Source organism: Pseudomonas sp. A0308, from assembly GCF_044218815.1.
GTDB classification, from domain to species: Bacteria; Pseudomonadota; Gammaproteobacteria; order Pseudomonadales; family Pseudomonadaceae; genus Aquipseudomonas; species Aquipseudomonas iridis.
Window position 1 is genome coordinate 2,463,685 of sequence record NZ_CP162581.1, and the last position, 230,686, is coordinate 2,694,370.

185 protein-coding genes, 2 tRNA genes, 3 rRNA genes and 3 pseudogenes (2 of these 193 running past the window's edge) are annotated in these 230,686 nt (G+C 60.0%); 91 read left to right on the plus strand and 102 right to left on the minus strand.

Going from position 1 to position 230,686, the window contains the following annotated elements; genetic code table 11:
* A pseudogene (locus tag AB4P92_RS11490) lies at positions 1–540 on the plus strand (methyl-accepting chemotaxis protein) (its annotated part extends 387 nt beyond the left edge of the window); the annotation flags it as partial.
* A 144-nt stretch (positions 541–684) separates the two neighbouring features.
* Positions 685–1,398 carry a methyl-accepting chemotaxis protein gene (locus AB4P92_RS11495; protein ID WP_390896399.1) on the plus strand — a complete coding sequence of 238 codons (714 nt, stop codon included), beginning with the start codon at positions 685–687 and terminating at the stop codon, positions 1,396–1,398.
* 260 nt (positions 1,399–1,658) lie between these two features.
* On the opposite strand, the gene AB4P92_RS11500 is transcribed toward AB4P92_RS11495, so the two are convergent.
* The 6 genes from AB4P92_RS11500 to AB4P92_RS11525 form a co-directional block, all read right to left on the minus strand.
* Positions 1,659–3,032: a DUF1329 domain-containing protein gene (locus tag AB4P92_RS11500; protein ID WP_395599388.1), complete on the minus strand. Its 1,374-nt coding sequence runs from the start codon at positions 3,030–3,032 to the stop codon at positions 1,659–1,661.
* Between the two features lie 148 nt (positions 3,033–3,180).
* Positions 3,181–5,139, minus strand: coding sequence for a DUF1302 domain-containing protein (locus tag AB4P92_RS11505; RefSeq protein WP_210701325.1), 1,959 nt, complete (start codon positions 5,137–5,139; stop codon positions 3,181–3,183).
* A gap of 48 nt (positions 5,140–5,187) precedes the next feature.
* Complete coding sequence (locus AB4P92_RS11510) at positions 5,188–6,477, minus strand: phospholipase (protein ID WP_395599389.1); 1,290 nt, start codon at positions 6,475–6,477, stop codon at positions 5,188–5,190.
* 239 nt (positions 6,478–6,716) lie between these two features.
* A complete protein-coding gene (locus AB4P92_RS11515; RefSeq protein WP_047299671.1) occupies positions 6,717–8,285 on the minus strand; it encodes an FGGY-family carbohydrate kinase in 1,569 nt (522 codons plus the stop codon).
* Positions 8,286–8,305: 20 nt separating this feature from the next.
* Complete coding sequence (locus tag AB4P92_RS11520) at positions 8,306–9,898, minus strand: glycerol-3-phosphate dehydrogenase/oxidase (protein ID WP_395599390.1); 1,593 nt, start codon at positions 9,896–9,898, stop codon at positions 8,306–8,308.
* 5 nt (positions 9,899–9,903) lie between these two features.
* Positions 9,904–11,499 carry an FAD-binding oxidoreductase gene (locus tag AB4P92_RS11525; protein WP_395599391.1) on the minus strand — a complete coding sequence of 532 codons (1,596 nt, stop codon included), beginning with the start codon at positions 11,497–11,499 and terminating at the stop codon, positions 9,904–9,906.
* Between the two features lie 209 nt (positions 11,500–11,708).
* Here AB4P92_RS11525 and AB4P92_RS11530 point away from each other — a divergent pair, with 209 nt between their 5' ends.
* Complete coding sequence (locus tag AB4P92_RS11530; protein ID WP_395599392.1) at positions 11,709–12,725, plus strand: AraC family transcriptional regulator; 1,017 nt, start codon at positions 11,709–11,711, stop codon at positions 12,723–12,725.
* Between the two features lie 513 nt (positions 12,726–13,238).
* Positions 13,239–13,604 carry a DUF6124 family protein gene (locus AB4P92_RS11535; protein WP_395599393.1) on the plus strand — a complete coding sequence of 122 codons (366 nt, stop codon included), beginning with the start codon at positions 13,239–13,241 and terminating at the stop codon, positions 13,602–13,604.
* Positions 13,605–13,871: 267 nt separating this feature from the next.
* Here the strand turns inward: AB4P92_RS11535 and AB4P92_RS11540 are convergent, their stop codons facing one another.
* From AB4P92_RS11540 to AB4P92_RS11555, 4 genes are all read right to left on the minus strand, one after another.
* A complete protein-coding gene (locus AB4P92_RS11540; RefSeq protein WP_042557554.1) occupies positions 13,872–14,240 on the minus strand; it encodes a glyoxalase superfamily protein in 369 nt (122 codons plus the stop codon).
* A 118-nt stretch (positions 14,241–14,358) separates the two neighbouring features.
* The gene (locus AB4P92_RS11545) at positions 14,359–15,816 is read right to left on the minus strand and encodes an amidohydrolase family protein (protein WP_395599394.1); all 1,458 of its coding nucleotides are present in this window, start codon (positions 15,814–15,816) and stop codon (positions 14,359–14,361) included.
* A 1-nt stretch (position 15,817) separates the two neighbouring features.
* Positions 15,818–16,678, minus strand: coding sequence for a MurR/RpiR family transcriptional regulator (locus AB4P92_RS11550; protein WP_261736793.1), 861 nt, complete (start codon positions 16,676–16,678; stop codon positions 15,818–15,820).
* Between the two features lie 15 nt (positions 16,679–16,693).
* Positions 16,694–18,043, minus strand: a complete 1,350-nt coding sequence (locus AB4P92_RS11555) for a GntP family permease (protein WP_115148412.1) — start codon at positions 18,041–18,043, stop codon at positions 16,694–16,696.
* A gap of 351 nt (positions 18,044–18,394) precedes the next feature.
* Between AB4P92_RS11555 and AB4P92_RS11560 the strand changes: the two genes are divergently transcribed.
* Positions 18,395–18,556 (plus strand): hypothetical protein, encoded by a 162-nt coding sequence (locus tag AB4P92_RS11560; RefSeq protein ID WP_273878320.1) that lies wholly within the window; start codon positions 18,395–18,397, stop codon positions 18,554–18,556.
* A 9-nt stretch (positions 18,557–18,565) separates the two neighbouring features.
* On the opposite strand, the gene AB4P92_RS11565 is transcribed toward AB4P92_RS11560, so the two are convergent.
* The 4 genes from AB4P92_RS11565 to AB4P92_RS11580 all read right to left on the minus strand — a co-directional run bounded on the left by AB4P92_RS11565 (position 18,566) and on the right by AB4P92_RS11580 (position 21,949).
* The gene (locus tag AB4P92_RS11565; RefSeq protein ID WP_047299665.1) at positions 18,566–19,183 is read right to left on the minus strand and encodes a Fic family protein; all 618 of its coding nucleotides are present in this window, start codon (positions 19,181–19,183) and stop codon (positions 18,566–18,568) included.
* A gap of 139 nt (positions 19,184–19,322) precedes the next feature.
* Positions 19,323–20,216 carry an NAD-dependent epimerase/dehydratase family protein gene (locus AB4P92_RS11570; RefSeq protein WP_395599395.1) on the minus strand — a complete coding sequence of 298 codons (894 nt, stop codon included), beginning with the start codon at positions 20,214–20,216 and terminating at the stop codon, positions 19,323–19,325.
* Positions 20,217–20,319: 103 nt separating this feature from the next.
* Positions 20,320–21,231, minus strand: a complete 912-nt coding sequence (locus tag AB4P92_RS11575; protein WP_200611443.1) for a LysR family transcriptional regulator — start codon at positions 21,229–21,231, stop codon at positions 20,320–20,322.
* A gap of 127 nt (positions 21,232–21,358) precedes the next feature.
* Positions 21,359–21,949 carry an NAD(P)H-dependent oxidoreductase gene (locus AB4P92_RS11580; RefSeq protein WP_042557548.1) on the minus strand — a complete coding sequence of 197 codons (591 nt, stop codon included), beginning with the start codon at positions 21,947–21,949 and terminating at the stop codon, positions 21,359–21,361.
* 184 nt (positions 21,950–22,133) lie between these two features.
* Between AB4P92_RS11580 and AB4P92_RS11585 the strand changes: the two genes are divergently transcribed.
* Positions 22,134–22,448, plus strand: coding sequence for a putative quinol monooxygenase (locus AB4P92_RS11585; RefSeq protein ID WP_273878323.1), 315 nt, complete (start codon positions 22,134–22,136; stop codon positions 22,446–22,448).
* Here the strand turns inward: AB4P92_RS11585 and AB4P92_RS11590 are convergent.
* Entirely contained in the window at positions 22,438–23,202 is a 765-nt protein-coding gene (locus tag AB4P92_RS11590) for a sulfite exporter TauE/SafE family protein (RefSeq protein WP_395599396.1), read from the minus strand. The two genes, AB4P92_RS11585 and AB4P92_RS11590, sit on opposite strands and share 11 nt — an antisense overlap.
* Positions 23,203–23,432: 230 nt before the next feature.
* Here AB4P92_RS11590 and AB4P92_RS11595 point away from each other — a divergent pair, with 230 nt between their 5' ends.
* From AB4P92_RS11595 to AB4P92_RS11610, 4 genes are all read left to right on the plus strand, one after another.
* Positions 23,433–24,314 carry a LysR substrate-binding domain-containing protein gene (locus AB4P92_RS11595; RefSeq protein ID WP_395599397.1) on the plus strand — a complete coding sequence of 294 codons (882 nt, stop codon included), beginning with the start codon at positions 23,433–23,435 and terminating at the stop codon, positions 24,312–24,314.
* 45 nt (positions 24,315–24,359) lie between these two features.
* The gene (locus tag AB4P92_RS11600) at positions 24,360–24,935 is read left to right on the plus strand and encodes an NAD(P)H-dependent oxidoreductase (protein WP_047299660.1); all 576 of its coding nucleotides are present in this window, start codon (positions 24,360–24,362) and stop codon (positions 24,933–24,935) included.
* Positions 24,936–24,983: 48 nt separating this feature from the next.
* Positions 24,984–25,355, plus strand: coding sequence for a MerR family transcriptional regulator (locus AB4P92_RS11605; RefSeq protein ID WP_042557543.1), 372 nt, complete (start codon positions 24,984–24,986; stop codon positions 25,353–25,355).
* 106 nt (positions 25,356–25,461) lie between these two features.
* A complete protein-coding gene (locus AB4P92_RS11610) occupies positions 25,462–25,812 on the plus strand; it encodes a cupin domain-containing protein (protein WP_023969491.1) in 351 nt (116 codons plus the stop codon).
* Between the two features lie 163 nt (positions 25,813–25,975).
* On the opposite strand, the gene mmsB is transcribed toward AB4P92_RS11610, so the two are convergent.
* Together mmsB and AB4P92_RS11620 are read right to left on the minus strand one after the other, a co-directional pair.
* A complete protein-coding gene (gene mmsB, locus AB4P92_RS11615) occupies positions 25,976–26,878 on the minus strand; it encodes a 3-hydroxyisobutyrate dehydrogenase (RefSeq protein ID WP_395599398.1) in 903 nt (300 codons plus the stop codon).
* Between the two features lie 10 nt (positions 26,879–26,888).
* Complete coding sequence (locus tag AB4P92_RS11620) at positions 26,889–28,415, minus strand: CoA-acylating methylmalonate-semialdehyde dehydrogenase (RefSeq protein WP_395599399.1); 1,527 nt, start codon at positions 28,413–28,415, stop codon at positions 26,889–26,891.
* A gap of 149 nt (positions 28,416–28,564) precedes the next feature.
* Between AB4P92_RS11620 and AB4P92_RS11625 the strand changes: the two genes are divergently transcribed.
* Complete coding sequence (locus tag AB4P92_RS11625; RefSeq protein WP_200611493.1) at positions 28,565–29,512, plus strand: LysR family transcriptional regulator; 948 nt, start codon at positions 28,565–28,567, stop codon at positions 29,510–29,512.
* Here the strand turns inward: AB4P92_RS11625 and AB4P92_RS11630 are convergent.
* The 13 genes from AB4P92_RS11630 to AB4P92_RS11690 all read right to left on the minus strand — a co-directional run bounded on the left by AB4P92_RS11630 (position 29,509) and on the right by AB4P92_RS11690 (position 50,132).
* The gene (locus AB4P92_RS11630; protein WP_210624826.1) at positions 29,509–29,967 is read right to left on the minus strand and encodes an OmpA family protein; all 459 of its coding nucleotides are present in this window, start codon (positions 29,965–29,967) and stop codon (positions 29,509–29,511) included. The two genes, AB4P92_RS11625 and AB4P92_RS11630, sit on opposite strands and share 4 nt — an antisense overlap.
* Before the next feature lie 41 nt (positions 29,968–30,008).
* Positions 30,009–31,277 (minus strand): diguanylate cyclase domain-containing protein, encoded by a 1,269-nt coding sequence (locus tag AB4P92_RS11635; protein ID WP_261736801.1) that lies wholly within the window; start codon positions 31,275–31,277, stop codon positions 30,009–30,011.
* Positions 31,274–31,849: a YfiR family protein gene (locus tag AB4P92_RS11640; RefSeq protein WP_042557537.1), complete on the minus strand. Its 576-nt coding sequence runs from the start codon at positions 31,847–31,849 to the stop codon at positions 31,274–31,276. Before AB4P92_RS11640 ends, AB4P92_RS11635 begins: the two co-directional genes overlap by 4 nt.
* 119 nt (positions 31,850–31,968) lie before the next feature.
* Positions 31,969–34,077 (minus strand): exodeoxyribonuclease V subunit alpha, encoded by a 2,109-nt coding sequence (recD, locus tag AB4P92_RS11645; protein WP_261736802.1) that lies wholly within the window; start codon positions 34,075–34,077, stop codon positions 31,969–31,971.
* Positions 34,074–37,763, minus strand: a complete 3,690-nt coding sequence (gene recB, locus AB4P92_RS11650; RefSeq protein ID WP_395599400.1) for an exodeoxyribonuclease V subunit beta — start codon at positions 37,761–37,763, stop codon at positions 34,074–34,076. Before recB ends, recD begins: the two co-directional genes overlap by 4 nt.
* Entirely contained in the window at positions 37,760–41,212 is a 3,453-nt protein-coding gene (gene recC / locus AB4P92_RS11655; RefSeq protein ID WP_395599401.1) for an exodeoxyribonuclease V subunit gamma, read from the minus strand. The genes recB and recC overlap by 4 nt, the downstream gene beginning before the upstream one ends.
* Positions 41,213–41,366: 154 nt before the next feature.
* Positions 41,367–41,482 (minus strand): 5S ribosomal RNA (rrf, locus tag AB4P92_RS11660).
* 156 nt (positions 41,483–41,638) lie between these two features.
* Positions 41,639–44,532, minus strand: a 23S ribosomal RNA gene (locus tag AB4P92_RS11665).
* Between the two features lie 248 nt (positions 44,533–44,780).
* Positions 44,781–44,856, minus strand: a tRNA-Ala gene (locus AB4P92_RS11670).
* Positions 44,857–44,886: 30 nt separating this feature from the next.
* A tRNA-Ile gene (locus AB4P92_RS11675) sits at positions 44,887–44,963 on the minus strand.
* An 82-nt stretch (positions 44,964–45,045) separates the two neighbouring features.
* Positions 45,046–46,582 (minus strand): 16S ribosomal RNA (locus AB4P92_RS11680).
* The 16S, 23S and 5S rRNA genes sit together here with 2 tRNA genes alongside, the layout of an rRNA operon.
* Before the next feature lie 630 nt (positions 46,583–47,212).
* Positions 47,213–48,706: a CoA-acylating methylmalonate-semialdehyde dehydrogenase gene (locus AB4P92_RS11685; protein WP_115145860.1), complete on the minus strand. Its 1,494-nt coding sequence runs from the start codon at positions 48,704–48,706 to the stop codon at positions 47,213–47,215.
* A 76-nt stretch (positions 48,707–48,782) separates the two neighbouring features.
* A complete protein-coding gene (locus tag AB4P92_RS11690) occupies positions 48,783–50,132 on the minus strand; it encodes an aspartate aminotransferase family protein (protein ID WP_115145861.1) in 1,350 nt (449 codons plus the stop codon).
* 138 nt (positions 50,133–50,270) lie between these two features.
* Between AB4P92_RS11690 and AB4P92_RS11695 the strand changes: the two genes are divergently transcribed.
* From AB4P92_RS11695 to AB4P92_RS11725, 7 genes are all read left to right on the plus strand, one after another.
* The gene (locus AB4P92_RS11695) at positions 50,271–51,191 is read left to right on the plus strand and encodes a LysR family transcriptional regulator (protein WP_047299651.1); all 921 of its coding nucleotides are present in this window, start codon (positions 50,271–50,273) and stop codon (positions 51,189–51,191) included.
* A 121-nt stretch (positions 51,192–51,312) separates the two neighbouring features.
* Positions 51,313–52,701: a uracil-xanthine permease family protein gene (locus AB4P92_RS11700; protein ID WP_200616983.1), complete on the plus strand. Its 1,389-nt coding sequence runs from the start codon at positions 51,313–51,315 to the stop codon at positions 52,699–52,701.
* 88 nt (positions 52,702–52,789) lie between these two features.
* Entirely contained in the window at positions 52,790–53,440 is a 651-nt protein-coding gene (locus AB4P92_RS11705) for a TetR/AcrR family transcriptional regulator (protein ID WP_047299649.1), read from the plus strand.
* A 7-nt stretch (positions 53,441–53,447) separates the two neighbouring features.
* A complete protein-coding gene (locus AB4P92_RS11710) occupies positions 53,448–54,029 on the plus strand; it encodes an IMPACT family protein (protein ID WP_395599402.1) in 582 nt (193 codons plus the stop codon).
* A gap of 559 nt (positions 54,030–54,588) precedes the next feature.
* Complete coding sequence (locus AB4P92_RS11715; RefSeq protein WP_395599403.1) at positions 54,589–56,136, plus strand: ABC transporter ATP-binding protein; 1,548 nt, start codon at positions 54,589–54,591, stop codon at positions 56,134–56,136.
* Positions 56,137–56,149: 13 nt separating this feature from the next.
* Positions 56,150–57,256: an ABC transporter permease gene (locus AB4P92_RS11720; RefSeq protein WP_261736036.1), complete on the plus strand. Its 1,107-nt coding sequence runs from the start codon at positions 56,150–56,152 to the stop codon at positions 57,254–57,256.
* Positions 57,256–58,182 (plus strand): ABC transporter permease, encoded by a 927-nt coding sequence (locus tag AB4P92_RS11725; protein WP_042557525.1) that lies wholly within the window; start codon positions 57,256–57,258, stop codon positions 58,180–58,182. The genes AB4P92_RS11720 and AB4P92_RS11725 overlap by 1 nt, the downstream gene beginning before the upstream one ends.
* 73 nt (positions 58,183–58,255) lie before the next feature.
* Here AB4P92_RS11725 and AB4P92_RS11730 read toward each other — a convergent pair whose 3' ends face one another.
* Positions 58,256–58,690, minus strand: coding sequence for a hypothetical protein (locus AB4P92_RS11730; protein WP_395599668.1), 435 nt, complete (start codon positions 58,688–58,690; stop codon positions 58,256–58,258).
* A gap of 84 nt (positions 58,691–58,774) precedes the next feature.
* Here AB4P92_RS11730 and AB4P92_RS11735 point away from each other — a divergent pair, with 84 nt between their 5' ends.
* From AB4P92_RS11735 to AB4P92_RS11745, 3 genes are all read left to right on the plus strand, one after another.
* Positions 58,775–59,131, plus strand: a complete 357-nt coding sequence (locus AB4P92_RS11735) for a MerR family transcriptional regulator (RefSeq protein WP_261737312.1) — start codon at positions 58,775–58,777, stop codon at positions 59,129–59,131.
* Between the two features lie 17 nt (positions 59,132–59,148).
* On the plus strand, positions 59,149–59,835 hold the full coding sequence (locus AB4P92_RS11740; RefSeq protein ID WP_042557523.1) for an SDR family oxidoreductase: 687 nt from the start codon (positions 59,149–59,151) through the stop codon (positions 59,833–59,835).
* 253 nt (positions 59,836–60,088) lie between these two features.
* On the plus strand, positions 60,089–61,447 hold the full coding sequence (locus tag AB4P92_RS11745; RefSeq protein ID WP_115145867.1) for an 8-oxoguanine deaminase: 1,359 nt from the start codon (positions 60,089–60,091) through the stop codon (positions 61,445–61,447).
* Between the two features lie 115 nt (positions 61,448–61,562).
* On the opposite strand, the gene AB4P92_RS11750 is transcribed toward AB4P92_RS11745, so the two are convergent.
* Positions 61,563–62,654, minus strand: a complete 1,092-nt coding sequence (locus tag AB4P92_RS11750; RefSeq protein ID WP_042557521.1) for a calcium:proton antiporter — start codon at positions 62,652–62,654, stop codon at positions 61,563–61,565.
* A 288-nt stretch (positions 62,655–62,942) separates the two neighbouring features.
* Here AB4P92_RS11750 and AB4P92_RS11755 point away from each other — a divergent pair, with 288 nt between their 5' ends.
* The 3 genes from AB4P92_RS11755 (at position 62,943) to AB4P92_RS11765 (ending at position 66,175) form a co-directional block, all read left to right on the plus strand.
* Positions 62,943–64,016 carry a BMP family ABC transporter substrate-binding protein gene (locus AB4P92_RS11755; protein ID WP_395599404.1) on the plus strand — a complete coding sequence of 358 codons (1,074 nt, stop codon included), beginning with the start codon at positions 62,943–62,945 and terminating at the stop codon, positions 64,014–64,016.
* Between the two features lie 159 nt (positions 64,017–64,175).
* Positions 64,176–65,141 carry a 2-oxoglutarate and iron-dependent oxygenase domain-containing protein gene (locus AB4P92_RS11760; RefSeq protein WP_395599405.1) on the plus strand — a complete coding sequence of 322 codons (966 nt, stop codon included), beginning with the start codon at positions 64,176–64,178 and terminating at the stop codon, positions 65,139–65,141.
* Positions 65,142–65,221: 80 nt separating this feature from the next.
* Positions 65,222–66,175 carry an adenosine deaminase gene (locus AB4P92_RS11765; RefSeq protein WP_042557518.1) on the plus strand — a complete coding sequence of 318 codons (954 nt, stop codon included), beginning with the start codon at positions 65,222–65,224 and terminating at the stop codon, positions 66,173–66,175.
* 158 nt (positions 66,176–66,333) lie between these two features.
* Here AB4P92_RS11765 and AB4P92_RS11770 read toward each other — a convergent pair whose 3' ends face one another.
* Both AB4P92_RS11770 and AB4P92_RS11775 read right to left on the minus strand, forming a co-directional pair.
* Entirely contained in the window at positions 66,334–67,065 is a 732-nt protein-coding gene (locus tag AB4P92_RS11770; RefSeq protein WP_047299637.1) for a helix-turn-helix transcriptional regulator, read from the minus strand.
* A 316-nt stretch (positions 67,066–67,381) separates the two neighbouring features.
* Positions 67,382–68,311 (minus strand): LysR family transcriptional regulator, encoded by a 930-nt coding sequence (locus AB4P92_RS11775; RefSeq protein WP_042557516.1) that lies wholly within the window; start codon positions 68,309–68,311, stop codon positions 67,382–67,384.
* Positions 68,312–68,426: 115 nt separating this feature from the next.
* Between AB4P92_RS11775 and AB4P92_RS11780 the strand changes: the two genes are divergently transcribed.
* Together AB4P92_RS11780 and AB4P92_RS11785 are read left to right on the plus strand one after the other, a co-directional pair.
* Positions 68,427–69,440, plus strand: a complete 1,014-nt coding sequence (locus AB4P92_RS11780; protein ID WP_047299635.1) for a zinc-binding alcohol dehydrogenase family protein — start codon at positions 68,427–68,429, stop codon at positions 69,438–69,440.
* A gap of 152 nt (positions 69,441–69,592) precedes the next feature.
* On the plus strand, positions 69,593–69,766 hold the full coding sequence (locus AB4P92_RS11785; protein ID WP_164488104.1) for a hypothetical protein: 174 nt from the start codon (positions 69,593–69,595) through the stop codon (positions 69,764–69,766).
* Between the two features lie 3 nt (positions 69,767–69,769).
* On the opposite strand, the gene AB4P92_RS11790 is transcribed toward AB4P92_RS11785, so the two are convergent.
* Together AB4P92_RS11790 and AB4P92_RS11795 are read right to left on the minus strand one after the other, a co-directional pair.
* Positions 69,770–70,978, minus strand: a complete 1,209-nt coding sequence (locus tag AB4P92_RS11790) for a multidrug effflux MFS transporter (protein ID WP_395599406.1) — start codon at positions 70,976–70,978, stop codon at positions 69,770–69,772.
* Between the two features lie 204 nt (positions 70,979–71,182).
* A complete protein-coding gene (locus AB4P92_RS11795; protein WP_042557513.1) occupies positions 71,183–71,380 on the minus strand; it encodes a cation transporter in 198 nt (65 codons plus the stop codon).
* Positions 71,381–71,527: 147 nt separating this feature from the next.
* Between AB4P92_RS11795 and AB4P92_RS11800 the strand changes: the two genes are divergently transcribed.
* The 3 genes from AB4P92_RS11800 to cueR all read left to right on the plus strand — a co-directional run bounded on the left by AB4P92_RS11800 (position 71,528) and on the right by cueR (position 74,905).
* The gene (locus AB4P92_RS11800; RefSeq protein ID WP_042557512.1) at positions 71,528–71,911 is read left to right on the plus strand and encodes a hypothetical protein; all 384 of its coding nucleotides are present in this window, start codon (positions 71,528–71,530) and stop codon (positions 71,909–71,911) included.
* Between the two features lie 190 nt (positions 71,912–72,101).
* Positions 72,102–74,495 carry a heavy metal translocating P-type ATPase gene (locus AB4P92_RS11805; RefSeq protein ID WP_395599407.1) on the plus strand — a complete coding sequence of 798 codons (2,394 nt, stop codon included), beginning with the start codon at positions 72,102–72,104 and terminating at the stop codon, positions 74,493–74,495.
* Positions 74,492–74,905, plus strand: coding sequence for a Cu(I)-responsive transcriptional regulator (cueR, locus tag AB4P92_RS11810; RefSeq protein WP_047299627.1), 414 nt, complete (start codon positions 74,492–74,494; stop codon positions 74,903–74,905). The genes AB4P92_RS11805 and cueR overlap by 4 nt, the downstream gene beginning before the upstream one ends.
* On the opposite strand, the gene AB4P92_RS11815 is transcribed toward cueR, so the two are convergent.
* The 3 genes from AB4P92_RS11815 to AB4P92_RS11825 form a co-directional block, all read right to left on the minus strand.
* The gene (locus tag AB4P92_RS11815; protein WP_395599408.1) at positions 74,859–76,061 is read right to left on the minus strand and encodes an MFS transporter; all 1,203 of its coding nucleotides are present in this window, start codon (positions 76,059–76,061) and stop codon (positions 74,859–74,861) included. The two genes, cueR and AB4P92_RS11815, sit on opposite strands and share 47 nt — an antisense overlap.
* A 103-nt stretch (positions 76,062–76,164) precedes the next feature.
* Complete coding sequence (locus tag AB4P92_RS11820; protein ID WP_042557508.1) at positions 76,165–77,061, minus strand: PA4780 family RIO1-like protein kinase; 897 nt, start codon at positions 77,059–77,061, stop codon at positions 76,165–76,167.
* 256 nt (positions 77,062–77,317) lie between these two features.
* Positions 77,318–78,595, minus strand: a complete 1,278-nt coding sequence (locus AB4P92_RS11825; protein ID WP_047299623.1) for an acetyl-CoA C-acetyltransferase — start codon at positions 78,593–78,595, stop codon at positions 77,318–77,320.
* A 177-nt stretch (positions 78,596–78,772) separates the two neighbouring features.
* Between AB4P92_RS11825 and AB4P92_RS11830 the strand changes: the two genes are divergently transcribed.
* The 4 genes from AB4P92_RS11830 to AB4P92_RS11845 all read left to right on the plus strand — a co-directional run bounded on the left by AB4P92_RS11830 (position 78,773) and on the right by AB4P92_RS11845 (position 84,690).
* Positions 78,773–80,125, plus strand: a complete 1,353-nt coding sequence (locus tag AB4P92_RS11830; protein ID WP_395599409.1) for a 3-oxoacyl-ACP reductase — start codon at positions 78,773–78,775, stop codon at positions 80,123–80,125.
* Positions 80,126–80,127: 2 nt separating this feature from the next.
* Positions 80,128–80,982, plus strand: coding sequence for a MaoC family dehydratase (locus tag AB4P92_RS11835; RefSeq protein WP_395599410.1), 855 nt, complete (start codon positions 80,128–80,130; stop codon positions 80,980–80,982).
* Between the two features lie 314 nt (positions 80,983–81,296).
* On the plus strand, positions 81,297–82,886 hold the full coding sequence (locus AB4P92_RS11840; protein WP_395599411.1) for a collagen-like triple helix repeat-containing protein: 1,590 nt from the start codon (positions 81,297–81,299) through the stop codon (positions 82,884–82,886).
* A gap of 133 nt (positions 82,887–83,019) precedes the next feature.
* Entirely contained in the window at positions 83,020–84,690 is a 1,671-nt protein-coding gene (locus tag AB4P92_RS11845) for a ShlB/FhaC/HecB family hemolysin secretion/activation protein (RefSeq protein WP_395599412.1), read from the plus strand.
* A 114-nt stretch (positions 84,691–84,804) separates the two neighbouring features.
* On the opposite strand, the gene AB4P92_RS11850 is transcribed toward AB4P92_RS11845, so the two are convergent.
* From AB4P92_RS11850 to cpaB, 10 genes are all read right to left on the minus strand, one after another.
* On the minus strand, positions 84,805–87,210 hold the full coding sequence (locus AB4P92_RS11850; RefSeq protein WP_395599413.1) for an autotransporter domain-containing protein: 2,406 nt from the start codon (positions 87,208–87,210) through the stop codon (positions 84,805–84,807).
* A gap of 302 nt (positions 87,211–87,512) precedes the next feature.
* Positions 87,513–87,875, minus strand: coding sequence for a DUF6124 family protein (locus AB4P92_RS11855; protein ID WP_261736351.1), 363 nt, complete (start codon positions 87,873–87,875; stop codon positions 87,513–87,515).
* Between the two features lie 469 nt (positions 87,876–88,344).
* Positions 88,345–88,617: a DUF3613 domain-containing protein gene (locus AB4P92_RS11860; RefSeq protein WP_261736350.1), complete on the minus strand. Its 273-nt coding sequence runs from the start codon at positions 88,615–88,617 to the stop codon at positions 88,345–88,347.
* A gap of 10 nt (positions 88,618–88,627) precedes the next feature.
* A complete protein-coding gene (locus AB4P92_RS11865) occupies positions 88,628–89,317 on the minus strand; it encodes a tetratricopeptide repeat protein (protein WP_261736349.1) in 690 nt (229 codons plus the stop codon).
* Positions 89,318–89,327: 10 nt separating this feature from the next.
* Positions 89,328–90,218, minus strand: a complete 891-nt coding sequence (locus AB4P92_RS11870) for a type II secretion system F family protein (protein ID WP_042557500.1) — start codon at positions 90,216–90,218, stop codon at positions 89,328–89,330.
* Positions 90,215–91,099: a type II secretion system F family protein gene (locus tag AB4P92_RS11875; protein ID WP_042557499.1), complete on the minus strand. Its 885-nt coding sequence runs from the start codon at positions 91,097–91,099 to the stop codon at positions 90,215–90,217. Before AB4P92_RS11875 ends, AB4P92_RS11870 begins: the two co-directional genes overlap by 4 nt.
* Before the next feature lie 11 nt (positions 91,100–91,110).
* Positions 91,111–92,382 (minus strand): CpaF family protein, encoded by a 1,272-nt coding sequence (locus tag AB4P92_RS11880; protein ID WP_115145880.1) that lies wholly within the window; start codon positions 92,380–92,382, stop codon positions 91,111–91,113.
* Positions 92,379–93,569 (minus strand): pilus assembly protein, encoded by a 1,191-nt coding sequence (locus tag AB4P92_RS11885; RefSeq protein WP_042557497.1) that lies wholly within the window; start codon positions 93,567–93,569, stop codon positions 92,379–92,381. The genes AB4P92_RS11880 and AB4P92_RS11885 overlap by 4 nt, the downstream gene beginning before the upstream one ends.
* Positions 93,566–94,816, minus strand: coding sequence for a type II and III secretion system protein family protein (locus AB4P92_RS11890; protein WP_261736348.1), 1,251 nt, complete (start codon positions 94,814–94,816; stop codon positions 93,566–93,568). The genes AB4P92_RS11885 and AB4P92_RS11890 overlap by 4 nt, the downstream gene beginning before the upstream one ends.
* A 21-nt stretch (positions 94,817–94,837) precedes the next feature.
* Positions 94,838–95,788: a Flp pilus assembly protein CpaB gene (gene cpaB / locus AB4P92_RS11895; protein ID WP_261736347.1), complete on the minus strand. Its 951-nt coding sequence runs from the start codon at positions 95,786–95,788 to the stop codon at positions 94,838–94,840.
* 336 nt (positions 95,789–96,124) lie between these two features.
* Between cpaB and AB4P92_RS11900 the strand changes: the two genes are divergently transcribed.
* Together AB4P92_RS11900 and AB4P92_RS11905 are read left to right on the plus strand one after the other, a co-directional pair.
* Positions 96,125–96,334: a Flp family type IVb pilin gene (locus AB4P92_RS11900; RefSeq protein ID WP_210624212.1), complete on the plus strand. Its 210-nt coding sequence runs from the start codon at positions 96,125–96,127 to the stop codon at positions 96,332–96,334.
* 71 nt (positions 96,335–96,405) lie between these two features.
* Positions 96,406–96,813: a response regulator gene (locus tag AB4P92_RS11905; RefSeq protein WP_395599414.1), complete on the plus strand. Its 408-nt coding sequence runs from the start codon at positions 96,406–96,408 to the stop codon at positions 96,811–96,813.
* A 51-nt stretch (positions 96,814–96,864) separates the two neighbouring features.
* Here the strand turns inward: AB4P92_RS11905 and AB4P92_RS11910 are convergent, their stop codons facing one another.
* Together AB4P92_RS11910 and AB4P92_RS11915 are read right to left on the minus strand one after the other, a co-directional pair.
* Positions 96,865–97,638 (minus strand): response regulator, encoded by a 774-nt coding sequence (locus AB4P92_RS11910; protein WP_395599415.1) that lies wholly within the window; start codon positions 97,636–97,638, stop codon positions 96,865–96,867.
* 124 nt (positions 97,639–97,762) lie between these two features.
* Positions 97,763–98,233, minus strand: coding sequence for a prepilin peptidase (locus tag AB4P92_RS11915; RefSeq protein ID WP_395599416.1), 471 nt, complete (start codon positions 98,231–98,233; stop codon positions 97,763–97,765).
* Positions 98,234–98,308: 75 nt separating this feature from the next.
* Between AB4P92_RS11915 and AB4P92_RS11920 the strand changes: the two genes are divergently transcribed.
* Together AB4P92_RS11920 and AB4P92_RS11925 are read left to right on the plus strand one after the other, a co-directional pair.
* A complete protein-coding gene (locus AB4P92_RS11920; RefSeq protein WP_042557491.1) occupies positions 98,309–98,749 on the plus strand; it encodes a TadE/TadG family type IV pilus assembly protein in 441 nt (146 codons plus the stop codon).
* Positions 98,746–101,493 (plus strand): PAS domain-containing protein, encoded by a 2,748-nt coding sequence (locus AB4P92_RS11925; protein WP_395599417.1) that lies wholly within the window; start codon positions 98,746–98,748, stop codon positions 101,491–101,493. Before AB4P92_RS11920 ends, AB4P92_RS11925 begins: the two co-directional genes overlap by 4 nt.
* Here AB4P92_RS11925 and AB4P92_RS11930 read toward each other — a convergent pair.
* The 5 genes from AB4P92_RS11930 to AB4P92_RS11950 form a co-directional block, all read right to left on the minus strand.
* Complete coding sequence (locus AB4P92_RS11930) at positions 101,478–103,475, minus strand: pilus assembly protein TadG-related protein (RefSeq protein ID WP_395599418.1); 1,998 nt, start codon at positions 103,473–103,475, stop codon at positions 101,478–101,480. The genes AB4P92_RS11925 and AB4P92_RS11930 overlap by 16 nt on opposite strands.
* Positions 103,476–103,734: 259 nt before the next feature.
* Positions 103,735–104,292 carry a DUF4136 domain-containing protein gene (locus AB4P92_RS11935; protein WP_042557488.1) on the minus strand — a complete coding sequence of 186 codons (558 nt, stop codon included), beginning with the start codon at positions 104,290–104,292 and terminating at the stop codon, positions 103,735–103,737.
* 27 nt (positions 104,293–104,319) lie between these two features.
* The gene (locus tag AB4P92_RS11940) at positions 104,320–104,940 is read right to left on the minus strand and encodes a DUF4136 domain-containing protein (RefSeq protein WP_200617007.1); all 621 of its coding nucleotides are present in this window, start codon (positions 104,938–104,940) and stop codon (positions 104,320–104,322) included.
* A 12-nt stretch (positions 104,941–104,952) separates the two neighbouring features.
* Positions 104,953–105,702 carry a methyltransferase gene (locus AB4P92_RS11945; RefSeq protein WP_261736343.1) on the minus strand — a complete coding sequence of 250 codons (750 nt, stop codon included), beginning with the start codon at positions 105,700–105,702 and terminating at the stop codon, positions 104,953–104,955.
* Entirely contained in the window at positions 105,702–106,004 is a 303-nt protein-coding gene (locus AB4P92_RS11950) for a MazG-like family protein (protein ID WP_007951009.1), read from the minus strand. Before AB4P92_RS11950 ends, AB4P92_RS11945 begins: the two co-directional genes overlap by 1 nt.
* 242 nt (positions 106,005–106,246) lie before the next feature.
* Between AB4P92_RS11950 and AB4P92_RS11955 the strand changes: the two genes are divergently transcribed.
* Together AB4P92_RS11955 and AB4P92_RS11960 are read left to right on the plus strand one after the other, a co-directional pair.
* The gene (locus AB4P92_RS11955; RefSeq protein ID WP_150594113.1) at positions 106,247–106,540 is read left to right on the plus strand and encodes a hypothetical protein; all 294 of its coding nucleotides are present in this window, start codon (positions 106,247–106,249) and stop codon (positions 106,538–106,540) included.
* Positions 106,541–106,741: 201 nt separating this feature from the next.
* Positions 106,742–108,091, plus strand: a complete 1,350-nt coding sequence (locus AB4P92_RS11960) for an MATE family efflux transporter (RefSeq protein ID WP_395599419.1) — start codon at positions 106,742–106,744, stop codon at positions 108,089–108,091.
* Here the strand turns inward: AB4P92_RS11960 and AB4P92_RS11965 are convergent.
* The 7 genes from AB4P92_RS11965 to AB4P92_RS11995 all read right to left on the minus strand — a co-directional run bounded on the left by AB4P92_RS11965 (position 108,085) and on the right by AB4P92_RS11995 (position 115,666).
* The gene (locus tag AB4P92_RS11965) at positions 108,085–108,960 is read right to left on the minus strand and encodes an alpha/beta hydrolase (RefSeq protein ID WP_115145887.1); all 876 of its coding nucleotides are present in this window, start codon (positions 108,958–108,960) and stop codon (positions 108,085–108,087) included. The genes AB4P92_RS11960 and AB4P92_RS11965 overlap by 7 nt on opposite strands.
* A gap of 17 nt (positions 108,961–108,977) precedes the next feature.
* Positions 108,978–109,772, minus strand: coding sequence for a DUF4123 domain-containing protein (locus AB4P92_RS11970; protein ID WP_395599420.1), 795 nt, complete (start codon positions 109,770–109,772; stop codon positions 108,978–108,980).
* Entirely contained in the window at positions 109,769–111,112 is a 1,344-nt protein-coding gene (locus AB4P92_RS11975) for a type VI secretion system Vgr family protein (protein ID WP_395599421.1), read from the minus strand. The genes AB4P92_RS11970 and AB4P92_RS11975 overlap by 4 nt, the downstream gene beginning before the upstream one ends.
* 233 nt (positions 111,113–111,345) lie before the next feature.
* Positions 111,346–113,259 carry an arginine decarboxylase gene (gene speA, locus AB4P92_RS11980; RefSeq protein ID WP_042557480.1) on the minus strand — a complete coding sequence of 638 codons (1,914 nt, stop codon included), beginning with the start codon at positions 113,257–113,259 and terminating at the stop codon, positions 111,346–111,348.
* 219 nt (positions 113,260–113,478) lie between these two features.
* Positions 113,479–113,850, minus strand: a complete 372-nt coding sequence (locus AB4P92_RS11985) for a translation initiation factor Sui1 (protein ID WP_016984929.1) — start codon at positions 113,848–113,850, stop codon at positions 113,479–113,481.
* Between the two features lie 187 nt (positions 113,851–114,037).
* Complete coding sequence (locus AB4P92_RS11990) at positions 114,038–114,595, minus strand: NUDIX hydrolase (protein ID WP_395599422.1); 558 nt, start codon at positions 114,593–114,595, stop codon at positions 114,038–114,040.
* Between the two features lie 3 nt (positions 114,596–114,598).
* Positions 114,599–115,666, minus strand: coding sequence for a DUF2333 family protein (locus tag AB4P92_RS11995; RefSeq protein ID WP_042557478.1), 1,068 nt, complete (start codon positions 115,664–115,666; stop codon positions 114,599–114,601).
* 423 nt (positions 115,667–116,089) lie between these two features.
* Here AB4P92_RS11995 and gcbA point away from each other — a divergent pair, with 423 nt between their 5' ends.
* The 12 genes and pseudogenes from gcbA (at position 116,090) to AB4P92_RS12055 (ending at position 132,276) form a co-directional block, all read left to right on the plus strand.
* Entirely contained in the window at positions 116,090–117,760 is a 1,671-nt protein-coding gene (gene gcbA / locus AB4P92_RS12000; RefSeq protein WP_042557477.1) for a diguanylate cyclase GcbA, read from the plus strand.
* Positions 117,761–119,251: 1,491 nt separating this feature from the next.
* Positions 119,252–119,758 (plus strand): annotated as a pseudogene (locus AB4P92_RS12005) (methyl-accepting chemotaxis protein); the annotation flags it as partial.
* Between the two features lie 188 nt (positions 119,759–119,946).
* A complete protein-coding gene (gene aroQ / locus AB4P92_RS12010) occupies positions 119,947–120,399 on the plus strand; it encodes a type II 3-dehydroquinate dehydratase (RefSeq protein ID WP_042557475.1) in 453 nt (150 codons plus the stop codon).
* A 48-nt stretch (positions 120,400–120,447) separates the two neighbouring features.
* Entirely contained in the window at positions 120,448–120,906 is a 459-nt protein-coding gene (gene accB, locus AB4P92_RS12015) for an acetyl-CoA carboxylase biotin carboxyl carrier protein (RefSeq protein ID WP_042557474.1), read from the plus strand.
* Between the two features lie 17 nt (positions 120,907–120,923).
* Positions 120,924–122,282: an acetyl-CoA carboxylase biotin carboxylase subunit gene (gene accC / locus AB4P92_RS12020; RefSeq protein WP_042557473.1), complete on the plus strand. Its 1,359-nt coding sequence runs from the start codon at positions 120,924–120,926 to the stop codon at positions 122,280–122,282.
* 283 nt (positions 122,283–122,565) lie between these two features.
* On the plus strand, positions 122,566–123,444 hold the full coding sequence (prmA, locus tag AB4P92_RS12025; protein WP_042557472.1) for a 50S ribosomal protein L11 methyltransferase: 879 nt from the start codon (positions 122,566–122,568) through the stop codon (positions 123,442–123,444).
* A gap of 30 nt (positions 123,445–123,474) precedes the next feature.
* The gene (locus AB4P92_RS12030) at positions 123,475–124,737 is read left to right on the plus strand and encodes a DUF3426 domain-containing protein (protein WP_395599423.1); all 1,263 of its coding nucleotides are present in this window, start codon (positions 123,475–123,477) and stop codon (positions 124,735–124,737) included.
* A 185-nt stretch (positions 124,738–124,922) separates the two neighbouring features.
* Positions 124,923–125,933: a tRNA dihydrouridine synthase DusB gene (dusB, locus tag AB4P92_RS12035; protein ID WP_042557469.1), complete on the plus strand. Its 1,011-nt coding sequence runs from the start codon at positions 124,923–124,925 to the stop codon at positions 125,931–125,933.
* Positions 125,930–126,250, plus strand: a complete 321-nt coding sequence (fis, locus tag AB4P92_RS12040) for a DNA-binding transcriptional regulator Fis (RefSeq protein WP_003221275.1) — start codon at positions 125,930–125,932, stop codon at positions 126,248–126,250. Before dusB ends, fis begins: the two co-directional genes overlap by 4 nt.
* An 82-nt stretch (positions 126,251–126,332) precedes the next feature.
* Complete coding sequence (gene purH / locus AB4P92_RS12045) at positions 126,333–127,940, plus strand: bifunctional phosphoribosylaminoimidazolecarboxamide formyltransferase/IMP cyclohydrolase (protein WP_047299539.1); 1,608 nt, start codon at positions 126,333–126,335, stop codon at positions 127,938–127,940.
* A gap of 166 nt (positions 127,941–128,106) precedes the next feature.
* Entirely contained in the window at positions 128,107–129,402 is a 1,296-nt protein-coding gene (gene purD / locus AB4P92_RS12050) for a phosphoribosylamine--glycine ligase (protein WP_395599424.1), read from the plus strand.
* 99 nt (positions 129,403–129,501) lie between these two features.
* On the plus strand, positions 129,502–132,276 hold the full coding sequence (locus AB4P92_RS12055) for a hybrid sensor histidine kinase/response regulator (protein ID WP_261736335.1): 2,775 nt from the start codon (positions 129,502–129,504) through the stop codon (positions 132,274–132,276).
* Positions 132,277–132,281: 5 nt separating this feature from the next.
* On the opposite strand, the gene AB4P92_RS12060 is transcribed toward AB4P92_RS12055, so the two are convergent.
* The 3 genes from AB4P92_RS12060 to AB4P92_RS12070 are packed head-to-tail and all read right to left on the minus strand — an operon-like array spanning position 132,282 to position 134,467.
* Entirely contained in the window at positions 132,282–132,923 is a 642-nt protein-coding gene (locus AB4P92_RS12060) for a hypothetical protein (RefSeq protein WP_395599425.1), read from the minus strand.
* Complete coding sequence (locus AB4P92_RS12065) at positions 132,908–133,621, minus strand: hypothetical protein (RefSeq protein WP_395599426.1); 714 nt, start codon at positions 133,619–133,621, stop codon at positions 132,908–132,910. Before AB4P92_RS12065 ends, AB4P92_RS12060 begins: the two co-directional genes overlap by 16 nt.
* Positions 133,622–133,678: 57 nt before the next feature.
* The gene (locus AB4P92_RS12070) at positions 133,679–134,467 is read right to left on the minus strand and encodes a hypothetical protein (protein WP_395599427.1); all 789 of its coding nucleotides are present in this window, start codon (positions 134,465–134,467) and stop codon (positions 133,679–133,681) included.
* Positions 134,468–134,698: 231 nt separating this feature from the next.
* Here AB4P92_RS12070 and AB4P92_RS12075 point away from each other — a divergent pair, with 231 nt between their 5' ends.
* Positions 134,699–135,292 (plus strand): MarC family protein, encoded by a 594-nt coding sequence (locus tag AB4P92_RS12075; protein ID WP_042557462.1) that lies wholly within the window; start codon positions 134,699–134,701, stop codon positions 135,290–135,292.
* Between the two features lie 56 nt (positions 135,293–135,348).
* Here the strand turns inward: AB4P92_RS12075 and AB4P92_RS12080 are convergent, their stop codons facing one another.
* The 5 genes and pseudogenes from AB4P92_RS12080 to cobG all read right to left on the minus strand — a co-directional run bounded on the left by AB4P92_RS12080 (position 135,349) and on the right by cobG (position 147,160).
* Positions 135,349–142,491 (minus strand): TcdA/TcdB pore-forming domain-containing protein, encoded by a 7,143-nt coding sequence (locus AB4P92_RS12080; RefSeq protein ID WP_395599428.1) that lies wholly within the window; start codon positions 142,489–142,491, stop codon positions 135,349–135,351.
* Positions 142,492–142,797: 306 nt separating this feature from the next.
* The gene (gene cobJ, locus AB4P92_RS12085) at positions 142,798–144,498 is read right to left on the minus strand and encodes a precorrin-3B C(17)-methyltransferase (protein WP_395599429.1); all 1,701 of its coding nucleotides are present in this window, start codon (positions 144,496–144,498) and stop codon (positions 142,798–142,800) included.
* On the minus strand, positions 144,498–145,232 hold the full coding sequence (locus AB4P92_RS12090; RefSeq protein ID WP_390896383.1) for a precorrin-2 C(20)-methyltransferase: 735 nt from the start codon (positions 145,230–145,232) through the stop codon (positions 144,498–144,500). Before AB4P92_RS12090 ends, cobJ begins: the two co-directional genes overlap by 1 nt.
* A complete protein-coding gene (locus AB4P92_RS12095; RefSeq protein WP_042557460.1) occupies positions 145,229–145,855 on the minus strand; it encodes a precorrin-8X methylmutase in 627 nt (208 codons plus the stop codon). Before AB4P92_RS12095 ends, AB4P92_RS12090 begins: the two co-directional genes overlap by 4 nt.
* Positions 145,848–147,160, minus strand: a pseudogene (gene cobG, locus AB4P92_RS12100) (precorrin-3B synthase). The gene AB4P92_RS12095 and the pseudogene cobG overlap by 8 nt, the downstream one beginning before the upstream one ends.
* Before the next feature lie 132 nt (positions 147,161–147,292).
* Here cobG and cbiE point away from each other — a divergent pair.
* From cbiE to ureC, 19 genes are all read left to right on the plus strand, one after another.
* Positions 147,293–148,504: a precorrin-6y C5,15-methyltransferase (decarboxylating) subunit CbiE gene (gene cbiE, locus AB4P92_RS12105; RefSeq protein ID WP_395599430.1), complete on the plus strand. Its 1,212-nt coding sequence runs from the start codon at positions 147,293–147,295 to the stop codon at positions 148,502–148,504.
* Complete coding sequence (locus tag AB4P92_RS12110; RefSeq protein ID WP_395599431.1) at positions 148,497–149,594, plus strand: cobalt-precorrin-5B (C(1))-methyltransferase; 1,098 nt, start codon at positions 148,497–148,499, stop codon at positions 149,592–149,594. The genes cbiE and AB4P92_RS12110 overlap by 8 nt, the downstream gene beginning before the upstream one ends.
* On the plus strand, positions 149,591–150,319 hold the full coding sequence (locus AB4P92_RS12115; protein ID WP_261736328.1) for a cobalt-precorrin-6A reductase: 729 nt from the start codon (positions 149,591–149,593) through the stop codon (positions 150,317–150,319). The genes AB4P92_RS12110 and AB4P92_RS12115 overlap by 4 nt, the downstream gene beginning before the upstream one ends.
* A 257-nt stretch (positions 150,320–150,576) precedes the next feature.
* Positions 150,577–150,975, plus strand: coding sequence for a DUF2946 domain-containing protein (locus tag AB4P92_RS12120; RefSeq protein WP_115145905.1), 399 nt, complete (start codon positions 150,577–150,579; stop codon positions 150,973–150,975).
* Between the two features lie 48 nt (positions 150,976–151,023).
* A complete protein-coding gene (locus tag AB4P92_RS12125) occupies positions 151,024–151,503 on the plus strand; it encodes a copper chaperone PCu(A)C (RefSeq protein WP_150594088.1) in 480 nt (159 codons plus the stop codon).
* Positions 151,504–151,524: 21 nt separating this feature from the next.
* The gene (locus AB4P92_RS12130) at positions 151,525–151,956 is read left to right on the plus strand and encodes a DUF2946 domain-containing protein (RefSeq protein ID WP_047299527.1); all 432 of its coding nucleotides are present in this window, start codon (positions 151,525–151,527) and stop codon (positions 151,954–151,956) included.
* 84 nt (positions 151,957–152,040) lie between these two features.
* Positions 152,041–154,161 carry a TonB-dependent copper receptor gene (locus tag AB4P92_RS12135; protein WP_395599432.1) on the plus strand — a complete coding sequence of 707 codons (2,121 nt, stop codon included), beginning with the start codon at positions 152,041–152,043 and terminating at the stop codon, positions 154,159–154,161.
* Between the two features lie 125 nt (positions 154,162–154,286).
* Positions 154,287–155,666, plus strand: a complete 1,380-nt coding sequence (locus AB4P92_RS12140) for a PepSY-associated TM helix domain-containing protein (RefSeq protein WP_395599433.1) — start codon at positions 154,287–154,289, stop codon at positions 155,664–155,666.
* A 298-nt stretch (positions 155,667–155,964) separates the two neighbouring features.
* Positions 155,965–157,230 (plus strand): urea ABC transporter substrate-binding protein, encoded by a 1,266-nt coding sequence (gene urtA, locus AB4P92_RS12145; protein ID WP_042557449.1) that lies wholly within the window; start codon positions 155,965–155,967, stop codon positions 157,228–157,230.
* 161 nt (positions 157,231–157,391) lie between these two features.
* Entirely contained in the window at positions 157,392–158,894 is a 1,503-nt protein-coding gene (urtB, locus tag AB4P92_RS12150; protein WP_395599434.1) for an urea ABC transporter permease subunit UrtB, read from the plus strand.
* Entirely contained in the window at positions 158,894–159,973 is a 1,080-nt protein-coding gene (gene urtC, locus AB4P92_RS12155) for an urea ABC transporter permease subunit UrtC (protein ID WP_395599435.1), read from the plus strand. The genes urtB and urtC overlap by 1 nt, the downstream gene beginning before the upstream one ends.
* Positions 159,970–160,839, plus strand: coding sequence for an urea ABC transporter ATP-binding protein UrtD (gene urtD / locus AB4P92_RS12160; protein WP_042557446.1), 870 nt, complete (start codon positions 159,970–159,972; stop codon positions 160,837–160,839). Before urtC ends, urtD begins: the two co-directional genes overlap by 4 nt.
* Positions 160,840–160,982: 143 nt before the next feature.
* A complete protein-coding gene (gene urtE, locus AB4P92_RS12165; RefSeq protein WP_042557445.1) occupies positions 160,983–161,681 on the plus strand; it encodes an urea ABC transporter ATP-binding subunit UrtE in 699 nt (232 codons plus the stop codon).
* Between the two features lie 43 nt (positions 161,682–161,724).
* Positions 161,725–162,564 carry an urease accessory protein UreD gene (locus AB4P92_RS12170; protein WP_395599436.1) on the plus strand — a complete coding sequence of 280 codons (840 nt, stop codon included), beginning with the start codon at positions 161,725–161,727 and terminating at the stop codon, positions 162,562–162,564.
* Positions 162,565–162,737: 173 nt separating this feature from the next.
* Positions 162,738–163,040 (plus strand): urease subunit gamma, encoded by a 303-nt coding sequence (gene ureA, locus AB4P92_RS12175; protein WP_042557443.1) that lies wholly within the window; start codon positions 162,738–162,740, stop codon positions 163,038–163,040.
* Positions 163,041–163,049: 9 nt separating this feature from the next.
* Positions 163,050–163,583, plus strand: coding sequence for a GNAT family N-acetyltransferase (locus AB4P92_RS12180; protein WP_261736324.1), 534 nt, complete (start codon positions 163,050–163,052; stop codon positions 163,581–163,583).
* 5 nt (positions 163,584–163,588) lie between these two features.
* Complete coding sequence (locus AB4P92_RS12185) at positions 163,589–164,122, plus strand: GNAT family N-acetyltransferase (protein ID WP_042557441.1); 534 nt, start codon at positions 163,589–163,591, stop codon at positions 164,120–164,122.
* Positions 164,122–164,427, plus strand: a complete 306-nt coding sequence (locus tag AB4P92_RS12190) for an urease subunit beta (RefSeq protein ID WP_042557440.1) — start codon at positions 164,122–164,124, stop codon at positions 164,425–164,427. The genes AB4P92_RS12185 and AB4P92_RS12190 overlap by 1 nt, the downstream gene beginning before the upstream one ends.
* A 130-nt stretch (positions 164,428–164,557) precedes the next feature.
* Positions 164,558–166,258 carry an urease subunit alpha gene (ureC, locus tag AB4P92_RS12195; RefSeq protein ID WP_042557439.1) on the plus strand — a complete coding sequence of 567 codons (1,701 nt, stop codon included), beginning with the start codon at positions 164,558–164,560 and terminating at the stop codon, positions 166,256–166,258.
* Positions 166,259–166,327: 69 nt separating this feature from the next.
* Here the strand turns inward: ureC and AB4P92_RS12200 are convergent, their stop codons facing one another.
* The 3 genes from AB4P92_RS12200 to AB4P92_RS12210 form a co-directional block, all read right to left on the minus strand.
* Positions 166,328–167,665 carry a hypothetical protein gene (locus AB4P92_RS12200; RefSeq protein ID WP_395599437.1) on the minus strand — a complete coding sequence of 446 codons (1,338 nt, stop codon included), beginning with the start codon at positions 167,663–167,665 and terminating at the stop codon, positions 166,328–166,330.
* Between the two features lie 217 nt (positions 167,666–167,882).
* A complete protein-coding gene (locus AB4P92_RS12205; RefSeq protein ID WP_042557437.1) occupies positions 167,883–168,188 on the minus strand; it encodes a chaperone modulator CbpM in 306 nt (101 codons plus the stop codon).
* Positions 168,189–168,211: 23 nt separating this feature from the next.
* On the minus strand, positions 168,212–169,162 hold the full coding sequence (locus AB4P92_RS12210) for a DnaJ C-terminal domain-containing protein (RefSeq protein ID WP_042557436.1): 951 nt from the start codon (positions 169,160–169,162) through the stop codon (positions 168,212–168,214).
* A 291-nt stretch (positions 169,163–169,453) separates the two neighbouring features.
* On the opposite strand from AB4P92_RS12210, the gene AB4P92_RS12215 reads away from it, so the two are divergent.
* A complete protein-coding gene (locus AB4P92_RS12215) occupies positions 169,454–170,722 on the plus strand; it encodes an Hsp70 family protein (RefSeq protein WP_395599438.1) in 1,269 nt (422 codons plus the stop codon).
* Positions 170,723–170,824: 102 nt separating this feature from the next.
* Here AB4P92_RS12215 and AB4P92_RS12220 read toward each other — a convergent pair whose 3' ends face one another.
* The 3 genes from AB4P92_RS12220 to AB4P92_RS12230 all read right to left on the minus strand — a co-directional run bounded on the left by AB4P92_RS12220 (position 170,825) and on the right by AB4P92_RS12230 (position 173,249).
* On the minus strand, positions 170,825–171,838 hold the full coding sequence (locus AB4P92_RS12220) for an AI-2E family transporter (protein WP_042557434.1): 1,014 nt from the start codon (positions 171,836–171,838) through the stop codon (positions 170,825–170,827).
* Positions 171,839–172,085: 247 nt separating this feature from the next.
* Positions 172,086–172,391 carry a PsiF family protein gene (locus AB4P92_RS12225; protein ID WP_042557433.1) on the minus strand — a complete coding sequence of 102 codons (306 nt, stop codon included), beginning with the start codon at positions 172,389–172,391 and terminating at the stop codon, positions 172,086–172,088.
* Positions 172,392–172,454: 63 nt separating this feature from the next.
* Positions 172,455–173,249, minus strand: a complete 795-nt coding sequence (locus tag AB4P92_RS12230) for a helix-turn-helix transcriptional regulator (RefSeq protein ID WP_042557432.1) — start codon at positions 173,247–173,249, stop codon at positions 172,455–172,457.
* A gap of 96 nt (positions 173,250–173,345) precedes the next feature.
* On the opposite strand from AB4P92_RS12230, the gene AB4P92_RS12235 reads away from it, so the two are divergent.
* On the plus strand, positions 173,346–174,233 hold the full coding sequence (locus AB4P92_RS12235; RefSeq protein WP_042557431.1) for a DMT family transporter: 888 nt from the start codon (positions 173,346–173,348) through the stop codon (positions 174,231–174,233).
* A 121-nt stretch (positions 174,234–174,354) separates the two neighbouring features.
* Here the strand turns inward: AB4P92_RS12235 and AB4P92_RS12240 are convergent, their stop codons facing one another.
* Complete coding sequence (locus AB4P92_RS12240) at positions 174,355–175,233, minus strand: alpha/beta fold hydrolase (RefSeq protein WP_395599439.1); 879 nt, start codon at positions 175,231–175,233, stop codon at positions 174,355–174,357.
* A gap of 120 nt (positions 175,234–175,353) precedes the next feature.
* Positions 175,354–176,001, minus strand: coding sequence for an FMN-dependent NADH-azoreductase (locus AB4P92_RS12245; RefSeq protein ID WP_395599440.1), 648 nt, complete (start codon positions 175,999–176,001; stop codon positions 175,354–175,356).
* A gap of 120 nt (positions 176,002–176,121) precedes the next feature.
* Here AB4P92_RS12245 and AB4P92_RS12250 point away from each other — a divergent pair, with 120 nt between their 5' ends.
* Positions 176,122–177,069 carry a LysR substrate-binding domain-containing protein gene (locus AB4P92_RS12250; protein WP_395599441.1) on the plus strand — a complete coding sequence of 316 codons (948 nt, stop codon included), beginning with the start codon at positions 176,122–176,124 and terminating at the stop codon, positions 177,067–177,069.
* Between the two features lie 91 nt (positions 177,070–177,160).
* Complete coding sequence (locus AB4P92_RS12255; RefSeq protein ID WP_042557427.1) at positions 177,161–177,694, plus strand: bacterioferritin; 534 nt, start codon at positions 177,161–177,163, stop codon at positions 177,692–177,694.
* A gap of 111 nt (positions 177,695–177,805) precedes the next feature.
* On the opposite strand, the gene AB4P92_RS12260 is transcribed toward AB4P92_RS12255, so the two are convergent.
* Positions 177,806–179,881, minus strand: coding sequence for an AsmA family protein (locus tag AB4P92_RS12260; RefSeq protein WP_395599442.1), 2,076 nt, complete (start codon positions 179,879–179,881; stop codon positions 177,806–177,808).
* A 385-nt stretch (positions 179,882–180,266) separates the two neighbouring features.
* On the opposite strand from AB4P92_RS12260, the gene AB4P92_RS12265 reads away from it, so the two are divergent.
* The 6 genes from AB4P92_RS12265 to AB4P92_RS12290 all read left to right on the plus strand — a co-directional run bounded on the left by AB4P92_RS12265 (position 180,267) and on the right by AB4P92_RS12290 (position 184,215).
* Complete coding sequence (locus AB4P92_RS12265) at positions 180,267–180,686, plus strand: hypothetical protein (RefSeq protein WP_042557425.1); 420 nt, start codon at positions 180,267–180,269, stop codon at positions 180,684–180,686.
* Positions 180,687–180,856: 170 nt separating this feature from the next.
* Positions 180,857–181,489 (plus strand): TetR family transcriptional regulator, encoded by a 633-nt coding sequence (locus tag AB4P92_RS12270; RefSeq protein ID WP_042557424.1) that lies wholly within the window; start codon positions 180,857–180,859, stop codon positions 181,487–181,489.
* Between the two features lie 301 nt (positions 181,490–181,790).
* Positions 181,791–182,291, plus strand: coding sequence for an urease accessory protein UreE (gene ureE / locus AB4P92_RS12275; RefSeq protein WP_042557423.1), 501 nt, complete (start codon positions 181,791–181,793; stop codon positions 182,289–182,291).
* Positions 182,288–182,962 (plus strand): urease accessory protein UreF, encoded by a 675-nt coding sequence (locus tag AB4P92_RS12280; RefSeq protein WP_115145918.1) that lies wholly within the window; start codon positions 182,288–182,290, stop codon positions 182,960–182,962. The genes ureE and AB4P92_RS12280 overlap by 4 nt, the downstream gene beginning before the upstream one ends.
* A gap of 38 nt (positions 182,963–183,000) precedes the next feature.
* The gene (gene ureG / locus AB4P92_RS12285; RefSeq protein WP_042557421.1) at positions 183,001–183,615 is read left to right on the plus strand and encodes an urease accessory protein UreG; all 615 of its coding nucleotides are present in this window, start codon (positions 183,001–183,003) and stop codon (positions 183,613–183,615) included.
* Positions 183,616–183,642: 27 nt separating this feature from the next.
* Positions 183,643–184,215, plus strand: a complete 573-nt coding sequence (locus AB4P92_RS12290; RefSeq protein WP_210624169.1) for a HupE/UreJ family protein — start codon at positions 183,643–183,645, stop codon at positions 184,213–184,215.
* A gap of 121 nt (positions 184,216–184,336) precedes the next feature.
* Here the strand turns inward: AB4P92_RS12290 and AB4P92_RS12295 are convergent, their stop codons facing one another.
* Positions 184,337–185,284 (minus strand): IS110 family transposase, encoded by a 948-nt coding sequence (locus AB4P92_RS12295; RefSeq protein WP_395599669.1) that lies wholly within the window; start codon positions 185,282–185,284, stop codon positions 184,337–184,339.
* Positions 185,285–185,592: 308 nt separating this feature from the next.
* Between AB4P92_RS12295 and AB4P92_RS12300 the strand changes: the two genes are divergently transcribed.
* Positions 185,593–186,726, plus strand: coding sequence for an AGE family epimerase/isomerase (locus AB4P92_RS12300; protein ID WP_395599443.1), 1,134 nt, complete (start codon positions 185,593–185,595; stop codon positions 186,724–186,726).
* Between the two features lie 93 nt (positions 186,727–186,819).
* On the opposite strand, the gene AB4P92_RS12305 is transcribed toward AB4P92_RS12300, so the two are convergent.
* From AB4P92_RS12305 to AB4P92_RS12345, 9 genes are all read right to left on the minus strand, one after another.
* Entirely contained in the window at positions 186,820–187,725 is a 906-nt protein-coding gene (locus AB4P92_RS12305) for a cation diffusion facilitator family transporter (RefSeq protein ID WP_115145920.1), read from the minus strand.
* 198 nt (positions 187,726–187,923) lie between these two features.
* Entirely contained in the window at positions 187,924–188,688 is a 765-nt protein-coding gene (locus tag AB4P92_RS12310) for an SDR family oxidoreductase (protein WP_008087168.1), read from the minus strand.
* Positions 188,689–189,525: 837 nt separating this feature from the next.
* Positions 189,526–190,242 carry an ABC transporter ATP-binding protein gene (locus AB4P92_RS12315; RefSeq protein WP_042557417.1) on the minus strand — a complete coding sequence of 239 codons (717 nt, stop codon included), beginning with the start codon at positions 190,240–190,242 and terminating at the stop codon, positions 189,526–189,528.
* A complete protein-coding gene (locus AB4P92_RS12320) occupies positions 190,239–191,111 on the minus strand; it encodes an ABC transporter ATP-binding protein (protein ID WP_016985385.1) in 873 nt (290 codons plus the stop codon). The genes AB4P92_RS12315 and AB4P92_RS12320 overlap by 4 nt, the downstream gene beginning before the upstream one ends.
* Complete coding sequence (livM, locus tag AB4P92_RS12325; RefSeq protein WP_047299506.1) at positions 191,108–192,409, minus strand: high-affinity branched-chain amino acid ABC transporter permease LivM; 1,302 nt, start codon at positions 192,407–192,409, stop codon at positions 191,108–191,110. The genes AB4P92_RS12320 and livM overlap by 4 nt, the downstream gene beginning before the upstream one ends.
* A gap of 3 nt (positions 192,410–192,412) precedes the next feature.
* Positions 192,413–193,327: a branched-chain amino acid ABC transporter permease gene (locus tag AB4P92_RS12330; protein WP_042557415.1), complete on the minus strand. Its 915-nt coding sequence runs from the start codon at positions 193,325–193,327 to the stop codon at positions 192,413–192,415.
* Between the two features lie 240 nt (positions 193,328–193,567).
* Positions 193,568–194,701 (minus strand): ABC transporter substrate-binding protein, encoded by a 1,134-nt coding sequence (locus AB4P92_RS12335; protein WP_042557414.1) that lies wholly within the window; start codon positions 194,699–194,701, stop codon positions 193,568–193,570.
* A gap of 368 nt (positions 194,702–195,069) precedes the next feature.
* Positions 195,070–196,353: an FAD-binding oxidoreductase gene (locus tag AB4P92_RS12340; protein WP_273876649.1), complete on the minus strand. Its 1,284-nt coding sequence runs from the start codon at positions 196,351–196,353 to the stop codon at positions 195,070–195,072.
* Between the two features lie 152 nt (positions 196,354–196,505).
* Positions 196,506–197,996 carry an aldehyde dehydrogenase family protein gene (locus tag AB4P92_RS12345; protein ID WP_042557412.1) on the minus strand — a complete coding sequence of 497 codons (1,491 nt, stop codon included), beginning with the start codon at positions 197,994–197,996 and terminating at the stop codon, positions 196,506–196,508.
* Between the two features lie 163 nt (positions 197,997–198,159).
* Here AB4P92_RS12345 and AB4P92_RS12350 point away from each other — a divergent pair, with 163 nt between their 5' ends.
* From AB4P92_RS12350 to nadE, 3 genes are all read left to right on the plus strand, one after another.
* The gene (locus tag AB4P92_RS12350; protein ID WP_042557411.1) at positions 198,160–199,062 is read left to right on the plus strand and encodes a LysR family transcriptional regulator; all 903 of its coding nucleotides are present in this window, start codon (positions 198,160–198,162) and stop codon (positions 199,060–199,062) included.
* Positions 199,063–199,272: 210 nt separating this feature from the next.
* Complete coding sequence (pncB, locus tag AB4P92_RS12355) at positions 199,273–200,496, plus strand: nicotinate phosphoribosyltransferase (protein WP_042557410.1); 1,224 nt, start codon at positions 199,273–199,275, stop codon at positions 200,494–200,496.
* A 4-nt stretch (positions 200,497–200,500) separates the two neighbouring features.
* Positions 200,501–201,328, plus strand: a complete 828-nt coding sequence (gene nadE, locus AB4P92_RS12360; protein ID WP_395599444.1) for an ammonia-dependent NAD(+) synthetase — start codon at positions 200,501–200,503, stop codon at positions 201,326–201,328.
* Between the two features lie 173 nt (positions 201,329–201,501).
* Here nadE and azu read toward each other — a convergent pair whose 3' ends face one another.
* Positions 201,502–201,948, minus strand: coding sequence for an azurin (gene azu, locus AB4P92_RS12365; RefSeq protein ID WP_042557408.1), 447 nt, complete (start codon positions 201,946–201,948; stop codon positions 201,502–201,504).
* Between the two features lie 344 nt (positions 201,949–202,292).
* Between azu and AB4P92_RS12370 the strand changes: the two genes are divergently transcribed.
* Together AB4P92_RS12370 and AB4P92_RS12375 are read left to right on the plus strand one after the other, a co-directional pair.
* A complete protein-coding gene (locus AB4P92_RS12370; protein WP_042557407.1) occupies positions 202,293–202,880 on the plus strand; it encodes a TIGR00730 family Rossman fold protein in 588 nt (195 codons plus the stop codon).
* A 68-nt stretch (positions 202,881–202,948) separates the two neighbouring features.
* Complete coding sequence (locus tag AB4P92_RS12375) at positions 202,949–203,137, plus strand: hypothetical protein (RefSeq protein WP_042557406.1); 189 nt, start codon at positions 202,949–202,951, stop codon at positions 203,135–203,137.
* 133 nt (positions 203,138–203,270) lie between these two features.
* Here AB4P92_RS12375 and AB4P92_RS12380 read toward each other — a convergent pair whose 3' ends face one another.
* The 4 genes from AB4P92_RS12380 to AB4P92_RS12395 all read right to left on the minus strand — a co-directional run bounded on the left by AB4P92_RS12380 (position 203,271) and on the right by AB4P92_RS12395 (position 212,601).
* On the minus strand, positions 203,271–204,161 hold the full coding sequence (locus tag AB4P92_RS12380; protein WP_395599445.1) for a transglutaminase N-terminal domain-containing protein: 891 nt from the start codon (positions 204,159–204,161) through the stop codon (positions 203,271–203,273).
* Positions 204,161–206,647 (minus strand): circularly permuted type 2 ATP-grasp protein, encoded by a 2,487-nt coding sequence (locus AB4P92_RS12385; RefSeq protein WP_395599446.1) that lies wholly within the window; start codon positions 206,645–206,647, stop codon positions 204,161–204,163. Before AB4P92_RS12385 ends, AB4P92_RS12380 begins: the two co-directional genes overlap by 1 nt.
* 88 nt (positions 206,648–206,735) lie before the next feature.
* Complete coding sequence (locus tag AB4P92_RS12390) at positions 206,736–210,011, minus strand: DUF2126 domain-containing protein (protein WP_395599447.1); 3,276 nt, start codon at positions 210,009–210,011, stop codon at positions 206,736–206,738.
* 277 nt (positions 210,012–210,288) lie between these two features.
* Positions 210,289–212,601, minus strand: a complete 2,313-nt coding sequence (locus tag AB4P92_RS12395) for a YgiQ family radical SAM protein (protein ID WP_042557402.1) — start codon at positions 212,599–212,601, stop codon at positions 210,289–210,291.
* 221 nt (positions 212,602–212,822) lie between these two features.
* Between AB4P92_RS12395 and AB4P92_RS12400 the strand changes: the two genes are divergently transcribed.
* The 4 genes from AB4P92_RS12400 to AB4P92_RS12415 all read left to right on the plus strand — a co-directional run bounded on the left by AB4P92_RS12400 (position 212,823) and on the right by AB4P92_RS12415 (position 224,682).
* Positions 212,823–214,610 (plus strand): hypothetical protein, encoded by a 1,788-nt coding sequence (locus tag AB4P92_RS12400; protein ID WP_395599448.1) that lies wholly within the window; start codon positions 212,823–212,825, stop codon positions 214,608–214,610.
* A 94-nt stretch (positions 214,611–214,704) separates the two neighbouring features.
* Positions 214,705–217,278: a hypothetical protein gene (locus tag AB4P92_RS12405; protein WP_395599449.1), complete on the plus strand. Its 2,574-nt coding sequence runs from the start codon at positions 214,705–214,707 to the stop codon at positions 217,276–217,278.
* 87 nt (positions 217,279–217,365) lie between these two features.
* Positions 217,366–219,969 (plus strand): hypothetical protein, encoded by a 2,604-nt coding sequence (locus AB4P92_RS12410; RefSeq protein ID WP_395599450.1) that lies wholly within the window; start codon positions 217,366–217,368, stop codon positions 219,967–219,969.
* A 66-nt stretch (positions 219,970–220,035) separates the two neighbouring features.
* Positions 220,036–224,682, plus strand: a complete 4,647-nt coding sequence (locus AB4P92_RS12415; RefSeq protein WP_395599451.1) for an NEL-type E3 ubiquitin ligase domain-containing protein — start codon at positions 220,036–220,038, stop codon at positions 224,680–224,682.
* A 45-nt stretch (positions 224,683–224,727) separates the two neighbouring features.
* Here AB4P92_RS12415 and dnaB read toward each other — a convergent pair whose 3' ends face one another.
* The 7 genes from dnaB to rnr all read right to left on the minus strand — a co-directional run.
* Positions 224,728–226,125 (minus strand): replicative DNA helicase, encoded by a 1,398-nt coding sequence (gene dnaB, locus AB4P92_RS12420; protein ID WP_042557399.1) that lies wholly within the window; start codon positions 226,123–226,125, stop codon positions 224,728–224,730.
* 121 nt (positions 226,126–226,246) lie between these two features.
* Positions 226,247–226,693, minus strand: a complete 447-nt coding sequence (gene rplI / locus AB4P92_RS12425; RefSeq protein WP_042557398.1) for a 50S ribosomal protein L9 — start codon at positions 226,691–226,693, stop codon at positions 226,247–226,249.
* 18 nt (positions 226,694–226,711) lie between these two features.
* Positions 226,712–227,605, minus strand: coding sequence for a hypothetical protein (locus AB4P92_RS12430; protein WP_042557397.1), 894 nt, complete (start codon positions 227,603–227,605; stop codon positions 226,712–226,714).
* A gap of 36 nt (positions 227,606–227,641) precedes the next feature.
* A complete protein-coding gene (rpsR, locus tag AB4P92_RS12435; RefSeq protein WP_003171373.1) occupies positions 227,642–227,872 on the minus strand; it encodes a 30S ribosomal protein S18 in 231 nt (76 codons plus the stop codon).
* A 28-nt stretch (positions 227,873–227,900) separates the two neighbouring features.
* Positions 227,901–228,323 (minus strand): 30S ribosomal protein S6, encoded by a 423-nt coding sequence (gene rpsF, locus AB4P92_RS12440; RefSeq protein WP_003236224.1) that lies wholly within the window; start codon positions 228,321–228,323, stop codon positions 227,901–227,903.
* A 307-nt stretch (positions 228,324–228,630) separates the two neighbouring features.
* Complete coding sequence (gene rlmB, locus AB4P92_RS12445; RefSeq protein ID WP_042557396.1) at positions 228,631–229,398, minus strand: 23S rRNA (guanosine(2251)-2'-O)-methyltransferase RlmB; 768 nt, start codon at positions 229,396–229,398, stop codon at positions 228,631–228,633.
* Positions 229,395–230,686 carry the 3' portion of a ribonuclease R gene (gene rnr / locus AB4P92_RS12450; protein WP_042557395.1) on the minus strand. 1,339 nt of this gene lie beyond the right edge of the window, so only the last 1,292 of its 2,631 coding nucleotides appear in the window; the start codon falls outside the window, past its right edge — the gene reads right to left on this strand; its stop codon occupies positions 229,395–229,397. The genes rlmB and rnr overlap by 4 nt, the downstream gene beginning before the upstream one ends.

A 230,686-nucleotide genomic window follows, 5' to 3' on the forward strand; every position in this document is an offset into this window, starting at 1 on the left:
AAGGAAGCGTTCATCCTCGCCCGTTACGAAGTGCGCGGCTACACCGCCACCACCAACGCCGAAACCGAGCAGAAAGCCATCGGCCAAATCGACGTGGCGATCGCCAGCCTCAAACAGCTGAATGTGCATTTCGCTGATACTCAGCAAGATGCCCTGCGTCAGCTGGAAACGGCGTTGACCAATTATCGCAGCGCGTTGATGGCCTATAAAAACGCCAACAGCGAAGCCGTGCAGGCGCGTAAGGAAATGACCGATCAGGGCGCCACGATTGTGACCCTGAGCGAGCAGCTGTATCAGATTCAGCTTGATCGTCGCGACATCGAAAGCGCTCAGGCGCGTACCTTCCAGTTGATCAGCACCCTGCTGGCCCTGCTGGTTGGCGTGATTGCCGCGGTCATCATCACCCGTCAGATCACCCGCCCCCTGCGAGAAACCCTGGCCGTGGTCGAGCGCATCGCCAGCGGCGACCTGACCCAGAACGTCACCGTCACCCGCCGCGACGAACTCGGTGTGCTGCAACAAGGCATCGCGCGCATGGGCGTCACCCTGCGCGACTTGATCAGCGGCATCCGCGACGGCGTGACCCAGATCGCCAGTGCTGCCGAAGAGTTGTCGGCCGTTACCGAACAGACCAGCGCCGGTGTAAACAGCCAGAAGATCGAAACCGATCAGGTCGCCACCGCCATGCACGAAATGACTGCCACCGTGCAGGAAGTCGCGCGTAACGCCGAAGAGGCTTCGCAAGCAGCCGCTGCGGCTGACGGCGAAGCACGTGAAGGCGACAAGGTCGTGAACGAGGCCATCACACAGATTGAGCGTCTGGCCAGCGAAGTGGCGCGCTCCACTGAAGCCATGAGTGTGCTGCAACAGGAAAGCGACAAGATTGGCAGCGTCATGGACGTGATCAAAGCCGTCGCCGAACAGACCAATCTGCTGGCGCTCAACGCCGCGATTGAAGCAGCACGTGCCGGTGAAGCCGGTCGTGGTTTCGCCGTGGTCGCCGACGAAGTCCGTGGCCTGGCCCAGCGCACGCAGAAATCCACCGAAGAAATCGAAGGTCTGGTCGCCGGCTTGCAGAACGGCACCCAGCAGGTCTCGACAGTGATGAACAACAGCCGCGCCCTGACCGACAGCAGCGTCGCCCTGACCCGCAAGGCCGGTGCATCGCTGGAAAACATCACCCGCACGGTGTCGAACATCCAGTCGATGAACCAGCAGATCGCCGCCGCTGCCGAACAGCAAAGCGCCGTGGCCGAAGAGATCAGCCGCAGCATCATCAACGTGCGCGACGTGTCTGAGCAGACCGCCGCGGCGAGTGATGAAACCGCCAAGTCCAGTGTTGAACTGGCACGGTTGGGTGGTCAGCTGCAGCAGATGGTCAGCCACTTCCGCGTTTGATCCTGATTTCGCGCTGAAGCAATAAACCAATCGCGGGCAAGCCCGCTCCCACAGGGTTCTGAGTCGTTTACAGATGTTGTGTTCGACTCAGAACGTGTGGGAGTGGGCTTGCCCGCGATTGCGTTAGAACAGCCACCTCAGAATCCCCCCGCCTTATGTAGGAGCTGCCGCAGGCTGCGATCTTTTGATCTTGTTTTTAAAATCAAGATCAAAAGATCGCAGCCTTCGGCAGCTCCTACAGGGGCCAAGTTAATGGATCCTCACCGGGTGCCGCGTTGGCGCAATGCCGACGGCATGAAGTACGCATCCTCAGGCGCAGGTTGGGTGAAGTCCACGGTTTCCGATTCTTCGTTGTCGAGGTTCTGCACGTAGTAACGGCGTGCCTGCAAGTCGTGGAAAACGTCGAGCGCGCTCCAGGTGGTGGGCAGGTCGTAGAAGTTTTTCAGATAGGCCATCGACACGCGCCACAACTCCCCTCGCCCGTCGTATTGATCGACCAGCGCAGCCCCCCAACTGTCCTCATCCAGAAACAGCACGCGCTTGGAATAGATGTGCCGCGAACCCGGCTTGAGGTTGCCTTCCACCACCCACACGCGGTGCAGCTCATAGCGGGTGAATTGCGGGTTGAGGTGACCCGGGGTAAGCAGTTGCGCGTACTTCACGTCGGGGCTGCCGACTTTGTAGTTGTTGTAGGGAATGTAGATTTCCTGCTTGCCCTTGAGCTTCCAGTCGTAGCGATCCGGCGAACCGTTGAACAGGTCGGTGTCATCGGCAGTGCGCAGGCCATCGGACGAGGCGATCGGCGTGTCGTACGCAAGATTCGGCGCGCGGCGCACGCGGCGTTGGCCGGCGTCGTAGATCCAGGCCTGGCGCGCATCCTTGAGCTGATCGAGGGTTTCGTGCACCAGCGCTGCACCGCCCGCCAGCCGTGCCGGACTTTTCACAAATGCCACGTAGTAGAAGAGGATGTTTTTCAGGTCGGCGAACTGTCCACCGGGACGGTAATAGTTGAACAGCGCTTCCTGCTGCGAGGTCACCAGCGCGAAGCTGCCGTTGCGCTGGACCGGCGCCTCGGAGGCACGGCGTACGACGTAGATGCCGCGATAACGGGTGATGTGGTTCCACAGCACTTCGACGCCATCCTTGGGCACCGGGAACGGCACGCCACCATAGGCATCGGAGAACCCACTGCCGCCTTCGAGCAGCTTGGCCGAGGTCGCATTTTTCAGGGTGTTGTCGTACAGCCATTGCGGCGCCGAACCTGATCGACGCGAAGGATAGACCGGCATCTGGAAGGTGTCAGGGTAGCTGTTGAAAAGCGCAATCTGGCCCGGGCTGAGATGGGATTTGTACTGATCGAGATTGGCTTTGGTTATGGTGAACAACGGTTTGTCCGCTGCAAACGGATCGGGGTGATGCTGGCCCGGTTTGTAGCCTGCCGGGGCCTGGGTGATGCCGCCGGTCCAGGCCGGGATGGTGCCCGCTGCGTTTCCGGCGCGCTCGGCACCGAGTGGGGTCAGGGTGGTTTTCAGTTGTTCGGCTTGCTGGGGGGTGATGGCGGCCAGTGCAGTGCCGGCGGCCAAACTTAGCCACAACGCGAGTGATGTTTTTGTCAGCCTTGAAGTGTGAAACATGATCTTCTCCAAATACATAAACCTGTGGGAGCTGGCTTGCCAGCGATAGCGGTGGGTCAGCCACCATTGATGTCGAATGTGCTGCCGTCATCGCGGGCAAGCCCGCTCCCACAGGGAAAATGAGTGCCCCAGAAACTGCGTCTGAAACTCAAAGGAAATACTTGAGGTTGAACCCGACGTTGTCGCGATCGCGAATGCCGTTGTTCTGCCCGCCGCCGTAGAACTCGGTGTACTGCAACTCGGCCTCGAGCTTGTTCTGGTAGTTGGCCTTGATCCCCAGCGTGTAGGCCTTGCGACCTTCGATGGTGTTGCCGGCCTGATAGCTGTTGCCCTTGAAGTCGTCCTTGTAGACGACGTACGGCGAGACGTTGACCCCGGCGTAGACGTCGTTCCACGTGCCGTTGAGCATCGCCGTGTAGCTGTAGGAATCGCGGTTGACCTGATCGTCACGCTCACCGCCGGACACATAGGAATAGTTACCGGTGCCGGCGTAATAACGATTGCTGCCGTCGAAAGCGGTGTATTGCAGGTTGCTGCCGCGCAGGTGCTCGGAGGCCAGTTCGAAGATGCCGAACAACGAGTCGAACGACCCGGTCGGACCGAAGTTGTAGATGGTGCCCAGCGAGGTATTGAACGCCTCAACGCGCTCGGCGTTGTTGATCTGGCTGTCGAGGGTGACCATTTGCCCGCCGACATTGATCGACTGGCCCGTTACCGCCGCAGCTGCACCGTTGGCCAGATCGCCGATCAGGTCGTTGGTGGCCGCGACGCCGATGGGCAGGTTCGGCCGATAGGCCACTTCACCGAACACCGAGGCCTCGCCCAACGTGGTGTTGAAGCTGAAGCCGTACATGCGGATGTCTTCGGCATAGCGACGATGCGCCTGGATGTTGCCCATCACATCCGCCGTGGCCAGACCATCGGCGAGTGCCCCGGCCTGACTGCCGGCGACACCGGCCAACAGGTTGGTCAGGGCGTTCATGTCGATGCCGTTGTAACCACCCAGATCCGCCGCAATGGTCGGCTCCTTGGCGTGGTAATTAACCAGGTACAGGCCAAACTCAGTGCTGTTGAGCTGCTCGGCGATGTAGCGAAAGGCAAAACCAAACTGGCCGTCGTTGCGCGCGTTGTAGTCCTTGCCGACAGACGCCACTTTGAGCGTATTGCCGTACGCCGGAGTCACGCCGTTGGCGTACAGCCCGGTGGATTGCAGGACCGGGCCGAGCAGCGGGTTGTTGCCCAATGCGCTGTACAGACCGATGACGTTGCCAAATCCTGGCACGGGTGTGTCGAGAGCGGTGCCGCTGAAATCGTTGTAGCCGGTGTTGCCACCGTCGGCGAACAGATCGGTTTGCGAGTAGAACGTGCCGACCGGATCGATGCGGGTTTCCTTCCAGTTGGTCTGGTAGAAGCTCTCCAGGGTCAGGCTGTCAGTCAGGCCGATGTTGAAGCTCAGCGCCTCCACCGGCACCAGCACTTCCTTGACCTCGGCGCCGGGCAAACGGTACTTGGCCGCGTCCACCGGATTGGTGGTGTTGATGCCGCCGCGATAGAAAATCCCCTCGCCCCAGTTGAACACCTGACGACCGACGCGCGCCGTCACCGGCATCTGCGCGACGTCCCAACTGCCGTGGACGTAAGCGTCGAGCATCTCGATCCGGGTGCCGGCGATGTCGCGGGTCTGGCTGGTGAAGCGGTCGTCCTGCGGGTAGCTCTGGCTCGGTTGTGACGGATTGTTGTTGCGGTAGTAATCGTTGCGTTTATCCATCAGCTGGGTGTCGTAGAACGCGGTGCCGCGTACGAACAGGCCGTAGTTCTGATAGTTGGCCTCAAGCTCCGAGGTGATTTTGTACACCTCGGAAACCAGCCCGGTGTCGAAGTTGCGATTGCCGTCGTTGGTATTGACGTCATCGTTGGTTTTGTCGCGCCCCTGCACCCGCCACAAACGACCATAAGACAAGGTCGTGTCAAACGAACCGGTGACCTGTTTATCCAGCACACTGAACTCGGCGGCCTGCACCCCGTCGACCGCGCAGAGTTGCAGCAGCCCTGCCAGGCCGACACCGGGTAGCACCGCACCAGACAGGCGCAATCGAGTGTTGATCATCTCTTCCTCCTTCCCTGTTTTTTATTGTTTTTGGTCCTGCCGCGATGGCTAGGGCGCTAGTCCCGCACTGACATAAATCCGGCTGTGCGCGCCGAAATGGCCGAGCAGTCTGAACAGCTGTTGATTGAGTGCCGGATGATCGAAATCTTCCCGGCGCAACTGATTGCCGCTGCTGAAATCATTGGTGACCGGCGCCGTCTCCAGCCACTGACCGATGGCTTCATCGAGCGCGGCGGAGTCATCAACAGACTCGGCGCTGACCACCTCGCGCAGGTAGTCCACGGAGTACGGTGGATACTGTTTGTCCTGGGAAAAATCGGTGTAAGCGTCGAGCATCGGATGCGCTTGCCCGGCGCGCAGCAAGCGTCGCAGCCAGGTCGTCTGGTATTTCTCGACCTCCATATGCCGCGTCGCAACACGCTCGATTGACGCCTGTTTGTCGCCCGCAAAACCGGCCAGTGCCTTACCTTCCAGCAGCAGAAGGCTGGCAAGATCGACGCCGGGCAACGGCTTGGCGTGATACGGCTGGGTCAGGTCCTGGACGTGATGCAGGCCCCAGCCGAGAAAGCGATAGCCCCAGTAGGGATGGCCGCTGGCAAACGCCAGTCGTGCCAGGCCCATGTATTGATACGCGCGCCAGTGCGGCCAACTGCGCTCAAGAAAACCGGCAGCGGCATACACCACCGGGCTCTCGTGGAAGAACCCCATGTGGAAAGGAGCCTGGGAACTGTACTGAAACCGCGCATCGCCAAAAGGCTGCGGGCCGAAGCCGTATACCGCGCCGACTTCGCCCGGGTTGTCGCTGAACAGATTGATGTCGTGACCGTAATCCGGTTCGTCGGCAGCGCTGGCCAGCACCGCAAGCGGCGCGACTTTTTCGCCTTCAGCGACAACGATGAAGCGCTGGCGATTCCATGGCGAGAGCGTCTGCTCGACCATGACTTGCTCGGCGCTGAGGTGTTCGCGCTCCGGCAGATCCTTGCCCGGCAAAGGCTGGATCACCATCGCCAGATGTATCTGTGGGTTGATGCGCAGCGCGGTGAGAAAATCGTGGCGCAGGTTGTCCCCCGGCACGGCAGGCATTTGCAGATTGTCGGGGCGCGCAGGGTATTGGGCGAAGTGCTCGCGGGCGAAGCGTTCCTGTTGCTCGAGCAACGCAACCACGGCCGGATATTGCTGCGCGAGAAACTGCTCCAGCGGCTCGACTTCGACCTGCGGCGCATCACGCAGCGCGGGCAAATCCTGCAACGCCAGGTAGCTGCCCACCGTATGGTTCGACCAGCCCCAAGCGCTCGGGGCCGTTGCAAAAAGCAGCAACAGGAGGAATGTCAGCTTCATTGCTTGTGATTCTTATTGGAGATGCCGTGGGGGATGAGCCTAACAACCGCCCCCGCCGCTGACACTGTCCAATCTCACCAGAAAAGGTCTCCGATAGCGCCATATGAGCGTCGTCGCAATTTGCCCCTCTCCCCTGTAGGAGCTGCCGAAGGCTGCGATCTTTTGATCTTGTTTTTTAAGATCAACATCAAAAGATCGCAGCCTTCGGCAGCTCCTACAGGGGGGGTTGCGGTGTTTTTTCAGGCGGGGTAACCGGTGATTTTCCGGATGCTTTGGTACAGCGGTTTGAGCTGGCGATACATGCGCAGGTAGACCTCTTTGTACAATTGCTCGTAGATTTTTTGCGCCTCGGGTTGCGGCATGAACACCGCGCCCACCCGGGTCATCGCCGCAATTGCCGTAGGGAAATCCGCATGCAGTCCCAACCCCACCGCGCAGCAAATCGCCGCGCCCAGGCCGGACGCTTCGTACACATGCGGACGCTCCGCGGGCAGGCCAAAAATGTTCGCCGTCAGCTGCATCGCCGCATCACTTTGCGAACCGCCGCCAGCAACACGCAGCCGTTTGACCGACACCTTCGAACGCCGCTCGATGTTCTCCAGGCCCTGGCGCAAGGCATACGCCAGCCCCTCCAGAATCGCCCGATAAATGTGCGCGCGGGTGTGTACATCGCCGAAGCCGATCATCGCGCCTTTCGCTTCCACGCCCGGCTCGCGAATGCCTGGCGACCAGTAGGGTTGCAGCATCAAACCCATCGATCCGGGTGGCACCGCATTCACCAATGCATCGAACAATTGCTCGGGCTCGATGCCCTGCTCTTTCGCCTGCTGCATCTCGCGCAAACCGAACTCGTTCTTGAACCAGCTGACCATCCAGTAGCCGCGATAAATCATCACCTCGCAGTTGAATTGATCCGGCACCGCCGACGGATAAGGCGGGATCAGCGGGACGATTTCCAGATAGCGCGAGCGGGTGCTGGTGATCGTCGCCGTGGTGCCGTAGGACAGGCACACCGTGCTCGCATCGACCACGCCGGCACCGACCACCTCGCAAGCCTTGTCGGCCCCCGCCGCAATCAGCGGCAGCCCTTCGGGAATTCCGGTGTGGCGGCTGGCTTGCGCGGTGATGTAGCCGAGGGTTTCACCGGGTTTGTGCAGGGTCGGCAGTTGCTCGGGGCGCACGGCCAGGGCCTGCCATTTCCAGTCACTCGGTGCGGCCCACTTCAAGCGTTTGAAGTCGAACGGCAAGTAGCCGACGCAACACCCCACCGAATCGACAAAACGCCCACACAAGCGATGGGTGAGAAACCCCGAGAGCAGCAAAAACTTGTCGGTCGCCGCCCACACTTCGGGCTGATGGCGAGCGATCCAGTTGGCCTCGGCCTGGGCGCGAAAATGGTCCACGGTGGCCTGCGCGCCGACCAGTTTGAACAGCCAGCCCCACGGCCCTTTTATCCCACCTTCGACCTCACTCTGGCGTTGATCAAGCCACAGAATCGCCGGGCGCAACGGTTTGCCTTCGGCATCGACATTGATCACGGTGCCGCGCTGTGTGGTCAGGGAAACGCCGGCAATCTCTGAGCGATCAATGCCGGTTTGTGCCCAGACTTGCTGGCAGGCCTCGCCGAGTTTCGCCCAGTAATATTCCGGGTCCTGCTCGGCCCAGCCCGGCTGTGTCGAGTAATAGGCCTGCAACTCGACTTTGCCCTTACCGAGCAAATTACCCTGCAGATCGAAGAGCAGCGCGCGCACGCTTTGGGTGCCGTTGTCGATAGCCAACAGGTAGCGCTTGTTCGGGTGGTTATCCATGGAGCTCTCTTCAAGGGGCATCAAGGCGTGGCATCCGGCAAACCGTGATGGCGTTGCCACAACGCCTGATAACGCTGTAACTCATGCTGCCAGTATTCGTCGCTCCAACCCAGTCGCGACTGACAGAGCTGGCGGATGACGGCGAAATAATCTTCGCCACCGCGTGGCAGCAACAGGCCCAATCGGGTGCGGCGCAGCAGCAGGTCATCGAGGTGCAGGACCATTTCTGCTTCGCAGGCGAAGGCCAGTTCAGCCCACAAGGTGTCGGTGTTGCCGACCGTGTCGTGGCCCAGTTCCGTGAGCAGTTGCGCCAGCCTTGGCAGGTCCCGACCGTGCCGCCCGGCCAGCCGCCGCCACTGCTGCGCGCCAAGTCCGGGGATCGCCAGCGGCGGCACGGCGGCGAACACCGGCGCGGCGTCATCATTAAACGGCCGATCAAGCATCGCCGCGCAAGCCTTGAGCACTTCGATGGCTTGCGGGCGAAACGTCGTCAGTTTGCCGCCGGCCAGGGTCACGCAACCCGGCTCCTGCCACAGCACGTGCTCACGGGTTTCGTTAGAGGGTTTGTCTTGATTCGCCCCCGCGCCACCGACCACCGGACGCACGCCCGACCAGGTCGACAGCACATCGGCTGCGATCACTTCTGCGCCGGGGAACTGTTGCGTGCAAGCCGCCAGCAAGTAGTCGAGTTCTTCAGCACTGATGCTCGCGCTTTGATCCAGATTTTCGTGATGATCCAAATCCGTGGTGCCGACCACTGTCGCGCCCTCCCACGGAAAAACGAACACCGGTCGCCGATCACGCTCGTGCAAAAAGGTGAACGCCTGCGCCACCGGCAGACGCCAGCCCGGCAACAACAAATGACTGCCGCGCAAGGGGCGCAACTGCCGTGGTGCCTCGGCTGGTCGTAGGCGTTCAGCCCAGGCGCCGGTGGCCACGGCCAGCACGCCACAGCGCAATTGCAGGGACGCGCCAGCCTCGCAGTCCTCAACCTGAACCCCGCGCACGCGCCCGTCCTCACGCAGCAAATGCTCAACGCGCACGCCGTTCAGCGCCACCGCACCGTCGGCCCGCGCCTCGCTCAACACACGCATCACCAGCCGCGCATCATCGGTCAGCGCATCGACAAAACAGGTGCCGCCGAGCAGTTCGGTTTCCTTCACCCCCGGCGCCAGATATCGCAGTTGCTGCGCGTCATGAAAACGGTGGCTGCGCCGCCCGGCCAGAGCGTCGTACACCGAAAGCAAACCACCCAAAACCCGTGGCCCGGGAAAGCCGCCGCGATAGTGCGGCATCATGAAACTCATCGGCTCGACCAGCCCCGGCGCTTCGTCGAGCAGGCGCTGACGTTCGCGCACCGAATCGCGGGTCAACCGCCATTGCCCCTTGGCGATGTAACGCAAACCGCCATGGACCATTTTCGACGATCGGCTGGACGTGCCCCAGGCAAAATCGCGCTGCTCCAGCAGCAGACAGCGCCAGCCACGACGCGCGGCTTCACGCAGGATTCCGGCGCCACTGATCCCGCCGCCGATGACAATCAGATCCCAGGTTTCATCGGCCAGCGTCGGCAAAACCTGCTGGCGCCACGCGGCGTTCCAGTGCGCAGTCATAGCCGTCACTCCGGTAACAGCGTGCCGGGGTTGAGGCGCCCGGCCGGATCGAAGTGCCGGCTCAACGCCTGCAAGGTGTCCATCGCCAGCGCGCCTTTCTCGCGCAGCAGGTACGGCGCGTGATCCTTGCCCACGCCGTGCTGGTGACTGATGGTGCCGTGGTTGTCGACGATGGTCTGGCTGGCCGCGTGCTTGAGCGCCTGCCAGCGCGCCAGCGTCGCGGGGTAATCCGCCGCAGGGCGAAACACGTAGGTGGTGTAGATGCTCGAACCCTCGCCGTAGACGTGGGACAGATGAGTGAACACATGCACCCGCTCGCCTTCAGCGGCCAAGGCATCGCGCAGGCTGTTTTCGATGAGGGTGAGCAGGTTGTCGACGTTGCTCCAGTCGGTGGCGGTTTCGAGGGTGTCGACCACATAACCGGCGTTCCACAGGTTCTCGCGCAGGTAAGGAAAACGGAAGCGATTCTGTGCCCATTTCTTGCCGAGCAAGGTGCCGGTGAATACGCCGCCAAAAGCTTTGAGATGCTGCCGCGCTTGCCTGAGCGACAGCGCATTTTGCCGACGATTGCCGGTCACGCCGAAGGTCAGCAGGCACTTGCCCTCGCCTGCTCCACGCAAGCTCAGGTACTTTTCCAGCCAGGCAATTTGCTGCGGATGGCCGGCCAACGCCAGTTGCGTTTCGGTCTCCACCGCGTTGGACAGGCGCAACATCGACAGCGGCACCCGCGCCTGAGCCAATTGGCGGATGGCTTGCAGCGCTTTGCTCCAGCTCGGCAGAAAAACGCCGTAGAAACGTTCATCAGCGGGCAGTGCGCAGACCCGCACCGTGACCTCGGAAATGATCCCGAAACGGCCCTCGCAGCCCAACACCACTTCACGCAGATCGGGGCCGGCGGCCGAGGCCGGGAACGTGGGGATTTGCAGAGGGCCGGCGAACGTTTCCAGCGTGCCCCCGGCGAACAATTGCTCGATCCGCCCATAACGCAGAGATTGCTGGCCGCTGGAACGACTGGCAACCCAACCGCCCAACGTCGACAGCTCCCACGACTGCGGAAAATGCCCCAACGTGTAACCGCGCGCCCGCAACTGACTTTCCACCTGCGGACCACTGGCACCGGGGCCGAAAGTCGCCAACAGGCTGTGTTCATCAAGGTCGATCAGACGATTCATCCGCGCCAGCGACACCGTCACTACCGGCCGCGCGGAATCCGGCGGGTTGATGTGCCCGGCCACCGACGTGCCGCCGCCGTAAGGAATCAGGCACAGGTCTTGTTCATGGGCGAGCCCCAGCAATTGGCGAATCTGCTCGGCTGTCTCGGGGAATGCCACCGCATCGGGATAATGGCCCAACGTGCCTTCGCGTAATGCCAGCCAATCCGGCAGGCTCTGGCCGCGAGCGTGCAGTAACCGGTCATGAGCATCGACGCTGTACAACGTGTGAGCCCGCAACCGCGATTCAGGCACGCGGGCCAGCGCCGTTTCCAGCGTCGCATCGGGCAGCGCTCGACCGTCGCCCAACCGTTCGGCGAGAAAACTCGCGCCCTGGGCCGGCAGTTCGACCACCGTGGTTGCATCTCCCCAGCCGTTCCAGCGTCGCATGCGTGTGTCCTTTTTCGGTTCTTATCAGCGATATTTCAGGCGTCCATACTAGTCGGCGGCCGAAAAGTGTCACGGTCGCATCCGGCCAGTTCGTGTAGCCAATTGAGTCAAACGTCGCGCAAGCGTCAGCCATTTACTTTAGCCGTGGTTTCAAATTACCTTTCAGGCATTCATCCGCTCATGCACGCTTTGATCAAGGGAATACGATCATGCAATCGCTCGGCTTCACCTCCGTTCCGCCGCTGCTCAAGTACCTGCGCCATGCCGAGCAATTGGGCATGGCCATCGAGCCTGCGTTGGCGGCGGCCGGGTTGCAGGCGCAGCAGTTGAGCGACAACACCCTGCGCTTGCCGGGTGAGGCGCATGAAAAGTTGCTCGATTATTTCTGCGAGCACTCGGGCGATCCGCTGTTCGGGCTCAATGCAGCGAATTTTGTGCTGCCCAATTCATGGAGTGTGCTCGGTTACATCACCATGAACTGCGCGACCCTGGGCGATGCGATGAGCCGCATCATGCCGTTCGAGAAGCTGGTAGGCGACATGGGCGTCAGCCGCGCCGAGGTGCAGGATGGCCAAGTACACCTGATCTGGACCTGCCGTTATCAGCGCCCGCGGATTCGTCGGCATCTGGTGGAAAACGTCCTTGGTTCGTGGCTGCAATATGCGCGCTGGATTGCTGATACGCAGATGTCGCCAGCGGCAGTCTGGCTGGAATATTCGTGTCCTGACGAGGTGACGCTCGCGCAGTACGAAGCGTTTTTCGATTGCCCGGTGCTGTTCGATCAACCGTATTCAGCGTTGATTGTGCCGCCGGCGTATTTGCAGTTGCCGCTGCGTCAGGCCGATGCGCAATTGCTGCGCACGCTGGAAGAGCATGCGATGGGGTTGATGGCGACCCTGGAGGATGCGTCGCTTGCGCAACAGGTGAAGAGCATTTTGCGTCAGTTGCTCAAGGAGGGCCTGCCGCGCAAGGAGCAGGTGGCCGAGCATCTTGCTGTGTCGGTGCGCACGTTGCAGCGGCAGTTGCATCAGGCGGGCACGTCTTATCAGCAAATTCTGGATGATCTGCGGCAGGAGTTGGCTGAGCACTACCTGTTGAACAGCACGTTGCCGATTCAGGACATTGCGCAGTATTTGGGGTTTACCGAACCGAGGTCGTTTCATCGCACATTCAAGAGCCGGCGGGGGATGCCGCCCGGGGAGTTTCGGCAGACGCATCGGGGGTGATTGCGCGGGCCCCTTCGCGAGCAGGCTCGCTCCCACAGTTGAACTGTAGTGGACTCAGGTTTTGTGGACAGCACAACTCACTGTGGGAGCGAGCCTGCTCGCGAAGGCGTCCGTCGCCGCACCTCAATCCGACAGGTAAATCCACGCCATATTTAGCGCAATAAACCCGCTACCTCCATGATGTTTAAAGACACTCTGTGTTACGCCCAAGAGCCTACAAATCCTTGCGCCGCGGCCTACGCCTAAGCCAGAATCCGCCGGCTTGTGCGCCCTGGCCTTGCTGCGTAACTTGGATCCGTCACTGATTTCCAGTGATCGGGTTTAGTAGCCCGGCATGTTTGGGGCGTATAGCTCATCAGATCGACAGGCCTTGCCTGAACGTTATGGTGGCTGTGCGCAGGGCGCCTCCGGGCGCGCCGGTTTCCCAGATCCCCGGTCTACTAACCTGCGCACAGCTGCCTCCACTTCTTTTAGTAGAGAAGCGTTGGCCAGCCTCCAATGAGGATCTGGTAAATGTTCAAAGTAACGCCAAACCCACCGGTCACCGACCCGGCCTCGCCCTACGAATCCCCCGATTCAAAGAAACTCCACGAAGCCGCCGAGCGCGCCCTCGACCACTACCTCGGCCCACCAACCGCCGAAATCATGGCCGCGCCTTACAAACCCAACGCGCTGTACATGGCCAGCCCCGAGTCCGATAACGAATCCCTGCTGGCAGATGCCAGTGAAACGCTCGGCTCGGCCACCGTCATGCTTAACAACCACGTAGCCATGGTGGAAGGCACACACCGCAAAACCCTGCAAGGCATCGCGCAGGTGGTGATGCTGGCAGAGCTGGCGGTTAACCGGGTGCTGGACAGATTAGTGCCGACTGAGTAGCGAAAAAGCCCGCTGGCAGACCGTAGTGGTTGGGCAGCGGGCTTTTTGGTTGGCTTGCGATTTTTTACCCTCACCCCAGCCCTCTCCCGGGGGAGAGGGGGCCGACCGAGAGACGCTGACGATTTACGCCGACCTGCAAACACCGCGGTGAATCCATAATCGCTGCAAGTCTTTCAGGTCGATGTACAGCGCATGACACCTCGGTCAGTCCCCTCTCCCTCCGGGAGAGGGTTAGGCGGGCGGCGTTCCGATGAGGGGCTTCCAGGCTCAAACACTAATCGCATTGGTAAACACCAACCGATTCCCAAACGGATCGGCAATGGTCATGTCCTGGCTACCCCACGGCGTCGCCTGAATCTGCGGATGCGAGAACTTGTATTCCTTGGCCACCAATTGCTGCTGAAATGCCTCAAGTTCATCGGTCTCGATGCGCAACGCCGAACCCGGCGAGGCATCGCCATGATGCTCGGATAAATGCAGCACGCATTCGCCACGCGACACCTGCAGATATAACGGGAAGTTCGCTTCGAAACGATGCTGCCAGTCGATCTTGAAACCGAGGAAGTCGACGTAGAACTCTACGGCTTTGGCTTCATCGAAAATCCGCAGGATCGGGGTGGTTTTGCCGAAGCTCATGGGTTGCTCCCTGACTGGTTGGCCCAAGAGTGTAGCCGGGCTGGATGTCAGCACTTCGGCTTGTTGATGGTTTTCTTTAGTCGCAATGTGCCACTACTGTGACGCACTGCGCGAAACATCAACTAAAGCCGTCGCGCAAATCGCCCTGGCGCGCAAGAAACCGCCCTTCCCTTCGACCATTTGCCTGACCATCGCTGTAACTCAAAACACCGTTGATCCACACCCCGTCAATCCCCTGCGCCGCCCGTTGCGGATCATGGAAATCCGCAACATCGCGCACGGTCGCCGGATCGAACATCACCAGATCCGCCCAGTTTCCTTCACGAATCTCGCCTCTTTCCTTCAAGCCAAACCGCGCCGCCGACAGACCGGTCATCTTGTGCACCGCCGTGTGCAGCGGAAACAGTCCGACGTCACGACTGAAATGCCCGAGCACCCGTGGGAAAGCGCCCCACAGGCGTGGGTGCGGGAACGGGTCTTCCGGCAGTCCGTCAGAGCCCACCATCGACAGCGGGTGCGCGAGGATTCTTCGTACATCCGCCTCGTCCATGCCGTAGTACACCGCACCCGCCGGTTGCAGGCGTTTTGCCGCGTCGAGCAACGGCACGTTCCAATCGGCAGCGATGTCGATCAGATCGCGACCACTGACCTCCGGATGCGGCGTCGACCAGGTGATGGTGATGCGGTGCGCGTCGGTGACTTGTTTCAGATCCAGCGTCGAGGAACTCGCCGCATACGGATAGCAATCGCAGCCGACCGGATGGGTTTTCGCTGCCTCTTCCAACGACGCGAGCAACTGCGGACTGCGCCCCCAGTTGCCGACACCGGCACACTTGAGGTGGGAAATGATCACTGGCGATTTAGCGTGGCGCCCGATCTGAAATGCCTCATCCATCGCCTCCAGCACCGGGGCAAATTCGCTGCGTAGATGAGTGGTGTACACCGCGCCGAATGCCGCCAGTTCTTCGGTCAGTTGCATGACTTCATCGGTGGAGGCGCTATAGGCGCTGGCGTAAGCCAGACCTGTGGATAATCCAAGTGCGCCAGCCTCAAGACTTTCGCGCAACTGCGCGCGCATCGCGGTGATTTCGGCAGGAGTCGCGGTGCGAAACAGGTCGTCGAGGTGATTGCTGCGCAGCGCCGTGTGACCGACCAACGCGGCAACGTTCAACGTGGTGTTGGCCGCTTCGACCGCCGCGCGGTAATCGCTGAACCGTGGATAAACAAACGCCGCTGCGCTGCCGAGCAGGTTCATCGGATCCGGCGGATTGCCTTTCAAGCTGACCGGCGAAGCGCTGATGCCACAGTTGCCGACAATCACCGTGGTCACGCCTTGGCTGAGTTTTGGCAGCATCTCTGGCTGACGGATGACCACGGTGTCGTCGTGGGTGTGCACGTCGATAAAACCCGGCGCCAGCACGCGGCCGGCAGCGTCGATTGCTTCGGTGGCCTGGGCATCGCGCAGGTCGCCGATGCGCTCGATTCGACCGTTGAGAATCGCCACGTCAGCGCGATAGCCGGGTGTGTTGCTGCCATCGATGATCAGGGCGTTGCGAATCAGGGTGTCGTACAGCATGTCAGTCTCCCAGCGGCAGGTGATCGTCGCCGCCACGGTATTCGTCGAGAGCGAGTTTGATGCGCCGCAGACGTTCTTGATTGTCTTCAGGACTGGCCAGCGCCAGCTCGGTCGCGAGGACGTCGATGGCAAGCAACATGCCGTAACGCGCTGCCGTCGGTTTGTAGATGAACGATGTCTCTGCGCCTTGCAGCGGCAGGACGATGTCGGCCAGTTCCGCCAGCGGCGAGTCGGCACGAGTGATGGCGAGGATGCGCGCGCCGTAGTTGCGCGCCAGTTCGACGGTCTCCAGCAATTCCGGGGTGATGCCGGTCAGCGAGCAGACGATGACTACCTGTTCGGCGTTGAGGCTGGCGGCGGTGACGCGCATCATCACCGCGTCGTGGCAGACCGCAATCGGATAACCGAGCCGTACCAGACGCACCTGCAACTCATCGCTGCACAGGGTCGAGCAGCCGCCCATGCCGAAGGCGTGGATCATCCGCGCCTGACCGAGCAGTTTTACCGCATCGGCGAAGCGTGATTCGTCGAACCCGGCCAGATGCTGACGCAGGGTGCTTTCGATATCGCCGACAATCTGGCCATAGAACGCCGACTGTTCAGGCGTGCCCGCCGGGTCGAGAAAACGACTGCCCACGCCGCTGGCCTGGGCCAGTTGCAGGCGCAGATCACGCAGGTCGCGGCAACCGACGGTACGGGCAAATCGCGACAGCGTGGCGGTGCTGACTTCTGCTCGTTGCGCCAAATCTTCGAGGCTGGCGGAGGCGGCAAAGCCGACGTCATCGAGCATCAAACGGGCGATGCGGCCTTCGCCGGCGCTGAAAGAATCCTGACGGGCGCGGATCTGGTAGAGGATGTCCATGGCGGCGGGCTCCGGTTACAGCAGGTAAGAAAGGCCGACGGTCAGACCGAAAGCGACCAGCGAGATCAACGTCTCAAGCACGGTCCAGGTCTTGAACGTCTGCGCGACCGTCATGTTGAAGTATTCCTTGATCAACCAGAAGCCGCCGTCGTTGACGTGGGAAAAGATAACCGACCCGGCCCCGGTCGCCAGCACCAACAGTTCGGGGTGTGGATATCCCAAACCAATGGCCACAGGCGCAACCACGCCGGACGCGGTGGTCATCGCCACAGTCGCCGAACCGGTAGCGATACGCATCAGAGCGGCAAATAGCCAACCCATGAGCAGCGGCGACAGATGAAATTCGTGAGCGAGGCCGACGATTTGATCGGTCACGCCGGCGTCGACCAGTATCCGGTTCAAACCACCGCCCGCCCCCACCAGCAAGGTGATGCTGGCGGTCGGTGCCAGGCATTCATTGGTGAATTTGAGGATCGATTCGCGGTTGAAACCTTGGGCGATGCCCAGCGTCCAGAAGCTCAGCAACGTCGCCAGCAACAGCGCAATCACCGAGTTGCCGATGAACAACAGGAACTGATTGAAACCGCTGCCCGGCGTCGAAATCAGGTTGGCCCAACCGCCGATCAGCATCAGCACCACCGGCAACAGAATGGTCGCCATGGTGATGCCGAAGCTCGGCAGCTTGTCGCGTGGCTCGCGGTCGAGGAATTGTTTTTCCAGCGGGTTATCCGCCGGCAACTGAATGCGCGGGACGATGAATTTGGCGTACAGCGGGCCGGCGATGATCGCCGTAGGAATCCCGATCGCGATTGCATACAACAAGGTCTGCCCGACCGACGCCTGATACGCCTGCACCGCCAGCATTGCGGCCGGGTGCGGCGGCACCAATGCATGCACCACCGAGAGGCCGGCAACCATGGGCAAACCAACCATCAGGATGGAGACACCCACCCGTCGCGCCACGGTAAACGCAATCGGCACCAGCAACACAAAACCGACTTCGAAGAACAGCGGCAGCCCGACCAGAAACGCGATGCAGACCATCGCCCAGTGCGCGTTCTTCTCGCCGAACTTGTCGATCAACGTGCGCGCCATCTGATCCGCGCCACCGGACTCGGCCATCATCTTGCCGAGCATCGTCCCCAGCGCCACCACCAGCGCAATGTGCCCGAGCGTCTTGCCGACCCCGGCCTCATACGCACCCACCACACCCGACGGCGGCATGCCCGCCACCAGTGCCAGACCAATGGAAATCAGCGTGATGACAATGAAGGGATTGAGTCGATAACGGGCGATCAACACGATCAAAGCGATGATGGCCACGGCGGCATACACCAGCAGCCAATAGCCGAAAGAAGGCGTCATGCGGTACTCCTCGAAAGGGTCACGTTCGAATGGGTTGTGAAACTCATAAATCATTTCGAGATCGAGATTTCAAACCACATGAAAGTAATTTTCGCGGAGAGGCAAAAGGTGTCGCGGATGGATATGTCTTGTCGTGATTAATGAAAATTGGGGGGCGGGATTTTCATGGCTTTGCGGCAAACACAAAACCCTGTGAGAGCTGGCTTGCCAGCGATGACGGCTGCACATTCAACATCGATGCTGGCTGGTCGGCCGCTATCGCTGGCAAGCCAGCTCCCACAGGTTTAAGGGGTATTCTGAAAATTGAGGCAAGCGCTATACTCGCCTGACGTTCTCTATCGAGCCCTCGCCATGACAACTGCGCGCCGCACCAGAAAAAAGCTGACTGCCGAAACGTTGATCCGCGCGATCGCCAGCTCGACAGCCATAGAGACCGGTCAAAGTGTCGAGACAATCGAGCGCAAGCTCAAAGTCAGATCCAGCAAGTTTCTGCACCTTTCCCTGGCCAAATAGCCTTTTATCTCAAGTCCACAACGCCTGCCGCACCCAATACTCCATGGGTTCGTAGTTGCAGTTCAGCCCCTGATTGATTGCTGCAAAATAAGCCTCCCTGTTTCGTTCCCAACTGCTGTAGTCAAGCGGCACGTAGCCCGCCTGCACGGCCATGACATCCGCCAATAATCGCGAGAGGCGCCCATTACCTTCGCGAAAAGGATGAATCAGGATGAACTCCACGTGCGTTACAGCGATGGCCCGAATCAGATTTTCATCCAGATCAGGTCTACACGGTGTGTATTTGGTAAGACAGTCCTTTTCAAATCCATCGAGCAATCGAGCGATCTGCGGCGCAGCGGCGAAGAAGAAGCCATCCTTGCCCAAATTTACCGCGCGGATCTCGCCAGCCCATGGATAGATATTGCCCAGCCAGTGTCGATGCCAATCTTTCAAATCCTGAACAGTTATTGGCCGATCAGGCAAATGCTCTATGAGTACAGATTGGTAAAGCTTTTCTAGCAGAACAAGTTCTGCATCATCCATGTCTTCAGGATCGGTAATTCCCAGCTTATTGCTCAGCACTTGCTCATTCGAACCGGCCTGAAAGCTGCTTTGAGCCCCTTCTGCGTCGTAACGATTAATCATCCTTGTACCTGCTGAACTGCAATGTTCAGAGCACCATAGGACTGACGTAATACAAGAGCAAAGCCTGAAACAAAAACGGCTGCCCGATGGCAGCCGTTCTGAAGGTTGATGACAAAGCATGGCGGGGCCTGAACGCCAATCACACCATTTCGTTACGAATCCATTCAACCACCGAGGTGCGTTTCGGCGTCCAGCCCAGCATTTCGCGGGCGTGTTTGCCGCGTACCCGGCTGTTGGAGCCGAGGCCGTAGTTGGCCATTTCATAGCCCCACTCGGCTTCGGCATCCGGAAGTGGCCAGTCTTGTGGCTGGCCCAGGTTGAGGGCTTCGGCCATGGCGGTGGTCATGTCGATGAACGACGCTTCGCCGCTTTCGACAAAGTAGAACGTGCCCGGGACGTTTTTGGTCAGCGCCAGCAGGTACAGGGCGACGACGTCTTCGATGTGTACGTTGGACCAGATGTTCTGACCCGTGCCGACGTGGCGAACCACAGCGCTTTTGCGCGCCTGTTTCAGCAAGCGCGGCAATTGCACGCTGTCGCGGTTGACGCCCAGGCTGTGGCCGTAGATCAAGGTGTTGCAGACGACGGCCGAATTCACGCCGTCCTTCGCGGCATCGAGGATCAGGTTGTCGATGGCCACGCGTGCGGCTTTGTCGACGGTCGGCTCGGGAAGGTTGTCTTCGTAGTAGATGACGTCGCTCGACTTGCCGCCGGATGCATCGCCGACGATGCTCGAACCGCTGGTGTGCAGGAATACTTTATTGGAGCCGCGCAAAGCGTCGAGCAAGGCCTCAACCGCAGCGCGGTGGTCGCTGCTGGCGGCGTTGATCACTGCGTCGGCAGCGCGGGCCTGTTCGGCGAGCAGTGTTTTGTCGTCGAGGGTGCCGATCACCGGGGTGATGCCCAGTGCTTTGAGTTCATCGGCTTGTTCGGCGCTGCGCACCAGACCCGTAACATTGTGGCCGGCCTGAACCAGACCGGTAGCGATGGAGCCGCCGATAAAACCGGCAGCGCCGGTGACGAATACGTTCATGGAGAAACTCCCTGCGTGAGTAAGTGATGGGACGAGTATCGACCGACGACGGCGGCCGAAAAACCCGCGCTCGCCCAAATCACTGTTGCGCAGAGGTCACGAATCAGCCTTTGAAATCGGCGCTGGCGTAAGCCGCGAGTTTGCTCTGGATGAAGTCGAGGAAGCACTGAATCCGCAGCGCCAGTTGCGAGTTACGGTAGTAAACGGCGTTGATCGGTTGGCGATAACCACTGTTGAATTCCGCCAGCACGACCTTCAAACGCCCGGCGCGGATGTCGTCGATGGTCATGAAGTGCGACAGGCACGCGATGCCCTGCCCTTCCAGCGCCAAGTGCCGAACGGTTTCGCCGCTGGAGGCGCTGATGGCCGGGGTGATGGGCCAGCGGTCACCGTGCACGTAACGCAACGGCCACTGATTGAGGCCTTCGTTCTGGGTAAAACCGAGCAAGGCGTGTTCGCTGAGGTCGGCCACTTGCAACGGCGTGCCGTGGGTTTTCAGATAGGCAGGGCTGGCGACGATCAGCAGCGGACTGCAACCCAGCGACCGCGCATGCAATGTCGAATCGGCGAGGGTGCCGATGCGGATGGCGACGTCGGTGCTTTGTTCCAGCAGGTCAATGATCAGGTCATTGCTGTTGAGTTCGAGCTGGATGTCCGGGTAGAGCTGACGGAATTCGTCGATGTAGGGCACGACGGCGTGCAGCATGAACGGCGACGCGGCGTTGATCCGCAGGCGTCCGGACGGGGTTTGCTGGCGTGAGGACAGGCGTTCTTCGAGTTGCTCCATCTGATCGAGAATCAGCTTGGCCTGCTCAAAGAAATACTTGCCCTCCTCGGTCAGGTCCATGCGCCGCGTGGTGCGGTTGATCAGCGTGGTATCAAGCTTGGCTTCCAGCCGTGACAACGTGCGGCTGACGGCCGACGGCGTCTGCCCGACCTGCTCGGCCGCGGCGGAAATCGAACCGCACTCGATCACACAGACGAAAATCTGCAACTCATCGGATCTGGCTTTCACGGGTGTCCTCTTTGAAATCGCCAAGATCGCAGCCTTCGCCAGCTCCTACAGTGAAATGCGTTCCCCTGTAGCAGCTGGCGAAGGCTGCGATCTTTTGCTGTTACAACCGATAGTAGCCCGAAACCACTCAAGCCTTGAGGCCAAACACCTCGCTCAAATGCTGCTCGTAGCGCGCCACATCATTCTCGATGTTCGGGCGCTTCATCACGTCGACACACAGAAACGTCGGTAACCCGGTCATGCCCAGAAACTCATTGGCCTTGTGAAACGGGAAGTACACCGCGTCCACGCCCTTGGCTTCGAAGAAATCAGTCGGGTCATCAAACGCTTGCTGCGGCGCGTTCCACGTCAGCGAGAGCATGTATTGCTTGCCCTGGACCAGACCACCACTGCCGTACTTCTGCGACGCATCGGAACGGGTGCGACCATCGCTGGCGTAAAGGCTGCCGTGGCCTTCGGTGAAGACTTCGTCAATGTACTTTTTTACCGTCCACGGCGCGCCCATCCACCAGCCTGGCATTTGATAAATGATCACATCGGCCCAGAGGAATTTGGCGACTTCTTCAGCGACGTCATACCCCTCGTCGATGAAGGTCGTCTTGACGTCGACACCGCCGCGATCCAGCACGCTCAGCGCGGTTTCGTGCAGGGTGGTGTTGTAGCGACCGTCGGAGTGAGCGAATTTTTTACCGCCATTGAGCAACAACACTTTTTTCATGAGAAAGCCTCGGCGCAGCCATCTGGCTGGGTGAAGAAGGGAAAGTTGAATGGCGGCAGGTTAACGATCGGCCTCGCGCGGAATAAGCCGTGGTTGCGCAAAATACATTTGATTAAAAAGCACGAATCGACAGCAGATTGTTGCCGTAGCATTCGCAGCCATCTGAATTTGAGGAGTTGTTCCGATGAGTGAACGCCTGGGTTTCATCCTGCACGCCAAGACCCGTCCGGAAAAAGCCGCGGCTTTCGAAGCGCTGTTCCGTGCCTATGTCGAGCCAAGCCGCGTCGAGCCGGGCTGCATCGAATATCACATGCTGCGCGACAAAGAAGATCCGACACTGTTCATCTTCTACGAGATCTGGGCATCCCAGGCGCATCTCGATGTGCACTCGAACCTGCCGCACATGAAGCAGTTTTTCGAGCAGCGCATGGAGTTTCTGGAGCGAGATTTCGACATTCGCTCGATCGACATGCTCAGTGAATCGTCGGCTAGCCGCTGATCAGCAAGTGGGCGCCGAGCGCGCCCAGACCGATGAAGAACACCCGTTTGAACAGCACCGCGCTGATTCGCTGACGCAGCCATTGGCCGAGCAACATGCCAAGCACTGCCGGAACCAGCGCCAGCAGCGAGGCGCTCAATTCACCGCCACCCAACGCGCCACGCCAGAGCAAGCCGCCGGCCAACGCCAGGGTCGAGACGGTAAACGACAGCCCGAGCGCCTGCACCAGTTCATCGCGACTCAAACCCAGCGCTTGCAGGTATGGCACTGCGGGAATCACGAAGACTCCGGTGGCCGAAGTGATAACACCGGTGATCACCCCGCAGACCGGGCCAAGCCATGGCTCATGGCGCGGCTTTATGTGCAGCGTCGGCAGCAATAGCCCGCTCAACGCATACAGCAACAGTGCCGCGCCCAATCCGCGTACCACCCAATGTCCGCCGACCATGCCGATCGATAACGTGCCGATACCGGCGCCGAGGAAAATCATCAAAAGCATCGGCCAGAGGCGTTTGATCAATCCTTTCAAATGACCGCCGAACGCCAGTTGCCAGACGTTGGTCAATGTTGCCGGGATGATCAGCAACGCAGCAGCCTGTGATGGGGACATATCCAGACCGAGCAGCCCCATGGCGACGGTCGGCAGGCCGAGGCCAATGACGCCTTTGATCAGACCGGCGAGCACGAATGTGGCGATGACCAGCAGGGACAGGGCCAGACCGAGGTTTTGGTAGAAATCTGCGAGTGTGTTCATGGCGCTACTGTGCGCCAGTCGGGACTGACTGAAAATCTGCCATATACTGAGACAGCCTCTGCCAATGCAAGAGGCTTGGAAATTCATTAAGGCAACTGGCCCCATCGCTGGCAAGCCAGCTCCCACAGGTTTATCGGTTGCATTCAAAACCTGAGTACACACAAAACCCTGTGGGAGCTGGCTTGCCAGCGATGGGGTCTATCCATAAACCACAAAACCAGAGGCTGCCCATGCACTTCGACCTCACCGATCTGCGCCTCTATCTGCACATTCTCGACACCGGCAACATCACCGCCGGCGCCGCCCGCAGCCATCTGTCCCTCGCCGCCGCCAGTGCGCGAATTCGTGCAATGGAAGCCTCACTCGGCGCTGACTTTCTGGAACGCGGTCGTCGTGGCGTCACCCCGACACCCGCAGGCAAAGCGTTGGCCCACCACGCACGCGTCCTCCTGCAACAAGCCGAACGCATGCAGCAGGATCTCGCCGAATACGCACAAGGCGTCAAAGGTCAGGTGCGGTTGTTGTGCAACACCACCGCAATCACCGAGTACCTGCCGGAAGTGCTCGCGGACTTCCTGCGCAGCCATCCCAATCTCGACATCGACCTGCAAGAGCTGCCCAGCGCCCGCATCACCCACGCCTTGCGTCAGGGGGCGGCGGATCTTGGGATTGTTTCCGACGCGGTCGACACCAGCGACCTACAAACCCAGCCTTTTCGTGACGATCCATTGGTACTGATTCTGCCGCTGGATCACCCATTATCTGACGCCGTCGAGGTCAGTTTCAGCGATGCCTTGCGCTACGAATTCGTAGCACTGGGCGCCGACAGCGCACTGGCGATCTATCTTGAAGAACAGGCTTTGCACAGTGGCTCGCGCATGCAGATCCGCATCCGCGCCGACGGTTTCGACGGCGTGATGCGCATGGTCGGCCACGGCGCCGGAGTGGCGATTGTGCCGCTGGCTGCCGTCGAGCGCGCAACGCCACGCTCATTCAAAAGCGTTGCCCTCGAAGAGCCTTGGGCGCGCCGCACGTTGCGGCTGTGCGCGAAGGATTTCAGCGCTCTGCCGAGTTACGCCAAAGCGCTGCTCAAAGCCTTGACTCTCCCCTAAGGGGCAGACTTCATCCTTGGCTTTTTTACAGCAGGGACGATGACCATGGGCAAACGCATTCTGCTGATTCTCGGCCATCCTTCGACCAAGAGTTTTTGCGCTGCACTCGCTGAGCGCTACGCACAATCAGCACTCGATGCCGGACACGAGGTGCGCCAGTTGCGCCTTGGCGAGATGGTTTTCGATCCGGTGCTGCGCGACAGTTATCAACAGATCCAGCCGCTGGAAGATGACTTGAACGCGGCACAATCCGACATACTCTGGGCCGAACATCTGACACTGGTTTACCCGATCTGGTGGGGCGGTATTCCGGCGTTGCTCAAAGGTTTTTTTGATCGGGTGTTTCTCCCGGGTTTTGCCTTCAAATATCGCTCGGGCAAAGCGTTTCCCGAAAAACTGTTGGCGGGACGCACCGCCGATTTACTGGTGACCATGGATACTCCGCCCTGGTATTACCGCTGGATCTATCGCATGCCGGGGCTACATCAGGTGCGCAAGACGACCCTCGATTTCTGTGGGATCAAACCCTTGCGCACGCTGACGTTCGGGCCGGTGCTCGGCTCAAGCGATCAGCAACGGCAAGCCTGGCTGGGACAGGTGCAGGCTATCGCCAGCCGCTGAGTCTGCCGATAATGCGCTGCGCTGTTACTTGTTGAAAAAGGGACTTATATGTACATCGGCCAAGCCGCGCAACGTTCCGGCACCACCATCAAAAGCATCCGCCACTACGAGTCGATCGGCCTGTTGCCCACACCCCGGCGACAGGGTAACTACCGCCTGTACGATCAGCAGAGTGTCGAACTGCTGATCTTCATCAAGTGCGCCAAAGACATGGGTTTTCGGCTCAAGGAGTTGCAGGCGATCTTCTGCGAACATCACGGTGAGGCGATGCCGTGGGCGTTGGCACAACAAGCCATAGAAGCGAAAAAAAGCGAGATCAACCGCACCATGGCCGAACTCACGCGCCAATACGCGCAACTCGAAGGGTTTGAGGTCGAGCTGGAGCGAGCCAGAGTTGAATGCCCGCTGGAGAAACTCTAACGATCTGCGCGTTTCTGAGCAGCTTGATGTCGAGTACAGACAACTGACCGGCGACCGGGCGCTATAGGGTGCGACTTCAGTCCACAGCCCTCAGCCCGGAGTTCTCATGACCGCGACCGCCCCTATCACCGTTCTGCGCGATACCCATCCGCTGCCGGTACTCGACGCCTGCAAATGGGAAAAACTCGAAGGCGACCCGCACACCGTCAACCTAAATGCCTACACCAGCGAAGACGGCAGCAAGATCATGGGCACCTGGATCTGCACGCCGGGCAAGTGGCGAGTCGATTATGTGAAGTGGGAGTACTGCCATTTCCAGGAAGGCTACTGCGTGATCACCCCCGACGGCATGGAACCCATCCACCTGCGCGCGGGCGACATCTTCGTGGTTGAGCCAGGGATGAAAGGCACGTGGGAAGTGGTTGAGACGGTGCGCAAATATTTCGTGTTTGCCTGATGCAAAAAAGCCGGGGAACCACCCGACGTGGTTTCCCGGCAAACAATATCAGATACACGCAATTCTCTTGTGGGAGCGAGCCTGCTCGCGAAAGCGGACGGTCAGTCACTTCCTTGTTGAAGCGACCGCCGTCATCGCGAGCAGGCTCGCTCCCACAGTTTGTTCAGCGCTGCCCTTCAATTGCAGGCTTGCGATAGCTGTTTATAATCGCCGAGAAATCTTTCCCGCCGTCCCCGCGCTGGCTCATTGCCTGATATAGCTGCTGCGCCACCGCGCCCAGTACAACTGGCTGATGTGCCTGACGCGCCGCTTCAGTCGCAAGGCCCAGATCCTTGAGCATCAATTCAGCACCGAAACCACCGGTGTACCCACGAGAAGCCGGTGCTGTTTCGACGATGCCCGGCCATGGGTTGTACATTTCCGAACTCCAGCAACGCCCGGTCGAACTGTTGATGATCCCGGCCAGCACCGACGTATCGATCCCCAGCGCATCACCCAGCGCCATCGCTTCACTGACGCCGACCATCGAAATCGCCAGCAGCAGGTTGTTGCAGATTTTGGCGATCTGCCCGGTGCCGACTTCACCGCAATGAACGATGTTGCGGCCCATTTGCGCCAGCACCGGTTGCAGGGTGGCGAACAGTTCCGGCGTGGCGCCGACCATGAAGGTCAGGGTCCCGGCAGTCGCACCGCCCGTACCGCCGGACACCGGCGCATCGGCCATGGCCACGCCTTGTTTGGCGGCAGCCGCAGCGACGTCACGAGCAGTCTGCGGATCGATGGTGCTGCAATCCACCGCCGGCACGCCTTTGCCGATGCCGGCGAGAATACCGTCTTCACCGAGCCAGACGCTGCGCACGTGCACGGCGGCCGGGAGCATGGTGATCACCAGTTCGGCGTCCTCGGCAGCCTCGCGGGCCGAAGCGCGGATGGTGCCGCCCATCTGCTCCAACTCCGCCAACACGGTTTTGTTCAAGTCGACCAGATTCAGCGAATGGCCAGCCTTGATCAGGTTGCGCGCCATCGGCGCGCCCATGTTGCCCAGACCGATAAATGCGATTTTCATGGCACGTTCCTCAGCGCAGGTTGATGGTGGTGTTCACGCCGTCGTTGACGCTGTCGTCATCGAACCAGCGCGCCGTGACCGTTTTGGTCTGCGTGTAGAACTGCACCACTTGCTTGCCGTACGGGCCGAGGTCGCCGAGTTTCGAACCGCGCGAACCGGTGAAGCTGAAGAACGGCACCGGCACCGGAATCGGGATGTTGATGCCAACCTGGCCAACATCGATTTCCGTCTGGAATTTACGCGCCGCCGCACCGCTCTGGGTGAACAGACCTGTGCCGTTACCGAACGGGTTGGCGTTGACCAGCGCAATCGCCTGATCAAGCGTATCGACTTCCAGCACCACCAGCACCGGGCCGAAGATTTCCTGGGTGTAGATCTGCATGTCGGTGGTCACGCCCGAGAACAGGGTCGGGCCGACGAAGTTGCCTTGCTCGTAACCCGGCACGCTGATGTCACGACCGTCCAGCTCAAGCTTGGCGCCTTCCTTGATGCCGCTTTCGATCAGCTCGAGAATCCGTGCCTTGGCCTTTTTCGAGATCACCGGACCGACATCAGTGCCCGGCTCGTTACCGGCGTTGACGGTGAGTTTCTGCGCCAGCGCTTTCAGGTCAGGCAGCCATTGTTTCGCCGCGCCCACCAGCACCACCACCGAAGTGGCCATGCAACGTTGTCCCGCCGCACCGAAACCGGCACCGACCAGCGCATTTAGCGCTTGCTCGCGATTGGCGTCCGCCAGCACCACGGCGTGGTTCTTCGCCCCCATCATCGACTGCACGCGTTTGCCGTGCTTGCCGGCCAGGTCATAGACGTGAGTACCGACAGCGGTCGAACCGACGAAGGACACGGCTTTGATGTCCTTGTGGGTGCACAGGCCATCAACCACGTCTTTGCCACCGTGAACCACGTTGAGCACGCCCGCTGGCACACCGGCTTCAATCGCCAGCTCCACCAGCAGCATGGTCGACAGCGGATCTTGCTCAGAGGGTTTCAATACGAAAGTGTTGCCGCAAGCGATGGCCATCGGGAACATCCACAGCGGAATCATCGCCGGGAAATTGAACGGCGTGATGCCGGCGCAAACGCCGATCGGTTGGCGCAGGGTGTAAGTATCGACGCCACCCGCGACGTTCTCGGCGAACTCGCCCATTTGCAGGCTGCCGATGGAGCAGGCGTGCTCGACCACTTCCAGGCCACGGAAAATATCGCCCTCGGCGTCGGCAATGGTTTTGCCCTGCTCGGCGCTCAGCACCACGGCGATACGCTTGGAGTGCTCGCGGATCAGCGCTTGCAGCTTGAGCATGATGCGCATCCGCGCGCCGATCGGAGTCAGTTTCCAGGTCTGGAAGGCACGCTGGGCGGCGCTGACGGCGGCATCGACTTCAGCGGCGGTCGCGAACGGGACTTGGGCCAGCACTTGCTGGGTCGCCGGGTTGACGATGTCGTGCCACTCGGTGGTTTGCGACTCGACCCACTCGCCGTCGATCAGCAGCTTGACCTTCTGCAGCGTGGTTTCGTTGGGCGTAAGCGATGCGTTCATGCTGGTCTCCGAAACTTGTTTTTATCGTAGGAGCCAAGGCGAAAGGTTCGCCTTGAGATGAGGCGTGTGTCACGAGTTGGTTGTCGGACTGTTTTTGGAGTATAGATGTGCAAACTTCTAATAAGAACGCACATAAAAGCCCGTCCATCATGCAAAAAAACATCACCTCTCTAGGTTCGCTGAACTGGGACGACCTCAAGTTTTTCCTCGAAGTTGCCCGCACCCGCAAGGCCAGCACCGCGGCCAAACGGCTGGCGGTCGACTACACCACCGTGTCGCGGCGGATCAGTTCGCTGGAATCGGCGTTAGGCACGTTGCTGTTCGAGAAATCGCGGACCAGCGGCTTCGTGCTCACCACCGAAGGCCAGCGTTTGCTGGGATACGCCGAATCGATTGAAAGCACATTGCACATGGCCTGCGAGCAGGTTTCAGGCTCTGGCGTGGCGCTGTCCGGGCATGTGCGCATGGGCTGCACTGAAGGCTTCGGCAGTTTTTTCATCACGCCGCAACTGAGCCATTTCGTCGACGCCTACCCGGCCATCTCGGTGGACATCCTGCCGCTGCCTCACTTCATCAGCCTGTCCAAGCGAGAGGCCGACATCGTCATCGCGCTGGAACGCCCGGAGCACGGACCGTACGTCTGCTGCAAACTCTGCGACTACCGCTTGCAGCTCTATGCGACCCAGGACTACCTCGACAAACACCCACCGATCCGCCGCCCGGCAGACTTGGGCAAGCATCAATTCATCAGTTATGTGGATGACCTGGCGTTCAGCTCGGAGCTGCTTTACCTGGCGAATGCGCTACCGGGTGCCAGCGCGAACTTGCGCAGCACCAGCGTGATCGCGCAATTCGTCGCGGCGCAGCAAGGTCGCTCACTGGCGATTCTGCCGTGTTTCCTCGCCGCACAGGACCCGCGTTTGTTGCCGGTGCTGCCGGAAGAAATCGACATCACCCGGCAGTTCTGGATGTACTGCCGGGAGGATCTGCGCAAGTTGAAGCGGATTACCTTGTTGTGGGATTACATCCGTGAGGTGACCGAGCGTAATCAGGGTCTGCTGATGGGGCAGACCCGTGAGATGCAGTTCGCCGATTAGTCGGCGCTGACCACAATCGAAACCCGACGGTTTTCCGTGCGGCCCGCGGCGGTGTCGTTGGATGCCACCGGCTCGCTGCTGCCCAGCCCGCGCAGCTGTATGTTTTCTTGCTTCATGCCAACCGTGCCCAATACGTTGGCGACGCTCTTGGCCCGGCGCAATGACAGTTGCTGGTTGTAGGTTTCCTTGCCCGACGCATCAGTGTGGCCGTCGACCCGTACCCGCTCAATGCCCACGCCCAACAGGGCTTTGCCGATGCGCGAGACGATCTCGGTGCTCTGTGTATTGAGGCTCTCGACATCGCTGCCGAACAGCACTTTGCCGGACAGGCCGAACTCCCAGCCATCGTCAGTCAGCTCGAAGCCTTGTTGCTTGAGCACGGCAACCTGCGCCGCAGAGAGGCCCTTTTGCGGGGCGGTCTGGCAACCGGTCAGCGCCAATATGGCCATCAACATCAGCGTGGAAAACAGTCGAGAAGGAAAAGTGAACACGGAAATTAGCTCCTGGTTTGAACGGGACTGACCGGGTGCTCCGACCCGGCCGTGGATTGAGCGCCACGCGACAGGCGCTTGGCTTGATACATCGCCGCGTCGGCAGCGTTGAGCAGCGCACCGGGGGTGACGCCATGGTCGGGGTAAACCGCGATGCCGATACTGAGCGACGTCACAACGCTGGCGTCACCCGGCAGGGCGATCGGCATGTCCATGCTCGCGAGAATCTTGTCGGCGATGCGTTCGGCGTCTTCGACCTTGTGCAGAGGCGCGAGCAGTACAGCGAATTCGTCCCCGCCCAGGCGCGCGACCAAATCTTCTTCACGCAATTGCGCGCGCACCCGATTGGCAACCGCCACCAGTACCGCGTCACCGGCCGCATGGCCAAAGTTATCGTTGATGCCTTTGAAACGGTCGCTGTCCAAAAACAGTACAGCCACGCGCTCCTTGAGTTTGCCGGCATTGCGCAGGGCCCGAATCAAACGGCCCTCGAAATAGGCGCGGTTCGGCAACCCGGTAAGACTGTCGTGACTGGCCTGGTGGGCCAGGGTCTCGTTTTCGCTTTTCAGATGGGTTTGCCACGACTCCAGTTCGTCGAGCAAGGCGTTGAAGTCGTTGCCGAGGTTGTCGAGTTCGGCGATCTGCGCTGGCGGCACGCGCCGATCCAGCGCTCGTTCGCTACGGGCGGCGTGGGCCACGGTCGCCAGACTGCGCAACGGGCCGATGATCTCGCGCAATTGTCGCCGCGCCAGATAGATCGCCACCCAGGCGCTGATGGCAGTACAGAGAATGATCCCCGCCAGACCGCTGAGCAGAAACCGCATCAGACTGCCGCCGTGACCGGTGAGCAGAACACGTCCGATCTCGCGATTCTGATGGGTGATCGGCAAGTCGATCGGCTTTTCCAGAATCGCCCGGGCGAGTTGCATTTCCAACTCAGAGATCAAACCGGTTTCCGGTCGCTGCCATCGCGCGAGCAGTTGACCTCGGGCATCCAGCACCTGAGCGTCTGCCACTTCTTCGGCCGATGCGATCATTGCCAGCGACTCAGTGGCGGCAGCCTTGTCGTTGAACACGACCGCCGCTTCCACGGTGTAGCTGATCGAACGGGCGATCAAATGCAGGTTGTGATCGGCATACACCCGCAACGCCAGAACGCCCAGCAGGGTCAGGGAAACACTGGCCATCGCCACTGCCACCAATGCGACCGTCAGGTGCCCACGGCCGAGAACCGAGCCTAACGTTGGGCGCGTATTGGATCTGAACAGTCTCATTGTGCCGCCGATTTGCGGCGTGACAACTGCAGCACGCTTGGATGAATGCGCACGCCACTGCGGGCAACAGAGTCAAGATTGACTTCGAAGGACACCTGCTCATCGCCGACGCGCAGACAGAACAGACTGCCGACCGTGCACTGATCGTCGCCCTCGCTGATGCTCAGCACCGGGTGCCCTGTCAGCGAAGCGAACAGTCGACTGCGTTCATCTGCGGTGAGTTTGCCGATATACACCGCATCGCATTCGGTGACGATGGCCGGGTTGTCGGCCAGCAGACGATGCACGACAACTGGCCTGCCGGTGGCCTGAGTAGTGCCCTTGACCAGATCATCGGTGTATTCAGTGGGGCCGACGATGCACAGGCGCAGTTGCGCAGGCTCTACCGGCCAGCGTGCGTAGCTGAGAATACCCAGCACAACCTGGGTGACCGCCTGCGCCCGCTGTTCGGCCATGCCGGGCGGCGTTTGCGGTTGCGCGACGGCAGCGCCCGCCAGCAAACAGAGCAGACCGACAAGCACTGCGTGCTTGCAGCGAAATACGCGCTCTGTCGCCCAGACAGCCACCTTCATGCAGGGATTCTCTTGGATCGTAACGGAATGATGCCGCAACGATAGCACAGCGCTGAATCACCAGCGAGGCGCGGACTCCTGACCGGATGGTCAATAGTCAGCCTCATTCAACGAAACCTTCATCCCCGGGGCTCGGTGCCCTCCTCCAGTTCCAGCATCAACCCGCTCAAGCGTTTTACTTTGCGCTGCACGGCCTCTTCAAAAACTCCGGCACGCGGTTCGATCAAGGTGAACCAATGCTTGGCCCGGGTGATGCCGGTATAGATCAGCTCCTTGGTCAGCACGGGGTTCAAGGCGTCCGGCAGGATCAATGCGGTGTGGGCGAACTCCGACCCTTGAGACTTGTGTACGGTCATCGCGTAGACGGTTTCGACATCATTTAAACGACTCGGCAACACAAAGCGCACGCCACCCTGGCCATCGTTGCGCGGAAAAGCCACGCGCAGCACCGGTTTACCGGCAGCAGGACCTTCGCGCTCGGGCAGTTTGAGGGCAATGCCAATGTCACCGTTCATCAGGCCCAGACCGTAGTCATTGCGGGTCATCAGCACTGGCCGACCTTCGTACCATTGCTGGTCGTTGTCGATCAGTCGCGCCTTGAGCAATGCAGCGGTGATGCGCTGGTTCAAACCCTCCACACCCCACGGCCCCTTGCGCACCGCACACAACAGCTGGAAGGTGTCGAATGCCTGCAAGACCTCGCGGGCCCAGTTGATCCAGTCCGGATGTTCGAGCGGCCTGTCGAGCGGTGGGCGCTGATCACGCAGCACTTTCAGGTAATGCCGATAGCCTTGCGGTCCGTCGCCATGGCCCTCAAGCAAGAGTCGCTCGAGGTGCAGATCGTGCTCGCCCTTGAGCGGCAACGAATACACATCCTCATACTGCCCCGCCACCAGCAACTGACGCGCCTCATCCGGCAACTGTTGATTGACCCGGCGTGCAAGCTGGCCGATACCGCTGCCTTCGCCAAAGCGCCGGGAGTGACGCAACATCACCACTTGTTGCGCCAGCGGATGGGAGCCGTCGAGGTCCTCATGCAAGCCGCTGGCCTGCAACGATTCACCGCTGACTGACTCCAGCCATTGCCGAGTCTGCGGGCTGTACCAACCGTTTTCGGCGTCACGGCACAAATCCCCCAACACGGCGCCGGCCTCTACCGAGGCCAACTGATCCTTGTCACCCAGCAGCACCAGACGTGCATGGGCCGGCAGGGCGTCGAGCAGGTTGGCCATCATTTCCAGGTCGATCATCGACGCTTCATCGACCACCAGCACATCCAGCGGTAAACGGTTGCCGGCATGGTGGCGGAAGTGTCGCGTACCGGGACGACTGCCCAGCAAGCGGTGCACAGTGGTCACGTCGCAGGGGATTTTTGCGCGTACGTCTTCGGCGACTTTCAGCGATTGCACTTGTTGGCTGATGGACTCGGTCAATCGCGCAGCCGCTTTGCCTGTCGGTGCAGCCAAGCGAATTCGCAGCGGATGACCAGCCTCCACCGCTGGCGCTTGCAACAACGCGAGCAAGCGCACCACTGTGGTGGTTTTGCCGGTGCCCGGGCCACCGGTGACGATACTGAATGCACCGCGGGTAGCGAGGGCACAGGCGAGTTTCTGCCAGTCGATCACCTCATCGGTTTTGGCCGACCCGAACAGTTCATTGAGCCGTTGCGGCAGGTCATCCGGCGTCGCCTCGCCCTGGACGAGACGCTGGCGCAACGCCGTATCGATGCGGCGTTCGTAAGCCCAGTAGCGCCGCAGGTATAAACGTTTTCCGGACAGCACCAGTGGGCGATTCTGCGCGGCTTCGCGGGTATCGGCTGCCAGCGCGACCAGGCCACTGCCCGCCAACGCCTTGCACCAATGCGCGCCATCAAGCGCTTCGAGCAATTGTGAAGGCAGCAACAACACGCCACCTTGCACGTCGCCTTCGGGTGGCAGCGACAACGCAAAGTCAGGCGCTTTAAGGGTTTCGAACAAATCCAGACAAACATGACCGTGGCCGAGTTGATGACTGGTCAGCGCTGCAGCGAGCAGCACCAACGGATCGGTATCGGGCTCAAGCTCGTGAAGAAATGCGACGAATGCCTTGTCCAGCGCACGCAGCCAGCCACGCTCGACCCAACGAGAGAGCAACAACAGCAAGTCATCGGCGCTTGTCAGGGGCGAAAGTCTCGACAGGCTGTCGGCTGCCAGCGGTGTCGGCAACAGATCGGCAAACGTGCGGCTCATAGCAGGACTCCCTGTTCCCATGCGGGTTCGGCCTTGGGTTCGGGTTTGCCCTGGAACATCCGGTCGAGACGCTCGATCAACTCACGAGGCGGTCGGGCAAAGTACACACCGCGGCTGTCTGAGCGAGTGCCGCGCAAGAACAGGTACAGCGCCCCGCCAACATGCCGGTCGTAATCGTAGTCGGGCAAACGTGCCTTGAGCTGACGATGCAACGCCAACAGATACAACACGTATTGCAGGTCGTAGCGGTTGTCCAGAATCGATTGTTCCATGGCGTGCTCGGTGTAGGCCAGATCGTCCACACCCAGCCAGTTGGACTTGTAGTCGGCCACGTAATAGCGGCCATCATGTTCAAAGGTCAGGTCGATGAAGCCTTTGAACATGCCGTTGAGTTGCACTGGCTCTGCGCCAACCCGGGCCACGCCGTTGTGGGTGAATTGGCGTACCAGTTCGTCGAGTTTCAGCACGTCGACTTTATGGCTGGCGAACCAGAATTCCATCTCGACTCGGTACTGTGTCAGCTGTTCGAGAATCACCGGTGGCCGCCCATCAGCGATTGGCAGTGGCGACTTGAGCAGGTGTTGCAACCAGTCACTGAGGGTGGTGATCCAGCCTTCCCAGCCACGCAGGTTGCAGCGCCGGCCAATCGCGTCCTCCAGCGCCTCGCGGGAGACGGCGAAACCGTCATCACCCGCCCACTCCAGCAAACCGTGAAGAAACGTTCCCGGATTGGGGCCACGGGGGAAGCGATGGATATCGGCGCCGCCGGTTATGATTTCTCGCGGCGCATCCGGGTCGAGGCGTTCGTCATCGAAAAGCTTTTGTGCTTGCGGGCTGTCCGGTGCTTCATCGCTGCCGACACTCAGCACATCACTGATGCGCAGCGCGCTATACGACGCGATCCACCAGTTCTCACTGGCCTTGCGCTTGGGCAGCAACGTGGCACTGAGGACGGCTTCATTGCGCGGAGGTTGGTAATGCTCGTCGGTGGGTTGCGGCATTTCGCCGATGTCGATAGCCGGGCAGTCTTGTCGCAGGTCTTGCAACCACCGGTTGAGTCCACTGGATTCACCCAGAGAAGCACCGCCCCCCAGCAGATAGCCCAGCGCAGAAAGGTGCAGCACCGAGCTGTTGTTATTGCCCCGTTTGAGATCCGTCACGCCTAACCAGCAGGCATGTTGCGCACGAGTCAGGGCGACATAGAGCAAACGCAGATCTTCGGCGAGACGCTCTTCGTCCGCTTGCGCAATCAACTCGACGGTCGGCTTGAGACTCACCTGAGCCTTGCCCGTAGCGTCGTGGTAATGCAGCGGCAATCGACTACCGTCCACGGGTTTCGCCGAGCAGATGAACGGCAGGAACACCAGCGGATACTCAAGGCCTTTGGACTTGTGGATGGTTACGACCTTGACCAGTTGCTCGTCACTTTCCAGGCGCAGGATCTGCTCTTCACCGGCCTGTCCCGACAGTGCCAGAAGCTCGGCCAAATGGCGGATCAGCGCTTGCTCACCGTCCAGCTCTGCGGCGGCCTGTTGCATCAGTTCGGACAGGTGAAGAAGGTTGGTCAGCACCCGCTCGCCATCGCTGCGTGTCATCAAGGTCTGTGGCAAATGGAAGTCGTGAAGCAGGCGGCGCAACATCGGCAGCACGCCTTGCTTGCGCCAGAGTTCGCGATAGCCACGAAACTGCATGACTCGAGCTTCCCAAACCAGTTCGTCCTGATTCAGCCGCTCCAGTTCAGCCAGTGGCAAGTTCAGAGTGATACAGGCCAGCGCGGCTTTCAGCGAACGTTCGACATCCGGCTCGGCGCAGGCTTTGAGCCAGGACAGCAGGTCGTGGGCCTCTTGGGCCGCAAACACCGAATCCTTGTCCGACAGATAAACGCTGCGCACACCGCGGGCGGCAAGCTCGCCGCGAACCGCTTGAGCCTCTTTACCGTCGCGGACGAGGATCGCGATGTCCGAAGGCCGCAGCCCTCTGAAATCTTCACCGTCCTGAACAAACCCCGCACTGCCGGTTTGCCCGCCATTGAGCAATGCCGTTATTTGGCTAGCACAGGCGGCCGCCAACTGTTGCCGATAAACCGCTCCCGACAGCGGTTGGTCTGTGGACAAGTGCCAGACATTCAATGCGCCAATGTCTTGTCCGGTAATCTGCAGTTTCTCTTTACGACCTTGCGATTCCACCGGTTGAAACGGCACGGGGTTCTCGCCGTTTTTCTCCCGGAACAAAAACGCGCCGCGTCCCAGCTCTCGGGACTCGGCGCGCTCGAATACATGGTTGACCGCTTTGACCATGCCGTGACTGGAGCGGAAATTGGTACCCAGCGTATGCAGTCGGCCGGTGGTGGCCTGACGGGCACGCAAATAGGTGTAGATGTCCGCACCGCGAAAAGCGTAAATCGCTTGCTTGGGATCGCCGATCAGAAACAAACCGGTATCGGGGTTGTTGTCTTCGATGCGATAGATGCTTTCGAAGATGCGGTATTGCACCGGGTCGGTGTCCTGGAACTCGTCAATCAGCGCGACCGGGAATTGCTCACGGATCAACGTTGCCAGACGCTCGCCGCCGTCGGATTGCAGCGCGGCATCCAGGCGTAGCAGCATGTCGTCAAAACCCATCTCGGCACGACGGCGCTTCTCTTCTTCAAAGCGTGTGCCCACCCAATTGGCGGCGTGTTGCAGGACAGCGGCATCAGGCGTTGGCAGTGCATCAAGACTCGATTTGAGCCCGGACATAGCATCGAGACCCGGGTGACTTGGGGCCGGCCCCTTCCACGCTTCAGCCATGCCGTAGGGGGTCAGGCGGGTGAAGCCGGTGCCGATGTCCAGTTGCTCCAAAGACTCGTCTTCGGCCCAGGCCTTGAGCTTCTCGAACCAGGGCTCAAAGTAACGCGCCTGCATCTTGCGACCATCCACAGTCTTGCTGGCAACGCCTTGATGACAGATGGCGAGCAACTCGCCCGCCCATTGACGCCAAGGCATCTTCAACTCGATCAATGCCGAGCGGCGCTCCTGCAAACACTCCTCGATAAGCTGAGCGGGTGCCTTGCCTTCGTCGCTGTCGCGCTCGCTGGCGAACAGTCCGCGCACTCGGGGTAGCAACGCTGCAGGTCCACCCCAGTTGCTACGAACCCAATTCAGCGCATCCCCCTGCATCGGGTAACAGAACAGCCGCCAGTAATCGCGCAGCACTTCACCGAGCAAATCGCTGTGATCGGTTTCCAGGGATTGAGTGAACAGGCTGCCGCTGTCGAACGCATGCTCGCGCAGCATGCGCTGACACCAGCTGTGGATGGTCGAGACGGCGGCTTCATCCATCCATTGCGCAGCGATATCGAGGCGATTGGCACAGCCGGGCCATTGCTGAGGATCGAACTGATCGCGCAGGTCAGCGATCAATCCGTCAGGGGCCGGGGTCTCGTCGCGAAAAAACCTCGCCGCCTCGGCCAGCCGCGTACGAATTCGCTCGCGCAGCTCTTTGGTCGCCGCGTCGGTGAACGTCACCACGAGGATCTGCGGAGGCAACAACTCGCGGGCAAACCCGCTCAACTCACCGCCGTGCCCGAGGATGAGCCGCAGATAGAGCGCAGAAATGGTGAAGGTTTTGCCGGTACCGGCACTCGCTTCGATTAACTGGCTGCCACGCAGCGGAAATGCCAGGGCCAGCGGTGTCTTCGTGCTCATGAGCGGGGGCCTTCGCTGGACAATGAACGCCAAGGGGCTTCATGCAGGGGGCGGTACAGGGTGTCGCACCAACCGGAGAACGTCTCATCCGCGAGTAATGCGTCGAAGTCGGCAAATTGTCGGGACAACGCAGGGCTTTCACGGCGCTCACCCTCGCTGGTCTGCCCGTCACCCTCGTAGGCTTTACGGGCCGCAGCGTCAGCTTTGACCGGATCGGTCTGCGACAACCAGGCGAATGCGGTCTTCACCGCAACCGGCAATGGTTGGCGCATGCCGGCCTGCCAGGCGAGGAGTAAATCGCCAAGGAGGCTAAACGCGCGGGCTTGCTCCATCGGCTCCAGCAGCAATGTGTCGTCACTGGCGACCAATGCCGTGGTCAGTGAAAGTCCGCTGGCGCAGGCGGCAAGATGATTGACCCACGGTTTGGTCAGCCGATGCCACTTACGACTTTTGATCGAGCCAATGCTGTTGGGAATGGTCGTGACTGCTAACAAGCCACCATCAGCGCGCTGATGCAGGCCTGCGAGCCAGCCTTCAAGCCGCAAACCCTGAAAATCGAGATTGACCGGGATGGCGCTGGTCATCGGTGTCGGCCACAACGTCAGTAGCTGTTGATAACGTTGCAACAGGTCGGGGAGCGGTTCGATCAGTTCCCGCTGCAGGCATTCGCCAAAACCGGCCATGGGCAACAATCCGCTGTTTTGCAGGCGTCGAGCCTGAGCCTCAAGTGCCTGATCGATATTGTCCGGTTGTCTGAGGGCAGCTTCGAGCAGGCTGTCGCTGAGCGTATAGCGCTGCAATGCGTCCAGCACAAAAGGTTCTTCATCGGCCAGCGGAGCTTCGGCGGCTTCGAAATACACCTTGAGTCGTTGGGTAAAAAAATGTCGTGTCGGGTTACGCAGGAAATCCTGTAGCAGGGCCAGGCTCAGAGGTTCTTCCTGAACATAAGGCGTGAGCAATTCTGCGTGGATCTGGGGCGCATGCTGTTGATGCAACACCTGCCACTCACTGGCATAGCTGAACAGTTGATCGCCTTCATGGAAATAGCGCGCACTGAACGGCTGCAGCGGATGCTCTTCGGTCATGGCGCCTAACAGATCCTGGCTTTCGTCGATCAATCGCCAGCCGCTGGCGAGGTGATCACGTAACTGGCCAATCAACACCGACGCCGGTCGCTCACTGTTGTCGCGAATGCTGCGGCCGACCCAACTGATATAAAGCTGATCACGTGCTGACAGGAGCGCCTCGAGCAACAGATAGCGGTCATCTTCACGCCGCGAGCGGTCTCCAGGGCGGTAGTCGCTGCCCATCAGATCGAAATCCAGCGGGGGTTGCGCACGGGGGTAATCGCCGTCGTTCATCCCCAACAAACAAACCAGCTTAAAGGGAATGGCGCGCATCGGCATCAACGTACAAAAGTTCACCGCACCGGCCAGGAAGCGCTGAGACAAACGGCCCTGATCCAGGCCAGCGAGCCAGGCTTCACGGACGACAGTCAGCGGCAGCTCATCTACCAGACCTACCGTCTCACAGGTCTCCAGCCAGGTTTCACGAAGCTCTTCCAGTTGGGTAAGCAAGTAGTCGTCATGTTCATTACTGGCGTTGAAGAACAGTTGCATAAGCGCTTGGAGTCGCTGCCCCCACTCTTTGGGTTGAGCCGCTTGTGTGAGCTGCTGATGGGCGAGTTCCAGAGCATCGAGCAACGCTACCAACGGCCCGATCAATGCGGCATCCAGGCCGCCGATTTCATCATACGGCTCAATCCCAGAGCAGGCATTGGCGGTACCGACGGCGTAACCCAAGAGCATTCGGCGCAGGCCAAAATGCCAGCTGTTCTGTTCAAGTTCGTCTGGCAGCCCGAGCCCGGCACGCTGCTCGGCGTTCATCCCCCAGCGGACGCCCGCCCCTTCGATCCAGCGATGCAGTGTTGGCAGGTCCCGCTCTTCTACGCCGAACCGGGCACGTAACGCCGGAACGTCGAGCAGGTCGAGGATTTCGCTGACGGGGAAACGACTGTCCGGCAGCTTGAGCAGGTGCTCGACCGCGATCAGTAATGGGTCGCGGCCACGCTGCCCCTGATCTGCCAATGTGAAGGGAATGAAGCGTGGGTCATACCTGTCGAGTTGACCAAACACCGCGCGTATATGCGGTGCATAACTGTCGACATCCGGCACCATTACGATCACATCGCGAGGGCGCAGATTCGGATTGGCACTGAAGCGCGCCAGTAGCTGGTCATGCAGGATTTCCACTTCGCGCTGAGCGCTGTGGGCAATGTGAAAACGGATCGAATCGTCTTCATTCAGATCAACAGCAGGCCAGTGCTCGCGGGTCTCGTTGAGTGGACGCAGCTCCAGGATATCGTCCTGAAGTTGATTGAGCAGATTGTGTGGCTCAGATTCACTGAACAGGTCAATGCGACCGTCGCGAAATACGGCGCGGTAGCTGTTGGGATCGTCGTAACTGTCGAGCAGGTTGATGTAGTCACGACCTTGCTTACCCCATGCTGCCAATAATGGATGGGCATGCTGGTGCAGTGTTTCGGGATCCAGCACGACGGGCATTCCGCTTTTGCGGGACTGTCGCTTGTATTGGTGACGCAACAAATCCTTGTCGGCGACGATATCGGCCCAGTGGTGACGGCAAGGGTTATGTACACACAACAGAACCTGGCTGAAACGCGCGAGTCCGGCCAGCGCCTCAAGGACCTGGGCCGGTAACGACGAAATCCCGAAAACAATCACTCGCGATGGCAGTCCTGCAGGAGCTATCGCAAGGTTGTTGATCCGCTCGATGAATCGCTGGTGAACGCCGGCGCGACTCTGCGCCATGCCTTGTTCCCCCACGTCATTCAGTAGTGCACGCCACAATTCGGCTTGCCAGCAGCTGGTAGCGGGCAAAGGTTTTACCTCGCCTCTGACATTTCGTAATTGATGCCGCCCTTCGGCCCAATCCTCAAGCCAGTCAGCCCGATACACCTGATATTGGTCGAAAAGATCCGCTAGACGCTCAGACAATTGATAGCGCTTGCGCAAGTCAGTGTCGTGGGTAAGGAAGCGTTGCAGCGGCTCGAAATGCGCACGGTCGATGACCTGGGGTAGCAAACGCATGAGGCGCCAGGTTAGTGGCGCTTTATCGAGCAGGGATTTGGCCGGAATTTCTTCTCGCCCCAAAACCATGCGATAGAGCTGCCACATAAAGCTACCGGGCAGTTGCACATCAATCGCTGCGGCGATGCCGCAACCACCGAGGTCGTCTTCTTCTGGATCTTCAGCCAGGGCCAGCTTTAGCCATTGGGCGATGCCGTTACTCTGCACCAACGCAATTTCGTTCTCCAGGGGAGCCAGCGGATAGCGCCGCATGATGCTGACCACCAAGCTGCGCAGTTCGTCCAGGCTATTGCTCTGAACCACCATGAATGCAGCGTTGAGGGACTGGGCGTCCGGCATAAAGACTTCCTTGGAAAAGTACGAAAACCAGGTCAGAACCTTAGCATTGTCGACAGGCTATGACAGCCGGACGAGGTCCGTGAATGCTGTAAGAACTTTCCTGCGGGCAAAACAAAACCCCAACTGCTTTCGCAATTGGGGTTTCGGAATTTAATCTTGACGATGACCTACTCTCACATGGGGAAACCCCACACTACCATCGGCGATGCATCGTTTCACTGCTGAGTTCGGGATGGGATCAGGTGGTTCCAACGCTCTATGGTCGTCAAGAAATTCGGGTACTGAGTCGTGGCCAGATGGCCTCGCTTCAGCAAATTGGGTATGTGACAGCTTTCGGTGTTTGTGAACATCGAACTTTCGGTTCGTTTCGTCTTCACACACCGCAATCTGATGCTCTTTCGAGTAGTCAAATTGCTTGGGTGTTATATGGTCAAGCCTCACGGGCAATTAGTATTGGTTAGCTCAACGCCTCACAGCGCTTACACACCCAACCTATCAACGTCGTAGTCTTCGACGGCCCTTCAGGGAACTCAAGGTTCCAGTGAGATCTCATCTTGAGGCAAGTTTCCCGCTTAGATGCTTTCAGCGGTTATCTTTCCCGAACATAGCTACCCGGCAATGCCACTGGCGTGACAACCGGAACACCAGAGGTTCGTCCACTCCGGTCCTCTCGTACTAGGAGCAGCCCCTCTCAAATCTCAAACGTCCACGGCAGATAGGGACCGAACTGTCTCACGACGTTCTAAACCCAGCTCGCGTACCACTTTAAATGGCGAACAGCCATACCCTTGGGACCGGCTTCAGCCCCAGGATGTGATGAGCCGACATCGAGGTGCCAAACACCGCCGTCGATATGAACTCTTGGGCGGTATCAGCCTGTTATCCCCGGAGTACCTTTTATCCGTTGAGCGATGGCCCTTCCATACAGAACCACCGGATCACTAAGACCTACTTTCGTACCTGCTCGACGTGTCTGTCTCGCAGTCAAGCGCGCTTTTGCCTTTATACTCTACGACCGATTTCCGACCGGTCTGAGCGCACCTTCGTACTCCTCCGTTACTCTTTAGGAGGAGACCGCCCCAGTCAAACTACCCACCATACACTGTCCTCGATCCGGATAACGGACCTGAGTTAGAACCTCAAAGTTGCCAGGGTGGTATTTCAAGGTTGGCTCCACGCGAACTGGCGTCCACGCTTCAAAGCCTCCCACCTATCCTACACAAGCAAATTCAAAGTCCAGTGCAAAGCTATAGTAAAGGTTCACGGGGTCTTTCCGTCTAGCCGCGGATACACTGCATCTTCACAGCGATTTCAATTTCACTGAGTCTCGGGTGGAGACAGCGCCGCCATCGTTACGCCATTCGTGCAGGTCGGAACTTACCCGACAAGGAATTTCGCTACCTTAGGACCGTTATAGTTACGGCCGCCGTTTACCGGGGCTTCGATCAAGAGCTTCGCGTTAGCTAACCCCATCAATTAACCTTCCGGCACCGGGCAGGCGTCACACCCTATACGTCCACTTTCGTGTTTGCAGAGTGCTGTGTTTTTAATAAACAGTCGCAGCGGCCTGGTATCTTCGACCGGCATGAGCTTACGGAGCAAGTCCTTCACCCTCACCGGCGCACCTTCTCCCGAAGTTACGGTGCCATTTTGCCTAGTTCCTTCACCCGAGTTCTCTCAAGCGCCTTGGTATTCTCTACCCAACCACCTGTGTCGGTTTGGGGTACGGTTCCTGGTTACCTGAAGCTTAGAAGCTTTTCTTGGAAGCATGGCATCAACCACTTCGTGTTCTAAAAGAACACTCGTCATCAGCTCTCGGCCTTAGAATCCCGGATTTACCTAAGATTCCAGCCTACCACCTTAAACTTGGACAACCAACGCCAAGCTGGCCTAGCCTTCTCCGTCCCTCCATCGCAATAACCAGAAGTACAGGAATATTAACCTGTTTTCCATCGACTACGCTTTTCAGCCTCGCCTTAGGGACCGACTAACCCTGCGTCGATTAACGTTGCGCAGGAAACCTTGGTCTTTCGGCGTGGGTGTTTTTCACACCCATTGTCGTTACTCATGTCAGCATTCGCACTTCTGATACCTCCAGCAAGCTTCTCAACTCACCTTCACAGGCTTACAGAACGCTCCTCTACCGCATCATCCTAAGATGATACCCGTAGCTTCGGTGTATGGTTTGAGCCCCGTTACATCTTCCGCGCAGGCCGACTCGACTAGTGAGCTATTACGCTTTCTTTAAAGGGTGGCTGCTTCTAAGCCAACCTCCTAGCTGTCTAAGCCTTCCCACATCGTTTCCCACTTAACCATAACTTTGGGACCTTAGCTGACGGTCTGGGTTGTTTCCCTTTTCACGACGGACGTTAGCACCCGCCGTGTGTCTCCCATGCTCGGCACTTGTAGGTATTCGGAGTTTGCATCGGTTTGGTAAGTCGGGATGACCCCCTAGCCGAAACAGTGCTCTACCCCCTACAGTGATACATGAGGCGCTACCTAAATAGCTTTCGAGGAGAACCAGCTATCTCCGAGCTTGATTAGCCTTTCACTCCGATCCACAGGTCATCCGCTAACTTTTCAACGGTAGTCGGTTCGGTCCTCCAGTTAGTGTTACCCAACCTTCAACCTGCCCATGGATAGATCGCCCGGTTTCGGGTCTATTCCCAGCGACTAGACGCCCTATTAAGACTCGCTTTCGCTACGCCTCCCCTATTCGGTTAAGCTCGCCACTGAAAATAAGTCGCTGACCCATTATACAAAAGGTACGCAGTCACAGAACAAAGTCTGCTCCCACTGCTTGTACGCATACGGTTTCAGGATCTATTTCACTCCCCTCTCCGGGGTTCTTTTCGCCTTTCCCTCACGGTACTAGTTCACTATCGGTCAGTCAGTAGTATTTAGCCTTGGAGGATGGTCCCCCCATATTCAGACAAAGTTTCTCGTGCTCCGTCCTACTCGATTTCATGACTAAGAGATTTTCGCGTACAGGGCTATCACCCACTATGGCCGCACTTTCCAGAGCGTTCCGCTAATCTCAAAGCCACTTAAGGGCTAGTCCCCGTTCGCTCGCCACTACTAAGGGAATCTCGGTTGATTTCTTTTCCTCAGGGTACTTAGATGTTTCAGTTCCCCTGGTTCGCCTCTTGCACCTATGTATTCAGTACAAGATAACCATCTTATGATGGCTGGGTTCCCCCATTCAGACATCTCCGGATCAAAGTCTGTTTGCCGACTCCCCGAAGCTTTTCGCAGGCTACCACGTCTTTCATCGCCTCTGACTGCCAAGGCATCCACCGTATGCGCTTCTTCACTTGACCATATAACCCCAAGCAATCTGGTTATACTGTGAAGACGACATTCGCCGAAAATTCGATAATACTCAATTCAGAGTAACTCACAAATTTTACCTTAGCCTGATCCGTTACCAGTGAAAGTAACGTTCAGTCTATCTTTCTATCACATACCCAAATTTTTAAAGAACGATCTAATCAAAGACTAGAAATCAACATTCACCATCTTTCAATGGAATGCTCATTTCTAAGCTTTCATACGTCAGAAGCAGTAGTGGTGGAGCCAAACGGGATCGAACCGTTGACCTCCTGCGTGCAAGGCAGGCGCTCTCCCAGCTGAGCTATGGCCCCGTATTTCTACAGGCGTTTCCCACACAAAATTGGTGGGTCTGGGCAGATTCGAACTGCCGACCTCACCCTTATCAGGGGTGCGCTCTAACCAACTGAGCTACAGACCCAATTTCGGGCTGCTTCTTATCGTCTTCTTCAATGAATCAAGCAATTCGTGTGGGAGCTCATGGAGCAGCTGATGTCGTCGATTAAGGAGGTGATCCAGCCGCAGGTTCCCCTACGGCTACCTTGTTACGACTTCACCCCAGTCATGAATCACACCGTGGTAACCGTCCTCCCGAAGGTTAGACTAGCTACTTCTGGTGCAACCCACTCCCATGGTGTGACGGGCGGTGTGTACAAGGCCCGGGAACGTATTCACCGTGACATTCTGATTCACGATTACTAGCGATTCCGACTTCACGCAGTCGAGTTGCAGACTGCGATCCGGACTACGATCGGTTTTATGGGATTAGCTCCACCTCGCGGCTTGGCAACCCTTTGTACCGACCATTGTAGCACGTGTGTAGCCCAGGCCGTAAGGGCCATGATGACTTGACGTCATCCCCACCTTCCTCCGGTTTGTCACCGGCAGTCTCCTTAGAGTGCCCACCATTACGTGCTGGTAACTAAGGACAAGGGTTGCGCTCGTTACGGGACTTAACCCAACATCTCACGACACGAGCTGACGACAGCCATGCAGCACCTGTCTCAATGTTCCCGAAGGCACCAATCCATCTCTGGAAAGTTCATTGGATGTCAAGGCCTGGTAAGGTTCTTCGCGTTGCTTCGAATTAAACCACATGCTCCACCGCTTGTGCGGGCCCCCGTCAATTCATTTGAGTTTTAACCTTGCGGCCGTACTCCCCAGGCGGTCAACTTAATGCGTTAGCTGCGCCACTAAGAGCTCAAGGCTCCCAACGGCTAGTTGACATCGTTTACGGCGTGGACTACCAGGGTATCTAATCCTGTTTGCTCCCCACGCTTTCGCACCTCAGTGTCAGTATCAGTCCAGGTGGTCGCCTTCGCCACTGGTGTTCCTTCCTATATCTACGCATTTCACCGCTACACAGGAAATTCCACCACCCTCTACCATACTCTAGCTTGTCAGTTTTGAATGCAGTTCCCAGGTTGAGCCCGGGGATTTCACATCCAACTTAACAAACCACCTACGCGCGCTTTACGCCCAGTAATTCCGATTAACGCTTGCACCCTCTGTATTACCGCGGCTGCTGGCACAGAGTTAGCCGGTGCTTATTCTGTCGGTAACGTCAAAACACTAACGTATTAGGTTAATGCCCTTCCTCCCAACTTAAAGTGCTTTACAATCCGAAGACCTTCTTCACACACGCGGCATGGCTGGATCAGGCTTTCGCCCATTGTCCAATATTCCCCACTGCTGCCTCCCGTAGGAGTCTGGACCGTGTCTCAGTTCCAGTGTGACTGATCATCCTCTCAGACCAGTTACGGATCGTCGCCTTGGTGAGCCATTACCTCACCAACTAGCTAATCCGACCTAGGCTCATCTGATAGCGCAAGGCCCGAAGGTCCCCTGCTTTCTCCCGTAGGACGTATGCGGTATTAGCGTTCCTTTCGAAACGTTGTCCCCCACTACCAGGCAGATTCCTAGGCATTACTCACCCGTCCGCCGCTGAATTCAGGAGCAAGCTCCTGTCATCCGCTCGACTTGCATGTGTTAGGCCTGCCGCCAGCGTTCAATCTGAGCCATGATCAAACTCTTCAGTTCAAACATCTTTGGGTTTTTAAGAAACCCTAAACTTGGCTCAGCAATCGTTGGTTACATCTTTGATTTCTCGCGGAGTAACTTGTGATGCTGATAATCTTGTTGACTATCAGTCTGACTCCACAAGCACCCACACGAATTGCTTGATTCAGTTGTTAAAGAGCGGTTGGTTAAGATCTTTCGTCTCAACCGAGGCGCGCATTCTACAGCAGCCTCATTTGCTGTCAAGTGATTATTTTCAGAAGTTTTCGAAGAATTCTTCAACAACTTCAACCACTTGCGCTTCCGATCTCTCGTTAGCGGGAGGCGAATTCTACAGCGTTACTCGCTGTTGTCAACACCTCTTTTTCTCCGCTTTCGACCGAGAAGATCGAACCGTTAAAAGAGCCAAACATCACCGCTCTTCCAACTCCTTCCAGGCTTCGATGAACTGAAGCGACCCACTCTCGAAACCTACTTAACTCATTGAATCTCAAGGAGTTTTCCGTTTCGACTGCGCCGGAAGTGGGGCGAATTATAGACGTCTGGAATCTGCCGTCAACCGCTATTTTCATAATTCTGTCATATCAGTCAAAAAAGCCCGAAAACGCAAAGGCCGACCTTAAAAGGTCGGCCTTCTGCATGCCCCTCTACTTATAAGCTAGGGAATGCGAACTGCGAAGCCTCATGGCTCGCACGCTGAGGCCAGCGCTGAGTGATCGCCTTGCGACGGGTATAGAAGCGAACACCATCCGGGCCGTAGGCATGCAGGTCGCCGAACAGCGAACGCTTCCAACCGCCAAAGCTGTGGTAAGCCACCGGCACCGGCAGAGGAACGTTGACGCCAACCATGCCGACTTCGATCTCATCACAGAACAGACGCGCCGCTTCACCATCACGAGTGAAGATGCAGGTGCCGTTACCGTATTCGTGATCGTTGATCAGCTGCATAGCCTCTTCCAGGCTGTTGACGCGAACAACGCACAGCACCGGACCGAAGATCTCTTCTTTATAGATGCGCATCTCAGGGGTGACGTTGTCGAACAGGCAGCCACCCAGGAAGAAGCCTTCCTCATGCCCCGCCACGCTCAGACCACGACCGTCGACCACCAGAGTCGCGCCCGCCGCCACGCCGTCATCCACATAGCCGCTGACCTTGTCGCGAGCCTGACCGGTAACCAGCGGTCCCATGTCCAGACCACAGGAAGTCCCTGCACCGATTTTCAGCGCCTTGATCTGTGGAACCAGTTTGGCCACCAGCGCATCCGCAACCTGGTCGCCCACACACACGGCTACCGAAATCGCCATGCAGCGCTCACCGCAGGAACCGTAAGCCGCGCCCATCAGTGCGCTGACCGCGTTGTCCAGATCTGCATCCGGCATCAGCACCGCATGATTCTTCGCGCCGCCCAGTGCCTGAACGCGTTTGCCGCGCTTGGTGCCTTCGGCGTAGATGTATTCCGCAATCGGCGTCGAACCGACGAAGCTCAGCGCTTTGACTTCCGGCGCTTCGATCAACGCGTCTACCGCGGTCTTGTCACCGTGTACCACGCTCATCACGCCTTTTGGCAGACCCGCTTCCAGCAGCAGCTGAGCGATCAGCAGCGTGGAGCTTGGATCACGCTCGGACGGCTTGAGGATGAAGCAATTGCCGCAGACGATCGCCAGTGGGTACATCCACAACGGCACCATGGCTGGGAAGTTGAACGGCGTGATACCGGCAACAATGCCCAGTGGCTGGAAGTCCGACCAGGCGTCGATGTTCGGGCCGACGTTGCGGCTGTACTCGCCCTTGAGGATTTCCGGGGCGGCGCAGGCGAACTCGACGTTCTCGATACCGCGCTTCAGCTCGCCGGCAGCGTCTTCTAGGGTCTTGCCGTGTTCTTCGCTGATCAATTGTGAGATGCGCGCCTCGTTCTGCTCCAGCAGTTGCTTGAAGCGGAACATCACCTGGGCACGCTTGGCCGGTGGCGTGTTGCGCCAGGCCGGGAACGCAGCCTTGGCGGCATCGATGGCTTTCTGGATGGTTTCGCGGGTGGCCAGTGGCAGCTTGTGGATTGCCTGGCCGGTAGACGGGTTGAATACATCAACCGCGCGACCGTTCTCGGTCACCAGTTCACCATTGATCAAATGCGGGATAACGCTCATCGAAAACTCCTGAATTTTTGTCCACAGACACCCGAGCGGGGTGCCTGTGTTTTGTAGGTATATATAGAAGGAAAAATCAGTCGAGCTTGTTCAGCACTTCGCCGACCGCGTCGAACAGACGATCCAGGTCTTGCGGCTTGCTGTTGAAGGTTGGGCCGAACTGCAGGGTGTCGCCGCCGAAGCGCACGTAGAACCCGGCTTTCCACAATGCCATGCCCGCTTCGAACGGACGCACGATGGCATCGCCATCACGACCGGCAATCTGAATCGCACCGGCCAGACCGTAGTTGCGGATGTCGATGACGTTCTTCGAGCCTTTCAGCCCGTGCAGCGCGTTCTCGAAATGCGGAGCGACTTCGGCGACGCTCTGCACCAGGTTTTCCTTTTGCAGCAGATCCAGTGCTGCCAGGCCAGCGGCGCAGGCCACCGGGTGCGCCGAGTAGGTGTAGCCGTGCGGGAATTCCACGGCGTATTCCGGAGTCGCCTGGTTCATGAAGGTCTGGTAGATCTCGGAGCTGGCAATCACCGCACCCATCGGGATCGCGCCGTTGGTGATTTGTTTGGCGATGCACATCAGGTCCGGGGTGACGCCAAAGCTGTCGGAACCGAACATCGAGCCGGTGCGGCCGAAACCGGTGATCACTTCGTCGAAGACCAGCAGGATGTTGTGCTGATCACAGATTTCACGCAGACGTTTCAGGTAACCCTGCGGCGGCACCAATACACCGGCGGAACCGGCCATCGGTTCAACGAACACCGCGGCGATGTTCGATGCGTCGTGCAGTTCGATCAGCTTCAGCAACTCGTCGGCCAGAGCGATACCGCCCTGCTCCGGCATGCCACGGGAGAACGCATTGCTCGCCAGCAACGTGTGCGGCAGGTGATCGACGTCCATCATCGACTGACCGAACAGCTTGCGGTTGCCGTTGACGCCGCCGAGGCTGGTGCCGGCGATGTTCACGCCGTGATAACCCCGGGCACGACCGATCATTTTGGTCTTGGTCGCCTGACCTTTCAGACGCCAGTAGGCACGGACCATTTTCACCGCCGTGTCGGCGCACTCGGAGCCGGAGTCGGTGAAGAACACATGGTTCAGGTTGCCCGGGGTCAGGTCAGTGATTTTTTCGGCCAGTTGAAAGGACAAAGGGTGGCCGTACTGGAAGCCTGGCGAGTAATCGAGGGTGCCCAATTGTTTGGAGACCGCTTCCTGAATTTCCTTGCGGGTGTGCCCGGCGCCGCAGGTCCACAGACCCGACAGTGAGTCGTACACCTTGCGGCCTTTGTCATCGATGAGCCAACTGCCTTCTGCACCAACAATCAGACGCGGATCGCGCTGAAAGTTACGGTTGGCGGTGTACGGCATCCAGTGCGCGTCCAGCTTCAGTTGGCTGGCCAGTGGCGACGGAGCGTTTTCGGGCATGTTCATCGGGCAAAACCTCGCAGGGCTTAAGCTTCAGGGAGATAAAAGTCGTTGTTGCAGCTAAATTGCCACGCGGATAAAGTCGGTGAAATCCAACTCTTCTAACCTTCAGTTAGACCATCACTAAACTTTGAGTGATTAAACATGAGCAGCCGTCGCCCCGATCCGCTGGCCCAGGTCAGTGACTTTGATATTCGCCTGCTGCGGATCTTTCGCAGCGTGGTGGAATCCGGCGGCTTCTCGGCGGCGGAAACCGTGCTCGGCATCGGGCGCTCGGCGATCAGCCAGCAGATGAGCGATCTGGAGCAACGCCTCGGATTGCGTTTGTGTCAGCGTGGCCGCGCTGGATTCTCCCTGACCGAAGAAGGTCGCGAGGTCTATCAGTCAGCCCTGCAGTTATTGAGTGCGCTGGAAAGTTTTCGCACCGAGGTCAACGGCCTGCACCAACACTTGCGTGGCGAGTTGATAATCGGCCTGACTGATAACCTGGTCACCCTGCCCCACATGCGCATCACCCACGCCCTCGCCCAATTGAAGGAGCGCGGGCCGGATGTGCAAATCCAGATCCGCATGATTGCGCCGAATGAAGTTGAACAAGGCGTGCTGGACGGTCGCCTGCATGTCGGCGTGGTGCCGCAGGCCAGTGCGCTTTCCGGGTTGGAATATCAACCGTTGTACAGCGAGCGCTCACTGCTTTATTGCGCGGTCGGTCATCCACTGTTTTATGTCGATGACAAACAACTCGATGACAAACGCCTTGATAGTCAGGACGCCATCGCCCCGACGTTTCGCTTGCCGGGGGAAATCCAGGCGCATTATCAGGCGCTCAACTGCACTGCCAGTGCCTCCGACCGTGAGGGCATGGCGTTTCTGATTCTGACCGGGCGCTACATTGGTTATCTGCCGGATCATTACGCCAGCCTTTGGGTACAGCAAGGGCGTTTACGCGCACTCAAGGCCGACACACGTTTTTATGATTTGAGTCTGGCATCGGTCACGCGCAAAGGCCGGCGCCCTCATTTGGTGCTGGAAAGCTTTCTGGAGAGTCTGGCGGCGACGCGTTAAACATTGCCCGCCGCCCAGCCACGTTAGGCCTTAGAGACAAAACCAAGCAATAACCTGAGCAAGTGGACAGCTTTTTGCAAAGCAGGATCAACCCCGATCCTTCAACAAGAAGCCCAACGCCATGCAGCCAGATTCCGAACCGTCCAGCGACTTGATCTACGGCCTCAACGACCGCCCGAAACCGCTGGCCGCAACCCTCGCCGCCCTGCAACACGTGCTCGCCAGTTTCGTCGGCATCATCACCCCACCGCTGGTGATCGGCTCGGCGCTTGGGCTGACCGCGCATTTGCCTTACCTGATCAGCATGGCGCTGATGGTGTCCGGGGTTGGCACGTTTATTCAGGCTCGCCGGCCGTTCGGGATCGGCGCGGGGATGATCTGCTTGCAAGGCACCAGTTTCGCCTTTCTCGGCGCGGTGCTGTCGGCCGGGTTTCTGGTCAAGCAGCGCGGCGGTAGCCCGGAAGACATTCTGGCGATGATCTTTGGTGTGTGCTTTTTCGGCGCGATTGTGCAGATCGTGCTCAGCCGTTTCATTGGTCAACTGCGCAGGGTGGTCACGCCGCTGGTGACCGGGATTGTCATCACACTGATCGGCATCAGCCTGATCAAGGTCGGCATCACCGATCTCGGCGGCGGCTTCAATGCCCCGGACTTCGGCGCGCCGGGCAATCTGGCGCTTGGCGTATTCGTGTTGCTGACGATCATTTTGCTCAACCGCTCGAACACGCCGTGGGTGCGGCTGTCGGCAATCATCATTGGTCTGCTGCTCGGGAGCCTCGCGGCGTGGTTCAGTGGGAAACTGGTCCCGCAGCCGTTGCCTGACTTGCCGCTGGTGAGTTTTCCTACACCGTTCAAGTTCGGATTCAGTTTTGACTGGACCGCTTTCCTGCCGGTCGCGCTGATTTATCTGATCAGCACCATCGAAACCGTCGGCGACCTCACCGCCAATTGCATGCTCGCCCGCCAACCCATCAGCGGCCCTTCTTATATAAGCCGCTTGCGCGGCGGTGTACTGGGTGATGGCGTGAGCTGCATGATCGCCGCAACGTTCAGCGCCTTCCCCAACACCACATTTGCGCAGAACAACGGCGTGATTCAGCTGACCGGCGTTGCCAGCCGCTACGTTGGCCTTTACATCGGCGCGATCCTGTTTTGTCTCGGCCTGTTTCCAATGATTGGTGCGGTGCTGCAACAGATACCGAAACCAGTACTCGGCGGCGCCACTCTGGTTATGTTCGGTGCCGTCGCCGCTGCCGGTGTGCGCATCCTCGCGCAGTCGCCGCTGGATCGGCGCAGCATGCTGATCATCGCCACGTCGTTCGGCGTCGGCCTGGGCATCGCCGCACAACCGAACCTGCTGCACCTGCTACCCAAACTGGTGCAAAACCTGTTCGACTCGGCGATTACCAGCGGCGGGCTAACGGCAATCATCCTTTGCCTGCTGCTGCCGGAAGCCAAAACAGCACCCGCTGAAGTGCAAGTGCCGCTGAACAAGATCGAACAGGCGTAACGGTTTTATCGCCTGAGGACTTGTCGGATGCTTGTGGGTGCGCTATCAACGCAATTGGTTGCACCCACAGACAAACCCGGAAGTGCCTATGACCTTTGAAGTCCCCGCTCACGGCGGCAAGCCCGCCAGCCGCATTCGTCAGAAGAACGAAGAGACCATTCTCAAAGCCGCCGAAGACGAGTTCGCCCGCCACGGGTACAAAGGCACCAGCATGAATACCATCGCCCAGAATGCCGGGTTGCCCAAGGCTAACCTGCATTACTACTTCACCAACAAGTTGGGGCTGTACGTGGCGGTGCTGAGCAACATCATCGAGTTGTGGGACAGCACCTTCAACACCCTCACCGCCGAAGACGATCCGGCCGAAGCGCTGACCCGCTACATCCGCGCCAAAATGGAATACTCCCGTCGCCAGCCACAAGCCTCGCGAATCTTTGCGATGGAAGTGATCAGCGGCGGCGAATGCCTGAGCGAGTATTTCAATCAGGATTACCGCGCCTGGTTCCAGGGCCGCGCGGCGGTGTTTCAGGCGTGGATCGATGCCGGCAAAATGGACCCGGTCGACCCGGTGCACCTGATCTTCCTGTTGTGGGGCAGCACCCAGCACTACGCCGACTTCGCCACGCAGATCTGCCGCGTCAGCGGGCGCAGCAAGTTGACCAAGCAGGACATGGAAGACGCCAGCAACAACCTGATCCGCATCATTCTCAAAGGCTGCGGCCTCACTCCTTCTCTATAAGACGTTTATGCCTTTCACCCTCAGCGGTTTTTGCGAGTACCGCGAAGAGATTCGCAAAAGCCGCTTTATCACTTTCGCTGCCCCCATCAGCAGTCCCGCTGACGCGCAGGCGTTCTTCGAACAGCACAGCGACTTGAACGCCTCGCACAATTGCTGGGCGTGGAAACTCGGCGATCAATATCGCAGCAATGACGACGGCGAACCGGGCGGCACGGCCGGGCGACCGATTCTGGCAGCGATTGAAGCGCAGGATTGCGATCAGGTCGCGGTGCTGGTGATCCGCTGGTACGGCGGCATTCAACTGGGCACCGGCGGTTTGGCGCGAGCCTATGGCGGTGGTGCGAACAAGTGCCTGCAAACGGCGGCGAAAGTCGAGTTGATCAGCCGCGTGCCCTTGCGTTGTGCCTGCGGCTTTGCCGAGTTGGCGTTGGTGAAGCTGCGGGTGGCGGATCTGGGCGGATTGGTAGTTGAGGAGCAGTTCACCTCGAACGGGGTTGAGTTGGGGTTGGCGGTGGGTGAAGCGCAGATTGAATTGTTGCAGAGCCAATTGGCAGATTTGAGTCGCGGAAGGATTCTGCTGCAGCGTTAAAGCAAGATCAAAAGATCGTCCGAAGGCTGCGATCTTTTAGGGCATCCCCCGTTTTCCTTATTCCACGCAGTTGCCCACATCTGCTGTGCACCCGGCTGTGGATAACCTGAGCACATCCCGCTGTAACCCTTCTGTCATGCGGCTTTGCGCGATTTGTTCACTTTTCGCTCAATCACTCTGCGAACGCGTATTTTTTTCGTAAAAACAATAAGTTAACCAGGTTTAGCACTATTGGAAGAAAGCATCACGGTGCTTATGCCCTTGATTCCATGTTGCGCACAAATACTGTGGAACAACCTGTGGATAAGCCGTTCATGACTGGCGCAGTTGCAGATTGCACATAGCTCCGACGCAGTTGCTCGTTTTTTGATCAATTGCTTGCGGGCAAAAGTGGAGCTTGATCAACGGCTTCGCCCCCAAGTGGTGCTCGTTGTTATGCCGAATTTACTGCAAGTGCTCTGCGACAGGCGCGGGGTATCGGTGTCTTCAGGTGTTCCTGACTCAATGGCCAGGAAATTGCTTTATCCACAGGCACAACTCCAAGCAAGTCGAGCCTGTCATGCCCATAGCCCCTCCTACCCCGCGCCTGCAACTGCGCCATATCAGCAAACGCTACCCCGGATGTCTGGCCAATGACGCTATTGATCTGAGCATTGCGCCCGGAGAAATCCATGCCTTGCTCGGTGAAAACGGCGCAGGCAAAAGCACGCTGATGAAGATCATCTACGGCGTCACTCAGGCCGACGCGGGCGAGATGCTCTGGCAAGGTCAGCGCGTGAACATGCGCAACCCGGCCCAGGCGCGACAGCTGGGGATCGGAATGGTCTTTCAACATTTCTCGCTGTTCGAAACCCTCAGCGTGGCGCAGAACATTGCGCTGGCGATGGGTGCGGCAGCGGGTACGCCGAAACAGCTTGAACCGAAGATTCGCGAAGTCTCGCGGCGCTACGGCATGGCGCTGGAGCCTGAGCGACTTGTCCACAGCCTGTCGATTGGCGAGCGGCAACGGGTGGAAATCATTCGCTGCCTGATGCAAGACATCCGTCTGCTGATTCTCGATGAACCGACTTCGGTGCTGACGCCGCAGGAGGCCGACGATTTGTTCATCACCCTGCGCCGTCTCGCCGCCGAGGGTTGCAGCATTTTGTTTATCAGCCACAAGCTCGGAGAAGTTCGCGCCTTGTGCCACAGCGCAACGGTGTTGCGCGGCGGGCGAGTGGCCGGGCATTGCGTACCGGCCGAATGCTCGGATCAACAGTTGGCGCAGATGATGGTGGGCGAAGCGGCGGCGTTGATTGGCGACTATCCGAAGGTCAGCGGTGGCGCGGTGTTTTTGCAGGTCAGCGGGTTGAGCTGGCATAACCCGGACCCGTTTGGCTGCTCACTGGCAGGCGTCGACTTGCAGGTGCGCAGCGGTGAAATCGTTGGCATCGCCGGGGTCGCGGGCAATGGTCAGGACGAATTGCTTGCCCTGCTCAGTGGGGAGCAAACGCTGTCACGGGTCGAGGCCGAAACGATTCGTTTCGGTCATCAGGCCGTTGCTGATTTACGCCCGGATGCACGACGCAGACTCGGTCTGGCTTTCGTCCCGGCCGAGCGCCTCGGCCATGGCGCGGTGCCGGAGTTGAGTCTGGCCGACAACGCGCTGCTGACAGCTTTTCAACAAGGGCTGGTGAGCAACGGTTTGATCGAACGCGGCAAAGTCGATGCCCTCGCCCAGCAAATCATTCAACGCTTCGGGGTAAAAACGCCGAATACGCAAACCGCCGCCCGCAGCCTGTCCGGCGGCAATCTACAGAAATTCATCCTCGGCCGGGAAATCCTCCAGCAACCTAAACTGCTGATCGCCGCGCACCCGACCTGGGGCGTGGATGTCGGCGCCGCCGCGACCATCCACCGCGCGTTGATCGCCTTGCGCGATGCCGGCGCGGCGATTCTGGTGATTTCCGAAGACCTCGATGAACTGTTCCAGATCAGTGACCGCCTCGGCGCCTTGTGCGGCGGCAAGCTGTCGGCGCTGCAAAACACCATGGACACGCAACTGAGTGACGTCGGCGGCTGGATGGCCGGTCAGTTCGATGCCCCTCAACAACACGCCACGGTTTAACGGAGTTTCAAACATGCTGCTTTCTCTCGAACCCCGTGGCCAGCAATCGCGTCTGATGCTTTGGTGCTCGCCGCTGTTGGCGGCGGCACTGACGCTCGGCTGCGGTTCGCTGCTGTTCATCGCCCTCGGTCATGATCCGCTGCAAACCTTGCATACGCTGCTGATCGCGCCGGTCAGCGACTTGTACGGTGTCTCGGAATTACTGGTCAAAGCCTTGCCGATTCTGCTCTGCGCGCTGGGCCTGGCGGTGGCCTACCAAGCGCGAATCTGGAACATCGGCGCCGAAGGTCAATTGCTGCTTGGCGCGCTCGCCGGCAGTGCCTTGGCGGTGAATATCATCGACATGCAAAGCCGTTGGGCGCTGGCGCTGATTCTGCTGACCGGCACCCTCGCCGGCGCCGCATGGGCGGGGCTCACCGCATGGCTGCGCACACGCTTCAACGCCAACGAAATCCTCACCAGCATCATGCTCAATTACATCGCGCTGAACTTGCTGCTGTTCTGCGTACATGGGCCGCTGAAGGACCCCGCCGGTTTCAATTTTCCCGAGTCGGCAATGTTCGGCGACGCCAGCCGTTTGCCGCTGTTGCTGGAGGATGGCCGCGTGCATGCCGGGGTGTATTTCGCCCTGCTCGCGCTGGTCGCGGTGTGGGTGTTGTTGCAGAAAAGTTTTATCGGTTTCCAGATCAAAGTGCTCGGGCTGGACAAGCGTGCGGCAGGGTTCGTCGGCTTTCGCGAGAAGCGTTTGATCTGGCTTGCCCTACTGATCAGCGGCGGGCTCGCGGGGCTTGCAGGTGTCTGCGAAGTCACCGGCCCAATCGGTCAATTGGTGCCGCAAGTGTCACCGGGTTATGGCTATGCGGCGATCACCGTGGCGTTTCTCGGGCGGCTCAACCCCATCGGGATTCTGTTCTCCAGTCTGCTGATGGCGCTGCTGTACATCGGGGGCGAGAACGCGCAGATGAGCCTCAATCTGCCGCAAGCGATCACTCAACTGTTTCAGGGAATGATGCTGTTTTTCCTGCTCGCCAGTGATGTGCTGATTCTCTATCGGCCACGTCTGAATCTGCGCTGGGCACGGCGCACACAGACCCCCACCGTAACCGCCGGAGCGCTGTGATGGATATCGATCTGCTGAGCAATATTTTCTTCGCGATGGTGCGTTGCGGCACGCCGCTGCTGCTGGTAGCGCTGGGTGAACTGATCTGCGAGAAGAGCGGCGTGCTCAACCTCGGGCAGGAAGGGATGATGCTGTTTGGTGCGGTGATCGGTTTTATCGTCGCGCTCAACAGCGGCAACCTGTGGCTCGGCGTATTGCTGGCGATGCTCGCCGGGATGTTGCTGTCGTCGCTGTTTGCTTTGGTGGCGCTGGTGTTCAACGCCAATCAGGTAGCGACCGGGTTGGCCCTGACGATTTTTGGCGTGGGGTTGTCGACTTTCGTTGGGGCGGCCTGGGTCGGTAAACCATTGGCTGGATTCGAGCCGTTGGCGATTCCGTATCTGAGTGAAATCCCGCTGATCGGGCGGATGCTGTTCGCGCAGGATCTGCTGGTGTATCTGTCGTTCGGGCTGTTTGCGCTGGTGGCGTGGGTGATCATCAAAAGCCGTGTCGGGCTGATCATTCAAGCGGTCGGCGAGAACCCGGATGCGGCCAGTGCGATGGGCTTGCCAGTGTTGACCGTGCGCACCTTGGCGGTGCTTTTCGGCGGCGCGATGGCCGGGCTGGCCGGGGCGTATCTGTCGCTGGCGTACACGCCGATGTGGGCGGAAAACATGACGGCCGGGCGTGGCTGGATTGCCTTGGCGCTGGTGGTGTTTGCCAGTTGGCGGGTGTGGCGGTTGTTGCTGGGCGCCTATCTGTTCGGCCTCGCCAGCATCCTGCACCTGGTGGCGCAGGGGTTGGGGCTGGCGATTCCGTCGAGCCTGCTGGCGATGCTGCCGTACGTGGCGACGATTGTGGTGCTGGTGTTGTTGTCGCGCGATGCACTGCGGACACGGTTGTATGCGCCGGTGTCGTTGGGGCAGCCGTGGCAGTCGGGGCATTAATGCGGTGATTTCACGGGCCTCATCGCTGGCAAGCCAGCTCCCACAAGGATCTCGGGTGTGAACGAGGTCCATGTCACACAACAGGAACCTGTGGGAGCTGGCTTGCCAGCGATGGGGCCCGAACAGGCAACACCTGAGCAATGCCCCACGCCAGTTCGAAGACCAGAAAAACTGTCAAAATCGAACTGGCGCCATGGACCAGGGCATACCCCTGCCAAGCCGCAAACAGAAACCGCGCCACCGCGTCATAACGTCCATAAAGTGCCTGCGGATCACGAATCCGCAGCACCGCCCACACACAAACCACCGAGCCCAAAAGGTTCGCCATCAACATGTGCATCGGCGCGAACGCCGGCAACTCACCGGGCAAATCCAGCGCCTGACCGAGCGCGGTCAAAACCCCGTGCAACGCGGCAAAACTCCACGGCGTCACAAATGCAGCCGTGACGATCAGGTCGTACCAGGCGCTGCCGCGCACCACGTGTCGATATTGTGTTGAAGTCCACATCGTCCATGCTCCAGAAATTTGAGGAGCAACCACGGTAAAGCCTGGAGTATGCTCCAGGGTCAAGCCCTCTTCAGAGCATCACAAATGCGCATCGGTGAATTGGCACAGGCCAGCGCAGTCAGTCGCGACACGCTGCGTTTCTATGAGCAACGCGGATTGATCGCGGCGCAACGCAGTGCCAATGGTTATCGCGACTACCCGCCGGAAATGCTGCAACTGGTGCTCTACATCAGGACGGCGCAGCGTTTGGGTTTTACCCTCGGCGAGATCGGCGACAGCGTTGCCGCACTGTGGAACACGCCCGATCCGGAAAACGCTGTGGCGCAATTGCTGCGCGACAAGCTACAACTGATTGAAACCCGCATGAGCGAACTCGACGCGCTACGGCATGAGCTGCAACTACGGCTCGGCCAGGCCTGTCCATTGAGCCCTGAACGATAATTTTCAAGGAACCCATCATGTCCCAGGCAAAAAATGCACTGATCATCGGCGCCTCCCGTGGCTTGGGCCTCGGCTTGGTGAAGACCCTGCTGGGCGACGGCTGGCAAGTGACTGCCACCGTGCGCAATCCCTCGAACGCCGAGGCGCTGCAAGCGCTGGGCGACGTGCGGATCGAGAAGCTCGACATGGATGACCAGCAAGCGGTGATCGCCTTGAGCCAACAGTTGAAGGGTGAAACTTTCGACCTGCTGTTCGTCAATGCCGGGGTCAAAGGCCCGGCAGTACAGACCCCGGGCGGCGCGACCCTGGCGGAAGTCGGTCAGCTGTTTTTCACCAACGCGGTGGCGCCGATCAATCTGGCGCAACGCTTTGCCGGACAGATCCGCGATGGCAGCGGTGTGCTGGCGTTCATGAGCTCCGGGCTCGGCAGCGTGACGGTGCCGGATGCGCCGGAGCTGGCCCTGTACAAGGCGAGCAAGGCTGCGCTCAACTCGATGACCAACAGTTTTGTCACGCAATTGGGCGAACAGAAACTGACGGTGCTGTCGCTGCATCCGGGTTGGGTGAAGACCGACATGGGCGGTGAAGGGGCTGACCTTGATGTGGACACCAGCACACGCGGACTGATTGATCAGGTGAATGCGTTTACCGGCAAGGGCGGGCATCACTTCATCAATTACAAAGGCGAAACCATTCCCTGGTAAACGCACAAATCCTTTGGGAGCCGGGCTTGCCCGCGATGACGGAGTGCCAGTCGCCATATAAGGTGGCTGTTCCGACGCATTCGCTGGCAAGCCAGCTCCCACAGGGATGAACGGTGTCCTGTCGGGTGGGGCTTGCCCGGCGCGGTGATTTGTTTGAAACTGCGCACCTCGTCCGTCGCGGCGAACCTGGATCAGCAGACAGGGCAACACTGAGCTGGCAACCCTGAACCCACTTTCAGAGGAGCCGGCGGCAATGCCTGCGACCCGTACCTGGTTAAAAAACCCCCTCGCCATTTTCACCTCCAACGAGCTCGATGCCCGTGGCGGTCTGGTGCTGCAAGACGGCGTGATTGTCGAAGTGCTTGCCGCCGGTCAACAGCCTTCAGCGCCGTGCAATGAAGTGTTCGATGCCCGCGAGCATGTGATCCTGCCGGGCCTGATCAACACCCACCATCACTTCTATCAAACCCTCACTCGTGCCTGGGCGCCGGTGGTCAATCAGCCGTTGTTCCCGTGGCTGAAAACCCTGTACCCGGTGTGGGCACGTCTGACGCCGGAAAAACTCGCCCTCGCCACCAAAGTGGCTTTGGCCGAGTTGTTGCTGTCGGGTTGCACCACCGCTGCCGACCATCATTATCTGTTCCCGGACGGCCTGGAAAACGCCATCGACGTGCAAGTCGAAACCGTGCGTGAACTGGGCATGCGCGCCATGCTCACCCGTGGCTCGATGAGCCTCGGCGAGAAGGATGGCGGCCTGCCGCCGCAGCAGACCGTGCAAGAAGGCCAGGTGATTCTCGACGACAGTCAGCGCCTGATCCACGAGTACCACGAGCGTGGCGACGGTGCGCAAATCCAGATCGCTCTGGCACCGTGCTCGCCGTTTTCAGTGACCCCGGAAATCATGTCGGCCAGCGCCGAACTGGCGAATAAGCTCGACGTGCGCCTGCACACGCACCTGGCCGAAACCCTCGACGAAGAAGATTTCTGCCTGCAGCGTTTCGGCCTGCGCACCGTCGACTATCTGGACAGCGTCGGCTGGCTCGGCCCGCGCACCTGGCTGGCCCATGGCATCCACTTCAACCCGGACGAAATCGCCCGCCTCGGTCAGGCCGGCACCGGCATCTGTCACTGCCCAAGCTCAAACATGCGTCTGGCCTCGGGCATTTGCCCAAGCATCGATTTGACTGACGCCGGTGCGCTGTTCGGTCTGGGCGTGGATGGCTCGGCGTCCAACGATGCGTCGAACATGATCCTTGAAGCGCGTCAGGCGCTGTACATCCAGCGCCTGCGTTACGGCGCCGAGAAGATTACCCCTGAGCGCGTGCTGGGCTGGGCGACCAAGGGGTCGGCGAGCCTGTTGGGCCGTACCGACATTGGTGAACTGGCGGTGGGCAAACAGGCTGATCTGGCATTGTTCAAGCTCGATGAACTGCGCTTCTCTGGCAGCCACGATCCGATTTCGGCGCTGCTGCTGTGCGGCGCAGATCGAGCGGATCGGGTGATGATTGGCGGCAAGTGGCGCGTGGTTGATGGCCAGGTCGAAGGGCTGGATCTGAAAGGCCTGATCGCCGATCACAGCCAGGCTGCTCGCCAGCTGATCGCCGGTACCTGATCCAACACAACCCTGTAGGAGCTGCCGAAGGCTGCGATCTTTTGATTCTGTTTTGAAAAACAAGATCAAAAGATCGCAGCCTTCGGCAGCTCCTACAGGGGGATTTTTTGGCCTTTTAGAGGCCTAGCAGGGACAGCATGATGAACGTTGCAAACAACACAAAGTGCGTCATGCCTTCAATGGCATTGGTCTCGCCGTCATTGAGATTGATCGCGCTGACGATCAATGTCAGAAAGATCATTACCGTCTGCACTGGGGTCATTGCCATCTGAAATGGCTGACCGGTGTACAGCGCCATCGCTTCCATCACCGGCACGGTGAGGATCACCGTCGACAATGACGCGCCCATCGCAATATTGACCACTGACTGCATGCGGTTGGCCAACGCCGCACGCAACGCGGTCAAGATCTCCGGCGCCGCTGAAATCGCCGCCACCAGAATCGCCGTGATCACTGGAGGAGCGCCCGTACCTTCCAGCCCCAGATCGAGGGTCTTGGACATCACCTCGGCCAATGCGCCGATCACCACAATGCCAAACACCAGAATGCCGATCGACAGGCCGATGCTCGGTGCTTTCGCCTGCGCGTCCTGCGGCTCTTTCTTGCGACGTTTGTCCGGGTAGCTGTAGCTGAAAAAGTAACTGTGCGGACCGACCTGCATGCGCAGGAACAGCGCGTAAAGCACCACCATTGCACCGATTGTGAACGCCGAATAAATCTTCCAGTTGGCCTCGGGAATGAACTCCGGCACCACCATCGACACGCCCATCGCGGTGAGGATCATTACGCTGTAGCTGCGCGCCGAATCGTCGTTGTAGGACTGCTCGCCATGCTTGATCCCGCCCATCAGCGCAGCGAGGCCGAGGATGCCGTTGATGTCGAGCATCACTGCCGAATAAATCGTGTCGCGCACCAGTGTGGGCGACGCTTCGTTGCTCATCATGATCGCCAGAATCACCACTTCCACCAGCACGGCGGCCAGCGTGAGGATCATCGTGCCGTAAGGGTCGCCGACCTTTTCGGCGAGCAATTCGGCGTGATGGGCGACGCGCATCGAAGCGGCGACGATGAATGCGATCAGCAGCAGACCGGCAGTCAGCGCGACGATCTGGCCGCTGTGCAGCATCCAGTGTTCCAACGGATAAGCGACGACTGCGGCGAGCAGGGCCAGCAGCAGAAAGCTTTCTTGCTTGAGGATTGAGAGCATGACAGGCCTTTTAACGCAGAGATTCCAATGAGCTACTGACTGCGGCGCGACGCTAACGTTTCGTTACACATTAGCGCACCAAGCAATGGCGGGACTTTTGCCTGATGCACTTTTATTGGCCTGACCGGCCCCTTCGCGAGCAGGCTCGCTCCCACCTTGGAATGCAATCCCCTGTGGGAGCGAGCCTGCTAGCGAAGGCTTTCACACGGTTTTCAACCAGTTTGTTGTCTTGTTGGTCAGCAATTTGCATTGCCCCTGACCACACACAACAAAATGGAGCTCCAATTCATGCAAATACGTCCGCTGCACAAACTGCTGTGCGCCGCCATTGGTCTGGGGATAAGCCTGAGCGCCAGCGCTGCCGATCCGCTGAAGGTTGGTTTCGTCTACATCGGCCCCATCGGTGACCACGGCTGGACGTATCAGCATGAACAGGGGCGCAAGGCGCTGGCGGAGAAATTCGGCGCGCAGATCACCACCAACTACGTGGAAAACGTCGCCGAAGGTGCCGACGCCGAGCGGGTGATCCGCAACATGGCGAAGGACAAGTACGACCTGATCTTCACCACGTCCTTCGGTTACATGAACCCGACGCTGAAAGTTGCCAGACAATTTCCCAAGGTGACCTTCGAACACGCCACCGGCTACAAGCAGGACAAGAACCTCGGCACCTATCTGGCGCGCACCTACGAGGGCCGTTACGTCGGTGGCTTTCTCGCGGCGAAGATGACCAAGACCAAAAAGATCGGCTACGTCGCCTCCTTCCCGATCCCGGAAGTGATCCGCGACATCAACGCCATTCAACTGGCCCTGAACAAGTACAACCCCGGCACCGAGATCAAAGTGGTGTGGGTCAACTCGTGGTTCGATCCGGGCAAGGAAGCCGATGCCGCCAACGCGCTGATCGATCAGGGTGTCGACGTAGTGTTCCAGCACACCGACAGCCCGGCTCCGATTCAGGCTGCCGAACGACGTGGTGTGTATGCGGTGGGTTACGCCTCCGACATGGCCCACTTTGGGCCGAAAGCGGTGCTGACCTCGATCGTCAACGACTGGGCGCCGCATTACATTCAGGCGACTCAAAGCGTGATCGATCACAGCTGGAAGTCTCAGGATTACTGGGGCGGGCTGAAGGAAGGCACGGTTGAACTGCCGATCAGCGACCTGGTGCCAGCACCGGTCAAAGCCGAAGCCGAGCAGATCATTGCCGATATCAAGAGCGGTGCGTTGCAGCCGTTTACCGGGCCGATCAAGGATCAGGCCGGGGTCGAGAAAATCCCCGCTGGCGTGAGTGCGACCACGGCGGAACTGGCGTCGATGAACTATTACGTGGAAGGCATGAAGGCCGAGATGCCGAAGTAATCCTCCCAGAAACACCACCGAACCTGTGGGAGCTGGCTTGCCAGCGATGAGGCCATCACCTTCAACATCATTGTTGCCTGGGAGATTGCTATCGCTGGCAAGCCAGCTCCCACAGAGATCTCCGTTGCTTTTCAGTCTGAGTTTCTTCAGGACAAACGTATGAACAGCCTTCCCATCATCGACATCAGCCCGCTCTACACCGACAACCAAAACGCCTGGCCCGCCGTTGCCGAGCAAATCGACCAGGCGTGCCGCGAGTGGGGTTTCTTCTACATCAAGGGACATCCGATTTCCGCCCAGCGCATCGACGCCCTGCTCGATCACGCGCAGCGTTTTTTCGATCTGCCGGCGGCAGAGAAGCTCAAGATCGACATCACCCGGACCCGCCACCATCGCGGCTACGGCGCCATCGCCACCGAACAGCTCGACCCGAACAAACCCAGCGACCTCAAAGAAACCTTCGACATGGGTCTGCACCTGTCGGCGAACCATCCCGAAGTGCTGGCGGAAAAACCCTTGCGCGGGCCCAACCGCCATCCGGCAATTCCCGGTTGGGAGGTGCTGATGGAACGGCACTACCTCGACATGCAGGCCCTCGCGCAAACGCTGCTGCGCGCCATGACCCTTGCCCTGGACATCGAACGCGACTTCTTCGACAAGCGCTTTCTTGAACCCGTGAGTGTGTTGCGCATGATCCATTACCCGCCGCGTCACACCGCCAGTTCCGCCGAGCAGCAAGGCGCCGGAGCGCACACCGATTACGGCTGCATCACCCTGCTCTATCAGGACAGCGCCGGTGGCTTGCAAGTGAAGAACGTCAAAGGCGAATGGATCGACGCCCCACCGATTGACGGGACGTTTGTGGTCAACCTCGGCGACATGATGGCGCGCTGGAGCAATGACCGATATCGCTCGACACCGCACCGGGTGATCAGCCCGCTCGGAGTGGATCGCTACTCGATGCCGTTCTTTGCCGAGCCTCACCCGGACACCCGTATCGAGTGCCTGCCCGGTTGCCAGAGCGCAGAACACCCGGCGAAATATCCGACGACCACTTGTGCTGAATTCCTGCTGTCGCGCTTCGCCGATACCTACGCTTATCGACGGGAACAGGAAGCGGTGTGACGGATCGCTTGGTCAGGTTTTGCCAATTATTTCAGCAAGCATCTGTAGAATGCCGTCATTGCACCTGATGAGAAAAGAATATGTACGACTGGCTCAACGCCCTGCCCAAGGCCGAACTGCACCTGCATCTGGAAGGCTCGCTGGAGCCTGAGTTGCTGTTCGCTTTGGCCGAACGCAACAAGATAGCCCTGCCGTGGAACGACGTCGAAACACTGCGCAAGGCTTACGCCTTCAACAATCTGCAGGAATTCCTCGACCTGTATTACCAAGGCGCCGATGTGCTGCGCACATCGCAGGATTTCTACGACCTGACCTGGGCCTACCTGCTGCGCTGCAAGGCGCAAAACGTGATTCACACCGAACCGTTCTTCGACCCGCAGACCCACACCGACCGTGGCATCCCGTTCGAAGTGGTGCTCAACGGCATCGCCGCCGCGTTGAAGGATGGCGAGCAGCAACTGGGCATCACCAGCGGTTTGATCCTCAGCTTCCTGCGCCACTTGAGCGAAGAAGAAGCCGAGAAAACCCTCGATCAGGCGCTGCCGTTCCGTGACGCGTTTGTCGCCGTAGGTCTGGACAGCTCCGAGATGGGCCATCCGCCAAGCAAGTTCCAGCGCGTGTTCGACCGTGCCCGTCACGAAGGCTTCCTGACCGTCGCCCACGCCGGTGAAGAAGGCCCGCCGGAATACATCTGGGAAGCCATCGACCTGCTGAAAATCCAACGCATCGACCACGGCGTACGAGCCATCGAAGACGAGCGCCTGATGCAGCGGATCATCGACGAGCAGATCCCGCTGACCGTGTGCCCGCTGTCGAACACCAAACTCTGCGTGTTCGATCACATGTCGCAGCACAACATTCTCGACATGCTTGAGCGTGGCGTGAAGGTGACAGTGAACTCCGATGACCCTGCGTACTTCGGTGGTTACGTGACCGAGAACTTCCATGCGCTGTACGAACACTTGGGCATGACCCAGGATCAGGCCAAACGCCTGGCGCAGAACAGCCTGGATGCACGGCTCGTAAAACCTTAAGAGCAATACAAAAACTGTGGGAGCGGGCTTGCCCGCGATGAGGTCATCAATTCCAACATCATTGTTGACTGACAGACCGCTATCGCATGCAAGCCCGCTCCCACAGGTACAGTGTTAGCTGATGGATTGCGGCTCAGGCAGCAATTTCACAGGCTCTGCTACGCCAGTTCCAGCTCTGTTTCCTTGGCGAATCGATGCAGCTCCCGCTGGCCAAGGGCGGTCAGTTGCAACGCTCTGGAGTCATGGGGCAAGGTCAGCCAACCGGACTGCATGAACAACTGCAGCAACGCCGCGCCGAGTGAACCGCCCATGTGCGGACGACGCTCGCTCCAGTCCGGGCAGGCACAGGCCACCTGCACGTTGCGATGGGCCAACGCCTGGATGAACACGCCACGGCCGGCCAACTTGCTCGCGCCTTTATGGGTTACCACCACGCGTTGCTCAAGCTGTTCGATCCAGCCGGCGTCGAGCAGGCGTTGATACAGATCAGCCGCCAGCGTGCCGCCCAAATGGTCATCACAGAAACGAGCGCGCAGCAGTGAAGACGGCGCCGCCGCTACCTTGGCCATCGGCGTATTGCGTTTGAACACCTCGGCGACTTCTCGCGGGGCACTGGCGATGGTGGCGCTGGCCAACGCTTCGATCGCAGCGCCTACCTCCGGCGCCGAGAGGCGGAAAAACCGTTTACGCCCCCGGACTTCGACCTTCAACAGACCGCCAGTGGACAACCGTGCCAGATGCGCACTGGCCGACGACGGCGACAGCCCTGCCAGTAGCGCAAGCTCCTCGGTCTGCCGGGCCGAGCCATCCATCAACGCCCACATCATCGCGCTGCGCTTGGGGTCGGCCAGCAACGTGGCGATCTGGCTGATGCAAGGTGCATGTTCCATGTATTCACTCCCTGTGGAATCGTATCGTCTACTGCTCGGAGACATCTTGACCAGTAATGAGCCAGCGGCCAAGACGCGAAAAACGCCCTGAGCCGGGGCAAGGCAGGCCATTGGCACAACATGTTCCGGCGCCGAACCCGCAACCGCAGCAGTACCCGAAGTTAAACAAGGCAGCTCAGCATTGATGGCGTTCGGGCCGGGTTTCGGTACTGGCGTGAGGCGGGCGCTAGTATAAGCGGGATGCACGCGCCGTCCCGCGCTGCGGACTGCACGGGTGGTGATTGTTCCTGACAGAAATTTCTCTATTTACCTGCGACTAATGATCAACTTTCGAGAAAGCGGGAAATTGACTACTTAGATCAGCGCATCGGCTGGCGAGCATCTCCTTTAAAAGGTTCACAGGCTTACTCAATTGTGCGCGATGGGCGCACAACAAATTCAGCGGAGCGCGCTCACACAGCAGCTCCGGTAACAGCACTTTGAGGCGCCCGGCGAGAACATCGGCGCCCACGTCCAGCCAGGATTTATAGGCAATCCCGGCACCTGCCACGGCCCACAGACGTACCACGTCGGCGTCGTCACTGAAGCGGTCACCCGTGACAGTAAGGCTGACTTCGCGCTTGCCGTCAGTGAAGCTCCAGTGGTCATGAACCCGACTGCCGAGCATGAACAACAGGCAATTGTGCTGGGCCAGTTGTTCGAGTTGCCGCGGTTCGCCGTGCTGCGCCAGATACGCCGGTGACGCGCACAACACGCGGCGGTTGTGCGGCGCGATCGGCAAGGCAATCAGGCTGGAATCTTCCGGCTCGCCATACCGCAGGGCAATGTCCACCGGTTGGCGAAACAGGTCGGCAATGCGGTCGCCGAGCAGCAAGCGTACGGTCAGTTTCGGGTGCTCGCGCTGGAACTCGTCGAGCCACGGCAACAACAGGTTGCGGCCAAAGTCCGAAGGCGCCGACAGCTGCAAGACCCCGCTGACCTGATCCTGCCCGCTGGCCAGCAAACGTCGCCCCTCATCGAGATTGCTCAACGCCGCCCGAGCGTATTCGAGGAAGCCCTCGCCCTCGGCCGTCAGGCGCAAGCTGCGCGTCGACCGGGCGAGCAGACGCGCACCGAGTTGCTGTTCGATCCGTTTCAGCGCCGCGCTGGCCACTGCCGCAGACATGTCCATCACCCGCGCCGCCGCCGACAAACTGCCCAGATCCGCTGCCCGAACGAACAATTGCAAGTCATCGAAACGCAGCATGTCAGCCTCGATTATCAAAAAAACATTGAAAGAGACTGCTGTTTTAGCCGGTTTTATCTCGCAGAGAAATAGCTAATCATCAGCACCATCTTCTACTACCTGTGCGGAGCCTTCCATGAAAGCCATTGCCTATTACGCCTCACTGCCCATCAGCGACGCCAAATCCCTGCAAGACATCGATCTGCCTGAGCCAGTAGCCGGCCCGCGTGATTTGCTGGTGGAGGTCAAAGCCATTTCGGTCAATCCGGTCGACACCAAGGTGCGGCAGAATGCGGCGCCTGAGGGCGGGGCCGCGAAAGTGCTGGGCTGGGACGTGGCCGGCGTGGTCAAGGCGGTTGGCAGCGAGGTAACGCTGTTCAAGGCTGGCGATAAGGTTTTCTACGCCGGCTCCATCGCCCGCGCGGGCGGCAACAGCGAACTGCACGTGGTCGATGAGCGAATCGTCGGCCATATGCCCAAGTCCCTCGGTTTCGCCGAAGCCGCGGCCCTGCCGCTGACCGCGATTACCGCTTGGGAGTTGCTCTTCGAACGCCTGCAAGTCAGCGAAGGGCAAGACGATAATGGCCAGAGCCTGCTGATCGTCGGTGCGGCGGGTGGCGTCGGTTCGATCCTCACCCAATTGGCCAAGCAACTGACCGGTCTCAAAGTGATCGGCACTGCCTCCCGTGCACAGACCCGCGACTGGGTCAGCGAACTGGGGGCGGATCTGGTCATCGACCACAGCCAACCGCTGAGTGAAGAACTCAAGCGCGCCGGCATCAACCACGTCACCCACGTCGCCAGCCTGACTCAGACCGATCAGCATCTGGATCAACTGGTCGAAGCCCTGGCGCCGCAAGGCAAACTGGCCCTGATCGACGACCCGAAGTCGCTGGACGTGACCAAACTCAAGCGCAAGAGCCTCTCGCTGCACTGGGAGTTCATGTACACCCGCTCGCTGTTCGAGACACCCGACATGATCGAACAGCACAAACTGCTCAACCGCGTGGCCGAGTTGATTGATGCAGGCACATTGAAGACGACCGTCGGCGAGCACTTCGGTGCGATCAATGCGGCGAACCTGCGTCGCGCGCATGAGTTGCTGGAGAGCGGCAAAGCCAAGGGGAAAATTGTTTTAGAAGGTTTCTAAGGATCGGAAGATCGCAGCCTGAGGTAGCTCCTGCAAGGCTGCGATCTTCTTTTGCCGTCAGTCAGATGCTTGACCGTTGTCACAATTGCGATCCTATTCAGGTCTACAATCGAAGCCTCTGCGATACATCTTTTACGCAAGGGAGGTCAGCAATGAAGATCCTGATAAAAGAAGTGGCAAAGTCTCAATGGCAGGTTCGACTCGACCAGCACGCCGTGACATTCCGCAGTGAGGCCGAAGCGCTGGCCTTCACTCGCACCCTCGAAGCGCGACTCTGCGCGCCCCACAAGATTCCCGATCAAGGCCAGCAACGCGCGGCCGGCTGAGGTTCAAGCCTCGGCTTGGGCCTGAGCCAAGGCTCGGGCTCGGGCATTTTGCAGACGTCGGGTGAGCATCGCGACGCTCACCACCAGAAAACCGCACATGCTGATGACGATAGCCATCGGCACGGCTGTGCCATCGTGCAATATCCCCACCAGTGACGAGGCGCCGGCCGCGACACTGAATTGCATGCAACCGAGCAACGCTGACGCGCTGCCGGCGCGCGCGCCCTGTCCGTTCATCGCGCAGGCGGCCGCGTTGGGACTGATGCAGCCGAGGCTGGACACGCAGATGAACAATGGAATCAGCAACGGCCAAAGCGCATTGGTGTTCAAGGTGCTGACGGCCAGCAATGTCAGCCCGGCAGCCAGGTAAACCCAGACCGCACGCGACAGCAGAAACGCCGGGCCACGCTTGGCCAACAACCGCGCATTGACCTGCGCCACCAGAATGAACCCCGCCGCGTTCGTACCGAACAGCCAGCCGAAATGCTCGGCCGGGACGCCATACAGTTTGATGAAGATGAACGGTGAGCCGGCAATGTAAGCGAACATTCCGGCGATGGCGATGCCGCCGGTCAAGGCATGGCCGAGGTAAACCCGATCCTTCAGCAGCCGTCCATACTGGCGCAGTGCACCGGACAGCGGCTGGCGCGGCATGTCCGCGGGCATACTTTCCGGCAGACCGAGCGCCACGGCCAGACCTGCCAACGCGCTGAACCCGGTCAGCACCAAAAAGATCGACTGCCAACCCGTGGTGTTGACCAACAGCCCGCCGAGCATCGGCGCCAGTATCGGCGCCAGGCCCATCACCAGCATCAACTGCGAGAAGACTTTTGCCGAGTCCACGGCGTCGCATTTATCGCTGACCACCGCCCGGCCGATCACCATCCCTGCACAACCGCCCAACGCCTGCACGAAACGTGCGCCGATCAGCCATTCCAGGTTCGGTGCATAAGCGCAGGCCAGTGATGCCAGCGTGAACAGCGTCAGACCTATGAGCAACGGAACCCGTCGACCGAAGCGATCTGCCACCGGGCCGTAAGCCAGCTGGCCGATGGACAGACCGAGAAAATACGCTGCCAACGTCATCTGCACATGTTTCTCGTCGGTGCCGAACGCGAGCGCCATGGACGGAAATGCAGGTAAATAGAAGTCGATCGCCAACGGACCGAAAGCGGTCAGGGCTCCGAGAATCAGAATGGTACGAAAGTTCATCAGGCATCCACGTTGGCAGGTCGGCAGCCCGACAGTCTAGCCGGGCATGGACGCCTTGAACATTCCGATAGCTGGCTAACAATTAAAAACCGAGGATCAGAAGATCAAGAGATCGCAGCCTTCGGCAGCTCCTACAGGGATTTGCTTTGCTCTTGTAGGAGTTGCCGAAGGCTGCGATCTTTGGCTTTTTTCAGTTAAGAACAATCAGGCGAGTTTTACCGCGTAACCTTCCTCGCTGATGATCTCGATGACCTGCTCGGCACTCAATGTACTTTCGACGCCGACCTCTTTTGCGGCCAGGTCAACGCGCACACTGGCCGCCGGATCCTTTGCCTGGACGGCTTGAGTGACGGCTTTGACGCAGTGACCGCAGGACATGCCTTGAACATTGAACACTTGCATGGGATGACTCCTTCAGTGAGATTGCCGGCAGTTTCGAGCTTGCCACGATGGCAAGGTCAAGTTCTTGAATAAACTGCCGGGCTGGCAATCGGCGTCGCGCTCGGCCAAGCTGCATCCATCAATGATATGAATTCAGGAGATTCAGCCATGCGCTGGTCAGCTTTCAGCCTGTTGGGCTTTCTCGGCCTCTTTGCCGCCATCCCTTCGGTGCACGCCGCAGGTGAGGACTATGGCGTGCTGATCATTTCCCGCGAGCGTCTTGAAGTAGCGACCTCCTGCGAAATCGGCGTGTACATCCAGGATCAACTGTCGGCGCGGCTGTTCCAGGAACAAAGTGCCTCGTTCAACCTGCCGCCAGGCACCGTGTCGTTGCGCCTGAAATTGCTGCCGGGGCAAGTCGTCGGTTGCAGTCCGGGATTGCTGGCGCCGGGCTCGCAGGAAATCAAATTGCAGTCCGGTGAAATCCAGAAGTATCGAATCGCGATGACGCAGGAAGGTATGTACCTCAAGCGCGCCGACCTCGGTTACTAAGCAAACTCATGTGGGAGCGAGCCTGCTCGCGATAGCGGTGTGTCATGCAGCACGATATTGACTGACATGACGCCTTCGCGAGCAGGCTCGCTCCCACATTTTGGTTTTGCGACCACATCAAGATTGGCGCTTGACCTTGCCCGCATGGCAAGGTTGATCCTGTAGGCAACTTCTACAGGGAGCGTGAACGATGTCCGAATCAATCACTTTCGATCTGCCGATTGCCGGCATGACCTGCGCCAGTTGCGCCGGGCGTGTCGAGCGGGCCTTGAGTAAAGTCAGCGGCGCCAGTGCCGTCAGCGTCAACCTCGCCACCGAACAGGCCCGCGTGAAGGCGCCCGGGGACAGTCTGCCAGCGTTGATGGACGCCGTTGAACGTGCCGGTTACAGCGTGCCGCAACAGACTCTCGAATTGAGCATCGACGGCATGACCTGCGCGTCCTGCGTCGGTCGTGTCGAGCGCGCACTGAACAAAGTCCCCGGGGTGAAAAGCGTCAGCGTCAATCTGGCCAACGAACGCGCTCACCTCCAGTTGCTCGGTCAAATCGATCCGCAGGTCCTGCTCGACGCGGTGAGCAAGGCCGGTTACGCCGCCAGCGTCTGGCAAGCCGAACACCCTCAAAGCGATAACCAGCAACAGCGTCTGCAACGTGAGCGCTGGGCACTGATCTGCGCCATCGCCCTGGCCTTGCCGCTGGTATTGCCGATGTTGCTGCAACCGTTCGGCATCCATTGGATGCTCCCGGCCTGGGCGCAGTTTGCCCTCGCCACCCCCGTGCAATTCATCTTCGGCGCGCGGTTTTACGTGGCGGCGTGGAAAGCCGTGCGCGCCGGGGCCGGCAACATGGACTTGCTCGTAGCCCTCGGCACCAGCGCCGGTTACGGTTTGAGTCTCTACGAATGGGCTACCGCCGCCGGGCGCATGCCGCACCTGTATTTCGAAGCGTCGGCGGTGGTCATCGCGCTGGTCCTGCTCGGCAAATATCTTGAAAGCCGCGCCAAACGCCAGACCGCCAGCGCCATCCGCGCCCTCGAGGCTTTGCGTCCGGAGCGGGCGATTCAAGTGATTGACGGCCGCGAACAGGATGTCGCCATTAGCGCGCTGCGCCTCAACGATCGGGTGTTGGTCAAACCCGGCGAGCGCTTCCCGGTCGACGGCGAAGTGCTGGAAGGCCAAAGCCACGCTGACGAAGCCTTGATCAGCGGCGAGAGCCTGCCGGTGCCGAAACAGCCCGGGGACAACGTTACCGGCGGCGCCATCAACGGTGAAGGCCGGCTGCTGGTGCGCACCACCGCCCTCGGCGCAGAAAGCGTGCTGGCGCGCATCATTCGCCTGGTAGAAGACGCCCAAGCGGCGAAAGCACCGATCCAGAAACTGGTGGATAAAGTCAGCCAGGTGTTCGTCCCGACCGTGCTGTTATTGGCCTTGGCGACACTGGTCGGCTGGTGGCTGTACGGCGCGCCGTTGGAGACAGCGCTGATCAACGCCGTCGCGGTATTGGTGATCGCCTGCCCCTGCGCCCTCGGCCTCGCCACACCCACCGCGATCATGGCCGGCACCGGCGTGGCGGCGCGCCACGGCATTCTGATCAAGGACGCCGAAGCCCTGGAACGCGCCCATGAAGTCAGCAGCGTGGTGTTCGACAAAACCGGCACGCTGACCTCCGGCACGCCGCGCATCGCGCACTTCAGTGCCGTCGACGGTCATGAAGATAATCTGCTGCAACTGGCCGGCGCCCTGCAACGCGGCAGTGAACACCCGTTGGCCAAAGCGGTGCTCGACGCCGCCGCTGAACGCGACTTGAGCGTGCCGGACGTCAGCGATAGCCAGTCGCTGACCGGTCGCGGCATTGCCGGCAATCTCGACGGTCGGCGTCTGGCATTGGGCAATCGGCGAATGCTCGAAGAAAGTGGCCTGAGCGCAGGTGACCTGGCTGAGTCAGCGAAGACCTGGGAAGCCGAGGGCCGTACGCTTTCGTGGCTGATCGAACAAAGCCCCGAGCCCCGTGTACTTGGCTTGTTCGCGTTCGGTGACACCTTGAAGCCCGGTGCGCTGGAGGCGGTGCAACAACTGGCCGCACGGAATATCCACAGCCATTTGCTGACCGGCGATAACCGGGGCAGCGCGCGCGTGGTGGCTGAGGCTTTGGGCATCGACAACGTCCACGCCGAAGTTCTGCCTGCCGACAAAGCCGCCACCGTCACCGAACTGAAAAAAACCGGCGTCGTGGCCATGGTCGGCGATGGTATCAACGACGCCCCGGCACTCGCGGCGGCCGACATCGGCATTGCCATGGGCGGCGGCACCGACGTCGCCATGCACGCGGCGGGAATAACGCTGATGCGCGGTGATCCACGGCTGGTGCCGGCGGCACTGGAAATCAGCCGCAAGACTTACGCGAAGATTCGCCAGAACCTGTTCTGGGCCTTCGTCTACAACCTGATCGGCATTCCGCTGGCGGCGTTCGGCTTTCTCAACCCGGTGCTGGCCGGCGCGGCGATGGCACTGTCGAGCGTCAGCGTAGTGAGCAATGCGCTACTGTTGAAAACCTGGAAACCCAAGGATCTGGAGGAGCATCGATGAACATCGGCCAAGCGGCCCGGCAAAGTGGCCTGAGCGCGAAAATGATTCGCTATTACGAGTCGACCGGCCTGCTCAAAGCGGCCCATCGCACCGACAGCGGCTACCGGGTCTACGGCGCTGATGACTTGCACACACTGGCCTTCATCAAGCGTTCGCGAGACCTCGGTTTTTCACTGGAAGAAGTCGGCAAGCTACTGACGCTCTGGCAGGATCGTCAACGAGCCAGCGCCGATGTGAAGGCGCTGGCGCGTCAGCACATCGACGAACTGAACCAGAAGATCCGCGAACTCGGCCAGTTGCGCGACACGTTGCAGGACCTGGTCGAGCACTGTCAGGGCGATCATCGCCCCGACTGCCCGATCCTCAAGGAACTGGCGTCGGGCTGCTGCGCGCAACCCGCCCGCGCCTGAGCGCCAGCCCCTTCACCGTCAGCAACGTGCCGAGTGGAATGCCGTGGAACAACATGACCACGGCACCCGGCGTCCACCATGCGTAAAACGGTGCGGCGATCAGCATGCCGACGCCGAACCCGGTCATCTGCAGTAACGTCAAAAAGCTGAAAATCGGCAGGCGCAAATGCTCGGGCTCGCGTTGCAGGCGCGACATCAGACCAACCTCGGAGAAGCCGTCACCCAGCCCCGCCGGCAACGAAAACAACAGCAGTCCATACAGGCTGTGTTGCTGGAACATCAGGATAAAACCGCAGGACATCAACGCCACCCCGAAGAAAAACCGACGCTCCAGATGAATGTTGTCCGAGCCTTTCAAACGACTGGCGATCCGCGCGCCGAGCAGTTTGCCACTGGCCCACACCGCCAGCATCAGGCCCAGGGTTGTGCTCGCTGAATCCGGTGACAGCAGTTTGGAAATGATCGGGAATCCGACGTTATGCGCGGCGCTGCCCAAGGTGTCGGCCATTGTCACTGCGAGCATCGCCGCAATCACCGGAGCACTGCGCAAACCTTGCTTGAGGGCCGACCACTCGCCGCGCTCGGGCGCTGGATTGACAGTCGCAGGTGCGAAACGCAGCGGCACAATCATCAACGCCGCCAGCAAACAGGTCAGCGCGTTCAGGGCAAATACCGTTTCGAAACCAAACCCCGCCACCAGCAACCCCGAGACCAGACTGCCACCGACCATGGCTGCGGAAGAAGCCGAGGTGATCCAGGCGTTGGTCTTCAGCAACTGCGACGGCTCGATCAGCCGTGGTAACTGACTGTTGAGACCGATGGCAAACATCGAATTGCCCAGGCCCAGAGCGAAGGCGATCACCGGCAACAGCAGCGCTTGCTGACTGACCGGCACGATCAGCAACAATCCGAGCACGCCGGCGCGTAACAGATCAAACGCGATCAGCGGCAGACGGCCGCTCCAGCGTCTATAAAAACGCGTGCCGATCAGACTGGCAAAAATCCCGCCCCCCACGCGGCTCGCAAGGAAAATCCCCACGCTCATGGCGCTGTTGCTGAGCAGATAGACGTAGGTAGCCAGCGCCACCATGTTGAGGAAGGCGCCGAAATCGGAGATCAGCCGGGCCGTGATGATGAAGCGGGTGTTGGCGTTCACATACGATCCTTGTAGGTCAGCAGCATCAAATATGTTTGTGGTTGCTTATGGGAATGTATCGGGCACAAAAAACCCGGCCGAAACCGGGTTTCTGTTCAAGCAATCACTGCATCCACGGGGGAGGCGGTGGCTCGTCCGACTTGCCCTTCGGCTCGTCATCCGCCGCACGAATCGCTTGCTTGCGCTCCTCATCGAGTCGCGCCGCTTCGATCTCGCGCAGAATGCCGCCAACATCCGCCTGCTCTTCCGGATCGTCGAACTCACCGGTCAGCACGCTGGCCGGGTGCAAGGTGCCGGCTTCGTACAACGCCCACATTTCCTTGGCGTATTTGGTCTTCTTCAACTCCGGGGCAAAGCGACCGAAGTACGAAGCCATGTTGCCAACGTCACGCTCGAGCATGCTGAACGCGTGGTTGTTTCCCGCCGCGTCCACTGCCTGCGGCAGATCGATGATCACCGGGCCGGTTGGCGTCAGCAGCACGTTGAACTCCGAGAGGTCACCGTGCACCAGACCGGTACACAACATCAGCACGATCTGCGAAATCAGGAACGCGTGATACTCACGCGCCTGATCCGGCTCCAGCACCACGTCGTTCAGACGCGGCGCGGCATCGCCGTACTCGTCGGCCACCAGCTCCATCAACAGAACGCCTTCAAGGAAGTCGTACGGTTGCGGAACCCGAACGCCAGCGCCAGCCAGCCGGAACAGCGCGGCGACCTCAGCGTTCTGCCAGGCGTCTTCGGTTTCTTTCTTGCCGAACTTCGAGCCTTTGGCCATCGCTCGAGCCTGTCGGCTGTTGCGAACCTTGCGACCTTCCTGATACTCGGACGCCTGGCGGAAACTGCGTTTGTTCGCCTCCTTGTAGACCTTTGCGCAACGTAACTGATTGCCGCAGCGCACCACATAAACAGCTGCTTCTTTACCACTCATCAGTGGGCGCAGCACTTCGTCGACCAGACCGTCCTCGATCAGGGGTTCAATGCGTTTTGGAGTCTTCATCAGCTTTTATTGTGGGTCCTTTATTACCAAACACGCGAATGTCACTCGTTATACGGCAATCCTCGCGCTTCGGGGAGGGGTTGCCGACCTGTGAACCTCATGAATGCACACACTGTGCCGAAAAATCGACCGCAGCGAATCATAGCTGAGCCGGTGGTAAATGTTGGTAAACGGTGTTGAGGGCATTTGCGACAGAATCTGACATCGCGTGTTCAAGCCCTCTCCCGGAGGAAGAGAGCTAGGGTGAGGGGCTCTTCTAGCGCTCAATAATCGCAGTAACACCTTGCCCCCCCGCCGCGCAGATCGAAATCAACCCCCTTCCCTGCCCCGCCGCATCCAGCAACTTCGCCAGATTCGCGACAATTCGCCCGCCGGTTGCGGCAAACGGATGCCCCGCCGCCAGTGAGCTGCCTTTGACGTTGAGGCGACTGCGGTCGATAGAACCCAGCGGCGCATCGAGCCCCAGACGGGTTTTGCAGTACTCGGGATCTTCCCAGGCCTTGAGCGTACACAAAACCTGCGCGGCGAACGCCTCATGAATTTCGTAATAGTCGAAATCCTGCAAGCTCAGGCCGTTGCGCGCCAGCAACCGGGGTACCGCGTAGACCGGCGCCATCAGCAGGCCTTCGGCACCGTTGACGAAGTCCACCGCCGCCGCTTCGCCATCGCGCAGGTAGGCCAGGATCGGCAAACCACGCTCCTTCGCCCATTCCTCACTGCCAAGCAGCACCACCGACGCACCGTCCGTGAGGGGTGTGGAATTACCCGCCGTCAGCGTGCCTTTGGCGCTTTTTTCGAACGCCGGTTTCAGCGCGGCGAGTTTTTCCAGGGTCAGGTCCGGGCGCAGGTTGTTGTCACGGGTCAGGCCGAGGAACGGCGTCATCAGATCGTTGTGCCAGCCTTCACCATAAGACGCGGCCAGTTTGTGATGACTTTCTAGGGCCAACTGATCTTGATCTTCGCGAGCAATATTCCAGGTCTGCGCCATCAACTCGCAGTGTTGGCCCATCGACAGGCCCGTGCGCGCTTCGCCATTGCGCGGAAACTCCGGGATCAGGTGTTGCGGGCGCAGTTGCAGAAACGTTTTCAGTTTTTCGCCGGTGGTCTTCGCGCGGTTGGCTTGCAGGAGGATTTTGCGCAGGCCTTCGCTGACGCTGATCGGCGCGTCGGAAGTGGTGTCGACACCGCCGGCAATGCCGCAATCGATCTGGCCGATGGCGATTTTATTGGCCACCAGCAACGCCGCTTCGAGCCCCGTGCCGCAGGCTTGCTGGATGTCATAGGCCGGGGTGGCTGGTGACAAGCGTGAGCCGAGCACGCATTCGCGGGTCAGATTCATATCCCGTGACAATTTAAGCACCGCGCCCGCCACCACTTCGCCAATGCGCTGGCCGTGCAGGTTGTAGCGTTCGATCAGGCCTTCGAGGGCTGCGGTGAGCATCGCCTGATTACTGGCCGCGGCATAAGGGCCATTGGAACGGGCGAAAGGAATACGGTTACCGCCGATGATCGCGACGCGGCGCAGCTGACTCATGAAAAGCTCCTGTCTGGATTTCCAGATTCACATAGCCCTCTGTAAGAGCTGGCATGCCAGCTCTTACAGAGGCGTTGGTCTACTCTGCTGTTCTAGCGTAGGCCTTATTGCGTGGATCGAACGATTGATTGCCTTGGGCAGTCCACACTTTGAACCCCAACTTCTGGAGAGCGTTCCATGTCTGACCGCTATATCGACTTCGCCAACTCGTCCATCGGCCATCGCCTGGTCGGGGCTTTGGGCCTGCCGTCGCCGGTGCGACTGGAACGCTGGCAGGCCGGGCGCCTGCGGCCGGTGGACGGTGCGCTGCTGATCGGGGGTGGCCCGCTAGCGGAACGCATCAGTGCTTTCGCCAACCGTCTGACCGAGGGGATTTACCGTTACGGCGAGCAACCGGCGAAGGCCACTGAGTGGATTCCGGGCCTTGGCCCAAAACTCAAAGCCGTGGTGTTCGACGCCAGTGACTTGCAGCACACCGACCAGCTCAAACAGCTGCGCGAGTTCTTCCAGCCCCTGATGAAAAACCTTGAGCACAGCGCCCATCTGGTCATTCTTGGCCGGGCGCCGGAAGGCTTGCGCGATCCGTTCGCGGCCAGCGCCCAACGTGCACTGGAAGGTTTCTCCCGTTCGCTGGCCAAGGAATTGCGCAGCGGCGGCACGCTGCAACTGATCTATGTCGGCGAAGGCGCCGAGGATCAACTGGAAGGGCCGCTGCGATTTTTCCTTTCGCCCAAAAGCGCCTTTGTCTCCGGGCAAGTGATTCGCCTGACCGCATGCGAAAAACAGGTGACCGACTGGACGCGGCCACTCGCCGGGCGCAAGGCGTTGGTCACCGGTGCGGCGCGCGGTATTGGCGCATCGATTGCCGAGACCCTCGCGCGCGATGGCGCTGACGTCATCCTGCTCGACGTGCCACCGGCCAAGTCCGATCTGGAAGCCCTCGCCGCACGCCTGGGTGCTCGCAGTATCACCCTCGATATCTGCGCCGAAGACGCCGCCGCGCAGTTGATCGAACAGTTGCCGGACGGCCTCGACATTCTGGTGCACAACGCCGGGATCACCCGCGACAAGACCCTGGCGAACATGACCCCGGAATTCTGGGACGCGGTGCTGGCGGTCAACCTCAACGCCCCGCAAGTACTGACCAAGGCCCTGCTCGACAGCGGCACCTTGCATGACGATGCGCGGGTGGTCCTGCTGGCCTCGATCAGCGGCATCGCAGGTAATCGCGGGCAAACCAACTATGCCGCGAGCAAGGCCGGTTTGATCGGTCTTGCGCAGGCCTGGGCACCGACGTTGCAGGAGCGCGGCATCAGCATCAACGCCGTGGCCCCGGGTTTTATCGAAACCCAGATGACCGCACACATCCCGTTTGGCCTGCGTGAAGCCGGCCGACGCATGAGCTCGCTGGGCCAGGGCGGCTTGCCGCAGGACGTCGCCGAAGCCGTGGCGTGGCTGGCGCAACCGGGCACCGGCGCGTTCACCGGGCAGGCGCTGCGCGTCTGTGGGCAAAGTGTTCTGGGGGCATAGGCATGAGCATCGAATGGCACACGCTGGACCGCGAACCGAGTCTGCCCGGGCTGTACGCGCGGGCCGCGACACGACGCAAAATCACCGGTACGAAACTGCCCGACAGTGGTTTGCGCTGCTGGATCGATGTCGACGGCAAACGGCTGGCGGACTATCGCAAGGTCTGCGGTTTTAACGACGATGGGCTGCTGCCGCCGACTTATCCACACATCCTCGCGTTTGCCTTGCAGATGCAATTGCTGACGGCCAAGGACTTTCCGTTTCCCCTGCTGGGGTTGATTCATTTGAGCAACCGCATTCGCGTGCTGCGGCCAATGGGCGGGATCAGTCGGGCGCAAGTCAGCGTGCGCGTACATAACCTGCAGCCGCATCCCAAGGGGGCGACGTTCGATCTGTTGACCACCCTGGACGATCAGCTCGGACCGCTGTGGGAAGCCGAAAGCCAGATGCTCTGTCGCAGTGTGAAACTCGACGGTGAGGCCGTCGAGCAACATTGGGAACCGTCGCAAGCGCTGACTGAAGTGACGCACTGGAAGGCACCGGCAGACATCGGCCGGCACTACGCCAAGGTGTCCGGTGACTACAACCCGATTCACTTGAGTGCGGCCAGCGCCAAGCTGTTCGGTTTCCCCACGGCCATTGCCCATGGTTTGTGGAACAAGGCACGCACACTCGCGGCATTGGCGGATCATTTGCCCAAGGCCAATTTCGAAGTCACCGTGCACTTTCGCAAACCGGTGCGATTGCCGAGTGAAGTGACATTGCTCGCGAGCGAGGCAGGGTCCAGCGGCCAATTGCGACTGGTGGGCGCGGGGGACCTTGAGCACATGGTGGGTAATTGGCAGCCGACTGCCTGAATGCCACTTCGATCGTGTCGGGGGGCAAGCCTGTAAATTGTGTATATATCACTTAAGTTTTTCCGCGCTTCGCCCCCCTTTCCGACAAATCCCCAGCCTTGATTTTCAAGGCTTTTTTTTGTGCGTTTATATCGTGGGTATTAGTCCTTAGGCGCTGAACAGCACCTTATATATAAAGGCGTTAATACCAACTTGAGAATGGTGCGAACCCTGCCCCCGGACTGAGATTGACACAACGGACGAGGCATCACCGACAGCAGATCGGCGAGCCATCGAAGACAACGAACGTTGTGACTGGTGCAAGGAATACGATCATGAAAACTCAAAACGTGTGGTGCAAATCGGCAATCGCTCTGGCATTGATGCTTTCCCTCGGCCTCACCGGTTGCAGCAGCGGCGGTGGCGGTCACAAGAGCACTCCCGGCAGCTCTTCTTCGGACAGCACCGCCGGCACCGATGGGACTGGTGGAACGGGTGGAACAGGCGGAACCGGTGATACTGCAGGAACAGGCGGTACAGGGGGAACGGGTGGCACCGGCGGCACTGACCCAACCAATCCGACCAATCCGACGAACCCGACCGATCCAACCAATCCAACCAACCCGACAGATCCAACCAACCCGACTAATCCACCCCCAGCGCTGGTGACCACCACACTTGTGCAGGACGTCGGTAAGACCGTCAGCGGTGTCGGCGATGGTGTAGGCCAGATTGGCGACTCCCTGAGTGGCGTGCCTGTGGTCGGTGGTGTGGTGCAGAGCGCAGCCAACACCGCTGGCAACGTCGTCAGCACCTTGGGCGATGGCGTAACCAACGGCATCGGTAAATTGGCGACTGACCCAAAAGGCCTAACCACCACCGTCTCTTCGGTGGGTGGCGTGGTGCAGGATGTCGGCGACGGCGTGTCCGACCTCAGCGGCAAACTGGCGACCGCAACCAATCGCGTCCCGGTGGTTGGCGGCGTAGTCACCAAAGTGGCTCCACTGGTCGATGGCGTCGGCGAGAAAGTCACCATGCTTGGCGATACGCTCACCACCACGTTGACCAATGGACCGACCGGCAAGCTGACCGACGCGGTCGGCGGCAAACTGGTACCGGTGATTGCCATGGTTGAAAGCACAACTGACAAAATCGGTGATGCCACAGGTCTTGGCGACCCACTCAAAGGAGTGGTTGCAAAAGTCGGCGGTGCGGTAAATAGCCTCGGTGGCAAGGTCACGGATGCCGGTAACGGCAATGCCTTGACCAACACACTGGGCGGTGCGCTGAGCAATACCGGCACAGCCGTCGGCAAGGCCGGTGGGCTGGTGTCCAACGGCACGGGTTCAGGCACCGGCGGAATTGGTGGTGTCGGTGGCGGTCTCGGTGGCACAGGCCTGCTGCAAACCGTCGGCGGCGCAGTGGTCAACGTCGGCGCAGGCTTGAATGCCGGCAGCACCAGCGGCGTGATCAGTGCAGGTGGAGTCACCGCTGGTGGCCTGGGTAATACCATCGCTTCGCTCAACACTGCACTGGGCGGATCGGGCACACCGATCACCGCTCCGACTTCAGCATTGGCTACCGTTGGCGGCACACTGGGGCAAGCTCTGAATCCAGCCACCAGCGGCGTCACCAACGTCACGCAGCAACTCGGCGCAGCCACCGGTATCGGCGCACCTGTGGCCGGTCTCACCACCCAGGTCGGCGGCGCAGTCAGCAACATCGGCAACACAATCGCTGCCACCAACAACCCGGTTACTACAGCCGTCGGAGGTCTGGTCAACAACGTGGGGGCTACCGTCGGCGCCGTCGGTGGGCTGGTCAATGGCGGTGCCGGTGCAGGCACCACCGGCGGCACCACAAGTGGTGGGCTGGGCGGTGTGCTCGGTGGTTTGACCGGCGCTCTGGGAGGCAATAAACGCTAAATTGCACCTGGCCGATTCGACGGCCTTACCTACAGCGCCTACGCTTGGTTGAGGGCGGAAGATTCCCACGAGTCTTCCGCTTTTTTCTTAGGAAAAACCAGCCCCTTGCTGTGTTCTGACCATGGAGTGTCCTATGCGCGTTATGGCATCCCTGCTGTTCCTCAGTCTCAGTTCCGCCGCTCTCGCCGACACCCTGCCCAGCTTTCTCAATAGCAACGAAACCACCCGCAACCTGCCCGTGCCGAATCTTCCGGCGGACGCCTATCGTCCGAGCGCCGCGCCGCTGCAAGTGCCTGACCCCGGCGCAGCCACCGAGCAACCGTTGCTGATGGAGACCAAAGTCAATCTGAGGACCGTGCAGATCGAAGGCGGGACGATTTATCCGCTCAACGAACTGGCCGAAGTCTACAAGCCGCTGATCGGTCGCCAGACCAGCCTGGCCGACCTGATCGAAGCCACGCGCAACATCACCCGACGCTATCAAAAGGACGGCTATCTGTTGTCCTACGCCTTCCTGCCGCAACAGAATTTCGACGACGGCGTGGCGCGAGTGGTGCTGGTCGAAGGCTACGTTCGCGATGTGCAGATGCAGGGCGATGTCGGTCGGGTCAAAGGCCTGCTCGACAAACTGGCGGCGAAAATCCAGGCCGAACGGCCGCTGACCCGCAAGACCTTCGAGCGCTACACCACGCTGATGACGCGCATCCCCGGCGTGACGATTCAGGCCCAGGTGCCGCCGCCCGGCACCACTGACGGCGCGACGACGCTGATCGCCGAGGCCAGCCGCAAACCGTTCACCAGCACGCTGAGCGCCACCGAAAACAACCGTAACGGCACGCAAGCGTTGCTCGGTGTCAGCAGCAATTCGCAGACGTCCATGGGCGAGCAACTGACCCTCAGCGGCCTGTTCCCGCCGGGGGATGACCACGAACGTTACTATCGCCTCGACTACAGCCAGTTCCTAGATGCTGAAGGCACACAACTGAATCTGTCGGCCTCGCGCTATCGCGCCGACCCCGGCACCGAGGTGCTGGTCAACAATGGCGGCCGCCTCGATACCCACCGCGAAAACGACCGTTACTCGATCGGCTTCAGCGTGCCGTTGATTGCCTCCGCCAACGAACTGCTGACTGCCGGCTCGCGCCTGTACGCGGTCGACGACAAGACCCGCTACGACGGCATCAACTTTCCGTTCAGCACGGAATTTCGCACCGACATCCGCGCCCTCGCCTTCGAAGGCGACTGGCGCAAGGCCGATGCCCGCCAATTGCGCATCCTCAGCGCTGGCGTCTATCAGGGTTTCGACAGCCTGGGCGCGCATACCAACTCCGACGACATCGACCTGGACTTCTTCCGCGCGCGACTCTCCGGCGTGCAGAGCGACAAGTTCTTCGACAACTGGCAAGGCGTGCTGTCGGCGGCGTTGCACTGGAGCGACGACACCCTGCCCGACAGCGAGCGCGCCGTGTTCGGCGGGCAGAATTTCGGTCGCGGTTATCCCGATGACCAGGCGTCCGGCGACAAGGGTTGGGGGGTGGCTTACGAGGTCAACTACAGCTTCAACCGTGAAGGCAACTGGGTGCGCATCCTGCAACCGTACGTAGTGCTCGATCGCTCACGCAGCTGGTTCAATGATTTGCCGGTGCAGGCCAACAACCTGTCATCGGCAGCGATCGGGTTAAGGTTTGGTGACGCCAGGTACTACAACATTGCGTTGGAGGCGGCGAAGGCGATGTCCGATGAGGCACTGGACACCTTCAATCGCAAACCGCGATACAGCATCAGCTTCAGTTATCAGTTGTAGGTGTTCGGCGCTTTTCATACCGCTTTCGCGAGCAAGCTCACGCCTACAGGGGAACGCATTCCAAATGTAGGCGTGAGCCTGCTCGCGATGAACGATGACGCGGTCTTGGGGTGATCAGAACGCGTAACGCACTTTCGCCGTGAAGCCATCACCATCGAACCCGCTGGCCATCACGTAGTTGTACGAACCGCCCACACTCCACGCGCCCATCCGGTAGTTGGCGCCCAGACCCAGTTCATAACTGTCACGCACAGGCGTGGTGCCACGGCTGGTGAACGAGTCGCCACCCAGTACAAACGATGAGCGGGTGGCGACCTTGTCGCCAATCACGTCATGCCAGGCCATAAGCTTTGCTTCAGGCTCAAGACTGCCGGCGCCGACCGCGAAAGCGGCGGCCAGGCGCGCGCCCATGCCCACCTCGCCGACTTCATAACGGTGGCTGCCGACATTCAAAGCGGCCGAACTGCCTTTCTCGCGATACGAGTCCATCCCGACGTTGGCGTAACGCGCGCCGATCTGCGGCTCAAGCACGACGTCAGGCATCAAGCGCAGTGTGTAACCGGCCAGCGCACTAACACCGAATACGTCACTGTCGTAATCACCCTTGGCACGGGTGACAGCGATGTAGCGTTTGGACTCGTTGTCGTTCCAGCCGTACATCAACGATGTGTCCACGAACCAGTTGTCATGTGCCCAGTTGCTGTAGATCGTCAGCGCATGACCAGTCACTTTGGTCTTGCTGCCGAGGTCGGATTTCACATCGGTGTCGAGGTAGCTGTAAGCCAGGCCCACTGTCGTGTCGGCATTCAACTGACCGTCGGCACCCACGGCAATCCCGTGGCTGTCGGCGTCATAACCCGACACACCGCGGCGCTCGTCCTGATTGGCATCGCTGCTCAGGGCTTGCAGCCACACGCCCTTTTCCGGCGCGCCTGCAGCCGTTCGCGCATGGCTGGAGCGATCATTGATCACACTCGAAACCAGCGTCTGGCTGTTGGTGGCGGCGTGTAACACACCACGGCTGACATCCGGGCTGAGGTGTTCGGACAGACGCGCCAGTTGCGCGTCGGTGGCAGCATTGGCGAAGGCCTGGAACACTGGGTCCTGTCCGTCGATGCGCGACATAAGTCCGGACAGGCGACCTACTGCCGTTGCCGCGTTGCGGCTGCCGCCGGCAACCAGAGTATTTTCCGTCACGGCTTCCTGCGACTTGCTGCTGACCAACGCCTTGATATCGTTGCCTTCGACGCCAAAGGTTTTTACATCCAGCAACGCGGAAGATGACACCACGCTCAGATTTTCTCCGCCGATCAGCTTGCCCGAGCTGATCAAGGTGTAGCGGTTGCCTGCGGCTGCCGTACGGAAATCACTGGAGCGCGCCTGTAATTGCAGATGCCCGCCCGGCGCAATATCGGTGGTGCCGGTGACGGTCAGAATTGCCCGATTGATGTCCGTGTCATTGCCGACCGTCATCGCGATCACCGAGTCGGACTCTTCCATATCCAGATCGCCGATGATAGTGGTGTGTGCCTGCGCCAAGGTGAGCGTGCCTTCTTGAACAGTGACGTAACCGGCCTTGATCGTCGAACCGTCGAAGTTGGCATCACCGTCAATCGAAACCCCGGACAGCCCCAGCAAGTCGCCTTTCACGTCGCCGCCCAGCCAGTACAGGTAACTTTGCCCGTCGTCCACTTGAATGGCCGCTGTCCCACCCTCGATCAGACCGCCCCAGAGGCTGATATTGAGCGGACCTTGCGCGACCGGTTGGTTGCTCACATGGATGCCAATACTTTCCCCGGAAAGGATGCCGCGATTGTAGATGCTGTAGGTAGTAACACCAGGCTTAGGGACGAATGCCGCACCGTTCAAGGTCAGAGCTTCTGCGCCACTGCCGGTGGCCTTGATCGTTGTGGAGTTGCTGACCGGCATGGACTGCGAAGTGTTCTCCATATAAATGCCGCGGGCATTGGTACCGCTGACGATGATGGAGCCGCCGCCATCGTTGATTACGCCGTTACCCATGGTCGCGCCGATCAGCGAAACGCCAGTGGCGTTATTGCCGGTGACGGTAATCGTACCGTTGTTGATGAAGTTGCCCGTGATCGGCATCTCCTTTACCGCGATGCCCGTCGACTGGCCACTGTTGGCCAGACCATTGATCGTGACCGAGCCTTGGTTCGTAAAGTTGGAATCCAGCTCTGCCCAAGACACGCCCGCTGACTTTATGTCGATCCCGATACCCTGGGTGGCGCCATTAATGGTGATCGCTGCCTTGTTGATGATTTCCGCGTTGACCCTCGAGCCGGAAAACTGCGCGGCGCTAGTCATGGCCGACGGCGAGCTCTCAACGACGTTTGCCACGCCGACGAGATTCAGAAAGTCATAGGTCTGGTTGACGCTGACCAACGGCCCGCCGCCCAAATCGTAATTGAGCGTGACAGCGCGTGCGGCCGGAGCGTTGAAAGTGGCAGCAGCAACAGAAAGCGCCAATAACGAGCGGCGCAGGCAAGAAGTGTTCAAGCGAGATTCCCTTCCAAAACAAGATAACGTTCAGGCAGGGCGACGCTGCAACAGGCATCCCTACCCGCCCGAATCAACTGTGTTTCGGGCGCGGGGAATGTACACGAGCCATCATTTCGACACCACCAAAAAGTCAAAGTGATGGCGCCAATTTCCTGATGATGTTGTCAGTGTGAAGTTGTCTGACGGGCCTCATCGCGGGCAAGCCCGCTCCCACAGGTCATGCGCCCGCCTCATATCAGCGCGGATCCTGTGGGAGCTGGCTTGCCAGCGATGAACGATGACGCGGTTTTCGCTCGGGATCAGGTCTGTGGATCGACCCGATCCAGCGCCCGGTTCACCGCCAGTTCGGCGAGCATGATGATCTGCTGGATGCCCAGCACCGTGCTGCGCTGCAAGCCGCTCAGTTCATTGGCGAAGTTGCTGGCCGCCGCGCTGGCACTGGCCAGTGATTCGCTGGCGTGGGCGAGCAGGCTTTCGGTATCGACGCTCGGGTTGACGAGGAACATCGTGCTCGGCTGGCGCGGTTTGACGGGATCGGGGCAGAGGTAGAAATCCAGCGCACGCTTTATGGCTTCGCGGTTTTTCGTCTGCTCATCGACGCGGATGGCGTCGGCAAGTGGGGTGGGGGTTTCGAGGGGGGGATCGGGAATCAGCTTGTCCATTAACAACTCCTACTTGGCTGTCGGAGCCAGCTCTTGTCGTTTCCACACGACAAAAAGGTGGCAGCTGTACGCGGGGTGGAAAACCGATAAGTAGGCAACCGGCCAGACCGAAGTCTGCCCACGCACAGCCGCCGCGACGCAGTTTGCAGACGAATGAAGACGTCGGCAACGATTACGGTGCTGATGCAATGCATCTACTTAAGCGGGTTTCCACACCCGATCGCTGAGACGTCAGCGACACCCCAAGACTAGTGAGCGCACGTCCGACGGACAACCTGAAAACCTTGTGGGAGGGTTCCGAAAATCCCACACATGTTTAAACAACTGACAATGACGGGTTGGCTGAACTGGCCTCATCGCGGGCAAGCCCGCTCCCACAGGGTCATATGCCATTTTCAAGACAGATGCAGAACCTGTGGGAGCTGGCTTGCCAGCGATGAACGATAACGCGGTGAACCTGCCGAACAGATCAGCCCCCCGAACCGCTGTCGACCTCCCCGCCCTCGTCCTGATCGAAATACTGCGGAATCTCATGCAGGTAGCTTTTCAGCCAGCGCTGCATGGCCAGTTCACGCTCGGTCGGCGTCTGGGTTTGCACCGTCGGCGAGGCAACCTTGTTGCGGCTTTGCAGCAGCAGCCAGCCTTCGGTTTCCTGTTGCTGGGCCGAGGCCGGGCCGGCGTCGATGGCGTGGCTGGTCAGCGGCAGTGCCAGCAGGCCAACAAACAAAACGGCAGCTTTCATCGCGGTCTCCTTACTTGAGCATCGCCGTGACGGCGGCGGTGGCCGGGCTCGGCACTTTGAGTTTTTCTGCGCGGCCCTGGGCTTCGCTGAACTGCGCAGGGCTCAGACCGAGGCGGCTGACCAGTTCGGCGGCGCGGTTCCAGTCGTTCTGATACAGCAACAGCGTCACCAGGTTCAGCGCCGCCAACTGATCGCTCTGCTTGAGCTCCATGGCGGTGAGGAATTCGAAGCGTGCGTCTTCAATGCGCAACTGGTTGAGGTAAACCACCCCCAGATCGTTACGGATTTTTTCGTCAGTCGGCGCCAGGCGTGCGGCGCGTTGCAAGTGCGCCTGCGCCTGGCCGTAGTCGGACCTGGCCGCTGCCAATTGGCCCAAGCCATGTTCGGCTTCGGCGGCCAGACATGAACCGAGCAGGCTGCGATACAAAGGCTCGGCCTCGCTGCGACCGAGCAAGCGATACGCCTTGGCCTTGCGCAGACGCACATCCGCGATGTTGTCCGGCAGGCTTTGCAGGTTGGCGAGGCTGGCGTGCAACTTGCCATCGTTGGCCATGTCATCGGCAAGGTTCAGCGACAGCTGTTGATCGGAACTCAACTTGGCGCAACTGGCGGTACTGGTCAGCGCTTGCCACGGGTTTTGCCCGGTGTTGGCACAGCCACCGAGCATCAGCAAACAGACACCTGCAATCATTGCTTTCATCACCACTCCTTCAAGCACCCAACGCCTTCGCCAAGGCAGTGAAGCCCGGGCCGGCCAGGACGATCAATAACGCCGGGAAGAGAAACAGCATCATCACGACGGACATTTTCGCGGACATTTTCGAGATGTATTCCTGCAGGCGCGTGAGGCGCCGGTCATCAAGTAGCTGCTTGAGCGACAGCAGCGATTTCATCGCGCCGCCGCCCTGATACAGCAACTGCTGGAGGATCACGCAGGTGTCGGTGAACTCGTCGACCGCCAGCAACTGCGTGGCTTTATTCAGTTCTTCGCCCAGTTCAAGACCGGAGTCGACCCGCGCCAGCACCAGACGTAATTCTTGGGTCAGCACCGGCAGCAACGCCTGACTTTCGTGGCTCAATACACGCAGCGCCTGCTCCACGGCCATGCCGGATTCGAAGAGGATGCGCAACAGCGGGATGAACGTACTGATCTCGCTGGCCAGTTGTTTTTGCCGGCGAGCGACCGCGATCACCAACAGCCGTTTGGGCAACAGATAGCCCACGCCGAGGGCGAACAGCGGCGCAATCCACTGTTTTTCCACGGCGGGGAAAAATACCGATTGCAGCAGCACCGCCAGCGCCAGCAACAACAACGGCGAGCCGATCTGGCAGGCGGCGAACAGCGAGCGCTGACGGGCGCTGCGCCAGCCGAGACGGTTGAGCAGGGTCTGGGTTTCGTTGTCTAGCTTGACGCTGTGCTGGCCGACTTTGCTCTCGCCAAGCACTTGCAGCAGGTTGCCGAAGCGATTCTGGCGCAGCAGGTCGCCCTCCAGTCGCCGGCTGATCTGCTGGCTGCGGCGGCGCTGGTCCAGCAGGCTGAAAAGCAGCAACAGCGCGGCGCCAAGCAAGAGCAAGGCGCTGATCATCAGTGGCGTCGTCATAGGCTGCGCAACATCCGCCAGAGCAACAGGCTGCCGATCACCTGCATGCCGAACGCCGTGGCCAGCATCCGCTGCCCGGAAGGGTCGTGCCACATGGCGACCAGATAAATCGGATTGGCCATCAGGAAATACCCGGCCATGGTGATCGGCAGCAGGCCCAGCACCCACGCGGTGAGGCGGGTTTCGCCGGTCATCGCGCGCAACTGACGCGCGGCCTGATCGCGCTCGCGGATCATCTTGATCAGGTTTTCCAGCAGCTCGCTGGCGTTGCCGCCGTAACGATGATTGACCTTCAGGCCGAGGGCGAACAGGCGAAACTCGTCGCGCTCATAGAGTTCGGCCAGATCCGACACGGCGTCCGGCAGGCTCACGCCCAACTGCACGCTGCGCTGTACACGGCCCATGGCATCCTTGAGCGGATCTTCACTGGCCTCGATGGCACCGAGCACCGCATCGGCGAGGGTACGTCCGGACTTCAGGCTGCGTACGGTGTGGTCGAGCAGTTGCGGCAATTGTTCGATCATTCGCCGCAATCGCCTTTGGTAACGCCAACTGACGTACAACCGCACGGCCACTGGCGGCAATACCAGCATCACCAGTAAGCCGATCCATCCGGCGAGCGCCAGACTCAGCACGATGGCGAACATCCAGAGCAGGATCCATGCACCAAGACGCTCGGTCGGACGCCCCAGGCCTGCGCGCAAGAAAGCACGTTCAAGGCCCGCCCAGCCGGGTTTCGGCGAGAGGCCCTGAGGCTGTCCCTCGTTCAATCGTTCCATTACTCGAGTGGCACCACTCAAGCGCCATGCCTTATAGAACAAACGCATGGATTGCACGAACAAAGCCAGACTGAGCAAGTACAGCAACAGCGGTTTAAGCATGCTGTGGGCCCTCAGTGCGCGAGCATCGGTTCACGGCGCAACTTGTCGCCAGCCGGGTTGAGCGCCTCGCGCATGAAGCCGAAGCCTGTGCGGCGGTCGAGACGGAACAGGGTATTGGTGACGTAGACGTCTTCGCGCACGCCAACCACTTCCACCACCTCGCTGACGCAGCGACGGCCGTCCGGCATGCGCGTCAGTTGAATCACCACATCCAGCGCGGCGCAAATCATCTGGCGCAGGGTGCGTTCGGCGATGGTGCGCCCAGTCAGGCCGACCAGGGTCTCCAGACGCAGCAAGGCGTCCTGGGCATTGTTGGCGTGCACGGTGCTCATCGAGCCGTCGTGACCGGTGTTCATCGCCGTCAGCACATCGACCACTTCAACGCCGCGAATCTCGCCAAGGATGATCCGGTCGGGACGCATGCGCAGGGCGTTGCGGATCAGGTCGCTGGCTTTCACCTCGCCATGGCCTTCGGCGTTTGGCGGCCGGGTTTCGAGGCGCACGACGTGAGGATGACCAAGCTGCAGTTCGGCAACGTCCTCGATGGTCACCAGACGTTCATTAGGATTGATCAACTGGCTGAGGATGTTCAGCAAGGTGGTTTTGCCGGTGCCGGTGCCGCCGCTGATAAGGATGTTGCAGCGCTTGCCCACCGCCTCCTGGATGAAGTCGAAGATCGCCTGATCGATGGTTTGCATTGCCATCAAGTCAGTGCTCTTGAGCATGTCCTTGCGAAATTTGCGGATCGACAGGCACGGGCCGTCGAGAGCAATCGGCGGGATGATGGCGTTGACCCGACTGCCATCGGGCAGGCGTGCATCGACCATCGGCGACGACTCATCGAGACGCCGACCGAGTGGCCCGAGAATGCGCTGCATCACCCGTTCAACGTGGTGCGCATCAATAAAGCGCAGGTCGCTCAGGTGCAGCACGCCGTCGCGTTCGATGAACACCCGGTGCGGGCCGTTGACCAGAATTTCGGTCACCGCGCTGTCGCGCAGCAGCACTTCCAGCGGGCCGAAACCGGTCAGCTCATCGACGATTTCTTCGGCCAGGCGCTCCATCTCATAACGGGAAATCGCCAGATGCAGGCGTGCGATGTATTCGGCGACCTTGTCGATGACGAATTGCGAAAGCACCTGCCGCGAGCCTTCCAGCAGGTTCTTCCCCGACTCTTCGATGGCGTCGATGATGTAACGGTGCAGCACCAGTTTCAGGCCATCGTGATCGGTGTTGCCGGACGCGGGGCGCTGCGACCCGCCGAACAATTGCTCGCCGTTCATGAGGTGCCTCGCAAGCGGTCGAACCAGCTGACTTTGGGTTTGGCCAGGCCTTCGGAGCGCTTCGCCAGGCGTTCGCCGAGGGTACGCAGGCTCTGGCTGATGGCCTCACGCGGGGCCAGTTCGAACAGGCTGACGCCTTGGTTTTTTGCGTTTAGACGAATCTCCGGGCTGTAGGCGAGCACCGCGATGACCTCCAGGCCGAAGGTCTTGCCGAGGGTGTCGGAATCCGGCGCGACGTTGCGCAGGTAGCGATCCACCAGCAACCGGCCATGGTCAAGTTTCATGCCTTTTTCGCGCCACAGATTGAGCACCGCGAGGTTGCGCCGACAGTCGAGAACGTTCTGGTCGGTGTACCAGATCAGCTTGTCGCAATGGCTGACGAAGGTGCGCAGCGCTTCGCTGTCGGGCTGGCCGGTGAGGTTGACCACGATGTGCTGGAAGTGCTGGCGCAAGGCGCTGAGCAACATGTACAACTCGGCGGCGCTGGTGCGCTCCAGCGGCTCGTCGCCGTTGGCGTAGGCAAGAATGCGCAGGCCCGCTTCGGCGCTGGTGAAGGCGCTGTCGATCAGGGTCGTATCGAGCCGCCGCAAGTGGCGCAGCGCGTCGCCGAAATGGAATGAACTCTCAAGCCCGAGCAAGGCCAGACTGTCGCCGCGCGGCAGGCCCAGATCGAGCAGCAGGGTTTGCTGGCCGCTCTTCTGCACCACCAGCGCCATGTGGTTGGCGAGCAGTGCGCCGTCGGCGTTGCTTTGTACGCCGTAGAGCACGGTCAAACCACCGAGCTGAGTGCTCGGCGTCACCGCCGGCAGACGTTTGCTCAGGCGTCGCACCAGCCCGGCAACTTCGCTGGAGCGTGAACCATAGGCGACAAAATCCCGCGCGCCGGCGCGCATTGCGTTGAGCACCAACTGATTGTCCATGCCGTCACCGAGGGCGACGATGGCGAGCATCGGCTTGGCTTCCAGCACTCCTTCGATCAGGGCGCTTTGCGCCACCAGATGATCACGATCAAGTCCCACGAACACCAGGCTGGCGAAGGTCACATCGACCAGCGCCAGCAACTCGTCAAGGCTGCCGCCACCGGCGCTGACCACCTGACCGAGTGGCGCCAGCGCGCCTTGCAGCCATTCAAGGTCGGTGTCGTTGCGGGTGATGGCGAGGAAGGTCTGACTCAGGTTCTGGCTCATTGCGATAATCCGCTGCGTTTATCGAAGTTGCCGTTCTCGAGGAAGTACAGGCGATACCAGTTCGGGTCGTAGTTGCGCAGTTTCTCCCCCGGCAGCGAAGGCAGCGGTGCATTGGCAGCCAGTGGCTGCACCAGGTGCGGGGTGACGATCATCAGCAACTCGCGCTCTTCGCGATTGATCGACGAGTTGCGGAAAAATGCGCCCAGGACCGGGATGTCGCCAAGGCCGGGAAATTTATTCACTTCAGAGGCGTTGCGCGTGCTGATCAACCCGCTGATCACAAAGCTTTCACCGTCGGCCAGAGAGATGCTGGTGTCGGTGCGGCGGATGTTGAACGCCGGCACTTTGGTGCCGCCGATGGTCACGCCATTGTTGTAGTCCAGCTCGCTGACTTCAGGGGCGACTTTGAGCGCGATGCGGTTGTTGCTGACCACGGTCGGCGTCAGCGTCAAACGAATGCCGAACTCCTTGTATTCGATGGAGTAACTGTTGCTGTTGGCGCTCGGCACCGGGATCGGAATCTCACCGCCAGCAAGGAAGCTCGCGCTCTGCCCGCTCAGCGCTACCAGGCTTGGCCGCGCCAGGGTGTAGGCAAAACCGCTGCCCTCCAGCGCATTGACGATGCCAAGAAATTTGCTGCTGCCGCCGCCCCAGACAATATTGAACGCGTCGTTGACCAACGGAATGCTCGGTGCAATGACCGGCACCGTACCCGGCCTGACTACGGTGCCTGGCACCGTGCCCGGGCCGCCGAACAGGAAGTTGTTGGAGCCCTTGCCGTAGATCGAGGTGCCGGCCTCTTTCAGTTTGGATCGGCTGACTTCGACAAAACGGATGTCGGTCTGCACTTGCGAGGGCAGGTTCAAGTCAGCGCTTGCCGGTAACGCAACAGCGGTCATCGCCGCGCTGGCCTTGCCCTGCACAAACACCATGCTTTGGCGCGGCGCGCTGGCGCAGGCACTCCAGATCATCAACGTGGTGGCACCGGGCGCGACGCCGGTGAGCAACACGCCTTGATCGCCGGTCACGCGCACATCGGCGATTTTCGGGTCACCCACCGCAACCCGAGTGATGGGCACGGGTGATTGCAGCGCCTGTTGCAGGCCTTCGCCGACTTCCAGCGTCGCCGGCAACGGACCAAGTGCGGCACAGTTGCTGGCGGCGGCGCCTGCACTTGAAATCGAGGCGATGCTCAGCAGCGCAGCTCGAAAAAAGCCATTGAACAGGGGCGTAAAGCGTTTGCGCATGTAAAGGCGTCCTTGCTCGGGTCAGGGAGTGGGTTGAGCGGCTTCGGCACCGCGGATGACTTCCACGGCGGGTTTGCGCGCACCCGGTTGGCCGGCCACAGCGACGGGCCTTGGCGGGGGTGTCAGGGACAATTGGCTGAACTCGAGCAAATCCCGGCGCGGTGTATCGAGCCGCGTCGCCACATCGTTTTCGCCGGCCCAGTATTTCGCCAGTTGCTGCTCATCGGCGCTGCGCACCGCCAGGCGCAGCACACCGGCGCCCGACGCCAGCATCAAACGGCTGAGCAACGGTTCCGGCACCGCAAGCACCACGCTGCGCGCCGCCATGCGTTGTTGTTCCTGTCTCAGGCGCTCTTCATCGGTGCGCGCGGGGCTGGCGGGTTGACCCTCGTTGGTCAGGCCCATCTGACTGCCGACGACCAGTACGCGCACCGCTGGCACCACCAGTTGCGCCGAGGCCTGCGAATTGCTTTCGTCCTTGCGCAGAAACAGCAGCACGTCGACGTAATCGCCGGGCGCCAATTGCCCACCGGCGTTAATCACTTCATCCACCGCCACGGCCAATGCGCGCTCACCTGGGCGAATCATGCGTGCCAGTTGGCTGCCCGCTTCGAAGCTTTCTTCACTCAACCAACTACCGGCGCTCAACGGGCGCCAAGGCGTGCGGCCGATCACCTGGTCGACAGCGCCAAGGCTGCCGGCGGGAGCGGTGCGCAGTTTTTCCACGGCGACATCGGCCGCGGTGATTTTCACGAACGGTGCGATATCGCGCAGCAGGACAACAACGGGTTGGCGGGTCGGGTCTTCAACCGGTATCGCAGGCGCAGCGTTCGGTGACACGACGGCGACAGCAGCGGGCGCTGCGGCCGGTTCGACGACCGGTTGACGGCTTAAAGTCAGCCCCCAGTATCCGGCGATGATGGCACCTAGCAGAAGCAATCCGGCCAGACCCAAAGTGACGCGACTGTTCATGACGGCTCTCCCTTTCCTGCTGCGTTGTGTCTTTTGCAATGACCCGTGACTTCCATCGAGACAAATTCGCAATCAGGCAGCTATGAACAAGTAACTATTTCGCTATTTGACGGTAGCGCAGCGCGAACAAAACGCCATTAAACCCACTCAAATATCCGCGAAAATCAGAGGGCTCACGCGCCAAACGTCGTTTTGTGCCGTTAAACGGAGCACCACTACTAAAGCGTTAATCCGTTCTTACAGTTGTTGGGGCGGGAAATGCCGACAATGCTGATGCTGGCACAGGGAAATCATGTTGCGAACGCGCAACACCTGGTGCGCTCAAGGAGAATCCTTATGTCGTATTCGCGCGTTGTTGCAAAAATCAAATCCGAGTTCGCGTTCTTCAAAGGCCTGGCCAAAGACACCGAGGGTGCTTCGGCCATCGAATATGCGTTGGTGGTCGGTCTGGTGGCGCTGGTAATTGCTGCGTTCGGTAATGGCATCGGCACTCAGGTAACCGCGATCCTGACCGCCATCCAGACTGCATTGACCCCAACCCCTTGATCGAACCGATAACTTGTCAATGCAGCCATTGGGTTCTAACGTCAGCACTCAGCCCATTGCAGGTGTTGCCTATGAACTCTTCAAACACTCCACGCCAGCAGTTGCTCCTCGTCGACGATGAAGAGGACGCACTGCTGGAGCTTGCGGAGTTGCTGGAGGGCGAAGGCTTCACCTGTCATACCGCAACCTCGGTGAAACTCGCCCTTCACCATCTCACCCGCCATCCCGATATCGCCCTGGTGATCACTGATCTGCGCATGCCGGAAGAAAGCGGCATGTCGCTGATCAAGTGTCTGCGTGAACACACCTCGCGCCAGCATTTGCCCGTGATCGTCACGTCCGGGCATGCGGACATGGAGGATGTCAGCGACATGCTGCGTCTGCAGGTGCTGGATCTGTTCCGCAAACCGATTTATCACGTGCGCTTGCTGGAAACCCTCGACAACCTGTTCCCCAAGTCGAAGGCCTTTATCGGTTGAATCACGGCGATTGAGATAAGTGACCCCGCGCAAGGGCGGGGTCGACAAGGGTCAGTGCGCGGTCACGCGTTGACGTCCCGAGTTGCTCGGTGACAACGCCAAAGCCAATTGGGTGCGGTTGTGCATATGCGTCAGGCGCAGCACCTGCGAGACATAGAGTTTTACCGTGTTTTCGGTAATCCCCAACTCACACGCAATCTGGTAGTTGGTCTGGCCCTTGCCTACCAACCGTGCGACATCGAGCTGACGTGGCGACAGCTGATTGAAAATCGCCGGTATCTGCAGCCCTTCGACATCAGCCGATCCTTCGTCACTCACCGTGGCAGGACCGCGGCGGACTTTGTCGAGGTCCTGGTAAAGGTCGTCAATCGACTCGGACAGGTATTGCAGCTTCTGATTCAAGTGGCCCAATTGCAGGGTTTTCTGCCGCTCTTGCAGCGCCACTTCCTGGCGTTGCAGACCTTCGAGCAATTCGTCCAGATCAATCGGTTTCTGGTAGTAGTCGGCAATCCCGGCGCGCAATGCCTTGATCACGTCCTGCTTGTCGGCGCGCCCGGTGAGCATGATGGCTTCGAAAGCACGGTGCTTGCCCGACAACCGTTGCAGTTCCTGCACCAGTTCAATGCCGTCCATGTCCGGCATGTGCAGGTCACACAACACCAGGCCGATAGCAGGGTCTTCGATGAATTGTTCGATCGCCTGCTTGCTCGATTCGCAAGGCACGCAACGGTAGCCGCAGCTCTCGAGGAATTCGCAGAGTTCCTCAACAATCAGCGGCTGATCGTCGACTACCAGAACCTTTATCGCAGACGTAAGCTTGTTCACTTGCCACTCCATGCCCAGGCCAAAGGCTGACCGTTCCTGTACTTACAGCGCAATGCTGTACAGCGTTGCTTTGAAAGTAGACGCACTTTCTGACTATGTACATAGCAGTAGTGGCAAGGGGCGACTAATGGAACCAGAGCAAAGTGAGGATTATTCCAGACAGCACGAACGGAGCAAATGGCAGCTTTTTTGACACATTTGGGGCTATATATCGAAGATGTTCTCTAAGTCCTTGACTCATATGCAGCCAGAGTTTTGGCGCCAGCAACATCCACAGGGCGCTGGTCAGCGCCGCACCGATAAATGCGCCGAGCAAGTGTGCACCGTCCGTCGCAAGGGCCAAGGCTGTCATTAATTTCACATCGCCCGCACCAAAACGTTTCAAAATATAACCGGGAAGAGTAAGCACCAGCGCCAGCAATACTGCCCAGCCGCCTTGTGCCGCATCGGCCCCGATCCAGGTGTGGCCAGTCAACAGCAAGTACGCCGCGGCGAGGCTGCCGACACCCAGCGTCAGGGCGTTGCCAATATGCCGTTGCCGAGCATCCTGCGCCGCGCATAGCGCCAGCCAGATCAGTAGGACAAAGCTGTGCATGCGGTAAAAAACGTCCGTTTTGGCCGAATGATTCTATGCTGATATTACGTAGTGAATGTCAGGGTAGACGCAGTCATGAAATCCGGCCTCCCCCGCAAGCAAAAAGGCGCAGTCGCCATAGAGTTCGCCTTGGTCTTCATCATCTTTTTTGCTGTGTTTTATGGCCTGGTCAGCTACAGCTTGCCGCTGTTGCTGATGCAGTCGTTCAACGAATCGACGGCCGAAGCTGTGCGGCGCAGCGTGGCGCTTGATCCGGCCACCGACAATTACCCCACCGTCGTCACCACCACCGCCAGAACCGAACTGGCCCGGCAACTGGCCTGGCTACCCGGCGCCTTGAACTTCAATGCCACCTCGGACAGCACCATCACTTATGCCGGTGGCGTGCTGACCGTAACCATCCACTATCCCACCAGCAAATTGAATCAGGCGCTGCCGTTTCTGGTGCTGCCGGGGATCGGTGCAGTGCCGCGCCTGCCAGCGACATTGAGCGCCTCGTCGAGCCTGCAATTTTGAATACGGGTGACAAGCTGTTCGCCCGCCTGCTCAATCGACAACCCGGTCCGTCTCAGCCTCTGAACAGTCCTGTGGTGCCAGGCGTTGGCTTGCAGCTGTATCTGGATGACGACGGCCACGTCGAGCATTTGAGCGGACCACTGCGCCATTTACTGGTGCAACAAAGGGCCGGCATCCATACTGCGCCGCTGCTCGAATATTTATTGCCGCACAGCAGCCTTGCGCTGGAAGGTCGACCGGGCGACTGGCAAGGCCAACTGCTCGACCTGGATTTTTTCAGCCTCGCTGGCCCGCCATTGCATTTGCGCGGCTGGGTGCAGGCGCAAGGTGACGGCTGGCTTCTGCAATTGCTGGACATCGGTGATCTGCTCGGCGAACGGCGGCAGGCGCGCAGTCGTGAGCAATGTCAGTGGCTGGCCACACAGGTTCGCGATCAACTGCGCCTGGGCAGTCTCGCCCGCCTTCCGCATGAGCTGAGCGAACAGCTGCAACGCCTGGGTCAGCACTTGCACATTCCCAGCCTGGCGGTGGCCCTGCTCGATGAGCAGGGTCAGGGCTGGCAGATTCATCAGTACTACGCGGCGCCGAATGCACCGCAGGTGTGGCGTGATCAGCAGCGCCTGGGCACCGCTCTCGACAGCCTGAACGGCGCCCTGCCGCAACGTTTGCTGGCGAGCGAGCAGCCGCGGCTGAGTGCGCTGCTCGGCCCGAACGAAGGTTTTGCCGTGCCCTACCGCGACGCTCAAGGCGTGGCGGCATGGTTGCTGTGCGCGGGCTATAACGCGGCGCAACAGGCGCCAGACCTGAACGATCACGACTGGCTGTTGTTGGCTGCCGCCGTGGCCGCGCCGTTGCTGGAGCGGCTGCGCGAGCATCGTCATCATCAACAGCTGGAACGACTGGAAATCCTCCAGGCATTGCTCGGCACCGGTTGGTGGGAAGTCAGCAGCGCCAGCGCCGAAGTGCAACTGGCGCCGACACTGGCTGAGCACCTCGGCTTGCAGGCCGAGCGCATTTCGATCGAGAACTGGTTCAGCCACGTGCATCCCGCCGACCGCGATGAGCTGCGCAGTCATCTGCAAGCCCTGCAGGATGACGGCACCCCGCTGGAATTGTGCGTGCGCCTGCAAACGAGTGAGCAATCGTTGCCGCTGTGGTATCGCCTGCAAGGCCGGTCGCTGGGCATCGGTGCCGAGCGCCGACTGGTAGGGTTCATGCTCGACATCAGCGACATCAAGAATCAACAGCAACAGGCCGCCGCCGCCCATGCGCGACTGGACAATCTGATCGCCAGCGCACCCGCGGTGATTTACGTGCAGCGCTACGTCGAAGGCGCGCTGCAACCGACATTTTTCAGCGCCAGCCTGCATCCCTTGCTCGGGTGGAATCTCGCCGATTGTGCCGATGGTCGACTGGTGGAGCACGTCCACCCCGAAGACCGTCCGCGCTATTTCGAACGCACTCGCCAGTTGCTGCGTGAAGGCTCGGTGAGCGCTCGTTATCGGGTGCTCGACCGTCAGGGTCAGGCGCACTGGTTGCTCGATGAAGCCAAACTGCTGCGCGACGATCTCGGCCTGCCCGTCGAAGCGGTGGGCCTGTGGCTGGACGTCACCGAAGCGACGCTCGCCGCCGAGCAGGTCAAGGCCAGCGAGGAGCGCTACCGGATTCTGGTCGAAGATTCGCCGGCGATGATTTGCCGCTACCGCCCGGACCTGACACTGACATTCGGCAACCGGCCGTTGGCGACTTATCTGGAGTGCGCGCCGGAGCAGTTGCCTGGGGTGAATCTGGGCAACTGGATGTCTGACGAACAACGCGAAGCGTTTGTTCAGCGCCTGGCGCAACTGACCCCGGAACTGCCGGTGAGTACCGCCGAAATCAATCTGCGCCTGCCCGGTCGCGAGCATGCGTGGTGGGTCTGGTCGGATCGTGGCGTGTTCGATGAGTTCGGGCGCTTGCTCGAAGTGCAAGCAGTGGGCCGCGACAATACCGAAGTGCGCCGCTCGCAGCAGCAACTGACGCAGAGCGCAAAAATGGCCACCCTCGGCGAAATGGCCACCGGCCTGGCGCACGAGATCAATCAGCCGCTGAACGTGATGCGCATGGCCATCGTCAATGTGCTCAAGCGTTTGAGCAACGGCGATGTGCAGATCGACTATCTGACCGACAAGCTCAATCGCATTGACGCCCAGGTGCAACGGGCGGCGCGAGTTGTCGATCACATGCGTGTGTTCGGCCGCCGCTCGGAAATCGAACAACACCCCTTCAACCCCCTCGACGCCATCGAAGGCACGCTGGCGCTATTGTCCGAAGGCCTGCGCGGCAAAGGCGTCGAATTGCGAATCAAAGAGGCTGGCTTTGAGGTTCAGGTGCGCGGTTACGTCGATCAGCTTGAGCAAGTGCTGATCAACCTGATGGTCAACGCCCGCGACGCCCTACTCGGCAAGCGTGAGACCCATCGCGACTTTCAGCCGTGGATTGCCGTGCACGCCGAGTGCGACGAGCATGTGGTACGGCTGTGGGTCGAGGACAACGGCGGCGGCATTGATCCGCGTTTGCTGGAGCGAATCTTCGAGCCGTTTTTCACCACCAAACCCGTCGGCGTCGGCACCGGTCTGGGCTTGTCGGTGAGCTACGGCATCATCGAAAACATGGGCGGACGCCTGAGCGTGCGCAATGGCGACGAGGGCGCGCGGTTCTGTATCGAGCTACCGATTGCACCCGACGATCAGATCACCAGATAGGCTCTGCCAGTCTGCCCGCAAGTCATGTTGGCGCCCACATCGACGTCCATCAGGTTGATGCCCAGGCTTTTTAGCAGGTTGTTGAGCAGAGGGTCGAGCAACGGCGAGATCAACTCGGTCACCACTGGCAGCAGACGGTTGGTGACACCGCTGATCAAAGACGCCACGCCCGTCACGATAGCGCCCAGCGGGTTGCTGCCCACCGGCCTGTAGACGATCAGGTTGATGCCCGCCAGGCTATCGGCCAGGCTTGCAACGATATCGTTGGTAGGTACCACCGGCTGAATACTTGGCGGCAGTTTCAGGTTGGCCGGGGTGGCGAACGGCGTGGTGCTGGAAAACAGCAAGTCCTGAGAACTTTGCGCAACGCTGGTGTCGAGTTTGATCCCGATTCCACCGGCGCGGTATGGCACATGGGTGGCCGGATTGCACGAGCCAATACCAAGAATCTTGTGGCACGTGACAGTGCCAAGATCGATCAGCGGCAGCGGCATGACCGTCGGCTCGGCGGCCGACGAGAAAGCGTTGGCAGGGTCGATCTGGCCGACCTTGAGATCGGCGATAGAGGTAACGGTGTGGGCGGTCAGGCTTTTCGTGCCCGTGCTGCCGGTCGGGCAACTGTAATCAGTGACATAACTCTTCGCGCCGCCGGCATCGAGGGCAATATCGATTCGCGGGGATGGCAGCAATTTCGGATCAAGCTGTTCGCAACCAGCGCCCAGCAAACAGAACACGGAGTTGAGCGTATCCACCAGATTCAGGCTCAACAATGCATTCAACGTCGGGGTCAATGTGCCCACTAATCCCAGCACCGCGTTGGCCAATCCGGTTACCCCCGTAAGAACCGGCAGATTGACTGACAACATCGTACGAATCTGCGCCGTGCGCACAAAAATCCGGTCCGGCCCCAGCGGGTTGGCCTTGGCTCGGGCCGGGTCGCCAATCGCCGAAAACTGCGGTGGTTCGATCACCTTCACCCGCACCGTAACGTTCGCCAACCCCAGGACACTGATCGGCAACGTCGCCGCTACCGCGCTTTTGCTGTTGGCCAGTTGCACCACGCCCTGTATCAGTTGCAGCAGTTGCAGATTGGCATCCAGCCCGGCCGACGTGGTGCCGGTCTGCAATTGCAGAATCTCGCCGAGTTTGACCGGTGCCGCGCTGATCGCGGCCACTTGCAGCGCGCCGAGCGCGGTGATCACTTCGGCGGTCGCGCCGTTGAGTTGCACCACGGTCGCAGCGGCTTGAATCAGTTGCGTGACCGAGGCTTGAGTGTTGAGCAATTGGGTGTAGTTGCCGGCCGCGACATTGAGATTGATCGCCAGTTGATCAAGGTATTTGAGCAGGTTGATATCAGTCTTCAACAGTCCATCCCAGCCCAGCGCGGTGAGGTTGACGTTGCCACCGAGCAGTCCCGAAAACAGCGGGTTGAGAATATTCGACTGAGCGGTATCGATGCTCGCCAGATTACTGCGAATGTTCAGTTGGGCGACGGTCGGCTGCGGTTTTGCGGCGACGGCGGAAGCCTGCAACGTGGTGTTCTGGCTGACCGATGCCCCCGAGAACAACGCGCGTATGCCACGGGCGAAACTGGTGGTCACCGTGCGACTGGCCGCGACCCGGACCGCTGCCGTCTGAGCCGCATCAGCGGTGAACGTGCGCATCCCGTTGGCGCCGGTCAGCAAAGTGCCACAACTGGTCGACAGGGTATTGGCGGTATCGACGGTGTATCCATTGCGCACGGCGCTTTGCCCGGCATAAGTGGCTGCCGTCAGGCCAGGCAGGCAATTGCCACCGCGACTGACCGCCTCCAGAGCGGCGTTATCCACCACGCGCTGCAGTTTGCGCTGCTCCATGTACAAGCGGCCGGTATCGACCACCAGCAACATCATCAACACCGCAACGCCGAGGGTCATTGCCGCCGTCAAACCGATCGCCCCGCGCTGTGGGGCCGGGCTGTTGAATTGTGAACGAGGAAACATCGCGCACTCCTTTGCCGGCGCACCGCCGAGCGCAACCTCCATGGGTGAATTTGAGTGTAGACGGGGAGCGGCGAGGCTGCTGGCAACAAGCCAGCCCCGTTAGCGGCATCAACCTGAAATGCGGTTCATGGGATATCTACGAAACCTGTGGGAGCGGGCTTGCCCGCGATGGCGGTGTGTCAGACACATCAATCTTGAATGTGCCGCCGTCATCGCGGGCAAGCCGGCTCCCACAGGGTCTGAGGTCACTCAGAAGGAATCAGCGCGGAGGATAGTTCGCGAGGATGCGCGCGACTGTCTCGCGTATGGCGCTGCTGCGGTCCTCTGGATTCGGCCTGCTGGCGAGCATCTGCTCATCGCTGCCGCGCCACACCAGTTTGCCGTCCTTGCCATCGAGCAGGTCGACCTGAATGGTCGCGACCTTGTAGGTGATGTTGCGGGTTTCGTTGTACATCGGCGCGCCCCAGTAACCATTCCATGGGCCACCCCAACCGCCGCCGTAGTTGGTCGTCACTTGCTGCTGGCGATCCTCGACAATCAAGTAAGTCTGCACGTTCAGGTCACCCTTCACGCCTGCCGCAGCGGGACGCAAACCACGTTGATCGAGCTGATCGGTCACCGCCTGACGAATCCTTTGCTCGGTCAGGTCGCTCTTGATACGTGGATCATCCGGGCGATATTGCAGGGCGGGATCTTTCCAGCTCCAGCTGCGATAGGCAGCGAAGTCGCGGCTGGCATCAAAGTCATGGTTGACCTGGTTCGAGGCGCAGGCGCTGAGCAGCGCGGCCATGGCCAGTAAAGCGAGACGGCGGAACATGGGTTTTCTCCACTCGTAGGCAGGAAGCTAACTCGGAGGATACGCCGACATGGCCTTTTCCACAGCCTCGCGAATCGCATCGGTGCGGTCGATCTGGCTGCCCTTGTTGGCGGTTTCGGCGCTGGCGCTCCACACCGGTTGACCGGTCCCGGCATCGAACAGATCGACCCGCACCACCACGACCTGTTCCTGATAGGTACGGACGATCGGCACAGTGTTGTACATGCCGTAACCGCGACCGTAACGATCATGGCTGCCGTACCCGCCGTATCCACCGTAGTAGCCGTAATCGTCCCGTTCCTGACGCAAGCGGGTTTCCAGACGCAGGTCGGCAGTAACGAAAAGATCCGCCGGGCGATTGTCGTGCAACGGCCGTAAACCACGCTGATCCAGCGCATTGCTCACCGCTTCGGCCACTTGCGCCGAATCCGCCCACGCAGTGCCCGGCGGCAATTGCCCGTTGAGCCAGGCCCAACTGCGATAGCGCCCATAATCACGCGGTGGCGCCGGATAGGCACTGCGGTCAAACGTGTTGGCAGCTTGCGGCGGCGCCGGTGGCAAGGGCCGCGACTGCGCCACATACGGATTGCTGCCCTGGCAGGCAGCCAACCCCAGACAGATCAGCAATAACCCGGATTGAGCTTTCATGTCGCGCTCCGATCAGATCGGCCGGCAGATCCAGTGCAAGTAACGCCCAAGCCCGGCGAAGCTTGGGTGACGACGGTGGGCGAGCTCCATCTCGAGTAAATCCGCGAGTTCGACGCGGGCCTGGAATTCCACCGGCATGTAATCGTGGAAAACCCGCACTCCGCTCTGGCTTTCGACCTGCCACAAGCCTTCGAGTTGCGTTGCAAGTTCTCGCGGGTCAAGGGGCTGCTGCGGGGTCAGGCTCTGCTTTTCGCCCGCCATGACGTTCTTGCGCATTTTCTTGAAATGGCCCTTGAGCAGATTGCGATAAATCAGCGCATCGCGGTTGTAGAACGCCAGCGACAACCAGCCACCGGGCTTGGTCAACTGATGCAGCACCGGCAAAATCGCGTGGGGTTCGGCCAGCCATTCAAGCACGGCGTGGCAGATCACCAGGTCGTAGGGTTCAGTGAGCTGGCCGGGCAGTTCCTGCCACGGCGCCTGAATGAACGTCGCCTTTTGCCCCGCTTCGGCAAAGCGCTGGCGGGCGCCTTCCAGCATCGGCTCGGCCGGCTCGGTAAAGGTCACATCGTGCCCACGCTCTGCCAGCCATAGCGACATGTGCCCCAGACCACCACCGATATCGAGCACCCGCAACGGGCGATCCGGCAGCGCTTCGGCAAGGTCGGCCTGCAACACCGCGAGGCGAATGGCACCTTTGGCGCCGCCATAGATTTTTTCGGCGAAACGCGTCGCCAACTGATCGAAATGCCGGTCACTCATCAGCTGAACCGCCGTTCGCTGTCGGCGAGTTTGCTGCGCACCACTTCATTCATGTCCAACCCCAACTCGCTGCACAGCAGTAACAGATACAAGACGATGTCACCCACTTCCTGCCCGGCGTGGGCGAGTTTGTCCGCCGGCAACTGGCGCGACTGGTCTTCCGTCAGCCACTGGAAGATCTCCACCAGTTCGGACATCTCGACGCTGGCGGCCATGGCAAGGTTTTTCGGGCTGTGAAATTGCCGCCAGTCATTGCGATCGCGAATGGCGTGCAGGCGTTCGGTCAGTTCAACAAGGTTCATCGGGTTCTCCTGAAGGCGTATAGCTTCGGGGGGAAGGCGACTGAACGCAAGCGAACATGCGGTGCTCTTGTGGGGGCGAGCCTGCTCGCGAAAGCGTTGGGTCATCCAACATTGATTTACCTGAAACGACGCCTTCGCGAGCAGGCTCGCTCCCACAGGATCCGTGCAACCCTCTATAGTTGCAGGGAACTCGGCCACCTGCGTTGTGGCCCAAGGCTCAGCTCTTTCATCAGGATGCACACATGCAGGTAGAAAGCTTTTTCGAATGGCTCGGCCAGGCACTCGGTGCGGTCATCCGCTTTATCGTCGATGGCCTCAGTGGTTTGTTCAACATACTGAGCAACGCCGGTGGCAACTTTGTCGACGGCCTGGCCAGGACGCTGGGAATGGACACTTCGATCATCAGCATCATTGCCCTGATTGTCGGCTTGATGCTGCTGTGGTCGGCGATCCGTGCGTTCATGAATGCGTCGATCATTGCCGGGATTATCTGGTTGTTGCTGGGGTTGTGGTTGTTGAGCTGGATTATTCACTAGACCTCTAGAAGCCCCTCACCCTAACCCTCTCCCGGAGGAAGAGGGGACTGACCGTGGTGTTCTGCGGCTATACGCCGACATGAAATACCGAGTCGAAATCAGATTTTGCAAACGACGGAGATCTGCCCCCTCTCCCTCCGGGAGAGGGCTGGGGTGAGGGTGCTTCTAGCGCTACAATCCCCGCTCCCCCAAGGAGCCCGCATGTCCAACCTGATTGCCGACTGGCGCGACCGCCCGACTCACCGCAAGGTCTGGACGCTCGCGGCGCCCATGATCCTTTCCAATATTTCCGTGCCGCTGGTAGCGCTGGTCGACAGCACCGTCATCGGCCACTTGCCCCACGCCCATCAACTGGGCGCGGTGGCTGTCGGCTCCAGCCTGTATACCTTTCTCGCCTGGGCCATGGGCTTCCTGCGCATGGGCACCACCGGGTTCGCCGCACAGGCGGCCGGGCGCAGTGATGGTGCGGCGCTGCGGCAGATTCTGTTGCAAGGTTTGCTGCTGGCAATGGGACTGGCACTGGTACTCGGCACCCTGGGCGTTCCGCTGAGCGGCGTGGCGTTGCATTTCATGCAGCCGTCGGCGGAGCTTGATCAGCTCACTCGCGAGTTCTTCCACACCCGGTTGTTCGGCCTGCCCGCCGCGCTGGCCAGCTATGCGCTGGTCGGCTGGTTCCTCGGCACCCAGAACGCGCGGGCGCCGCTGGCGATTCTGCTGACGACCAACCTGATCAACATCGTCCTCAATCTTTGGTTCGTCATCGGCCTGGACTGGGGCGTGGTCGGCTCCGCTCGGGCCTCGGTCATCGCTGAATGGAGCGGCGCCCTGCTCGGCTTGCTGCTGACCCGCAAAGCGTTGCGCGCCTATCCCGGGCACATCGCCTGGGCCGCGCTGAAGGTGTGGCAGAGCTGGCGACCGCTGCTGGCGGTCAATCGCGATATCTTCATCCGCAGCCTGGCGCTGCAATCGGTGTTTTTCCTGATCACGGTGCAAGGTGCGCGGCTCGGTGATGCGACGGTCGCCGCCAACGCGCTGTTGCTCAATGGCTTGTTGCTGACCGCCCATGCCCTGGATGGTCTGGCTCATGCGGTCGAAGCGCTGTGCGGACACGCCATCGGTGCCCGTGACCGCTTGGCCTTGCGCCGTTCACTGGTGGTTGCCGGTGGCTGGTCGCTGATCGCCAGTCTCGGCTTTGCCCTGCTGTTTCTCTTGGCCGGGCACTTGTTCATCGAGATGCAAACCGACATCCAGAATGTACGCGACACCGCGTTCGTCTACCTGCCCTACCTCGCCGTGCTGCCATTGGTTGCGGTGTGGAGCTACCTGCTCGACGGCCTGTTTATCGGCGCCACCCGGGCCCGGGAAATGCGCAACGGCATGCTCGTGACGGTGGTTCTGCTCATGCCGTTCGCCTGGGCGCTGCAAGGTTTGGGCAACCATGGCCTGTGGATAACGTTCCTGCTGTTCATGGTGCTGCGCAGCCTGACCCTCGGTGCGCAAGCCTGGTGGCTGAAGCGCAACGACGGCTGGTTCACCGGCGCCGCTCACTGAGTCGGCGTGTGCTTGATGAAGCCGACCACTTGATCAAGCACCGGCGCCAGTCCGCGTAACGGTCGCGACAGCGTCGCCACCAGCGTTATGTGATTGGGCCGCGAATAGTAGAAATCCTGCACCGGCACCCCGGCCGCGCGCAGTTTGTGCGCCAGGCCGCCGGTGTTGCGCGTCGGGTTGACCAGCTCATCCTCGCTCGCCGCGATCAGCAGCGCGGGCGGCGCATCGCGACTGACATGATTGATCGGCTGCGACTGCGGCGGCGAGTCCGGCCAGAAAAACACCGGACGCACAGCGGGGTTCTCGATCGGCAAAAAGTCGTACGGCCCGGCCAGACCGATCCAGCCCCGCAGGTCCTTGGGGGACATGCCGGCCGCAGCGAGCAGATCGCCGTCCAGTGCCAGCATCGCCGCGTTGTAGCCACCCGAGCTATGCCCCATCAGGTACAAACGCTGTGGATTACCGGAAAACTCGCGGATGTGCGCCTTGGTCCATGCCACCGCCCGCGCAGCGTCCTGCAGAAACAGTGGATAACGCACCTGCGGATACAGCCGATAATCCGCCACAACCGCGACAATGCCCCGCGACGCCAACGCCTCGCCAACAAAGTTGTAGTCCTCGCGTGCACCGCTGTTCCAACTGCCGCCGTAGAAAAACACCACGACCGGCGCGTCGGGCAAAGCGTGGCGCGGCACGTACACATCAAGTTTTTGCCGTGGATCGTCGCCATAAGCAATACCGGCGGTTTTGTCGAACGTGCTGTCCGGGGTCAGCGCATTGAGCAGCTTGACCGGCGAACAGGCACTCAACACCAACAGCAGTACACCGCCAAACATTGCACCGAATCCTTGCCGGAAAAAACCTGCCATACGCGCCGAACCTCAGGTCAAATTTGATCGCTGCGCCATTGGCGCCGCACATGGTCGAGCCGCTCTTGCTGAGTCAAATCCTGCGGTGGCGGCACCAGCACTGCACGCGGATGCTGCAAGCGTAGCCACAACCAGCCTTCGAGCACGGTGCGGTCGCTGAAGCCCAACGCCAGGCCTTGTTGAACATGGGAGGCCATCGCCGCGTAATCGGTTCCCAACGATTGGCACCAGCGCCAGATGTGTTGCTCCAGCAGGCAGGTTTGCAGGCGTTCGCACTGTCGCCGGGTAAGACTTTCTTCGATGCTCAGCGGCTCCACGGCCAGACCCGGATTGCGCAACTGCTGCCAGCCCTGACTGCCGATGGCGCGATCGGCCCAAGTGCCACCGAACCAGTGCAACAGGCGGATGGGCCCGAGCCAGCGACTCAGTTCCGCGGCATCGCAGGCGTCGAAAAAATAGCTCGCGGTCTGGCGGTTGTAATAGCTGAGCAGGGCCCGATGGCTCATCCCGAACGAAACCGTGAGCATGCGTTGCAAGTGGCTCAGCAGTTCCCGAGGTGATGCTTCACTGTCCATCAACAGCCCGCGCCAGGTGTCCGGATCGGCGTGACACAGCGACGCCAGCGCCGGGCTGTCGCGCATATCGACAAGCACGGGGCCGTGTTCACTGACCGGCTCAAACTCGGTGCCGTCGAACAGTTTGAAACTCGGCAACCCGGCGAAACCCTGGCGCAGCGTCGTCAAGGCCCGAGCTGCGTCCGCGCCGTCGAGCAACAGCCATTGCGCTATCGGCTCAAGCGCCACGCCGCTCATCTTGCGCTGCTCTGTTCAAGCGTGGTGACCAGCCGACAACTGCAAACCGCCTCTGTGCAATGGTTGAAACTGCCGCCCCCAGGGATCAGGCACAACAACAGCAATGGCTCGCCTGATGTCAGCATTTGCTGCAAGCCTTCACTTGCCAGGCTCTCCGGCAGCGGCGGCGTTGGCGCATCGCTGATCTGCGCAGTAGCGACTGACGACTGTAAAATGCCGCTGATCATTGGCTGATCCGGGTCACCCTCAAAGAAGCTCACCACCACTTCGACACCATCGCCCAACGCCTGCAAAGGTGCTTCGGCCAAGGCCGGCGCGAGCGGCAGCCAACAATGACTCGGCGCCGCACCTTCGCCCTGATAGAGCCAGTCGAACTGCACCGCCACCGGCCTGAATCGGTCGGGTTGCGGTTCGTCTACGGTCACCACCCAGGCCCGTTGCAGGCTGTGCATGCGCAAGCGCGACGGTGCCGATGAGGGTAACTGCGCGGCGGCAAACAATCGGTTGGCATACGGCAAATCAAGGGAAAGATCAGCGCTGTGTTCGATTCCGGTCAACAACCATTGCCGATTGCATTCTGGGAAAGGATGCCCGACCAGGCGCAGCCAATGCCCGCAGCGCAACGCCGCAAGATCACTGCGTCCTTCGGCATTTGTTGCCTGCCGCAAGCCTTGCGAGCCGGCCTGCATCGCTTCATGCAACTGCCAATGGTGCACCGCAGGACAGGTACTTTTGCCGTCTTGTTCACCTTGATAAGGCGCGGCTTCAGTCAGCGGAAAATGCGCCGGATCATCGCCGAACACCAGGCAATGCCTGTCGTGCGAATGCTCGAAGAAATAGTGAACACCCGCCTGTGTGCACAAGCGTTGCAGCAGTTGCAGATCCGATTCGCGGTATTGCGTGCAGAACGTGCGGGCCGGGTAGTCGCCACGCAATTCGAAGCGTCGCTGGGCACCGACGATCCCGTGTTCCCTGAGCACCTGCTCGATGATCTGTGGCACCGAGCGGCCGCTGAAGATCCGCTGGCTGATGCGCAGATCAAGGCAAGCGAGTTTCGCTCCCAGACGGATCCGGCTCAACCGCGAACCGTGTCCGTGCTCATGCTGGACAAGGCTCTGCAACTGCCCGTGCACGCCCTCCCCCGACGGTCCGAAACAGAGGAACGCCGAACGATAAAGCAGGCCGGCGAGGTCCAGTTGCGGATCGTCGATCAACACATCGATTTCGAACGCAAAAGGTTCGTTGAGGGCTTCGCTACCGGTAAAGGCCAGGACTTCGAAAGGGTCGGACAGGCCCGCTACATCGAGACGAAACGACGACTCGTTGACTGGATCGAACATAGGCAGATCTCTACAGGAGGGGCGGTCGGGGATTCTCGCCGAGAGCCATGGCCGAGTAGAGAGCTGAAGTACAACTTAGGAAATGACCTACGCGAAAAGCAGACCGGATGACTTTGCTGACCGGGATAGCCAAACATATCGCGAAGATTTTGGGATATGTCCTACCGGGCTATCCGAAATTTCCACAGTAATGGGGAAAATTTCAGACAACCCGGCGAGACAGCAACCTGGTCTCAGGAAGACAGGTAGGAGGAGCGGGTCAGGCCCAGACGCAAGGCATCGAGAAATTGCGTGCGCTCGCTGGCACTGATGCGGGCACTGGCGCACTTGTCGCGGTAGTGAGTCATCAGTTCTTCCGGCGACAAGTGCACATAACGCAGCATGTCTTCGATGGTGTCGTGGGTCTCGATGCCGGCGTGGTACACGCTGCCATCGGCGTTCTGATAGATGTTCACCGAATCGGTGTCACCGAACAGGTTGTGCATGTCGCCGAGGATTTCCTGATAGGCGCCGACCAGGAACACGCCCAACAGATAGTCCTCGCCTTCGTTCAAGCCGTGCACAGGCAGGCTGGTCTCGATGCTCTGCTCGTCGACGTACTGGTTGATCTTGCCGTCAGAGTCGCAGGTCAGATCCTGCAGCACCGCGCGGCGCAGCGGCTCTTCGTCGAGACGGTGCAGCGGGATGATTGGCAGGACCTGATCGATCGCCCAGGTGTCCGGCAGGCTCTGGAATACCGAGAAGTTGCAGATGTACTTGTCGGCCAGCTTGTCGTTGAGCTCGTCGAGCACCTGACGGTGCGAACGCTGACGGGCCTTCAGAGAGTTATGCAGGCGGCGGCACACGGCGAAGTAGCACTGCTCGGCCAAGGCTTTTTCAGCCAGGGTCAGCTTGCCATCGGCGTACTGCGCGGCCACGTCGCTCATGTAGTGGGTGGCGCGCCAGTAGGTTTCGGTAACCATTTCAATGTCGGTCGGGCCGAGCAGGTCAACCAGCCACTGCACGGTTTCCGGCAGCGACTCCTTGTTTTCGATCTTCGGGATCTCGTCGTTGTGCTTCTCGACGTCAGTCACCTGCACCACCAGCATGGCGTGGTGCGCGGTCAGCGAGCGGCCGCTTTCGGAGAAGATGTGCGGATGCGGCAGGCTCTGCGCGTCGCAGAATTCCTTGAGCATGCCGACCACGACACCGGCGTAATCGTCCATGTCGTAGTTGATCGAACTGGCGTTGCGCGAGTGCGTGCCGTCGTAGTCGACACCCAGACCGCCACCGACGTCGATGTGATCGACCGGCAGACCGAGATTGCGCAGCTCGCCGTAGTAACGGATCGCTTCCTTGAAGCCGTGCTGATAGTCAGCCAGGTTGGCAATCTGCGAGCCCATGTGGAAGTGCAGCAGGCGGATGCCCTGATCCAGACCGGCCGCGCGGAAGCGCTCGACCACCGACAGCAATTGCGCTGCCGACAGACCGAATTTGGATTTCTCGCCGCCAGTGTCCGCCCACTTCGACGAAGCCAGCGACGACAGACGCACGCGCAAGCCGACCTGTGGCTTGACCTTGAGCGAGGCCGCTTCTTCGATCACGAGCGCAACTTCGGACTCTTTCTCGATCACGATGAACACGTTGTGGCCGAGCTTCTGACCCATCAGCGCCAGGCGGATGAACTCGCGGTCCTTGTAACCGTTGCAGACGATGGTGCCGCCCTTCGGCGCCAGCGCCAGCACGGCCAGCAGTTCCGGCTTGGAGCCGGCTTCCAGACCAATGGAGACGTCCTTGGTGGCGATGATGTTCTCGATCACCGCTTCTTGCTGGTTAACCTTGATCGGGTACAACGCGGTGTACTTGCTCTGGTATTCCAGGCGCTCGATGTTCGCATCGAAGGCGCCGGTCAGCTGGCGTACACGGTCTTGCAGGATGTCGGGAAAACGAACCAGCAACGGCAAGGACAAACCGCTTTTGCGCAGTTGGTCGACTTGCTCGAACAGGTCGATAGGCGAGCTGCTCGGGCCGTTCGGACGAACTTCGACGCGACCGGCGTCATTGATCGCGAAATACCCGGCCCCCCAATGGCGAATCCCGTAAACACTGCGGCTGTCCGCAACTGTCCATTGGCTGCCATCGTCTTTGCGTGTGCGTCGTACGGACATCGAAGTCCCCTATAAAGAAGTCATAGTGCGTCGCCTGATCTCAGGCCGGCGCAGTCTAAAGTATGAAAATGACGGTTCGTCAGCGCGGCGGTAGACCGCGCTGACCGCGTGGAGTTTAGAAACCGGTCATGAACAGGCTCTGTGAAAACCATGGAGACGACACCGGAGCTGAACCTGTTCAGCTCCGGATCAAGCCGCTGGTGGCTTTCACAGAGGCTGCTAGCCGCCGGATTTCTTCGCTTTGAAACCGTGCTTGATCAGTTCCGCCAAGAGTAGCTCGACATGATCGCCCTGGATTTCGATGATCCCGTCCTTCAACGCCCCGCCGGTGCCGCAACGTTTCTTCAACGTCGTCGCCAGCTCCTTGAGCGCGTCTTCGGCCAGTGGCACGCCGGTGATGGTGGTCACCGTCTTGCCGCCTCGGCCCTTGCTCTCGCGACGCACGCGGGCAATGCCGTCACCGGCAGGGATCACGGTTTGTTTGCAGATACAGGCGTCCACCGGCTGACTGCATTCCGGGCAATGACGACCTGCGTCGGTGGAAAATACCAGACCGCCAAGGGCGGCGAAGGATGCGGCTTTTTTGGCCACCGGCAATCCTCTTGGGAGGACAAAGACTGATCGCAACCTTGGGCAAGGTTATCGACCGCGAAGCCCCACTCAGGCAGGGGCAGCGCTACTGCACCGGCGCTTCAACAAAAGCAGGTCGGTGCAGCTTGAAAAGGTCGCGCAGTGTAACGGCAAAAAAGCCAATTGCTAAGTGCCAATCAGCGCCAATTTATGTGTTCTTTGCGACGTCGCTTTGCTGCGCCTTCAGATAGCGCTTCAAAGCAGCCAGAGAGTCCGGGCAATAAGGCTTTTGCCGGATTTCCTGCATGACCTGTTCGACCGGGATAAAGCGCGCTTCCAGGACTTCTTCCGGCTGCAGTTTCAGCGGGCCGTCCCACACGGCGGAAAACGCCGAACACCACAGGCGATTGCCGGTGTCCTCGAAGTAAAAATGGTCGTGAGCGGTGAGTTCCACACCGCTGACCCCCAACTCTTCCGCCAGCTCACGGGCAGCCGACTCGGCATAGGTTTCGTGGGCCTGCACCATGCCGCCCGCCGCCACGTCCCAGTAACCGGGGTAGATCGCCTTGCTCAAGGTTCGCCGATGCACACAAAGCTCACCGGTGGAATTGAACAACATGATGTAAGTGCCGCGACCGATCAGCCCGCGTTCACGCAGATCGGCACGCACCAGGGCACCGAGCAGGTTGTCCTGCTCGTCGACCCAGGCGATCTGTTCGGCATCCGAGGCGGCGCGATGGGCCGCCTCTTTGGCGTTCTGACTCATGTATCAGCCCTGGTTGAGCAGTTGACGCAAGTCGATGACTGCCGCGTTGGCCCGGGAAATATAGTTGGCCATGACCAGCGAGTGGTTGGCCAAGACGCCGAAGCCGCTGCCGTTGAGAATCATCGGGCTCCACACTGGCTCTTGCGACGCTTCCAGCTCACGGATGATCTGACGCACGCTGACCGTGGCGTTCTTCTTCGCCAGCACATCGGCGAAGTCGACTTCGATGGCACGCAGCAAGTGCGACAGTGCCCAGGCCTGGCCGCGCGCTTCGTAGAACACGTTGTCGATCTGCATCCACGGGGTTTCGACGACTTCTTCGTCAAGCTGCGGCACTTCGCCGACAGCCGGAACTTCGGTTTTCAGCGCAGTATTGAGTTTGACCCGACCAACACTGGCCGACAGACGTTGCGACAGCGAACCCAGACGCGTGCCGACATCGCCGAGCCAGTTGTTGAGGTTGTCTGCGCGGGCGTAAAACAGCGCGTTTTTCTGCGCGGGGTCAGACAGGCGCGCCTGATAGCGGCTCAGGGAGTTGATGCCTTCCTGATACTCGGACTCACTCGACGGCAGGATCCAGCTCTTGTTGTCGAAGTTGAAACGCGGTTCGGCCTTGGCCAGATCGGAGTCTTCGGCCGACTGCGATTGCGAACGGGCGAAGTCTTTGCGCAAGGCGCGGGTCAGGTCACGGACCTGCACCAGTACGCCGTATTCCCAGCTCGGCGTGTTGTCCATCCACAGGCCAGGGGGAAAACGGTCGTTGGAAATGTAACCGCCCGGCTTGTCGAGCAATGTGCCGGCCACGGACTTCAGGGTTTCGACTGTGGTGTAGCCGATCACCATCTGCTTGCCTTCTTTCTCGGCGGCCACTTGCGCGTTTTGCGCCACCGGAAATAACGCCGGCTCCTGGCTCCAGTACCAGCCCAGGCCAATGGTCACCAACAAATAAATACCGAGCAGAGTGGCCAACGCACGGCTGAACAACAGCCCGCCGACATAGCTGCGGGCGGCCGATTTGGGCTCGGCGGCACGTTCAGGCGCGGCGCCCGCGCGGTTTTTCCAGTCCAGCATGGCGATATCCTTTCAATCACTTGGGGTCAACGGTTCGACCACAACCATACAACAACGTGCCAAGGCCGGGCACCTGCGAGTGAAGATATGCCGCAAATGGTGCAGGCGCTCGACGCATCCGTCAGGTCTAAGGGAATCCCTGATGCCATTCACCTGCTATTTCGACGCAGAGCCGTTAATACGCCGTTTCGCCCTATTGGTGTGAGACGCACAGAGTTGCCTGAAATGTTAGCCGCTATATATTAAGGTGCCCTGCTTGCGGGGACTTTGCCGACGTCCAGGCCGAAAACAAAACCACTCGGTCAGAAACTGAATAGTGACGCATTACAGATTATTGACGTGCGACACTCGTCTAAGGGAAAAGAGGTGCTAGCATAGAGCCACCAGTCGATCTCAGCATGCACCCTAACTAGTAGTCAGGATATGACCGAGCCAGAAGACCCCAGCCGTGAGCGTCTCAAGCACCACTTTGCCCAGCGGGTAATTCATCAGGCACGTCAGATTCTTGAGATATGGCAGCGCCTGCAACGCAGTGAATGGTCCACCGTTGACCTCGCCGAACTGAGCGAGGCCAACCTGCGCCTGCTGCGCTTTGCCGAGCGCTTTGAACAGCCGGAACACACCCAGCTCGCGCGCCACATCAGTCAGTCGCTGGAAGCAGTGGACGCCAATCGTGGACGCCTGAGCAGTGGCTTGATCACCGATCTCAATCGTTTGATGCAGCGCTTGTCGCGTACCGGCCTGCGCCAGGGCGATCAGCTCGACCAGACCTTCCTGCCACCGCTGCGCAAACCAATTTACGTGATGCTGCAGGATCACGACCGCGCCGAGCGGCTGGCCAAGCAACTGGAATTCTTCGGCCTCAGCGCGCAGTCGCTGGACAGCGTCGCGGCGTTTCGCTCATCGATGGTCGAGCGGTTGCCGGCCGCGATCGTCATGGACGTGGATTTCAGTGGTGCCGGCGTTGGCCTGAAACTCGCTGCCGAAGCCCAGATCGGTCTCGAGGAACCGTTGCCGCTGCTGTTTTTCAGCCTGCACGAAACCGACACCCCGACACGCCTCGCGGCAGTACGCGCCGGCGGCCAGGAGTTCCTCACCGGCACCCTCGAAGCGTCGAGCCTGCTGGAAAAGATCGAAGTCCTGACCTGCGTCGCCCAGTACGAACCTTATAAAGTGCTGATCATCGATGACTCCCGCGCCCAGGCCATGCACACCGAACGCCTGCTCAACAGCGCCGGGATCGTGACCCGCACCTTGATCGAACCGATTCAGGCCATGGCTGAACTGGCGGATTTCCAGCCTGACCTGATCATCCTCGACATGTACATGCCAGCCTGCACCGGCACCGAACTGGCCAAGGTGATCCGCCACAACGACCGCTATGTCAGCGTGCCGATCATTTACCTGTCGGCCGAGGACGATCTGGACAAGCAGCTCGACGCCATGAGCGAGGGCGGCGACGACTTCCTGACCAAACCGATCAAGCCGCGTCATCTGATCACCACCGTGCGCAACCGCGCTGCCCGCGCGCGCAACTTGAAAGCACGGATGGTGCGCGACAGCCTCACCGGTTTGTATAACCACACGCATATTCTGCAACTGCTCGAAGACTGCTCGTTCCGCGCCCGCCGCGAGAACAAGCCGCTGAGCTTTGCCATGCTCGACATCGACCACTTCAAACGGGTCAACGACAGCCACGGCCACCCGATGGGCGACCGCGTCATCAAGAGCCTTGCACTGTTTCTCAAGCAACGTTTGCGCAAAACCGATTTCATCGGCCGTTACGGCGGCGAAGAGTTCGCCATCGTCATGCCCGACACTGACATGGAAGCCGCACACAAGGTGCTCGACGAGATCCGTCAGCGTTTCGCCGAAATCCATTACCCGGCACAACCTCATGACTTGTGGTGCACCTTCAGCGCCGGCGTGGTGGATCTGCGCGATGATTCCGACAGCCTGATGATGGCCAGCCAGGCCGACGAGGCGCTGTACCGCGCCAAGAATGGCGGGCGTAATCGAGTGCAAAAGGCGCGGGAGTCAAAGCAAAGTGCCACCTTTTCATCGGAATCAACCGATTCGGTCATAACCCTGTAATAGAACCGCAATAAATTCAGGCGCTTACCATTTCTGTCGTTGGTAGCTGTCATGCGCCTGAAGTTGCTCACAAATCTTAATACCCTGCTGCTGGTCGCCGTGTGCCTCGCACTCGGCGCCACGCTGTGGTGGTCGCAAAAAGCGCTGGAACGCCCGTATCTGTTGATGGAGCGTTATCTGGGGCTGTCGCAGCAATTTCAGAACGAGGTGGCGCGCAACGTCGAGGACTACCTCGCCAGCGGCGATGCCTTGCGCCTGAGTGGCGCCAGTCAGGCCATCGACAGCGTACAAAAACAACTCGGCGAACTGCCACCGGCGCTGGCCGATACGTTGCGCCCGAGCCTGTCAGGCCTCGATGAATTCAGCAAAACCGATTTGCTCGCCGCCGGCAAACTGGCCGGTGATCCGCAGGCATTGCTGTTGCAGGCCGAGCGCGAATTGAGCGCCAGCCTCGACCAGCTCAGTGCCTATGCCAGCGGCAACGCGGCCTACCTGACGCCGCTGCTTGCTGCCTCTCAGCACTTGGGCAAACTTTCACTGGCGCGAGACAAACTGGTCAGCAGCGGCCGCAGTGAACTGGCGGTCGACGTTGAGCGCGAAGTCAGCAATATCCGCGCTCAGGCACAGTTGATCGATGCCCTGCCCCTGCTGGGTGTAGTGGCCAGCAACGAATCCAGCAGCGACGACTTCGCGGCGATGATGGGCATCGAAAGCAGCGAAAAAGCCGTCGCCGAAGATGCCGGTGTCGGCCTCAAACGTGAACTCAACAGCCTGCTCGGTCGCTACCCGGCAGAGCTTGCCCGCACCCGCGAGCAAATCCAGAAACGCAGCGAACTCAGCGCAGCCACGCACGCGAAAATCGCTGCAGTGCAACACGCCATTGCCGGTCTGGAGCCGGTGGTGCGTGCCCAGCACGGGCAAATTCAGGGCGAAGTGCGGCTGATGCAAGGCGTGATGATCGGCCTGATTCTGCTGATTGCGCTGCTGATCGACACCCTGCAACGGCGTCTTGCGCGAACCCTGACCAACCTCGCCCCGGCATTGTCCGTCTGGGCCGACGGCGATTTCAGTCGCGACATTCAACTGGGCAAGACCAACCGCGAACTGCACGACATCGAGGCCTCGCTGAATCGCTTGCGCGCGTATCTGGTGGATCTGGTCGGGACCATTCGTGGCAACGCGGAACAAGTCGCGGGCAGCAGTCGCACCCTCGCCGAGTTGAGCAACGACTTGCACAGCGGCGCCGAACATCAGGCCGGGGATACCGCGCTGATTCGCGATTCACTCGGCGAATTGGAGGCGACTATCCAGCAAGTTGCCGGGGACGCGCGTCAGGCCGCCGATGCCAGTCGCCATGCCGGTTTGGCTGTCGAGCATGGTCAGACCGTCATCGGCCAGAGCCTCACGGGCCTGCACGCCTTGGTCGGCGAAGTGCAGGGCAATGCGCAGATGATCGAGCACCTGGCTGAAGAGTCGGCGACCATTGGCGGCGTGCTGACGGTGATCCGCTCGATTGCCGACCAGACCAATCTGCTGGCACTGAATGCGGCAATTGAAGCGGCGCGCGCCGGGGAAATGGGCCGCGGGTTTGCGGTGGTGGCTGAAGAGGTGCGCTCCCTGGCGCAGCGTACGGCCGGGGCGACGGCGGAAATTCAAACCCTGATTGCCGGCCTGCAAACCGCTGCCCGGCAATCGGTCGAAGGCATGCGTGCGCAAGTCGAGCACGCCGAAGCGACGGCGAATCAGGCACAAGCGGCGGACGGTGCGCTGGACAAGATTGTCGGTGCGATCCAGACCATTTCCGAGACAGCAATCCGCATCGCCGATGTCACCGCGCAGCAAAGTGGCGCGGTCAGCGAGATTCGCGATCACAGTGAGCGGATTCACCAGTTGGGTGGGGATAACTTGCTGCGTATCGGCCAGGGCCGCGAACAGGGTGAGAACTTGCTGGTGTTGGGCGGACAGTTGCACACAGCTGTGCAAGCCTTCCGGGTTTGACAACACTCCCTTCGGCAGCTCCTACACAGTTGTGTGATGCAAATGACCGGATCAGATCACTCGGTCACATATTTTGCGCAAACATCGGCCATCGTGCTGGCTATTGCATAGAACTGGACAGTCATAAAGTCTTTGCGGCATAGTCGCCGGGTTCTGACGACTGCTCATTCATGACAAGGACAACGCAGATGGCAACCCTACTGGTGCTGCACGGCCCCAACCTGAACCTGCTCGGCACCCGCGAACCGGGCACCTATGGGTCGACGACCCTGGCGCAGATCAATCAGGATCTGGAGCGTCGCGCCCGTGAAGCCGGCCATCATCTGCTGTATCTGCAAAGCAATGCCGAGTACGAATTGATCGACCGCATCCACGCCGCACGCGGCGAGGGTGTGGATTTTATCCTGATCAATCCGGCCGCATTTACACATACAAGTGTTGCATTACGTGACGCGTTGCTGGGAGTGAGCATCCCATTCATCGAAGTGCATTTGTCCAACGTGCACAAGCGCGAACCTTTCCGCCATCACTCTTACTTCTCCGACGTAGCGGTGGGAGTGATCTGCGGCCTTGGCGCCAGTGGTTACCGACTGGCCCTGGAGGCTGCACTAGAACTGCTTGAAACACAGGCAACGACTTGAACGACAAGCGTTAAGCGCCCCTGACCGACCCTTGGGAGTTGATGATTCATGGATATCCGTAAAGTTAAGAAACTGATCGAATTGCTGGAAGAGTCCGGCATCGACGAGCTCGAGATCAAGGAAGGCGAAGAGTCCGTACGCATCAGCCGTCACAGCAAGACCCCGGCTCAGCAGTACTACGCGCCTGCACCGATGCAAGCGCCGGCCGCTGCACCAGCCGCCGCTCCTGTAGCTGCAGCTGCTCCGGTTGCCGCTGCTGCCCCGGCGCTGAACGGCACTGTTGCCCGTTCGCCGATGGTCGGCACGTTCTACCGCAAGTCTTCGCCAGCCTCGCCGTCCTTCGTTGAAGTCGGCCAGACCGTGAAGAAAGGCGACACTCTGTGCATCGTTGAAGCCATGAAGATGATGAACCACATCGAAGCTGAAACCAGCGGTGTGATCGAGTCCATCCTCGTCGAAGACGGCCAGCCGGTTGAGTACGACCAACCGCTGTTCACCATCGTTTGAACTGCGGAGAGCCTTTGATGACTGCGAAGTTGGAAAAAGTTCTGATCGCGAACCGCGGTGAGATCGCCCTGCGGATTCTGCGTGCCTGCAAAGAGATGGGCATCAAGACCGTCGCCGTTTACTCCAAGGCCGACAAAGAGCTGATGCACCTGGGTCTGGCAGACGAATCCGTCTGCATCGGCCCGGCATCGGCCTCTCAGTCTTACCTGCACATCCCGGCCATCATCGCTGCCGCCGAAGTGACTGGCGCTACCGCCATTCACCCAGGCTACGGTTTCCTAGCGGAAAACGCCGACTTTGCCGAGCAGGTCGAGAACTCCGGCTTCGCCTTCATCGGCCCGAAAGCCGACACCATTCGCCTGATGGGCGACAAGGTATCGGCCAAGCACGCGATGATCGAAGCAGGCGTGCCAACCGTTCCAGGTTCTGACGGCCCACTGCCGGAAGACGAAGAAACGGCGCTGCGCATCGGTCGTGAAGTCGGCTACCCGGTGATCATCAAAGCCGCTGGCGGCGGTGGTGGTCGCGGCATGCGCGTGGTGCACAAGGAAGAAGACCTGATCTCGTTCGCCAAACTGACCCGCACCGAAGCAGGCGCGGCGTTTGGCAACCCGATGGTCTATCTGGAAAAATTCCTGACCAACCCGCGTCACGTCGAAGTGCAGGTTCTGTCCGACGGCCAGGGTCACGCCATCCATCTGGGCGACCGCGATTGCTCGCTGCAACGTCGTCACCAGAAGGTTCTCGAAGAAGCGCCGGCACCGGGCATCGACGAGCAGGCTCGCCAGGAAGTTCTGGCTCGCTGCGTCAAGGCGTGCATCGACATCGGCTACCGCGGCGCCGGCACTTTCGAGTTCCTGTACGAGAACGGTCGTTTCTACTTCATCGAAATGAACACCCGTGTTCAGGTGGAGCACCCGGTTTCGGAAATGGTTACCGGTATCGACATCGTCAAGGAGATGCTCAGCATCGCCGCTGGCAACAAGCTGTCGTTCACGCAGGATGACGTGGTTATCCGCGGTCACTCGCTGGAATGCCGGATCAACGCTGAAGACCCGAAAACCTTCATGCCGAGCCCGGGCACGGTCAAGCATTTCCACGCTCCAGGCGGCAACGGCGTTCGCGTCGATTCGCACCTGTACAGCGGTTATGCCGTTCCGCCGAACTACGACTCGCTGATCGGCAAGCTGATCACTTACGGCGCTACCCGCGACGAAGCCATGGCCCGCATGCGCAATGCACTGGACGAAATCGTGGTTGACGGGATCAAGACCAACATCCCGCTGCACCGTGATCTGGTTCGTGACGAAGGCTTCTGCAAAGGGGGCGTGAACATTCACTACCTCGAGCACAAGCTGGCTGACGAGAAGCACTAAGCTTCAGCCCGCACCAGACAAAGCCGCCTTCGGGCGGCTTTGTTGCATCTGCAGGTTTCACTCCCCCCTGTGGGAGCGAGCCTGCTCGCGAAGAGGCCGTGCCAGTCGCCACCTTCATTGCTGACCCACCGCGCTCGCGAGCAGGCTCGCTCCCACAGGTTCCACGCTTCGCTCAACATCTGCGCTACAAATGCAGCTCCCACAAACCCTGCGCGCTCGCGTAAACTTGCGCGCTTCTCGCAGACCGCTAGTCTGCAATCAATATTTTTCAAAGGTGCCCGCCATGCCTTGGCTGCAAGTACGACTCGCCATCAGCCCGGAACAAGCCGAAACCTACGAAGACGCTTTCCTTGAAGTGGGCGCTGTTTCGGTGACCTTCATGGACGCCGAAGACCAGCCGATCTTCGAGCCGGAACTCAACACCACTCCGCTGTGGGCACACACGCACCTGCTGGCCCTGTTCGAGGGCGGCACCGAGCCTGCCCCGGTGCTGGCCCACCTCGAATTGCTGACCGGCAGCCCGCTGCCCGAGCATCACAGCGAAGTCATCGAAGACCAGGATTGGGAACGCAGCTGGATGGATGGTTTCCAGCCAATGCGTTTCGGCCAGCGTCTGTGGATCGTCCCGAGCTGGCATGCCGCGCCCGAGCCTGACGCAGTCAACCTGCTGCTGGATCCGGGCCTGGCGTTCGGCACCGGCACCCACCCGACCACCGCGCTGTGCCTGGAATGGCTCGACGGTCAGGACCTCAAAGACTGCAACGTGCTGGATTTCGGCTGCGGCTCGGGGATTCTGGCCATCGCCGCCCTGCTGCTCGGTGCTAAAGAAGCCGTCGGCACCGACATCGACGTGCAGGCGCTGGAAGCCTCGCGCGACAACGCCGGGCGCAACAATATCGCCGATGAGCTGTTCCCGCTGTACCTGCCGCAAGATCTGCCGCAGGTCAAAGCCGACGTGCTGGTCGCCAACATCCTCGCCGGCCCGCTGGTTTCGCTGGCACCGCAATTGTCCAGCCTGGTCAAATCCGGCGGGCGTCTGGCGCTGTCAGGCATCCTTGCCGAACAAGGTGATGAAGTCGCTGCTGCCTACGCTCAGGACTTTGATCTCGACCCGATCGCCAATCGCGATGGCTGGGTGCGCATCACCGGGCGTCGGCGCTAGAATGGCCGCCTGCATAATCCGGATCGCCGCATGACCGACAGCTTCGTCACTCAGTGCCCGCATTGCCAAACCAGTTTCCGCGTCAGCCATGCTCAATTGAGCGTGGCCCGCGGGGTGGTTCGCTGCGGCTCCTGCCTGCAAGTGTTCAACGCCGCCAAACAGCTGCTTGAGCAGCACGCGGGCAAGGATGCGGTGACGCCGGTTGCACCCGCCAATGCCGAACAACTGCCGGTTGCACCACCGCCGGTGGTTGAATCGCCCGCGGTCGTCGAGCCACCTGTCACCCGCGCCATCAGCCAAAAGCAATGGAGCGCTGCGGATCTGGACCTCGACAGTCTCGACCTGGACGAAGAACTCGCCCGCCTCGAACAACGGGAAATCCAGCCGACCACCGAATTCGGTCGCCCGCGCGAAGACTCCCTGAGTGCCCGCCGCGACAGTCCGGAACCGGATGAAGCGGTCTGGCCCGACAGCCTGTTCAGCCAGCCTGCCGATGAGAGAGCAGAGCCTGAAGCCGAACCGCAAGTGATCGAGGATCCGATCAAACCCGCACGCACCGAGCCCTCGCTGTCGCTGGAGCCGGTGGATCTGGATGATGAACCGGCGATCCCGCAGTTGCGCCTGCACGATCCGATCGATCCGAATGCCCGCCGCGAACGCTTGTCCGCCAGTGACGACAGCGATGACGATCTGCCATTGCTCGAACCGCAGCGCAAAAAACGTGAGCGCGCAGACTCCGGCGTACGCGCCGAAGTCTTGCAGGACCTGACTGACGACCCGCTGCAACTGGACTGGCAAAAGCGCCGCTCACCCTGGGCCCGTCGCCTGCTGTGGCTGGTGCTGGTGTTGCTCGCCGCTGGCGGCCTCGCCGCCCAGTACATCAGCTACCATTTCGACGAACTGGCGCGGCAGGATCAATACCGGCCATGGTTCCAGCAAGTCTGCCCGCAAATCGGCTGCACGGTGCCGTCCAAGGTCGACATTGCCAGAATCAAAAGCAGCAACCTGGTCGTGCGCAGCCATCCGGAGTTCAACGGCGCGCTGGTAGTCGACGCGATCATTTATAACCGCGCAACGTTCTCCCAGCCGTTTCCTTTGCTGGAGCTGCGGTTTGCCGACCTCAACGGGCACCTGATCGCCAGTCGGCGCTTCAAACCCGGCGAGTACTTGAGCGGCGATCTCGAAGGTTTGGCGGAGATGCCGCCACAAACGCCGATCCACATCGCGCTGGATATTCTCGATCCAGGCCCTAAAGCGGTGAATTACAGCCTGAGTTTTCACTCGCCCGAGTGAATCGCTTCATCGTTTCTGAATTGACGGCAATTTTCTGACTTCGCGCCGGGCTACCGAACCGCTGGCGATAAGAAAATAACTGTTCAGATTTTGTTCAATTCAGCCTTTATCCAGTCATCGAGAGCGGGTATCATGCCAACCCTTTTTCGAACTCTCATGATCCGGCCCCACTTCAGGGAAGTCCTATGTCGGCGGTACGCATCGGCCCATATACATTACAGAACGGCTTGATTCTCGCCCCGATGGCGGGGGTCACCGACCAGCCCTTTCGTCAGCTTTGCAAGCGTTTGGGCGCAGGGCTTGTGGTCTCGGAAATGGTCACCAGTGACATGAGCCTGTGGAACACCCGCAAGTCGCGCATGCGCATGATCCACGAAGGCGATCCCGAGCCACGCTCGGTACAGATTGCCGGTGGTGATGCACAGATGCTGGCAAATGCGGCCCGCGCCAACGTCGAACTGGGCGCACAGATTATTGATATCAACATGGGTTGCCCGGCAAAGAAGGTCTGCAACAAGGCCGCCGGCTCCGCGTTGTTGAAAGATGAAGCACTGGTGACCGAGATCCTGCAGGCCGTCGTGGCTGCGGTTGATGTGCCGGTCACCCTGAAGATCCGCACAGGCTGGGATCGCGACAACAAGAACGGGCTGACTGTGGCGAAGATCGCCGAGCAGGCCGGGATCACCGCGCTGGCAGTGCATGGCCGCACTCGCGCCGATCTTTATAAAGGTGAAGCCGAGTACGACACGATTGCCGCGATCAAGCAGGCCGTGTCGATCCCGGTGTTTGCCAATGGCGATATTGATTCGCCGGAAAAGGCCCGTTACGTGCTCGACGCGACCGGTGCCGATGGCCTGTTGGTAGGCCGAGCCGCCCAAGGGCGGCCATGGATTTTTCGCGAGATCGATCACTTCCTGCGCACTGGCGAGAAATTGCCGGCACCGGAGCTGACCGAGGTGGAACACATTCTGCTAGAGCATCTGGCCGCACTTCACGCTTTCTATGGGGATGTGATGGGCGTGCGTATTGCTCGAAAGCATGTGGGCTGGTATCTCGCAACCTTGCCGGGCGCCAAGGAGTTTCGCGCCCACTTCAATCGTTTGGATGGTACGGAAACACAATGCGCCAACGTTCGGGAGTTCTTCGCCGAGCGTTACAAGAGCCTGACAGGGGACGAAGAAGGGGTGGCCGCATGACGATGATGACCGAGACTTTAGTGAGTGGAACAGCACCCGTGAGCGACAACGTGAATTTGAAACAGCACCTCAATACGCCGAGCGAAGAAGGTCAGACCCTTCGCGGGAGTGTCGAGAAGGCGCTGCACAATTATTTCGCCCACCTTGAGGGCGCGTCCGTCACGGATGTGTACAACCTTGTGCTCTCCGAAGTCGAGGCTCCCCTGCTCGAAAGCGTGATGAACTACGTCAAGGGCAACCAGACCAAGGCCAGCGAGCTGCTCGGACTCAACCGAGGCACGCTGCGCAAGAAACTCAAGCAGTACGATCTGCTGTAAGCATTCAATCAAACCAGAAAGGCGCCCGCGTAAAACCGGTCGCCTTTTTTGCTGACTTCCTTTGCTTTTGATGGAAATTGAGATGACCGACCAGACTACCCGCCTGCCGATCCGCCGCGCCTTGATCAGCGTTTCCGACAAGACCGGGATCCTCGAATTCGCCAAGGAGCTTGAAGCCCTGGGCGTCGAGATCCTCTCCACCGGCGGAACGTTCAAGCTGCTGCGCGACAACGGCGTTGCCGCAGTGGAAGTCGCGGATTACACCGGTTTCGCGGAGATGATGGACGGTCGGGTGAAGACCCTGCACCCGAAAATCCACGGTGGCATCCTCGGTCGTCGCGGTATCGACGACGCTATCATGAACGAACACGGCATCAAGCCGATCGATCTGGTAGCGGTCAACCTGTACCCGTTCGAAGCGACCATCAACAAGCCAGGTTGCGACCTGCCGACCGCCATCGAGAACATCGACATCGGCGGCCCGACCATGGTCCGTTCGGCAGCAAAAAACCATAAAGACGTCGCGATCGTGGTCAACGCCAGCGATTACGCCAACGTCCTCGAAAACCTCAAGTCCGGTGGCCTGACCTACGCTCAGCGTTTCGACCTGATGCTCAAGGCGTTCGAACACACCGCCGCCTACGACGGCATGATCGCCAACTACATGGGCACCGTGAACCAGGCCGCTGAAACCCTCAGCACGGAAGGTCGCAGCGAATTCCCGCGCACCTTCAACAGCCAGTTCATCAAGGCTCAGGAAATGCGCTACGGCGAGAACCCGCACCAGAGCGCGGCGTTCTATGTGGAAGCCAAACCTGCCGAAGTCGGCATCGCTACCGCGACCCAACTGCAAGGCAAAGAGCTGTCGTACAACAACGTGGCCGACACCGACGCTGCGCTGGAATGCGTGAAGAGCTTCGTAAAGCCAGCCTGCGTGATCGTCAAGCACGCCAACCCGTGCGGCGTGGCGGTGAGCCCGGACGCCGAAGGCGGCATCCGTCAGGCCTACGAACTGGCTTACGCTACCGACACCGAATCGGCGTTCGGCGGCATCATTGCCTTCAACCGTGAACTGGATGCCGAGACCGCCAAAGCGATCGTCGAGCGTCAGTTCGTTGAAGTGATCATCGCCCCTTCCGTGAGCGAAGAAGCCCGGGCCATCGTTGCCGCCAAAGCCAACGTGCGCCTGCTGGCCTGTGGCGAGTGGTCGGCTGACCGCGCTGCCGCGTGGGACTACAAGCGCGTCAACGGCGGCCTGCTGGTACAAAGCCGCGACATCGGCATGATTGGCAGCGAAGACCTGAAAGTCGTGACCAAGCGTGCCCCGACAGAACAGGAAATCAACGACCTGATCTTCGCCTGGAAAGTGGCCAAGTACGTCAAATCCAACGCGATCGTCTACGCCAAGAACCGCCAGACCATCGGTGTCGGCGCTGGCCAGATGAGCCGCGTAAACTCCGCACGTATCGCTGCGATCAAGGCTGAACACGCTGGTCTGCAAGTGGCGGGTTCGGTGATGGCATCGGACGCGTTCTTCCCGTTCCGCGACGGTCTGGACAATGCGGCCAAGGTCGGCATCACTGCGGTGATCCAGCCAGGTGGCTCGATGCGTGATGCTGAAGTGATTGCCGCTGCCGATGAGGCAGGCATCGCCATGGTCTTTACGGGCATGCGCCACTTCCGCCATTGAAGCAGCCGCAAGTTTCAAGCTGAAAGCTGCAAGAAAGAGCAGACAGGTGTCGCTCCCTCTTGCAGGTGCAGCCTTATTAATTCAAAGCACAAGCTGTAAATGAGCGCCACGCAGTCGCTCTAACTTGCAGCTTGTAGCTTGCAGCTTTCTCCGAAGGAGTCTCTCTTTGAATGTTTTGATCATTGGCAGCGGTGGCCGTGAACACGCTCTGGCCTGGAAAGTGGCTCAGGATCCACGCGTGCAGAAGGTTTTCGTTGCCCCGGGCAACGCCGGTACGGCGATTGAAGCCAAGTGCGAGAACGTCGCTATCGACGTGCTGGCCCTTGAGCAGCTTGCCGATTTCGCCGAGAAAAACGTTTCCCTGACCATCGTCGGCCCGGAAGTGCCGCTGGTGGCTGGCGTTGTCGACTTGTTCCGTTCCCGTGGCCTGGACTGCTTCGGTCCGACCGCTGGCGCTGCACAGCTGGAAGGCTCGAAGGCGTTCACCAAGGACTTCCTGGCGCGCCACAAGATCCCGACCGCCGACTACCAGAATTTCACCGAGATCGAGCCAGCCCTGGCTTATCTGCGTGAAAAAGGCGCACCGATCGTGATCAAGGCCGATGGCCTGGCCGCCGGTAAAGGCGTGATCGTTGCCATGACCCTGGCTGAAGCCGAAGACGCCGTGCGCGACATGCTTGCCGGCAATGCTTTCGGCGATGCCGGTTCGCGCGTGGTCATTGAAGAATTCCTCGACGGCGAAGAAGCCTCGTTCATCGTCATGGTCGACGGCAAGAACGTCCTGCCGATGGCCACCAGTCAGGACCACAAACGCGTCGGCGACGGCGACAGCGGCCCGAACACCGGCGGCATGGGTGCTTACTCCCCTGCCCCGGTAGTGACCGCCGACGTGCACAAGCGCGTGATGGACCTGGTGATCTGGCCGACCGTGCGCGGCATGGCCGATGAAGGCAATGTCTACACCGGTTTCCTCTATGCCGGTCTGATGATCGACAAGGCCGGCAACCCGAAAGTCATCGAGTTCAACTGCCGTTTCGGTGATCCGGAAACCCAACCGGTGATGCTGCGTTTGCAGTCGAGCCTGGTGCTGCTGGTTGAAGCCGCCCTGGCGCAAGCACTGGACAAGGTCGAAGCGCAGTGGGATCCACGTCCGAGCGTTGGCATCGTGCTGGCCGCTGGCGGCTACCCGGGCGACTACGCCAAAGGCGTCGCGATCAACGGTCTGGACGCTGCGGCAAGCCTGGAAGGCAAAGTCTTCCACGCCGGCACTGCGCTGAAAGATGGCCAGGTCGTGACCGCCGGTGGTCGCGTACTCTGCGCCACCGCAATGGGCGCCAGCGTCAGTGATGCGCAACAGCAAGCCTACAAGCTGGCGGCCGCGATCGACTGGGAAGGCAGCTTCTACCGCAAGGACATTGGCTACCGCGCCATTGCCCGTGAACGTGGCGAAACCCAGGAATAAGCTGTCCATGAAGTCCGGTGAGGGATACCGCTCCTCGCCGGGCTGTTCCGCCGCCGCGCGTCGTTATACTCTGGCATCAACCTAAGAAGGGATTTCGCCGTGCGCTGGCTCAGGATTGCCATAAGCTTCACCGTCACGTTGCTGACCTTGCTCTGCATGCTCCCGGCCCAGGCCACGCAAGGCAGTGGCTGGTCGGTATTGCTCGACGATCAGGGCAATCTGCAACTGAGCGATATCCGCTCAGCCCGTTACACCAACCAATTCAGCCCCATCGACCTTAACCGCCTCACCGCGGCCGAGCCCGAGGGAGCACTGTGGCTGCGCTTCAGGCTCGCGCCCGGCAAGCACGAACAAGTTCTGCGGATCTTCGCCCCGGACCTGTCGCACCTCAATCTGTACGTGCTCGACGGCGACCAACTGATCGAGCAACGCAACACCGGCACCGACCAGCCCCAGGCTGAACGGCCGCTACCGAGCAGCGACTTCATGCTGCCGCTGCCGCAAAGTAGCAAGCCTCTCGACGTCTACGTGCGGCTGGTCTCCGACCACCAGTTACGCCCGCACATCACCCTGCAATCGGCGGTCATGAGCGCGGCCGACCAGAACCAGACACTGATCTTCGGCCTGTTGTTCGGCTGCCTCGCCATGCTGTTGCTGCACAATCTCGTGCGCTACGCCTACTCCCGTTCACGCAGCAGCCTGTGGCTGGCGATCTGCGAGGGTCTGTTGGGACTCAGCCTGTTGCTGTTGCTCAACCTCGCCGGCCCCTGGCTACCGAACTGGCATGCGATCCAGACGCCCGGGGCTTATCTCGCATTGCTGCTGACCGCGCCGGCCGGTTTGATGTTTGCCCTGCGCTTCTTCGCCCCGCTGGGCCCGCATCCGCTGAACAAACTGTTGCTGGGCGACATTCTGTTTATCGTGACGTGCAGCTTGTTGCTGTTGTTCGTCAACACCTTGCCCCTGAACATCATCACTTACGCGCTGGTGGCACTCGCCGGTCTGAGCATGTTGTTTGTCGCGTTCTATCACTGGCAGAAGGGCTACCGCCCGGCGCGGTTGTTTGTTGCTGCCATGGTGGTGTTCAACATCGGTACGCTGATCATTCTTCCGGCATTGCTGGGCCTGACACTGGTCGCGCCGCAAGGCCTGATCATGACGTTGATGGTGTTTATCTGCATCAGCGGGCTGTTGATGAGCATTGCGCTGGGCGAGCGTCAACGCAGCATCACCGAAAGCCGTTTCAGCATCAGTCGCGACCTCGCCGCAAGCAACGCCGAGATCAACGCCAAAGCCGAATTCCTCGCCAAGATCAGTCACGAGATTCGCACGCCAATGAACGGCGTGCTGGGCATGACCGAGTTGCTACTCGGTACCCCGTTGTCGGTCAAACAGCGCGATTACGTGCAGACCATCCACAGTGCCGGTAACGAACTGCTGACATTGATCAACGAGATCCTCGACATCTCCAAACTCGAATCCGGGCAGATCGAACTGGACGACGTGCAGTTCGATCTCAACGCGTTGATCGATGACTGCCTGAGCATCTACCGCGCCAAGGCCGAACAGCAGAACGTCGAGTTGATCAGCTTCATTCAGCCGCAAGTGCCGCGGGTGATCAGCGGCGACCCGACCCGTCTGCGCCAGACCCTGCTGAGTCTGCTGGAAAACGCCCTGAAAAAAACCGACGAAGGCGAAGTGCTGATCGTCGTCGCCCTCGATGAGCGCAGCAGCAAGCCGCGCCTGCGCATCGCCGTGCAGGACAGCGGCCAGCCGATGGAGCAGGAAGAGCGTGACGCGCTGATGCACGCCGAGCTGCACAGCAAGCATTTCCTTTCGGCCAATCGACTGGGTGGCAATCTGGGCCTGGTGATCGCGCGGCAACTGATCCGGTTGATGCAGGGTGAATTCGGCATCAAAAGCGGCACCAATCAGGGCAGCACCCTGTGGCTGACGCTGCCGCTGGACCCGGATCGCCTTGAACACCCGACCTCCGACCTCGACAGCCCGTTGCAAGGCGCGCGGGTGTTGGTGGTCGATGACAACGACACCTGTCGCAAAGTGCTGGTGCAGCAATGCAGTGCCTGGGGCCTGAACGTCAGCGCCGTGCCGTCGGGCAAGGAAGCGCTGGCGCTGCTGCGCACCAAGGCGCACCTGCGTGATTACTTCGATGTGGTCCTGCTCGATCAGAACATGCCCGGCATGACCGGCATGCAACTGGCGGCCAAGATCAAGGAAGACCCGAGCCTGAACCACGACATCCTGTTGATCATGCTCACCGGCATCAGCAACGCGCCGAGCAAGATCATCGCGCGTAACTCGGGGATCAAAAGGATTCTGGCCAAACCGGTGGCCGGGTATACGCTCAAGACCACCCTCGCGGACGAACTCAACCAGCGCAACAAAGGCCAGGTGGTGTTCCAGCCGCAAGTGGTGACCGCGGCCACCGTGGCCAAAGTGCCGAGCGATTTCCGCATCCTCGTTGCCGAAGACAATACGATTTCGACCAAAGTGATTCGCGGCATGCTCGGCAAGCTCAACCTGCAACCCGACACCGCCAGCAACGGTGAGGAAGCACTGCAAGCGATGAAAGCCCAGCGTTACGACCTGGTGCTGATGGACTGCGAGATGCCAATCCTCGACGGTTTCTCCGCAACTCAGCAATTGCGCGCGTGGGAAGTCAGCAACCAACGCATCCGCACGCCGATCGTCGCGTTGACCGCGCACATTCTCGCCGAGCACAAGGAGCGCGCACGCCAGGCCGGAATGGACGGGCACATGTCCAAACCGGTCGAGCTGTCGCAATTGCGCGAGTTGATCGAGCATTGGGTGGCCCAACGTGATCAACAGAACCGCACGGCGTCGACCTTCTGATTCGCTCAGATCTCCAGACTGCTAAGGTAGTTGAGCGAGCCGGTCAGCACCGACTTTTTGACCCTATCCCGAAACTGGGCGTAATGAAGGGTGTTGAACGTGATGGCGGCGATCTGTTCGACGCTGTTGTGGATCAGTGTCTCGTCTTCGCCAAACAGAAATCCCGAGACCTGTCGCCTGATCCTGAACTGACGATGATAGATGCCCATCTCAACCTTGTTCGGGCCGCTCATGACGCAGGGAATTATCTGAAAGTAACCGGCATCGCCACGAATGCTCGTGGACTCGAACCGTTTGAGCGCCAGGGTATTACGCTCAATTGCCAGCAGCGCACGACGCATTGGCTCGGAAAATTCCTCGCCCATGATGGTTGAGATCCGTTGCGTCGCCTGGCCGGCCATCAGACTGTTGCGTGATGGCGCCAGGGTCTGTGGTTTCGGCACATCCCAGCCGATAAACCTGAGTACCTTGCAGTAGTACTCAAACCAGTCAGTCGCTAGCCCGTCCTCAATTGCCGCGCGTGTCGCCATTTGTGCATGAGCGGTGCTCATGTAGATGTCATCTCGATGGGGCGTCGGCACACCGCTGGCGAATGCGACAACACTGGCGCCCACCACGGCGGCCTGAGGTGTCATGGGATCCGACATGACTTCACCTCCGCTGGCAGGGTCAACGTCGCAACATTGCCCGCAAGCCTGTCCCTGACTTTCACAGCAATCGCCGCACGCACAGGACCGTAGAGCTGTTCAACAAGGGTTTCACACGCGTGATGCACATGAACCAAACCGTGCAAATCATCAGATTGATACGACGGCTGGAATGGATTGGGGCTCAATACCTTTCGCGTCTTGAACTCGACATACGCACTGGTAATCGAGGCGGGAGATTTCGCGTCTATCACCAGCAACCGCACACTCGTCAGCGGAGCTGACACTTCGGCTGGCGCGGGCTCAACTAATGTTTGCATGTGACTTCGCAGCAGTTGGAGCGCCGGCTCTTCGTCCGACAACTTTGCAATTCGCGCGAGAACCGCGGCGATTGTATGGGCATCACCTGATGTACCGTGAGTCAACATAGCGGTAAACACATTTGGCAGGAGTTCTTCTGTTTTGTGTCTGAACCCCCACGTCTGATGCGCCTTTTCTGGACGTAACCAGTAGGCATCGAGAACTTCCATATAGGCGTCATACCAAATTAACCCAGGCGTTTTTTCAATCTTTTTATTAGCCACCAGCTGTGCAAGCAAGATCGAGTTGATCAGATCATCGTAAGCCGCCGCACCATCAACTTCAGGCACAAGCACAATGGAATTTCCCACCACCATCGTCAAATATTCGTCGACCATGTCACCCTCCCGAATATAAAAAAGGGCAGCCGACCCCGACCGCCCTTCCAGCACTGATTAAATCTCGAACTCTTCGATTTTAGAAAGTGCATTCAGACCCAACTTGGTGCGTATATAGTCGCGAGTCGCATTGGCGGTATCCGTATTTTTTTCAAATACGGTCTCGCCCCGATACATTTTCACGTTACGAACATCCACATCGACGAACAGCACTTTGTCCGACGTATTGCGGCGCTGAAAACGAACTGCACCGACAGCCATCAAGGGCACACCATTTACTTCGGTGCAGGCTCCGGTCGAGATGCCACCCACGCCGTTATTCAGAAGGTTTCGCTCATACAGCGTTAAGGCGGTCTCACGTTTGCTCAGTGCTGCAATTGCATCGGTTGCCACTTTCAGCATCAATGCACTAGTCGGACCGGGCAATGCCAGACCCGAGATAACCGAACCCAGAATTTCCAGTACCAGTTTGTCCATACGGACACTGGTACCGCCGACTTCAAGGTTATTGTAATAGATGCTGGTAGAAGACCAGCCCGCTTTGTTCATCACGTCACGGAACAACAAGTACCAATCCTGGCCCTGGTCTTCCCGCGGATACTTTTTGTTCGCTACCAGACTTGCGAAAAGATAGGCATTTTGTGCATCGGTTCGATTTACCTCACTGAGATAACCCGTAAAGGTCAAAATACCTTCACCAACGATAGAGGCTTTTTCCGGCACCACAACAGTATCGCCCGATGAAAAACTGCGGCTACGAATAGCAGGCATGTCACCAACATCATATTGCTGAATATCGCTCAAACACTTATCAACAAACGCTTTCTGCATTACCTGGTTACTCATCACGAATTCCTTATCATTATTAAAACAAGTCCTCATGAACTTGCGAGAGCAACCATAACCAGCCAATCAAGAACATACAAACCTGAACATGTAACACAATCATCAAGCAAACAAAACGACAACTAACTACCAAACAACAGCAACTCGAAACACTTTAAAAAGTCGCTACCGACAAAAACCTGAACGACTGATAGACTCCATTCCCACACTCTCCTGTCGTGAGCCCAAACCATGCTCCACGTGTTATTCAGCGTTTACCTGAAGATGCTGGTGCTCTACAGCCCGTTCTTCGTGTTGTCCTGCTTCATCAGCCTGACCCGTGGTTATTCGCGCAAGGAGCAACGGCGCCTGGCGTGGAAAGTGGCGATCGCTACCCTGGTTTCCAGCGTCCTGCTGTATTTGTTCGGGCGAGTGATCTTCGACGTGTTCGGCATCACCGTGGACGCGTTCAGGATCGGTGCCGGCAGCGTGCTGTTCATCTCGGCGCTGGGCATGGCGCAAGGCAAGTCGGTGGTGCAAACCGACAATGTGCAGCAGGATGTGACCATCGTGCCGCTGACCATTCCGTTGACCGTCGGCCCCGGCACTATCGGCGCCTTGTTGGTCATGGGCGTCAGCCAGCCACACTGGGACGACAAACTCACGGCGATCGTGAGCATTGCGCTGGCCAGTTTCACCGTCGGCGTGGTGCTGTACCTGTCGAACCGCATCGAGCGGATTCTCGGCGATCAGGGTTTGCAGATTGTCAGTCGTTTGATGGGACTGTTTGTGTGCGCACTGGCGGCGCAGATCATCTTTACCGGGATCAAGGGTTATCTGGGGTAAAAGGGGTCGTGAGCTGATCCGCTCACGACCCCTCGTGTTCAGTTTGCCGTGAAATGTCAGGCGATCTTTTCAACGACTGCTTTGAGCGTAGCAACCCCTTGGTCATTCTTGGTTTGTGAAATGGCGCTCAGCCATTGTTCGACCGGGAATGCGCAATGCTCGTCTGCAACTCTGACGCTTATCTGCATCGACATGCCCGGTTTGCCCTCTTCGGGTATGACATGTCGCACGATCAGGCTGTGTGCGTTGTCCGGATCGGTGAACACCAGTTGCCCATCAACCTGCGACATCAGCAGGCGCTCATTGCCAGCCATGTCCAGAACCAGCGTACCCTCGCCGGCGACTTGCCGGGCGGATGGCCGGCGACTATCAACCACAATGCAATCCAGGCGCTGCCACGCGTCATCCAGGATCCGGTAGCTTGACGTCTGCGCACCAAAAGCCAGTACCAACGTGTTGATCCCGTCCGGCAGCAGCGCCACGAGATCGCTGACCTCGCCACTCACTTCAAGCGACAGCAACTCCCCTTCACGCTGTGCGTAACTGCCCGCCAGCCAGATGTCCTTCTGCGCACCACGGCTGAAAATCAAGCCGTCCACCGGATCGAACAGCAGCGGCACCGACTCATCGCGATTCCCCAGAAACACCGCCCACTGCCCGTCGGCGCGACCGGTAACATCGAACAGCCGGTCCAGTTGCGGCACGTAGTACGTGTAGCGACCCGCATGACGTTTGATTGGCAGGAACGGCGCGTGGTTTTGCTTGTTCAATAGTGCTCGCAAGCGCTCCTGCAACTGTTCGGGACGTTGGCCGGCCCCATCCGACCATTTGTTTTCGAAACTGATAATGCGTGCAGGCTGCTGATCTATCAGTTCCAGGTTGACGCCTTCGCGGGTTTGTCCGATCAGGCCTTGGCCGTCCATCAGCACTTGGGTAAAGGACCATTGCGACCAAACCATTTCCGCATCTGGCAAATGCTCCGGATGTAACAGGCGACTGCCACCGGCAAACGCCCGACGCAGTGCCTCGATATTCGTCAGAGGCTGGCGATAGAGCCGTCCCCAAATATCCATCAACCACGCGGCCTGTTTGTCAGGGGTCAGTCCAACCAGATCCAGCTCCGTGGTACCAGCGATTTTGGCCAGCAAGAACTTGTCGTCGACGCACCACATTGCCAGCGAATGTGTGCCGCCGACATTTTCCAGACCATTGATCGAGAACGGCGCAGTTTTCCACGTTTCGGCAAGCGCCGGTAAAGCGGCGAGCCAATCCGTATGCTTGTGCAACCAGTGCGTCCCGACGCCCACAAACTTCATCACGCCTTGCTTGTCGACCTCGAACAACAGGCCGTCTTCCCGGGTGGCGATGAAACGCTGAGCGAATTGGCTGACATCAATGACGTCGGTTGCGATAACTTGCGAGTCATCCGTTCCGGCCCCCCGCTGCAGCAGTCCGGCGCTTTTGCTGTAGAACAGCGGGAGATCACCCAGACCTGCATCCCAAACCAGCATCTTCGTATCCAGATCGAGGCCACTGGCACGGTCTAACTGGAAATGCAGACCATCGGCCAGACGAATCCAGCCAACATCTCGAACCTCTTGCTGGACGTGACCGCGTATCTGCACAAACTGAGCTGGCCGCCAAATGGCCAGGCCCGCCGCCATGCCGGGGGTGCTGTCGGCGTAGTCACGCGGCGTTTTGAAGCGATCAACCAATGAGCGCCAGTAACTGGCCGGCCGGCGCGGTGTGTAATCGCCCCAGGCAGCCGAAGTGTTGATGCACTCAAGCGTTACCGTGGACTCAGTCAGAAAATATTCAAAACCGGTCTCTACGCCGCTCTCGACCGCAAGCATCGTTTGTCGCACCCGAATGCCGCCGACAGTCTGTTCACAACCGACAATCCTTGAACCACTGGCGGGATTCATCAACCGGTAGCGCTGGTTGACCGTGCCGGTGATCATGTCGACGCGCCAGACCGTCGCATGCTCGGGGTGATAGAACCAGGCGTGCCTGGCATCGGCTGCCGCCAGTGTCACGCCATCATTGATTGCCTCAGGCAGGTTGCGCGCATACAACAACCGCGCGTTCGCCACGTCATAGTAGGCGGTGACGAACACCGGTTGGTTTGCCGCGCTCAGTGGCACCCTGAACTTGTTCAATGGCACATAAGCGGTGGCGACGCGTTGCTCTGCCGCCAGCATTCGAATCCGCGCCTGCACCGCTGCCTGCGAGGTTTCTCTGCCTATCGAAATTTGCAATGTAGAAGCATTGGCCAAGGCAGTGGGATGCTCCAGCGTGATGGACACCAGCATCAGCCGCACGGCTTTCCAGTCGAGACGGAACAACTCACCGTTCGCCAGCTCGATGAAATCCACATGACCTTCGATGCGAATCCCGTCGACGTTGAGCGACACGCCGTCAAAACCAACGCTTTTTTCGCTGGCCCACGGCGCATGAAGTATCCACTGCGTCGCCGCATAGTTGCGCAGGGAAACCGCAACAAGGCCCGGCGTCAGCCAGAGCTGACGCGTGCCTGGGGAGTGGCTGAAGATCTCGTAGGAAATGCACTGCTTCCACTCCTTCGGCAACTGCGGGACGACCAACTGACGGACATGTTCATCCAGCTGCACGTCTATGTTTGTCGGCTTATGGACCGGTAGCAGTTTGTAGAGGATGTGTTTCAGCGATGGAGTGCTGTACAGGTAAAACCGTTGGTTACCTTGTTTGTCATACTCCAACTTGTAAGCCGCACTGTTGCGTAACTGGGGATAGCGGGTATAGATGCCATCGTTGAAGCTGTCGACAATCGCTTCAAGGGCCACAGCAATAGGCGAACGGTATGAATACCAATGCGGCCCGGGGGCCTCACTCGAGGTACGCGGCGCAACCACCTCTCCTGGCTTTGGCACGTACTTGTGTCCCGTGCCCCCCAGTTGATACTCGTATCCGTAAAAGCAGACAGGCGTACACGGCAGCACGACCGTATGGCGATCGCCGGCTCGGCCCTTGTCGAGCGTCATGACTTCGGGCAGTTCGAATGCCTCCCGAATGTTGATGGCCCGGTGCATGTGCTCTGGGGCAGAGGTGGACTGTGGTAACTCCGACCAGCTGCCCACCCACGGGTAAAAACTCTGGCTGTTGAACCGGACCTGATTATCTTGCAGATCAAGGCTCGTGATGACCGCCTCGGCCGGGAACTGCAAAACCCCGTGTTCGAGGGTATAGGCGCCGGGAGTGTAGGCATTCTGGATATCGCGCAGATGGTTGCCGACGGCCGTGGCCTTGTCCCGGATCTGCCCCAGATTGCTGGCGATGGCTGTCACGCCGATGCCGATACCGAGCAAAGGCACAGACAGGAAAGCCGCTGCCCCGCCAACGACGCCACCGGCCGCCAGCGCAACGATATCCAGCCCCAGCGCCGCCACGTTGAAGGCCAGCGACGTGGAAAACCTCGATCGCTGCTCATGGTTTTCGGCAATCGACAGGTTGTAAATATCGAACCCGATATTCGCCAGGGAGAATACGAAGCCGGCGCCAGTGGCAGCGCGACCGGCCAAGCGCCCCGAAACCGAGGTCTGTTTCAGCGCTTGCTCGGCAGCCGACACCTGTTGCACCAGCCGGGCGATCTGCACCACATCGCTGACCACGCCGAAACCCAGTTGTGCGTAGTTCACATACACCTGAACCTGAAGGGCAATCGCCAATGTCGGCATCTGTCCTTCACCGTCCTGGTAGTCCCGTTGGCGCATTTCGGTAATAAGCGTCTGAATCGCAAAGGCGAAACTCAAGCGGCTCCCGCCGTCGGCTTCACCCGCATGGGTGGGCTCGCCGGCCAGGGTTTTCACCAGTCGCTGAAGGTGGTGCCTGATCTTGCTGAACCGCGCGTCGGTGGTGGAAACCTTGAGTGTGTTCTGCGGGTGAAGAACGTCAGCCATGGTCAGCGAGTAACCCGCCTCCGGCGTTTTTTCGACGGTGTCCAGCAACGGCAGATATTCACGTCCCAGCTTGTATTCGGCACGCAAAAGGTCAGTGGCCTGGGCAAATTCCTGCGTCCAGTAACGAGCATCCAGCTGCGCCAGACTGGACCCCATTCGAGCGTTTTCACTCAAGGAGCGGGTGCGCCCGAGCGCCTGCTTTTCCCAGACCGAAACACCTTGAACATCCGTAATCGCCTGATTTTTCAAAAAACTGTCGAGTCGCAGATTCGAAGAAAGCACTGTGTCGGCAATCTTCGTGGTGTTCAGTTCAGTCACATTGAATTGTGCTTTGGCGATGTCGCCCAGACCGTAAAGCCTGGCCATCGCGCCGTTTCCGGCACTCAAGTAGAGCGCCATGCCCAGCGACAACTGTTGCGCCCCGGCAAAGCCGAAAATCGCGAAGTTGGGGTCGTAAAAACGAAAAACCGGCGTGTCGCCCTGCATGACTTTGGCCACCAGCAACGCGTGATTACCGGTATCGAGCAGCATGACGGCGGGTGCCGTTTTCGCTTGCAGCATCTGCACGACAGCCTCAACCCCCTGCAGACCGTGCGCGGTTCCGTGATCGGTGACTGGCGTTTGATGCAGCTCATCCAGCGCCAGCAGCAACGCTCGGGAATCAGCGTCAGCCGGTGTCTTGCCAGCGTTGGCAACACGCCCGATCAGTGCCCGCTCGGCCGCATCGCCCTGGGCCAGAGCCGACGCCGTCAGCAGGGCCAGCGGATAGCAACGCCGGCCGGGATCGCCCGCGGTGTTCATCAGCAGATCCTGCGGCATTTGCCGGGTGGAAATGGCCCCGGCCTTGAAAAACAGTTCACGCACCTGACCGCCGCGCTGAAGGATTTGCCCGCGGTATTCACGTTGCGCAGTGCGGCTGATCTGCTCGATCCGTTCATGCCATCTGTTCAGCGTCAGCGGCTCGGTCAAGGCGAGCACCTTGAGCTCCCGCGTGGTGTGCGTGTCAGGCTGGCCGCGCAGCGCCGGTGCGCTTTCGTTGTCTGCAGACTGGCGCTGACGCACGGCGTTCTCGATGGCGTTGTAGCGAGCGAACACACCGCCTTCCGAGGTTTGCCGAGCGATATTCGACACTTGCTGCCAAGCGTCGACGAATCCCGCGTCACCTAGGCTCGTGGCGCCGAAGATGCCACCCAGTATCACCCGCAGCATCGGGCTCAAGTGCTCAGGGTGGAGCGAGCCGTGGGCGACGTGGGTAAACAGTTCATTCAGGTTGCTGGTGAGCTCGACGCCATGGGAAGCGGGAATCTGGGTGTCGGATTGCGCGATGATTTGCTGACGCGTTTCAAAATCTATGGTGAAGGCTGTGTCGAAGGTGAAGTCACCGCTCAACTTGTCCTTCATCACGCGAATGAAGGAACCGCCCAGTTCATCCATCAACTGTTGTAATACCGAAGTCAGCAACACCGGTTTGCCTTCGATCACCGGCCAGCCTTGCTTGAACGTCAGGGTCTTTTGCTTCAGCAGGTCAGCCAATTGGCCGGCGTAACGCGCTTTCAGTTTTCCGGTTTGCCATTTTTCCTGCTCTTTAGCCAGCCATTGCTCGGGGTCGTCGTTGACGGTCCAGCCGGAGATCCTTTCCTCTTCCGTGACATCGTTATAGCCTTCGAGCAACTGCAGGTGATGACTTATCTGATCAATCTGATCGGGCATCAGTTGCTGCTCGATGTACTGGGTCAGCCCCGAACTTGCGGCACCGGGACCGGTAAGAGTGACGGTGCCTCTCGCGCCGATTCGAATGCCGTCCGCGTAGTAGCTACCAATGGCATCAATGAGTTTATACGCACGAAAAAGCGCGTCTGATTCAGGCAGTTTGCCCCGCGCCTTCATTTCATTGACCACGTCTTGAATAACATCAAACAACCGACCTTCATCCGCTGTGTCGATTCCGGCTTCAATGGAACGGCGCTCTACTTCCTGCAGACAATCATAATTCACCCGGATCATCTGCAAATACGCCATGGTCATGGCACTGCCCGGATGAGCAATGAAGTGAGCATTGACTTGCCCATTCTTCGAAAAGCCATGGAGCGTGCCGAGGCGAAGAGCGTCTAACGGGGCAGAGCGATCTTGCGGTGCAACAAAGATTTCATGAGCGGCGGGTTTGCTGCGCGCGAATGTGGTTAACGCCTCTGCATACTGAACAGGAATTTCTCCGGTAATGTCTTTGTAGCGAACTGCGTCGCGACCCGGCATCAACGCTTCGTTGTGATCCAGTAAAAGTTTCAGAACCCAAAGTTGCTGGTTGACATCAAAACCACTGATATCCACGCCACCCAACTTGCTGGCCAACGGTGGCAAGTAATCCATGTCACTGTAACGGCCACCTTCCAGATGCACGGCCTGCAAACGCACGACATCGCTCGCCGCTGCAAAGTTACCGCGCATGGCGATTTCGCGCTGATAGACATCCTGTAAAAAGTGCCCGGCGAACTCCTGGCGAACATCTCGCAATTGCAGGTCGGGACCGACCATTGCCAAATGCGTTTCCAGGCGTCGTTGGCGAAGGGCTTCGAGCGTCGATCGATCCATGCCGTAGGAGCGGACCATCAGGTCAATACGCGCATCATCTGCCCTGCCGCGCCACTGCGGTTGTTCGATGTACGCGAACATCTGCTGTTTCAACACCCGCGCCCGTTCCTCGATCATCTGCGACAACCGGGTGGATTTGGTGGCTTTATCGCCTCCCGATTCCATCGCATCAGCTCGTGCACTTTCGAGAATTACCCGATTCATCTCATGCGCCAACATTGCATCGCTGTCGTACCAGAGATTGAACTTGTATTCCTGAGACTTCAGCACCTCGCGCCAGATGTTCATATAGTCACGCTGGATACCGCCGACTTCACCACCGCCCACCCAGACAAAGTGCATGATTTTCGGCACGGGTTTGCCTACTCCAGCAAGCAGGTCCGCCGTCGCTGAAAGCCTCGCGATGTATTGACTCAATTCGGACTGAATCCGATTGATCGCCACGGGGGCGGATGGCCTGCTTTGGCTCAGTAATGACCCAAGCTTCTCCTGAAACAGCTTCACCGCCAGCAGCTTTTCGGCGGCATCGACGGTTTGACTAGCAACTTCATGAAGCGCAATCAGCGCCGCATATTCCGTAGAGCCGGCAAGCTCGACCAACGCCTGTTGCAGTATTAAAAAATCTTCCGCCGAAACAAACCCACTCTTGCTTGTAGAACTATTCAAAGTCCCCATCAGCCTTCATCCTTGAATCAATAGTTAATAGATCAAACAAAACTATTGATTAAGTCGGGCGAGCTCAAATATCAAAAAAAACAATCAGTGTCGCGTGCAACATCGATCAACATTCAAACTGCATAACAGTAGGATCCAGCGACAAGTTCATCCGCAATACTTTCACCTGCAAACGCACAAGGCCGCGAACCCAAAGGGGTCGCGGCCTTGCTTTTGTTATCGCACTTTAAAATTGAAAGTATTAACCCAATGTCACGCCAACTGTAAGTTACTTACAACTTACCTCCGTGATCAACGGGCGACTGTTCAGGAAATCGGCTTTTCACCATACCAACGTGGCGTATAAACCCATTCCCCTCCTTCAGCCCGCGCAAAAGTGCAAGTAGTGGAGGAACCGATCAACACCATGGTGCGCATGTCTACCTGGTCCGGTGTCAAGGCGCCGAGAGTCGTGGTGCGCAGGGTCTGCCCCGGCCGCCCGATGTCACGTCCCAGCACCACAGGGGTTTGCGGTGTGCGATGTTGCGAGACGATTTCCAGGGCCCGCCCCAGTTGCCACGGGCGGGCGCGCGAGATCGGGTTGTAGAACGCCAGCGCCAGATCCGCTTGCGCGGCCAGGTCGAGACGCTTCTCGATGATCGACCACGGTTTGAGGTTGTCCGACAGCGACATCACACAGAAATCATGGCCCAGCGGCGCGCCTGCCTGGGCAGCGGTGGCGAGGGACGCTGAGACGCCCGGGAGGATTTCCAGATCGACACGGTGCCACGCCGGATCATCGGACTCGTGCAACGCTTCGAGCACCGCCGCCGCCATGGCGAATACGCCCGGATCGCCGGACGACACCACGATCACCGAACGGCCCTCGGCCGCCAGTCTGAAGGCGTGGCGGGCGCGCTGCATTTCTTCGCGGTTGTCGGTGCAATGCTGCACTTGATCGTCGCGGAACGGGCCGGCCATGCGCACGTAGGTTTCATAGCCGAGCACGTCGGTGGCGCGAGCCAGTTCCGCTTTTACCGCAGGCACCATCAGTTCGGCAGCGCCGGGGCCAAGGCCAATCACAGCAAGACGACCGCGCGGGCGACCGATGTGCGCGACGTCCAGTGGCTGCTCGGCGACAACGATGGCCAGGCCGTTTTGCTCAATGATTTTGGCCTCTGGCACCGCAACGCGCGCCAGTGCGCCGATGTCGCTTTGCGCCGTGACAAACCTCAATGGCACATTCAGTTCAAGTGCGGCTTCGCGCAGGTCCGCCGAAGCCATCTCGGTATCAGCCGCCACCAGACAAGCCAACGCCTGAACCGCGACGTTCGCCTGCTGCAACGCCGCACGAATCACACTCGGCAAATCCGCCACGTCTGCGCTCACCGCCACCGCCACACTGCGCGGATAGATCAGCAACTCATTGGCACTCGCCGCACGCTCGGCACTGCCGACATGAATCGAACGCTGCGCCTGTGGATCTTCCAGCAGTTGCGCCTGATCCAGCCACGGCGCCGCGCCTTCGATGCGCACGCTATGCCCGGCCAGCAGATCGGAGACGAAGCGTTTACCCAGCTCCAGATCCGCCAGCGCGTAGCCGCTCGGAGGATTGAGCAGGCAGGTGCCAAAGCGCAGTTCGCCGCTGGTGGTGATCGCCGCTGCGACTTGCAGCCCCGCAGCGATCTCCCGCGCCATGACATTCACCCCGCCAAGGCCACCGAGCAACGGCACCACGGCGCTGCCGTCTTCGGCGACGGCCAGTACCGCAGGCTCGGCGCCTTTCTCCAGCAACAGCGGCGCCAGTGTGCGGATGACAATGCCGGCTGCGCACAGGGCAATGATCGGCGTGGCCTGCTGGTACAACTCGCGCAGGGTCGCGCCGAATTCCTGATACGTGCAGTCGGCGCCTTCGACACGACCGGCGAGACCGTGGATCTGCGCCGCCGGATACACCTGCTGGATGCGCCGGGCAGTGGCCAGGCTACCCTGACCAAGAATGACAATCGCGGGAGTGGATGAAGTCATCAGCCTTGCCACCGTTCGCCGGGCACGATGATCAGCGAGAAGTACGGCGACGACATCGGCTCGACCTGGTCGATCGGCACGATCTTCTGATTGGCCATGGTCGCACGCTCGACGTACAGCGCCCGTTCGGCCAGGCCAAGTTCTTCCAGCACCTGCCGCACTTTGTGGAAATTGCGTCCCAGCTTCATGATCACTGCCGCGTCGGCATCGGCCAGACGTCGCTTCAATTCTTCATGAGGCAAGACGCCGGAGAGCACCGACAAACTCTGATTGCGATACACCAACGGCGCGCCCAGCACCGACGCGCCGCCAAGCATCGAGCAAACGCCCGGCACCACTTGCGCCTCATAGCGGGTGGCCAGTCGATCATGCAAATACATGTAGGAGCCGTAGAAGAACGGATCGCCTTCACAGATCACCGCTACGTCACGGCCGGCGTCCAGATGCGCCGCAATCGTCTCGGCGGCTTCATCGTAGAAATCACTGATCACCTGTTCATACGACAGCGGCGCCGGCAGCGCTTCGGTGGTCACCGGGTACACCAGCGGCAGCAGATTCTGCGCGTCCTGCAGGTGCGCCTCGATGATGCCGAACGCGTTGCCCTTCTTGCCCTTGGCGACGAAGTACGCCACCACCGGCGATTCGCGCAGCAGGCGCAAGGCCTTGACGGTGATCAGTTCCGGATCACCAGGGCCGACGCCCAGACCAATCAAACGTCCTTTGGCCTGCATCATTCGATCTCCGTCGCGAGGGCGTTGACCGCCGCAGCCGCCATGGCGCTACCGCCGAGTCGACCTTGCATGATCACAAACGGCACGCCACGGCTGTCGGCGGCCAGCGCCGCTTTCGATTCTGCCGCGCCGACGAAGCCCACCGGGAAGCCGAGAATCAGCGCCGGTTTCGGTGCGCCGGCATCGAGCATTTCCAGCAGATAAAACAGCGCGGTCGGCGCGTTGCCGATCACCACGACGCTGCCCTCCAGGTGCGGGCGCCACAGTTCCAGCGCGGCGGCGGAGCGGGTGTTGCCCAGTTCACGCGCCAACCCCGGCACGCTGTCGTCGCGCAGGGTGCAGATCACTTCATTGTTGGCCGGCAGACGCGCGCGGGTCACGCCTTCGGAGACCATTCGCGCATCGCAGAGGATCGGCGCACCCGCGGCCAGCGCAGCACGTCCGGCCTTGCCCGCCCCCTCAGAGAATTGCAGACCGTCGATGGCCTCGACCATGCCGCAGGCGTGAATGACTCGCACCGCGAGTTTCTCCAGATCGGCGGGGATGCGCGCCAGATTGGCCTCGCTGCGAATGATCGCGAAGGAGTTGCGATAGATCTCCTGACCATCGCGGATGTAATCAAGCATCAAGGGGGCTCCGGGAGCGGGCGTCGGGCAAGCATCGATAAGGACTGCCGCGGCCGCTTCAATAGTAAGGTTGCGTGCGTGCAGCGTGCCGAAACCCGGCTGTGCTGCATCGCGAAAATAGAGGTCGTATTGACCGGCACTGACGGCCAGCAAGGTCGCCGGGGCACAGTGCGCGGCGGCGCACGAACGCGTGCAACCGGACAGATGCACGCTTTGCGCTTGCGGTAGCAGCGTCGCCAACAGACGGGCATCGCTTTTGGTGTCGGCCAGGCCTTTGCCACAGCCGTTGGCGCCGGTGCAGGCGATCATTCTCGACAGTGGCTCAGCGGCATCGGTCAGCAGGTGCAGCTGTTTGAGGCCTTCGATCACCTGGTTTACGTCGGTCTGCGTCACGTTCGGCAGCAGCAGGCTTTGCCACGGCGTGAAACGCAGGCTGCCGTCGCCGAAACGACGAGCCAGTTGAGCTACACCGCGCAGCATGGTCGGGTCGAGGCGGCCGAGTGGCGGCACGCCTGCGACGTAGACAAGGTTGTTGGTGTTTTGCGGATGAGGGCCGATGTGCAGATCGTCCGCAACCGGCAGACGTTGCCAACCGCTGATCGCTTTGATCGGCAGGCGTGCTCTGAGCTGCTCAAGAAACGCCAGCATCGGCAGTTCATCGAGCAAATGGCGCATGCGCGTTTGCTCGGGCCCCGCCAGTTCGAGGAACAGCTCCAGCACCGCGACCACCAGCGCATGGCCATTTTCCAGCGCCACCGCCCCGACCGCGCGATCGGTCGGGCATCCGGCCAGACCAAACGCCAGCAACGTCTCGCCATCGCGCTCGAACGCCGACAACCACAGGTCGTGGGGATGTTCGAGCATCGCCAGCGCTTCACCGCCATCGAGTTGCACGGCGAACTTGGCGCTCAACTCGTGGAAACGTGGATGGCTCTGCAGCGTGACGAGGATCTGCTCGGCGAGTGCGCGGGTGTCGAAGCGCATCTGCCGGTCGATCCCGGCGGTTGGGCTGAGCATCAGATTGCGCACATCATCGCCTGCGGCGGTGCGTGGCCCGAGTCCGGCAGCCAGCAAACTGTCGATCAGGGCAGCGGATTGCTGGCCGATGCCACGGATTTGCAGGTTGGCGCGATTGGTCGCCTCAATCGCCCCGCCAGCGAACTGTTCGGCGGCATTGGCCACCGCGTCAGCCTGATCAGCACTGATTGAGCCGCCATCGAGCTTGATCCGGCAGATGCCCCCGTCCAGTGCCTGGACGATACGCAGCAACCCCGGGCAAGCCGAGGGGCGTATGGCGGTGGACATCGGGCGTTCGTTCAAGGGGCTGACCGGCTGCGTGGGAAAGGCGCTTCGCGGGCGAAGGCGCGGTATTATGCCTGCTTTGTCCGGCGGCATGAAAAGACTGCCCGTCGGAACGGCATGTTTAGAGGAATATAGATGTCACCCTGGCTGACGGTTGTGGGAATCGGTGAAGACGGCTTCAAGGGCCTGGGCAAAAACGCCCGGCGTGCCCTGATGGGCGCCTCGCGGATCGTCGGCGGTCAGCGCCAACTGGACTTGTTGCCGCTGTGCATTGGCGGCGAGCGGCAGTTGTGGCCGAGCCCCTTTTCGCTGGCGCCGGTGCTTGAGCAGCGCGGTGCAGCGGTGTGCGTACTGGCCAGCGGTGACCCGATGTTCTACGGCGTCGGCGCCAGCCTCGCGCGACAACTGCCGAGCGACGAGATGCTGATCCTGCCCGCGCCATCCTCCTGCTCGCTGGCCGCCGCCCGCCTCGGCTGGCCATTACAAGACGTCGTGACACTGTCGCTGGTCGCCCGTCCGCTGGCCGCGCTCAATGCGCAGTTGTTCAGCGGCGTGCGTCTGTTGCTGCTGAGCAATGACGGCGCCAGTCCCGCGGCAGTCGCGCAATTGCTGCGTGAACGCGGCTTTGGTTCGAGCCGCATAAACGTGCTGGAACATCTGGGCGGCGACGCCGAGCGGCGCATCGACGGCAGCGCCAATGACTGGTGCGACCCGCCGATTGCCGATCTGAACGTGATCGCCATCGAATGCCGCGCCAACGCCGACACCCCGCGGCTGTCGCGTCTGGCCGGCCTGCCCGACTCGGCATTCCGGCATGACGGCCAACTGACCAAACGCGACGTGCGCGCGATCACCCTCGCCCGCCTCGCCCCGACTCCCGGCGAACTGCTGTGGGATGTCGGTGCGGGCAGTGGTTCGATTGGCATCGAGTGGATGCGTGCTCACCCAAGCTGCCGCACGCTGGCCATCGAAGCCGATGACGGCCGTCAGCAGTTGATCGAACACAACCGCGATGCGCTGGGTGTGCCGGGGCTGCAATTGATTCGCGGCAAAGCACCGCAGGCATTGGCGGGACTGGAGCGACCGGACGCCATTTTCATCGGCGGTGGCGTGACCCGCGAAGGCGTGTTCGAGGCCTGCTGGGAGCAACTCAAACCCGGCGGTCGACTGGTCGCCAACGCGGTGACCCTGCAAAGCGAAGTCACCCTGATGCACTGGCGCGAGCGCTACGGCGGCGAGCTGACGCGCATCCACGTCGCTCAGGCGCAACCGCTCGGCGAGTTCGACACCTGGCGTCAGGCGCTGCCGATCACGCTGCTCGATCTGGTCAAACCTTTTGATGCGTGACGAAACCGCCGAACAACCCGCGCCCCTGCGCAGCGGCCTGACCACCGGCAGCTGTGCCACCGCCACCAGCCTCGCCGCCGCCCGCCTGCTGCTTGGCGGAGCCTGCGCCGATGCCGTGCAAATCATCTTGCCCAAGGGCAAACAGGTGCAGATGCGGCTGGAGTTCTGCCGATTGACCGACGACGGCGCCGAAGCCGGGACGATCAAGGACGCCGGCGACGACCCGGACGTGACCCACGGCGCCTTGCTCTATTCGCGGGTGCGGCTGTCGGCCGAACCGGGGATTCGCTTCAGTGCCGGTGCGGGCGTTGGCACCGTGACACGCCCGGGACTTGTGCTGGCCGTGGGGGAGCCGGCGATCAATCCGGTGCCGCGCAAGATGATCAGCGACCACTTGAGCCTGCTCGCGGCCGAGACCGGTTATGCCGGCGGCTTCGAGGTCACTGTCAACGTCGAGGGCGGCGAAGCCCTGGCGCTGAAGACCATGAACCCGCGCCTGGGCATTCTCGGCGGCTTGTCGATCCTCGGTACCAGCGGCATCGTCCGGCCATTTTCCTGCGCGGCGTACATCGCCTCGATTCATCAAGGCATCGATGTCGCCAAGACCAACGGCTATCTGCACATCGCCGCCTGCACCGGCAACGCTAGCGAAGACACCATGCGCCGGGTGTACAACCTGCCGGAAATCGCCCTGATCGAAATGGGCGACTTCGTCGGCGCGGTGCTCAAGCATTTGCGCAAAGTGCCTGTGGATAAACTCAGCCTGTGCGGCGGTTTCGGCAAGATCAGCAAACTGGCGGCCGGGCACATGGATCTGCACTCGCGCCATTCCAGCATTGACCTGCCGCAACTGGCCGACTGGGCGGCGGCAATCGGCGCCGATGAGACTTTGCAGCAGAATATTCGTGAGGCGAACACCAGCCAGCAGGCGTTGGCGATGGCCAGTGCCGTGGGCATCGCACTGGGCGATGAAGTTTGTCGTCACGCGTTGGAGTTTGCTCGCAGCGTGGTGCCGGCGCAGGTGCAGGTCGAGGTGTTTGCGATAGATCGTCAGGGCGGTGTCGTTGGCCATGCCGGAGGTTTTGCATGAAGCGGATTCTGTTGTTGGGCGGCGTGACTGAGGCGCTGGCGATTGCCCGTACTCTCGACCCGCAACATATTTACAGCCTGGCCGGGGTTGGTCGTGTGCCCACCGATCTGCGCTGTCAGGTGCGCGTCGGTGGCTACGGTGGCGCTGAAGGTCTGGCGCAGTTCATTCGGGATGAAGGGGTTGATCTGCTACTCGACGCCACCCATCCCTACGCCGCGCAAATCAGCCAGAACGCCGCCACCGCCGCGCCACAGACCGGCATCCCCTGCTGGGCCCTGCGCCGTCCAGCGTGGCAGCCGCAGCCCGGTGATGACTGGCGTGAAGTCAGCGACTGGGCCGAACTGATCGACGCCCTCAAACCGTTTCGCCGCCCCCTGTTCACCTTGGGCCGCGAACCGTTGCAACACCTCGACGAAATCCCCGCCAAACAATTCTGGACCCTGCGCGCCCTCGACGTTTATCCCGGCAACGAACGCTGCGAAGTCATCGGCGCACGTGGGCCGTTTCTGCTTGAGGATGAACGGGCGCTGTTCGAGCGGCGCCAGATTGATGTGCTGATCAGCAAAAACAGCGGCAGCACGGCGACTGAACCGAAGCTGGAAGTGGCGCGGGAGCGTGGGGTGCCGGTGATTGTGTTGAAGCGGCCTGGGTTGCCGGGGGTTGATCGGGAGTTTGCCTCGGTCGACGAAGTCATCACCGCCCTCGCGACCTTCAACCGTATTTAAATAGATCGCGACCGAATAGCGCTCCGAGACGTCATGCAGATCATTCGCGCACGAATAGAAAGCGACTCGAATTTCGCCCGGGCAATGCGAATCGAAGCCGCTACACTCATTTACAACGGCGAAATCGAGCTGGGCCGCAGACTTCTCAAACTCTTGCAGGAAGCTCTGCGACACCAAACCGCACGACGCTTTTTTACTTATCGGCCCTGATCAGGCTAAATAGCCACGCCTGATCGCCCACCCTATGGATCTGTCCCATGAACCGACAACGGCTCGCGCTTGCCTGGATTGCCTGCTTTGCAGTGCTGTTCAACATGCTCGCCATGCCGATGACGGGAGCGATGGCACAGACGGCCAATTCACCGGCCGAGCAATTGTTGTGGAGCAGTTTCTGCACTGGCAGCGGGACGAAAATGGTGGCGATCAACATCGGCACCACGGATCAGCAAGCCCCGCCGAATGACACCCATTCCAACATGCAGCATTGCTGGTGTTGCTCAGGCTCAGCGCCGCTGGTTGCGCTGCCGGGGCATGCACCGCAGCTGTATTTCGCGCGTTTCGAAAGCAATCGCAGCGTGGCGCCCGTCTCATTGCAAACCCCCACGCCGCGCCAGCAATGGCCGAGCCTGAACCCCCGCGCCTCCCCTCTGGTTTGATTTGTTCGCGCAATTAATCTGCGTTTCAAATCGTTCTGGAGAACTGCCATGTTGAACAAATTCATCGTCATCGCTGCGCTGTTGCTGCCTGCGTGCTTCGCCCATGCCCACGAATACAAGGCCGGCGAGCTTGAAATTGCCCACCCGTGGTCACAGGAATTACCGCCCAATGCACCCACGGTTGCCGCGTATTTCGTGATTCACAACAACGGTAAAACCGCCGACCGTTTGCTCAGTGTCGACTCGCCCATCGCCCCCGAAGCACAACTGCATGAGCATGTGATGCAGGGCGATCTGATGAAGATGCAGCAGGTGCCGAGTGTTGATATTCCTGCGGGCGGCAACGTGACCTTCGCGCCAATGGCCTATCACGTCATGCTACTCAACCCGACGGACCGCAGCCTGCTCAGCGACGGCAAACGCTTCCCGTTGACCATGCACTTCGAGAAAGCCGGGGACGTCACCGTCGAAGTCGCCGTGCAGAAGAAACCGCCGGAAACTACAAAGGCCCACGCGCACGCTCAGTAATCAGCCCGGCTGATCCTGCCCATGCGCCCGCCTCGCGCCAGGTCCATCGACAACCGCCGTCAGCACGGCAGTTGGATCGCCCTGTTCGCCATGTTGATGATCTTCATCGGCCCACTGATTTCTCAGTCGATGCCGATGAATCAACACGCCTCGACATCCACGCCAATGAGCATGGACATGTCGATGGACATGCCCGGCATGGATCACGCCGGGCATGGCGCAAAACCCTCCGCCGAACATTGCCCGCCACAATCCTCGCAGCATGTGCTGTGGGAAAAATGCGGCTATTGCAGCCTGCTGTTCAATTGCCCGGCACTGACCGGCGGCGGCGATTTCGTTGCCTTCAATATCCTGCCGCTGAACACCTTCACTTCACCCTCGCCACGCCTGGGTCATGCCCGGCCAACCTTCTTTCCCGGCGCCCGCCCCCGCGCCCCGCCCGTCACAGCGTAAACACGCACCTTTGATTGCACACGGTTGAGAAGACAGCCTCAGGCTGCCGGCCGTGTCGTTTACGACTGTTTGATGGAAATTGTCATGTCCAGGTTTTCTGCTGTTCCCCGCTCGGGCTCTGCCCAGGCGTCCTTCGCTTTGAACGAATCGCGCATTCGTTTCAGGCACGCTATCGCCGTCCTTTGCGGCATCCTGCTGTCCCCGCTGGTGCTGGCCGATGATCACGCCGATCACCGTGAAGAACTGAGCCCGACGGTGATTACCGCCATCGCCCCAAGCTCACCGCTGACCATCGTCACCAACCCCAAAGACCCGCGCCAGCCAGTGCCGGCCAGCGATGGCGGCGACTATCTGAAGACCATTCCCGGCTTTGCACTGGTGCGCAACGGTGGCACCAACGGTGATCCGGTACTGCGTGGGATGTTCGGGTCGCGCCTGAATATTCTTACCAACGGCAGCATGATGCTCGGCGCCTGCCCAGGCCGGATGGACGCGCCGACCTCGTACATCTCGCCGGAAACCTACGACAAACTCACGGTGATCAAAGGCCCGCAAACCGTGCTCTACGGCCCGGGCGCCTCGGCCGGCACCGTGCTGTTCGACCGTGAACCGGAAAGCTTCGGCGAACTCGGCACGCGGGTGAACGCCAGCATTCTGGCCGGCTCCCACGGGCGCTTCGACAAAGTCGTCGACGCCGCTGCCGGCGGGCCGCTGGGCTACGTTCGGGTGATCGGCAACACCGCGCACTCCGACGACTACCGCGACGGCAACAACGACATCGTCGCCTCGCGCTACGACAAGTGGAATGGCGATGTCGCCGTGGGCTGGACGCCGGACGCCGACACCCTGATCGAGCTCACCGCCGGCAAGGGTGATGGTGAAGCCCGCTACGCCGGACGCGGCATGGACGGCTCACAGTTCCTGCGTGAAAGCCTCGGCCTGCGTATCGAAAAATCCAACATCACCGACGTGCTGGAAAAGCTGGAAGCGCAGGTCTATTACAACTACGCCGACCATGTGATGGATAACTACAGCCTGCGCACCCCGTCCGGCACCGGCATGATGGCGGGGCCAATGGCATCCAATGTCGACCGCCGCACCCTGGGCGCACGGGTCAAGGCAACGTGGCGCTGGGCTGACATTCAGCTGATCACCGGCCTCGACGCGCAGACCAACGAACACCGCCAGCGCAGCGGCATGGGCATCGATACCTACAAGGATCAGCCCTACACCAAAGACGCCGACTTCCATAACTACGGCGTGTTCAGCGAAATGACCTGGTACGCCGCCGACCGTGATCGGCTGATCACCGGCGCCCGCGTTGACCGTGCATCGGCCAAGGATTACCGCCAGACCAGCGGTTCGGGAATGATGGCCCGGCCCAATCCGACCGCCGATGACACCCGCGCCGACACCTTGCCGAGCGGCTTCGTGCGCTACGAGCATGATCTGGCCGACAGCCCGACCACGCTCTACGCCGGGATTGGCCACGCGCAGCGCTTCCCGGATTACTGGGAGCTGTTTTCGCCGAAATCCGGACCTGCCGGCTCGGTCAATGCGTTCGACTCGATCAAACCGGAAAAGACCACCCAGCTGGATTTCGGCGTGAACTACAAGAGTGCCGATCTTGAGGCCTGGGCCTCTGGGTACATCGGCGTGGTGCGCGACTACATCCTCTTCGACTACACCCCGGGAATGATGGGCATGAGCACTTCCCGCGCCGAGAACATCGACGCGCGGATCATGGGCGGTGAACTCGGCGCCGCGTACAACCTCACCGACCACTGGAAGGCCGATGCGACCCTGGCTTACGCCTGGGGCAAGAACAGCAGCGACGGTTCGGCCCTGCCACAAATGCCGCCGCTGGACGCACGTTTGGGCCTGACCTATAGCGAAAACAACTGGAGCGCCGGCGCACTGTGGAGGGTGGTTGCTGCGCAAAACCGTATCGATCAGAACAAGGGCAACGTGGTCGGCAAGGATTACGACAAGAGTTCGGGCTTCGGCGTGTTCTCGCTCAACGGTGCCTACCGGATCAACAAAAACTGGAAGGTCAGCAGCGGCGTCGACAACCTGTTCGGCAAAGCTTACGCCGAACACCTGAACCTGGCGGGCAACGCCGGTTTCGGCTACCCGGCCAACGACCCGCAAGCCATCAATGAGCCGGGGCGCACGCTCTGGACCAAGGTGGACATGAGTTTCTAACAAAAAAATCAAAAGATCGCAGCATTCGCCAGCTCCTACAGGTTGAACGCTGTCCCCATGTAGGAGCTGGCGCAGCCTGCGATCTTTTGATCTTGAAAAATGATTCGCCAAGCGGAGCAAACGTGATGCAAAAGCCCAAACCGAATTTCTACAACCTGGCCTGGCGTTGGCATTTTTATGCCGGATTGTTCGTCGCGCCATTCATGGTGATGCTGGCCCTGACCGGCATCATTTACCTGTTCAAACCGCAACTCGATTCGCTGATGTACAGCAGCCTGCTCAACGTCCCGGCCGGTCATCACACCGTGCCCGCCGATGACCTGCTGCAGCGGGTCAAAAGTGCTTATCCCCAAGGCCAGATCACCCAGTACCTGCCACCGGTCAACCCCGAGCGCAGCGCGCAATTTGTCGTGACCAATGCCGGGCAGGAGCTGAACGTATTCGTCGATCCGTACCACGGCGACATCCTCGGCGAACAGGATGCCACGCAGAATCTGCAAGCCATCGCCCGCGCCATCCACGGCGAGTTGATGATTGGCACCGTCGGTGACCGACTGATCGAGATGGCCGCCGGTTGGGGCGTGGTGCTGGTGGTGTCGGGGCTTTTCCTGTGGTGGCCGCGCGGTCAGGCGGCGGGGATTCTGTGGCCACGCCTGAACAGTCGCGGCCGCGTGTTGTGGCGTGATCTGCATGCGGTCACCGGTTTCTGGGGCGCGACACTGCTGCTGGTGATGCTGCTCAGCGGCATGACCTGGACCGGCTTCTGGGGCAAGCAATACGCGCAGGTGTGGAACGTGTTCCCGGCGGCGATGTGGGAAAACGTGCCGACCTCCGACGTCGAGGCCCGCAGCCTCAACAGCGCCACGCGCCAGACCGTGCCATGGGCGATGGAAAACACGCCGATGCCAATGTCCGGCGACCACGCCGAACACATGGCCCACGGCGCTGCCCCGGCCGGCCCGGCCGCGCCGAGCATCAGCCTGCAAGATGTGCAGAACATCGCCTCTGAACGCAAAGTCGAACCGGGCTACAGCATCACCCTGCCCACCACCGCTACCGGTGTGTTCACCATCGCCGTGTTTGCCGACGACCCACGCAACGACGCCACGCTGCATGTCGATCAGTACACCGGCAAGGTGCTCGCCGACGTGCGTTTCGAGCACTACGGCACGGTCGCGCGAGCCACGGAAATCGGCGTGATGCTGCACGAAGGCAAGATGTTCGGCACCTTCAACCAGATCGTCGTGTTGCTGATCTGCCTGATGATTCTGCTCAGCGCCGTCAGCGGCGTGGTGATCTGGTGGAAGCGTCGCCCACAGGGCAAGTTCGGCGTGCCACCGCTGCGTCATGACCTGCCGAAATGGAAAACCGGCGTGGTGATCATGCTTGCGCTGGCGGTGATCTTTCCGCTGGTGGGGGCTTCGCTGGTGGTGGTGTGGTTGCTGGATCGACTGCTGCTGTCGCGCCTGAGCAGGCAAACCGAGTCCGCCTCGACTTCATCCTGAACCACCCCATGTAGAAGCTGCCGCAGGCTGCGATCTTTTGATCTTGATCTTGAAAAACAACATCAAAAGATCGCAGCCTGCGGCAGCGCCTACACGGATTGTTCGCGCCCCATTCTGGCGCGACCGCCTGCACCAACGCCTCATGTGCGTCCCTTCATGGTGCAGAGCTCAGCAGCGCAAGCGCTCTAACACGACATTTTCCTGCCCAAACCCGACCGGGCACAGCCCTTGCAAAACACCCTTCAGTCGTCCGCATCTGCCAACCATAAAAAACTTTAACGTTCATGGAGATCGCACAATGAAGCGTCGCAGTTTGATCAAGGCTTTCACACTCACGGCATCCATTGCCGCGATGGGCATGACCTGGACTGTCCAGGCAGCCGAGACCATCAAGGTCGGGATTCTGCATTCGTTGTCCGGGACCATGGCGATCTCCGAAACGTCGCTCAAAGACATGGCGCTGATGACCATCGACGAGATCAACGCCAAGGGCGGCGTGAACGGCAAGATGCTCGAACCGGTGGTGGTCGACCCGGCCTCGAACTGGCCGCTGTTTGCGGAAAAGGGCCGACAGTTGCTGACCCAGGACAAGGTTGCGGTGGTGTTCGGCTGCTGGACCTCGGTGTCGCGTAAATCGGTGCTGCCGGTGTTCGAAGAACTCAACGGTCTGCTGTTCTACCCGGTGCAATACGAAGGCGAAGAGATGTCGCCGAACGTGTTCTACACCGGCGCCGCGCCGAACCAGCAGGCCATCCCCGCTGTTGAATATCTGATGAGCGAAGAAGGTGGCAGCGCCAAGCGCTACTTCCTGCTCGGCACCGATTACGTCTACCCGCGCACCACCAACAAGATCCTGCGTTCGTTCCTGCACTCCAAAGGCGTCGCCGACAAGGACATCGAAGAGGTCTACACCCCGTTCGGTCACAGCGACTATCAAACCATTGTTGCCAACATCAAGAAGTTCTCGGCTGGCGGCAAGACTGCGGTGATCTCGACCGTCAACGGCGACTCCAACGTGCCGTTCTATAAAGAACTGGCCAACCAGGGCCTGAAAGCTACCGATGTACCGGTGGTGGCGTTCTCGGTAGGCGAAGAAGAATTGCGCGGTATCGACACCAAACCGCTGGTGGGCAACCTCGCCGCGTGGAACTACTTCGAGTCGGTGGAGAACCCGGCGAACAAGAAATTCGTCGCCGACTGGAAAGCCTACGCGAAGAAACACAACCTGCCGGGTGCTGACAAAGCGGTGACCAACGACCCGATGGAAGCCACTTACGTCGGCATCCACATGTGGGCGCAGGCCGCAGAGAAAGCCAAATCCACCGACGTCGACAAAGTCCGCGAAGCCCTCGCCGGCCAGACTTTTGCCGCACCGTCGGGCTACACCCTGACCATGGACAAGACCAATCACCACCTGCACAAACCGGTGATGATCGGCGAGATTCAGGCCGACGGTCAGTTCAACGTCGTGTGGCAGACCGAGGGACCGATTCGGGCGCAACCGTGGAGTCCGTTTATCGATGGCAACGACAAGAAGCCGGATTATGCGGTGAAGAGCAACTGAGTCACTGGATGTCGGTCTTGCGCCTGACGCAAGGCTGACGCAATTCCCTGTGGGAGCGAGCCTGCTCGCGAAGACGTCGGCACATCCAACATTGATGTGACTGACAGAACGCTTTCGCGAGCAGGCTCGCTCCCACAATGTCCGCGTCAAGGCGACTGACTATGCCCACTGCCCTCTACCGATTCATCTGTGCCATCGCACTGTTGTTACCGATGCTGGCCCACGCCGGCGACGCCGAAGACTTCGTCGCCGCCAATCCCATGCAACAAGCCAAACTGCTCGAAACCTGGGCCGCGCAGCCCGACCCGGCCCGTATCGAACTGATCAACGCGCTGCAACGAGGCGAGTTGACCGTCGACGGCCAACCGAAAACCCTGCGCCTGAACAATCGCCTGCGGGGTCTGATCGACACCGCTCTAGCCAGCCACCAATTGCTCGCCGCCGACGCCAAAATCCGTCTGAGCGCCGCGCAGCAATTGCAGAAAAGCGCCAAACCGGCGCAGCTGAAATTCCTCGACCAGCAACTGGCTGGCGAAAAAGATGAAAGTGTCCACGCGGCCCTGAGCCTGGCGCTGGCCAATCTGCAACTGGTCGACAGTGATCCGGCAGTGCGACTCGCCGCAGTGCGTCTGCTCGGTGAAACCGGCGACCCACTGGCGCGTACTCGCCTCGAAGGTTTACTCGAACCCGGCGTCGAAACCGATGCCGGCGTGCGCACCGCCGCGGAAACCAGCCTCGCCCAGGTCAAACGCAAATTGCTGATCGGCGAAGTGCTCGGGCAGGCGTTCAGCGGCATGTCGCTGGGTTCGATTCTGCTGCTTGCGGCACTGGGTCTGGCGATCACGTTCGGCCTGCTCGGCGTGATCAACATGGCCCACGGCGAGATGCTGATGCTCGGCGCCTACTCGACGTATGTGGTGCAGTTGATGTTCCAGCGCTATGCCCCGCAGGCCATCGAGTTCTATCCGCTGATCGCACTGCCGGTGGCATTTTTCGTCACCGCCGCCATTGGCATGGCGCTGGAGCGCACGGTGATTCGTCACCTCTACGGCCGACCGCTGGAAACCCTGCTCGCCACCTGGGGCATCAGCCTGATGCTGATTCAGTTGGTGCGTTTGCTGTTCGGTGCGCAGAACGTCGAAGTGGCCAACCCCGAGTGGCTGTCCGGCGGGATTCAGGTGCTGCCCAATCTGGTGCTGCCGTACAACCGCATCGTCATCATCGCTTTCGCGTTGTTTGTGGTTGTCCTCACCTGGCTGCTGCTGAACAAGACACGCCTGGGCCTCAACGTCCGCGCGGTCACGCAGAACCGCAACATGGCCGCCTGCTGCGGCGTGCCCACCGGTCGCGTCGACATGCTCGCCTTCGGCCTCGGTTCCGGCATCGCCGGACTCGGCGGCGTGGCGCTGAGCCAGATCGGCAACGTCGGCCCGGATCTGGGCCAGAGCTACATCATCGACTCGTTCCTGGTGGTGGTGCTCGGCGGTGTTGGCCAGTTGGCCGGTAGCGTACTCGCGGCATTCGGCCTGGGCATCGCCAACAAGATTCTTGAACCGCAGATCGGAGCGGTGCTCGGCAAGATCCTGATCCTCGCGTTGATCATTCTGTTCATCCAGAAACGTCCGCAAGGCCTCTTCGCATTGAAAGGACGGGTGATCGACTGATGAACCAGCCCCTGCTCGTTACGGCCACGCAAAAGGCCGGCCCGAAAATCACACTGGCGGTGGGTGGTGTGATCCTCGCACTGCTGATCGCCCTGCCGCTGCTGTCACTGTTATCGCCGGACAATGCGCTGCATGTCTCGGCGTACACCCTGACGCTGGTCGGCAAAATCCTCTGCTACGCCATCGTCGCTCTGGCGCTGGATCTGGTCTGGGGGTACGCCGGTTTGCTGTCGCTGGGCCACGGTCTGTTCTTCGCCCTCGGCGGTTATGCGATGGGCATGTACCTGATGCGTCAGGCTGCCGGCGATGGCCTGCCGGCGTTCATGACCTTCCTGTCGTGGAGCGAATTGCCGTGGTACTGGACCGGCACCAGCAGCTTCCTCTGGGCCATGTGTCTGGTGGTGCTGGCGCCGGGATTGCTGGCGCTGGTGTTCGGCTTTTTTGCCTTCCGCTCGCGAATCAAAGGCGTGTATTTCTCGATCATGACCCAGGCCCTGACCTTCGCCGGCATGCTCCTGTTTTTCCGCAACGAGACCGGTTTTGGCGGCAACAACGGCTTCACCAATTTCCGCACGATCCTGGGTTTCGGCATCACTGAACCGGGCACTCGCGCGGTGCTGTTTCTGGCGACGGTTTTGTTGCTGGTGGCGAGTCTGTTTATCGGCTGGCGTCTGGCGCGCAGCAAGTTCGGTCGGGTGCTCACCGCGCTGCGTGATGCGGAAAACCGTCTGATGTTCTGCGGCTATGACCCCCGCGGTTTCAAGCTGTTTGTCTGGGTGTTGAGCGCGGTGCTGTGTGGCTTGGCCGGTGCGCTGTACGTGCCGCAAGTCGGGATCATCAACCCGAGCGAAATGTCGCCGACCAACTCGATTGAAGCGGCAGTGTGGGTCGCCCTCGGTGGACGCGGCACCTTGATCGGCCCGTTGCTGGGCGCTGGCGTGGTCAATGGCATGAAGAGCTGGTTCACCGTGGTGTTCCCTGAATACTGGCTGTTCTTCCTCGGTGCGCTGTTCATCATCGTGACCCTGTACTTGCCCAAAGGCGTGATCGGTCTGCTGAAAAAACGAGGTGAATCATGAGAGTCACAGCCAGCGCAGAATTCATGCTTGAACCCGCCTTCTTTCCCGTCGAGCCGAACAAGGATGCCGGCACCAGCCGCGATTCCATCGGCCTCGGCCAACGCGTCGGCCCGGGCCTCGATACCCGCCATGGGACGATCCTGACCCTTGAAGACATCAGCGTCAGCTTCGATGGCTTTCGCGCACTGAACAATCTCAACCTGTACATCGGCGTCGGCGAATTGCGCTGCATCATCGGCCCCAACGGCGCAGGCAAAACCACGTTGATGGACGTGATCACCGGCAAGACCCGTCCCAGCCACGGCAAAGCCTGGTTCGGCGAAACCCTGGACCTGACACAGATGAGCGAAGTGCAGATCGCTCAGGCCGGCATCGGTCGCAAGTTTCAGAAACCCACGGTGTTCGAAGCGCTGAGTGTGTTTGAAAACCTTGAACTGGCGCAGAAAACCGACAAATCGGTGTGGGCCAGTTTGCGTGCGCGCTTGAGCGGCGAACAACGTGATCGCATCAGCGAAGTGCTGGACACCATTCGCCTGACCACCTCGGTCAATCGTCAGGCCGGGTTGTTGTCCCACGGGCAGAAACAGTTTCTGGAAATCGGCATGTTGCTGATGCAGGACCCGCAACTGCTGCTGCTCGATGAACCGGTGGCGGGCATGACCGATGCCGAAACCGAGTTCACGGCAGAACTGTTCAAGCGCCTGGCCGGCAAGCACTCGCTGATGGTGGTGGAGCATGACATGGGGTTTGTCGGCTCGATTGCCGACCACGTGACGGTGTTGCACCAGGGCAGCGTGTTGGCGGAGGGATCGCTTGAGCAGGTGCAGGAAAACGAGCGGGTGATCGAGGTTTACCTCGGCCGCTGAACTGCAAACACTCATCAAAAACTGTGGGAGCTGGCTTGCCAGCGATGAGGCCGGCACATCCAGCATCGATGTCGACTGAACCACCGAAATCGCTGGCAAGCCAGCTCCCACAGGGTTCTGTGTAGAACAGAAGGAATTTGGACATGCTGCAAGTCGAAAAGCTGCACCAGTATTACGGTGGTAGTCACATCCTGCGTGGCCTGAGCTTTGACGTGAAGGTCGGCGAAGTTACCTGCCTGCTCGGGCGCAACGGCGTGGGCAAGACCACGCTGCTCAAATGCCTGATGGGCCTGCTGCCGGCGAAAGAAGGCGCGGTAAATTGGGAAGGCAAACCCATCACCACGTTCAAACCGCACCAACGGGTCCACGCCGGAATTGCCTATGTGCCCCAGGGTCGCGAGATTTTCGGCCGGCTGACGGTGGAGGAAAATCTGCTGATGGGCCTCTCGCGGTTTCCCGGCAGCGAAGCCAGGGAAGTCCCTGCGTTCATCTACGAATTGTTCCCGGTGCTGCTGCAGATGAAACAGCGTCGCGGCGGCGACTTGTCCGGCGGTCAGCAACAGCAGCTTGCCATCGGCAGAGCACTGGCCAGCCGTCCGCGCCTGCTGATCCTCGACGAGCCCACCGAAGGCATTCAGCCGTCGGTGATCAAGGAGATCGGTGCGGTGATCAAGAAGCTGGCGGCGCGTGGCGACATGGCGATTCTGCTGGTGGAGCAGTTCTACGATTTCGCCGCGGAGCTGGCCGATCAGTACCTGGTGATGTCCCGGGGCGAGATCGTGCAACAGGGTCGCGGCGAAAATATGGAGGCCGAAGGTGTGCGCGGGCTAGTCACGATTTAACGATACGATCTAACCTGTAGCTTCCTAACGATAATTACAAACCATGAATTTACCCATTTCCACTGCCCTGTTTACCCCGAGCTGGCACGCTGAGCTGGAGCTGGCCTATGCGCGCTTCGGCGATTGCACGCGCCCGGTCATGCGCCGTCACCTCGGCCCGCTGCGGGTGCAAAAGCATCTGTACGCCGAAGGTCCTGAAGTGTGCCAACACATCATCGTCCACCCGCCCGGCGGGATCGCCGGCGGCGATCGGCTGAACATCAGCGCCCGCGTCGAACAACACGCCTGGGCGCAGATCACCAGCCCCGGCGCGGCCAAGTGGTACCGCGCGGCAGGTCCTGCGTATCAGCAGCTGGATCTGAAGGTTGCTGTCGGGGCGACGCTGGAATGGTTGCCGCAAGAGACCATCGTCTACAGCGCCGCGCAGGCTGAACTGACGACGTCGATTGATCTTGAAGGCGATGCGCGGTTGTTCTACTGGGACGTGGTCGCGCTGGGTCGTCCGGCCAGTGGCGAGCGCTTTGATCTGGGCCATTTTCAGAGTCATCTGGATATTCGTCGTGATGGTCGATTGCTCTGGCATGAACGTCAGCGCATTGTCGGCGGTGACGGTTTGCTCGATTCGCCGATCGGGCTGGACGGGCATCCGGTGTTTGCGACGTTGCTGGTTACCGGCGAAATTGATGCTGAACTGCTGGAGCGCTGCCGCTCGCTGGGCCATGAGGTGCGCGGTGACCTGACCCAACTGCCGGGGCTGGTGGTTGCCCGTTGTCTGGCCAGTGAAGCGTTGTTGGCGCGGGCTTGGTTGATTGATTTATGGCGGTTGCTCAGACCCGCCCTGCTGGGTCGCGACGCCCAGCCCCCACGAATCTGGAACACCTGAAATGCATTGCGCATTTGAACCCTGAAATGCAATCCCCCTGTAGGAGCTGTCGAGTGAAACGAGGCTGCGATCCTTTGATCTTGCACTTAAAAACAAAGTCAAAAGATCGCAGCCTTCGGCAGCTCCTACAGTGCGCACGACTTAATATCTTTAACTGCCGAGATTGATTCCAAATGGACCTGACCCCACGCGAAAAAGACAAGCTGCTGATCTTCACCGCCGGCCTCGTCGCCGAGCGGCGTTTGGCTCGCGGCGTGAAGCTCAACTACCCGGAAGCCATGGCCTACATCTCCGCAGCCCTGCTCGAAGGCGCCCGTGACGGCCGCACCGTGGCCGAGCTGATGCACTTCGGCACCACCCTGCTCAGCCGCGATCAAGTGATGGAAGGCATCCCGGAAATGATCCCGGAGATTCAGGTTGAGGCAACGTTCCCCGACGGCACCAAACTGGTCACCGTCCACCAACCGATTGTCTGAGGCCGCGCCATGACTTACGCCATTCGCGATGCCCTCCACGCCGACCTGCCGGCGATCCGCGATATCTACAACGATGCCGTGCTCAACACCACGGCGATCTGGAACGAATCGGCCGTCGACCTCGGCAACCGGCAGGCGTGGTTCGCCGCACGCCAGGCTCAGGCTTACCCGATCCTGGTGATCGTCGACAGCGACAACACGGTGCTCGGCTACGCTTCGTTCGGTGACTGGCGGCCCTTCGACGGCTTCCGCCACACCGTCGAGCATTCGGTTTACGTGCGCAGCGACCAACGCGGCAACGGCCTCGGTCCGCAACTGATGACGGAACTGATCGAACGCGCAAAAACCTGCGGCAAACACGTCATGGTCGCCGCCATCGAAAGCGGCAACGCCGCCTCCATTCGATTGCACGAGCGCGCCGGTTTCATCGTCACCGGGCAGATGCCGCAAGTCGGTACCAAGTTCGGCCGCTGGCTGGACCTGACCTTCATGCAACTGACCCTCAACCCTGGCGCGGAGCCGCCCGACACCAACAAGGAGTGACACCGATGAACGCCGCCCAACTGCGCCGCGTCAACGCTGAAAGTTTTGCGCATTATCGTCAGGGACTGATCGATCTGCTGCTTGATGCCGTGGGGTATGGCGCCAGTGTCGGCTTCATGGCCGACCTCGATGCCGCGCAGGCCCGAGCCTATTTCGATGAGGTGCAAGACAACGTCAACAAGGGCAGCGTGTTGCTTTGGGTGGTGGTCAACGACGAGCAAGTGCTGGCCAGTGTGCAGTTGGGCCTGTGCCAAAAGGCCAATGGCCTGAACCGCGCCGAAGTGCAGAAATTGTTGGTGCGCGAACACGCCCGTCGTCGCGGCCTCGGTCAGCAATTGATGAGTGCGCTGGAGCTCGAAGCGTCCAAGCATAAGCGCGGCATGCTCTACCTCGATACAGAAGCGGGTTCGCCGGCTGAAGATTTCTATAAAGCCCTGGGTTACACCCGCGCCGGGGCCATCCCCGACTACGCCTGCGACCCGCACGGCACGTATCGACCGACCGCCCTCTATTACAAAATTCTGCAAGGAGCCCAGTGATGATTCCTGGCGAATACCAGATCCAGCCCGGCGACATTGAACTCAACGTCGGCCGCCGCACCCTCAGCCTGAAAGTCGCCAACAGCGGCGATCGGCCGATCCAGGTCGGCTCGCACTATCACTTTTTCGAAACCAACGACGCCCTGACGTTTGATCGCGCGGCCAGCCGTGGCATGCGCCTGAACATCCCGGCGGGCACGGCGGTGCGCTTTGAGCCGGGCCAGAGCCGGGAAGTCGAGCTGGTGGATTACGCCGGGCATCGCCGGGTGTTCGGTTTTGCCGGGCGGATCATGGGTGAACTCTAAAAAGGCAGCTTCAAGCTGCAAGCCGCAAGCTGCAAGCTGCAAGAAAAAGCAGTCTTCTGGCGCTCGCACATTCGCTTTTACTTGAGGCTTGCAGCTTGAAGCTTGCAGCTCAGTTCCGAGGAACGAGGAAATGAAGATCTCCCGCCAAGCCTACGCCGACATGTTCGGCCCCACCGTCGGCGACAAGGTGCGCCTGGCCGACACCGAACTGTGGATCGAAGTCGAACAGGACTTCACCACCTACGGCGAAGAAGTGAAATTCGGTGGCGGCAAAGTCATCCGCGACGGTCAGGGCCAAAGCCAACTGCTGGCCGCCGAAGTCGTCGACACGCTGATCACCAACGCGCTGATCATCGATCACTGGGGCATCGTCAAGGCTGACGTCGGCCTCAAGGATGGGCGCATCGCCGCAATCGGCAAGGCCGGTAACCCGGACGTGCAGCCCAACGTGACCATCGCCATCGGCGCCAGCACCGAAGTCATTGCCGGTGAAGGCATGATCCTCACCGCGGGCGGCATCGACACGCACATCCACTTCATCTGCCCGCAGCAGATCGAAGAAGCGCTGATGAGTGGCGTCACCACCATGATCGGCGGCGGCACTGGCCCGGCCACCGGCACCAACGCCACGACCTGCACTTCCGGACCGTGGCATCTGGCGCGCATGCTTCAGGCCGCCGACGCGTTCCCGATGAACATCGGCCTCACCGGCAAGGGCAACGCCAGCCTGCCGGAGCCGTTGATCGAGCAGGTCAAGGCCGGCGCCATCGGCCTCAAGCTGCACGAAGACTGGGGCACCACCCCGGCGAGCATCGATAACTGCCTGAACGTCGCCGATCAGTACGACGTGCAGGTGGCGATCCACACCGACACGCTCAACGAATCCGGTTTTGTCGAAACCACCCTCGGCGCGTTCAAGGGCCGCACCATCCACACCTATCACACCGAAGGTGCCGGTGGCGGCCATGCACCGGACATCATCAAGGCCTGCGGTTTCGCCAACGTGCTGCCCAGCTCGACCAATCCGACCCGACCGTTCACCCGCAATACCATCGACGAACACCTCGACATGCTGATGGTCTGCCACCACCTCGACCCAAGCATTGCCGAAGACGTGGCGTTCGCCGAGAGCCGCATTCGCCGCGAAACCATTGCCGCCGAAGACATTCTCCACGACCTCGGCGCGTTCTCGATGATCAGCTCCGACAGCCAGGCCATGGGGCGCGTCGGCGAAGTCATCACGCGCACCTGGCAGACTGCCGACAAGATGAAAAAGCAGCGCGGCCCGCTGCCACAGGACGGCGCCGGCAACGACAACTTCCGCGCCAAACGCTACATCGCCAAATACACGATCAACCCGGCGATCACCCATGGCATCAGCCATGAAGTGGGCTCCATCGAAGTGGGGAAATGGGCGGATCTGGTGCTTTGGCGTCCGGCGTTTTTCGGCGTGAAACCGACGTTGATTCTCAAGGGCGGCGCCATTGCGGCAAGCCTGATGGGTGACGCCAACGCCTCGATTCCTACGCCGCAACCCGTGCACTACCGGCCGATGTTCGCCAGTTATGGTGGCTCGCTGCACGCCACCAGCATGACGTTTATCAGTCAGGCGGCGCAGGAAGCCGGGTTGCCGGAACAACTGGGATTGAAAAAGAAAATCGCGGTGGTCAAAGGTTGCCGCGATGTGCAGAAAACCGATCTGATCCACAACGATTACTTGCCGAACATCGATGTCGATCCGCAGACCTATCAGGTCAAGGCCGACGGTGTGTTGCTGTGGTGTGAACCAGCAGAAACGCTGCCGATGGCGCAGCGTTACTTTCTGTTCTGATTGCGACCTGTCTTCGGGAGGTGGAAAGCTCGACACCTCCCCAAGCACATGGCGCGCCTCAGTCGCTCGTTAGGGGAAGAGCAGCTTCATCGCTTCATCAGAGTAGTTGTAGTCCCAGCGCAATTCCGTTCCGGCCGCAATATCCTGCGTCGCAAAGAATGCATTCAACGAGTATTTGTTGCGGTTCGGTTTGTCCCCCATCAACAGGTCAGCCTCGACAGTGAAGCCGACCACCTGAAGGTTATAGCCATCGCGCGCCTGCGCGATGGGCTTGCCAGCGGCATCGTAAATAAAACAGGTGTTGATTCTGGAGATGATGTTGTCCCCGGCAACATGCATTCCGGGGATGGCTACGCTGGCCTTAAGCGTATTGTCGGAGACAGACATGGCGAATGTCAGCTCGTTGGGCTGCAGGAACCGTCCAGGGCGTAATGTGCCGCCGTAAACACCGATCAACTCGCCATTGGCGATGCGTCTGTTGGCAACCACCATGGATTGTCCGATCAGCGCAGCCTCGCCGGGGACCTTTACATCCGCTTCGGTGAACCGCCGCCACTGCAACTTTTCTTCGTACAACCTGGCGACCTGCTCATATCCCTGAAACTTGATATAGGGCTTGATCTGCTCGGACGTGTAGCGCTCGCCTGATTCCAGAACGACTTCGCGCTCAAGCTTGCGAATGCGCACAGGCCTGCCAAAACGGTCTCTGAACGGGTACTTGCCGTTGTTGACACGGTCGTAGGAACCCAGCGTGTTGGTGTCGGCGGAGTAGTGCTCTTCGCGCCTCATGCCCACCAGCTCTCGCTCAGTGAAGTGTGCGATCGGCATCGATTCGGAAGCCAGCTCGAACTCGTCATCAGATCGACCCGTATCAGGCTCCCTGGGCGACTTGTTCGTTGCCGCCTCAGCCTGGCCGGACGCTCGTTTCAGCGTGGAAGGGACCCAGAACTTGCTGACAGGGTCGAACACAAGCTCCGGACCTGAGGGAATCCGCTCACTCGGTTTCTTGGCGCGGTATCGCCCGGTTTGCGGGTCGACACCGATTTGCAGAACGCCGTCAGGCAAGTCGACGTACAGGCGATCCTTGAACATCCGGAACCCTTGGGCATCCGCCTCGGGCAGGCCGAACTGCGCAATAACCGGTCGGTGACGCTCACCCAATGCAGCGGCGGAGTCGGTCGATGGCGTAAATATCTCTGTGACCCGGATCGAAGCAGTCGCCGTCGGCAGGTCGGGGTCGACTGAGCCTGTTACGGGCTCTCTGGAGGATGAGGAACGCAAGGTGTGCGATGAGCCGACGTCGACACGTAGCGGCGGTTCTGATCGCGAATGTGCATCGGTGGTCTGGGCGGGGCGAGGGTGTACATCGGCCGAGCCGCTCGCTCGGCGGGAGGGTCTTTTGAGCATTGCTGTTCATCCTTGAAAGGTTATCTGGCGTCGTGGCCCGTTGAGGCGGTACCGGCAAAGCCGAAATGCACTTACTCAACGGTGTCACTGGCGCGCATATCCATATGCGCGGCGCCGACTTAATCACACCCGGATGAAAAAATGAAACCGAATAATCGATACTGAAAGTGGCTCGCTGACGGGAAATTACGCCCGCCCATACCGAGGCGCGATTCGATTATTCGACGACCAGTCGCCCCAACCGCTGCTTGAGCATAAGGTTCTCGGCGCGCAGTTCACGAACCTCTTCGAGCAGGTCAAGCGCCAGTGCGACGCCTTCCCACTCCAGATCGAGATCGCGCCGCAGCTTGGCGGCGCGTTTGGCCAAAGCCAGTTCGTAATCGGTGAAGCGCCATTCCCGGGGCTGCGCGCCCTGAGGTTCGAGGATGCCGTGTTCGACGATTTCGATCACGTAGACGTCCGACAAATCGGCCGCCTCACAGAATTCTGCCATGTCCAGTTGAACGATCAGGGGGCTGCTCATGATGGGCTATTCCGTCGTCGGGTTCAGAAGTTCTCTCGCGGATTGAAAGCGGCTTTCTTCGCCAGTTCCTGCCACAGCGCCTTGACCTCGTCATCGGCGGTCTTTGGCATGACGGCTTTGAGCTGCACGAACAGATAACCACGCTCACCGGCCTTGTTTTTCAGACCATGGCCCTTGGCGCGCATGCGCTGGCCGTTCTGGCTGCCGGCCGGCACCTTGAGGTTGATCTTGCCGGTCAGGGTCGGCACGGCCACTTCGGCACCCAGCGCCAACTCCCACGGTGCCAACGGCAGCGTGATGATCAGGTTCTCGCCTTCGACATCAAATTTTGGGTGCGGCGCCAGACGGATGGTCAGGTACAGATCGCCACTCGCTCCACCCCCCACACCCGGTGCACCCTGGCCCTTGAGGCGGATGCGCTCACCGTCGGTCACGCCCGCGGGGATCTTCACGTTCAGGCTTTTGCTGGTGTTGCTGACGTGCTGGCCCGCCGCGTTGTATTGCGGCACCTGGAAGGTGACCTTTTTCGATTCGTTCGAAAGGGTTTCTTCGAGGAAGATCGGCAGTTCCATTTCCACGTCTTGCCCTCGGCGCCCTGCACTGCGTTGTTGCCGACCGTCACCGCCACCGAAACCGGGGCCGCGATTGCCGAAGATCGAACTGAAGAAGTCCGAGAAGTCACCGGTGTCCTGACCGCCGCCGCCAAAACCGCCACGGCTCTGCCAGCCCGGTGGCCCCTGGAACGGCTGACCGTGCTGACCGTAGCGGCGCAGCTCGTCGTATTCGGCGCGTTTGTCGGCGCTTTTCAGCGCTTCATAGGCTTCCGACGCGTCCTTGAATTTGGACTCGGCGTCTTTTTCCTTGCTGACATCGGGGTGGTACTTGCGCGCCAGCTTGCGATAGGCAGCCTTGATAGCCTTGTCGTCTGCTGTCGGCTCCACGCCGAGTATCTTGTAATAGTCTTTGAAGTCCATTGAAGGAATCACCATCCGTTATCGATTTCGCGCCCATGCAGCATGCGCCGATTCGCGCGTGCCGGGTTGACCGATCTCAAGTTTGTGACCGGGTGGCGCTGCAGAAGTTTATCGGCAGTGGACGGCGGTTCTTGCGACCGCCGGTGTATCTGCCGGCCCATGCCAGCAAGTTTGGGGCAAAGCTGCGAGTTTCAAGCGAGATTAGTCATCAAATAGCAGATGACCGGCCTACGAATCTGCCGCGCACTGACATACACTGCGCGGCCGTTTTTTTGACCGGAACCGAAAGACATGAAAGACGCCTCTCCAGCCCGTGCCTGCGGCATCGACTTCGGCACGTCCAACTCCACCGTCGGCTGGCTGCGCCCCGGCATGGAAACGATGATCGCGCTGGAAGACGACAAGATCACCCTGCCGTCGGTGGTCTTCTTCAACTTCGAGGAGCGCCGCCCGGTGTACGGTCGCCTGGCGCTGCACGAATACCTGGAAGGCTACGAAGGCCGCCTGATGCGCTCGCTGAAAAGCCTGCTCGGCTCCAAGCTGATCAAGCACGACACCAGCGTCCTCGGCACGGCAATGCCGTTCAAGGACCTGCTCGGTCTGTTCATCGGCCAATTGAAGAGCCGCGCAGAAACCGCCGCCGGTCGGGAATTCGAGCAAGTGGTGCTCGGCCGCCCGGTGTTTTTCGTCGATGACGATCCGCTGGCCGACCAGGAAGCCGAAGACACGTTGGTGGACGTGGCGAAAAAGATTGGTTTCAAAGAAGTCTCGTTCCAGTACGAACCGATTGCTGCGGCCTTCGACTACGAGTCGACCATCGAAAAGGAAGAGCTGGTCCTGATCGTCGACATCGGCGGTGGTACATCCGACTTCTCGCTGGTCCGCCTGTCGCCCGAGCGTCGCGGTATGGATAACCGCCACGACGACATCCTCGCCACCGGCGGCGTGCACATCGGCGGTACCGACTTCGACAAACAACTGAGCCTGCAGGGCCTGATGCCGCTGTTCGGCTACGGCAGCCGCATGAAGAGCGGCGCCTACATGCCGACCAGCCACCACATGAACCTGGCAACCTGGCACACGATCAACTCGGTGTACTCGCAAAAATCGAGCTTGGCGCTGGGCAGCATGCGCTACGACATCGAAGACACGGGCGGCATTGATCGTCTGTTCAAGTTGATCGAACAACGCGCCGGGCACTGGCTGGCGATGGAAGTCGAGGAAACCAAGATCGAGCTGACCCACGCCGACAGCCGCCATGTGCCGCTGGACCGCATCGAAGCCGGGTTGAGCGTGGAACTGACGCGAGCGTTGTTTGAATCAGCGATTGATGCGCTGCTGGAGCGGGTACGCGGCAGCGTCACGAACTTGCTGAACGACGCCAATGTGCGCGTCGATCAAGTCGATACGGTGTTCTTCACCGGTGGTTCCAGCGGCATCCCGGCGCTGCGCAACAGTGTTTCGGCGATGTTGCCGAATGCGCGACATGTCGAGGGGAACATCTTCGGCAGCATTGGCAGCGGCTTGGCGATTGAAGCCCGTAAACGGTATGGCGTTTAACGCCAGCTGCAAGTTGCGAGCTTCAAGCTGCAAGCAGGATCAAAAGCGCATCTGCTTTTGCCCTTACTTGCAGCTTGCAGCTGAAAACTCGAAGCTGCCGTTTTAAACCATTCCGCCGAGCTTCAATTCACTCTTCAGATACGCATAATAAATCGGCCCCGCCACCACGCCCGGCAGGCCGAATGCGGCCTCGAACACCAGCATTGCCAGCAGCAACTCCCACGACTTGGCACTGATCTGCCCGCCGACAATGCGCGCGTTGAGGAAGTATTCGAGCTTGTGGATAAAAATCAGATAACCCAGTGCGGCCATCGCCACCCAGATCGACAGCGACAGGCCGACGATGGTGATCAGCGTGTTCGATATCAGGTTGCCGATCACCGGCAACAGGCCGAGCAGGAAGGTCAGGACGATCAGGGTTTTGGTCAGCGGCAGATGAATGCCGAACAGCGGCAGGACCACCGCGAGGAAAATCCCGGTGAAAAACGTGTTCAGCAGAGAAATCTTGATCTGCGCGAAAACAATGTTGCGAAAGGCCTGAACCAGCAGGTGCAGACGGTCGAACAGCGCGGCGGCCAACGGTTTGCGCTTGGTCACGTCCGGTATGCGCTGCAAGGCGATGATCGCGCCGAGCACCATGCCGATCAGCAAGGTCACGAACATGTGCGCCGCGTCTTTGCCCACCAGTTGCAGATCGGACAGGTGTTTGCTCATCCATTCGCCGATGGCCACGCGAAATTCAGCGGCGCTGGCCGGCAAATAGGCGTCGATGAACGGCGGTAATTGACCGCGCGCACGGTCGACCACGCCCATGAATTTGTCCAGAGAGGCGCCGGGATTCTCCGCCTCGTGCAGGAGGAAACTGATAGCCCCGGCGAAGAGCAAAGCCAGCGCACTGACCACCAGCGTACCGAGCAGTGCCACCGCCAGCCAACGGGCACGCCGGCCTTCGATCAGCCGTTGCAGTTGTGGGGTGAGCATGTTGACCAGCTCGAACACCAGCAACCCGGCCAGCAGGCTGGGCAACAAACGCAGCGGCAGGACGAGCAGCAACCCGCCGAAAATGATGATGCAACTGACCCAGAACACAACATGACGCTCAGAAAACGTTGGCATACAGCCTCAAAACGAACGGCGTTAAAGGATGGGCAGTCTGCCAGCGATCGAGGGGGAGCACTAGGGATATGCTGGGGCAAGCCTGATCGGGGCCATGAGTCAAAAGCTCAGGGGGCTATCTGGCCTCATCGCTGGCAAGCCAGCCCACAGTGATTGCGTCGTACACAAATTATCTGAGCCCACCAAAACCCTGTGGGAGCGGGCTTGCCCGCGATGAGGCCGGCACGCTCACCACAAGGTCAGAGGATCACTTTTTCTTCAGGCACTCACTCATGAATGCCTTGCGCGCATCGCCGCTCAGGGCTTTGGTTTTCGCATCGGCGTTGCACGTGGTCATCTTCTGCTGCTGCGGGGTCAGGGCCTTGGCGTCATTGGCCGCTGGCGCTGCCTTGAGGCAAGTGCTCATGAAGGTTTTGCGCTCATCGCCTTTCAGACTCTTGGCGGTCGCATCGGCATTGCAGGTGGTCATTTTGTTCTGTTGCGCCGTGGCGGCGAAACCCTGGGAACACAGGAGCAAACCAATCATCAACAAAGGGACACGCAACATCTTCATGGAGTTTTCTCCTTGTCGCCGCTTCGATGGAGGCGGCCTTCGCTGGAGTGTAGCCAAATCCTGTTACATCTTCCTGCCTTCCAGGTGACTGCGGCGGTACTGCTCCGGCGTGCAGCCGGCCTGCCGCGCGAACATGGCGATAAACGCCGAGCCGCTGCTGTAGCCGAGATCAAAAGCGATTTCCTGCACGCTGCGCGGCGTTTCCAGCGCTTCAATGGCCGCGAGATAGCGCAGGCGCTGGCGCCACTCACCGAAACTCATCCCCAGTTCTCGAACAAACTGCCGCGCCAACGTGCGCTCGCTGACATGCACCTGCAACGCCCAGTGCGCCAGCGGCTGGTTGTTGCCTGGCTCCGCTTGCAGGGTCTCAAGAATCGCCAGCAGTCCGGGGCTGCTTGCATACGGCAGATAACACTCATGCACCGGCGCCTGTTGCAGTTGATCGACCAGCACCTGAGCCAGACGCTGATCAGCCTCCCGTTCGGGAATCTTCACGTCACGGGCGGCGAAGTCCTTGAGGATCGCCTTGAGGATATCGCTGATCGCCAGCGTACAGGCCCGCGCCGGCAGCTCGGCGCAAACCTTGGGATCGAGACATACCGCCCGGTAATTGACCGGTTGATGACTGTAGAAACTGTGCTCGACCTGCGGTGGCACCCACACTGCGTATTGCGGCGGCGACATGAAACGACTGCCGTCGACGTCCATGTGCAACACCCCGTGAGCGGCGTATTCCAAAGTGCCCCACGGATGGCGGTGCGGCGCGGCAAACTCATGGGCGTTGAAATCGGCGTAACGGAAGTACACCGCTGACGGCAGTTCGCTGAAATCGAGCAGATCGATGTGTTTACTGTTCATGCTGTCCGCTTTCAGTGGCAGTTTGTCTGGTTCGAAGTATAGGGCTGCATCCAGACAGGGGATAATCACGTTTCATCAACGTACTGGTTTCAACGCATGCAATACGCTTTTCCCCTGCTGGCGATCTTTATCTGGGCCGGCAACACCGTGATCAACAAACTCGCGGTCGGCGCGATCTTCCCGGCCGAGATCGGTTTCTACCGCTGGCTGCTCGCCGGTTTGCTGTTCACCCCGTTCATGCTCAAACAAGTGATCGCGCATTGGCCGCAGATCCGCCCCAACCTGGGCAAGATTTTCGTCCTCGGCGTGCTCGGCATGGCGGTGTATCAAAGCCTCGCTTACTTCGCCGCGACTCTGACCACGGCAACCAACATGGGCATCATCCTGTCGCTGATGCCATTGATGTCGCTGGCCATGGCAATCATCAGCCTCGGCCAGCGCCTGACTGCCGGTGCGTTGGTGGGGGCGGTGCTGTCGTTTGCCGGTGTGCTGGTAGTGGTGTCGTCGGGCAGCCTCGGCGCGTTGCTGCAACACGGCGTGAACCTGGGCGATGCGATGATGCTGATCGCCACGCTGGCCTATGCGATTTACAGCACGTTGCTGAAGAAATGGCAGCTGCGTCTGCCACCGCTGGTGTTGCTGTATCTGCAGGTGCTGGTGGCGATTGTGGTGTTGTTTCCGCTGTTTGCCGCCTCACCGAAAACCGGGCTGACGCTGCAGAATATTCCGCTGGTGTTGTATGCGTGCCTGCTGGCCTCGATGCTCGCGCCGTTGGCGTGGATGCAAGCGGTGATGCGCCTGGGGCCGAGCCGGACGACGTTGTTCTTCAACTTGCTGCCGTTGATTACCGCGCTGATTGCCGCGCTGGTGTTGAAGGAGCAACTGGCGATGTATCACCTGGTGGGTGGTTTGCTGACGTTGGGCGGGGTGATTCTTTCCGAGCGCTGGACGACGGTGTTGGGCCGACAGACCAGTATCGCCTGATCGGGCCTCATCGCTGGCAAGCCAGCTCCCACAGTTTTTGTGTCGAACGCAACTTTTGTGAACGACCTCATCACTTGTGGGAGCTGGCTTGCCAGCGATGAACGATAACTCGGTGCGTCTGTTAGACCCCGGCAGCTTTCAGACGCGCCGCATGCTCGACAAACAGCCGCACCGGATCCGCGCCCTTGCCCACCAGCCCCAGCGACTGGTTGACGATGTCGAAGTGATCCAACGGATAGTCGTCGCCAATCACCGTGCCCAGGTGCGAGCTGTAACGCCCGACCATCCCGTCGCACTGCCCCGGCTCACGGACAAAGGTTTTCGCAAACAACCGACAGCTGCGATTGGTCCCGTCGAACAAATTGCCGCCACGATCCGTCTTGCCCGGCTGCAACGTCCCTGACCACGAGTAATACCGTACGCCGTTGACCTCTTCCGGCCCGTGGCCGCCCCAGGTTTCAGGCAGGCCCTGTGGATAACGCTGATTGAACAGCGCCACGCCTTCAGTGGTCAGCGATTGATGCGAGGCATGGATATCCACCGGCAGTCTCGGCCCGTGATAACCGGTATCCAGCAACGCCATCAGCCAGCCGACAACACGCAGCAACACCTTGAGGATACGACCCTTGGCGCTGTCTGCGGGGTAGTGTTTGTGTAGATAGTCGGCCAGTTCCGAACCATGATTGGGCCCGGCCACCGAAGTGACCGAGGCCACCAGATCCGGGCGTTTCGCTGCGGCGTAACGCGCCGTCAACGAGCCCTGACTGTGGCCAAACAGATTGACCTTCTGCGCCCCGGTTTCGCGCAAAATCTCGTCGATGCGCGCGAGCAACTGCTCGCCACGCACCTCGGTCGAATTGAGCGGCGACACCTGCACCGCAATCACGGTTGCACCACCGCGGCGCAACGCCTTGATGATCCCGAACCAATATGGATAAATCACCAGCCGGATAAACCCGAGCATTCCCGGCACCAGCACCAATGGATAACGCGTCGACATAGGCAAACATCCTTGTAGTCGGTGAGTGGATGCAAGGCGTGCAAAACACCCGCCAAGCATCCGCTGTAATGATGACAACGCAGCGTCCAGCCTAATTCAGCCCTGCAACCCCCGCCACAATCAGGCCATCTGGAACTCCCTCGCGAGTTCGAGCAAGCGCTGCTCCGCCTCGGCCACCGATACTGCGAAAGTGCGTTCGGCAGACTCCTCGCCTTCGGCCGCGACCACCGTGACGTCGTTGATACCGATGAAGCCCAGCGCCGTGCGCAGCCATGGGTCGGCGTGATTCAGTGCCTCCAGCTCTGCGCCCGGACCGAACCCGAAGCCGCCGCGACTGGTGACGATCAACGCCCTCTTGCCCTGCAACAGTGGCGTGTACTGGGCCACACCGTTGTCGAGCGTGTGATCGAAGGTCAGCCCCAATCGCACAATCTGATCGACCCACGCCTTGAGGCCGCTGGGCACGCTGAAGTTGTACATCGGCGTGGAAATCAGCAGCAGATCGTGATCGAACAACTCGCCGACCAATTGATCGCTGAGCGCCAGATCAGCCTTCATCGACAGCGAACGAGCTTCGGGCTCGGGATGGAACGCCGCCGCGACAAAGGCCTCGTTGACCGCCGGAATCAACGTCCGGCCGACTTCACGACGAGTCACTTGGGCCTGTGGATAACGCGCCTGCCAAGCGCTGAGAAAACCTTCCGCCAGACGCCGTGAGTGCGAACGGTCGCCACGCGGGCTGGCGTGGATTACAAGAATTTTGCTCATCTGTACTTCCTCCGGACTAGAATCCAACTGCTTGTGGCATGAAGCTTGAGGCTCGTAGCCGCCCGTCTTCAAATGAGCAAAAATCATTCAGGATGAATCCATTTCATCCATGGAGTTTCAATGTTCGCCTCCTTGCCGTTGACCGCCCTGCGCGCCTTCGAATCCGCTGCACGCTTGCTGAGCTTCAAGGCTGCCGCCGAAGAATTGTCGGTAACGCCCACGGCGATCTCCCATCAGATTCGGGTGCTGGAGGATTGGCTCGGCGTTGCCCTGTTCGAACGTCTACCGCGCAAGGTGCGCCTCACAGAGGGCGGCGAGCGGCTGTTTCGCAGCCTGCATGGCGCGCTGCTGGAAGTGGCGCAAAGCGTCGACACCCTGCGCCCGCAACGCAGCGGCAGCAGCCTGACGCTGTCGACCACTGCCGCGTTTGCCGCGCTGTGGCTGGTGCCGCGCCTCGGGCGGTTTTATGCCAGGCACCCGAACATCAATGTGCGCCTGGACACGCACTGCGAAGTCATCGATCTGCATCAGGACGCCAGCGTCGATCTGGTGCTGCGTTACAGCCTCGACGACTACTCGAAACTGTATGGCCTGTGTCTGTTCGATGAATCGTTCGGGGTCTATGGATCGCCCGAACAAGTCGCGTTGGCCGGGCGACGCGCGCCGACGCTGATCAGCGTGCGCTGGCACAACTCGAAGCTGTATGCCCATGGCTGGGAAGCGTGGTGCGCGAAGTCCGGTGCGAACTGGCTGAATCAGCATCCGGCGATTCGCGAATACGATGAAGAGCATTACGCGTTGCAAGCGGCGATCGCCGGGCAAGGCTTGGTGCTGGCGAGCAATATTCTGGTCTCGGAAAGCATCGCCAGTGGTTTGCTGGTGCCATTTCAAGGCGATGTCCAAGTCGACGGTGCCGGCTACAGCGCGCTGTGTGTGCCGGGGCGCGAGCGGCACCCGCCGGTGCGGGCGTTTTTTGCGTGGTTGCAGGAAGAGGCACTTTTGTCAGGGCTGGCACCAAGGTCACAGCCTTTGGCAACGCACACAGGGCAAGCCGTGCAAATCTCATAAAACTTTTTGCATCGCGTATGACTCACAACCTGGGTAGGCGATCGCGCCTGTAGAGCGTGGCGCCAATCGGATTAGCCTCCAGGAGACTGAAATGAGCGACGACCTGCATCTGTCTGATGTCCAAACCCTGCGCGAACGTGCGCGCCAACACGTCGAGAACGGCGCCGTAACCGAAAGCTACAGCGCCAACCGTGAAGAGGTGCTGCGTTTGCTCAACGAATCGCTGGCCACTGAACTGGTCTGCGTCTTGCGCTACAAACGTCACTACTTCATGGCCAGCGGTCTGAAGGCCAGCACCGCTGCCGATGAGTTTCTCGAACACGCCAAGCAGGAAAGCGAACACGCTGACCGACTGGCCGAGCGTATTGTGCAATTGGGCGGCGAACCGGAGTTCAATCCGGACATGCTGTCGAAAATGTCCCACGCACAATATGTAGCCGGCAACAGTTTGAAGGAGATGGTCTACGAAGACCTGGTGGCCGAGCGGATCGCGATCGATAGCTATCGCGAAATCATTCAGTACATCGGCGAAAAAGACCCGACCACCCGCCGCATCTTCGAAGACATCCTCGCGCAGGAAGAAGAGCATGCGGATGACATGGCCGACATTCTGAAAGATCTGTAAACCTTTCTGAATCACCATCGCAACAGCAAAAGATCGCAGCCTTCGGCAGCTCCTACAGGGGACGCATTTCCCTGTAGGAGCTGCCGGAGGCTGCGATCTTTTGATCTGTCTTTACTTGGTTGGTTTTACGGTCACCGGTGCCTTACCGGCCTTCATCTGCTCCAGCAACGGCGCACACTGATTCGGCTCGCCACCGCTCGGGGCCACCAATGCCAGCAACCCCGCCGCCGGCGCCGCAATCACTCCCAACGCCACCATCCCCGCGCCGCGCAACAACAGCGGGACTGGTTTAACGCCAGCGTCGGGTTTGATGAACTTGCCGCGCACATACAGCGGCGAACGCAACGAGATCAAACGCCAGCCCTTGGATTCCGGCGTCACCGTCAGGTCCAGTTGCTCGGTCGCCATGTTCGCCGTGCCGTCGATATAGATGATCGCGTTCTCGGTATCGAAGACAAACAGCCGCGTGGACGCCAAACCAGTCTTGATATCGAAGTCCGCCGCCGCGCAGTTGATCTTCACTTCTTTGTCGCCAAAGATTTTGCCGACTACGTAGTTGCCGACGTTGAGACCTGCAAGCTCCATCAGTTCGCGACTGATCGCGCCGTCGTTGATCAGCATCTTCAAGCTGCCGTTAGCGCCGCCCAGCAGCTTCGCTACCGAGTTACCGCGCCCACTGATATTGGCGTCGCCATTGAGCTCGCCGAAGCTGGTTTTCATCGGCTCGAAGGTCGGGAACAGTTCCTTGAGTTTGAACCCGCGCGCCGTCAACTTCGCCCGGCCTTCCAGCGGCTCGGTGCGCCCGTTCAGACGAATTTGCGCATCGAGTTTGCCACCAGCCACGCCGAAGCGCAGCGGCTCCAGACTAAGTTCGCCGTCGTTGAGTATCAGATGGGTATAAAGGTCGGTGAACGGCAGTTTTTCGCTGTGGACGATACGCTTGCCAGTGAACTCGACATCGGCATCCATCGCGCGCCAGCGATCCGTCTTGAATTCGTCCACCGGCAGGACTTTGTCTGCCGGTTGCTTGCTCTGTGCACTGCCAGTTTTTGGCTTGTCGTTGGAGTCGGCACCGATCAACGGCCCGAGGTCAGCGAACAGCAGTTGGTTGGACACCAGCGCGCCGCTGAGCTTGGGCCGAGGCTGACTGGCAACGTAAGTCAGGTCGCCGTGGATGTCGCTGCTGCCGATCTTGCCGTTGAATTTTTCATAGGTGAATTTCGCGCCGGCATCATCGTGCAACTTGGCGATGAGATGACCATCAGTGGCGTACGGCGGCGTGTCCGGCAGGGTCACCCCGGTCAGCGGATAGAGGTTACCGAGGCTGTCACCGGCCAGTTTCAGACGCAGGTCGAGGGCGCCGAGATTGAGCGGATCGGTCAGGGTGCCGGCCAGTTCAATGCGGGTATCGCCGATTTTCGCCTGGGCCTGCAGCGGGAACGGTTTGCTCGAGTCCTGCAAGGCCAGCAGCCCGCCGATTTTGCCCTGACCACTGAGATTCTGGCCGTGATACTGACCTTTCACCTTTAATGCAAAAGCGTAATCCTGCGGCGCGCCGACCTTGTCCTGCGTGGTTTTCGCCGCTTTGTCGCCGACGATATCGCTGTAAGGAATCGGCTTGCCCAAAGGATCGATCAGCACATCAAGGCTGGTCTTCAAGGTCTGATCGTCAAGGGTGACGTGGCCCTTGTCGAACTTGATGGCGCCGATATCCACGACCCAGTTCGACGGCTCGGCATTCGGATCCTTGGGATCGAACTTGAACGTCCAGTTGGCGCGGCCGTCGGCCAGGCGTTGCAACTCGGCGTTGGGTTCGGTCAGGTCGATGCGCGGGATCACCACTCGTTGCGCCAGCAAGGCCAACGGCGAAATACGCAACTCGACGCGCTTGAGCGTGACCATCTGCGGCTGCTTCGACCAGTCCGGGTTGCCCAGGCTCAAATCCTCGGCGACCACATGCGGCCAAGGCACCCAGGCGCGCCAGCCGCCTTCATCCGGCTCGCGCTGCCAGATCACCGCGAGGTTGCCGTTGATGGCAAACGGTCGGTGCAATTCTTCCGAGACTTTGGCATTGAGCGGCGGTTTGATCCGGTTCCAGTCGAAGAACACGATGATCAGCACCAGTACAGCCAATAGCAGTACGAGGGTGGCGAAGGTCCAGCTGAAGATTTTTCCAGTGCGCGTCATGCACAAAACTCCTGATCACGACCGCACGCCCAAGCCACGGCGTACGGCTGAAACGGCGGGCCAAAGCGGCCCCTATGAAATCTGTGACTGGCAAAAGGCCCGCAGGTTTAATCGAAAGACCGATTAAGACGCAAAAAGCCGCGCCAAATCCGACCGATCGGTCAGGCAGCGTTACCGCCACCCGCACTTTTGCGAGGCACGAGTGGGTCGAAAATACCCACTGCGGTGCAAAAGCGCCCCTCTGGAAGGCCCGTTCTAGAGCCTCCCGCCAGAACAATCAATTCTGTTGATTATTACCATTGCTTTTATGAACTTTTATATCGACTTATCGAGAGTAGCATTGCCCTCGTACCCACTTTATCGCCCCCCCAAGGAGCAACCCATCATGAAACGCCAATTACTACTGAGTCTTACCCTTTCGATGCTAGCCAGCACTGCTTTCGCTCTGCCCGCTGCCGAACAAGCCACTCCGCAAGTCAAAGACAGCCACTCGGTGTTCAGCCAAACCCTGGCCGAAGACGGCTATGACAAAACTCCACAAGGTCAGACCCTGGCTGAAGATGGCTACGACAAAACTCCACAAGGTCAACTTGCCGAGAACGGTCGCAATCGTCTGGAAGAAAAAGGTCTGGTCGAAGACGGCTACGACAACACCCCACAAGGCCAGGCTGTCGCCGAAAACGGTCGCAATCGCCTGGAAGAAAAAGGTCTGGTCGAAGACGGCTATGACAAAACCCCACAAGGCCAAGCGCTTGCTGAAGGTGGTGGTGACCGTGTAATCGAACGCAACAGCGCTGTGAGCTGAGCCCATGGCGGCCCTGAAAAAAAGCCCAATCCCCGGATTGGGCTTTTGCCTTTTTAGCCGCAGCCCTCAATAAGTCGCCATTTCCCCGCTACCTGCCCCGCTGCCGTTCGACGCCGATAAAGCCGATTTGCTAGAGTGCGGCGCTTGTCCTGCCAAAGAACACACCTGCGATGCTGCCCCGCGCCGAACAGAAGCAACAGACCCGCAACGCCCTGATGGACGCTGCCCGCCACTTGATGGAAAGCGGCCGAGGATTCGGCAGCCTGAGCCTGCGCGAAGTGACGAAAACCGCCGGCATCGTGCCCACCGGTTTCTATCGGCATTTTGCCGATATGGACGAACTCGGTCTGGTGCTGGTCAGCGAAGTGGGCCAGACCTTCCGCGAAACCATCCGCTTGGTGCGCCATAACGAATTCGTCATGGGCGGCATCATCGATGCGTCGGTGCGGATCTTCCTCGATGTGGTCAGCGCCAACCGTTCGCAGTTCCTGTTTCTGGCGCGCGAGCAGTACGGTGGTTCGCTGCCGGTGCGCCAGGCGATTGGCCGTCTGCGCGAGAACATCAGCTCCGACCTCGCGGCCGACCTGACGATGATGCCCAAGCTTCAGCATCTGGACGCTGACGGCCTGAGCGTGATGGCCGATCTGATCGTCAAATCGGTGTTCGCCACCCTGCCGGACATCATTGACCCGCCAGCCGACGCCTTGCCCGAGCATTTGACGCCGCAGGCGAAGATCACCCAGCAGTTGCGCTTCATCTTCATCGGGCTCAAGCACTGGCAAGGCCTGGGCAGTACCGAATAGCCCCCTTTCTTTGTGATGTAGCCGAATTCCCCTGTGGGAGCGAGCCTGCTCGCGAAAACGGTTTGTCATTCACCCTTTCCGGTGACTGAAAGATTGCCTTCGCGAGCAGGCTCGCTCCCACAATGGCTCAGCGTCACGGCCTCTATTTAGTGCATGTAAAAAACTCCATGCACCAAAACGCTTCAAATCCCCGCAACATCCTGCAACACCCTCTACGATCCTACAGGGATTTCCTACATATCGTCCGATTGGCAAGCCCCTTGCTCTAGCCTGAGTATTGTCCACTGCTGGAAGCTTTCCGATGTTGGTGATTCATCGCAGAATCGACCCTCAACCCGTCTGGGCCGCCGAGTTGCACCTGACCTTCGAAGCCCGAAGCAAGAGCCGTTTGCGCTGTTTCAGTGCCGAGAACGAAGACGTCGGGTTGTTTTTGGAGCGCGGTCAGCCGCCGCTGTATGACGGCGAATGCCTACAAGCCGAGGACGGTCGCATCGTCCGTGTCTGCGCCCGCGCCGAACAACTGCTGCACGTCACCTGCGCCAATGCCCTCGAACTGACCCGCGCCGCGTATCACCTGGGCAATCGCCACGTCGCCCTGCAAGTCGGCGATGGCTGGCTGCGCTTGCTCGACGACTACGTGCTCAAAGCCATGCTGGAACAACTCGGTGCGCAGGTCGAAGCGCTTGAGGCCCCGTTCCAACCGGAACACGGTGCCTACGGCGGCGGCCATCACCATTCGCGGCACGGCGACGAAGATTTCAACTACGCGCCAAAACTGCACCAGTTCGGCGTTCGTTTATGAACCCAGCCTGGGCGCTGCTGCGCCTGGCCAGTCCGCAATTGCCGATTGGCGGCTACAGCTATTCGCAAGGCCTGGAAATGGCTGTGGATAACGGCCGCGTGAACAACCCGGACAGCGCCCGCCGCTGGATCAGCGATCAGTTGCTGCTCAATCTCGCCCGTTTCGAAGCGCCGCTGCTGCTTGCCCATTGCCAGGCAGCCGCCGAGGAAAACTGGGGCGAACTGCAGCAAATCTGCGAAACCCACCGCGCCAGTCGCGAGACTCGCGAGTTGCACCTGGAAAGTCGGCAGATGGGTTACTCGCTGCAGCAGTTGCTCAACGGCTTGCCAGAACTCGACGCGCCGGCGCGCAGCTTTCTCGAGCAATGCGCCGAACCGCATCTGGCGCTCGGCTGGGCACTGGCTGCTCGCGCCTGGGGGATCAGCCCCCAAGACGCCCTCGCCGCCTGGCTGTGGAGCTGGCTGGAAAACCAGCTCGCCGTGCTGATGAAAACCTTGCCGCTGGGCCAGCAAGCCGCCCAGCGCCTGACCAGCGAATTGCTGCCGCTGCTGCAACAGGCGCAGCAAGACGCGACCCACATCAAACCCGAACACATGGGCAGCGCCGCGTTCGGCCTGTCCCTGACGTGCATGGCCCATGAGCGCCAGTACAGCCGTCTGTTCCGTTCCTAGGGCCCGTCATTTTGGGCCTTTTATTTTGGAGAAGCCGTATGAACACACAACCTTTGCGTATCGGTATCGGCGGCCCGGTCGGTTCCGGTAAAACCGCGCTGACCCTGGCCCTGTGCCTCGCCTTGCGCGAGCGCTACAACCTCGCCGTGGTCACCAACGACATCTACACCCGCGAAGACGCCGACTTTCTGGTGCGCAACGAAGCGCTGGCGCCGGAGCGGATCATCGGTGTGGAAACCGGCGGCTGCCCGCACACGGCGATCCGCGAAGACGCCTCGATCAACCTCGAAGCGGTCGATCAGTTGAACCGGCGTTTTCCGGGGCTGGACCTGATTCTGGTGGAGTCCGGCGGCGACAACCTGTCGGCGACGTTCAGCCCGGAACTGTCCGACCTGACCATCTACGTGATCGACGTCTCGGCGGGCGACAAGTTGCCGCGCAAAGGCGGGCCGGGCATCTGCAAATCTGACCTGCTGGTGATCAACAAGATCGACCTGGCGCCGCTGGTCGGTGCCTCGCTGGAAATGATGGATAGCGACACCCGACGCATGCGCAACGGCAAGCCGTTCGTGTTCAGCAACCAGAAGACCGGTCAGGGTCTGGACGCAATCATCGCCTTTATCGAACGCCAGGGCTTGCTGACCGCAGCCTGATTCATTTATCAACAAGGAAGCTTATCCATGACACTCAAACGTATTTTCGGCGCCGTTGCGCTACTGCTGACCCCGGCACTGGCCTTCGCACATCCGGGTCACGGCGACAGCGGCTTGATCGCGGGCATCAGCCACCCGATTGGCGGCCTCGACCACTTGTTGGCGATGGTCGCCGTCGGCTTGTGGGCCGCGCAGCAAAAAGGCGCGGCGCGCTGGGCGCTGCCTTGCACTTTTGTCGGCACCATGCTGATCGGCGGCATGCTCGGTTTTGAAGGGCTGGAACTGCCGGCGCTGGAAAGCGGGATCGCCGCATCGGTGCTGGCGCTGGGCCTGGCCGTGGCGCTGGCGGTGCGTCCGCCGTTGGTAATGGCGGTAGCGGCGACGGCGCTGTTTGCGTTGTTCCATGGTGTCGCGCATGGCCTTGAGTTGCCGGAGATGAGCAGCCCTTGGGCGTACGCGGCAGGTTTTGTAGCTGCGACTGCGGCCCTGCATGCGGCCGGTTATGGCGTGGTCCGCGTGTTGCCGCAGGCTGCGGCGCCACTGGTGCGCTTGGCAGGTGCGGCTTCGGCGGCGACCGGGGTCTGGTTGCTGGCTGGCTGATCTCTGTCGCCTGTACCGGCCTCATCGCTGGCAAGCCAGCTCCCACAGCTCATTTGGTGTAGCCACAATCATGTGAACACCGAAGATCCCTGTGGGAGATTCTATGGTTGAGGGGAAGCCCTCAACCTGCTTTTGGCTGGTATTCGCTCTGTCCCTTTAACAGTGCGAACACCACTCGGGCGAGCTTTCGGGCCAGGATTACCAGCGCTTGTGTGGTACTGAACCCACGGGCTCTTTGCTCTTCATAGAACGCTTTCCACGCTGAAGTGCGACTGGCCGACATGGCGGCGTTATGCAGCAGCCGTCGGGCCTCCGGGTCACCTCGTTTGGTCAGGCTTCTGCGACCACCTTTTTGTCCTGACTGCGACACTCGCAAATCCATCCCCAAAAACGCAATAAATGCGTCCGCGTTTCTGAAGTCGCCCCGCTGAAACGTCGCGATCAAACGGGCCCCTGTCAAAAAACCAATACCTTCAACTTTCGTGCAACGCTTCAGATCGGCGAGCAGCCCAGCCTCTTTCAACTGGTCGCTGATCATCTTCTCGACCAGCGTTTCAAGCCTCTGCATTGAGGCCACTTGCTCGGCAAATGCGCTTTTGAGCAGCGGTTCATTTGCCCAGCTTTGCACCAGACCAACCCGTGCTTGGACTAGCGCCGCGCGACGGCGGAAAAGGCTCAAGAGTCGGCGATATAGAGGTGATGGCGGGGTCCAGGGATGAAGCTCTTCGTATTCGTTTTTCAGATAACGAGCCAGCAGTTTGGCGTCCAGCGCGTCGGTTTTGGCGCGAACTTTCACCCCTTTACGGTAATGACTCAGCTCGTATCCGCCGACCATGTAAATCGTGCACCCGGCTTCATGGGCCATATCGGCGAATGCCAAGTGATAGGTGTTGGTCGATTCAATGGCCAGATCAACCGGTGCAGGTAAGGCTTTCAGCCATTTTTTGATGGCTGCCTTGTCATTGGGAATAGATTCGAGCAAATCCAGCTCAGCCTGGTAGATGACCAGTTCATCCTTGGCGACATCCACGCCAACGATAGGCTTTACGACAGAAACCGGCATTGCCATAGAGCATCCCCCGAGATATGGTTTTGAACACTTGAAGGGCTCACCCAGGGGCGCAGGCTTGTTCCTATCGTCGGTCCTAGCCAGATGCATTCTTTATCGGCGCTTGGGTGAAAGGAGGAGGGGCGAAATCTCCCACGGATCTGTACTGCGTCAACAGTCAGAATCTGGCTTTGTCCCTTCTCCTCCCTTCAAGTACCAGCATACAAGCTGGCTTGCCAGCGATGACGACCGATCAGACTCCGAGCCTCTAAAGGCTGCCGCTCTGCTACCATGTCGCGCAATCGCCCCAGCCGTGACGACGTCCGCCAATGCCCCATGCTTCCCGCTCCAAATCCCTGCCTGAATTGACCGCCCTGTTCACCGAGGTGCAGCAGCACTTCGTCAACGTGATCGTGCCGCTCTGGCAAGGCCCGGGCTGGAATGCCGACATGGCACTGCCCTACGAAGCACTCGACGCCGCGCACCAGCCCTTGCCAGCGCAACGTTATCGGGCGATGGCCTGTGCACGGCAGCTGTATCTGTTTTCCAGCCTGATCGGCGTTGTGGATAACGCAGAAGAGCGTGCGGCCGCGCTGTTCCGTTCTCTGCAACGACACTTCCACGATGCCGAACACGGCGGCTGGTTCTACAGCATCGATGCGCAGGGCAAACCGCTGGATCAGCGCAAGGATCTCTACACCCACGCGTTCATCCTGTTTGCCTGCGCGCATTACTGGGAAAAATCCCGCGAGCCGCTGGTGGAATCGACGTTGAACGCCGCGCTGGAAGTCATCGGTCAGCGTTTCGCCACCGGCGATGGCCTTTACGAAGCCTGCCTTGATCGCAACTGGCTCACCCTCGAAACCGGCCCGTTGCAAAACCCCTTGATGCACCTGGCCGAAGCCTTCCTCGCCACTCTGCACGTGCGCCAGGACAGCGCTACGCAACAGGCGCTACTTGAGTTATGCACAGCCATGCACAAGCGTTTCATCGACCCGCAACATGGCGTGTTGATGGAAAAACCTTTGGGTGCTGTGGATAACTGGTACGAGCCAGGGCACCAGTTCGAATGGTATTTCCTGCTGCAATCGTCAGCGTTGCTGCGCGGTTCGAAATTGCATTCGGCGCTTGATAAGGCGTTTGCCTTCACCGAGCAATTCGGCGTGGAGCAGCCCAGCGGTGCGGTGCGGGCGATGCTTGATCTGGAAATGGACGGACGTCCAAAAGATTCGACTCAGCGGATCTGGGCGCAGGCCGAATACCTGCGCGCGCTGACCTTGCGCCCCGACAGCGAAGCCGTGGTGCTGCATCAATTGCAGGCATTGCAACAGCGCTTTCTGCATGCCGGTGGCTGGCATGAGTGCCGCGATGAGCAGGGCGAAGTCAGCCGCAAGGACATGCCCTCGACCACACCGTATCACCTGGCGACGTGCTACCGCGGCCTGGCTGAATATCTTCTTTGATTGATCTACCGTTATCGCGAGCAGGCTCATTCCTATAGTTGGAATAAATTCCTCTTTAAGAGTGAGCCTGCTCGCGATGGCCTTATACGGTGTCTAGGCGATCCACTTCTTGTCGCCCGTGAAGCTGATGGTCAACCATCGCGCCGCATCCGGTTTGCCCAGCTTCGCGGAAATCTCTTCACGCAGGGCATCCAGTTGCCCGACGTTCTCCAGTCGGTAATCCGCCGGCAACACCACATGAATCTCGATAAACCGCGCCCGTCCGTGCTTCTGCACGTAAGACACATAATCGTCGAAACCATGCTCGGCCTTCGCCGCGTCCATCACCTGGCGCACGTGGTCATTCAGCGTGTCCGGTGCAATGCCCAGCACATCGCGTAATGCCGGGCCGAGGATCTTGAAGGCCGGTGTCAGCATGGTCAGGGCCAGTACGATCAGGATCAGCGGATCGACGTAAACCGCCCATTCGCCATAGCCCTGGGACTTGAGCAGCAGCGCCGTGAGAAAACTGATCAACAGGCCCACAGAAAGCATCGCGTCCACCAGCCAACTGATGTTGTCGAACTGGATCAGGCTGGATTTGAGCTTGCGATTGCGCCGACGCACGTAGAAGAAGTACGCGAACTCGACCACGGTAAACACGGCGGCATAGATGATCACCAGCCCCAACTCAATGTCCCGGCCACCGTCGATGATGCCGAACACACCGTTGAGAAACGCGTAGATGGCAATCAACAGCAGGAAACTGCCTTCAATCAGCAGCACCATGGGTTCCAGATGCCAGAAGCCGAACTGGAAACGGTGATTGCTTTGCTTGGCGATCAGCTTGGCAGTGATCAGCATCAGTACTTTGATGAAGGTTGCGATGAGCGAGAAAAAACCATCGAACAGGATGGATTGCGAACCTGAAACAAAACCGGTGACGATACCGGCAATCGACACTGCAAACATCAGGATGGTCGATTGTTTGAGCAGCGACTGCTCACCTCGGTTACTCACGTAGCCTCCTCTAAAAACCTTGAAAACCGCGGGGTGCGGTGGGGTTGCTGGGAGAGGAGTCTACCTTATCGGGATTTATTGCCTGTTTTGGCCCATCGCTGGCAACCCAGTTCCCACAGGATCGTCGGTGTACACAAACCTTGTAGTCGACTTGTTACCTGTGAGAGCTGGCTTGCCAGCGATAGCCGTTGTGCGGTCTTAAGCCTTGTTCCGCTCGATGGCAAACCCGGCCCAGGTCTGGCTCACCGGCATCAATTCCAGGCTATTGATGTTGATATGCGCCGGCGCATTCATCACCCAGAAAATCGTCTCGGCGATGTCTTGCGGCTGGATCGGCTCGGCCCCGGCGTAGGTGGCGTTGTACCGTTCCTGATCACCGGCGAAACGCACCAGCGAGAATTCGCTTTCGCACAGCCCCGGCTCAATGTTGCTGACGCGCACGCCGGTGCCCTGCAAGTCGCAGCGCAGGTTCAGCGAAAACTGCTTAACAAACGCTTTGGTCGCGCCGTAGATATGGCTGCCAGGATACGGATAGTTGCCGGCGATGGAGCCGAGGTTGACGATGCCAGCGCCACGACCATGGGCGATCAGGCGCGGCAACAGCAAGCGAGTGGCGTACATCAGGCCTTTGACGTTGGTGTCGACCATGGTGTCCCAATCATCCAGATCGCATTTCGGCGCAGGGTCCACGCCCAACGCCAGGCCCGCGTTGTTGATAAGGCCACGCAGTTTGGCGAACGATGGCGGCAGGTTGGCAATCGCCTCCTCCATCGCCTTGCGATCGCGCACATCAAGCACCAGGCCATGCACTTCAGTCTGCTTGGACAACTCAGCGCACAGAGCGTTGAGGCGTTCTTCACGACGACCGGTTAGCACCAGTTTCCAGCCAGCCTCGGCAAAACGACGGGCGCAAGCTTCACCAAAACCGGACGTCGCGCCGGTGATAAACAGGGTGTTGGACATCGTGTTCTCCTTGCTTCGACCGCGAGGGCAGCCATTGGAATAGAAAATCAGCAGGCAGCATGCCCGGCCGCGCAAGCACGGGCAACACCCGCTCACTGTATAAAAAACAAACAATCGTTCCGACGCCATAGCCAGCGTGGCCTGTAGCCATGTGCACGCATGTTATCCACAGTCCCTTCCACAGTTTCCGGGGGCAAGTGGAAGCGCGCAAAGCCGCGCCACACAAGGCTTTGCGGGCGAAATGGAAAGTTTATTGCTTGACCATGGAGCGCTACCTGTGCGGGACATGGCATTTTGCACGACAGGTCGGTTGGAGCAGTGATTGCGCGAGGCCAGTAATTACGGCCCTTAGCGGGGTCTTTCCAGAGTTTAATCACAGACTTATCCACAGGCTTGCACCCATCAAAAGTGCGGCGATGCAGCCCCCACAAAAAGGTTGACAAAGACGTCTGCCACTCCAGCAAAAACACCTGATCAAAAAACAACCACACGCCTGAAAGCCACGGTTTTAAAGGGATTCAGCCAGCTACTCCCACGTTATTCACAGCCAGCTCCACAGCAAACGGGGACAAGTCAAAACTGTGGAAAAACAGCCATTTGCAGCGTCTATATGTCGCGCTTTGGCAGGTAGCGGAATTTGTTTTCCACAATTCTGGAAATTACACAATTCACCCGTGGGAGCGAGCCTGCTCGCGAAGTCGATGGCACGCCCAGATAATCAGGTGACTGATACACCGCATTCGCGAGCAGGCTCGCTCCCACAGGGGGTTGTGTTGAATTTGAGGGATAAAAAAGCCCCGAGGCTCGCGCGTCGGGGCTTGTGCATAACGATGTAACTCAGTGCCCGCCCAGATAGGCGTTACGCACCTCCTCGTTCACCAGCAACTCCTTACCGGTACCCGTCAGGCGAATCTCGCCGTTGACCATCACGTACGCCCGATCCGACAGTTTCAACGCATGGTTGGCGTTCTGCTCGACGAGGAAAATCGTCATGCCGGTTTTGGCCAGTTCCCGCAGGGTCGCGAAGATCTGCTTCACAACAATCGGTGCCAGACCCAGGCTCGGTTCATCGAGCAGCAACAACTTCGGTCGGCTCATCAATGCGCGAGCAATGGCGAGCATCTGTTGTTCACCGCCGGACATGGTCATCGCCCGCTGCGTGCGCCGCTCTTCAAGCCGTGGGAACAACTCGAACATGCGCTGCATATCCTCTTTGGCATACTTGTCGCCAATCGGGATGGTGCCCATCAACAGGTTTTCCTCGACGGTCATGTCAGGGAACACCCGCCGTCCTTCCGGCGACTGCGCAATGCCGTTGGACGCGATGTAGTGCGATGACTTTTGGGTAATGTCGACGCCTTGATAAATGATCTGCCCGTTCGCCGCACGGGGCTGGCCGAAGATCGACATCAGCAATGTTGATTTACCCGCTCCATTGGAGCCGATCAGGCTGACGGTTTCCCCTTCATTGATCTGCAACGAAACGCCTTTGAGTGCCTGGATCGGGCCGTAGAACACGTCCAGGTTTTTCAGTTCGAGGATCGGTTGGCTCATACCAGCTCCTCTTCGTCGGCGCCCAGGTAGGCGGCAATCACTTTCGGGTCGTTACGGATAGCTTCAGGTCCGCCTTCAGCGATAACGATGCCGTGGTCCAGCACCACGATGTGGTCGGAAATGCTCATTACCATGCCCATGTCGTGTTCGATCAGCACCACGGTCAGATCATGCTCGTCGCGCAGCAGCCGGATCATTGCGCTCAGCGCTTCGGTTTCCTGAGGGTTGAGGCCGGCGGCCGGTTCGTCGAGGCAGATGATCTGCGGCCGCGTGCACATGGCCCGGGCGATCTCCAGACGGCGTTGCTGGCCGTACGAGAGCTCACCGGCGAGACGGTTGGCGCAGTCGACCAGATCGACCACTTCCAGCCAGTAGAACGCACAATCCAGCGCGTCGCTTTCGGCTTTGCGATAGCCCTTGGTGTTAAGGATGCCGGCGAGCATGTTGCGGTTGACCCACATGTGCTGGGCCACCAGCAGGTTTTCCAGCACGGACATTTCCTTGAACAGACGAATGTTCTGGAAGGTACGAGCCAGGCCTGCGCGGTTCACCAGATGGGTGCCGCCAAACATCTTGTAGTACATCCGGCTGAGAAAGCTTTTCGGCGAAACGAAGTCGGTCGGTTTGAACGACTCACCCAATAGCTGAATGACGTTGGTCTGCTGCCCGCGCACGTTGAGTTCGATCTTGCCGCCGGACGCCTTGTAGAAACCGGTCAGGCAGTTGAACACCGTGGTCTTGCCGGCACCGTTGGGGCCGATCAGGGCGAAGATCGAGTTGCGTTTGACCTTCAGGCTGACATCGCTCAACGCCTTGATGCCACCGAAATGCATCATCAGTTTTTCAACAGAGAGTACGACTTCACTCATGGCGCAGTCCTCTCGTAGTGAATGGCACCTTTGCGTGGTTTGACCCCGGTACGGCTGATGCGAATCAACCCGCGTGGTCGCCAGATCATCATCAACACCATCAGAATGCCGAACAGCAGCACGCGATACTCAGCAAACCCGCGCAGCAGCTCCGGGGCGACGGTAAGCACAAACGCTGCAATCACCACACCGATGGTCGAGCCCATGCCGCCGAGCACGACGATGGCGAGGATCAGGGCCGATTCGAAGAAAGTAAACGAGGTCGGGTTGACGAAGCCCTGATAAGTCGCGAAGAACACACCCGCCAGACCCGCCGTCGACGCGCCGATGGTGAAGGCCGATAGCTTGACCAGTACGTGGTTGAGGCCCATCGAGCGGCAGGCGATTTCATCTTCACGCAGGGCTTCCCAAGCGCGACCGACCGGCATCTTCACCAGTCGATGTTTGATGTACAGCACGGCCAGCACCACGAGGAACAGCACCGCGTAGATGAAGTAGTACTTCACGTCCGGGTTGTAAGCGATGCCAAAAAACTCATGAAACGGCACCCCGCCATCCTTCGCGCGCTTGCCGAACTCCAGACCGAAGAACGTCGGCAGCGGCGCCGCCATGCCGTTCGGGCCGCCGGTCAGGGACAGCCAGTTGTTGAGGACCAGACGAATGATCTCACCGAAGCCCAAGGTCACGATCGCCAGATAGTCGCCATGCAGGCGCAGCACCGGGAAACCGAGGATGCAGCCGGCAAGCCCCGCGGTGATCGCCGCCAGCGGCAGCACCGTCCAGAAACCCAGCCCCAGATATTGATAACCGAGCGCCAGACCGTAGGCACCGATGGCGTAGAACGCCACGTAACCGAGGTCGAGCAATCCGGCCAGGCCAACCACAATGTTCAGCCCAAGCCCCAACAGCACGTAGATCAACCCGAGGATGACCACGCCCAGCAGGTACGAGTTGGAGAAGAACGGCACGGCCACTGCCAGCAGAACCACCAGCGGGATAATCCAGCGCAGGCTTGATTTGTGATCGGCGGGCAATACATGCACACCCGACCCGGCGCTCTCGAATCCGTCGAGAATCTTCAGGCCCTTGGGCGTTTGCAGAAACAGGCTCAGGGCAAAGCGGCCGGCCATGACGATGGCAATGATCCAGGCCACGCGGGTCATTTCAAGGTTGAAGCTGTAACCGTCGAGTACGACACCGACAATTGGCCCGAAAACAATCAAGGCAATCAGGCCGGCCAGAATCGCCTCAACCAGGCTTTTTTTGACATCAATGGATTTTTTAGTGGTTGAAGACATCGCTTACACCTTCGACACAAGAGGACGGCCCAACAGGCCCTGCGGCCGGAAGACCAGAACAAGTACGAGCAGCGAGAAGCTGAACACGTCTTTGTAGTCGGAGTTGACCAGGCCGGAGAACAGCGACTCGGAGATGCCGAGGATGATCCCGCCCAACATGGCGCCGGGCAGCGAGCCGATCCCGCCGAGTACCGCTGCGGTGAACGCCTTGATGCCGATGATGAAGCCGGCGTAGAAGTCGAAGGTGCCGTAGTTCATGGTGATCAGCACACCAGCGAGTGCCGCCATGGCTGCACCGATGATGAACACGTAGGAAATCACCCGATCGGTGTTGATCCCCAGGATCGAGGCCATCTTGCGGTCTTGCTGAGTGGCGCGGCACATGCGGCCGAGCTTGGTGTACTTGATGATGTAGGTCAGCAGCCCCATGCCGACGAACGCGGCCACCAGAATGAATACTTTGGTGTAGGTCAGTTGTACGAAGCCGGTACCGACTTCAACCCGCCATGCACCGGTCAGCAGCGTCGGAACGCCCTGTTGTTTGGCGCCTTGGGCGATCTGTGCGTAGTTTTGCAGGATCAGCGAAATACCGATGGCGCTGATCAGCGGCGCCAGCCGTGTGGAGTTACGCAGGGGTTTGTAGGCAACACGCTCGATGACCCAGCCATACACCGCCGTGACAACGATGGTGAAGATCAGGGTGCCGAGCATCAGCAGAGGGAAAGATTCGATACCGAAGTACGCCAGCAGAGCCAGACTGATTGCCGCCAGGTAAGCAGAAATCATGTAAACCTCGCCGTGGGCGAAGTTGATCATGCCGATGATGCCGTAGACCATTGTGTAGCCGATGGCGATCAGGCCATAGACCGACCCGAGGGTCAGGCCGTTGACCAGTTGCTGCAGGAAAATACCATCCATAACGCAATCTCACGCAGTGAGAACCTGCACATCGTCGATGTGCGGTCCTTCTAGGAAAAATACAGAATTACGTCGGAGCAATGTCAGCCACGATCCGCCCGTCCCACACCGTTCCTGTGGGAGCGAGCCTGCTCGCGAATGCGGTCGATCATTCAACACATGTGTTGGCAGTCATTCCGTCTTCGCGAGCAGGCTCGCTCCCACATTGGATTGGTGGGATTCAGGCAATCACGTCAGCCCTTACTTCTGTTTTTCCAGCTGGTGGTATTTGCCGTCCTTGTCCCACTGGTAAACCACGTAGTCGGAGACTTTCAGGTCGCCCTTGGAGTCCCAGGCTTTCTCGCCCATGACGGTTTTCACCGGGTTTTTCTTCAGCCAGGCAGCAGCTTCTTCGCCCTTGTTGGACTTGGCGCCGTTGAAAGCGGCGGCCAGGGTCTGAACCGAAGCGTAGGCATACAGGGTGTAGCCTTCAGGCTCGGTACCAGCCTTGCGGAAGGCATCTACCACAGCCTTGCTGTCGGGAAGCATGCGAGGGTCGGCGCCGAAGGTCATCAGCACGCCATCGACGAATTGCGGGCCGCCAGCGGTGGTCACCAGTTCGTCGGTAACGATGCCGTCATCGGACATGAACTTGACGTCTTTGAGGCCTTGCTCACGCAGTTGACGAACCAGTGGGCCGGCTTCCGGGTGCAGACCACCGAAGTAGACAACGTCGGCGCCAGCGCCGCGGATTTTGGTGACGATGGTGCTGAAGTCTTTTTCACCACGGGTCAGGCCTTCGTACAGCACCGGGGTCACGCCGCGCTTGACCAGCTGGGCCTTGGTGGCATCGGCCAGGCCCTGACCGTAGGTGTCTTTGTCGTGCAGCACGACGACTTTCTTGCCCTTGAGCACGTCGACGATGTAATCGCCGGCAACGATGCCTTGCTGGTCGTCACGGCCGCACATACGGAACATGGCGCTCAGGCCGCGCTCGGTCACTTGCGGGTTGGTGGAACCCGGGGTGATCGCGATGATGCCCGCTTCGTCATAGATTTCCGACGCTGGGATGGTCGAAGAGGAGCAGAAGTGACCGACCACACCGGCGACTTTCTGGTTGGTGAGGTCCTTGGCGACCGTCACGGCCTGCTTCGGTTCGCAGGCGTCATCGCCCTTGACCAGTACGATTTTCTCCCCGTTGACGCCGCCTGCTGCGTTGACCGCATCAGCCGCTGCCTGTGCCCCCTTCATGTACTGCTCGCCAAATGCCGCGTTGGCGCCAGTCATTGGTCCCGCTACACCGATTTTCACATCAGCTTGAGCAAACGCAGAAACACCCAACGCAGTAGCTACTGCGAGGGCCAGAAAGCCTTTCTTGTAAAACGTCTGGGACATGAGGTGGTGCTCCAAGGTTTTTTTTAGTTGGCACTGCGACTTCACTTCTCCTGATGCTCAGAGCAAGGGCCGTGCCATCGGTTTTTTATTCTTCAAAAAGTCGCTGCTTTCTTGTTATTTCGACTGTTTCGTTCCCATTTTCATTGGGCGTGCAACCGTCTAAACCGCGGAAGGTGAAACCATTTATTTCTTCAGGCGCAACCCGCTCGCGCCATCATTGCAACCGCGGCACCAATCGACGTGCAACCAGCCTGTAACAGCCCGCGTCACCGAACTGCACACTGCTGGTGCGGGACTGCTACAACCCGCACCATTACAGGCTAGTCGCTAAGCGAAAAAGCGCCGCTCCACGCAACATATTTCAACAATCAGATGACGATGCGCAGGCACTGGCCCGCGTGATACAGCGAAAACCCGGCCTCATAGAGACAACTGCGCAACCCCACGCCTGCCAGCGGCTGCATCGGTGCAAAGGGAATTGGCAGGGCCTGAGGATTGCCATTACACAAGTAATCGGCGAAGGCCTTGCCCACCACGGTGCCGGTCGTCACGCCACGGCCGTTATAACCGGTGACGGCGACCAGACCGGGCGCCGGTTCGAACAGGCGCATCAAGTGATCGGGCGTGAACGCAATACGCCCTGTCCAGGTGCATTCCCATTCGACAGGTTTCAGATTGGGGAAATAATGCTGTTGCACCCGATCGGCCCAGGCCTTGAGAAACCAGGCCGGTTTCTGATTGCCGTTGCCGAGACTGCCGAGCAACAACCGCCCTTCTTTGTCGCGGCGAATGCTGCTCAACACTTGCCGCGTGTCCCACGACCCCTGACCGCCCGGCAGAATGTCCTGCGCGGCATCTTCGGTCAGTGGCACTGAGGCGACCTGATAGTAGTAACCGGGGAAGAAGTTGCGCTTGAGTTCGGTCCAGTCGCCTTCGGTATAGGCGTTGGAGGCGATCACCACTTGCTCGGCCAGCACCGAACCGTGCTCGGTCTGCACTGACCATTGTTGCCCCACGCGCTCAAGTCGAGTGACCGGAGAATGATCAAACATCTGCCCACCGAGGCTGATCACGGCATTCGCCAGACCGGTGACATAGGCCATCGGGTTGAGCGTGCCGGCGCGACGATCAAGCAGGGCGGCGGCGATTTTCTGCGTACCGGTGGCTTGCTCACAGGCCTTGCCGGTCAGCAATTCGACCGGTGCGCCGCGGCGTTTCCATTGTTGCTCACGACTGCGCAGATCCGCCTCGCCCTTGGCGTTGTGCGCCATGTGCAATGTGCCTTCGCGGCGTAGCTGGCAATCGATGTTGTACTTATCCACAAGGCTGAACACCAGTGAAGGCGCTGCCCCGAGCATGCGGTTGAGCTGGCTGCCGACCGCCTCGCCGAAACCGGCTTCGATCTCGTCCGGCGGGATCCACATACCGGCGTTGACCAGCCCGACATTGCGCCCGGAGCCACCGTGACCGGCACGATGAGCTTCCAGCACGCAGACGGTTTTGCCTTTTTCCAACAGATGCACTGCCGCCGACAACCCGGTGAACCCGGCGCCGATCACGCAGACATCAACCTTGACCTCACCCTTGAGCGCCGTGTTATCGGGCCTCAGTGGCGTGAGCTTTTCCCACAGACATTCTTCGCGTAACGGCATTGCCAGACTCCAACAGAAACCTGCCAAACACACTGCTGATCCTGTGGGAGCGAGCCTGCTCGCGAAAGCGGCGTTTCAGCCAACTTTGATGTCGACTGACTCATGGTCTTCGCGAGCAGGCCCGCTCCCACAGGGAAAGAGCCGCCCTGATATCAGTCGAACGTAATGCCCTGCGCCAGCGGCAACTCCAGCGAGTAGTTCACGGTGTTGGTCTGGCGGCGCATGTACCCGCGCCAGGCATCGGAGCCCGACTCACGACCGCCACCGGTCTCCTTCTCGCCACCAAACGCGCCGCCGATTTCCGCGCCGCTCGGGCCGATATTGACGTTGGCGATGCCACAGTCGCTGCCGACCGCCGACATGAACCGTTCAGCCTCGCGCACATCCGTGGTGAAAATGCACGATGACAGGCCTTGCGGCACAGCGTTGTTCAGGCGCAGCGCTTCCTCGAAATCGCTATAGCCGACCACGTACAGGATCGGCGCGAAGGTCTCGCTGCAGACCACGTCGCTCTGCTCCGGCATTTCAACAATCGCTGGCGAGACGTAGTAAGCATTGGGGAATTGATCCTGCAATTGACGCTTGCCGCCGAACACCCGGCCGCCCTCGCTCAAAGCCTGTTCCAGCGCATCCTGCATGTTTTCGAAGCTGTGTTTATCGATCAGCGGGCCGATCAGATTGCCTTCCAGCGGATGGCCGATACGCACTTTCGCGTACGCAGCCTTGAGGCGAGTGACGATTTCTTCCTTCACCGACTCGTGGGCAATCAAGCGACGCAGCGTGGTGCAACGCTGGCCAGCAGTGCCGACCGCGCTGAACAGGATTGCGCGCACGGCCATGTCGAGGTCGGCACTCGGACCGAGGATCATCGCGTTGTTGCCGCCCAGTTCGAGAATGCTGCGCGCGAAACGCGCGGCGACTTTCGGCGCCACTTCGCGGCCCATGCGGGTGCTGCCGGTCGCACTGATCAGCGCCACTCGCGGGTCATCGACCAGCGCCTCACCGGCGTCACGGCCACCGATGATCACTTGGCAGAGACTCGCCGGAGCATCGCTGAAATTCTTCACCACGCGGTCAAACAGCGCCTGACAGGCCAGCGCCGTCAGCGGGGTTTTCTCCGAGGGTTTCCACACCACCGGGTTGCCGCAGACCAGCGCCAGCGTGGTGTTCCACGCCCACACCGCAACCGGGAAGTTAAAGGCGCTGATGACGCCGACCACGCCCAGTGGATGCCAGGTTTCACGCATGTGGTGGCCCGGACGCTCGGAGGCGATGGTCAAGCCGTACAGTTGGCGGGACAGACCGACGGCGAAGTCGCAGATGTCGATCATCTCCTGCACTTCACCCAAGCCTTCCTGAGTGATCTTGCCCGCCTCCCACGAGACCAGTTCGCCGAGATCGGCTTTGTACTCGCGCAACACTTCGCCGAATTGGCGCACCAGTTCGCCGCGGCGCGGGGCCGGCACCTTGCGCCACGCTTCGAACGCATGATCTGCGCGACTGATGTGCTGCTCGACTTCGGCCGGGCCTTCCCAGTTGACGGCGGCAATGCGGCTGCCGTCGATCGGCGAATGCACCGGCACTTTGCCGTTCTGATAAAGGGCCGGGTTCACACCAAGACGATCAAGCAATGCGGCAACCATGGGTCACTCCTCAAGCAAAAAACTGAATGTGTGCGGTCGGTTTTTCACGACCGGGCAGGCCTTTAGTTGTAGCGTCAGTACGGCGAGGCAACAAACGACCTTTACGCGAGATATCATTCCGTTTATTCATGCTGCGCATAGAAAGACAAGAAAAGGATCGGCCATGCTGAACAAACGCCACTTGCCTTCGATCACCGCATTGCAGTGCTTTGAGGCCGTGACCCGGCACCTGAGTTTCACCCGGGCCGCCGAGGAACTGAACCTCACCCAAAGCGCCGTCAGCAAACAGGTCGCGCAGCTAGAGGAATTGTTGCAGCACTTGTTGTTCCGCCGGATACGTCGGCGTTTGCAGATGACCCCGGCCGGGGATTTGTACCTGGTGGAAGTCAGAAAAATCCTCACGCAGGTAGAGATGTCGACCCACTACCTGCGTTCCTACGGCGGTGAAACCGAAGTCCTGCGCGTCTCCACGCCGTCGACCTTCGGCGCCCGCTGGCTGGTACCCCGCCTGAAAGGCTGGCGCTTGCGCCATCCGTCGATCCATCTGGACCTGTGCAACGAGCAGGAGGCCGACGATTTGCTGCAAGGGCGCAGCGATCTGGCGTTCTATTTCGGCCAAGGCTCACGCCCGGGGACTGAATGCCTGAAGCTGTTCGGCGAAGAGCTTGTGCCGGTGTGCGCGCCCGGCAGCTTGCCCGACCAGCCTTTCACTGATCCGACGCAACTCACCGATCTGGTGCTGCTGCAGAATGCCTCGCGCCCACAGGCCTGGCACGACTGGTTCGACAGTCAGGGGCATCAGACCGAACACAGCTACCACGGCCCGCGTTTTGAAACCTTTTACATGTGCATCCGCGCCGCACAGGTCGGCTGCGGTGTAGCGCTGCTGCCACGGTTTCTGGTGGAAGAAGAGTTGGCCGACGGCAAACTGGTCATTCCCTGGCAGCATGCAATGCCCAGCACCGACGCCTATTACCTGGCCTACCCGGAACACTCTGCGGAAGTGCCCAAGGTGAGGGATTTTGTGAAGTGGATGCTGGAGCAGATCGACAGTCCCATTGCCTGATCATATTCAAACTGTGGGAGCGAGCCTGCTCGCGAAAAGGCCGTCACATTCAATATCAATGTCGATTGCCATGACGCTTTCGCGAGCAGACTCGCTCCCACAGAGATTGATGTTGTCTAAAAAAGCGCTGGCAATCCCCACCGCTGATATGCGCCACTAGCGCCATTGTTCGAGACCGCGCTACGGCGCGGCGCACCTGGAGACCCCGTTATGAGCGAGAGTGTGTTTGCCGATCGCATCGTGCAGAACCTGCTCGACACCGACTTCTACAAGCTGACGATGATGCAGGCGGTGCTGCACAACTACCCCAACGTCGAAGTCGAATGGGAGTTTCGTTGCCGTAACAGTGAGGACTTGCGTCCGTATCTGGCCGAGATCCGCTTTCAGATCGAGCGTTTGGCCGAACTGAGTCTGAGCGCCGATCAACTGAGTTTTCTGGAGCGCATCAGCTTCCTGAAACCGGACTTCCTGCGCTTCCTCGGCTTGTTCCGCTTCAATCTGCGCTACCTGCACACCGGCATCGAAAACGGCGAACTGTTTATCCGCCTGCGCGGACCGTGGCTGCATGTGATCCTCTACGAAGTGCCGCTGCTGGCCATCGTCAGCGAAGTGCGCAACCGTTATCGCTACCGCGAGACTGTGCTCGAACAGGCGCGTGAACAGCTCTATCGTAAGTTCGACTGGCTCACCGCCAATGCTTCGGCCGATGAACTATCGCAATTGCAGGTTGCCGATTTCGGCACCCGTCGCCGGTTTTCCTACCGGGTACAGGAAGAAGTGGTGAACGTGCTCAAGCACGATTTCCCCGGCCGATTCGTCGGCACCAGCAATGTGCACCTGTCGCGCGAGCTGGACATGAAACCGCTGGGCACCATGGCCCACGAGTGGATCATGGCGCACCAGCAACTCGGTCCGCGGCTGATCGACAGCCAGATCGCCGCCCTCGATTGCTGGGTCCGCGAGTACCGGGGGTTGCTGGGGATCGCCCTCACCGATTGCATCACCACCGATGCTTTCCTTGGTGATTTCGACTTGTTCTTTGCCAAGCTTTTCGACGGTTTGCGCCACGATTCCGGGGACCCTGTGGCCTGGGGCGAAAAATGCATCGCCCACTATCACAAGCTCGGCATCGACCCGATGAGCAAGACGCTGGTGTTCTCCGACAGCCTGACCTTGCCCCGGTCGCTGGAGATATTCCGCGCACTGCACGAGCGGATCAACGTGAGCTTCGGCATCGGTACCAACCTGACCTGTGACATTCCGGGTGTCGAACCGATGAGCATCGTGCTTAAAATGACCGCCTGCAACGGCCAACCGGTGGCAAAGATCTCCGACGAGCCAGGCAAGACCCACTGCAAAGATCCGAATTTTGTCGCCTATTTGCGACACGTTTTCCAGGTTCCTGCCGATTCCAGTCTATCTAGCAAGGAGTGAATTCATGCAAGCCGTACAGCGTGAGATTGCTGAACAGCTCAAGGTGCAACCGCCGTTCGCCGACCACCAGGCCCTGCAAGCCGAAATCGCCCGGCGCATTACCTTCATTCAGGATTGCCTGGTCAACTCCGGGCTCAAGGCGCTGGTGCTGGGCATAAGCGGCGGCGTCGACTCGCTGACAGCCGGGCTGCTGGCCCAGCGCGCGATGCGCGAATTGCGCGAACGTAGCGGCGACAATGCGTACAAGTTCATCGCCGTACGCCTGCCGTATGAAACACAGTTCGACGAGCACGACGCGCAGGCCTCGGTGGATTTCATCGATCCAGACGAACGCCACACCGTCAACATCGGCCCAGCGGTAAAAGCGCTGGCCAGTGAAGTCGCGGCGTTCGAAGGCAAGCACGCGGTGTCGGTGGATTTTGTGCTCGGTAACACCAAGGCGCGGATGCGCATGGTTGCGCAGTACACGATTGCTGGCGCGGCGGGTGGTCTGGTGATCGGTACCGACCATGCAGCGGAAGCGGTGATGGGGTTTTTCACCAAGTTCGGCGACGGTGCCTGCGACCTCGCCCCGCTCAGCGGTCTGGTGAAAAACCAGATACGGGCGATCGCCCGCAGCTTCGGCGCGCCGGAGTCGCTGGTCGAGAAAGTCCCGACGGCGGACCTCGAGGACCTGTCGCCGGGCAAACCGGACGAAGCGTCCCACGGCGTGACCTACACCGAGATCGATGCGTTCCTGCACGGTGAGCCGCTGCGTGAAGAGGCGTTCAAGATCATTGTTGATACGTACAACAAGACCCATCACAAACGCGTGATGCCGTTCGCGCCGTAATCCGCGAACGAATGAAAAAGCCCGCTGGGGAGTGATCCTCAGCGGGCTTTTCTTTGGCCAGATTATCTGTCGATGCATCTGGCCCTTTCGCGAGCAGGCTCGCTCCCACAGTTGATCGCGGTCGAATGTGGGAGCGGGCCTGCCCGCGAAGAACGATGACGCGGTGAACCTGATTACTTCAGGGTCACAGTGCCTTTCATCATCGAGATGTGGCCAGGGAACGAGCAGAAGAAGCCGTATTTTTCACTGGCATTGAGCTTCGACACATCGAAGGTCACCGAGTCGGTTTCCTTGGCGCCGATGATTTTGGTGTGAGCGATGACGCGAGCATCACCGTCCTTCAGGTAGTTCTTGTCGATACCGGCAGCCAAGCCATCGGTGGCGATCGGCTGCATGTCAGCTTCTTTGCTGATCACCAGGTTATGGCCCATGACGTTCTTCGGCAGGCTGCCGGAGTGGGTCAGTTCGATGGTGAAGGTCTTGCAGCTCTTGTCGATTTCAATGGCCTTGGTGTTGAAGGACATCTGGTCGGTGGAGTCAACGGTGGTTTTGCACTCGGCAGCCATCAATTGGCTGCTGGCCAGCGCCAGCAGGGATACCGCAACAACTTTGGAAAACATGGTGAATCTCCAAGGCAGGGTTAACAAAAACACTAATGGTTGAAAGACTGCCTGAAATCTTCGCAAGTTCCTATGACTTGAATCAAAAATTGTATACAACTTTCAGGCTATGACACTCATCGAAACAATCTAACGGCCAGAACATCTGGCTGAGTCCATGATCGGCGCATCTCACTGAAACGGAGCGTCTGTCATGATCTTTAACGGCCTGTTGTGCAGCTTGCTCGCCGCCTATGCCTGTGGCGCCAGCGGTACCTTTGAATCGCCGGAGCGCGAACGCTAAACCTTGGATCGAGGCGTGCCAGCCAGTACCCTGTGCGACTGATTCGATACCGGAGAAAGGCATGTCTCTCACATCCGTTTGTGTATTTTGCGGTGCCAACGCCGGCACTGACCCAGCTTATACCGAAGCCGCCGTGGCCCTTGGTCGCGCATTGGCCGAGCGCAAGTTGACGTTGGTCTATGGCGGTGGCGCCGTCGGTTTGATGGGCATCGTGGCCGATGCCGCACTGGCCGCCGGTGGCGAGGTGATCGGCATCATCCCGCAGAGCCTGATGGACAAGGAAATCGGTCACAAAGGTCTGACGCGTCTGGAAGTGGTCGACGGCATGCACGCCCGCAAGGCGCGGATGGCCGAACTCAGCGACGCGTTTATCGCGCTGCCCGGTGGCCTCGGCACACTGGAAGAACTGTTCGAAGTCTGGACCTGGGGCCAGCTCGGCTACCACGGCAAGCCTTTGGGCCTGCTGGAAGTGAAGGGTTTCTACAGCAAACTTACTGCTTTTCTCGACCATATCGTCGGCGAAGGCTTCGTTCGCGAGCCACACCGTGACATGCTGCAAGTGAGCGAATCGCCGCAAACGCTGCTCGACGCCCTGGATAACTGGAAGCCGACCGTCACGCCAAAGTGGGTCGACCAAAAACCCGGCTAACCGCCGGGCACCGATACAGGGCAGAATACGCGCCGCTCAACCTCACCTTCGACCCTAGAGGATCGCCCATGGCCAAACCCAATTACTCCTTCGCCAAACGTCAACGAGACCTGGAAAAGGAAAAGAAGAAAGAGGAAAAGCTTCAGCGCAAGAAACAAGTAGCTGAAGAAGCGGCACTGAACCCTGACGGTGAAGTGGCGACGGATGATGATGTTGATGCAACCGAAGCACCGAAAGATCAGGCGCCCGACGCCTGAGCCCCACCGGGTTTGATGATCGAAATCAGGCCCCGCGGATCCGTGAAGGGGCTGGCGGTACGACCGCCGGCCCTCACAGTTCTCCCCTCCGCATCCGAACACCACACGAGAACCCGCCCCCACAGGGATTGTGTCACTCGACTGGCATCACCGTGACCTGCACTTCCGGATCATGGCTCCCCCCGCCCAGAATCACCCCGCGCAACGGCGACACATCGGAAAAATCCCGTCCCCACGCCAAAGTGATGTGCTCCAGCGCCGGCTGCACATTGTTGGTCGGATCGAAATCCACCCAGCCCAGCACCGGGCAAAACACCGATACCCAGGCATGCGACGCATCGGCGCCGATCAATCGTGGCTGCCCCGGTGGTGGCCGAGTCAACAGATAGCCGCTGATATAACGTGCCGCCAGGCCTCTTGAGCGCAAGCAGGCCAGCATCAGATGCGCGAAGTCCTGACAGACCCCACGACGGCGCTCAAGCACTTCCACCAGCGGCGTCGCCACCTGAGTGGCTTCGGCATCAAAGGTGAATTCGCTGAAAATCTTCTGCATCAGAGCCTGCACGCCCAACAGTAACGGCTGCCCGGGTGGAAAACAGCTTTGCGAGAACTCGACGAAACTGCGTTTCAAATGCACGTACGGTGACTGGAAACGATAACGGCAAGCCTCAAGCAGATCGGAGGGCAGCGGCTGGCTGCTGTAGGTCAGTGCATTACGCGTCAGCTCCCACGCCGGAGACTGGTTGAAATCGAGCGACGGTCGCGCCAGCACTTCAACGGTGAGGCGGGCGTTGACCTGCAACTCATCGTGCGGTCGCTCGAACGCCAGCCGCGTCAACGGATTGCCGAACACATCCAGCTCATCGCGCCGTGCCGATGGTTGCGGGCTGATCAGCAATTGTCGTTGCGTGCAGCGCTGCCAACTGCACTCGCGCGGCCACAGGTGCGCCAATTGCTGGGCCAGGGAAACCGGGCTGTCGTAGTGATAACAGGTGTCGTGGAAGATCTGGTAATGCGCGCTCATCAGACGGACACCGTGCGCTGGCTGACATCATCGACATGGGCGAAATGGCGCAGGGCCAGTCGATCCGAGACCTGCCCGCTGGCTTCGGCGATCTCTTGCAGCAGATCCGCCAGACCATCGAGCGCCGAGCGCACGCTGGATGCTCCGAACAATGGATTCTCCAGGCAGCCCAGATCAAATCGTGCCAGACGTTCGACCAGTTGCGACAATCCGGCCTCCCGTGGCACGCCGAAATCATCGTTCAGGCGTTTCAACGTGCGAGTCACCAGTTTCAGCTGGAACAACACCGCATGCGGGTTTTGTTCATCGAGCAGCAACAGGTCGAGCACCGGAATCAACTGCGCCACCGCCAGATAACGTGAGCGGTAAGTGATGCTGCTATTGCCCAGCTCCAGCAACCACTCAAGCCCGGCCTGATCGAACGCACCGGCGCCACGCAGAAACCCTGCCAGACTGCTGCTGAGAAATTGCAGCCGTTCGATACGCCGACCGATCATCAGGAAGCGCCAGCCTTCGTCACGGGTCATGTCGTCCAGGGCAAACCCTGACAGCGCCGCCAGCGACATCACCAGATGGTTGAGAAAATCCAGCAACTCGCCAAAATCCGGCTCGTCGGTCTCCAGCTCCAACGCTTCACGCTGCAACTCGACAAGCGCCTGCCAGTTTTCCCGGGAGAGCTTGCCGCGCACCTGCGAAGCCGCCCACTGCAAGCGTTGCAGGTTGGAGCGCAGGCTGAACGACCAGTCTTCGCCGAGCAGCGCGGCCAGCAAACGCTCCGGCAGTTCACCTTCGTCCGGCAACAGCGACAGTCGCTCGCCGAGATCAACCGCGGCTTGCAGCGCTTGCGGGTCGTCGCCGTCGACATACCGCGCGAGCATGATGCGCAGCAGCCGCGCACTGTCGTCGCAGCGCTCGCAGTAACGACCGAACCAGAACAGGTTTTCCACCACCCGCGACGGCAGATAAGGATCACGCCTGACCAGATCGTGAACGCCGACGTTGCGCTGGGTCTTCCACTGTTCGCCGCTCGGCGGACGATCGCCCAGCACCCAGGTGTCCTTGCTCGCCCCGCCGCGCTGCATCGACACCACTTCGGCATCGGCCTCGGCCGCCACTCGGGTCAGCCCGCCCGGCAGCACTCGATAGCCATCACCGCTGGCCGTCGCGTACACACGCATACCGATCGCTCGAGGTTGCAACTGGCCGTCTTCGGCTTGCCAGATTGGCGCCTGGGAGAGCTGGGCCAACTCTTGCGCAACATAGGCGTAAGGGCGCGCCTGCATGCGCTCAGCGAGGGATTGGCGCTGCTTTTCACTCAGATCGCGGCCGAATACCGGCGCGAAGCTTTGTGAAGGAAAGGCCGGTTTGATCAACAGTTCAGGCAGTTTTTCCAGCGCCTGAGCCAATACCGGCGCCTCACCACACCACCAGGTTGCAATGGAGGGCAGGATCAAGTCTTCGCCGAACAGGAATTGGTTGATCCTCGGCAGAAAACCCAGCAAACCCGGCGACTCCAACACGCCGCTGCCCAGCGCGTTGGCGACCAGCACCCGCCCCTGGCGCACCGCCTCAAGCAGACCGGGAACGCCAAGCGCCGAGTCCGTGCGCAGCTCCAGTGGATCGCAGAAGTCGTCGTCGAGCCGCCGCATGATCGCGTGCACCCGGCGCAGGCCGCTGAGGGTTTTCAGGTAGACCGTGGCATCACGCACCGTCAGATCACCGCCCTCCACCAATGGATAACCGAGCTGACGCGCCAGATAGAGGTGTTCGAAATAGCTTTCGTTGAACCGCCCCGGCGTCAGCAACACCACCAGCGGCGCCTCGTCATCAGTGGGCGCCTGTCGAGCAAGTGTTTCCTGCAACGTGCGAAAGAAGCCGGCCAGATGCTGCACCTTCAGATCACGGTACAACTCGGGGAAGGCGCGGGACACAATGGTGCGGTTTTCCAAGGCGTAACCGGCACCCGAGGGTGCCTGCGTGCGATCTGCCGTCACCCACCAGCGCCCGTCCGGCGTGCGCGCCAGATCCACGGCGTACAGATGCAGAAAAGCACCGTCCGGCGGCACAATGCCCTGACACGGCCACAGAAAATTGTTGTGACCAAATACCAGTTCCGCCGGCAGCAAGCCTTCGCTGATCAAGCGCTGAGGCCCATACAAATCGGCCAGCACGGCATTGAGCAGTCGTGCTCGCTGGGCGATCCCGGCCGACAATTGCTGCCACTCATCCGCCGCAATCACATGCGGCAGCAAATCCAGTTCCCACGGCCGATCCGCGCCTTTGGGATCGGCATAGACGTTATAGGTGACGCCGTTTTCCTGAATCTGCCGCGCGAGCAACGCCTGACGCTGCACCAGTTGCGCCGGGGTGCTGCGCTGCAGTTGGTCGAACAGCCGCTGCCAATGCGGGCGCACCGCACCGCTGGCATCCAGCAGTTCGTGATAAGTGCCCGCCGTCAGCGGGTAGCGGTCTAGCAGGTCAGGCATGGAAAGCTCGGCAGACAGCAGGGAAAGGTCAGACTAACGCAGGCACATGACGCCCGGATAGACGAAAAATCCGGGCGCTGTGTGCGATTCAGAAACGGCGTAAATCGATTGTCATCGGTAGCTCGTCGTTTATTTCCACATCGGGTATAGGAAGTTTCCCCGGGGTGTGTCCCACCCGGAAGAAACGCGCCATGCGCCGGCTCTCCGCTTCGTTGGCGTTGACCGGCAGCGATTCGTAATTGCGCCCGCCCGGATGCGCGACGTGGTACTGACAGCCGCCCACAGAGCGCGCCATCCACGTATCGAGCAGGTCGAACACCAGTGGCGCGTGCACGGGGATGGTCGGTTGCAGGCAGTTGGCCGGTTGCCAGGCGCGGTAACGCACGCCGGCGACAAACTCGCCGACTCGCCCGGTCGGATGCAATGGCACCGCGATGCCGTTGCAGGTCAGCAGGTAGCGTTGCGGTGGCAGGCCTTTGAGCTTGACCTGCAAGCGCTCCAGGGATGAATCGACGTAACGTACCGTGCCACCCGCCGTGCCCTCCTCACCCAGCACGTGCCACGGTTCAAGGGCCTGACGCAGCTCCAGTTCGATACCGTTGACCGCGTAATCGCCAACCTTGGGAAAACGAAACTCCAGATGCGCCGCGAACCACTCGGCCCGCAGCGGATAACCGGCACTGTTGAGTTCAACGAAAACGTCGGCGAAATCCTGTTCGATGAAGTGCGGCAACATGAACCGATCGTGCAGTTCGGTGCCCCAGCGCGCCAGTTTCGACGGCGCATAAGGCTCGCGCCAGAAACGTGCGACCAGCGCCCGCAACAACAATTGCTGGGCCAGGCTCATGCGCGCGTGCGGCGGCATTTCAAAGGCGCGCAGCTCCAGCAAGCCGAGGCGCCCGGTGGCGCCGTCCGGTGAATAGAGTTTGTCGATGCAGAATTCTGCGCGGTGGGTGTTGCCCGTGACGTCGATCAGCAAGTTGCGCAGCAGTCGATCGACCAGCCACGGTGCGCACGCTTCGCCCGGCTCCGGCATCTGCGCGAAGGCGATTTCCAGTTCATACAAGGCGTCGTTACGCGCCTCATCGACACGCGGTGCCTGCGAGGTCGGACCGATGAACAAGCCGGAAAACAGATAGGACAGCGACGGATGGTTGTGCCAGTAACTGATCAGGCTGCGCAGCAGATCCGGGCGGCGCAGAAACGGTGAGTCCGCCGGCGTCGCGCCACCGAGGACGAAGTGATTGCCGCCGCCGGTGCCGGTATGGCGCCCGTCGATCATGAACTTCTCAGTGGTCAGGCGGGTTTGCCGCGCCTCTTCATAAAGAAACTCGGTGCGCTCGACCAACTCGTCCCAGGTCGCCGACGGCTGCACGTTGACCTCGATCACGCCCGGGTCCGGGGTGATACGGAAGTTGCTCAGGCGCGGATCGCTGGGCGGCTCGTAGCCCTCCAGCAGCACCGGGCAGCGCAGCTCTTCAGCGGTGGCTTCGATGGCTGCGACCAACTCCAGATAATCCTCGACCCGCTCCAGCGGCGGCATGAACAGGTACAAACGGCCCTCACGGGCTTCGGCGCAGAACGCGGTGCGGGTCAGCCAATCGGCGGATTCGTCGATTTTCGGTTGGCGTTCGTCAGCCGAGGCCGGTTCGCCGTGACTGTTGAGTTGCGCAGTCTGCGGTAGCTGGGGGAAGTCCTGGTTCGGGTCCTGGGGATGGATAAACGGATACTCGGCCGCTTTTACCCAAGGTTGCGCGCCCAACGGCAAACGATAGCCCAGCGGCGAGTCGCCCGGCACCAGACGGCAATGCTCGTCGCGCAGATACCAGCGCCCGCTCTGCCATTGATCGCCCTTGGCGGTGCGCGCCAGCGGCAGCACCTGGCCGATGACCTTGTCGAGTCCCTGACTGAAGACTTTGCGCAGCCGCGCACGCTCCAGTGGTTCTTCCAGACGCGAATCTTCGGCGCTGACGTTGCTCGGCAAAGTGCCCTCACGCCACAGGTAATAGAAATTGTCCTCGTAGGCCGGGAACACAAACCGCGCAGGCAGTTTCAGGCGTTCGGCAACACTGGCCAGAAAGCGTCCGGCCAGTTCGCCATCGGCGGCGTAATCCTGCTGTTCATCGGCGATCAACGCGTTGTTGTGCCAGATCGGCACGCCGTCGCGGCGCCAATAGCAATTGAGCGACCAGCGTGGCAGCTGTTCGCCGGGATACCACTTGCCCTGGCCGAAGTGCACCAGCCCCTGGGGCGCGTAATGTTTACGCATGCGCTGGAACAGCTCGGCTGAGAGCCGACGCTTGTCTTCGCCGAGGGCGGCAGTGTTCCATTCGGCGCCGTCCGGGTCGTCGATGGAGACGAAGGTTGGCTCGCCGCCCATGGTCAGGCGTACGTCGCCCTCCAGCAGGTCGGCGTCGATCTGCCGGCCCAGCGCCTGAATCGCCAGCCACTGCTCGTCGGTGTAGGGCTTGGTGACCCGTGGCGCCTCCCAAATCCGCTCCACGGACATTTCATGGCTGAACCGGGTTTCGCAGGGCTCGACCATGCCGCTGATCGGTGCCGCCGAGGACGGATCGGGACTACAGGCCAACGGAATGTGCCCTTCACCGGCGAACAGCCCTGACGTGGCGTCGAGGCCGATCCAGCCGGCGCCCGGCAAATACACTTCGCACCAGGCATGCAGGTCGGTGAAATCGATCTCGGTGCCGGATGGTCCGTCGAGGCTTTTCACGTCGGCGGTCAGTTGAATCAGGTAACCGGAGACAAACCGCGCCGCCAGTCCGAGGTTGCGCAGCAATTGCACCAGCAGCCATGCCGAGTCGCGGCACGATCCAGAGGCGTGTTCGAGGGTGTGCTCCGGCGTTTGCACGCCCGGCTCCATGCGAATCAGGTAATTGATGTCTTCGCTCAGACGCTGATTGATCGCGACCAGAAAATCCACAGCGGGCAGCGGCGTGCGATCGATGCCGTCCAGATAGGCTTTGAACGACGGCGTCAGCGGCAGGGTTTCGAGGTAAGGCGCCAACTCCTTGCGCTCATCGGCGGCATAGGCGAAGGGGATTTTCTCGGCGTAGGGTTCGAGGAAGAAGTCGAACGGGTTGAACACCGCCATTTCCGCCAGCAGGTCGACTTCAATGCGCAGTTCGTCGGTTTTCTCCGGGAACACCAGCCGGGCGAGGTAATTGCCCTGGGGGTCCTGCTGCCAGTTGATGAAGTGCTGCTCGGGCGAGACTTTCAGCGCATACGAAAGAATCCGCGTGCGGCTGTGGGCAGCCGGGCGCAGGCGAACGATCTGCGGGCCGAGTTCGACAGCGCGGTCGTAGCGGTAATGCGTGACGTGATGCAATGCGACATGAATCGACACGGCGTGCCTCCTGCGAGCCTAAGCGTATTCGAAAGCGCGCAAGACTTATGCCATGCACAGGCTTGGGCGCTTTTGCGGAATGCTCAGGGCAGTACAGCACCAAAATCGGGCGATGCGAGGAAATGGTTTGGCGAAGTTGCGCCTAATTGTGGCGAAGATCAAAAGATCGCAGCCTGCGGCAGCTCCTACAGGGAAACGCGAATCCCACTCTAGGAGCTGCCGCAGGCTGCGATCTTTTGACTCAAAAAAAACGCCAACCCGAAGGTTGGCGTTTGCTTTAGCGTGGCACGACCGGTTTGCGTGTCGGCTTCGGTCCTTTGCCTTTGGCCGCGTCCTTGCGCTCCTTGGCAGCCTGCTGGTTGCGGGCGAACGCCGCAGCCTTGGCCTGTTCACGCTTGTCCCACGGATTGCCGCCATCACTGGCACGCGGCGGCAGGCCGGTGTGCTGAGTGAGAATCTTGGTGGTCTTCTCTTTGCCTTCCTTCGCCACTTTATGGCTGCCAGCCGGCGTCGAGTTCTTGCGACGGGCGCTCTGGTAGGTGTCGGTAGACGGCTGATGCAACGGAATCAATTGATCCTTGCCCGGCCCGATCAGATCGCTACGGCCCATGCGTTGCAGCGCTTCACGCAGCATCGGCCAGCCTTTCGGATCGTGATAACGCAGGAACGCCTTGTGCAGACGACGTTGCTCTTCGCTCTTGACGATGGTCACGCTGTCACTCTTGTAGCTGACCTTGCGCAGCGGGTTCTTGCCCGAGTGGTACATCGCGGTGGCGGTGGCCATCGGCGACGGGTAGAACGCCTGCACCTGGTCGGCACGGAAGCCATTGCCCTTGAGCCACAGGGCCAGGTTCATCATGTCTTCGTCGGTGGTGCCCGGGTGCGCGGCGATGAAGTACGGAATCAGGTACTGCTCTTTGCCTGCTTCCTTGGTGTACTTCTCGAACATGCGCTTGAACTTGTCATAGCTGCCAATGCCCGGCTTCATCATCTGGTTGAGCGGACCTTCCTCGGTGTGTTCCGGGGCGATCTTCAGATAGCCACCCACGTGGTGGGTCACCAGCTCCTTGACGTACTCCGGCGACTCGACCGCGAGGTCATAACGCAGGCCGGAAGCGATCAGGATCTTCTTCACACCCGGCAACGCGCGGGCGCTACGGTACAACTGAATCAGCGAGGAATGGTCGGTGTTCAGGTTCGGGCAGATCCCCGGAAACACGCAGGACGGCTTGCGGCACGCGGATTCGATTTCCGGCGTCTTGCAGGCGATGCGGTACATGTTCGCGGTCGGGCCGCCGAGGTCGGAAATGACGCCGGTGAAGCCTGGCACCTTGTCGCGGATCTCTTCGATTTCGCGAATGATCGACTCTTCGGAACGGTTCTGGATGATCCGGCCTTCGTGCTCGGTGATCGAGCAGAAGGTGCAGCCGCCGAAGCAGCCACGCATGATGTTCACCGAGAAACGGATCATGTCGTAGGCCGGGATTTTTTCCTTGCCGTACGCAGGATGCGGGACACGTGCGTAAGGCATGCCGAACACGTAGTCCATTTCTTCAGTGGTCATCGGAATCGGTGGCGGATTGAACCAGACGTCGACTTCGCCATGCTTCTGCACCAGCGCACGGGCGTTGCCCGGGTTGGTTTCCAAATGCAGCACGCGGTTGGCGTGGGCGTACAGCACCGCATCGCCACGCACCTTTTCCATCGACGGCAGACGGATCACGGTCTTGTCGCGGGTCATGCGCGGGCTGGCCAGAATCTGCACGACCTTGGCTTCTTCCGGATCATCGACCGGCCCCTTCTCCTGCTCGATGGCGCAGGCCTGGGTGTCCTGGGTGTTCACGTACGGGTTGATGATCTTGTCGACCTTGCCCGGACGGTCAATGCGCGTGGAATCGACTTCGTACCAGCCCGCAGGCGTGTCACGACGGATGAACGCGGTGCCGCGCACATCAGTGATGTCTTCAATCTTGTGACCGTAGGACAGACGCTGGGCGACTTCTACAATCGCCCGCTCGGCATTGCCGTACAGGAGGATGTCGGCGCAGGCGTCGATCAGGATCGAGTTACGCACGCGATCCTGCCAGTAGTCGTAGTGCGCGATGCGGCGCAGCGAAGCTTCGATGCCGCCGAGCACGATCGGCACGTTCTTGTAGGCTTCCTTGCAGCGCTGGCTGTAGACCAGACTGGCGCGATCCGGACGCTTGCCGGCCATGCCGCCCGGGGTGTAGGCGTCATCGGAACGGATTTTCTTGTCGGCGGTGTAGCGGTTGATCATCGAGTCCATGTTGCCGGCCGCGACGCCGAAGAACAGGTTCGGCTCGCCGAGCTTCATGAAGTCGTCTTTGGACTGCCAGTTCGGTTGGGCAATGATCCCGACGCGGAAGCCTTGCGACTCCAGCAGCCGGCCGATGATTGCCATGCCGAACGACGGATGATCGACGTAGGCATCTCCCGTAACAATGATGATGTCGCAGGAATCCCAGCCAAGCTGATCCATCTCCTCCCTGCTCATCGGCAGGAATGGCGCTGGCCCGAAACATTCGGCCCAATATTTTGGATAGTCAAATAACGGCTTGGCTGCTTGCATGTCGGACGACCGGTGTTGAGATGAAAAATCGCGGTCGCGGAATATAGCACAAAATTTAACCAATTCCGACGGCAATGGTCGGTTTCTCTTCATCCCTGCATCACAGAGGCCGTCGGACGCCCACTCCCCTGCCGGGGCAAGCGTACCGGCCATGCAATCACGATATTCAAGCCCTGCATTATTGCGGGGCGAACATGACAACGACTCAAGGATGAGTACTCATGATCGGCAAGACCAGCAAGGGCGCCAGCGGCGCCACCACGACAACGTTACCGAAAACCGGCGCGCCGGGACCTGATGGTCATCCGCGCATCGACGTCCCTATGGCTCATCCTGCGGTCCTGCCCCATCGACCTGCGATCACGCGCCCTGATGGCGTCGACCCTGACGCCATCAAGCCCGCGCCTAACGTGCAGGTGAGCGCCATGCAGTCGCCGCTGAACGCGATGCTGCCCCCGCTATCGCGTGGCCTGGAAGATTACCGGGTGACGCCGCCGGGTTGGGACGACTCCCTTGCCCAGGGTGCGCGCATCATCAAGGGGCGCACCTACGTCACACTGCCCGATAAACACATCGTGCAGATCGCGATGGATCCTGAAACCGGGTTCTACCGGGCCAGGCACTCAAGCGAGCGCACGCCGTCCGGGCCCCCCCTGCAACCCGACGCCGACGGCCAGTTCTGGCGCGAAGTCCCTCGCCACGAAGCATCACCGCGGCACCTGAGCGACAGTCGTCTGGAGGCCTTTCGCAGCGAGATCGATTTCACCGGCATCGCGCCCGACGCCGATGGCCTGCACCGTTTTGACGGCAGGCTTTACGCCCTGATCCGCAGCCACGGCTATCAAGTCGTGCGTGACCTTGAAGTGTCTACACCGACCACACCGGTCTGGCGCATCGTTCGCGCCCAAGACCCCGTCGCTGGCGATGCCGACAATGTCTACGTGGGCACTCGACCGGGCCGCTCGGAGCCGGTGGTTTTCGACCCTCGGCACGGCTGGATCGAAGCGGATGTGCCGGGTGTCGGTGGCCTGTACCGCGCCGAGACACCCAGACCGTGGTTCATCCCGGACTCCTACAGCGAAAGGTTGCGCGCGCTGCTGTCACCGCAGCGCCGCGTGCGCGCGCTATTCCCCTTCCTGGACGAGAACCAGATCAACGCAATGCTGCAGAACATGGGCGTGGATACGCCGACGCGTCTGGCGCAGTACGAGCGGGAACTGAGCACCTTGCAGCACCAGTTATCGTTCTGGCACCACGGCGACCAGGCTGTCGCCCGTCAACGAGTTATCGATTGCTGGAAAAAGAAGGTGATTCTGCATCTGGCCGCCGCCGGCCCGCTGCCGGGCGAAAAACTTGATCTGAGCGGTCTGGGCCTGACCAACCTGCCCTCTCTGGACGGCATCGACTTCCGTCATGTGACCGCCCTGGATCTGAGCAACAACAAATTGATTCTTGCCACGCACCTCAAGCCTTTCAAACACATCACCAGCCTCGACCTGTCGAGAAATGAACTGATCGACCTGCCCTACGACCTGCGTGAAATGCACAGTCTGACCCACCTGAACCTTGAGAAAAACCGGATTACCATCGACAAGTACAGCTCACCGCTGCCCTTGACACTGGAGGTGGTGGTGCTGAACGACAACCTGATCAAGGACAGGCTCGACCTCAGTCGCCTGCTGTTTCTGCGAAAACTCGGACTGGCGCGCACAGGGCTGAAGCATTGGCCGGAGGGTGTGAACGAGGCAGCGTTTCTTGAAATTCTCGATCTGCGGTCCAACCAACTTACCGAAATTGCCGACTCGATTATTTCGCCCCCGCAAGAACGGCTGCTGAGCTCGGGAAGGCTGAGCAACAAGATTTATGTCCGCGGCAATCCGCTCTCCACCGCCACCCTCGAGAAATTGCGCTTGTATCTGGTCCGCCTGCGCATCGCCGGCTTCACCGAAGCGCAGCCGCAGACTCTGCTGAGTGAAATCGCCGCGCCACTGCCACCTCGGCAACCGTAGGGCGCGAGGTTCCATGGCGGAACCAAACATTCACTGGACTTGCAGCAGCCCTGCCTGACAGGGCTGCTCGACGATTGCTCAAGGATGAGTATTCATGATCGGCAAAACACCCAAGGGCCCGTCCGGGCCCACCGCAGTAAAACCCGCGAAAACAAGTACCTCGGGGGCTGATAGCCTGGCGCGGATTGATCCCGCTGGCGGCACCTTTCACGCACATCACGGTACGGCAGCGCCCACGCGCGCGGGCGGCGACATCGACGCAATCACCCCGGCACCGGCCGTGCAGGTCAGTGCCTTGCCTGCGCACACTGACCTTGCGGCGCAAACGGCGGCGCCGACGCTGGAGGACTTCTGGATCGCGCTGCCCCCGGGCTTACCGGAGCCCGATGTTCAGGGGGTGCGCACGATCGAAGGGCGCCAGTACGTGACCCTGGCGAACGGCCGCTTCGTGCAGGTTGCGGCGGACCCGGAAACGGGTGGTTATCGGGCCACGCGATCAAGCGAGCGCGTACCGTCGGGGCCGCGACTGGTGCCCGATGCCGATGGCCGATACTGGCAGGAAGATCGACCTCAGGCGCCCCATGACCTGTCCGATACCCGCCTCGAAGCTTTTCGCTGTGACCTGGACTTCACCGGTATCGAACCCGGCAGCGACGACCTCTACCGCTTTGCCGGCAAGCTCTACGCCGTCATTCGTACTCGCGCTTATCAGGTTCTGCATGACACCGATGCCTCAACACCCGACACCCAGGTGATGCGTATCGTGCGCGCCGGGGACGCCGTGGCCCATGATGAAAACAATGTCTACTTCAGCACGCGGCCTGGCCGCTCTGAGCCGATCGTGTTCGATGCCCGGCGTGGGTGGGTCGGCGCCAGCATCCAGGGCGCAGGCGGGATGCAGCGCGTGTACCGAGGCCAAGCCATGCACCAGCAACTTGTCGACAAGACACTCGCTCTCGAAACCGAAGGATTGCTTGTGCAGGCAGCCGGTGAAAAACGCTCAGAGGCAACCGATAACTGGCGCGCTCAGAAGCAGGGCAGCCAAGGTGAAAGAGGCGCACTGGCAATGCTGGAGGTGCGTCTTCGGCAAGAGCTGGACCTGCTCAAGGCCTACATCGGCCGGTATGTAAACGAGCAGTACTGGATCAGCCGGGTCAAACCGGAAGGCATTTTCAGGAACGAACTGCACGAATTGCGCGTGCTGAGCGTCGACAATTGTGACCGTCTGATTGGCGCCAGCGACCGGCGCAAGCTCATCGAGCTGGGTGATTTGCGCGGCACGCGCGCAATGTACGAGGCCATTGCCGAGCACCTGTGGAAAAAACGCGAGATCCTGCAGCTCCGTCAGCAACTGGTCGACGACATTCTCAGACAGTCACGCTCTTCGGCGCTCGAAACCGCCCTGCCCACGACGCATTCTATGGACTTGCAGGTGATTACCTCCGGTTGGGTCGAGGCCCGCAGCCGACTGCTCAGCAGCGACCCCGGCGATAGCCAATCAGCGTTGGCGCAATGGGCACGCTCGTATATTGAAACGGCCTCGGCGTTCCATGACATCGACAGCGTTCCGCAACAGGCGCGACTGGCGATCATCACCGGCCTGCTGGACCAGACCGCCGCGATCAAGGCCTCTTACGAAAACCTCTCGTTCGTGCCGGATTCTGCCGAGGCCGGTGTCCGCCGGCAAATCATCGAGGTCATGCAATCATTTGAGGAGACCCTGGAAAAGCGGGCAAGTCGCTATCACCGCGAGCAGCTGACCACTCTGACGATGCCGGCGCAGGACGAGGTCATCGACTTTGACTTCGTACCCAATCAGGAAAACGCCGGGCCGGCACCTGCACGCCGGCGCCTGTTTCGGGCCCGCCACCACGACGTTTACAAAATCAGTGTCGGCCTTCCCCGACGCACCGCTTCAGGCGAAGAAGTGATTGATGTCACAGACCCCGGCAGTGTCGAGCAGGTCTGGCAGACGTACGAGCGCCGCGATGGCGAATGGCGCCGACAGGCACCGCCTCCGGACATGGCGTTGCCCACGCTGATGGCGCTGGCCAATGAGCGAATGGGGCAATGCGAAGCCCACCTTAGGAGCGCCAGACAGGATGAAAAAGCCAGGCGCAATGCCAGCAACATCGTGGAGTTTCTCGGCGCAAAAGCCGAGCAGCTCGATGACGTCGCGTTACAACTGGAACGACAGCCGAATGCGGCCGACGAAGAGATCGCTGTGCTCATCAGCCAGTTGCGTCAGAACAGCCAGCGACTGCGCCAGGAAGGTGAAGACATCCGCGTGCGGCTCTACAAGGACAAGTCGTTCCTGAGTGCCAGCCGAGTGGCTTACCTGCTCGGCCAGAACCAGATCGTCGCCATGAAGATCCACACCCGGCTCGAACGGGGCAAGGGCAGCAACAAACACTATCTGGATATCTATTCGCTCAATGACAGGCGCACTGGCGAACCGCTCTGGCATGCACATTTTCATTACGCAAAGGCAGACAGCGCCGCCGGTGATTTCACCGTTCAGGGCGGCCACCTGAAAACCCTCGAACAGAGCGGTTCGGGTCTGGCCTCCCAACGCCGGGATCAACAGGCCGGGCGGGTGCACGTCCCGATCTGGCGTGAAGCAATCGACAGCAGGACCGCGCAGAAGATTTTCGATGTTGCGCAGTGATGACTTGCCCGTCCCCGCCAGCACACCTTCCCCCATCAGCCCTTGTACCCGCAGGGCTGATGGAGCAACCACTCAAGGATGAACACAATGGGAACCAAAACCCCGTCCCGCGTCACCGTCTCGGTCGATGTCCACACGCCGCCTCGGCACACCGCAGATGGCAGCGCCGCGCATCGCCAGGACGGTGACTCGTCGAATACTCATGCGCCACGACCGGCAAGGCCAGGCGTGACGCCTGACACCGTGGACGTCGATGCGATTCATCATGTGCCAGCACTGACGGTGGGAAAAATTGGCACTACCACGGCCTCAATACCGCCCCATATGCAGACGACCCTGACGCTGGAGCAGTACCGGATCAACGCGACACCCACCTATGTGCCGCTCGACGCAAACGATTTGCGCCTGCACAAGGGGCGCCATTACGCCGACCTGCATGGCGGAGGCGTGACGCAGGTTGCAGTGGATGCCGACACTGGCCTGTACCGAGCCACCCGGTCCAGCGAGCGGATCGCGTCTGGCCCGTTGCTGCGGCGCGACCCTCACACCCGTGTCTGGCATCCGCTGACTGACGCCGATACCGCAACCTTCCCTCTGACCGAGGCACGCCTGCAGCCTTTTCGCACCGAACTGGATTTCAGCGGGGTCGAGCCCGGCAGTGACGGTCTGTGGCACCACGACGGCAAACGCTACGTGGTCATCGCCAAAGGGGCGTATCAGGCGCTGCAGGATCTCGAAGCTTCCACGCCCGGGCAGCCTGTCCTGCGCATCGTCAAGGCAGCCGATCCGGTGGCCGCCGATAGCACGAACATCTATCACGCCAGCCGCGCAGGCGTGAGCCTGGCCGTGACTCGAGAGGCAGCTGACACATGGGTTGGCGTCGCGGTGGGTCTGCAGGGCGGCATGCGTCGCAGTGCGCAGGCCAGGCTCACCAAAGACATGCTGTTGGAGCGGTACCGTCCAATCAGTGAGGCTTTTCAGGCGATGAGTCAATCACACGCAACCTACGAGCAGCTCTGGAGCAAGGCGCGTGAATTGCCGGATGCCAGCGATGAAAAAACCAGGGCCTTGATCGGCCTGGAAGTGCACTTGCTCAAACACATCAAATTAGAGGCTGACTTCGTACAGTCCTGCGTCGATAACAGGGAATGGCTGATTCACCTGAAGACCAGTGGGCTGTACAGACAGGAACTGCATACCTTCCGCAAAGAAAGGGTGCAAAGCCTCAACCGGCTCATGGTGGTGATGGACTTGCGGGTACGGCCCACGATCGCGGCGCTTACGTTCGACAGTTTCAGGCGGTCCCTCACCCACCTGAACAAAAAGCTCAAGTTGCTCGATGAGCGTCAGACCGTGATCGATCAAATCCTCAAGGACTCACGCGATTCCGCCGATGAAATCATCGAACTCAACAAGACAGTGCCCGGCCACGATCAGGTCAACGGTAACAGGCTGACCCTCTATCTGCGCCTGCTGTCGGACAACCCTGAACACCCGCCGGAGGTCGGGACTCAGTCACTGCATGCGATCAAGCTGCTGACAGCCGATAGCATTCCCGAGGCAGAGCATCCCTTTGCCCTGATCTACGCGCTTGATTGCCTCAAGGAAGACAAGTTGCACATCGCATCGCTGGCGACCTCCAGCAGCCCGGAAAAGGCCGGCTACATCAGGGAAATCCTGGCGCTGATCGAGCCGTTCGAGCAGCGCATCGAAAGTCGCTTGAACCAGCAATATGAATCGTGGGGCGGTGATACGGAGCTGCCAGGTCTGGATCAGGACATCGACTTCGACTTCGTTCCGCGCCAGCCAGCGACGAGCGAAACCGCCGCGCCGCCGCTGCCACGCAAAATGTTCCGCACCCGTCAGCACGGTACCTACAAGGTGTTGATCGGCGAGACCGAAACGGCGCCCGACGGCAACGTTACGATCAATGTTCCTGACCTGTTCAGCCCGGATGCACCGCCTCAGCGATACGAAAAAAGACAAGGCGAATGGCAGCCTGTGCGGCCTGCAGTCGCCCCGGCCTCAAGGCCGGAATTGATCCGTGAAGCCAACCGGTTGCTGGAGGACGTTGAGGTACACCTGGCCGAAGCAAAGGCGAAAGAAGCCAGGAATGAGTACCCCGGCGAAATCATCCGATACCTCGGCGAGCACGCGGATCATTGCAGCGATCAGGCCACTGCGCTGGAAAACAGCCCCGGTGCTGCCGAGGATCCGGTCATGACCAGCCTGTCCAGACGTTTGCGGGCGGCTGGCGCGGCACTGATTCGCGGCGGACATATCGTGCAGGTCCGGATGTACAAGAACAGGCAGGTGCTGGACATCATGCGCCTGAATTTCCTGCTGGATAACGCCGAGCTGACGGCGACACGAACCGTGGTTCGCAAACCATTGGGCAAGGGCAGCAAGAAGTCTTTTCTGGACGTCTACAGCCTCCACGATCGTGCCGGACAGGCGCCCTTGTGGGAGGCGCATTTTCACTATGACAACGAACACAGCCCGGCGCTGAACTTCCGGGTCAAGGGCGGCCATCTCAAGACGCTTGAGCAAAGCCGGCTGGGCCTTGAATCCCAGCGCCGGGATGCTGGGGCCGGACGCCCGCACCTGGGCATCTGGCGCGAGACGTTTGATGGCAAGACCGCACGCAAGATCTTCGACCTCGCGGCCGCGACGCCCGCCAGCCCGCGCTGACAGACCAGCGCGATAACCGCCCCGTCCGGGTCACCCATGAAATGACAAACCTTCAAGGATGAACGCATGTCACCCAAACAGCCTGTCAGAGGCAAAATCACTGTCGATATCCACGCACGGCCTGACGAACCTGACCTCGCGGCAGCGCAACGGCGCGATGCGTCCACGCGCACCCATGCAGGGCCTGACGACGCGCTATCGCCAACCGTTACCTTGCGCCACGGCATGCCCCTCGATGAGGCCGGCCTGGACGCGATCACGCCTGCACCGGTGTTGACCATCAAACCCACGGAAACCGCTGCTGCCCGGCCAACCACTGAGTCAATGCCACTGACGTATTACTGGATCAGCACGGACATCACCTTGGCGCCTGCCAACGAACACGGGGTCAGAATCCACAAAGGTCGGCAGTACGTGGATGTCGCCGAGGGAGGCATTGTCGAAGTGGCGCCGATTGCTGCCACAGGCCAGCTTCGCGCCCGCCTGCCGAGCGAGCTGCACCCTTCCGGGCCGGTGCTGGTGCGCGATCCGACCAGCCACCTGTGGGAGAGGCTGGAGGTTGCGCCCATCACTTTCGCCTTGAGCGCAGCGCGCCTGCAGGCATTTCGCACAGCGCTGGATTTCACCGGTATCACCCCCGGTGACGACGGACTTTTGCGCCTGGACGGCAAGCTCTACGTAGTGATCGACAATCACGCCTACCAAGCCCTGCACGACCTCGACGCGTCGACGGCACTCACACCGGTGATGCGGATTGTCCGTACCGAAGACCCGGTGGCCAGCGCTACCGACAACCGCTATGTCGCCACGCGCCCAGGCAGGTCGCAAGCCATCGTGTTCGACCCGGTCGACGGCTGGGTGGGCGTCAACGTGCCCGGCGCGGGTGGCATGCAGCGAGGGCAAAGTTCTCAGCCCTCCAGCTGGAAGGATCATTTCAGCTCGGCGCTCAATCGCCTGAAAAGTCCGGCGGCGCGCGTGCGCAAACTGTATCCAGCCTTGACCGAGGCGCAAGTGACTGCCTTGGTCAGATCGTTTGGCACTGAGGCCGCAGCGCTGCTGACTCGTCAGGAAGCCGATTACCGGACGCTGAAAAACGAGTTGGCCGCGTGGTCACGTGACAACACCGCAACATCGACCCAGGGTTCCGGCACAGAATGGATGGCCTCTGTAGTCAATGACATAAAGCGTTGCTGGAGACAGGAAACCACCGCGCTGAAAATTGTCTTTGCAGACGAACATCCGACGCTGCCACGGCTCACGGTCGACCTGGCGAATGTGCGCACCCTTGAGCTGGACTCCCTCACCTGGTCGGACGCCGCCGACGCCTTTCTCAACCGGTTCAGCGACCTGTCTCGACTCGTCGTGAGCCGTTCCACGCTGGACAAGCTGCCTGTGGCCAACACCGCCATGCGCAACCTGATCACGCTGGATCTTGGCGGCAATCAGATCCGCCTCGATCAACGATCCGCCGCGCGCCTGGCCAGGCTCCAGCGACTGCGGCATATCGACCTGTCGGGCAACCCCCTGGGGCGAACGCCGGATTTCGCTGCGATGGATCAATTGCAGACGTTGAACCTGAGCAACACCGGCATCGAACAATGGCCGACAGGTTTGCACCGGCAGTCAGGCCTCACGCTGGTCGACTTACGGCACAACCAACTGAGTGAAGTGCCTGAAGCAGTGCTCAATCCGCCAGCGGATCAACTGCCGGCCAGCGCCCGGATCAACGGCGTGACGCGGCTGGAAGGCAACCGTTTTGCAGCGGACTGCTGGAAATCCCTTGAGGCCTTCTGGGAGCGGGTCGGCGCCGATCATCCCGACTTGGTCAGCCGCGCTCACCCGGCCGCGTTCCGGCTCGACGCTGACATCCCCGAGGTGGGCCTGATACGTCGATTGCACCCCGACAAGGATGCCCAGACGGCCAGGGTTTACTTGATGGGGCTGGATGAAGCAACGCGTAACGGGCTGGCCGGGCGGGTGGAAGCGTTGGAGCGCATCGACATGCAGCTGAAGGAATACGTTGAGAACGCGTCCACGGCCCATCCGCGATTCAAGCTCTGGAGGCAAGAGGTCGTTGAAACGCTCAGGCAATGCTGGCTCGACAAATCCGCAGACACGCTGACACTGCCCAAGGGCCTCGGGCCACTCCCGGCATTGCAGGCGGACTTCAGCCACGTCAGGACACTGGTGCTGCGAACCGTTGACTGGTCGGATGCCGGCGACCTGTTCCTGCGCAGCTTCACCAGCCTGGAATCGTTATCCATCACCCATTGCGGCCTCAAGTCCCTGCCCGACAGCGTGGGTGAAATGAGCAAACTGACCCAACTGGATCTGAGTTCGAACAGCCTTGTTCTTGATGAGCAAGCGGCTGCGCGAATCAGTGGTCTGAGCCGGTTGACGACCCTCGACCTGTCCGCCAATCCGCTGGACGTGATCCCCGACTTCAGCGCCATGACGCAGCTGGAATATCTCCTGCTGTCCGACACGGGGCTCAATCGCTGGCCCAGCGGACTGCACGACAAAACGGCGCTGAGACGGCTGGACCTGCGTAACAACCGCCTGAACGAGGTGCCAGCGCAGTTCCTCGACCCCGCGCCTGAGCAATTGCTGACCATTGCCCGGATCAACAGCGTCACCGCGCTCGATGGCAACGACTTCCCGTCCAACTACTGGCGCAGGTTCGACGACTACTGGCGGCGGGTGAACGAAGTGGACCCCGAACTGCTGACCTCTGGCCCCGATGACGTCATTTTTGACAGTGAAAATTCCCAGGCGCAACGGTATCGCCGATTGTATCCGCGCAAAAACATCAAACAGTGCAGGGAATACCTGTGGAGTCTGGAAGAAGATGCCGCTTCCGCCCGGCTCACTGGCCTTGAACAGGACTTCAGCGGCCTGAAACGTCAGCTCGACGATTGGGTTTATTCCGGAGCAGGCAACCTCATGGGATACATTCCGGCCAATCAGTTGGCAGCCAACGCCAACTCGCGGCGCGACCGTCTGAAGGCCAGCGAGCGGATTATCAGTTGCTGGCGCCAGGAGACGCCGCAAAAACTCGCCTTCGACCGCACGCCCATCGGGCTCGAGCTGGACCTGAGCGGCCTGAGGCTGCCCAGCCTGCCGGACATCGACGTCGACTTCAGCCACGTCGGCTCGCTCAAACTGAATAATATGGATCTAAGGGCTTCCCCGGAAGGTTTTCTGACGCGCTTTCGTCATGTGCGTTGGCTGTATCTGTCGCGCAATCAACTGCGCGAACTGCCGCCGGCCATTGGAGATATGCACGGGCTGACGCGATTGTCGCTGGATAACAATCAACTGTCCCTGACCGCCGAGACTGCCCGCGTACTGTCCGAGCGCACGACACTAAGAGCGCTGAATCTGCAGGACAATCCGCGGCTGGGCATCTGCCCGGACTTCAGCCGCATCACCGACATGCGCCATCTCGACCTGGCCAATACCGGCATCGATACATTCCCCGCCGGCATTGTCGATCAGCCACTACTGGACACGTTCAACCTGAGCAACAACCGCATCGTCGACATCCCTGACGCCGTCATCGCGCCAACGGACGAGCGCCTCCCGCATACCGTGCGCATCAACAATGTCACCAACGTACGCAACAATCTCCTGTCCGATGCCACGCTAGCGCGCATCAATCAGTACAACGAACGATTGCTTCAGGCCGAGACACCGCTTTCGGGCCCGAATAATCTGGTCGACACGGCACGAGGTCATGTTCCTGCGGCCATCCATGCGACCGCTGCCGATCCAATGGCACGCTGGACCAAGGGGATGGCCGCCGATGCCGTGCAGGCCAGAAGGATTCAATGGCAGGCCCTGGAGGCTCAGCAAGGCTCGGGGGGCCTGTTCGATACCCTTGAACGCCTGTTGTTGCCAGAGAGTGCCGGCCGCGCCGACCTGCAGCAGCGGGTGTGGAAACTGATCGACAGCATCAGCGAAAACAGCGAGCGATCCGAAAACTTGCGCCGGGAAGTGTTCGATCGGGCGGGAGAAGCCACCTGCTGTGATCGCGCTGCATTCACTTTCGCCAACCTCGAAACCAGAGTCATGATGCATCACGCGCTCGCCCAGGCGGGCGACAGGGAACAGGGGCCGGCGCTGTTCCAACTGTCCAGAGCCCTGTTCCGGCTACACGAGGTCGACACCCTCGCGGCGGCCGATATTGCCCAACGCGAGGCCGCAATCGCCGAGTCCAGGACGCCTGAAGAGGCGCGCCGGTTGCCCGCGCCGCAGATACCGGAAGAGGTCGAAATCAGACTGTTCTATCGCCACGCCCTGCGCGACCGCCTGCTACTGCCCGGGCAACCTGAGCGCATGGGCTTCGGTCGCCTGGTCAATGTTTCAGATGAGCAGGTGAACGCGGCTCACCAGAGCGTGCTGGCGCTGGACAACTCCGCGCAAGAGTTCCAGGCGCTGGTGGCCAGGGAGTTCTGGCAGAAATTCATCACCAACAAGTACCAGGTGGATTTTGAAACGCAGCGGCAACCGTTTCAGGATCGCCAGGCAGCGCTCGACGATTTGCATGCGGCCAACGAACTGGCGCCGGATGATTACCAGACGCAGTCCAATTCACTGCAAGCATCATGGATCGTTGCGGAAAGCGCGCTGATCGAAACCCTGACCCGCCAGGAGCTGGCCGGGTATCCAACCGGCAGCACCGTTGAGGAGGCGGCAGGCACAACGGTCTGACGCCATTGCGCCACGAGGCTGGCCGAGCGCGATTGCGGCCAGCCTTTATTCGTCGTCGTCGAAGTTGTAGCTGCCTGGTGCGAGGTTTTCGAAGCGCGTGTATTTACCGATAAACGCCAGCCGGATAAAGCCGATCGGGCCGTTACGCTGTTTGCCGATGATGATTTCGGCGATGCCTTTGTGCTCGGTCTCCGGGTGATACACCTCGTCCCGGTAAACGAACATGATGACGTCAGCATCCTGCTCGATCGCTCCGGATTCCCGGAGGTCGGAGTTGATCGGGCGTTTGTTCGGCCGTTGCTCCAGGGAGCGGTTGAGCTGGGACAGTGCGACCACCGGGCAATTGAATTCCTTGGCCAGGGCTTTCAAGGAACGCGAGATTTCGGAAATCTCGTTGGTCCGGTTGTCGCCACCGGAACCTGGAATCTGCATCAGTTGCAGGTAGTCGATCATGATCAGGCCGATGTCACCGTGTTCACGCGCCAGCCGCCGGGTGCGGGCACGCATCTCTGACGGGCTGATGCCGGCGGTGTCATCGATGAACAGCTTGCGATCATTGAGCAGGTTGACGGCCGAAGTCAGGCGCGGCCAGTCATCATCTTCCAACTGACCGGAACGCACCTTGGTCTGATCGATCCGGCCGAGGGACGAGAGCATACGCATGATCAGCGATTCGCCTGGCATCTCGAGGGAGTACACCAGAACGGCCTTGTCGCTGCGCAGTACGGCGTTTTCCACCAGGTTCATCGCGAAGGTGGTTTTACCCATCGACGGACGACCAGCAACGATGATCAAGTCCGCCGGCTGCAGGCCGCTGGTCTTCTCATCGAGGTCGGTGTAACCGGTCGACAGGCCGGTAATGGCGTTGTCGGTGTTGAACAGCGTGTCGATTCGGTCGATGGCTTTGGTCAGCAACTCGTTCACACCCACCGGGCCGCCGGTTTTAGGCCGGGCCTCGGCAATTGCGAAGATCTGGCGCTCGGCTTCGTCGAGAATTTCCTCGGCAGTTCGGCCTTCGGGGTTGAAGGCACTGTCGGCGATCTCGGTGCTGATGCCGATCAGTTGGCGCAACGTCGCGCGCTGACGAACGATCTGCGCGTAGGCCTTGATGTTGGCGACGGACGGCGTGTTTTTCGCCAGTTCGCCCAGGTAACCGAGACCGCCAACCTGAGACGTCTGACCTTCCTTGTCCAGTTGTTCGGCAAGGGTCACGACGTCAATCGGGGAGTTCTGATCGGCCAGTTTGGCGATCGCACGGAATATCAGGCGGTGGTCATGTCGATAGAAATCGCCGTCGGAGACTTGATCGAGCACGCGTTCCCAGGCGTTGTTGTCCAGCATCAGACCACCGAGAACAGCCTGTTCGGCTTCGATGGAATGCGGCGGCACCTTCAGGGCAGCGGTTTGCAGATCGTATTGCTCGGGAGCGGAGATATCGTTCATGGCCACTTGAGTTGTTTAGTAAAAACAGGGAATGCAGAAAGACAAAGGGCACGACCTGTAAACAGGATCGTGCCCGATGTTAACCGTCTGACGTACAAGCCGCCAGCCGATCAGGTGTTGCTTAAGCTGCTACCACTACAACGCGTACGGTGGCTTCAACTTCGGCGTGCAGGTGCACGGCTACGTCGAATTCGCCTACGTTGCGGATGGTGCCGTTCGGCAGACGAACTTCGCTCTTCTGCACTTCAACGCCGGAAGCGGTCAGTGCGTCAGCGATGTCGTGAGTACCGATCGAACCGAACAGCTTGCCTTCGTCGCCAGCGGTGGCAGTGATGGTCACTTCCAGCTCGGCCAGTTGGGCAGCACGGCTTTCAGCCGATGCTTTACGGTCTGCGGCAGCTTTTTCCAGCTCGGCACGACGCTCTTCGAACGCAGCGATGTTCGCTGGGGTCGCTGCGGTAGCCTTGCCGTAAGGCAGCAGGTAGTTACGGCCGTAACCGGCCTTAACGTTTACTTTGTCACCCAGGTTGCCCAGGTTGGTGACTTTTTCCAGAAGGATCAGTTGCATGTGAAAATCCTCTAACTTTTAACCTTCACCGTTCGCGCTGTCGGTGTCTTTCGACACGTGACGACCGCGAAAATCAATCAGGCTGTCGACAATGGCCAAGACCACTAGCAACGGATAGATCAGCTGCATGAACAGCAACAGCGTGACGTACAACCCCACCAGCCAGAAACCGGCCAGTCGCTTCTGCCCGACCAGCCCATGAATCAAGGCAAGTCCGGCGAACACCAGCGGTACACTGCACAACGGCGTCAACATGGCCATCTGTGCACCGAGATTCGGGCCCAGAAGCATCAACGCCAGCAGTAACATCGCCGGCCCCAGCGGGATCCGGATGGCGCGAAACTCGCGACCAAAACCACCCGGGTTGTACAACAACGCCTGCCAATGACGCCCGACAATCAGGCTCAGCACGCTGACGATCTGCAACAAAGCCGCAATCAGTCCGGTCAGGACTGGCGCAATCAGGGACGCGAAACGCGCTTGCTCATCAACCGACAATTGCTTGTAGGTCTCACCGAGAAGCGCTGGCATGACCTTTACAAGGGCCTGCGCGAGCATCTCGATCTGGGCCGCAAACGCCGCCCCGAGCACCACTGAAAACACCACTCCAACGGCTACGCTGACCAGCAGCGTACGAACCCAGGACTCACTTGCGCGCAAAACCAACGCAAGCCCCGAAGACCCCAAAAGCACCAGAAGTGCCCGTGGGTCATCGGCATACAACCACCAGATCAACGCTGGCAGCAGCCCCAGTGAAAGAACGCCAAGAGCGTCTTTCAATCCGCGCCGCAGAAGCACAAGGCTCCCGGCGGCAGCACCCAACCAATACAACAACGGCAATGTTGCACATCCGGCCACTACGAGAGTGGCCTGCATACGGCCTCGCATAATGAACTCAGCTATGGCACGCATGCATTCAATCCTTTGCTACTTGTCGACTGCCCGGTCTCAGCGGCCGTGGCTGTCGGTGTAGGCCAGCAGGGCCAGGAAGCGGGCGCGCTTGATAGCGGTGGCCAGCTGACGCTGATAACGAGCTTTGGTACCGGTGATGCGGCTTGGAACGATTTTGCCGGTCTCGGATACGTAGGCTTTCAGAGTGTTGAGATCTTTGTAATCGATCTCTTTCACTTCTTCAGCAGTGAAGCGGCAGAATTTACGACGACGGAAGAAACGTGCCATTTGATAGGCTCCTTAAAAGGTCCGTGGATTACTCGTCAGCGTTATCGCTGTTGTCGCTGTCATCACTATCAGCGCTATCAGCGCCTTCGTGCTCAGGACGGTCGCGACGCTCACGGCGCTCACTGCGGTTTTCTTCAGCCTTGAGCATCTCGGATTGGCCGGTAACGGCTTCTTCGCGACGGATGACCAGGTTACGGATCACTGCATCGTTGTAGCGGAAGTTGTCTTCCAGCTCGGCCAGGGCCTTGCCAGTGCACTCAACGTTCAGCATCACGTAGTGAGCCTTGTGAACATTGTTGATTGCGTAGGCCAGTTGACGACGGCCCCAATCTTCCAGACGGTGGATTTTGCCGCCGTCTTCTTCGATCAGCTTGGTGTAACGCTCTACCATGCCGCCGACTTGCTCGCTTTGATCCGGGTGGACCAAAAAGATGATTTCGTAATGACGCATGAATGCTCCTTACGGGTTGTAGCCTGCCGCTCAAAAACGGTCAGACAAGGAGTGAATGACACTTATGGACTTGCTGGCGCGGGGCACATGCGTGCCTGCCGTCACAGCAAGGGGCGCAATTGTAGAGAAGGGACTGAAGAGGTGCAAGGCAATTGGTGATTATTTGAACAATCACCGATTCATGCCACACCACAAAACACTGTGGGAGCGAGCCTGCTCACGAATGCGGTCTGTCAGGCAACATTTACGTCGACTGACACTCCCCTTTCGCGAGCAGGCTCGCTCCCACATTTGAGCCGCGTACGACTCAGGACTTCTTCGCGGAAGCCTTGGCCTTGGCACCGCGCTGACGCTGCGCCTCGAACAGGCACACACCGGTTGCCACCGAAACGTTGAGGCTGCTGACGCTACCAGCCATCGGCAGGTTCACCAGATAATCGCAATGCTCACGGGTCAGACGACGCATGCCCTTGCCTTCAGCACCCATGATCAGGATGGTCGGGCCGGTCAAGTCCTGGTCGTAGATACTGACCTCGGCCTCGCCCGCCGTGCCGACAACCCACAGACCGCGCTGCTGGAGCTTTTCCAGAGTGCGCGCCAGGTTGGTCACTGCAACGAGCGGAATCACTTCCGCCGCGCCGCAGGCCACTTTACGCACGACAGGTGTCAGGGTGGCTGACTTGTCTTTTGGCACGATGACTGCCAACGCACCGGCAGCATCTGCCGAACGCAGGCAGGCGCCGAGGTTGTGCGGATCGGTCACGCCATCGAGCACCAGCAACAATGGCGCACCGTCGGTGCGATCGAGCAATTCGTCGAGCATTGCCTCGCCCCAGACCTGGCTCGGACTGACGTCCGCAACCACGCCCTGGTGCACGCCTTCAACCCAGGCGTCCATCTCGCGACGCTCGGCCTGACCCACCTGGACACGATTCTCGTTAGCCAGTTCGATCAAGGTCTGCACGCGCGGATCGTTGCGGCTTTCAGCCAGCCAGATCTGTTTGACGCGCTTGGGGTGGTGACGCAGCAACGCTTCTACCGCGTGAACGCCGTAGATTTTTTCCAACTGACTCATGACTTCGCCTTCGGTTTACGGGCCCCGCCACTTTTGGCTGGAGCCGAACCCGCTTTCGGCGGGCCTTTACGGTGTTTGCTCGGTTTGGCTGGCTTGCCGCCGGTCGCATTTTCAGGCGCCGACCGTCCGGTCTTTCCCCCGGACGCCGCTTTACCACCGTTTTTCGCATCGGCGAGCAAAGCCTGCTTCAGTTCACGGCTTTTGCGCAGCTCGGCGTTTTTCGCCACGGCATCGCTTGGGCGATAGGCGTCACTGACCTTTTCCTTGGCAGGACGGCGGCCAGCGGTTTTCGCTGGAGCCGGTTCTGCCGCGGCTTTGGCAGCGGGTGCAGCAGTTTCCGCGCCACGCTTCTTGCGACCAATCGGTGCGCTGATGGTTTTTTCGGCCATCTCGAAGTCGATCTTGCGCTCGTCGAGATCGACACGCATGACGCGCACCTCAACGGTGTCGCCAAGACGGAAGCTGCGACCGGTGCGCTCGCCCGCCAGGCGGTGATGCACAGGGTCGAAGTGGTAGTAGTCGCCCGGCAGCGCGGTGACATGGACCAGACCTTCGACATAGATATCGGTCAGCTCGACGAACAAACCAAAACCGGTCACGGCAGTGATCACGCCCGGGAACGATTCGCCCACGCGATCCTTCATGAACTCGCACTTGAGCCAGTTCACTACGTCACGAGTGGCTTCGTCGGCACGGCGCTCGCTCATCGAGCATTGCTCGCCGAGCTGCTCCAGCGCTGCCTCGTCGTACGGATAAATACGCGCCTTCGGAATGGTCATCGCACCGGCACGACGAACGTGCGGGGTGTCCTGTTTCGAATGGATCACGCTGCGGATGGCGCGGTGCGTGAGCAAGTCAGGGTAACGACGGATCGGCGAAGTGAAGTGGGTATAAGCTTCGTAATTCAGACCGAAGTGGCCCTGGTTGTCAGCGCTGTACACCGCCTGGCTCAGCGAACGCAGCATCACGGTCTGGATCAGATGGAAATCCGGACGGTCCTTGATGCTGGCCAGCAGTGCCTGGTAATCCTTCGGCGACGGGCCTTCCTTGCCTTTGTGCAGGGACAGACCAAGCTCACCGAGGAACGCGCGCAGTTTTTCCAGACGCTCCGGCGGCGGGCCGTTGTGAACGCGATACAACGCAGGTATTTCGTGCTTCTTCAGGAATTCAGCGGTGGCCACGTTGGCCGCCAGCATGCATTCCTCGATCAGCTTGTGCGCATCGTTGCGAACGGTTGGACGGATCTCGGCAATCTTGCGCTCGGTCCCGAAGATGATCCGGGTTTCCT

Coding starts and splice junctions, on each gene's coding strand:
- AB4P92_RS11935 (WP_042557488.1), bottom strand. CDS start 104,292: ATGTTCCGCCGTCTCGCTTTACTGGCCATGGCCGCGCTGCTCAGCGCC.
- AB4P92_RS11625 (WP_200611493.1), top strand. CDS start 28,565: ATGCAAAAAAACATCACCTCTCTAGGTTCGCTGAACTGGGACGACCTC.
- AB4P92_RS12340 (WP_273876649.1), bottom strand. CDS start 196,353: ATGCCGTTACGCGAAGAATGTCTGTGGGAAAAGCTCACGCCACTGAGG.
- AB4P92_RS11620 (WP_395599399.1), bottom strand. CDS start 28,415: ATGAACGCATCGCTTACGCCCAACGAAACCACGCTGCAGAAGGTCAAG.
- AB4P92_RS12415 (WP_395599451.1), top strand. CDS start 220,036: ATGTCACCCAAACAGCCTGTCAGAGGCAAAATCACTGTCGATATCCAC.
- AB4P92_RS12345 (WP_042557412.1), bottom strand. CDS start 197,996: ATGGTTGCCGCATTGCTTGATCGTCTTGGTGTGAACCCGGCCCTTTAT.
- AB4P92_RS12290 (WP_210624169.1), top strand. CDS start 183,643: ATGACACTCAAACGTATTTTCGGCGCCGTTGCGCTACTGCTGACCCCG.
- AB4P92_RS11820 (WP_042557508.1), bottom strand. CDS start 77,061: ATGAAGACTCCAAAACGCATTGAACCCCTGATCGAGGACGGTCTGGTC.
- dnaB (WP_042557399.1), bottom strand. CDS start 226,125: ATGAACGATATCTCCGCTCCCGAGCAATACGATCTGCAAACCGCTGCC.
- AB4P92_RS12200 (WP_395599437.1), bottom strand. CDS start 167,665: ATGCTCAAAAGACCCTCCCGCCGAGCGAGCGGCTCGGCCGATGTACAC.
- AB4P92_RS12295 (WP_395599669.1), bottom strand. CDS start 185,284: ATGGCAATGCCGGTTTCTGTCGTAAAGCCTATCGTTGGCGTGGATGTC.
- AB4P92_RS11745 (WP_115145867.1), top strand. CDS start 60,089: ATGCCTGCGACCCGTACCTGGTTAAAAAACCCCCTCGCCATTTTCACC.
- mmsB (WP_395599398.1), bottom strand. CDS start 26,878: ATGAAAATCGCATTTATCGGTCTGGGCAACATGGGCGCGCCGATGGCG.
- AB4P92_RS12070 (WP_395599427.1), bottom strand. CDS start 134,467: ATGAGTAACCAGGTAATGCAGAAAGCGTTTGTTGATAAGTGTTTGAGC.
- AB4P92_RS11685 (WP_115145860.1), bottom strand. CDS start 48,706: ATGAGCGTTATCCCGCATTTGATCAATGGTGAACTGGTGACCGAGAAC.
- AB4P92_RS11735 (WP_261737312.1), top strand. CDS start 58,775: ATGCGCATCGGTGAATTGGCACAGGCCAGCGCAGTCAGTCGCGACACG.
- azu (WP_042557408.1), bottom strand. CDS start 201,948: ATGTTTTCCAAAGTTGTTGCGGTATCCCTGCTGGCGCTGGCCAGCAGC.
- livM (WP_047299506.1), bottom strand. CDS start 192,409: ATGTCTTCAACCACTAAAAAATCCATTGATGTCAAAAAAAGCCTGGTT.
- recC (WP_395599401.1), bottom strand. CDS start 41,212: ATGCCGGACGCCCAGTCCCTCAACGCTGCATTCATGGTGGTTCAGAGC.
- AB4P92_RS11785 (WP_164488104.1), top strand. CDS start 69,593: ATGAAGATCCTGATAAAAGAAGTGGCAAAGTCTCAATGGCAGGTTCGA.
- AB4P92_RS11990 (WP_395599422.1), bottom strand. CDS start 114,595: ATGAGTCAGAACGCCAAAGAGGCGGCCCATCGCGCCGCCTCGGATGCC.
- AB4P92_RS12430 (WP_042557397.1), bottom strand. CDS start 227,605: ATGCGTGCCATAGCTGAGTTCATTATGCGAGGCCGTATGCAGGCCACT.
- AB4P92_RS12225 (WP_042557433.1), bottom strand. CDS start 172,391: ATGAAGATGTTGCGTGTCCCTTTGTTGATGATTGGTTTGCTCCTGTGT.
- AB4P92_RS11855 (WP_261736351.1), bottom strand. CDS start 87,875: ATGGACAAGCTGATTCCCGATCCCCCCCTCGAAACCCCCACCCCACTT.
- AB4P92_RS11730 (WP_395599668.1), bottom strand. CDS start 58,690: ATGTGGACTTCAACACAATATCGACACGTGGTGCGCGGCAGCGCCTGG.
- ureE (WP_042557423.1), top strand. CDS start 181,791: ATGTTGGTGATTCATCGCAGAATCGACCCTCAACCCGTCTGGGCCGCC.
- AB4P92_RS12400 (WP_395599448.1), top strand. CDS start 212,823: ATGATCGGCAAGACCAGCAAGGGCGCCAGCGGCGCCACCACGACAACG.
- AB4P92_RS11725 (WP_042557525.1), top strand. CDS start 57,256: ATGGATATCGATCTGCTGAGCAATATTTTCTTCGCGATGGTGCGTTGC.
- AB4P92_RS11570 (WP_395599395.1), bottom strand. CDS start 20,216: ATGAACGTATTCGTCACCGGCGCTGCCGGTTTTATCGGCGGCTCCATC.
- AB4P92_RS11750 (WP_042557521.1), bottom strand. CDS start 62,654: ATGCTCTCAATCCTCAAGCAAGAAAGCTTTCTGCTGCTGGCCCTGCTC.
- cobJ (WP_395599429.1), bottom strand. CDS start 144,498: ATGACTTCATCCACTCCCGCGATTGTCATTCTTGGTCAGGGTAGCCTG.
- AB4P92_RS12405 (WP_395599449.1), top strand. CDS start 214,705: ATGATCGGCAAAACACCCAAGGGCCCGTCCGGGCCCACCGCAGTAAAA.
- urtD (WP_042557446.1), top strand. CDS start 159,970: ATGAGAGTCACAGCCAGCGCAGAATTCATGCTTGAACCCGCCTTCTTT.
- AB4P92_RS11875 (WP_042557499.1), bottom strand. CDS start 91,099: ATGCTTAAACCGCTGTTGCTGTACTTGCTCAGTCTGGCTTTGTTCGTG.
- AB4P92_RS12310 (WP_008087168.1), bottom strand. CDS start 188,688: ATGTCCAACACCCTGTTTATCACCGGCGCGACGTCCGGTTTTGGTGAA.
- AB4P92_RS12120 (WP_115145905.1), top strand. CDS start 150,577: ATGAACCGACAACGGCTCGCGCTTGCCTGGATTGCCTGCTTTGCAGTG.
- urtC (WP_395599435.1), top strand. CDS start 158,894: ATGAACCAGCCCCTGCTCGTTACGGCCACGCAAAAGGCCGGCCCGAAA.
- AB4P92_RS12180 (WP_261736324.1), top strand. CDS start 163,050: ATGACTTACGCCATTCGCGATGCCCTCCACGCCGACCTGCCGGCGATC.
- rpsR (WP_003171373.1), bottom strand. CDS start 227,872: ATGGCACGTTTCTTCCGTCGTCGTAAATTCTGCCGCTTCACTGCTGAA.
- AB4P92_RS11515 (WP_047299671.1), bottom strand. CDS start 8,285: ATGGATAACCACCCGAACAAGCGCTACCTGTTGGCTATCGACAACGGC.
- pncB (WP_042557410.1), top strand. CDS start 199,273: ATGAGCGAGAGTGTGTTTGCCGATCGCATCGTGCAGAACCTGCTCGAC.
- urtE (WP_042557445.1), top strand. CDS start 160,983: ATGCTGCAAGTCGAAAAGCTGCACCAGTATTACGGTGGTAGTCACATC.
- AB4P92_RS11755 (WP_395599404.1), top strand. CDS start 62,943: ATGCAAATACGTCCGCTGCACAAACTGCTGTGCGCCGCCATTGGTCTG.
- AB4P92_RS11930 (WP_395599418.1), bottom strand. CDS start 103,475: ATGTTTCCTCGTTCACAATTCAACAGCCCGGCCCCACAGCGCGGGGCG.
- accB (WP_042557474.1), top strand. CDS start 120,448: ATGGATATCCGTAAAGTTAAGAAACTGATCGAATTGCTGGAAGAGTCC.
- AB4P92_RS11770 (WP_047299637.1), bottom strand. CDS start 67,065: ATGGAACATGCACCTTGCATCAGCCAGATCGCCACGTTGCTGGCCGAC.
- AB4P92_RS11800 (WP_042557512.1), top strand. CDS start 71,528: ATGCGCTGGTCAGCTTTCAGCCTGTTGGGCTTTCTCGGCCTCTTTGCC.
- AB4P92_RS11905 (WP_395599414.1), top strand. CDS start 96,406: ATGAACTCTTCAAACACTCCACGCCAGCAGTTGCTCCTCGTCGACGAT.
- purH (WP_047299539.1), top strand. CDS start 126,333: ATGACCGACCAGACTACCCGCCTGCCGATCCGCCGCGCCTTGATCAGC.
- urtA (WP_042557449.1), top strand. CDS start 155,965: ATGAAGCGTCGCAGTTTGATCAAGGCTTTCACACTCACGGCATCCATT.
- AB4P92_RS11975 (WP_395599421.1), bottom strand. CDS start 111,112: ATGTTCGATCCAGTCAACGAGTCGTCGTTTCGTCTCGATGTAGCGGGC.
- AB4P92_RS11600 (WP_047299660.1), top strand. CDS start 24,360: ATGGGCAAACGCATTCTGCTGATTCTCGGCCATCCTTCGACCAAGAGT.
- AB4P92_RS11715 (WP_395599403.1), top strand. CDS start 54,589: ATGCCCATAGCCCCTCCTACCCCGCGCCTGCAACTGCGCCATATCAGC.
- AB4P92_RS11545 (WP_395599394.1), bottom strand. CDS start 15,816: ATGCTGTACGACACCCTGATTCGCAACGCCCTGATCATCGATGGCAGC.
- cbiE (WP_395599430.1), top strand. CDS start 147,293: ATGTCACCCTGGCTGACGGTTGTGGGAATCGGTGAAGACGGCTTCAAG.
- AB4P92_RS11550 (WP_261736793.1), bottom strand. CDS start 16,678: ATGGACATCCTCTACCAGATCCGCGCCCGTCAGGATTCTTTCAGCGCC.
- AB4P92_RS12350 (WP_042557411.1), top strand. CDS start 198,160: ATGCTGAACAAACGCCACTTGCCTTCGATCACCGCATTGCAGTGCTTT.
- AB4P92_RS11965 (WP_115145887.1), bottom strand. CDS start 108,960: ATGGCAGGTTTTTTCCGGCAAGGATTCGGTGCAATGTTTGGCGGTGTA.
- AB4P92_RS11695 (WP_047299651.1), top strand. CDS start 50,271: ATGAGCAGCCGTCGCCCCGATCCGCTGGCCCAGGTCAGTGACTTTGAT.
- AB4P92_RS11635 (WP_261736801.1), bottom strand. CDS start 31,277: ATGAGACTGTTCAGATCCAATACGCGCCCAACGTTAGGCTCGGTTCTC.
- fis (WP_003221275.1), top strand. CDS start 125,930: ATGACGATGATGACCGAGACTTTAGTGAGTGGAACAGCACCCGTGAGC.
- AB4P92_RS11780 (WP_047299635.1), top strand. CDS start 68,427: ATGAAAGCCATTGCCTATTACGCCTCACTGCCCATCAGCGACGCCAAA.
- AB4P92_RS12370 (WP_042557407.1), top strand. CDS start 202,293: ATGTCTCTCACATCCGTTTGTGTATTTTGCGGTGCCAACGCCGGCACT.
- AB4P92_RS12190 (WP_042557440.1), top strand. CDS start 164,122: ATGATTCCTGGCGAATACCAGATCCAGCCCGGCGACATTGAACTCAAC.
- AB4P92_RS11805 (WP_395599407.1), top strand. CDS start 72,102: ATGTCCGAATCAATCACTTTCGATCTGCCGATTGCCGGCATGACCTGC.
- AB4P92_RS11525 (WP_395599391.1), bottom strand. CDS start 11,499: ATGCGACGCTGGAACGGCTGGGGAGATGCAACCACGGTGGTCGAACTG.
- AB4P92_RS11580 (WP_042557548.1), bottom strand. CDS start 21,949: ATGAAAAAAGTGTTGTTGCTCAATGGCGGTAAAAAATTCGCTCACTCC.
- AB4P92_RS11945 (WP_261736343.1), bottom strand. CDS start 105,702: ATGAGTGACCGGCATTTCGATCAGTTGGCGACGCGTTTCGCCGAAAAA.
- AB4P92_RS12250 (WP_395599441.1), top strand. CDS start 176,122: ATGTTCGCCTCCTTGCCGTTGACCGCCCTGCGCGCCTTCGAATCCGCT.
- AB4P92_RS12215 (WP_395599438.1), top strand. CDS start 169,454: ATGAAAGACGCCTCTCCAGCCCGTGCCTGCGGCATCGACTTCGGCACG.
- speA (WP_042557480.1), bottom strand. CDS start 113,259: ATGTCCGTACGACGCACACGCAAAGACGATGGCAGCCAATGGACAGTT.
- AB4P92_RS11890 (WP_261736348.1), bottom strand. CDS start 94,816: ATGCGCAAACGCTTTACGCCCCTGTTCAATGGCTTTTTTCGAGCTGCG.
- AB4P92_RS12270 (WP_042557424.1), top strand. CDS start 180,857: ATGCTGCCCCGCGCCGAACAGAAGCAACAGACCCGCAACGCCCTGATG.
- AB4P92_RS12260 (WP_395599442.1), bottom strand. CDS start 179,881: ATGACGCGCACTGGAAAAATCTTCAGCTGGACCTTCGCCACCCTCGTA.
- AB4P92_RS12205 (WP_042557437.1), bottom strand. CDS start 168,188: ATGAGCAGCCCCCTGATCGTTCAACTGGACATGGCAGAATTCTGTGAG.
- AB4P92_RS11505 (WP_210701325.1), bottom strand. CDS start 5,139: ATGATCAACACTCGATTGCGCCTGTCTGGTGCGGTGCTACCCGGTGTC.
- AB4P92_RS12265 (WP_042557425.1), top strand. CDS start 180,267: ATGAAACGCCAATTACTACTGAGTCTTACCCTTTCGATGCTAGCCAGC.
- AB4P92_RS12375 (WP_042557406.1), top strand. CDS start 202,949: ATGGCCAAACCCAATTACTCCTTCGCCAAACGTCAACGAGACCTGGAA.
- AB4P92_RS11690 (WP_115145861.1), bottom strand. CDS start 50,132: ATGAACATGCCCGAAAACGCTCCGTCGCCACTGGCCAGCCAACTGAAG.
- AB4P92_RS12170 (WP_395599436.1), top strand. CDS start 161,725: ATGAATTTACCCATTTCCACTGCCCTGTTTACCCCGAGCTGGCACGCT.
- AB4P92_RS12230 (WP_042557432.1), bottom strand. CDS start 173,249: ATGAACAGTAAACACATCGATCTGCTCGATTTCAGCGAACTGCCGTCA.
- AB4P92_RS12315 (WP_042557417.1), bottom strand. CDS start 190,242: ATGAGCCAACCGATCCTCGAACTGAAAAACCTGGACGTGTTCTACGGC.
- AB4P92_RS12240 (WP_395599439.1), bottom strand. CDS start 175,233: ATGTCGACGCGTTATCCATTGGTGCTGGTGCCGGGAATGCTCGGGTTT.
- AB4P92_RS11860 (WP_261736350.1), bottom strand. CDS start 88,617: ATGAAAGCTGCCGTTTTGTTTGTTGGCCTGCTGGCACTGCCGCTGACC.
- AB4P92_RS11995 (WP_042557478.1), bottom strand. CDS start 115,666: ATGCTGGACTGGAAAAACCGCGCGGGCGCCGCGCCTGAACGTGCCGCC.
- AB4P92_RS12330 (WP_042557415.1), bottom strand. CDS start 193,327: ATGGATGGTATTTTCCTGCAGCAACTGGTCAACGGCCTGACCCTCGGG.
- AB4P92_RS12320 (WP_016985385.1), bottom strand. CDS start 191,111: ATGAGTGAAGTCGTACTCTCTGTTGAAAAACTGATGATGCATTTCGGT.
- AB4P92_RS12220 (WP_042557434.1), bottom strand. CDS start 171,838: ATGCCAACGTTTTCTGAGCGTCATGTTGTGTTCTGGGTCAGTTGCATC.
- AB4P92_RS11765 (WP_042557518.1), top strand. CDS start 65,222: ATGTACGACTGGCTCAACGCCCTGCCCAAGGCCGAACTGCACCTGCAT.
- AB4P92_RS11565 (WP_047299665.1), bottom strand. CDS start 19,183: ATGATTAATCGTTACGACGCAGAAGGGGCTCAAAGCAGCTTTCAGGCC.
- AB4P92_RS12185 (WP_042557441.1), top strand. CDS start 163,589: ATGAACGCCGCCCAACTGCGCCGCGTCAACGCTGAAAGTTTTGCGCAT.
- AB4P92_RS11535 (WP_395599393.1), top strand. CDS start 13,239: ATGTTCAAAGTAACGCCAAACCCACCGGTCACCGACCCGGCCTCGCCC.
- AB4P92_RS12380 (WP_395599445.1), bottom strand. CDS start 204,161: ATGAGCGCGCATTACCAGATCTTCCACGACACCTGTTATCACTACGAC.
- AB4P92_RS11585 (WP_273878323.1), top strand. CDS start 22,134: ATGAGTGAACGCCTGGGTTTCATCCTGCACGCCAAGACCCGTCCGGAA.
- AB4P92_RS12335 (WP_042557414.1), bottom strand. CDS start 194,701: ATGTCCCAGACGTTTTACAAGAAAGGCTTTCTGGCCCTCGCAGTAGCT.
- AB4P92_RS12140 (WP_395599433.1), top strand. CDS start 154,287: ATGCAAAAGCCCAAACCGAATTTCTACAACCTGGCCTGGCGTTGGCAT.
- prmA (WP_042557472.1), top strand. CDS start 122,566: ATGCCTTGGCTGCAAGTACGACTCGCCATCAGCCCGGAACAAGCCGAA.
- rplI (WP_042557398.1), bottom strand. CDS start 226,693: ATGCAACTGATCCTTCTGGAAAAAGTCACCAACCTGGGCAACCTGGGT.
- AB4P92_RS11560 (WP_273878320.1), top strand. CDS start 18,395: ATGACAACTGCGCGCCGCACCAGAAAAAAGCTGACTGCCGAAACGTTG.
- AB4P92_RS12090 (WP_390896383.1), bottom strand. CDS start 145,232: ATGATGCAGGCCAAAGGACGTTTGATTGGTCTGGGCGTCGGCCCTGGT.
- gcbA (WP_042557477.1), top strand. CDS start 116,090: ATGACCGAGCCAGAAGACCCCAGCCGTGAGCGTCTCAAGCACCACTTT.
- AB4P92_RS12075 (WP_042557462.1), top strand. CDS start 134,699: ATGCTCCACGTGTTATTCAGCGTTTACCTGAAGATGCTGGTGCTCTAC.
- rpsF (WP_003236224.1), bottom strand. CDS start 228,323: ATGCGTCATTACGAAATCATCTTTTTGGTCCACCCGGATCAAAGCGAG.
- AB4P92_RS12300 (WP_395599443.1), top strand. CDS start 185,593: ATGCCCCATGCTTCCCGCTCCAAATCCCTGCCTGAATTGACCGCCCTG.
- cueR (WP_047299627.1), top strand. CDS start 74,492: ATGAACATCGGCCAAGCGGCCCGGCAAAGTGGCCTGAGCGCGAAAATG.
- AB4P92_RS11605 (WP_042557543.1), top strand. CDS start 24,984: ATGTACATCGGCCAAGCCGCGCAACGTTCCGGCACCACCATCAAAAGC.
- AB4P92_RS11775 (WP_042557516.1), bottom strand. CDS start 68,311: ATGCTGCGTTTCGATGACTTGCAATTGTTCGTTCGGGCAGCGGATCTG.
- AB4P92_RS11880 (WP_115145880.1), bottom strand. CDS start 92,382: ATGAACGGCGAGCAATTGTTCGGCGGGTCGCAGCGCCCCGCGTCCGGC.
- AB4P92_RS12095 (WP_042557460.1), bottom strand. CDS start 145,855: ATGCTTGATTACATCCGCGATGGTCAGGAGATCTATCGCAACTCCTTC.
- AB4P92_RS11885 (WP_042557497.1), bottom strand. CDS start 93,569: ATGAGCCAGAACCTGAGTCAGACCTTCCTCGCCATCACCCGCAACGAC.
- AB4P92_RS11700 (WP_200616983.1), top strand. CDS start 51,313: ATGCAGCCAGATTCCGAACCGTCCAGCGACTTGATCTACGGCCTCAAC.
- AB4P92_RS12410 (WP_395599450.1), top strand. CDS start 217,366: ATGGGAACCAAAACCCCGTCCCGCGTCACCGTCTCGGTCGATGTCCAC.
- AB4P92_RS11835 (WP_395599410.1), top strand. CDS start 80,128: ATGAGCATCGAATGGCACACGCTGGACCGCGAACCGAGTCTGCCCGGG.
- AB4P92_RS11640 (WP_042557537.1), bottom strand. CDS start 31,849: ATGAAGGTGGCTGTCTGGGCGACAGAGCGCGTATTTCGCTGCAAGCAC.
- AB4P92_RS11610 (WP_023969491.1), top strand. CDS start 25,462: ATGACCGCGACCGCCCCTATCACCGTTCTGCGCGATACCCATCCGCTG.
- AB4P92_RS11940 (WP_200617007.1), bottom strand. CDS start 104,940: ATGAAAGCTCAATCCGGGTTATTGCTGATCTGTCTGGGGTTGGCTGCC.
- AB4P92_RS11845 (WP_395599412.1), top strand. CDS start 83,020: ATGCGCGTTATGGCATCCCTGCTGTTCCTCAGTCTCAGTTCCGCCGCT.
- cpaB (WP_261736347.1), bottom strand. CDS start 95,788: ATGAACAGTCGCGTCACTTTGGGTCTGGCCGGATTGCTTCTGCTAGGT.
- AB4P92_RS11790 (WP_395599406.1), bottom strand. CDS start 70,978: ATGAACTTTCGTACCATTCTGATTCTCGGAGCCCTGACCGCTTTCGGT.
- ureA (WP_042557443.1), top strand. CDS start 162,738: ATGGACCTGACCCCACGCGAAAAAGACAAGCTGCTGATCTTCACCGCC.
- AB4P92_RS11555 (WP_115148412.1), bottom strand. CDS start 18,043: ATGACGCCTTCTTTCGGCTATTGGCTGCTGGTGTATGCCGCCGTGGCC.
- AB4P92_RS11705 (WP_047299649.1), top strand. CDS start 52,790: ATGACCTTTGAAGTCCCCGCTCACGGCGGCAAGCCCGCCAGCCGCATT.
- ureG (WP_042557421.1), top strand. CDS start 183,001: ATGAACACACAACCTTTGCGTATCGGTATCGGCGGCCCGGTCGGTTCC.
- AB4P92_RS11540 (WP_042557554.1), bottom strand. CDS start 14,240: ATGAGCTTCGGCAAAACCACCCCGATCCTGCGGATTTTCGATGAAGCC.
- rlmB (WP_042557396.1), bottom strand. CDS start 229,398: ATGAGTCAGTTGGAAAAAATCTACGGCGTTCACGCGGTAGAAGCGTTG.
- AB4P92_RS11970 (WP_395599420.1), bottom strand. CDS start 109,772: ATGAGCGGCGTGGCGCTTGAGCCGATAGCGCAATGGCTGTTGCTCGAC.
- AB4P92_RS12235 (WP_042557431.1), top strand. CDS start 173,346: ATGCAATACGCTTTTCCCCTGCTGGCGATCTTTATCTGGGCCGGCAAC.
- ureC (WP_042557439.1), top strand. CDS start 164,558: ATGAAGATCTCCCGCCAAGCCTACGCCGACATGTTCGGCCCCACCGTC.
- urtB (WP_395599434.1), top strand. CDS start 157,392: ATGCCCACTGCCCTCTACCGATTCATCTGTGCCATCGCACTGTTGTTA.
- AB4P92_RS11495 (WP_390896399.1), top strand. CDS start 685: ATGCACGAAATGACTGCCACCGTGCAGGAAGTCGCGCGTAACGCCGAA.
- AB4P92_RS11960 (WP_395599419.1), top strand. CDS start 106,742: ATGTCCAACCTGATTGCCGACTGGCGCGACCGCCCGACTCACCGCAAG.
- AB4P92_RS11530 (WP_395599392.1), top strand. CDS start 11,709: ATGCAATCGCTCGGCTTCACCTCCGTTCCGCCGCTGCTCAAGTACCTG.
- AB4P92_RS11950 (WP_007951009.1), bottom strand. CDS start 106,004: ATGAACCTTGTTGAACTGACCGAACGCCTGCACGCCATTCGCGATCGC.
- aroQ (WP_042557475.1), top strand. CDS start 119,947: ATGGCAACCCTACTGGTGCTGCACGGCCCCAACCTGAACCTGCTCGGC.
- AB4P92_RS12135 (WP_395599432.1), top strand. CDS start 152,041: ATGTCCAGGTTTTCTGCTGTTCCCCGCTCGGGCTCTGCCCAGGCGTCC.
- AB4P92_RS11630 (WP_210624826.1), bottom strand. CDS start 29,967: ATGTTGATGGCCATATTGGCGCTGACCGGTTGCCAGACCGCCCCGCAA.
- AB4P92_RS12395 (WP_042557402.1), bottom strand. CDS start 212,601: ATGCAAGCAGCCAAGCCGTTATTTGACTATCCAAAATATTGGGCCGAA.
- AB4P92_RS11760 (WP_395599405.1), top strand. CDS start 64,176: ATGAACAGCCTTCCCATCATCGACATCAGCCCGCTCTACACCGACAAC.
- AB4P92_RS11595 (WP_395599397.1), top strand. CDS start 23,433: ATGCACTTCGACCTCACCGATCTGCGCCTCTATCTGCACATTCTCGAC.
- AB4P92_RS11740 (WP_042557523.1), top strand. CDS start 59,149: ATGTCCCAGGCAAAAAATGCACTGATCATCGGCGCCTCCCGTGGCTTG.
- AB4P92_RS12060 (WP_395599425.1), bottom strand. CDS start 132,923: ATGTCGGATCCCATGACACCTCAGGCCGCCGTGGTGGGCGCCAGTGTT.
- AB4P92_RS11915 (WP_395599416.1), bottom strand. CDS start 98,233: ATGCACAGCTTTGTCCTACTGATCTGGCTGGCGCTATGCGCGGCGCAG.
- AB4P92_RS12065 (WP_395599426.1), bottom strand. CDS start 133,621: ATGGTCGACGAATATTTGACGATGGTGGTGGGAAATTCCATTGTGCTT.
- AB4P92_RS11900 (WP_210624212.1), top strand. CDS start 96,125: ATGTCGTATTCGCGCGTTGTTGCAAAAATCAAATCCGAGTTCGCGTTC.
- recB (WP_395599400.1), bottom strand. CDS start 37,763: ATGAGCACGAAGACACCGCTGGCCCTGGCATTTCCGCTGCGTGGCAGC.
- AB4P92_RS12030 (WP_395599423.1), top strand. CDS start 123,475: ATGACCGACAGCTTCGTCACTCAGTGCCCGCATTGCCAAACCAGTTTC.
- AB4P92_RS11500 (WP_395599388.1), bottom strand. CDS start 3,032: ATGTTTCACACTTCAAGGCTGACAAAAACATCACTCGCGTTGTGGCTA.
- AB4P92_RS12115 (WP_261736328.1), top strand. CDS start 149,591: ATGAAGCGGATTCTGTTGTTGGGCGGCGTGACTGAGGCGCTGGCGATT.
- AB4P92_RS11865 (WP_261736349.1), bottom strand. CDS start 89,317: ATGAAAGCAATGATTGCAGGTGTCTGTTTGCTGATGCTCGGTGGCTGT.
- AB4P92_RS12245 (WP_395599440.1), bottom strand. CDS start 176,001: ATGAGCAAAATTCTTGTAATCCACGCCAGCCCGCGTGGCGACCGTTCG.
- AB4P92_RS11795 (WP_042557513.1), bottom strand. CDS start 71,380: ATGCAAGTGTTCAATGTTCAAGGCATGTCCTGCGGTCACTGCGTCAAA.
- AB4P92_RS12125 (WP_150594088.1), top strand. CDS start 151,024: ATGTTGAACAAATTCATCGTCATCGCTGCGCTGTTGCTGCCTGCGTGC.
- AB4P92_RS12280 (WP_115145918.1), top strand. CDS start 182,288: ATGAACCCAGCCTGGGCGCTGCTGCGCCTGGCCAGTCCGCAATTGCCG.
- AB4P92_RS12385 (WP_395599446.1), bottom strand. CDS start 206,647: ATGCCTGACCTGCTAGACCGCTACCCGCTGACGGCGGGCACTTATCAC.
- accC (WP_042557473.1), top strand. CDS start 120,924: ATGACTGCGAAGTTGGAAAAAGTTCTGATCGCGAACCGCGGTGAGATC.
- recD (WP_261736802.1), bottom strand. CDS start 34,077: ATGAGCCGCACGTTTGCCGATCTGTTGCCGACACCGCTGGCAGCCGAC.
- AB4P92_RS12255 (WP_042557427.1), top strand. CDS start 177,161: ATGAGCGACGACCTGCATCTGTCTGATGTCCAAACCCTGCGCGAACGT.
- AB4P92_RS11520 (WP_395599390.1), bottom strand. CDS start 9,898: ATGACTGCGCACTGGAACGCCGCGTGGCGCCAGCAGGTTTTGCCGACG.
- AB4P92_RS11720 (WP_261736036.1), top strand. CDS start 56,150: ATGCTGCTTTCTCTCGAACCCCGTGGCCAGCAATCGCGTCTGATGCTT.
- AB4P92_RS11710 (WP_395599402.1), top strand. CDS start 53,448: ATGCCTTTCACCCTCAGCGGTTTTTGCGAGTACCGCGAAGAGATTCGC.
- AB4P92_RS11920 (WP_042557491.1), top strand. CDS start 98,309: ATGAAATCCGGCCTCCCCCGCAAGCAAAAAGGCGCAGTCGCCATAGAG.
- AB4P92_RS11590 (WP_395599396.1), bottom strand. CDS start 23,202: ATGAACACACTCGCAGATTTCTACCAAAACCTCGGTCTGGCCCTGTCC.
- AB4P92_RS11825 (WP_047299623.1), bottom strand. CDS start 78,595: ATGAGTCAGCTGCGCCGCGTCGCGATCATCGGCGGTAACCGTATTCCT.
- dusB (WP_042557469.1), top strand. CDS start 124,923: ATGTCGGCGGTACGCATCGGCCCATATACATTACAGAACGGCTTGATT.
- nadE (WP_395599444.1), top strand. CDS start 200,501: ATGCAAGCCGTACAGCGTGAGATTGCTGAACAGCTCAAGGTGCAACCG.
- AB4P92_RS12210 (WP_042557436.1), bottom strand. CDS start 169,162: ATGGACTTCAAAGACTATTACAAGATACTCGGCGTGGAGCCGACAGCA.
- AB4P92_RS12080 (WP_395599428.1), bottom strand. CDS start 142,491: ATGGGGACTTTGAATAGTTCTACAAGCAAGAGTGGGTTTGTTTCGGCG.
- AB4P92_RS11870 (WP_042557500.1), bottom strand. CDS start 90,218: ATGACGACGCCACTGATGATCAGCGCCTTGCTCTTGCTTGGCGCCGCG.
- AB4P92_RS12110 (WP_395599431.1), top strand. CDS start 148,497: ATGCGTGACGAAACCGCCGAACAACCCGCGCCCCTGCGCAGCGGCCTG.
- AB4P92_RS11955 (WP_150594113.1), top strand. CDS start 106,247: ATGCAGGTAGAAAGCTTTTTCGAATGGCTCGGCCAGGCACTCGGTGCG.
- AB4P92_RS11840 (WP_395599411.1), top strand. CDS start 81,297: ATGAAAACTCAAAACGTGTGGTGCAAATCGGCAATCGCTCTGGCATTG.
- AB4P92_RS11830 (WP_395599409.1), top strand. CDS start 78,773: ATGTCTGACCGCTATATCGACTTCGCCAACTCGTCCATCGGCCATCGC.
- AB4P92_RS11510 (WP_395599389.1), bottom strand. CDS start 6,477: ATGAAGCTGACATTCCTCCTGTTGCTGCTTTTTGCAACGGCCCCGAGC.
- AB4P92_RS12130 (WP_047299527.1), top strand. CDS start 151,525: ATGCGCCCGCCTCGCGCCAGGTCCATCGACAACCGCCGTCAGCACGGC.